The 227,724-nt window shown below is 73.2% G+C and carries 205 protein-coding genes, 1 other RNA gene, 2 pseudogenes and 2 riboswitches (2 of these 210 running past the window's edge); of the genes and pseudogenes, 105 read left to right on the forward strand and 103 right to left on the reverse strand.

Translation table 11 applies throughout. From position 1 onward, the window contains the following. A protein-coding gene (locus AB4K12_RS07900) for a steroid 3-ketoacyl-CoA thiolase (RefSeq protein WP_368433514.1) crosses the window boundary here: on the forward strand, positions 1–694 show its 3' portion. 476 nt of this gene lie to the left of the window's left edge; 694 of the gene's 1,170 nt are visible here — the last part of the coding sequence; the start codon falls outside the window, past its left edge; its stop codon occupies positions 692–694. A 102-nt stretch (positions 695–796) separates the two neighbouring features. On the opposite strand, the gene AB4K12_RS07905 is transcribed toward AB4K12_RS07900, so the two are convergent. From AB4K12_RS07905 to AB4K12_RS07925, 5 genes are all read right to left on the reverse strand, one after another. After that, positions 797–1,585 (reverse strand): ECF transporter S component, encoded by a 789-nt coding sequence (locus tag AB4K12_RS07905; RefSeq protein ID WP_368433845.1) that lies wholly within the window; start codon positions 1,583–1,585, stop codon positions 797–799. A 92-nt stretch (positions 1,586–1,677) separates the two neighbouring features. Beyond that, complete coding sequence (locus AB4K12_RS07910; RefSeq protein ID WP_368433515.1) at positions 1,678–3,300, reverse strand: ABC transporter ATP-binding protein; 1,623 nt, start codon at positions 3,298–3,300, stop codon at positions 1,678–1,680. Then, positions 3,297–4,475, reverse strand: coding sequence for a CbiQ family ECF transporter T component (locus AB4K12_RS07915; protein WP_368433516.1), 1,179 nt, complete (start codon positions 4,473–4,475; stop codon positions 3,297–3,299). Before AB4K12_RS07915 ends, AB4K12_RS07910 begins: the two co-directional genes overlap by 4 nt. 14 nt (positions 4,476–4,489) lie before the next feature. Then, the gene (locus AB4K12_RS07920) at positions 4,490–5,176 is read right to left on the reverse strand and encodes an SCO2322 family protein (RefSeq protein WP_368433517.1); all 687 of its coding nucleotides are present in this window, start codon (positions 5,174–5,176) and stop codon (positions 4,490–4,492) included. Next, on the reverse strand, positions 5,173–6,420 hold the full coding sequence (locus AB4K12_RS07925) for a prenyltransferase/squalene oxidase repeat-containing protein (RefSeq protein ID WP_368433518.1): 1,248 nt from the start codon (positions 6,418–6,420) through the stop codon (positions 5,173–5,175). The genes AB4K12_RS07920 and AB4K12_RS07925 overlap by 4 nt, the downstream gene beginning before the upstream one ends. A gap of 228 nt (positions 6,421–6,648) precedes the next feature. Here AB4K12_RS07925 and AB4K12_RS07930 point away from each other — a divergent pair, with 228 nt between their 5' ends. The 5 genes from AB4K12_RS07930 to AB4K12_RS07950 all read left to right on the forward strand — a co-directional run bounded on the left by AB4K12_RS07930 (position 6,649) and on the right by AB4K12_RS07950 (position 14,758). Beyond that, positions 6,649–8,109 carry an aldehyde dehydrogenase gene (locus AB4K12_RS07930; RefSeq protein WP_368433519.1) on the forward strand — a complete coding sequence of 487 codons (1,461 nt, stop codon included), beginning with the start codon at positions 6,649–6,651 and terminating at the stop codon, positions 8,107–8,109. Positions 8,110–8,235: 126 nt separating this feature from the next. After that, positions 8,236–10,878, forward strand: coding sequence for a class III lanthionine synthetase LanKC (lanKC, locus tag AB4K12_RS07935; protein ID WP_368433520.1), 2,643 nt, complete (start codon positions 8,236–8,238; stop codon positions 10,876–10,878). A gap of 44 nt (positions 10,879–10,922) precedes the next feature. Then, complete coding sequence (locus AB4K12_RS07940) at positions 10,923–11,048, forward strand: SapB/AmfS family lanthipeptide (protein ID WP_086571770.1); 126 nt, start codon at positions 10,923–10,925, stop codon at positions 11,046–11,048. Positions 11,049–11,154: 106 nt separating this feature from the next. After that, positions 11,155–12,873, forward strand: coding sequence for an ABC transporter transmembrane domain-containing protein (locus AB4K12_RS07945; protein WP_368433521.1), 1,719 nt, complete (start codon positions 11,155–11,157; stop codon positions 12,871–12,873). 52 nt (positions 12,874–12,925) lie between these two features. Continuing rightward, entirely contained in the window at positions 12,926–14,758 is a 1,833-nt protein-coding gene (locus tag AB4K12_RS07950; RefSeq protein ID WP_368433522.1) for an ATP-binding cassette domain-containing protein, read from the forward strand. On the opposite strand, the pseudogene AB4K12_RS07955 reads toward AB4K12_RS07950, so the two are convergent. Continuing rightward, positions 14,684–15,061, reverse strand: a pseudogene (locus tag AB4K12_RS07955) (LuxR C-terminal-related transcriptional regulator); the annotation flags it as partial. The gene AB4K12_RS07950 and the pseudogene AB4K12_RS07955 sit on opposite strands and share 75 nt — an antisense overlap. Before the next feature lie 356 nt (positions 15,062–15,417). Continuing rightward, on the reverse strand, positions 15,418–16,083 hold the full coding sequence (locus AB4K12_RS07960; protein ID WP_368433523.1) for a TetR family transcriptional regulator: 666 nt from the start codon (positions 16,081–16,083) through the stop codon (positions 15,418–15,420). Between the two features lie 313 nt (positions 16,084–16,396). Between AB4K12_RS07960 and AB4K12_RS07965 the strand changes: the two genes are divergently transcribed. The 4 genes from AB4K12_RS07965 to AB4K12_RS07980 all read left to right on the forward strand — a co-directional run bounded on the left by AB4K12_RS07965 (position 16,397) and on the right by AB4K12_RS07980 (position 20,556). Continuing rightward, positions 16,397–17,683, forward strand: a complete 1,287-nt coding sequence (locus AB4K12_RS07965; protein WP_368433846.1) for a glycosyltransferase family 4 protein — start codon at positions 16,397–16,399, stop codon at positions 17,681–17,683. Positions 17,684–17,789: 106 nt separating this feature from the next. Then, the gene (locus AB4K12_RS07970) at positions 17,790–18,524 is read left to right on the forward strand and encodes a class I SAM-dependent methyltransferase (RefSeq protein ID WP_362261497.1); all 735 of its coding nucleotides are present in this window, start codon (positions 17,790–17,792) and stop codon (positions 18,522–18,524) included. Next, a complete protein-coding gene (locus AB4K12_RS07975; RefSeq protein WP_368433524.1) occupies positions 18,521–19,648 on the forward strand; it encodes a prenyltransferase in 1,128 nt (375 codons plus the stop codon). The genes AB4K12_RS07970 and AB4K12_RS07975 overlap by 4 nt, the downstream gene beginning before the upstream one ends. Positions 19,649–19,767: 119 nt before the next feature. Next, entirely contained in the window at positions 19,768–20,556 is a 789-nt protein-coding gene (locus tag AB4K12_RS07980) for a maleylpyruvate isomerase family mycothiol-dependent enzyme (protein WP_368433525.1), read from the forward strand. 21 nt (positions 20,557–20,577) lie between these two features. Here AB4K12_RS07980 and AB4K12_RS07985 read toward each other — a convergent pair whose 3' ends face one another. The 6 genes from AB4K12_RS07985 to AB4K12_RS08010 all read right to left on the reverse strand — a co-directional run bounded on the left by AB4K12_RS07985 (position 20,578) and on the right by AB4K12_RS08010 (position 26,324). Next, positions 20,578–21,588, reverse strand: coding sequence for an LLM class F420-dependent oxidoreductase (locus AB4K12_RS07985; protein ID WP_368433526.1), 1,011 nt, complete (start codon positions 21,586–21,588; stop codon positions 20,578–20,580). Positions 21,589–21,741: 153 nt separating this feature from the next. Further along, a complete protein-coding gene (locus AB4K12_RS07990) occupies positions 21,742–22,617 on the reverse strand; it encodes a hypothetical protein (protein WP_368433527.1) in 876 nt (291 codons plus the stop codon). A 172-nt stretch (positions 22,618–22,789) separates the two neighbouring features. After that, positions 22,790–23,716, reverse strand: coding sequence for an N-acetylmuramoyl-L-alanine amidase (locus AB4K12_RS07995; protein ID WP_368433528.1), 927 nt, complete (start codon positions 23,714–23,716; stop codon positions 22,790–22,792). A 47-nt stretch (positions 23,717–23,763) separates the two neighbouring features. Continuing rightward, positions 23,764–24,408 (reverse strand): class I SAM-dependent methyltransferase, encoded by a 645-nt coding sequence (locus AB4K12_RS08000; protein WP_368433529.1) that lies wholly within the window; start codon positions 24,406–24,408, stop codon positions 23,764–23,766. A gap of 120 nt (positions 24,409–24,528) precedes the next feature. After that, positions 24,529–25,146, reverse strand: a complete 618-nt coding sequence (locus tag AB4K12_RS08005) for a DNA-binding response regulator (protein ID WP_368433530.1) — start codon at positions 25,144–25,146, stop codon at positions 24,529–24,531. After that, a complete protein-coding gene (locus AB4K12_RS08010; RefSeq protein ID WP_368433531.1) occupies positions 25,143–26,324 on the reverse strand; it encodes a sensor histidine kinase in 1,182 nt (393 codons plus the stop codon). Before AB4K12_RS08010 ends, AB4K12_RS08005 begins: the two co-directional genes overlap by 4 nt. A gap of 152 nt (positions 26,325–26,476) precedes the next feature. Here AB4K12_RS08010 and AB4K12_RS08015 point away from each other — a divergent pair, with 152 nt between their 5' ends. From AB4K12_RS08015 to AB4K12_RS08025, 3 genes are read left to right on the forward strand one after another with little or no spacing between them, the layout of a single operon-like run. Beyond that, positions 26,477–27,352 carry a MaoC/PaaZ C-terminal domain-containing protein gene (locus AB4K12_RS08015; RefSeq protein WP_368433532.1) on the forward strand — a complete coding sequence of 292 codons (876 nt, stop codon included), beginning with the start codon at positions 26,477–26,479 and terminating at the stop codon, positions 27,350–27,352. A 32-nt stretch (positions 27,353–27,384) separates the two neighbouring features. After that, positions 27,385–28,470, forward strand: a complete 1,086-nt coding sequence (locus AB4K12_RS08020) for a Zn-dependent alcohol dehydrogenase (RefSeq protein WP_368433533.1) — start codon at positions 27,385–27,387, stop codon at positions 28,468–28,470. Between the two features lie 56 nt (positions 28,471–28,526). Further along, positions 28,527–29,459 (forward strand): 3-oxoacyl-ACP reductase, encoded by a 933-nt coding sequence (locus AB4K12_RS08025; protein ID WP_368433847.1) that lies wholly within the window; start codon positions 28,527–28,529, stop codon positions 29,457–29,459. A gap of 31 nt (positions 29,460–29,490) precedes the next feature. Here AB4K12_RS08025 and AB4K12_RS08030 read toward each other — a convergent pair whose 3' ends face one another. Next, positions 29,491–29,646 (reverse strand): hypothetical protein, encoded by a 156-nt coding sequence (locus tag AB4K12_RS08030; RefSeq protein WP_179198861.1) that lies wholly within the window; start codon positions 29,644–29,646, stop codon positions 29,491–29,493. Between the two features lie 235 nt (positions 29,647–29,881). After that, positions 29,882–30,988, reverse strand: coding sequence for a hypothetical protein (locus AB4K12_RS08035; protein ID WP_368433534.1), 1,107 nt, complete (start codon positions 30,986–30,988; stop codon positions 29,882–29,884). Between the two features lie 328 nt (positions 30,989–31,316). Between AB4K12_RS08035 and AB4K12_RS08040 the strand changes: the two genes are divergently transcribed. The 4 genes from AB4K12_RS08040 (at position 31,317) to AB4K12_RS08055 (ending at position 35,233) form a co-directional block, all read left to right on the forward strand. Then, positions 31,317–32,354, forward strand: a complete 1,038-nt coding sequence (locus AB4K12_RS08040) for an ABC transporter substrate-binding protein (protein ID WP_368433535.1) — start codon at positions 31,317–31,319, stop codon at positions 32,352–32,354. A gap of 110 nt (positions 32,355–32,464) precedes the next feature. After that, the gene (locus AB4K12_RS08045) at positions 32,465–33,307 is read left to right on the forward strand and encodes a Nif3-like dinuclear metal center hexameric protein (protein ID WP_368433536.1); all 843 of its coding nucleotides are present in this window, start codon (positions 32,465–32,467) and stop codon (positions 33,305–33,307) included. Positions 33,308–33,320: 13 nt separating this feature from the next. After that, positions 33,321–34,064, forward strand: coding sequence for a zinc ribbon domain-containing protein (locus AB4K12_RS08050; RefSeq protein ID WP_368433848.1), 744 nt, complete (start codon positions 33,321–33,323; stop codon positions 34,062–34,064). 5 nt (positions 34,065–34,069) lie between these two features. Next, entirely contained in the window at positions 34,070–35,233 is a 1,164-nt protein-coding gene (locus tag AB4K12_RS08055) for a bifunctional RNase H/acid phosphatase (protein WP_368433537.1), read from the forward strand. A 107-nt stretch (positions 35,234–35,340) separates the two neighbouring features. Here the strand turns inward: AB4K12_RS08055 and AB4K12_RS08060 are convergent, their stop codons facing one another. After that, positions 35,341–35,649 carry a hypothetical protein gene (locus AB4K12_RS08060; protein ID WP_242646807.1) on the reverse strand — a complete coding sequence of 103 codons (309 nt, stop codon included), beginning with the start codon at positions 35,647–35,649 and terminating at the stop codon, positions 35,341–35,343. 240 nt (positions 35,650–35,889) lie between these two features. Further along, complete coding sequence (gene yaaA, locus AB4K12_RS08065) at positions 35,890–36,690, reverse strand: peroxide stress protein YaaA (protein ID WP_368433849.1); 801 nt, start codon at positions 36,688–36,690, stop codon at positions 35,890–35,892. A gap of 174 nt (positions 36,691–36,864) precedes the next feature. On the opposite strand from yaaA, the gene AB4K12_RS08070 reads away from it, so the two are divergent. From AB4K12_RS08070 to AB4K12_RS08085, 4 genes are all read left to right on the forward strand, one after another. After that, complete coding sequence (locus AB4K12_RS08070; protein WP_368433538.1) at positions 36,865–38,331, forward strand: RNB domain-containing ribonuclease; 1,467 nt, start codon at positions 36,865–36,867, stop codon at positions 38,329–38,331. A gap of 29 nt (positions 38,332–38,360) precedes the next feature. After that, positions 38,361–38,770, forward strand: an RNA gene (gene rnpB / locus AB4K12_RS08075) — RNase P RNA component class A. A 100-nt stretch (positions 38,771–38,870) separates the two neighbouring features. Further along, complete coding sequence (locus tag AB4K12_RS08080) at positions 38,871–39,251, forward strand: hypothetical protein (protein ID WP_368433539.1); 381 nt, start codon at positions 38,871–38,873, stop codon at positions 39,249–39,251. Next, entirely contained in the window at positions 39,248–39,499 is a 252-nt protein-coding gene (locus tag AB4K12_RS08085; RefSeq protein ID WP_367137027.1) for a hypothetical protein, read from the forward strand. Before AB4K12_RS08080 ends, AB4K12_RS08085 begins: the two co-directional genes overlap by 4 nt. 51 nt (positions 39,500–39,550) lie before the next feature. Here the strand turns inward: AB4K12_RS08085 and AB4K12_RS08090 are convergent, their stop codons facing one another. From AB4K12_RS08090 to AB4K12_RS08100, 3 genes are all read right to left on the reverse strand, one after another. Beyond that, the gene (locus AB4K12_RS08090; protein ID WP_368433540.1) at positions 39,551–39,889 is read right to left on the reverse strand and encodes a hypothetical protein; all 339 of its coding nucleotides are present in this window, start codon (positions 39,887–39,889) and stop codon (positions 39,551–39,553) included. A gap of 56 nt (positions 39,890–39,945) precedes the next feature. Beyond that, positions 39,946–40,869 carry a hypothetical protein gene (locus tag AB4K12_RS08095; protein WP_368433541.1) on the reverse strand — a complete coding sequence of 308 codons (924 nt, stop codon included), beginning with the start codon at positions 40,867–40,869 and terminating at the stop codon, positions 39,946–39,948. Positions 40,870–41,199: 330 nt separating this feature from the next. Further along, complete coding sequence (locus tag AB4K12_RS08100; protein WP_368433542.1) at positions 41,200–41,751, reverse strand: superoxide dismutase family protein; 552 nt, start codon at positions 41,749–41,751, stop codon at positions 41,200–41,202. A gap of 269 nt (positions 41,752–42,020) precedes the next feature. Between AB4K12_RS08100 and AB4K12_RS08105 the strand changes: the two genes are divergently transcribed. The 3 genes from AB4K12_RS08105 to AB4K12_RS08115 all read left to right on the forward strand — a co-directional run bounded on the left by AB4K12_RS08105 (position 42,021) and on the right by AB4K12_RS08115 (position 46,089). Next, positions 42,021–43,502: an alkaline phosphatase gene (locus tag AB4K12_RS08105; protein WP_368433543.1), complete on the forward strand. Its 1,482-nt coding sequence runs from the start codon at positions 42,021–42,023 to the stop codon at positions 43,500–43,502. Positions 43,503–43,640: 138 nt separating this feature from the next. Beyond that, positions 43,641–45,050: a multidrug effflux MFS transporter gene (locus AB4K12_RS08110; RefSeq protein WP_368433544.1), complete on the forward strand. Its 1,410-nt coding sequence runs from the start codon at positions 43,641–43,643 to the stop codon at positions 45,048–45,050. A 10-nt stretch (positions 45,051–45,060) separates the two neighbouring features. Next, entirely contained in the window at positions 45,061–46,089 is a 1,029-nt protein-coding gene (locus AB4K12_RS08115) for a small ribosomal subunit Rsm22 family protein (RefSeq protein WP_368433545.1), read from the forward strand. A gap of 51 nt (positions 46,090–46,140) precedes the next feature. Here AB4K12_RS08115 and ddaH read toward each other — a convergent pair whose 3' ends face one another. Both ddaH and AB4K12_RS08125 read right to left on the reverse strand, forming a co-directional pair. Continuing rightward, the gene (gene ddaH, locus AB4K12_RS08120) at positions 46,141–47,022 is read right to left on the reverse strand and encodes a dimethylargininase (protein ID WP_368433850.1); all 882 of its coding nucleotides are present in this window, start codon (positions 47,020–47,022) and stop codon (positions 46,141–46,143) included. Positions 47,023–47,115: 93 nt separating this feature from the next. Next, positions 47,116–47,301 (reverse strand): DUF6243 family protein, encoded by a 186-nt coding sequence (locus tag AB4K12_RS08125; RefSeq protein ID WP_362261450.1) that lies wholly within the window; start codon positions 47,299–47,301, stop codon positions 47,116–47,118. 132 nt (positions 47,302–47,433) lie between these two features. Between AB4K12_RS08125 and AB4K12_RS08130 the strand changes: the two genes are divergently transcribed. Further along, complete coding sequence (locus AB4K12_RS08130; RefSeq protein WP_368433546.1) at positions 47,434–48,027, forward strand: TetR/AcrR family transcriptional regulator; 594 nt, start codon at positions 47,434–47,436, stop codon at positions 48,025–48,027. A gap of 163 nt (positions 48,028–48,190) precedes the next feature. Next, positions 48,191–48,922 (forward strand): bifunctional DNA primase/polymerase, encoded by a 732-nt coding sequence (locus tag AB4K12_RS08135; RefSeq protein ID WP_368433547.1) that lies wholly within the window; start codon positions 48,191–48,193, stop codon positions 48,920–48,922. A 48-nt stretch (positions 48,923–48,970) separates the two neighbouring features. Here AB4K12_RS08135 and AB4K12_RS08140 read toward each other — a convergent pair whose 3' ends face one another. The 7 genes from AB4K12_RS08140 to AB4K12_RS08170 form a co-directional block, all read right to left on the reverse strand. After that, positions 48,971–49,855: a hypothetical protein gene (locus tag AB4K12_RS08140; RefSeq protein ID WP_368433548.1), complete on the reverse strand. Its 885-nt coding sequence runs from the start codon at positions 49,853–49,855 to the stop codon at positions 48,971–48,973. Further along, positions 49,839–50,819: an iron uptake transporter permease EfeU gene (gene efeU / locus AB4K12_RS08145; RefSeq protein ID WP_368433549.1), complete on the reverse strand. Its 981-nt coding sequence runs from the start codon at positions 50,817–50,819 to the stop codon at positions 49,839–49,841. The genes AB4K12_RS08140 and efeU overlap by 17 nt, the downstream gene beginning before the upstream one ends. 28 nt (positions 50,820–50,847) lie before the next feature. After that, positions 50,848–52,155, reverse strand: a complete 1,308-nt coding sequence (efeB, locus tag AB4K12_RS08150) for an iron uptake transporter deferrochelatase/peroxidase subunit (RefSeq protein ID WP_368433550.1) — start codon at positions 52,153–52,155, stop codon at positions 50,848–50,850. A 15-nt stretch (positions 52,156–52,170) separates the two neighbouring features. Further along, positions 52,171–53,304 (reverse strand): iron uptake system protein EfeO, encoded by a 1,134-nt coding sequence (gene efeO, locus AB4K12_RS08155; protein WP_368433551.1) that lies wholly within the window; start codon positions 53,302–53,304, stop codon positions 52,171–52,173. A 124-nt stretch (positions 53,305–53,428) separates the two neighbouring features. Next, positions 53,429–54,274 (reverse strand): heme ABC transporter ATP-binding protein, encoded by an 846-nt coding sequence (locus AB4K12_RS08160; protein WP_368433552.1) that lies wholly within the window; start codon positions 54,272–54,274, stop codon positions 53,429–53,431. A 149-nt stretch (positions 54,275–54,423) separates the two neighbouring features. After that, positions 54,424–55,542, reverse strand: coding sequence for a FecCD family ABC transporter permease (locus tag AB4K12_RS08165; RefSeq protein ID WP_368433553.1), 1,119 nt, complete (start codon positions 55,540–55,542; stop codon positions 54,424–54,426). After that, entirely contained in the window at positions 55,543–56,556 is a 1,014-nt protein-coding gene (locus AB4K12_RS08170) for a hemin ABC transporter substrate-binding protein (protein ID WP_368433851.1), read from the reverse strand. It lies immediately after the preceding gene. Between the two features lie 112 nt (positions 56,557–56,668). On the opposite strand from AB4K12_RS08170, the gene AB4K12_RS08175 reads away from it, so the two are divergent. Beyond that, positions 56,669–58,084 (forward strand): HtaA domain-containing protein, encoded by a 1,416-nt coding sequence (locus tag AB4K12_RS08175; RefSeq protein WP_368433554.1) that lies wholly within the window; start codon positions 56,669–56,671, stop codon positions 58,082–58,084. A gap of 134 nt (positions 58,085–58,218) precedes the next feature. Next, a complete protein-coding gene (locus AB4K12_RS08180; RefSeq protein WP_368433555.1) occupies positions 58,219–59,880 on the forward strand; it encodes an HtaA domain-containing protein in 1,662 nt (553 codons plus the stop codon). Between the two features lie 94 nt (positions 59,881–59,974). Here the strand turns inward: AB4K12_RS08180 and AB4K12_RS08185 are convergent, their stop codons facing one another. Next, positions 59,975–60,637: a heme oxygenase (biliverdin-producing) gene (locus AB4K12_RS08185; RefSeq protein WP_368433556.1), complete on the reverse strand. Its 663-nt coding sequence runs from the start codon at positions 60,635–60,637 to the stop codon at positions 59,975–59,977. A 143-nt stretch (positions 60,638–60,780) separates the two neighbouring features. Continuing rightward, entirely contained in the window at positions 60,781–61,638 is an 858-nt protein-coding gene (gene map, locus AB4K12_RS08190) for a type I methionyl aminopeptidase (RefSeq protein ID WP_207248572.1), read from the reverse strand. 75 nt (positions 61,639–61,713) lie between these two features. Between map and AB4K12_RS08195 the strand changes: the two genes are divergently transcribed. Further along, entirely contained in the window at positions 61,714–61,947 is a 234-nt protein-coding gene (locus AB4K12_RS08195) for a hypothetical protein (RefSeq protein WP_368433557.1), read from the forward strand. A 67-nt stretch (positions 61,948–62,014) separates the two neighbouring features. Here AB4K12_RS08195 and AB4K12_RS08200 read toward each other — a convergent pair whose 3' ends face one another. Then, on the reverse strand, positions 62,015–63,340 hold the full coding sequence (locus AB4K12_RS08200) for an MFS transporter (protein WP_368433558.1): 1,326 nt from the start codon (positions 63,338–63,340) through the stop codon (positions 62,015–62,017). Positions 63,341–63,421: 81 nt separating this feature from the next. Further along, entirely contained in the window at positions 63,422–64,033 is a 612-nt protein-coding gene (locus AB4K12_RS08205) for a hypothetical protein (RefSeq protein WP_368433559.1), read from the reverse strand. A gap of 136 nt (positions 64,034–64,169) precedes the next feature. Between AB4K12_RS08205 and npdG the strand changes: the two genes are divergently transcribed. Then, entirely contained in the window at positions 64,170–64,883 is a 714-nt protein-coding gene (npdG, locus tag AB4K12_RS08210) for an NADPH-dependent F420 reductase (protein WP_368433560.1), read from the forward strand. Positions 64,884–64,953: 70 nt separating this feature from the next. Next, the gene (locus tag AB4K12_RS08215; protein ID WP_086572986.1) at positions 64,954–65,148 is read left to right on the forward strand and encodes a hypothetical protein; all 195 of its coding nucleotides are present in this window, start codon (positions 64,954–64,956) and stop codon (positions 65,146–65,148) included. On the opposite strand, the gene AB4K12_RS08220 is transcribed toward AB4K12_RS08215, so the two are convergent. After that, positions 65,138–65,932: a site-2 protease family protein gene (locus tag AB4K12_RS08220; RefSeq protein ID WP_368433561.1), complete on the reverse strand. Its 795-nt coding sequence runs from the start codon at positions 65,930–65,932 to the stop codon at positions 65,138–65,140. The genes AB4K12_RS08215 and AB4K12_RS08220 overlap by 11 nt on opposite strands. 126 nt (positions 65,933–66,058) lie before the next feature. Between AB4K12_RS08220 and AB4K12_RS08225 the strand changes: the two genes are divergently transcribed. After that, entirely contained in the window at positions 66,059–69,502 is a 3,444-nt protein-coding gene (locus AB4K12_RS08225) for a BTAD domain-containing putative transcriptional regulator (RefSeq protein ID WP_368433562.1), read from the forward strand. Between the two features lie 53 nt (positions 69,503–69,555). On the opposite strand, the gene AB4K12_RS08230 is transcribed toward AB4K12_RS08225, so the two are convergent. The 3 genes from AB4K12_RS08230 to panB all read right to left on the reverse strand — a co-directional run bounded on the left by AB4K12_RS08230 (position 69,556) and on the right by panB (position 72,411). Beyond that, on the reverse strand, positions 69,556–70,380 hold the full coding sequence (locus AB4K12_RS08230) for an ABC transporter permease (RefSeq protein WP_368433563.1): 825 nt from the start codon (positions 70,378–70,380) through the stop codon (positions 69,556–69,558). Then, entirely contained in the window at positions 70,377–71,405 is a 1,029-nt protein-coding gene (locus AB4K12_RS08235; protein WP_368433564.1) for an ATP-binding cassette domain-containing protein, read from the reverse strand. Before AB4K12_RS08235 ends, AB4K12_RS08230 begins: the two co-directional genes overlap by 4 nt. Before the next feature lie 136 nt (positions 71,406–71,541). Continuing rightward, on the reverse strand, positions 71,542–72,411 hold the full coding sequence (gene panB / locus AB4K12_RS08240; protein ID WP_368433565.1) for a 3-methyl-2-oxobutanoate hydroxymethyltransferase: 870 nt from the start codon (positions 72,409–72,411) through the stop codon (positions 71,542–71,544). Positions 72,412–72,613: 202 nt separating this feature from the next. Here panB and AB4K12_RS08245 point away from each other — a divergent pair, with 202 nt between their 5' ends. The 5 genes from AB4K12_RS08245 (at position 72,614) to AB4K12_RS08265 (ending at position 77,554) form a co-directional block, all read left to right on the forward strand. Then, positions 72,614–74,248: an MFS transporter gene (locus tag AB4K12_RS08245; protein ID WP_368433566.1), complete on the forward strand. Its 1,635-nt coding sequence runs from the start codon at positions 72,614–72,616 to the stop codon at positions 74,246–74,248. Further along, positions 74,245–74,868 carry a TetR/AcrR family transcriptional regulator gene (locus tag AB4K12_RS08250; RefSeq protein ID WP_368433567.1) on the forward strand — a complete coding sequence of 208 codons (624 nt, stop codon included), beginning with the start codon at positions 74,245–74,247 and terminating at the stop codon, positions 74,866–74,868. Before AB4K12_RS08245 ends, AB4K12_RS08250 begins: the two co-directional genes overlap by 4 nt. Before the next feature lie 213 nt (positions 74,869–75,081). After that, entirely contained in the window at positions 75,082–76,107 is a 1,026-nt protein-coding gene (locus tag AB4K12_RS08255; RefSeq protein ID WP_368433568.1) for an endonuclease/exonuclease/phosphatase family protein, read from the forward strand. 57 nt (positions 76,108–76,164) lie between these two features. After that, positions 76,165–77,394, forward strand: coding sequence for an MFS transporter (locus tag AB4K12_RS08260; protein ID WP_368433569.1), 1,230 nt, complete (start codon positions 76,165–76,167; stop codon positions 77,392–77,394). Then, on the forward strand, positions 77,342–77,554 hold the full coding sequence (locus tag AB4K12_RS08265) for a DUF2277 domain-containing protein (protein ID WP_086572359.1): 213 nt from the start codon (positions 77,342–77,344) through the stop codon (positions 77,552–77,554). The genes AB4K12_RS08260 and AB4K12_RS08265 overlap by 53 nt, the downstream gene beginning before the upstream one ends. Positions 77,555–77,589: 35 nt before the next feature. Here the strand turns inward: AB4K12_RS08265 and AB4K12_RS08270 are convergent, their stop codons facing one another. Continuing rightward, a complete protein-coding gene (locus AB4K12_RS08270; RefSeq protein ID WP_368433570.1) occupies positions 77,590–79,341 on the reverse strand; it encodes an NAD+ synthase in 1,752 nt (583 codons plus the stop codon). Between the two features lie 180 nt (positions 79,342–79,521). Here AB4K12_RS08270 and AB4K12_RS08275 point away from each other — a divergent pair, with 180 nt between their 5' ends. Next, positions 79,522–80,088 carry a DUF4234 domain-containing protein gene (locus AB4K12_RS08275; protein ID WP_368433571.1) on the forward strand — a complete coding sequence of 189 codons (567 nt, stop codon included), beginning with the start codon at positions 79,522–79,524 and terminating at the stop codon, positions 80,086–80,088. Between the two features lie 82 nt (positions 80,089–80,170). Here the strand turns inward: AB4K12_RS08275 and AB4K12_RS08280 are convergent, their stop codons facing one another. Beyond that, positions 80,171–81,742, reverse strand: coding sequence for a multicopper oxidase family protein (locus AB4K12_RS08280; RefSeq protein WP_368433572.1), 1,572 nt, complete (start codon positions 81,740–81,742; stop codon positions 80,171–80,173). Between the two features lie 62 nt (positions 81,743–81,804). Then, complete coding sequence (locus AB4K12_RS08285; RefSeq protein WP_368433573.1) at positions 81,805–82,287, reverse strand: hypothetical protein; 483 nt, start codon at positions 82,285–82,287, stop codon at positions 81,805–81,807. A 170-nt stretch (positions 82,288–82,457) separates the two neighbouring features. Here AB4K12_RS08285 and AB4K12_RS08290 point away from each other — a divergent pair, with 170 nt between their 5' ends. The 3 genes from AB4K12_RS08290 to AB4K12_RS08300 all read left to right on the forward strand — a co-directional run bounded on the left by AB4K12_RS08290 (position 82,458) and on the right by AB4K12_RS08300 (position 85,476). After that, the gene (locus tag AB4K12_RS08290) at positions 82,458–83,927 is read left to right on the forward strand and encodes an APC family permease (protein ID WP_368433574.1); all 1,470 of its coding nucleotides are present in this window, start codon (positions 82,458–82,460) and stop codon (positions 83,925–83,927) included. 57 nt (positions 83,928–83,984) lie between these two features. After that, entirely contained in the window at positions 83,985–84,857 is an 873-nt protein-coding gene (locus AB4K12_RS08295) for an alpha/beta fold hydrolase (protein WP_368433575.1), read from the forward strand. A 127-nt stretch (positions 84,858–84,984) separates the two neighbouring features. Then, positions 84,985–85,476, forward strand: coding sequence for a hypothetical protein (locus AB4K12_RS08300; RefSeq protein WP_362259210.1), 492 nt, complete (start codon positions 84,985–84,987; stop codon positions 85,474–85,476). Here the strand turns inward: AB4K12_RS08300 and AB4K12_RS08305 are convergent. Next, positions 85,445–86,155 (reverse strand): DUF1524 domain-containing protein, encoded by a 711-nt coding sequence (locus tag AB4K12_RS08305; protein WP_368433576.1) that lies wholly within the window; start codon positions 86,153–86,155, stop codon positions 85,445–85,447. The two genes, AB4K12_RS08300 and AB4K12_RS08305, sit on opposite strands and share 32 nt — an antisense overlap. 230 nt (positions 86,156–86,385) lie before the next feature. Between AB4K12_RS08305 and glnA (AB4K12_RS08310) the strand changes: the two genes are divergently transcribed. Further along, positions 86,386–87,747 carry a type I glutamate--ammonia ligase gene (gene glnA, locus AB4K12_RS08310; RefSeq protein WP_086572374.1) on the forward strand — a complete coding sequence of 454 codons (1,362 nt, stop codon included), beginning with the start codon at positions 86,386–86,388 and terminating at the stop codon, positions 87,745–87,747. A 42-nt stretch (positions 87,748–87,789) separates the two neighbouring features. Then, positions 87,790–90,885, forward strand: coding sequence for a bifunctional [glutamine synthetase] adenylyltransferase/[glutamine synthetase]-adenylyl-L-tyrosine phosphorylase (locus tag AB4K12_RS08315; protein ID WP_368433577.1), 3,096 nt, complete (start codon positions 87,790–87,792; stop codon positions 90,883–90,885). A 45-nt stretch (positions 90,886–90,930) separates the two neighbouring features. On the opposite strand, the gene AB4K12_RS08320 is transcribed toward AB4K12_RS08315, so the two are convergent. From AB4K12_RS08320 to AB4K12_RS08345, 6 genes are all read right to left on the reverse strand, one after another. After that, the gene (locus AB4K12_RS08320) at positions 90,931–91,776 is read right to left on the reverse strand and encodes a phosphatase PAP2 family protein (RefSeq protein WP_368433578.1); all 846 of its coding nucleotides are present in this window, start codon (positions 91,774–91,776) and stop codon (positions 90,931–90,933) included. 63 nt (positions 91,777–91,839) lie between these two features. Then, positions 91,840–92,907 (reverse strand): LacI family DNA-binding transcriptional regulator, encoded by a 1,068-nt coding sequence (locus tag AB4K12_RS08325; RefSeq protein ID WP_368433579.1) that lies wholly within the window; start codon positions 92,905–92,907, stop codon positions 91,840–91,842. 25 nt (positions 92,908–92,932) lie between these two features. Continuing rightward, positions 92,933–94,570 (reverse strand): glycoside hydrolase family 13 protein, encoded by a 1,638-nt coding sequence (locus AB4K12_RS08330; RefSeq protein WP_368433580.1) that lies wholly within the window; start codon positions 94,568–94,570, stop codon positions 92,933–92,935. A 71-nt stretch (positions 94,571–94,641) separates the two neighbouring features. Then, positions 94,642–95,496, reverse strand: a complete 855-nt coding sequence (locus tag AB4K12_RS08335; protein ID WP_368433581.1) for a sugar ABC transporter permease — start codon at positions 95,494–95,496, stop codon at positions 94,642–94,644. Further along, positions 95,493–96,434, reverse strand: a complete 942-nt coding sequence (locus AB4K12_RS08340) for a carbohydrate ABC transporter permease (protein ID WP_368433582.1) — start codon at positions 96,432–96,434, stop codon at positions 95,493–95,495. The genes AB4K12_RS08335 and AB4K12_RS08340 overlap by 4 nt, the downstream gene beginning before the upstream one ends. A gap of 6 nt (positions 96,435–96,440) precedes the next feature. After that, positions 96,441–97,742, reverse strand: a complete 1,302-nt coding sequence (locus AB4K12_RS08345) for an extracellular solute-binding protein (protein WP_368433583.1) — start codon at positions 97,740–97,742, stop codon at positions 96,441–96,443. Between the two features lie 320 nt (positions 97,743–98,062). Here AB4K12_RS08345 and AB4K12_RS08350 point away from each other — a divergent pair. After that, positions 98,063–99,433: pseudogene (locus AB4K12_RS08350) on the forward strand (alpha-amylase family protein); the annotation flags it as partial. 137 nt (positions 99,434–99,570) lie between these two features. Next, positions 99,571–102,138: a pullulanase-type alpha-1,6-glucosidase gene (pulA, locus tag AB4K12_RS08355; RefSeq protein ID WP_368433584.1), complete on the forward strand. Its 2,568-nt coding sequence runs from the start codon at positions 99,571–99,573 to the stop codon at positions 102,136–102,138. Here the strand turns inward: pulA and AB4K12_RS08360 are convergent. The 8 genes from AB4K12_RS08360 to AB4K12_RS08395 form a co-directional block, all read right to left on the reverse strand. Next, on the reverse strand, positions 102,095–102,811 hold the full coding sequence (locus tag AB4K12_RS08360) for a TetR/AcrR family transcriptional regulator (protein ID WP_368433585.1): 717 nt from the start codon (positions 102,809–102,811) through the stop codon (positions 102,095–102,097). The two genes, pulA and AB4K12_RS08360, sit on opposite strands and share 44 nt — an antisense overlap. Before the next feature lie 79 nt (positions 102,812–102,890). Beyond that, positions 102,891–104,828, reverse strand: a complete 1,938-nt coding sequence (locus tag AB4K12_RS08365; protein WP_368433586.1) for a hypothetical protein — start codon at positions 104,826–104,828, stop codon at positions 102,891–102,893. A 90-nt stretch (positions 104,829–104,918) separates the two neighbouring features. After that, positions 104,919–105,746, reverse strand: coding sequence for a tyrosine-protein phosphatase (locus AB4K12_RS08370; protein ID WP_368433587.1), 828 nt, complete (start codon positions 105,744–105,746; stop codon positions 104,919–104,921). Between the two features lie 185 nt (positions 105,747–105,931). Beyond that, positions 105,932–106,396: a cupin domain-containing protein gene (locus tag AB4K12_RS08375; RefSeq protein ID WP_368433588.1), complete on the reverse strand. Its 465-nt coding sequence runs from the start codon at positions 106,394–106,396 to the stop codon at positions 105,932–105,934. A 66-nt stretch (positions 106,397–106,462) separates the two neighbouring features. Then, positions 106,463–107,005 (reverse strand): winged helix-turn-helix domain-containing protein, encoded by a 543-nt coding sequence (locus AB4K12_RS08380; protein WP_368433589.1) that lies wholly within the window; start codon positions 107,003–107,005, stop codon positions 106,463–106,465. 336 nt (positions 107,006–107,341) lie between these two features. Then, a complete protein-coding gene (gene sph / locus AB4K12_RS08385; RefSeq protein WP_368433852.1) occupies positions 107,342–108,286 on the reverse strand; it encodes a sphingomyelin phosphodiesterase in 945 nt (314 codons plus the stop codon). A 281-nt stretch (positions 108,287–108,567) separates the two neighbouring features. Continuing rightward, a complete protein-coding gene (locus tag AB4K12_RS08390; RefSeq protein WP_368433590.1) occupies positions 108,568–108,969 on the reverse strand; it encodes a cupin domain-containing protein in 402 nt (133 codons plus the stop codon). Between the two features lie 65 nt (positions 108,970–109,034). Continuing rightward, on the reverse strand, positions 109,035–110,495 hold the full coding sequence (locus AB4K12_RS08395) for an MFS transporter (RefSeq protein WP_368433591.1): 1,461 nt from the start codon (positions 110,493–110,495) through the stop codon (positions 109,035–109,037). Between the two features lie 64 nt (positions 110,496–110,559). On the opposite strand from AB4K12_RS08395, the gene AB4K12_RS08400 reads away from it, so the two are divergent. Further along, complete coding sequence (locus AB4K12_RS08400) at positions 110,560–111,342, forward strand: winged helix-turn-helix domain-containing protein (protein ID WP_368433592.1); 783 nt, start codon at positions 110,560–110,562, stop codon at positions 111,340–111,342. 104 nt (positions 111,343–111,446) lie between these two features. Here AB4K12_RS08400 and AB4K12_RS08405 read toward each other — a convergent pair whose 3' ends face one another. Together AB4K12_RS08405 and glnA (AB4K12_RS08410) are read right to left on the reverse strand one after the other, a co-directional pair. After that, positions 111,447–113,669 (reverse strand): NADP-dependent isocitrate dehydrogenase, encoded by a 2,223-nt coding sequence (locus AB4K12_RS08405; RefSeq protein ID WP_368433593.1) that lies wholly within the window; start codon positions 113,667–113,669, stop codon positions 111,447–111,449. A gap of 212 nt (positions 113,670–113,881) precedes the next feature. Then, on the reverse strand, positions 113,882–115,291 hold the full coding sequence (gene glnA, locus AB4K12_RS08410) for a type I glutamate--ammonia ligase (RefSeq protein ID WP_086569767.1): 1,410 nt from the start codon (positions 115,289–115,291) through the stop codon (positions 113,882–113,884). Between the two features lie 198 nt (positions 115,292–115,489). Between glnA (AB4K12_RS08410) and AB4K12_RS08415 the strand changes: the two genes are divergently transcribed. Next, a complete protein-coding gene (locus tag AB4K12_RS08415; RefSeq protein ID WP_362259161.1) occupies positions 115,490–115,957 on the forward strand; it encodes an RDD family protein in 468 nt (155 codons plus the stop codon). A gap of 122 nt (positions 115,958–116,079) precedes the next feature. On the opposite strand, the gene AB4K12_RS08420 is transcribed toward AB4K12_RS08415, so the two are convergent. The 4 genes from AB4K12_RS08420 to lipB form a co-directional block, all read right to left on the reverse strand. Then, complete coding sequence (locus AB4K12_RS08420) at positions 116,080–116,763, reverse strand: DUF4191 domain-containing protein (protein ID WP_368433594.1); 684 nt, start codon at positions 116,761–116,763, stop codon at positions 116,080–116,082. 10 nt (positions 116,764–116,773) lie between these two features. Next, entirely contained in the window at positions 116,774–117,034 is a 261-nt protein-coding gene (locus AB4K12_RS08425; protein WP_242646874.1) for a hypothetical protein, read from the reverse strand. A 231-nt stretch (positions 117,035–117,265) separates the two neighbouring features. Next, on the reverse strand, positions 117,266–118,231 hold the full coding sequence (lipA, locus tag AB4K12_RS08430) for a lipoyl synthase (RefSeq protein WP_086569760.1): 966 nt from the start codon (positions 118,229–118,231) through the stop codon (positions 117,266–117,268). 152 nt (positions 118,232–118,383) lie between these two features. Then, positions 118,384–119,187, reverse strand: a complete 804-nt coding sequence (lipB, locus tag AB4K12_RS08435) for a lipoyl(octanoyl) transferase LipB (RefSeq protein ID WP_368433595.1) — start codon at positions 119,185–119,187, stop codon at positions 118,384–118,386. Between the two features lie 270 nt (positions 119,188–119,457). Here lipB and AB4K12_RS08440 point away from each other — a divergent pair, with 270 nt between their 5' ends. Next, positions 119,458–120,960, forward strand: a complete 1,503-nt coding sequence (locus AB4K12_RS08440) for a regulator (RefSeq protein ID WP_207248559.1) — start codon at positions 119,458–119,460, stop codon at positions 120,958–120,960. Between the two features lie 70 nt (positions 120,961–121,030). On the opposite strand, the gene AB4K12_RS08445 is transcribed toward AB4K12_RS08440, so the two are convergent. From AB4K12_RS08445 to AB4K12_RS08455, 3 genes are all read right to left on the reverse strand, one after another. Further along, positions 121,031–122,347 carry an NAD(P)/FAD-dependent oxidoreductase gene (locus AB4K12_RS08445; protein ID WP_368433596.1) on the reverse strand — a complete coding sequence of 439 codons (1,317 nt, stop codon included), beginning with the start codon at positions 122,345–122,347 and terminating at the stop codon, positions 121,031–121,033. A gap of 177 nt (positions 122,348–122,524) precedes the next feature. Further along, a complete protein-coding gene (locus AB4K12_RS08450; RefSeq protein WP_368433597.1) occupies positions 122,525–123,421 on the reverse strand; it encodes a TIGR01777 family oxidoreductase in 897 nt (298 codons plus the stop codon). Positions 123,422–123,454: 33 nt separating this feature from the next. Next, positions 123,455–123,973 (reverse strand): DUF4240 domain-containing protein, encoded by a 519-nt coding sequence (locus tag AB4K12_RS08455; protein WP_179199113.1) that lies wholly within the window; start codon positions 123,971–123,973, stop codon positions 123,455–123,457. A 187-nt stretch (positions 123,974–124,160) separates the two neighbouring features. On the opposite strand from AB4K12_RS08455, the gene AB4K12_RS08460 reads away from it, so the two are divergent. Beyond that, positions 124,161–125,078, forward strand: a complete 918-nt coding sequence (locus AB4K12_RS08460) for an SDR family oxidoreductase (RefSeq protein ID WP_368433598.1) — start codon at positions 124,161–124,163, stop codon at positions 125,076–125,078. 24 nt (positions 125,079–125,102) lie between these two features. Here AB4K12_RS08460 and AB4K12_RS08465 read toward each other — a convergent pair whose 3' ends face one another. From AB4K12_RS08465 to AB4K12_RS08490, 6 genes are all read right to left on the reverse strand, one after another. After that, entirely contained in the window at positions 125,103–126,086 is a 984-nt protein-coding gene (locus AB4K12_RS08465) for a helix-turn-helix transcriptional regulator (protein ID WP_368433599.1), read from the reverse strand. Between the two features lie 294 nt (positions 126,087–126,380). Then, a complete protein-coding gene (locus AB4K12_RS08470) occupies positions 126,381–127,004 on the reverse strand; it encodes a GntR family transcriptional regulator (RefSeq protein ID WP_086574708.1) in 624 nt (207 codons plus the stop codon). 125 nt (positions 127,005–127,129) lie between these two features. Further along, entirely contained in the window at positions 127,130–128,917 is a 1,788-nt protein-coding gene (gene sucB, locus AB4K12_RS08475) for a 2-oxoglutarate dehydrogenase, E2 component, dihydrolipoamide succinyltransferase (RefSeq protein ID WP_368433600.1), read from the reverse strand. 49 nt (positions 128,918–128,966) lie between these two features. Then, positions 128,967–130,355 carry a dihydrolipoyl dehydrogenase gene (lpdA, locus tag AB4K12_RS08480; RefSeq protein ID WP_368433601.1) on the reverse strand — a complete coding sequence of 463 codons (1,389 nt, stop codon included), beginning with the start codon at positions 130,353–130,355 and terminating at the stop codon, positions 128,967–128,969. 310 nt (positions 130,356–130,665) lie between these two features. Beyond that, the gene (locus AB4K12_RS08485) at positions 130,666–132,186 is read right to left on the reverse strand and encodes a leucyl aminopeptidase (protein ID WP_368433602.1); all 1,521 of its coding nucleotides are present in this window, start codon (positions 132,184–132,186) and stop codon (positions 130,666–130,668) included. Positions 132,187–132,325: 139 nt separating this feature from the next. After that, entirely contained in the window at positions 132,326–133,129 is an 804-nt protein-coding gene (locus AB4K12_RS08490) for an adenosylcobinamide-GDP ribazoletransferase (RefSeq protein ID WP_368433603.1), read from the reverse strand. A 72-nt stretch (positions 133,130–133,201) separates the two neighbouring features. Between AB4K12_RS08490 and AB4K12_RS08495 the strand changes: the two genes are divergently transcribed. Beyond that, a complete protein-coding gene (locus AB4K12_RS08495; RefSeq protein ID WP_368433604.1) occupies positions 133,202–133,939 on the forward strand; it encodes a hypothetical protein in 738 nt (245 codons plus the stop codon). Here AB4K12_RS08495 and AB4K12_RS08500 read toward each other — a convergent pair. From AB4K12_RS08500 to AB4K12_RS08515, 4 genes are all read right to left on the reverse strand, one after another. After that, entirely contained in the window at positions 133,906–134,625 is a 720-nt protein-coding gene (locus tag AB4K12_RS08500; RefSeq protein WP_362259130.1) for a hypothetical protein, read from the reverse strand. The genes AB4K12_RS08495 and AB4K12_RS08500 overlap by 34 nt on opposite strands. Beyond that, entirely contained in the window at positions 134,622–136,388 is a 1,767-nt protein-coding gene (locus AB4K12_RS08505) for a phosphatidylglycerol lysyltransferase domain-containing protein (protein WP_368433605.1), read from the reverse strand. The genes AB4K12_RS08500 and AB4K12_RS08505 overlap by 4 nt, the downstream gene beginning before the upstream one ends. A gap of 73 nt (positions 136,389–136,461) precedes the next feature. Further along, the gene (gene cobT / locus AB4K12_RS08510) at positions 136,462–137,508 is read right to left on the reverse strand and encodes a nicotinate-nucleotide--dimethylbenzimidazole phosphoribosyltransferase (protein ID WP_368433606.1); all 1,047 of its coding nucleotides are present in this window, start codon (positions 137,506–137,508) and stop codon (positions 136,462–136,464) included. A gap of 76 nt (positions 137,509–137,584) precedes the next feature. Further along, a complete protein-coding gene (locus AB4K12_RS08515; RefSeq protein WP_368433607.1) occupies positions 137,585–138,784 on the reverse strand; it encodes a bifunctional adenosylcobinamide kinase/adenosylcobinamide-phosphate guanylyltransferase in 1,200 nt (399 codons plus the stop codon). 114 nt (positions 138,785–138,898) lie between these two features. Between AB4K12_RS08515 and AB4K12_RS08520 the strand changes: the two genes are divergently transcribed. Beyond that, complete coding sequence (locus tag AB4K12_RS08520; RefSeq protein WP_368433608.1) at positions 138,899–139,111, forward strand: hypothetical protein; 213 nt, start codon at positions 138,899–138,901, stop codon at positions 139,109–139,111. Positions 139,112–139,186: 75 nt separating this feature from the next. Here the strand turns inward: AB4K12_RS08520 and AB4K12_RS08525 are convergent, their stop codons facing one another. After that, positions 139,187–139,927: a methyltransferase domain-containing protein gene (locus tag AB4K12_RS08525; protein ID WP_307843135.1), complete on the reverse strand. Its 741-nt coding sequence runs from the start codon at positions 139,925–139,927 to the stop codon at positions 139,187–139,189. A gap of 59 nt (positions 139,928–139,986) precedes the next feature. Further along, positions 139,987–140,538, reverse strand: a complete 552-nt coding sequence (locus AB4K12_RS08530; RefSeq protein WP_368433853.1) for a DUF3043 domain-containing protein — start codon at positions 140,536–140,538, stop codon at positions 139,987–139,989. A gap of 291 nt (positions 140,539–140,829) precedes the next feature. Here AB4K12_RS08530 and AB4K12_RS08535 point away from each other — a divergent pair, with 291 nt between their 5' ends. From AB4K12_RS08535 to AB4K12_RS08550, 4 genes are all read left to right on the forward strand, one after another. Next, complete coding sequence (locus AB4K12_RS08535) at positions 140,830–141,627, forward strand: PspA/IM30 family protein (protein WP_362259114.1); 798 nt, start codon at positions 140,830–140,832, stop codon at positions 141,625–141,627. Positions 141,628–141,737: 110 nt separating this feature from the next. After that, positions 141,738–142,016 carry a hypothetical protein gene (locus tag AB4K12_RS08540; protein ID WP_368433609.1) on the forward strand — a complete coding sequence of 93 codons (279 nt, stop codon included), beginning with the start codon at positions 141,738–141,740 and terminating at the stop codon, positions 142,014–142,016. Positions 142,017–142,131: 115 nt separating this feature from the next. Continuing rightward, positions 142,132–143,451, forward strand: a complete 1,320-nt coding sequence (locus tag AB4K12_RS08545; protein WP_368433610.1) for a sensor histidine kinase — start codon at positions 142,132–142,134, stop codon at positions 143,449–143,451. After that, positions 143,448–144,134, forward strand: coding sequence for a response regulator transcription factor (locus tag AB4K12_RS08550; RefSeq protein WP_086574066.1), 687 nt, complete (start codon positions 143,448–143,450; stop codon positions 144,132–144,134). The genes AB4K12_RS08545 and AB4K12_RS08550 overlap by 4 nt, the downstream gene beginning before the upstream one ends. A gap of 73 nt (positions 144,135–144,207) precedes the next feature. On the opposite strand, the gene nadA is transcribed toward AB4K12_RS08550, so the two are convergent. Further along, positions 144,208–145,395 carry a quinolinate synthase NadA gene (nadA, locus tag AB4K12_RS08555; protein WP_362259105.1) on the reverse strand — a complete coding sequence of 396 codons (1,188 nt, stop codon included), beginning with the start codon at positions 145,393–145,395 and terminating at the stop codon, positions 144,208–144,210. A gap of 243 nt (positions 145,396–145,638) precedes the next feature. Between nadA and erpA the strand changes: the two genes are divergently transcribed. Further along, the gene (gene erpA / locus AB4K12_RS08560) at positions 145,639–145,995 is read left to right on the forward strand and encodes an iron-sulfur cluster insertion protein ErpA (protein ID WP_368433611.1); all 357 of its coding nucleotides are present in this window, start codon (positions 145,639–145,641) and stop codon (positions 145,993–145,995) included. 98 nt (positions 145,996–146,093) lie between these two features. Here the strand turns inward: erpA and AB4K12_RS08565 are convergent, their stop codons facing one another. Then, positions 146,094–147,647 carry a hypothetical protein gene (locus AB4K12_RS08565; RefSeq protein WP_368433612.1) on the reverse strand — a complete coding sequence of 518 codons (1,554 nt, stop codon included), beginning with the start codon at positions 147,645–147,647 and terminating at the stop codon, positions 146,094–146,096. 117 nt (positions 147,648–147,764) lie between these two features. After that, positions 147,765–147,977, reverse strand: a complete 213-nt coding sequence (locus AB4K12_RS08570; protein WP_086573973.1) for a hypothetical protein — start codon at positions 147,975–147,977, stop codon at positions 147,765–147,767. Positions 147,978–148,152: 175 nt separating this feature from the next. Between AB4K12_RS08570 and AB4K12_RS08575 the strand changes: the two genes are divergently transcribed. After that, positions 148,153–149,127: a carbohydrate kinase family protein gene (locus tag AB4K12_RS08575; RefSeq protein ID WP_368433613.1), complete on the forward strand. Its 975-nt coding sequence runs from the start codon at positions 148,153–148,155 to the stop codon at positions 149,125–149,127. A gap of 43 nt (positions 149,128–149,170) precedes the next feature. On the opposite strand, the gene AB4K12_RS08580 is transcribed toward AB4K12_RS08575, so the two are convergent. Continuing rightward, a complete protein-coding gene (locus AB4K12_RS08580; protein WP_368433614.1) occupies positions 149,171–150,559 on the reverse strand; it encodes a cysteine desulfurase/sulfurtransferase TusA family protein in 1,389 nt (462 codons plus the stop codon). A gap of 304 nt (positions 150,560–150,863) precedes the next feature. On the opposite strand from AB4K12_RS08580, the gene coxB reads away from it, so the two are divergent. From coxB to AB4K12_RS08600, 4 genes are all read left to right on the forward strand, one after another. Continuing rightward, positions 150,864–151,835, forward strand: a complete 972-nt coding sequence (gene coxB / locus AB4K12_RS08585) for a cytochrome c oxidase subunit II (protein ID WP_368433615.1) — start codon at positions 150,864–150,866, stop codon at positions 151,833–151,835. Next, the gene (ctaD, locus tag AB4K12_RS08590) at positions 151,832–153,559 is read left to right on the forward strand and encodes a cytochrome c oxidase subunit I (RefSeq protein ID WP_086573981.1); all 1,728 of its coding nucleotides are present in this window, start codon (positions 151,832–151,834) and stop codon (positions 153,557–153,559) included. The genes coxB and ctaD overlap by 4 nt, the downstream gene beginning before the upstream one ends. Then, complete coding sequence (locus AB4K12_RS08595) at positions 153,556–153,954, forward strand: cytochrome c oxidase subunit 4 (protein WP_086573983.1); 399 nt, start codon at positions 153,556–153,558, stop codon at positions 153,952–153,954. Before ctaD ends, AB4K12_RS08595 begins: the two co-directional genes overlap by 4 nt. 116 nt (positions 153,955–154,070) lie before the next feature. Continuing rightward, positions 154,071–155,318 carry an Ig-like domain-containing protein gene (locus AB4K12_RS08600; RefSeq protein WP_368433616.1) on the forward strand — a complete coding sequence of 416 codons (1,248 nt, stop codon included), beginning with the start codon at positions 154,071–154,073 and terminating at the stop codon, positions 155,316–155,318. 3 nt (positions 155,319–155,321) lie between these two features. Here AB4K12_RS08600 and AB4K12_RS08605 read toward each other — a convergent pair whose 3' ends face one another. Then, on the reverse strand, positions 155,322–155,723 hold the full coding sequence (locus AB4K12_RS08605; protein ID WP_368433617.1) for a hypothetical protein: 402 nt from the start codon (positions 155,721–155,723) through the stop codon (positions 155,322–155,324). Positions 155,724–155,939: 216 nt separating this feature from the next. Here AB4K12_RS08605 and AB4K12_RS08610 point away from each other — a divergent pair, with 216 nt between their 5' ends. The 6 genes from AB4K12_RS08610 (at position 155,940) to AB4K12_RS08635 (ending at position 163,048) form a co-directional block, all read left to right on the forward strand. Next, positions 155,940–156,560 carry a heme-copper oxidase subunit III gene (locus AB4K12_RS08610; protein ID WP_071963529.1) on the forward strand — a complete coding sequence of 207 codons (621 nt, stop codon included), beginning with the start codon at positions 155,940–155,942 and terminating at the stop codon, positions 156,558–156,560. Positions 156,561–156,628: 68 nt separating this feature from the next. Beyond that, on the forward strand, positions 156,629–157,438 hold the full coding sequence (locus AB4K12_RS08615) for a c-type cytochrome (protein ID WP_086573987.1): 810 nt from the start codon (positions 156,629–156,631) through the stop codon (positions 157,436–157,438). Continuing rightward, positions 157,435–158,490 carry a ubiquinol-cytochrome c reductase iron-sulfur subunit gene (locus AB4K12_RS08620; protein WP_086573989.1) on the forward strand — a complete coding sequence of 352 codons (1,056 nt, stop codon included), beginning with the start codon at positions 157,435–157,437 and terminating at the stop codon, positions 158,488–158,490. The genes AB4K12_RS08615 and AB4K12_RS08620 overlap by 4 nt, the downstream gene beginning before the upstream one ends. Beyond that, positions 158,487–160,109 carry a cytochrome bc complex cytochrome b subunit gene (locus AB4K12_RS08625; protein WP_368433618.1) on the forward strand — a complete coding sequence of 541 codons (1,623 nt, stop codon included), beginning with the start codon at positions 158,487–158,489 and terminating at the stop codon, positions 160,107–160,109. The genes AB4K12_RS08620 and AB4K12_RS08625 overlap by 4 nt, the downstream gene beginning before the upstream one ends. Positions 160,110–160,260: 151 nt before the next feature. Continuing rightward, positions 160,261–161,325: an anthranilate phosphoribosyltransferase gene (trpD, locus tag AB4K12_RS08630; protein ID WP_086573993.1), complete on the forward strand. Its 1,065-nt coding sequence runs from the start codon at positions 160,261–160,263 to the stop codon at positions 161,323–161,325. Between the two features lie 75 nt (positions 161,326–161,400). Beyond that, positions 161,401–161,517: riboswitch (SAM riboswitch) on the forward strand. A gap of 154 nt (positions 161,518–161,671) precedes the next feature. Then, on the forward strand, positions 161,672–163,048 hold the full coding sequence (locus AB4K12_RS08635) for an aminotransferase class V-fold PLP-dependent enzyme (RefSeq protein ID WP_368433619.1): 1,377 nt from the start codon (positions 161,672–161,674) through the stop codon (positions 163,046–163,048). A gap of 7 nt (positions 163,049–163,055) precedes the next feature. On the opposite strand, the gene AB4K12_RS08640 is transcribed toward AB4K12_RS08635, so the two are convergent. Both AB4K12_RS08640 and AB4K12_RS08645 read right to left on the reverse strand, forming a co-directional pair. Then, the gene (locus AB4K12_RS08640; RefSeq protein ID WP_086573996.1) at positions 163,056–163,337 is read right to left on the reverse strand and encodes an Lrp/AsnC family transcriptional regulator; all 282 of its coding nucleotides are present in this window, start codon (positions 163,335–163,337) and stop codon (positions 163,056–163,058) included. Continuing rightward, positions 163,334–164,068 carry a rhomboid family intramembrane serine protease gene (locus AB4K12_RS08645; protein ID WP_086573997.1) on the reverse strand — a complete coding sequence of 245 codons (735 nt, stop codon included), beginning with the start codon at positions 164,066–164,068 and terminating at the stop codon, positions 163,334–163,336. The genes AB4K12_RS08640 and AB4K12_RS08645 overlap by 4 nt, the downstream gene beginning before the upstream one ends. A 165-nt stretch (positions 164,069–164,233) precedes the next feature. On the opposite strand from AB4K12_RS08645, the gene AB4K12_RS08650 reads away from it, so the two are divergent. The 3 genes from AB4K12_RS08650 (at position 164,234) to AB4K12_RS08660 (ending at position 168,164) form a co-directional block, all read left to right on the forward strand. Continuing rightward, the gene (locus AB4K12_RS08650) at positions 164,234–165,586 is read left to right on the forward strand and encodes an NYN domain-containing protein (RefSeq protein ID WP_368433854.1); all 1,353 of its coding nucleotides are present in this window, start codon (positions 164,234–164,236) and stop codon (positions 165,584–165,586) included. A 238-nt stretch (positions 165,587–165,824) separates the two neighbouring features. Next, positions 165,825–166,889, forward strand: a complete 1,065-nt coding sequence (locus AB4K12_RS08655) for an NlpC/P60 family protein (RefSeq protein WP_368433620.1) — start codon at positions 165,825–165,827, stop codon at positions 166,887–166,889. Positions 166,890–166,937: 48 nt separating this feature from the next. Then, a complete protein-coding gene (locus tag AB4K12_RS08660; RefSeq protein ID WP_368433621.1) occupies positions 166,938–168,164 on the forward strand; it encodes a hypothetical protein in 1,227 nt (408 codons plus the stop codon). Between the two features lie 86 nt (positions 168,165–168,250). On the opposite strand, the gene AB4K12_RS08665 is transcribed toward AB4K12_RS08660, so the two are convergent. Next, the gene (locus AB4K12_RS08665) at positions 168,251–169,492 is read right to left on the reverse strand and encodes a glycosyltransferase 87 family protein (protein ID WP_368433622.1); all 1,242 of its coding nucleotides are present in this window, start codon (positions 169,490–169,492) and stop codon (positions 168,251–168,253) included. 155 nt (positions 169,493–169,647) lie between these two features. Between AB4K12_RS08665 and AB4K12_RS08670 the strand changes: the two genes are divergently transcribed. Continuing rightward, a complete protein-coding gene (locus tag AB4K12_RS08670) occupies positions 169,648–170,790 on the forward strand; it encodes a glycosyltransferase family 4 protein (RefSeq protein ID WP_368433623.1) in 1,143 nt (380 codons plus the stop codon). 85 nt (positions 170,791–170,875) lie between these two features. Here AB4K12_RS08670 and AB4K12_RS08675 read toward each other — a convergent pair whose 3' ends face one another. Then, positions 170,876–172,672, reverse strand: coding sequence for a long-chain fatty acid--CoA ligase (locus AB4K12_RS08675; RefSeq protein WP_368433624.1), 1,797 nt, complete (start codon positions 172,670–172,672; stop codon positions 170,876–170,878). A 266-nt stretch (positions 172,673–172,938) separates the two neighbouring features. Here AB4K12_RS08675 and AB4K12_RS08680 point away from each other — a divergent pair, with 266 nt between their 5' ends. From AB4K12_RS08680 to AB4K12_RS08705, 6 genes are all read left to right on the forward strand, one after another. Beyond that, complete coding sequence (locus AB4K12_RS08680; protein WP_368433625.1) at positions 172,939–173,700, forward strand: metallophosphoesterase; 762 nt, start codon at positions 172,939–172,941, stop codon at positions 173,698–173,700. 69 nt (positions 173,701–173,769) lie between these two features. Beyond that, entirely contained in the window at positions 173,770–174,219 is a 450-nt protein-coding gene (locus tag AB4K12_RS08685; protein WP_368433626.1) for an SRPBCC family protein, read from the forward strand. A 119-nt stretch (positions 174,220–174,338) separates the two neighbouring features. After that, positions 174,339–175,565, forward strand: a complete 1,227-nt coding sequence (locus AB4K12_RS08690) for an ArsA family ATPase (RefSeq protein ID WP_368433627.1) — start codon at positions 174,339–174,341, stop codon at positions 175,563–175,565. A 57-nt stretch (positions 175,566–175,622) separates the two neighbouring features. Next, the gene (locus tag AB4K12_RS08695) at positions 175,623–176,084 is read left to right on the forward strand and encodes a DUF5304 family protein (protein ID WP_368433628.1); all 462 of its coding nucleotides are present in this window, start codon (positions 175,623–175,625) and stop codon (positions 176,082–176,084) included. Between the two features lie 57 nt (positions 176,085–176,141). Beyond that, positions 176,142–177,083 (forward strand): ROK family glucokinase, encoded by a 942-nt coding sequence (locus tag AB4K12_RS08700; protein ID WP_086571615.1) that lies wholly within the window; start codon positions 176,142–176,144, stop codon positions 177,081–177,083. 68 nt (positions 177,084–177,151) lie between these two features. Next, positions 177,152–177,898 carry an endonuclease/exonuclease/phosphatase family protein gene (locus AB4K12_RS08705; protein WP_368433629.1) on the forward strand — a complete coding sequence of 249 codons (747 nt, stop codon included), beginning with the start codon at positions 177,152–177,154 and terminating at the stop codon, positions 177,896–177,898. A gap of 18 nt (positions 177,899–177,916) precedes the next feature. On the opposite strand, the gene AB4K12_RS08710 is transcribed toward AB4K12_RS08705, so the two are convergent. Next, a complete protein-coding gene (locus tag AB4K12_RS08710; RefSeq protein ID WP_368433630.1) occupies positions 177,917–178,492 on the reverse strand; it encodes a hypothetical protein in 576 nt (191 codons plus the stop codon). Next, complete coding sequence (locus tag AB4K12_RS08715; protein ID WP_368433631.1) at positions 178,485–179,258, reverse strand: alpha/beta hydrolase; 774 nt, start codon at positions 179,256–179,258, stop codon at positions 178,485–178,487. Before AB4K12_RS08715 ends, AB4K12_RS08710 begins: the two co-directional genes overlap by 8 nt. 139 nt (positions 179,259–179,397) lie before the next feature. Here AB4K12_RS08715 and AB4K12_RS08720 point away from each other — a divergent pair, with 139 nt between their 5' ends. The 4 genes from AB4K12_RS08720 to AB4K12_RS08735 are packed head-to-tail and all read left to right on the forward strand — an operon-like array spanning position 179,398 to position 183,175. Continuing rightward, a complete protein-coding gene (locus tag AB4K12_RS08720; protein WP_086571608.1) occupies positions 179,398–180,156 on the forward strand; it encodes a 1-acyl-sn-glycerol-3-phosphate acyltransferase in 759 nt (252 codons plus the stop codon). Positions 180,157–180,183: 27 nt separating this feature from the next. Continuing rightward, positions 180,184–181,419, forward strand: a complete 1,236-nt coding sequence (gene macS / locus AB4K12_RS08725) for a MacS family sensor histidine kinase (RefSeq protein WP_368433632.1) — start codon at positions 180,184–180,186, stop codon at positions 181,417–181,419. After that, positions 181,416–182,090 carry a response regulator transcription factor gene (locus AB4K12_RS08730; RefSeq protein WP_086571604.1) on the forward strand — a complete coding sequence of 225 codons (675 nt, stop codon included), beginning with the start codon at positions 181,416–181,418 and terminating at the stop codon, positions 182,088–182,090. The genes macS and AB4K12_RS08730 overlap by 4 nt, the downstream gene beginning before the upstream one ends. Positions 182,091–182,143: 53 nt before the next feature. Next, complete coding sequence (locus AB4K12_RS08735; protein WP_368433633.1) at positions 182,144–183,175, forward strand: 6-phosphofructokinase; 1,032 nt, start codon at positions 182,144–182,146, stop codon at positions 183,173–183,175. Positions 183,176–183,230: 55 nt separating this feature from the next. On the opposite strand, the gene AB4K12_RS08740 is transcribed toward AB4K12_RS08735, so the two are convergent. Both AB4K12_RS08740 and AB4K12_RS08745 read right to left on the reverse strand, forming a co-directional pair. Continuing rightward, positions 183,231–185,147, reverse strand: a complete 1,917-nt coding sequence (locus AB4K12_RS08740) for an anthranilate synthase family protein (protein ID WP_368433634.1) — start codon at positions 185,145–185,147, stop codon at positions 183,231–183,233. Positions 185,148–185,257: 110 nt separating this feature from the next. Beyond that, positions 185,258–185,320 (reverse strand): trp operon leader peptide, encoded by a 63-nt coding sequence (locus AB4K12_RS08745; protein ID WP_362259266.1) that lies wholly within the window; start codon positions 185,318–185,320, stop codon positions 185,258–185,260. 135 nt (positions 185,321–185,455) lie between these two features. Between AB4K12_RS08745 and AB4K12_RS08750 the strand changes: the two genes are divergently transcribed. Both AB4K12_RS08750 and AB4K12_RS08755 read left to right on the forward strand, forming a co-directional pair. Next, positions 185,456–186,805: a class II 3-deoxy-7-phosphoheptulonate synthase gene (locus AB4K12_RS08750; protein WP_362259024.1), complete on the forward strand. Its 1,350-nt coding sequence runs from the start codon at positions 185,456–185,458 to the stop codon at positions 186,803–186,805. 149 nt (positions 186,806–186,954) lie between these two features. Then, positions 186,955–187,203 (forward strand): bacterioferritin-associated ferredoxin, encoded by a 249-nt coding sequence (locus AB4K12_RS08755; RefSeq protein ID WP_368433635.1) that lies wholly within the window; start codon positions 186,955–186,957, stop codon positions 187,201–187,203. A 25-nt stretch (positions 187,204–187,228) separates the two neighbouring features. On the opposite strand, the gene bfr is transcribed toward AB4K12_RS08755, so the two are convergent. Next, positions 187,229–187,717 (reverse strand): bacterioferritin, encoded by a 489-nt coding sequence (bfr, locus tag AB4K12_RS08760; RefSeq protein ID WP_368433636.1) that lies wholly within the window; start codon positions 187,715–187,717, stop codon positions 187,229–187,231. A 150-nt stretch (positions 187,718–187,867) separates the two neighbouring features. Here bfr and AB4K12_RS08765 point away from each other — a divergent pair, with 150 nt between their 5' ends. Continuing rightward, positions 187,868–188,500, forward strand: a complete 633-nt coding sequence (locus tag AB4K12_RS08765; RefSeq protein ID WP_368433637.1) for a sulfite oxidase-like oxidoreductase — start codon at positions 187,868–187,870, stop codon at positions 188,498–188,500. 20 nt (positions 188,501–188,520) lie between these two features. On the opposite strand, the gene AB4K12_RS08770 is transcribed toward AB4K12_RS08765, so the two are convergent. The 5 genes from AB4K12_RS08770 to thiO form a co-directional block, all read right to left on the reverse strand. Further along, positions 188,521–189,417 (reverse strand): deoxyribonuclease IV, encoded by an 897-nt coding sequence (locus tag AB4K12_RS08770; RefSeq protein WP_368433638.1) that lies wholly within the window; start codon positions 189,415–189,417, stop codon positions 188,521–188,523. A gap of 8 nt (positions 189,418–189,425) precedes the next feature. Next, positions 189,426–191,381, reverse strand: a complete 1,956-nt coding sequence (gene pknB, locus AB4K12_RS08775; RefSeq protein ID WP_368433639.1) for a Stk1 family PASTA domain-containing Ser/Thr kinase — start codon at positions 191,379–191,381, stop codon at positions 189,426–189,428. A 99-nt stretch (positions 191,382–191,480) separates the two neighbouring features. Next, positions 191,481–192,278 (reverse strand): thiazole synthase, encoded by a 798-nt coding sequence (locus AB4K12_RS08780; RefSeq protein ID WP_368433640.1) that lies wholly within the window; start codon positions 192,276–192,278, stop codon positions 191,481–191,483. 9 nt (positions 192,279–192,287) lie between these two features. Further along, complete coding sequence (gene thiS, locus AB4K12_RS08785) at positions 192,288–192,512, reverse strand: sulfur carrier protein ThiS (RefSeq protein WP_086572769.1); 225 nt, start codon at positions 192,510–192,512, stop codon at positions 192,288–192,290. Next, entirely contained in the window at positions 192,509–193,672 is a 1,164-nt protein-coding gene (thiO, locus tag AB4K12_RS08790; RefSeq protein WP_362259008.1) for a glycine oxidase ThiO, read from the reverse strand. Before thiO ends, thiS begins: the two co-directional genes overlap by 4 nt. Continuing rightward, positions 193,670–193,782: riboswitch (TPP riboswitch) on the reverse strand. It overlaps the preceding gene by 3 nt. A gap of 152 nt (positions 193,783–193,934) precedes the next feature. On the opposite strand from thiO, the gene AB4K12_RS08795 reads away from it, so the two are divergent. The 5 genes from AB4K12_RS08795 (at position 193,935) to AB4K12_RS08815 (ending at position 198,433) form a co-directional block, all read left to right on the forward strand. Beyond that, positions 193,935–195,161 (forward strand): NAD(P)/FAD-dependent oxidoreductase, encoded by a 1,227-nt coding sequence (locus AB4K12_RS08795; protein WP_368433641.1) that lies wholly within the window; start codon positions 193,935–193,937, stop codon positions 195,159–195,161. A gap of 92 nt (positions 195,162–195,253) precedes the next feature. After that, positions 195,254–195,619 carry an Rv2175c family DNA-binding protein gene (locus AB4K12_RS08800; RefSeq protein ID WP_086572772.1) on the forward strand — a complete coding sequence of 122 codons (366 nt, stop codon included), beginning with the start codon at positions 195,254–195,256 and terminating at the stop codon, positions 195,617–195,619. Positions 195,620–195,715: 96 nt separating this feature from the next. Beyond that, positions 195,716–196,369 (forward strand): thiamine phosphate synthase, encoded by a 654-nt coding sequence (gene thiE, locus AB4K12_RS08805; RefSeq protein ID WP_362259005.1) that lies wholly within the window; start codon positions 195,716–195,718, stop codon positions 196,367–196,369. A gap of 134 nt (positions 196,370–196,503) precedes the next feature. Further along, positions 196,504–197,421: a methylenetetrahydrofolate reductase [NAD(P)H] gene (gene metF, locus AB4K12_RS08810; RefSeq protein ID WP_086572775.1), complete on the forward strand. Its 918-nt coding sequence runs from the start codon at positions 196,504–196,506 to the stop codon at positions 197,419–197,421. Between the two features lie 43 nt (positions 197,422–197,464). Next, positions 197,465–198,433, forward strand: a complete 969-nt coding sequence (locus AB4K12_RS08815) for a hypothetical protein (RefSeq protein ID WP_368433642.1) — start codon at positions 197,465–197,467, stop codon at positions 198,431–198,433. Positions 198,434–198,449: 16 nt separating this feature from the next. On the opposite strand, the gene AB4K12_RS08820 is transcribed toward AB4K12_RS08815, so the two are convergent. From AB4K12_RS08820 to AB4K12_RS08835, 4 genes are all read right to left on the reverse strand, one after another. Continuing rightward, complete coding sequence (locus AB4K12_RS08820) at positions 198,450–199,955, reverse strand: phytoene desaturase family protein (RefSeq protein WP_368433643.1); 1,506 nt, start codon at positions 199,953–199,955, stop codon at positions 198,450–198,452. A 346-nt stretch (positions 199,956–200,301) separates the two neighbouring features. Further along, positions 200,302–200,913 (reverse strand): TetR/AcrR family transcriptional regulator, encoded by a 612-nt coding sequence (locus AB4K12_RS08825; RefSeq protein WP_086566058.1) that lies wholly within the window; start codon positions 200,911–200,913, stop codon positions 200,302–200,304. Between the two features lie 35 nt (positions 200,914–200,948). Further along, complete coding sequence (locus AB4K12_RS08830) at positions 200,949–203,078, reverse strand: YhgE/Pip family protein (RefSeq protein WP_368433644.1); 2,130 nt, start codon at positions 203,076–203,078, stop codon at positions 200,949–200,951. Beyond that, positions 203,050–203,826 (reverse strand): ATP-binding cassette domain-containing protein, encoded by a 777-nt coding sequence (locus tag AB4K12_RS08835; protein WP_368433645.1) that lies wholly within the window; start codon positions 203,824–203,826, stop codon positions 203,050–203,052. Before AB4K12_RS08835 ends, AB4K12_RS08830 begins: the two co-directional genes overlap by 29 nt. 159 nt (positions 203,827–203,985) lie before the next feature. Here AB4K12_RS08835 and AB4K12_RS08840 point away from each other — a divergent pair, with 159 nt between their 5' ends. Both AB4K12_RS08840 and AB4K12_RS08845 read left to right on the forward strand, forming a co-directional pair. Next, positions 203,986–204,741 carry a methyltransferase domain-containing protein gene (locus AB4K12_RS08840; RefSeq protein WP_362258991.1) on the forward strand — a complete coding sequence of 252 codons (756 nt, stop codon included), beginning with the start codon at positions 203,986–203,988 and terminating at the stop codon, positions 204,739–204,741. A gap of 237 nt (positions 204,742–204,978) precedes the next feature. Beyond that, a complete protein-coding gene (locus AB4K12_RS08845) occupies positions 204,979–205,371 on the forward strand; it encodes a DUF3040 domain-containing protein (protein WP_086566054.1) in 393 nt (130 codons plus the stop codon). A gap of 164 nt (positions 205,372–205,535) precedes the next feature. Here the strand turns inward: AB4K12_RS08845 and AB4K12_RS08850 are convergent, their stop codons facing one another. The 4 genes from AB4K12_RS08850 to AB4K12_RS08865 all read right to left on the reverse strand — a co-directional run bounded on the left by AB4K12_RS08850 (position 205,536) and on the right by AB4K12_RS08865 (position 211,083). Next, positions 205,536–207,974, reverse strand: a complete 2,439-nt coding sequence (locus AB4K12_RS08850; protein ID WP_368433646.1) for a transglutaminaseTgpA domain-containing protein — start codon at positions 207,972–207,974, stop codon at positions 205,536–205,538. Then, on the reverse strand, positions 207,971–209,332 hold the full coding sequence (locus tag AB4K12_RS08855; protein ID WP_368433647.1) for a DUF58 domain-containing protein: 1,362 nt from the start codon (positions 209,330–209,332) through the stop codon (positions 207,971–207,973). The genes AB4K12_RS08850 and AB4K12_RS08855 overlap by 4 nt, the downstream gene beginning before the upstream one ends. After that, a complete protein-coding gene (locus AB4K12_RS08860) occupies positions 209,332–210,330 on the reverse strand; it encodes a MoxR family ATPase (RefSeq protein WP_086566059.1) in 999 nt (332 codons plus the stop codon). The genes AB4K12_RS08855 and AB4K12_RS08860 overlap by 1 nt, the downstream gene beginning before the upstream one ends. A gap of 198 nt (positions 210,331–210,528) precedes the next feature. Then, on the reverse strand, positions 210,529–211,083 hold the full coding sequence (locus AB4K12_RS08865) for a beta-class carbonic anhydrase (protein ID WP_368433648.1): 555 nt from the start codon (positions 211,081–211,083) through the stop codon (positions 210,529–210,531). Positions 211,084–211,389: 306 nt separating this feature from the next. Between AB4K12_RS08865 and rsmH the strand changes: the two genes are divergently transcribed. The 14 genes from rsmH to AB4K12_RS08935 all read left to right on the forward strand — a co-directional run. After that, positions 211,390–212,349 carry a 16S rRNA (cytosine(1402)-N(4))-methyltransferase RsmH gene (gene rsmH, locus AB4K12_RS08870; protein WP_368433649.1) on the forward strand — a complete coding sequence of 320 codons (960 nt, stop codon included), beginning with the start codon at positions 211,390–211,392 and terminating at the stop codon, positions 212,347–212,349. Continuing rightward, complete coding sequence (locus tag AB4K12_RS08875; RefSeq protein WP_368433650.1) at positions 212,346–212,981, forward strand: septum formation initiator family protein; 636 nt, start codon at positions 212,346–212,348, stop codon at positions 212,979–212,981. Before rsmH ends, AB4K12_RS08875 begins: the two co-directional genes overlap by 4 nt. Before the next feature lie 8 nt (positions 212,982–212,989). Beyond that, positions 212,990–214,891: a peptidoglycan D,D-transpeptidase FtsI family protein gene (locus AB4K12_RS08880; RefSeq protein ID WP_368433651.1), complete on the forward strand. Its 1,902-nt coding sequence runs from the start codon at positions 212,990–212,992 to the stop codon at positions 214,889–214,891. Positions 214,892–214,903: 12 nt separating this feature from the next. After that, positions 214,904–216,604 (forward strand): UDP-N-acetylmuramoyl-L-alanyl-D-glutamate--2,6-diaminopimelate ligase, encoded by a 1,701-nt coding sequence (locus AB4K12_RS08885; protein WP_368433652.1) that lies wholly within the window; start codon positions 214,904–214,906, stop codon positions 216,602–216,604. A gap of 65 nt (positions 216,605–216,669) precedes the next feature. Further along, complete coding sequence (gene murF, locus AB4K12_RS08890; RefSeq protein ID WP_362257579.1) at positions 216,670–218,091, forward strand: UDP-N-acetylmuramoyl-tripeptide--D-alanyl-D-alanine ligase; 1,422 nt, start codon at positions 216,670–216,672, stop codon at positions 218,089–218,091. Further along, positions 218,091–219,155 (forward strand): phospho-N-acetylmuramoyl-pentapeptide-transferase, encoded by a 1,065-nt coding sequence (mraY, locus tag AB4K12_RS08895; RefSeq protein WP_086567477.1) that lies wholly within the window; start codon positions 218,091–218,093, stop codon positions 219,153–219,155. Before murF ends, mraY begins: the two co-directional genes overlap by 1 nt. Next, positions 219,152–220,579 (forward strand): UDP-N-acetylmuramoyl-L-alanine--D-glutamate ligase, encoded by a 1,428-nt coding sequence (gene murD, locus AB4K12_RS08900; protein ID WP_368433653.1) that lies wholly within the window; start codon positions 219,152–219,154, stop codon positions 220,577–220,579. The genes mraY and murD overlap by 4 nt, the downstream gene beginning before the upstream one ends. A 205-nt stretch (positions 220,580–220,784) precedes the next feature. Further along, positions 220,785–222,047: a putative lipid II flippase FtsW gene (ftsW, locus tag AB4K12_RS08905; protein WP_086567500.1), complete on the forward strand. Its 1,263-nt coding sequence runs from the start codon at positions 220,785–220,787 to the stop codon at positions 222,045–222,047. A gap of 6 nt (positions 222,048–222,053) precedes the next feature. Further along, complete coding sequence (gene murG / locus AB4K12_RS08910; protein WP_362257573.1) at positions 222,054–223,148, forward strand: undecaprenyldiphospho-muramoylpentapeptide beta-N-acetylglucosaminyltransferase; 1,095 nt, start codon at positions 222,054–222,056, stop codon at positions 223,146–223,148. Between the two features lie 27 nt (positions 223,149–223,175). Beyond that, positions 223,176–224,057, forward strand: coding sequence for a cell division protein FtsQ/DivIB (locus AB4K12_RS08915; RefSeq protein ID WP_368433654.1), 882 nt, complete (start codon positions 223,176–223,178; stop codon positions 224,055–224,057). Between the two features lie 240 nt (positions 224,058–224,297). Next, positions 224,298–225,548, forward strand: coding sequence for a cell division protein FtsZ (gene ftsZ, locus AB4K12_RS08920; protein ID WP_368433655.1), 1,251 nt, complete (start codon positions 224,298–224,300; stop codon positions 225,546–225,548). Between the two features lie 77 nt (positions 225,549–225,625). After that, on the forward strand, positions 225,626–226,354 hold the full coding sequence (gene pgeF, locus AB4K12_RS08925) for a peptidoglycan editing factor PgeF (RefSeq protein ID WP_368433656.1): 729 nt from the start codon (positions 225,626–225,628) through the stop codon (positions 226,352–226,354). A gap of 3 nt (positions 226,355–226,357) precedes the next feature. Continuing rightward, positions 226,358–227,086, forward strand: a complete 729-nt coding sequence (locus tag AB4K12_RS08930) for a YggS family pyridoxal phosphate-dependent enzyme (protein ID WP_368433657.1) — start codon at positions 226,358–226,360, stop codon at positions 227,084–227,086. A 120-nt stretch (positions 227,087–227,206) separates the two neighbouring features. After that, on the forward strand, positions 227,207–227,724 hold the 5' portion of the coding sequence (locus AB4K12_RS08935; protein ID WP_086567467.1) for a cell division protein SepF. Its footprint extends 91 nt past the window's final position; only the first 518 of its 609 coding nucleotides appear in the window; it begins with the start codon at positions 227,207–227,209; its stop codon lies off the right edge, out of view.

Raw genomic sequence — 227,724 nt, forward strand, 5'->3', positions numbered from 1 at the left:
CGGCCTGACCCGCGAACGCGTCGACGCCCTCGGCCTGCTCTCCCAGCAACGAGCCGCCCGCGCCTGGGCGGAGGAACGTTTCAAGCGGGAGACCTTCGCCGTCCAGGTGCCCACCACCGAGGACGAGCAGCTCGCCGGCCAGGGCATGTGGCGCCTGGTCGACCGCGACGAGGGATTACGCGACACGAGCATGGCGGCGCTGGCCCAGCTCAAGCCCGTCATGCCCACCGCCGTGCACACCGCGGGCAACGCCTCGCAGATATCCGACGGCGCCGCGGTGCTGATGTGGGCCTCCAAACGCATGGCCCGCGCCCTGCGGCTGCGCCCGCGCGCCCGGATCGTGGCCCAGGCGCTGGTCGGCGCCGACCCCCACTTCCATCTCGACGGGCCCGTGGACGCCACCCGGGCCGTCCTCGGCAAGGCGGGCATGTCGCTGCGCGACATCGACATCGTCGAGGTCAACGAGGCCTTCGCGGCGGTCGTGCTGTCGTGGGCGCAGGTCTTCGAACAGGACCTGGAGAAGGTCAACGTCAACGGCGGCGCGATCGCCCTCGGCCACCCGGTCGGCGCGACCGGGGCCCGGCTGATCACGACCGCGCTGCACGAGCTCGAGCGGCGCGACGGGGAGTTCGCGCTGATCACGATGTGCGCGGGCGGGGCGCAGGCGACGGGAACGATCATCCAGCGCCTGTGACCCACGGCCGTGACCCACGGCTGTGACCCACGGCTGTGACCCACGCCTGTGACCCACGGCGGCTCGAGACGCCGGAGGCGCGCGAGCCGCCGCGCCCTCGCGTCAGGCGTCCTCGAAGCCCGCCCGGGCGTCGAAGGCGGCACGGCGGGTGGCCCGGCGCAGGGCCTTGAGGACCGTGGGCCCCAGCGTGAGGGTGGCCACCACCGTCACCAGGGCGCGGGGCAGGTCCCAGCCCAGGGAGGTGGCCAGGCAGTACGCCGCGAAGCGGGCGAGGTTGTCGGCCACCGGGTCGCCCGGCACGAAGGCGACGCCCGAGACGAGGGAGCCGATGTAGGGCCAGCCCTGGAGGTTCATGACCGTCCCGTACGCCACCGACGCCACCGCCCCGTACACCGCGAGCATGCCCAGCTCCCGCCGTCCGCGCAGCCGGTCCGGGCCCGGCAGCAGGCCCGCGCCCATCGACACCCACCCCATGGCCAGCATCTGGAACGGCATCCACGGCCCGACGCCGCCGGTGAGCAGCGCGGACGCGAACATCGACAGCGAGCCGAGGACGAACCCGAAGCCCGGGCCCAGCACCCGGCCGGACAGCACCATCAGGAAGAACATCGGCTCGATGCCCGCCGTGCCCGCGCCCAGCGGCCGCAGTGCGGCCCCGGCCGCCGCCAGCACGCCCAGCATGGCGACGGCCTTGGCGTCCAGCCCGGTGTCGGCGATCGTCGCCACCACGACGGCGAGCAGCAGCGGCAGCAGCGCCGCGAACAGCCATGGCGCGTCCTGCGAGTGGGCGAGGCCGGCCCCCCGGGAGGCGAGCAGGGGCCAGCCGAAGGCGGCGACGCCGATCGCGCTCACGAGCGCCAGCGCGACCACGGAGCGGGGGCCGAGGCGGATGGCCCGCGTGCGCGGGGCGCGGGCCGGCTTCTCGCCGTCGCCGGGTCGAGCCCGCTCCTTCCCCTCTGCGGAACGATCGCCCACGACAGACGTCACGACGCCTCCTCCCGCAGAGCGTCCCGCACCTGGGTCACCGTCAGCCATGGCTGGGGCGCGAGGATCTTCGCCACCTGGGGGGCGAAGGCGGGGGAGGAGACGACGACGTCCTCCGCCGGGCCGTCGGCGACGATCTCGCCCTCGGCGATGATCACCACCCGGTGGGCCAGCTCCGCCGCCAGCTCCACGTCGTGGGTGGCCAGGACGATGGCGTGGCCCTGCCCGGCCAGGTCGCGCAGGACCTCGACGAGGCGGGCCTTGGCCGCGTAGTCCAGGCCGCGGGTCGGCTCGTCCAGCAGGATCAGCGGCGGGCGGGCGGTGAGGACCACGGCCAGCGCCAGCGCCAGGCGCTGGCCCTCCGACAGGTCGCGCGGGTGGGTGGTGTCCGGTACGTCCGGCAGCAGCGTGGACACCAGCGCGCGGCAGGTGCCGGGCGCGGCGCCGGCGTCGCGGTCGGCCGCCGCGCACTCGGCGGCGACCGTGTCGGCGTAGAGGAGGTCGCGCGGGTCCTGCGGGACGAGGCCGACGTGCCGCAGCAGGTCGCGCGGCCGCGTGCGGTGCGGCGCCACGCCGCCGACGCGGACCGTGCCGCGCGCGGGTTCGTGCATGCCGACGAGCGTGCGCAGGAGGGTGGACTTGCCGGCGCCGTTGCGGCCCATCAGCGCCACGGTCTCCCCGGCCCGCACGGACAGCTCCACGTCGTGGAGCGCCACCGTGTGGCCGTGCCGGACGCCGAGGCCCGACACCGAGGCGGCCGGCTCGCCGTCGCCGGGCGGTACGTCCTGCCGGGTCGCGGGGACCGCCGGCGCCAGCCGCTCCCGCAGTGGTGCCGCCCTGCGGCGGGCGTCGCGCACCGACAGCGGCAGCGGCGACCAGCCCGCCAGCCGGCCCAGCGCCACGACGGGCGGGTGGACGGGCGAGGCCGCCATGACCTCGGCGGGGGCGCCGGCCACGGGGGCGGCCCCTGGGCCCGGCAGGAGGATGACCTGGTCCGCGTACTGCACTACCCGCTCCAGCCGGTGCTCGGCGAGCAGCACGGTGGTGCCCAGGTCGTGCACCAGGCGCTGCAGCACGGCCAGCACCTCCTCGGCAGCGGCCGGGTCCAGCGCGGACGTCGGCTCGTCGAGGACCAGCACCTTGGGGTGCGCGGTGAGCACGGACCCGATGGCGACGCGCTGGCGCTGGCCGCCGGAGAGCGTGGTGATGGGCCGGTCGCGCAGGCCGGCCAGGCCCAGCAGGTCCAGGGTCTCCTCGACGCGGCGGCGCATGGTGGCGGGCGGGATGCCGAGGGACTCCATGCCGTAGGCGAGTTCGTCCTCGACGGTGTCGGTGACGAAGTGGGCGAGCGGGTCCTGGCCCACCGTCCCGACGACGTCGGCCAGTTCGCGCGGCCGGTGGGTGCGGGTGTCGCGCCCGTCGACGGTGACGCGGCCGCGCAGGGTGCCGCCGGTGAAGTGCGGTACGAGTCCGCTGACGGTGCCCAGCAGGGTCGACTTGCCGACGCCGGACGGGCCGACGAGGAGGCACAGCTCGCCCTCGGGCACGGTGAGGTCGACGCCGGCGAGGGCGGGGTGCGCGGCGCCGTCGTAGGAGACGGAGACCTGCTCGAAACGGATCACTGCGCGGTCTCCTCGCTGCGGGGGGTGGGCCGGGATGCGGGGCGGGCGCCCGCGGCCGGCCCCGGGTGGGCGTCGCGCCGGACGGAACGCTCGCCGGGGAGCAGTGCCGGTGCCAGGCCGACGAGGATCGCCGCGGCCGGCCACAGCGGCAGGGCGGGAGCGGTCAGCGGCACCGCCGGCGGATGCAGGGCCTGGGGTGCGGAGGCGCCCGCCCAGATCATCAGGGCCGCCACCGCCACGCCCGAGGCGGAGACCAGCCAGGCCCGCGCGCCCCAGGGGTCGGGGCGGTAGCGGGTGCGGACCGAGCGCCGGCCGCCCAGGCGGAGCCCGGCCAGCGCGAGGAGGAGGCCGGCGGCCAGCAGCGGCAGGCCGTAGCCCGCGCCGGCGTCGCCGAGCAGGCCGTAGGTGCCCGCGCAGACGCCGAGCAGGCCGCCGAGGGTCAGGGCGCTCGTGGTGCGCCGGACGGCGGCGGGGACCTGGGCCGTGCGGCCGTAGCCGCGCGCGTCCATGGCCGCGGCCAGGGCCACCGAGCGCTCGAGTGCGCCCTCCAGCACCGGAAGCCCCACCTGCAGCAGGGCCTTGAGGCCGCGGTCGGGCCGGCCGCGCAGGCGGCGTGCCGCGCGCAGCCGCTGGACGTCCGCGACGAGGTGGGGCGCGAAGGTCATCGCGACGATGACGGCCACGCCCGCCTCGTACAGCGCCCCCGGAAGGGACTTCAGCAGCCGGGCCGGGCTGGCCAGGGCGTTGGCCGCGCCCACGCAGACGAGCAGGGTGGCCAGCTTCAGCCCGTCGCAGAAGGCGAAGTACAGGGCCTCGGCGCTCACCCGGCCGCCGATCCGTACGCCCCGTGCCCAGTCCGGAAGCGGCACTTCCGGCAGGGTGACGAGGATGTGCGTGCCGGGGATGGGCGAGCCGAGGACGACGGCGAAGACGAGCCGGATGCCGATGACCGCGAGCCCCAGCTTGAGGAACGCGCCGTACGAGCGGGCCCACGGCGCGTCCGTGCGGCGCGCCGCGACGACGTATCCGGCGACGCCGGTCAGCAGCGCCAGCAGCAGCGGGTTGGTCGTGCGCGAGGCGGCGGTCGCCAGCCCCAGGGCCCATATCCACCAGGCGCCGGCGTGCAGGGCGAAGGCCCGTTCACCCGGCTGTGTCTCCCGGCTCGTCCGGCTCATCCGGTTCTCCCGGCTCATCCGCGACGACGCCGCCGGGTCTGCCACACCGTGGCCGCCCCCAGGACGGCCAGGACCGCGATGCCGCCGATCAGGCCGGCGGACGGGCCGCCGTCGTCACCCGAGGCGTCCTTTTTCTCCCCGTCCCGCTCGCCGGACGGCGACGCGGCGGCGCGTGCCCCGCCCTCGTCGGCCTTCTCGCCGCAGCCGGACTTGGGGTACCCGGAGATGCCGCACAGCAGCGCGGCGGAGTTGTACCGCAGCGGCTTGGCGACCGCCGCCAGCGCCTCGCCCGCACTGGCGTCCGGGGCGACCTGGGCGCAGGCCGTGCGGCCGGCGGGCGGCCGCTCGCCGGCGGGGGCGTCGGCGGGCGTGCCGAAGTCGAGCACGACGGCCACGCGCTTGGTGCCGTCCTTGGCGGGCGTACGGTCGCACACGGCGCCGAAGCCGGCCTCGCCGCGCGGCTTCGCGGCGTCGGCCGAGTCCTTGCTGACGGCGAAGCGGAACCCGACGACGTCCCCGTCGGCGGGCCGCAGGGTGGCGGGGCCCTGCGTGGCGTACGCCCAGTCGGCGGCCTGCGCGCCGCGCTGCCAGAAGGACCAGTAGCGGTATCCCTCGGCGTGCGCGGGCGCGGCGCCGAGCACGGCCGTCAGCGCGGCCAGGAGCAGGGCGCCGGCCGCGCGGCGGGCGACGGCGGTCGTCACAGCTGGTTCTTCTTGCGGTTGCTGAGCAGGAAGCCGACGCCGACGCTGGCGACGAAGAAGACGCCGACGAACCACCAGACGCCGAAGCCGTCGTCCTTCTTCTTGTCCTTCTTCTCGTCCTTCTTCTCCGGGGACTCGGAGGCGTCCGGCGTGGGGCCGGTCTCGTTCAGCGCCTGGACGAGGTCGGTGCCGGCGAAGGAGCGCGGGTCGCCGCCCGCGGCGTGCACGGCGAGGATGATCTTGGCGAGGCGGCCGGGGTTGCCCTTGGCCCACGCGGCGGTGCCGCTCTTGTCCGCCTGGAGCCACTTCACCGTCTTGCCCGCGGCCTCGGTGTGGCCGCCGGCCGCGAGGGCGAGGGCGGCGTCGGCGGTGGTGGCGGTGTCCGGGCCCTCGGGCGCGCCGGGCATGGAGGACTTCAGGAAGCCGCCGTTGGCCTCGAGCTTCCTCGCCAGGTGCGCGGCCACGGCGTCGGCCGAGGCGGGCGCGTCCTTGGGCCCCGCGGACTCGTCGTCGGCGCACTCCAGCGCCTTGACCGGCTTGGCGTCGTCCTTCGCGGCGGGGGCGACGAGGTAGCCCTTGCCCAGGACGCCCAGCGCGGCGGCGGCCGAGGCGAGGTCGTTGGGGGCGAAGCCGCCGCGCTCGTCCTCCTTCTTGTCGCAGCCCGCCTGGAGGGTCAGCAGTGCGTCGTAGGGGCTCTTACCGCCCTTGGACGTGACCTTCGCGGGGTCCTGACGGGCCGCGGCGAAGGCGCCGACGGCGGTGGAGGTGGAGTTGGCGTCGCTGGGGGAGCCCGGGGTCATGCCCCAGCCGCCGTCCTCGTTCTGGTGGGCCTTGAGCCAGCCGAGGCCCTTGTCGACCTCCTTGTCGCGGTGCCCGCCGCCGACCGCGGCCAGCGCCTGCACGGCGGCGCCGGTCGCGTCCGTGAACTCGCCGGCCTTGGCGTCGCACGCCGTGCCCGTGTCGGCCCGGAACGCGGCGAAGCCGCCGTCGGCGCACTGCTGGCCCGCCAGCCAGGCGACGGCCCGCGGGGCGGGGTCGACGCCGGTGGCGTCCTGGGCGAGGAGGGCGAGCGACTGCCGGAAGACACCGTCGAACTTCGGGTCGCCCGAGCCGAACAGCCCCGGGACCGCCGGGGACGGCGAGCCGTCGGCGACGGCGGCGGGGGCCGCGGCCGTGCCGAGGACGGCGGCGGCGGCCAGCGTCGCGGCGGCGCGACGCGCGTGGACGGCGAAGGAGGGAGCCATGGAGTGGTGCCTCTCGGTGGTGCCGGTGGTCGACCGACGTCGCTTTGTGGGGGGCCGGACAACTTTATCCGGCCCTTTACCGGGCCCTGATACCGCCACGGAGGGCGGCGGAATCCGGTCATGCCCATGGCTGCCCGGGCGGTGCCCGGCATTGCCCCCGGCGCGGGGAGCTGCTATCCAACGGCTGGCTCTTCTGATGCAGCGTCAGCTTTGATGGAGGCGATCGCGATGGCCGGACCCATCGAACACGGACAGCTCTTCATCGGCGGCACCCTCACCGACCCGGCCGCCGGCCCCGGCGGCGACGTCATCGACGTCGTCTCGCCCCACACCGAGGCGGTCATCGGCCGCGTCCCGCACGCCTCGCGCGCCGACGTCGACCGGGCCGTGGCCGCCGCCCGGACCTCCTTCGACTCGGGTGTGTGGGCCGGCCTGCCGCCGGCCGAGCGGATCGAGGTCGTCACCCGCATCAAGGACGGGATCCTCGCCCGCCACGAGGAGATCGCCCGGATGATCTCCGCGCAGAACGGCTCCCCCTACTCCTGGAGCGTCCTCGCCCAGGCGCTCGGCGCGGTGATGGTGTGGGACAGCGCCATCGCCGTCGCCCGCGGCTTCCACGACGAGGAACGGCGGGCCGGCGTCCTCGGCCCGCTGATCGTGCGCCGGGAGCCGGTGGGCGTCGTCGCGGCCGTGGTGCCGTGGAACGTCCCGCAGTTCGTGGCCGCGGCCAAGCTCGCGCCGGCGCTGCTGGCGGGCTGCTCGGTGGTCCTCAAGCCCTCCCCGGAGACGCCGCTGGACTCCTACGTGCTCGCCGAGGTCGCGGCCGCGGCGGGGCTGCCGGAGGGCGTGCTGTCGATCCTGCCCGCCGGCCCGGAGACCGGCGAGTACCTGGTCGGCCACCCCGGCGTCGACAAGATCTCCTTCACCGGCTCCGTCGCGGCCGGCAAGCGCGTCATGGAGGTCGCCGCCCGCCACCTCGCCCGCGTCACCCTGGAGCTGGGGGGCAAGTCCGCCGCCATCGTCCTGCCCGACGCCGACCTCGACGCGGCCGTCGCCGGCATCGTGCCGAGCGCGTGGATGAACAACGGCCAGGCGTGCGTCGCCCAGACCCGCGTCCTCGTCCCCCGCGCCCGCTACGCCGAGCTCGCCGAGCGCCTCACGGCGGCCGCCGGCGCGCTCACCGTCGGCGACCCGCTCGACCCCGCCACCCGCGTCGGACCGCTGGTGACCCGCCGCCGGCGCGAGCGGACGCTGGAGTACATCGCGCTCGGGCAGCGGGAGGGCGCCAAGGTGCTGGCCGGCGGCGGCCGGCCCGCCGGCCTGCCCACGGGCTGGTACGTCGAGCCCACGCTCTTCGGCGAGGTCACCAACGACATGCGCGTCGCCCGCGAGGAGATCTTCGGGCCCGTGGTCTGCCTGCTGTCCTACGAGGACGAGGAGGAGGCCGTGGCGATCGCCGACGACTCCGCCTACGGGCTGTCCGGCAGCGTCTGGACCGGCGACGTCGAGCACGGCCTCGCCATCGCGCGCCGGGTGCGCACCGGCACGTACTCGGTGAACACCTTCAGCCTGGACATGTTCGGGCCCTTCGGTGGCTACAAGGACTCCGGCATGGGCAGAGAGGGCGGACCCGAGGGCTACGCCGAGTACTTCGAGCAGAAGACGATCCACCTGCCGCCCGCCGGATGACCGGCGTCCAGCCTGGTCCGGACATATATTTACGCATGCGTTCCGCACGGGATGTTCATGACATGCGTGACTGTCCCGCCCCTCCGCCGCGTGGAAACCTCTTCCCGTCGCAGCAGAGGGGGACCGATGGAGAAGCGGTACGAGGTGTACTGCCTGGCCGACACGCACTTCTACGAGATCCCGGACCGGCTGTCCGCCACGGCGGGCGGCCGGCGGCGGACCGGGCTCTACGAGACGGCCCAGCGCCCCGTGCCCGACGGCTGGAAGAGCACCCGCAGCGGAGACTGGCTCAACCTCACGCCCGTGGACGCCGACGGCGCCCCGCGCCCGGGACGGCCCGCCCAGGGCTGGAAGATCCACGTCTCCGCCACCGCCGCGAGCGCCGAGAAGACCGCGGCCGCCGTCTGGGACCACTGCGTCCCCCGGGGCATCCCGTTCAAGTTCGTCCCCGCACCGCACCTGCTGCACCTGCGCAACGGCAAGTACGCGCCCCGCGACGGCGGCGGCAAGTTCGTCACCGTCTACCCGGCCGACGAGGACGAGCTGCACACCGTCCTCACCGAGCTCCACGAGATCGTGGGCGGTGCCCCCGGCCCGTACGTCCTCACCGACCTGCGCTGGCACGAGGGCCCGCTCTACGTGCGCTACGGAGCCTTCGCCCCCCGCTACTGCACCGATGCCGACGGCACCCTCGTGCCCGCCCTCGAGGACGCGAGCGGCACCCTCGTGCCCGACCGGCGCGACCCGGCCTTCCGGGTGCCCGAGTGGGTCACCCTGCCCGCCTTCCTCGAGCCCCACCTGGCCGCCCGCAACGCCACCACCGTCGGCGAGCTGCCCTACCGCATCGAGAAGGCCCTGCACTTCTCCAACGGCGGCGGCGTCTACCGCGGCACCGACACCCGCGACGGCTCCGCCGTCGTCCTCAAGGAGGGCCGCCCGCACGCCGGGCTCGCCGCCGACGGCGCCGACGCCATCGCCCGCCTGGAGCGCGAGCGGGACGCGCTGGAGAAGCTCGCCGGGCTCGGCGTCGCCCCCGCCCCGCGCGACTGGTTCGCCGTCGGCGACCACCGCTTCCTCGTCATGGACTTCGTCGAGGGCCGCCCGCTCAACTCCTTCTTCGCCGAACGCCATCCGCTGCTCGTCCCCGAGCCCGACCCCGCCGCGCTGGCCGACTACACCGCGTGGGCGCTGCGCGTCCACCGGGCCGTCGAGGAGGCGGTCGAGGCGGTGCACGCCCGGGGAGTGGTCTTCAACGACCTGCACATGTTCAACATCCTCGTCGCGCCGGACGAGCGGTCCGTGACGCTCATCGACTTCGAGGCCGCCGCGCCCGTCACCGAGGCCGGCCGGCAGATCGTCGCCCACCCCGGCTTCGTCGCCCCGCCCGACCGCACCGGCACCGACGTCGACCGCTACGCCCTCGCCTGCCTGCGCCTCGCGCTGTTCCTGCCCGTCACCACGCTCTTCGGCATCGACCGCGCCAAGGCCGGCCACCTGGCCGGCATCATCGCCGAACACTTCCCCGTACCCCGGGAGTTCCTCGACGAGGCGGTCGCCGAGATCACCCGGGACGCCGCCCCGGCCACCCCCGGGAAGCGGCCCCCCGCCGCCGGCCTCGCGGGCCTGCCCGACCCGGGAGACTGGCCGGCCGCCCGCGACTCCATGGTCCGCGCCATCCTCGCCTCCGCCACACCCGACCGCGACGACCGGCTCTTCCCCGGCGACATCGCGCAGTTCACCGACGGCGGCGGCCTGGGACTCGCGCACGGCGCCGCCGGAGTGCTGCACGCCCTCGCCGAGACCGGCGCCGAACGCTACGAACAGGGCGAGCGCTGGCTGCTCGAACACACCGACCCCGTACCGCGCGGCACCCCCCTCGGCCTCTACGACGGCCTCGCCGGCATCGCCCACACCCTGCACCGCCTCGGCCACACCCAGCGCGCCCTCGACCTCGCCGGCTCGCTGCTCGCCGAGAACTGGCGGCGCCTGGGCCCCGGCCTCCACGGCGGCCTCGCCGGCGTCGGCCTGGCCCTCGACGACCTCGCCGAGGCCACCGGCGAGAAGGCCCTGCGCGACGCCGCCCTCGAGGCCGCCCGGCTGCTCGCCGGCCGGCTCACCACCGACGCCGCGACGCCCGGCGGACGCCGGCGCGCCGGGCTGATGCGCGGCACCACCGGCCCCGCGCTGCTCTTCCTCAGGCTTTACGAACGCACCGGCTCACCCGGCCTCCTGGACCTCGCGGGCGCCGCCCTGCGCGACGACCTCGGCCGGTGCGTGCGCACCCCCATCGGCTCCCTCGACGTCGACGAGGGTTGGCGCACCATGCCCTACCTCGGCGACGGCAGCGTCGGCATCGGCGCGGTGCTCGACGACTACCTCGCCCACCGCCCCGACGGCGCCGACGACCTCACCGAGGCCCGCGACCGCATCCTCACCGCCGCCCGGTCCCGCTTCTACGCCCAGCCCGGCCTCCTCCAGGGCCGCGCCGGCATGATCTGGCACCTCGCCCGCACCACGGCACCGGACGTCACCCGCGAGGACATCGACCGGCAGGTCTCCGCCCTGTCCTGGTACGCCATGCCCTACCGCGGCGAACTGGCCTTCCCCGGCCACCAGATGATGCGGCTGTCGATGGACCTCGCCACCGGAACGGCCGGCGTGCTGCTCGCGCTCGGCGCCGCCCTCGGCGGCGACCGGCCGGCCCCGCTGCCCTTCCTGCCGCCCCCGCGGGCGCCCCAGAGCCGGCTCCACCACGTCGTGGAGTCGTGACCAGCACCACCAACGTTCCATCCGTCCCCACGAAAGGAAGAACCATGGCGCTTCTCGACCTGCAGAGCCTGGAGTCCGACGAGCTGTCCCACGGCGGCGGCGGTGGCGGCGGCAGCAACGCCAGCCTCCTGCTGTGCTGGAGCACGGCCAGCGTCGCGCTCTGCCTGTGACCGACTGACCGTCGCTCGCGGGTGACCGCTCCCGGTGGGCCCTTCGTCGGCGGAGGGCCCACCGGCACGCCCGCCCCGCGTCCGAAATGAGGAAGGGATGTGCCGCATGGCCGCCACGGCCCCCCGCCACGCGGCGCCCAGCGCGCGAGACGGAGACGGGATCCTGCGCGCCGCCCTCCGCCACAGCGCCGGCCGCACCCTGGCCCTGGCCGCCGTCACCACCGCGAGCACCGGCGCCGCCCTCCTCCTGCCCGCCGTGCTCGGCCACACCCTCGACCTGCTGCTCGCCCGCCGCGGCGACACCGGCCGGTGGCTGCTGCTGAGCTGCGCCCTGATCTGCGTCCCCGCCGTGCTGGACGCGCTCGACGAACTCCTCACCGCCACCACCACGGCCCGCACCACGGCATGGCTGCGGCACCGCGCCCTCGGCGACATCCTCGCGGCGGGCCCCCGGGCGACCGCCCGGATCCGCGCCGGCGACCTCGTCACCCGGCTCGTCGGCAACACCGCCCACGCCGCGACCGCCCCCGCCACCCTCGCCGGAACCGCGGCCGCCGTCGCCGGGCCGCTGGGCGGCATCGTCGCCCTGGGCGTCATCGACCCCTGGCTCGCCGTGGCCTTCCTCGCCGGGGCACCTCTGCTCGCCCTGCTGCTCCGGGCGTTCGCCCGCGCCTCCACCGACGCCCTCACCGCCTACCAACGGCTCCAGGGCGACATCGCCGGCCGCCTGCTCGAGGCGCTGCGCGGCGCCCGCACCATCGCCGCCGCCGGCACCGCCGGCCGCGAACGCGAGCGGATCCTGCGGCCGCTGCCCGACCTCTCCCGGCACGGCCACCGCGTATGGCACGTCCAGGGCCGCTCCACCGCCCAGGCCGCGACGCTGGTGCCGCTGCTGCAGATCACCGTCCTCGCCGTCGCCGGACTCCAGCTCTCCCGGGGCCGGCTGAGCGTCGGCGACCTGCTCGCCGCCTCCCGCTACGCCGCGCTCGCCACCGGCGTCGGCATGCTCGTCGGCCACCTCAACGCACTGGTCCACAGCCGCACCGCCGCCCGCCGCCTGGCCGAGGTCCGGGCCCTGCCCCCCGTACGCCACGGCACCCGGCGCCTGCCCGCCGACGGGTCCGGCACCCTCCGGCTGCGCGGCGTGCGCGCCGAACGCGGCGGGCGGGTCGTGCTGCGCGGCGTCGACCTCGACCTGCCGGGCCGCACCACGCTGGCCGTCGTCGGCCGCTCGGGCAGCGGCAAGTCCGTGCTCGCCGAGCTCGCCGGGCGCCTCGCCGACCCCGACGACGGAGAGATCACCCTCGACGGCGTCCCCCTGCGCGACCTCACCCGCGAACAGCTGCGGCGCGCCGTCGGCTACGCCTTCGCCCGGCCCGCGCCGCTCGGCGGCACGGTCGGCGGCACGATCGCCTTCGGCTCCTTCACGCCCTCGCCGGCCGCCGTCACCGCGGCGGCGCGGGCCGCGTGCGCGGACGACTTCCTGCGCAAGCTGCCCGCCGGCTACGCCACCGCGTGCGCCGACGCGCCGCTCTCGGGCGGGGAGTCCCAACGCCTGGGCCTGGCCCGCGCCTTCGCCCACGTCGGCAGGCTGCTGATCCTGGACGACGCGACCTCCAGCCTCGACTCGGTGACCGAACGCCGGGTCGCCGAAGCCCTGCTGGCGGACGTCGCCGCCCCCACCCGCCTGATCGTCGCCCACCGCCCCGCGACGGCCGCCCGGGCGGACCGGGTCGCCTGGCTGGAGGAGGGCCGGGTACGGGCGGTGGGCCCGCACGCCGCGCTGTGGCGGGAACGGGCGTACCGGGAGGTGTTCGGGGAGTGAGGAGGAGAGCGGCGTACCCGGCGGGGCCGAACCCACGGAAGGAACCGGCGCGATGATCCTCCGGCAGGGCGCCGCCTTCCTGCTCGGGCGCCCGCACCGCCGCGCCCTCGCGGGCCTGGCCGCCTGGTCCGTCGTCGAGGCCGCCCAGACGTTCACCACGGGCTACGCCCTCGCCCGCGCCCTGGACGACGGCTTCCTCGCCGGGCGCCCCGCCGCGGGCCTCGCCTGGCTCGCGGCCGCCGCGGTGGCGGTGGCGGCCGGGGCGTACGGCACCGGCCGTACGTACCACGGTGTCGCCGGCCTCGCCGAGCCCCTGCGCGACGCGCTCGTCCGGCGGGTGGTCACCCGCGCCCTGCGGGAGGCGGACGGCGCGGCCGTGTCCCGCCTCACCCACCAGGTGGAGATCGCCCGGGACGCCTTCGCGGGCCTGCTGATGGTGGCGCGTTCCTTCGTCTTCACCGCCGCCGGCGCGCTGGCGGGGCTCTTCCTGCTGGCGCCCGTGCTGCTGGCGGTCGTCGTGCCGCCGCTCGTCCTCGGCCTCGCGCTGTTCGTGCTCACGCTGCGGCCGCTGGCCCGCCGGCAGGAGGCGTACCTGGCGGCCGACGAGGCGCTGTCGCGGTCGGCGGACGTCGTCTGCGCGGGCCTGCGGGACGTCGCGGCGGGCGGCGCCGAGCACGTCGTGGCGGCGGAGACGGGTGCGCGCGTGGAGGAGGGGCTGCGCACCGCGAACGCCCTGGCCCGCTGGTCGGTCACGCGCGTCGTGGCCCTGGCCGTCGCCGGCCGCCTGCCGGTCGTGCCGCTGCTGGTGGCCACGCCGTGGCTGCTGGACCACGGCGTCACACCCGGCGCGCTGGTGGGCGCCCTCGCCTACCTGACGCAGTCTCTGCTGCCCGCCCTGCAGAGCCTGGTCCATGGGCTGGGCACGAGCGGTGCGCGGCTGGCGGTGGTCCTCCGCCGCCTGACGGCCCCGGCGCGGGCGGCGGACGCGCCCCCGCCGCCCGCCCGCTCCCCGCTGCCGGCCGGCGGCCCGGCCGTCGAGCTGCGGGGCGTCACCTTCGGGTACGGGCGGCACGCCGAGCCCGTCCTGCGCGGCCTCGACCTGAGGCTGCCCCGGGGCGGCCGGCTGGCGGTCGTGGGGCCGAGCGGCGTGGGCAAGTCGACGCTGGCCGCCCTGATCGCGGGCCTGGTGGAGCCGTGGGCGGGCGAGGTGCGGGTGGGCGGGGCGCCGGCCCGGGCCCCGGGGGCGGCGGCGCGGCGGGTGCTCATCCCGCAGGAGGCGTACGTCTTCTCCGGCACCGTCGGCGAGAACCTGTGCTACCTGCGCGACGATCCGGTGGACGACCGCGAGGTGCTGGCGGCGGCCGACGCCGTCGGCGCGGCCGCCCTGCTGCGCCGACTGGGCGGGCCGACGGCCCCGCTCGTGCCGGACGCGCTCTCGGCGGGGGAGCGGCAACTGGTCGCGCTGGTGCGGGCGTACCTCTCGCCGGCGCCCGTGGTGCTGCTCGACGAGGCGGCCTGTCATCTCGATCCGGCGGCCGAGGCGCGCGCGGAGCGCGCGTTCGCGGCGCGCCCCGGCGGCAGTCTGGTGGTCGTCGCCCACCGCGCGGGGTCGGCGCGGCGTGCGGACCGGGTGCTGGTGATGGACGGCCCCGGCACGTCGGCGGGTACGCACGAGGAGCTGCTGGCGGGCTCGGCGCTGTACCGGGACCTGATGGGCGCCGGGGGCTCAGACCCAGCCGGCGCACTGGGAGATGCGGATGGCGTCGACGCGGTTGCGGGCCCCGGTCTTACGCGTGATGGCGGCCATGTAGTTGCGTACGGTGCCGTTCGACAGGTGCAGACTGCGGGCGATCTCGCCGACGGAGGCGCCGCCGGCGGCCAGTGACAGCACGCTCAGCTCGCGGCGGGTCAGCGGGATCTCGGCGGCCTCGAGGAAACCGAAGCCGAGCGTCTCGTCGATGTAGCGCTCGCCCTTCGCCACTCGCCGTATGCCCTCGACCAAGCGATCGGGCGAAGCGTTTTTGCTCAGGTACCCCAAGGCCCCCATCTCATAGGCCCGACGCAGGGGCCCCGGCCGTCCGGCGGTCGCCAGGGCCAGCATCGCGCCCCAGGAGTCCCCGCCCGTACATCGCTCGCCGGCCGGCCCCCTGGCGTCCTCCCACCCCGCGCCCGCGTCGGGGCTGTCCATGTCGGCCACGCACACGTCGGGCCGCAGGGCCCGTGAGGTGGCGAGGGCGCCCTTCCACGACGCCGAGGACACCTCGAGTTCCGGCTCTCTGCCGATCCAGGCCGCGAGGGCCGTGCGCAGCAGACAGGTGTCGTGTATCAGAAGAACGCGTGTCACGTTGCCTCTCCCGCTCCGTGTGCGAACCGCTCGAGCACGTCGGTAAATTCATACCGGCGGATCCACCGCCGCGGGTGCTGTTACCCGCTACGCGGGGGGCGTAAGGGCGTGGCGAGGAGACCGGATCCGCCCCGGCCGGGCGCCACGAGCGGGGCGGGGCCGCCTCGGGCGGGCACGAGCGGCGCGCGAGCGCCCTATGCCTAGCGGCCGTCCGCGCCGGGCTGCGGCGTGGCCACGGGGCCGATCAGCCGGCACACCGTCTCGATGTCGATCTTCACTTGGGCGATGGACGCCCGCCCCGACAGCCAGGTGATCAGCGCCGAGTGCCAGGTGTGCTCGATGACCCGCACCGCGGACAGCTGCTCCGGCCCGGCCGGCCCGGGCAGGCCCATCGCGTCGAGGATGATGGCCGTGGTCAGGCGGGAGACCAGGTCGACCTCGGCGCTCACCGATCGGTCGGCGAAGGTCAGGGCCCGCACCATCGCGTCGGCCAGGTGGGGCTCGCGCTGCATCGCGCGGAACGCCCGCATCAGGGTCTGGGCGACGCGCGCGGCCGGGTCCGGCTCGGTGGGCGGGCGCTTGCACAGGGTCGCGTGCAGCTGCCCCAGCTGGTCCTGCATGGTGGCCACCAGCAGATGGACCTTCGAGGGGAAGTAGCGGTAGAGCGTGCCGAGCGCGACGCCCGAGGTCTCGGCCACCTCGCGCATCTGCACCGCGTCGAAGCCGCCGCGGCTCGCCAGCCGGGTCGTCGCCTGCAGGATCCGGCGCCGCCTCGCCTCTTGACGTTCCGTCAGCGGAGCGCCGGACGCGGGGGTGGACGCCATCGACGCGACAGACGTCATGGCCGACTTGGATTCCGTCGTCATATGTCCCGTTCCATGGCGTTTCGTGAGACTCCATCCGGCGCCGGCTGCGCGGCCCGGTGACGGCACAGCATGGCAGGGGTCGGGCCGTGGCGCGAATCACCTGGCAGGGTTCTTTCGCCTCCCTGACATCCCGGTAGATTCAAGCTTCCGACGACCCAGTCTGAAACTTGTTCTAGATTAGCGCGACCCGTTACGCTCCGGCGGAACAGCCAGCGAGAAGGAGGCCGGAGTGACCGCTGAGGCCACGGAGGCATCGCTCACGCGAGACCGCAGCCTCCGGGACGAGGGCGGCAGCGGCGACGGCGACCGTCCCCTGCGCATCGCGTTGCTCACCTACAAGGGCAACCCCTTCTGTGGCGGTCAGGGCGTCTACGTACGCCACCTCTCGCGCGAACTCGCCCGGCTCGGCCACAGCGTCGAGGTCATCGGCTCCCAGCCCTACCCGGTGCTGGACGACGACGCCGACGCGGCCCCCGGCTCGCTGCGTCTGACCGAGCTGCCCAGCCTCGACCTCTACCGCCAGCCCGACCCCTTCCGCACGCCCCGGCGCGAGGAGTTCCGCGACTGGATCGACGCGCTGGAGGTCGGCACCATGTGGGCCGGCCGCTTCCCCGAGCCGCTGACCTTCAGCCTGCGCGCCCGCCGCCATCTGGCCGCGCGCCGGGGACAGTTCGACGTCATCCACGACAACCAGACCCTCGGCTACGGCCTCCTCGGTGGCCCCGGCGTCCTCGGCGCCCCGCTGGTCACCACCATCCACCACCCCATCACCGTCGACCGGCAGCTGGAGCTCGACGCCGCCGAGGACTGGAAGCGCCGCGCCGCCGTGCGCCGCTGGTACGCGTTCACCACGATGCAGAAACGTGTCGCCCGGCGGCTGCCGTCCGTGCTGACCGTCTCCGGCTCCTCCCGCCAGGAGATCGCCGAACACCTCGGCGTGCGGCGGAGCCGCATCCACGTCGTCCACATCGGCGCCGACACCGGCCTCTTCTCGCCGGATCCGGCCGTCCCGGAGAAGCCGGGCCGCATCGTCACCACCTCCAGCGCCGACGTGCCGCTCAAGGGTCTGGTGCACCTCGTCGACGCGCTCGCCAAGGTCCGCGCCGACAACCCCGACGCCCACCTGGTCGTCGTCGGCAAGCGCGCCGAGGACGGCCCGGTCGCCTCGGCCATCCGGCGCCACGGCCTCGAGGGCGCCGTCGAGTTCGTCAAGGGCATCAGCGACGCCGAGCTCGTCGACCTCGTCCGCTCGGCCCAGGTCGCCTGCGTGCCGTCCCTGTACGAGGGCTTCTCCCTGCCGGCCGCCGAAGCCATGGCCACGGGCACGCCGCTGGTGGCCACCACCGGCGGCGCCATCCCCGAGGTCGCCGGCCCCGACGGCGAGACCTGCCTGGCCGTCCCCCCGGGCGACCCCGACGCGCTGGCCGCCGCCCTGGGACGGTTGCTGGGCGACTCCGGCCTGCGGCGCCGCCTGGGGGCGGCGGGGCGTGAGCGCGTACTGGCCAGGTTCACCTGGCGGCAGGCGGCGATCGGGACGGTGGAGCACTACCGCCGGGCGGTCGCCCACCGGGCAGCGGGCCGGCTGGGCACCGCCGGATGACGCCGCTGGGGGCCGCTCGCCGTCGAGCAGTACGGCACGGGCGGTACCGAACCGGCCGTAACCCGAACCGCATCCGCATCCCGAACCCGGACGAAAGTAAAAACCCGTGCTGACCGTCGATTTCTCCCGCTTCCCGCTCGCCGCCGGCGACCGTGTCCTCGATCTGGGGTGCGGCGCGGGGCGGCACGCCTTCGAGTGCTACCGGCGCGGCGCCCGGGTCGTCGCCCTCGACCGCAACGCCGAGGAGATCCGCGAGGTCGCCAAGTGGTTCGCCGCCATGAAGGAGGCCGGCGAGGCCCCCGAGGGAGCCACCGCCACGGCCATGGAGGGTGACGCCCTCGCCCTGCCGTTCCCCGACGACAGCTTCGACGTCGTCATCATCTCCGAGGTCATGGAGCACATCCCGGACGACAAGGGCGTGCTCGCCGAGATGGTGCGCGTGCTCAAGCCCGGCGGCCGCATAGCGATCACCGTCCCGCGCTACGGCCCGGAGAAGATCTGCTGGGCGCTCAGCGACGCCTACCACGAGGTCGAGGGCGGCCACATCCGCATCTACAAGGCCGACGAGCTGCTGGGGAAGATGGAGGAGGCCGGCCTCGAGCCCTACGGCACCCACCACGCGCACGGCCTGCACAGCCCGTACTGGTGGCTCAAGTGCGCGTTCGGCGTCGACAACGACAAGGCGCTGCCGGTGCGCGCGTACCACAAGCTGCTGGTCTGGGACATCATGAAGAAGCCCGCCGCCACCCGCGTCGCCGAGCAGCTCCTCAACCCCGTCATCGGCAAGAGCTTCGTGGCCTACGCCACCAAGCCGCACCTGCCCGCGGGCGCCGCCGAATGACCGCGTTCAGCCGGGGCCCCGGCCGCACCGAACGCCTCGTCCTGCCCGGCGTCCTCACCGCCGAGCAGGCCGCGGGCACCGTGGCCGGCATCGCCGCCGTCCAGCGCCCGGACGGCGCCATCCCGTGGTTCAGGGGCCACCACCTCGACCCCTGGGACCACGTCGAGGCCGCCATGGCCCTCGACGCCGCCGGCGAACACGCCCGCGCCGAGGCCGCCTACCGCTGGCTCGCCGACCACCAGAACCCGGACGGCTCGTGGTACGCCGCGTACGCCGACGGCGACGCCGACGAGCCCACCGACCTCTCCCGCGAGACCAACTTCGTCGCCTACGTCGCCGTCGGCGTCTGGCACCACTACCTCTCCACCGGCGACGACGCCTTCCTCGACCGCATGTGGCCGACCGTCTACGCGGCCGTCGAGTTCGTCCTGGCGCTCCAGCAGCCCGGCGGCCAGATCGGCTGGAAGCGGGAGTCGCCCGAGGACGGCGGCCGCGACGTCGCCGACGCCCTGCTGACCGGCTCCTCCTCCATCCACCAGGCCCTGCGCTGCGCCCTGGCCATCGCCGAGCACCGCGAGGAGCCCCAGCCGGACTGGGAGCTGGCGGTGGGCCTGCTGGGCCACGCGATACGCCACCACCCCGAGCGGTTCCTGGACAAGAGCCGCTACTCCATGGACTGGTACTACCCCGTCCTCGGCGGCGCCCTGACCGGCCCGGCGGCCAAGGAGCGCATCGAGGAGCACTGGGACGACTTCGTCGTGCCCGGCCTCGGCGTCCGCTGCGTGCTGCCCAACCCCTGGGTGACGGGCGGCGAGAGCTGCGAACTGGCCCTCGCGCTGTGGGTGATGGGCGAGTCCGACCGGGCCGTGGAGATCCTCCAGTGGATCCAGCACCTGCGCGCCGAGAACGGCATGTACTGGACGGGCTACGTCTTCGAGGACGAGGCCGTCTGGCCGGAGGAGCTCACCACCTGGACGGCCGGCTCCCTGCTGCTGGCCGTGGCGGCGCTCGGGGGCGACGAGGCGACCACCGCCGTCTTCGGCGGCGAGCGGCTGCCGGCCGGCCTGGAGCCGGAGTGCCCGTGCGGCGGATCGGGCCAGGGGCCCTCGGCCTGCCGCCGGTGACGGACGACGACGCGTCGGCCCGGTGACGGGCGGTGGGCACGGGCCGTGGGGCACGGGCCGCGGGGCGGTGGGGCGTAAATCACCCGCCGCCCCGGCGGCCGTAAACCTAAGGTGACGTCATGACCCTTCTGAGCCACGAGCGTTACTGCCGAGAGATCATCGTCCAGAACGACCTGGTGCGCGCCGCACTGCGCGGCGCGGACCTCTCCGCGACCGTTCCGACCTGCCCCGACTGGACGCTCACCCAGCTCGCGCTGCACCTGTCCAGCGCCCACCGCGGCGTCGCGGAGATCGTGCGCAACCGCGTCACCGAGTTCACCGTGCCGAACGAGGTCCCCGGAACCGAGGGCGACGGGTCCTGGGACGCCGACCGGCTCGACGCCTGGCTCGCCGAGGGCGCGCGGATGGTGGCGGAGGCCCTGACCGAGGCCGGGCCGGACGTCCATGTGTGGACCTTCGGACGCGAGCAGAACACCGCCTTCTGGGCGCGTCGGATGACGCACGAGACGGCGATGCACCGCGCCGACGCCTTCGCGGCCGTCGGCGCCGACTACACGCTCGACGCGGACGTCGCCGCCGACTGCCTCGACGAGTGGCTCGAGATCATCAGCACTCCCCAGGCCCTCGCGTTCAAGCCGGAGCTGGCCGAGATGGCGGCCCCCGGCCGCACGCTGCACCTGCACGCCACGGACACGGACGCCGGCCTGAACGCCGAGTGGCTCATCGACTCCACCACCGCCCCCCTCACCTGGCGCCGGGCGCACGAGAAGGCCGCCGTCGCCGTGCGCGGCCCGATGAGCGACGTCCTGCGGGTCGTCTACCGCCGCCTGCCGGCGGACGGCCCCGGCGTCGAGGTCCTCGGCGACCGCGGGGTCCTCGACGCATGGCTGGAGAAGGCCTCCTTCTGACGGCCCTTCAAGGCGTTCGCCCTACGCGTTGAGGTCGGCCAGCACGCGCAGGGTGGCGGGGTCCGGCGCCGTGACGAGGAGATCGGTGACCGGGCCCGCGCGCCACATCTCCAGCCGCTCGGCGAGGCGTTCGCGCGGCCCGACGAGGGAGATCTCGTCGGCGAAGGCGTCCGGCACGGCCTCGACGGCCTCGTCCCGGCGCCCGGCCAGGAAGAGCTCCTGGACGCGGCGCGCCTGGCTCTCGTACCCCATGCGTCCCATCAGGTCGGCGTGGAAGTTGCGGGCGGCGTGGCCCATGCCGCCGATGTAGAGGGCGAGCATCGTCTTCACCGGCCGCAGCCCCTCGGCCGGGTCCGCGCACAGGCGCGCCTGGACCATGGGAGCCACCATGAAGCCCTCGGGCGTGCCCGCCAGCGCCCGCTCGTACAGGTACGTGCGCGTCGGCGACCAGTACAGCGGCAGCCAGCCGTCCGCGATGCGCGCGGTCTGGGCGACGTTGCGGGGGCCCTCGGCGCCGAGCAGCACGGGCAGGCCGGGGCGCAGGGGGTGGGTGATGGACCGCAGTGGCTTGCCGAGCCCGCTCGCGCCGGGTCCGTCGTAGGGCAGCGGGTGGAAGCGGCCGTCGAGGGTCACGGGCGCCTCGCGCCGCAGCACCTGGCGGACGATGTCCACGTACTCCCGGGTCGCCGTCAGCGGGCTCTGCGGGAACGGGCGTCCGTACCAGCCCTCCACGACCTGCGGGCCCGACAGGCCGAGTCCGAGCAGCAACCGGCCGCCGGAGAGGTGGTCGAGGGTGAGGGCGTGCATGGCCGTGGCGGTGGGCGAGCGGGCCGCCATCTGGGCCACCGCGGTGCCGAGCGCGATGCGGCCGGTGTGGGCGGCGATCCACGCCAGGGGGGTGAAGGCGTCGGAGCCCCAGGACTCGGAGGTCCACACGGAGTGGTAGCCGAGCCGTTCGGCCTCCCGGGCGAGGTCCAGGTGGCGGGCGTCGGGCCGGCGGCCCCAGTAGCCGAGCGCGAGACCGAGCCGCATGGCGGACCTCCCGTCCATAGCTGACTGCGCGTCAGATGGAGGGACCGTAGGCCCGCGCTCGCCGGCCCGGCAAGAGGGCGAGGGGGCCGGTGATACGACGGCGGCCCGCCGGGATGAACCCGGCGGGCCGCCGTACGGGAAGCGGGGCGTCGCTCAGCCGCGCTGGATGCCCGTGGTGTCCTGCAGGACGCCGCGGCGGCCGTCCTGCGTCTGCGCGATGAGCGCCGGACCGCGCTGGTCCACCGCCAGGTACCACGTGCCGGGCGCGAGCTCGGCGATCGGGGTGGGGGAGCCGTCCTCGGCGTAGAGGGGACGGTTCACCGGCACCGCGAACCAGAACGGCGTGAAGTCGCCGCCGGCCGCGGGCTGGGCCGAGGCCTCCGGCTGCGGGGCGGGGGCGCCGCCGTCCACCTGCGGCTGGACCTGCGTCGGGCCGGGCTGGCCCGGCTGGGCGCCGTAGGGCTGGGGGGCCGGCTGCGCGCCGTACGGGGACGGGGCGGCGGGCTGCTGCATGCCGGCCTGGCCGGGGTAGCCGTAGCCCTGCTGCTGCGGGGCGCCGTACGGGGACGGGGCCTGCGGGGCGGCCATCAGCGGGGCCTTGAGCGCGGGGGTGCGCGGGGTGAGCACGGCGACCGCGGCCAGCACCAGGTTGGCGATCAGCGCCAGGATCTGGCCGACGCCCGGGGAGACGGCGTCGACGTCCGGGCCGCCGAAGATCGTCCACAGCGAGGACCACGCGGCCGACACGGCGAGGACGGTGCCCCACGCGTCGAGGCCGAGGCCGAGGACCTTGCGTCCCTCGGGCTGGAAGCGCGCGGCGACGATCAGCGCGGCGGCGACGATCCCGGCGAGGAAGATCGACGGCAGTACGGGGAAGAGTTCAGGCTTCCAGCCGATCGGCTCCTTGGGGCAGCCGATCGAGTTCTGCCCGCAGTCGTACGAGCGGAAGCTGAGGAACGAGGCGATGAACAGCAACACCGCTGCTCCGATCACCCCGCCGTCGCCTCGAGTGAGGGAGCGGATGTTCACCTAAAATCCTTTGTCAGTGCTGTCAGTAATCGTCGCTGTCGCCGGACGCGAGATGCCGGGGCGCGCGGGCGCGGGGGTGGCGGCCACCCATCGTACGGTGAACCTATCGCCTGGCCGCCCTGGGCGTCTTCTTCGTATCACCCTCGTGACATCGGCCGTGGCCTGCCGGTACTTACCCGTGCAGGAAGTCCGTAATGCCGTTCGCGATACCTTGCGCCGCCTTTTCGCGCCATGACTCGTCGGTGAGCTGCGCGGCGTCCTGCGCGTCGCGCATATTGCCGCATTCGATGAAAACCTTGGGAATCGTCGAGAGATTGAGGCCGCCCAGATCACCGCGCGTGTCCAGGCCGCTGCCCTCACCGATGTAATTGGAGGGCGCACTTCCGGTTGACTCGACGAACTTCCCCGCGACCCGCGCCCCCAACTCCTTCGACGGGCCGACGATGGACGAGGTGTCCGCCGCGCCGCCGTGCACGGATGCGGGCAGGATCACATGGAATCCGCGCTGGCCGGGAGCCGCACCGTCCGCGTGGAGGGAGACGGCCGCGTCGCCGTGCGCCTTGTTGCCGATGTCCGCCCGCTCGGTCACGCACGGCCCGAACGGCCGGTCGCCGTCGTGCGTCAGCACGACCTTGGCGCCGCGCTCCTGAAGGATCGTGCGGAGCCGGTGCGCGAGGTCGAGGCTGAAGGCCGCCTCCGTGTAACCGGAGTTGGTCTCGGTGCCGGTGGTGTCGCACTCCTTGTGGCCGGTGCCGATGTCGACCTGACGGTTGATCTCGGCGGTGTGCTCGTTGTTACGGGAGTTGTGACCGGGGTCGACGACGACGACCTTGCCCTTGAGCGGGCCGTCGGCGGCGGAGGAGTCCGCCGCCTCGGCCGAGGGCATGGGCGAGGCGGACGCGGACGCGGCGGCGGACGGCGACTGCGCCGCCTGCTCCGGCTCCGGTCGCCGCGTACGGTCCGCGGCGCCGGCCGAGGACGCGCCGGCCGCCGGAACGCCCTTGCCGGCGGCCCGCTCCTGCGCGCCGCCGTCCGAGCAGCCCGCCAGGCCGGCGGCCAGGAACAGCGCCGCCGCTCCGGCCGCGAGACGCCGGGTCATGTGGGTACTGCTGCCGTGGGACACGCGGGCGAGCCTAGCGTCGCCGCTCAGATCCCGAGACCCGTACGCCGCAGTACGCGCAGCGAGTGCGTCACCGAGACCTCCGTGAACGCCCCGGACGCGAGCGCCCGCAGATACACGCGGTAGGGGGCCTGGCCGCCGTCGGCGGGGTCGGGGAAGACGTCGTGGACGACCAGCAGCCCGTCCGGCGCCACGTGCGGCGCCCACCCCTCGTAGTCGGCGGTGGCGTGCTCGTCGGTGTGCCCGCCGTCGATGAACACCAGCCCCAGCGGCGCCCGCCACACGGAGGCGGCCTGCGGGGAGCGCCCGACCATGGCGATGACGTGCTCCTCCAGCCCCGCCCGGTACAGCGTCCGGCGGAACGTCGGCAGCGTGTCCATCAGCCCCAGGCCCGGCGCGTCGTCCACGACCGACGGGTCGTGGTACTCCCACCCCGGCTGCTGCTCCTCGCTGCCGCGGTGGTGGTCGACGGTCACGGCCACGGTCCCGGCCGCGCGGGCGGCGTCGGCGAGCAGGATCGTCGAACGCCCGCAGTACGTGCCCACCTCCAGCAGCGGCAGCCCCAGCCGCCCCGCCTCCTCGGCGGCGGCGTGGAGGGCCAGGCCCTCGTCCAGCGGCATGAACCCCTTCGCCGCCTCGAAGGCGGTGAGTATCTCGGGCTTGGGCGCCATGGTCGTCCCCGTCCTGCACGTGCGTCGGCTGTGGCTTGGCAAGGACACATGCTGCCGTACGCGCTCCGGCGGGCCGTGGGCGGGGCGGCCGGGGCCGGGAGGTCCCGGCCCCGGGAAGCCTTACAGCCAGCCGTTCTGCCGTGCCGCGCGCACCGCCTCCATGCGGTTGCGGGTGCAGGTCTTGCCGATGGCCGCCGACAGGTAGTTGCGCACCGTCGCGGGGGAGAGGTGGACCTTCGCCGCGATGTCGGCGACGGTCGCGCCGTCCACCGCCGCGGCGAGGACGTCGCGCTCGCGCTGGGTCAGCGGGTTGGGGCCGGCGCTCAGGGCGGCGGCCGCCAGGGCCGGGTCGATGACGCGTTCGCCGGCCAGGACGCGGCGGATCGCGGCCGCCAGGTCCTCCACCGGGCCGTCCTTGACCAGGAAGCCCGAGGCGCCCGCCTCCATCGCGCGGCGCAGATAGCCGGGACGTCCGAAGGTGGTGAGGATCAGGACGCGGCAGCCGGGCAGCCGCGAGCGAAGGTCGGCGGCGGCGTCGAGGCCGCTGCGGCCGGGGAGTTCGATGTCGAGGAGGGCGACGTCCGGGCGGACCTCGAGCGCTTTGGGCAGGATCTCGTCGCCGTCGCCCACCTGGGCGACGATCTCCAGGTCCTCCTCCAGGCCGAGCAGCAGCGCCAGCGCGCCCCGCATCATCCCCTGGTCCTCGGCCAGCAACACCCTGGTCAGCTCGCTGTTCATGCGGCTCGCCCCTCCTCGTCGTTGTCGTCCACCGGAAGCTCCGCCACGAGCCGGAACCCGCGCCGTCCGTCCGGGCCGGAGGTCAGGGAGCCGCCCGCGGCGGCCAGACGCTCCGTCAATCCCTTGAGACCGTTGCCCCCCGCACCGGTCGCCCCCGGTGCCGACCCTATGCCGCGGCCGTCGTCGGTGATCTCCAGATGCACGCGGTCCGTCTCGCCCCGCACCTCGATCGCGCACCGCGCCGCCCCGCTGTGCCGTACGACGTTGGTGACCCCCTCGCGCACCACCCAGCCCAGCAGCGCCGACGTCTGGGGCGGCAGCACGGGCCCCGACTGGCGGATGTCCACGGTGATGCCGGACGCGTCGAGCACCGAACGGGCGCTCTCCAGCTCGGTCGTCAGGCCGCCGGCCCGGTAGCCGGTCACCGCCTCGCGTATCTCGGTCAGCGCCTGCCGGCCCACCGCCTCGATGTCGGCGGCCTGGCCCAGCGCCGCGTCCAGGTCGCGCGGCGCGAGCCGGCGCACCGCCTCCGCCTTCACCACGATCACCGACATGGTGTGGCCGAGCAGGTCGTGCAGGTCGCGGGAGAAGCGGAGCCGCTCGCGCTCGACGGCGGCCCGCGCCAGCTCCTCCCGGGTGGCGCGCAGTTCGGTGACCGTCTCGGACAGCCGCAGGACGGTCGCGGTCACCAGGCCGGACAGGACGGTCCCGTAGCCGGTGCCCATCGAGTCCTCCCAGCTGCCGTGGAAGCCGGCGATGACCCCGGACGACCCGGCGAAGGCGAGCACGGCGAAGCCGAGCAGCCGTTGGTCGCGCAGGCGTTCGCCGCGCAGGACGACGCCGGCGGCGAGCGAGAGGATGGGGAAGCACAGCATCCAGTCGCCGCCGTAGCCGATGGTCAGGGCGTAGGTGACCGCGGCGAGGCCGAGCAGGAGCAGGCGGGGCGTGCGCGTGCCGAGGCGCTCGCGCTCCAGGCCGAGCCAGACCGTGGCGATGTAGAGCCCGGCGAACGCGAGGACTCCCGCACCGCCGAGCCATGGCAGCGGCAACTCGCCGCACACGAGGTCCTGGACGTCGCCGGCGATCATGAACAGCCAGGGCACGAAGACGTACTTGCCCGGTGGCCTGTGGAGTGCGACGTCGTCCTCGGTGGCTTCCCGCCCCTGCTTCTTTCCCATGCCGGAAATCCTAGGAAGCCGAACGGGGCGTGGTCAGAAGCGATTGTCCCTGGCCATCCATGACATTTGTCTTCCCCCGTCATCGGAGATCGGCTATACACGGGGCCGTAGAACGCGTTCTAGTCGCCGGTCAGACAGGAGCACACCCCTCCATGCCCATCGACCCCGCCCGGGCCGTCGCCGCCGCGCCGCGGACCGTCCCCCTCGCCTGGGACCACAAGGACGTCCTGCTCTACCACCTCGGCGTCGGCGCCGGCACCCCCGCCACCGACCCCGCCGAACTGCGCTACACCCTGGAGAGCCGGCTCCACGTGCTGCCGTCCTTCGCCACCGTCGCCGGTGGCGGGACGGCCCTGGCCGGCGGACTGACCGCGCCCGGCATCGACGTCGACCTCGCCGCCGTGCTGCACGGCGGACAGTCCGTCACCGTCCACCGTCCCCTGCCCGTCCGCGCCACCGACGCCACCCAGACCTCGCGCGTCGCCGCCGTGTACGACAAGGGCAAGGCCGCCGTCATCGTGCTGCGCGCCGACGTCGCCGACCCCGACGGGCCGCTGTGGACGTGCGTCAGCCAGATCTTCGTCAAGGGCGAGGGCGGCTTCGGGGGCGAGCGCGGCCCCTCGGGCGGGCAGGAGCGGACGGAAACCCCCGCCACGCCGCCCGACGCCACCGCCGACCGCCCCCTGCGCGAGGACCAGGCCCTGCTCTACCGCCTCTCCGGGGACTGGAACCCCCTGCACGCCGACCCCGGGTTCGCCCGGCGCGCGGGCTTCGACAAGCCGATCCTGCACGGCCTGTGCACCTACGGCATCGCCCTCAAGGCGGTCGTCGACACCGTCCTGGACGGGGACGTCGCCCGCGTGCGCGCGTACTCCACCCGCTTCGCCGGCGTCGTGTATCCCGGCGAGACCCTGCGGGTGCGGATGTGGCGCGACACCCCCGGGCCCGGCCGGATCCAGCTGACCGCCACCGCCGTCGAGCGCGAGGACGCGCCGGTGCTGACCGACACGGTCGTCGAGTACGCGTAACCGTCCCAGGACCCCGCGAAGGGAGCTCCGTCATGCGCGCAGCCGTACAGCACAGGACCGGGCAGGAGGCGCTCGACGTCCTCGACGACGTCGAAGCCGTCGGGTTCGGCCCCGGCAAGGTCAGAATCCGTGTACGGGCCGCCGGCCTGTGCCACTCCGACCTGTCCGCGATGTCCGGCGTCCTCCCGCAGAACGCCCCCTTCGTCCCCGGCCACGAGGGCGCGGGCGTCGTCACCGAGGCCGGCCCGGGCGTCACCGAGGCCACCGGCCTCAAACAGGGCGACCGCGTCCTCGTCTGCTGGCTGCCGCCCTGCGGAAGCTGCGCCTCCTGCCGGCGCGGCCAGGGGCAGCTCTGCCTCGCCTCGCTCCGCAACTCCGGCGTCCCCAACTTCCGGCGCCGCACCACCGACCTCTACGGCTTCGCCGGCACCGGCACCTTCGCCGAGGAGATCGTCGTCGACGCCAACTGCGCCGTGCCGATCCCCGACGACGTGCCCTACGAGGTCGCCGCCCTCATCGGCTGCGGCGTCACCACCGGCCTCGGCGCCGCCCTCAACACCGCGCGGGTGGCGCCCGGTTCCACGGTCGCGGTCATCGGCTGCGGCGGCGTCGGCGTCTCCGTCATCCAGGGCGCCCGCGTCTGCGGCGCGGCGCAGATCGTCGCGGTCGACCCCGTGGAGGCACGCCGCGAGGCCGCCCTGCGCTTCGGGGCGACCGAGGCCGTCGCCCCGGAGGCGCTGGCCGACGCCAGGCTCAAGGTCACCGGCCGGGAGGGCTTCGACTACGTCTTCGAGGTCGTCGGAAAGTCCGTCACCGCCCGCACCGCCTACGAGGCCACCCGCCGCGGCGGCACCCTGTGCATCGTGGGCGCGGGCGCCCTGGACGACCACCTGAGCCTCAACATGTTCGAGCTGTTCTTCGACGAGAAGAAGATCCTGCCGTCCCTCTACGGCGGCGGCGACGTCCTGCGCTCCTACGAACGCGCCATCGCCCTGTGGCGGGCCGGCCGCGTCGACCTCGAGGGCCTGATCACCCACCGCGTCCCGCTCGCCCGCATCAACGACGCCATCGAGCAGATGCGCACGGGCGAGGCGCTGCGCACCTGGGTGACGATGTGACGCCGCTCCCGACGCCGCCGCCCCCGACGCCGCCCCCGGGAGAGAGCCCCGTCTCCCTGCGCGGCAGGACCGCCGTCGTCACCGGGGCCGGGCGGGGCCTGGGGAGGGCCGAGGCCCTCGAGCTCGCCCGTCTGGGCGCCGCCGTCGTCGTCAACGACCACGGCCGGCCCGGCCGCGACGGTTCGGGCGAGGCCTCGTCCGCCCCCGCCGAGGCGGTCGTCGAGGAGATCCGGGCGGCGGGCGGCCGGGCCATCGCCCACGTCGGGGACGTCGCCGACTTCGAGCAGGCCCGCGCCCTGGTCCGTACGGCCGTCGACACGTACGGCTCCCTCGACGTCCTGGTCAACAACGCCGGCATCCTGCGCGACCGCATGGTGTTCTCCATGGCCGAGGACGAATGGGACGCGGTCATCCGTGTGCACCTCAAAGGCCACTTCAACACCACGCGTTTCGCCGCGGCGCACTGGCGGGAGCGCTCCAAGGCCGCCGGGGGAGCCCCGGTGTACGGACGGATCGTCAACACCTCCTCGGAGGCGTTCCTGGCGGGCTCGGCCGGGCAGCCGAACTACGCGGCGGCCAAGGGCGGCATCGTCGGCCTCACCACCTCCACGGCGCACGCGCTGCGCAGGTACGGGGTGACGGTGAACGCGATCTGCCCGCGAGCGCGGACGCGGATGACCGAGGACGTCTTCGCCGCCGTCCCCGCCGGCGGCGGGGGAGACCCGCTCGCCCCCGAGCACGTCTCACCGCTGGTGGCCTACCTGGCGTCGCCAGCGGCGGGGGAGGTGACCGGCCAGGTCTTCGTCGCGCACGGCGGGATGGTGGCCGTCATCGGGCGGCCGACGGTGGCGGCGTGCTTCGAGGCGAAGGAGGAGCGCTTCGGCGTGGAGGAACTGGCGGCCGTCCTGACCCCTTATCACCTGGGGTGTCGGGACGAGGGTTTCGCGGTGCCTGAGGTGCTGGGGCTCAAACGCCGGACGGGCCCCTGAAGGAGCCCGTCCGGAGTGTGAGGTGCTGCGGTCAGTTCGCGTCGGCGCGGCGGTGCTTGCCGTGGGCGGGGGCGCGGTTCTCGTCCGGGGCGGCCGGACCGCGGTGCCTGCCGGCGCCGGCGGATGCGGCCTGGGCGGACGCCTCAAGGGGACGCGCCTCGGTCGTGTCGGTTCGGGCATCGGGCATGGGGAAAGTCACTCCGTGGGATGGGGATGCGTGCTCTGCGCGTCGGGGCCACGGCAGTGGCGCACGGCGTCACAGACATCACCAGACGTCAACACGCTTGCCACGCGCGACCGTTCCGCTCACCTCGGTTCACCCGGGTGCCCGTCCGGTACCGCTGCGCGACCCCCGGCCGAGTCTAACGGGACCTTGATCAACGGGCCACCCGCGCCCGATCGCGTGTCCGCGATGTCCCCCGTTATGACGTACGGGCGCAGGGCGCCTGCTGCAACGGCACCGGCCGGGGAGCCGGCACGGCCGCCGGCTCGCCCTCCTCCGGGTCCGCGGCGTCCTCGCACGCGGCGTCCTCCCCGGCCTCGCCCGGTACCACCGCGGTGCCGTCCTCCGACAGCCGCAGCCGGGCCAGGCCGCAGGGCACGCCGGGCGTGACGAACGGCAGCCGCAGCTCGCCGTCCGCCGTCCACAGCCCCGCGCCCGCCAGCCACCCCGCCGGCCCCTGGAACTGCTGCAGCCGCTTCCTCCCCGGCCGCCACACCCCCACCCAGCTGCCCGCCGCCCGGTCGACCCGGAACGCCACCGAGCAGCCCTCCGGCGACAGCCCCTGGCCCGGCTGCGCGGCGAACGGCGTCAGCGAGGCGTCCGGCGGCAGCAGGCACTCCGGGAAGCGCACCGGCCGGGCCGAGCCGAGCACGCCCCACCCCAGCCGGTCGACGCCGGGCGCGTCGGACCGTACGACCAGCAGGCCGCTGTCCGGCTCGGCCAGCAGCAGCCGGTCGTTGCTCTTCTCGGTGATCTGCAGCAGCGGGCCGGTCTCCCCGCCCCGGCCCAGGTCGACGACGACGGCCTTGGTCAGGCCCTCCAGCTCCCGGTCGAGCGCCAGCAGCCGGCCGGACCGATCAAGCCAGGCCCCGCCCTCGCAGTGCCCCGGCACCGTCGCCAGCAGCTCCGGCCCGCCCGCCCCGCCGTGGACGCGCCAGAGCGTGGTCTGCTCCTCGCCGTGCACGAGCGCGTACGCCGACGTGCCGTCGGGCGCGGGCGGCAGGAGGGACAGGTACGGGCACTCGATGGCGCCCAGCGGCAGCTCGCCCGTGCCGGGGCCGGCCGGATAGAGCAGGGAGAGGGCGTACCGCTCGGCCACCCGGCGGCGGATCAGCACCCGGCCGTCGGACAGCGGCAGGACCTCGCTGTCCGGCTCCTCGGGCTGGCCGCCGGGCAGCGACACGGCGTAGGGCTCGGGACCGTCGAGCGTCCAGCGCTCGGGGAACCAGCCGTCGGTGCCGTGGCCGAGGGCCAGCCAGGCGGCGTACGAGCCGTCGACAGTGACCGTGAACGCCGTACGTCTCATGTCCACCGGCGACGCGCCCCGGGAAGTGCTTTGCGGGGCGCTCTGGGTGTCATGGGGAGCACAGACCGTCATGAGAAACGTCACCTCCGGCACTGAACGTAGTTATCGCGCCTGCGGCTCAACCCTCCGACGCCCGCTGCTTCACGCGTACGGGTGGCGGTTTTCGGGTTCGATGCACGTGCGGGGGGCGGTTGTGCTGCGCGAGGACGGCATGTTTAAAGTGCGACTAAGGCAAGGCGAACCTAAGTGGCGCGACATGTGGCTGACCGGCGCTCTTGACGTCGCCTTGACCACCACCCCCACCTCTGCACCACCCCCAGGAGTCCCGATGACCCTCCGCCGCCGCGGCACCGCCGCCGCAGCCCTGTCCCTGGCCGCCGCGCTCGCTCTCGCGGCGTGCGGCTCGTCCGGCGACACGGACGACACGGCGGGCAAGGACGGCGGCGCGGGGTCGAAGTCCGTGGCGCAGGGCGGCAAGGACTTCGGCAAGGCGGCCGAGGAGACCGCGAAGCTGGGCACCGACGCCAAGCCGGGCCAGTTCCCGCGCACCGTCACCCACGCGCTCGGCAGGACGGAGATCAAGGAAGCGCCCAAGCGCGTCGTCGTCCTCGACGTCGGCGAGCTCGACAACGTCGTCTCCCTCGGCATCAAGCCCGTCGGCTGGGCCCCCAGCGAGGGCAGCCAGGACATCCCCGAGTACCTCAAGAAGGACGTCGGCGAGCCCAAGAGCGTCGGCACCATCAACAACCTCAACCTCGAGGCCGTCAACGAGCTCAAGCCCGACCTGATCCTGGGCAGCAAGCTGCGCGCGGAGAAGAACTACAAGGACCTCTCCAAGATCGCCCCGACCGTCTTCTCCATCCGCCCCGGCTTCACGTGGAAGGAGAACTACCTCCTCAACGCCGCCGCCCTGGACAGGACCGCCGAGGCCAAGAAGCAGCTCGAGGCATACGAGACCAAGGCGAAGAAGCTCGGCGCCGACCTCGGGGAGAAGAAGCCCACCATCAGCATGGTGCGCTACCTGCCGCAGTTCACACGCCTGTACGCCCGGCAGTCCTTCATCGGCACCGTCCTCGAGGACGCCGGCCTGCCCCGCCCGAAGATCCAGCAGGCCGACAAGCTCGCCGTCGAGATCAGCCCGGAGAACATCGACAAGGCCGACGGCGACTGGATCTTCACCGGCGTCTACGGCGACCCGGACAAGACCAAGCGGAACGCCGCCGAGGACAACCCGCTCTGGAAGAACCTCCAGGCGGTCAAGGACGGCCACGCCAAGCCCGTCAAGGACGAGACCTGGTACCTCGGCCTCGGCGTCACCGCCGCCAACAGCGTCCTGGACGACCTCCGCGGCTTCCTGGTGAAGTGACACGCGCGAAGCGACCGGCGGCCGTCCCCGGAGCAAACCCCTGAAGTCACTGAAGTAAGGGGAGCAAGCGTCAGCGAACGGCGGGCACGGAGGAAGGTAGCCTTTCCTCCGTGCCCGTACTGTCTGAAGTCATCGCCGCCCTCGAAGCCCTCTGGCCCCCGGAGCGGGCCGAGCAGTGGGACGCCGTCGGTACGGTCTGCGGCGACCCCGAGGCCGAGATCGGCCGGGTCCTGTTCGCCGTCGACCCCGTGCAGGAAGTCGTCGACGAGGCCGTAACGCTCGGCGCCGACCTGCTCGTCACCCATCACCCCCTCTACCTGCGCGGGACGACGACGGTCTCGGCCGGCACCTTCAAGGGCCGCGCCGTGCACACCCTCATCAAGAACGACATCGCCCTGCACGTCGCGCACACCAACGCCGACAGCGCCGACCCCGGCGTCTCCGACGCCCTCGCCGGCGCCCTCGACCTGCGCGTCACCGGCCCCCTCGTGCCCGACCCGGCCGACCCCTCCGGCCGCCGCGGCCTGGGCCGGCTGTGCGAGCTCGACCCGCCCATGAGCCTGGGCGAGTTCGCCGAGCGCGCCGCCAAGCGGCTGCCCGCCACCGCCCAGGGCATCCGCGTCGCCGGCGACCCCACGCGCACCATCCGCACGGTCGCCGTCTGCGGCGGCTCCGGCGACTCCCTCTTCGACCAGGTGCGCGCCGCCGGCGTCGACGCCTACGTCACCGCCGACCTGCGCCACCACCCCGCCTCCGAGGCACGGGCGCACAGCCCGCTCGCGCTGGTCGACGCCGCGCACTGGGCCACCGAATGGCCCTGGACCGAGCAGGCCGCCGCCCAGCTCGACGAGATTTCCGACCGTCACGGCTGGGGCCTGCGCACCCACGTCTCGCGCACGGTCACCGACCCCTGGACCGCCCACGCGGCGTCGTCCGCCCCCAACCACCACTAATCAGGAGCCTCCACTGAACGCCGCGCCCGCCGACCAGATCCGTCTTCTCGATCTCCAGGCCCTCGACGTCCGCCTGACGCAGCTCGCCCACAAGCGCAAGAGCCTGCCCGAGCACGCCGAGATCGCCTCCCTCGAGGGCGACCTCACCCAGCACCGCGACCTGCTCGTCGCCGCGCAGACCGAGGAGAGCGACTGCGCCCGCGAGCAGACCAAGGCCGAGCAGGACGTCGACCAGGTCCGCCAGCGCGCCGCCCGCGACCAGCAGCGCCTGGACTCCGGCGCCGGCATGTCCCCCAAGGACCTGGAGAAGCTCCAGCACGAGGTCGCCTCCCTCGCCAAGCGCCAGGGCGACCTGGAGGACGTCGTCCTCGAGGTCATGGAGCGCCGTGAGGCCGCCGCCGAGCGGGCCACCGAGCTGACCGGCCGCGTCGCCTCCGTCCAGGCCAAGGTCGACGACGCCGTCGCGCGCCGCGACGCCGCCACCGCCGAGATCGACGCCGAGACCGCCGGCGTCACCAAGGAGCGCGAGGTCGTCGCCGCCTCCGTCCCGGCCGACCTGATCAAGCTCTACGACAAGATCCGCGCCAAGGCGGGTGGCGTCGGCGCCGCCCGCCTCTACCAGCGCCGCTGCGAGGGCTGCCGTCTGGAGCTGGACATCACCGAGCTGAACGAGGTGCGCGCGGCCGCCGCGGACTCCGTGGTGCGCTGCGAGAACTGCACCCGCATCCTGGTCCGTACGCCCGAGTCGGGCCTCTGAGCCACATGGCGAATCGCTTCATCGTCGAGGCGGACGGCGGCTCCCGGGGCAACCCGGGGCCCGCCGGCTACGGCGCGGTGGTCCTCGACGCCGCGACGGGCGAGGCGCTGGCCGAGGCGGCCGCCTTCATCGGCACGGCCACCAACAACGTCGCCGAGTACAAGGGCCTCATCGCCGGGCTCGAGGCCGCCAAGGCCCTCGACCCGGACGCCGTCGTCCAGGTCCGCATGGACTCCAAGCTCGTCGTCGAGCAGATGTCCGGACGCTGGAAGATCAAGCACCCTGACATGAAGCCGCTGGCCGCACGGGCCCAGCGCGTCTACCCGGCCGACCAGGTCTCGTACGAGTGGATCCCGCGCGAGAAGAACAAGCACGCGGACCGGCTGGCCAACGAGGCCATGGACGCCGGCAAGGCGGGCCGGCAGTGGGAGCCGGGCGGCTCGGCCGCGGGCCTCGCCGTCGCGGACCGGGCCACCGCCCCGGCCGCCGCGCCGCTGGAGGAGCCCAAGGCCGTTCCCGTCGGCTGGGGAGCCGCGGCCGACCTCGGCGCGCCCACGACCTTCGTCCTGCTGCGCCACGGCGAGACCGCGCTGACGCCGCAGAAGCGTTTCTCTGGCAGCGGGGGCACGGACCCCGAGCTGTCGGAGGCCGGCCGTCGCCAGGCCGAGGCCGTCGCGGCGGCACTGGCCGCGCGCGGCACCATCCAGGCGATCGTCAGCTCGCCCATGCGCCGCACCCGGCAGACCGCCGAGGCCGTGGCCAAGGCCCTCGGACTCGAGGTCCGCGTCGACGAGGGCCTGCGCGAGGCCGACTTCGGCGCCTGGGAAGGCCTGACCTTCGCCGAGGTCAAGGAGCGCCACCCCGCCGACCTGGACGCCTGGCTGGCCTCCTCCAAGGCCGCGCCCACCGGCGGCGGCGAGAGCTTCGCGACCGTGGCACGGCGCATGGCCGTCGCCCGGGACCGGCTGCTGACCCGGTACGCGGGTCGTACGGTGCTGCTGGTCACGCATGTGACCCCGGTCAAGACACTGGTCCGGCTCGCGCTGGGCGCGCCGCCGGAGTCGCTGTTCCGCATGGAGCTGTCGGCGGCGTCGCTGTCGGCGGTGGCCTACTACGCGGACGGCAACGCCTCGGTGCGGCTGCTGAACGACACGTCCCACCTGCGCTAGCGCCCTCCGCCCGGTCTGCCCGGGCGGACTTTCGAGGGGCCCCCGTCGTCCACGACGGGGGCCCCTCGACGTACGTGGTGCTCGCGGACGTCAGCGGTCGGTGAGCGTCAGCGGTCGGTGGTGGAGGCGACCCACTCGCAGCCGGGGCACTCCCAGCGGTCCGGGTCGCCGATGCGCGGCGGCGTCATGTCGATGTCGCAGTGCGGGCACCGCACCACGATCGGCTCCACATGCCCGCACGTGCCGCACACCCACAGCGGGCCCTCGGAGTCGTGCTGCCGCCACGCCGTGCGCAGGCAGCGCCGGCAGCCGCTGGTGACGATCCCGGCCCCCCGGCTTATGACCGGCGGCTCGGGCGTGGTGTCGGCGTACTCGATGATCTGTGCCCTGATCCGGCCGTCGGTCGTATTGGCCATCCGGAGCAGATGTGCGACTCGCGAGCGTGCTTCGTCAACGAAATCGTTCATGGCGAGCAGCACGCTATCGCCCCGCCGGTCACCGGCGTTCACATCCGGTCGGCGAACCGCCGGTCGGCGTTCGTCCGGGCCACGGTCGCGGCACGGGCCGCCGCCGGTCCGGCCCCGCGCGGCGTGCCGCACGATCACCCCCGTACGGGTGACCGGCTCTCCGCCGCGACCGTCGCGGTACCAGCGGTACTAGAGCTCGGTGACGACGACGTCGAGGGCGTACGGCTTTCCGGCCTTCGCCGGGGCGGCATCCCCCTCGACGGCGTAGCCCAGCGCGCGCAGCGCCTCCGCGAGCTCGGCCGGCGACGCGGGCTCGTACCCGGCGCTCAGCAGGTCCCGCACGAGCCGGCCCTTCGTCGCCTTGTTGAAGTGGCTGACGACCGACCGCTTCTCCACGCCCTTCACGATCCTCGACTGCAGCACCCGCACCGTCGCCGTGCGCTCCGCGAGCTCGCCCTTCGGCTTCCAGGCCGTGGCGTAGGCCGCCGACCGCAGGTCCAGGACCAGTCCGTCGCCCGCCGCCTCGGGCAGGGCCCCGGCCATGGGACCGCGCCAGTACGCGCCGAGCGCCCCCAGCCCCGGCAGCCTGACCCCCATCGAGCAGCGGTAGGAGGGGATCGCGTCGTCGATCCGCACGGCACCCCACAGGCCGGAGAAGACGAGCAGCGACCGCCGCGCCGCCTCCCACGCCGCCGGGGTCAGGGTGGCGAGGTCCAGCGCGTCGTAGAGGACGCCGGTGTAGACCTCGCCGGCGGGGCGGGTGGGCGCCGTCCGCAGCCCGGCGTTCTTCGCGATCTCGCCGCGCAGGCCCGGGCTCAGGCCCAGGACCTCGGCGGCCTTGTCCTCGTCCCCGGAGCACAGCTCCACGAGCTCGGCCAGCACCGTCTCCCGCCCCGGACCCAGCCCCGGCAGGGACAGCGACCCGGTCTCGAGGGCCGGCCCGGTCCCACCGACGGCCTTCCCCTCGGACGGCGGCAACAGCACGAGCACGTCGTTCTCCTTCACTACCGGGATCGCCACCCGGTTCACCACCCGGCGGACACCGCCCACCGGTCCCGCCACACGATCACGGCCGGAGCGGCGCACGCCCGGCCTCCGTGCACCCTAACGCCGTCCGCCACACTCGCCGTGCCGCGCGCCCGCCCCGCCCATACGCTCGGTGCCATGCCCCGCCGCCCCCTGCACGTGAAGGACACCGGACACGCCCCGCTGGTGTCCGCCCTGCGCGAGCTGCGCGAGCGGACCCGCGTGCCCCGGTCCTTCCCGCCCGCCGCGCTCGCCGAGGCCAAGCGGGCCGCGCGACGCCCCCGCATGCCCGCCTACGACGCGACGGACGTACCGCTGTTCACCATCGACCCGCCGGGGGCGATGGACCTGGACCAGGCCATGTACCTGACCCGGCGGGAGGCGGGCGGCTTCCGCGTGTACTACGCCATCGCCGACATCGCCGCCTTCGTCACCCCCGGCGGCCCGCTGGACCAGGAGACCCACGCCCGGGTCGTCACCCTCTACTACCCCGACACCCGCATCCCCCTCCACCCCCGCCTGCTCGGCGAGGACGCGGCCAGCCTCCTGCCCGACCACGACCGGCCCGCCGTGCTCTGGCGCCTCGACCTCGACACCGACGGCAACGTCGTCGCCACCGACGTACGGCGCGCGATCGTCCGCAGCCGGGCACGGCTGGACTACGCCGGGGTCCAGCGGGCCCTCGACACCGGCACGGCGGAGGAGCCGCTGTCCCTGCTGCGCGAGATCGGCCTGCGACGCGAGGAACTCGAGCGCACCCGCGGTGGCATCTCGCTGAACGTGCCGGAACAGGAAGTCGTCCGGCGCGACGACTGGCACTACGAGCTCGCCTACCGCTCCCCCCTGCCGGCGGACGCCTGGAACGCCCAGATCTCCCTCATGACCGGCATGGCCGCCGCCCAGCTGATGCTCTCCGCCGGCAACGGCATCCTGCGCACCCTCCCCGCGGCCCCCGAGAGCGCCGTCGCCCGACTGCGGCGCGTGGCGCGGGCCCTCGGCGTGACCTGGCCCGAGACCATGCCGTACGCCGTCGTCGTCCGCGCCCTGAACCCCAAGGACACCCAGCACGCCGCCTTCCTGCAGGAATGCGCCACCCTGCTGCGCGGCGCGGGCTACACCGTCTTCGACCGCGAACGCCCCTCCCTCCACCCCCTGCCCCCCGACCCCGGCCACGCCGCCGTCGCCGCCCCCTACACCCACTGCACCGCGCCCCTGCGCCGCCTCGCCGACCGCTACACGAGCGAACTCTGCCTGGCCGCGTCCGCCGGACTCGACGCCCCCGAATGGGTACGGGCCGCCCTCGACACCCTCCCCGCCGAAATGGAGCGCGGCGCCCGCCGGGCGGCCGAGGCCGAACGCGCATGCGTGGACCTCGTCGAGGCGGCACTGCTGCGCGACCGGATCGGCGAGGTCTTCGACGCCTACGTGGTGGACGTCCTCGACTCCCGCCCGACGGCCGGCACCGTCCACCTCTACGACCCGGCCGTCGTCGGCCACGTCGAGGGCGACGGCGACGGGCCCGCGCTGCCCCTCGGCAAGCGCCTGAAGGTCCGGGTCATCCAGGCGAACCCCGGACGCGAGAAGGTGTGGTTCGCCCCCGCGTGAGCGGCCGGTAACATGGTCGTCACGGCGGACGAGCCGGCCGGGCGGCCGCGAGGGACCTTCACCGGTCCTTCGAGGAACGTCCGGGCTCCATACGGCAGGGTGGTGGGTAACGCCCACCCGGGGTGACCCGCGGGACAGTGCCACAGAAAACAGACCGCCGGGGATCTTCGGATTCCCGGTAAGGGTGAAACGGTGGTGTAAGAGACCACCAGCGTCCGAGGTGACTCGGACGGCTAGGTAAACCCCACCCGGAGCAAGGTCAAGAGGGGCTGTCGCTTCACGGCGACAACCCTGCGCGGACGATCGAGGGCTGCCCGCCCGAGTCCGCGGGTAGACCGCACGAGCCTGTCGGCAACGGCAGGCCTAGATGGATGGCCGCCTCCCCGGCCCCCGCGAGGGGACCGGGAGACAGAACCCGGCGTACAGGCCGACTCGTCCGCCCCTTCCTTATCCGAAGGTTGGCCAGAACACATCCTTGCGGATCAGGAATCCGTATTCTGATGAGCCTCTGGTGAGCTGGGCCGTCCGAGGAGGAGAGCATGACCGCACAGCCCGAGCACGGTCCCCAGGACGGTTCACCGCGTGGTCAGGAGCTGATCCCGCGCCCGGAACGCAGCCCCGAAGCCGTCCGTGCGGCCCTGGCTCGCGTCGCTCCGCACCGCCTGGGCGAGATGGAGAGAAACAAGGAAAGCGCTCTCGCCGCTGCCCTGCGGGATGGAAAGATCGGCCACCTTCAGCATTGGCTCACCTGGTGGGCCGCCCAGGTCGAGATCGAGCGACGCCCTGATCTCAGTGTTCGGCAGCGCGACGCCCTCGATGCCGTCCACAACTCCACCAGCAAGGACGATCCGGCGTTCCGCAGGGGCATGGATGAACTCGACGCGGTCATGGAAGAGGCGAAGCGGGCCGTCTCGGCATGAGCTGGCGGTGGGAGTACGACCCCAGCGAGGAATGTGTCATCGGAGGGGCCCCGCCGGCCTTCGTCGCCGAGGTCGAGAAGAAGGCTGACGAGGCCGTAAGGGCTGCTGCCGCATTCTATGTCGACGGCGTCGCCTACCAAGGGATGAGCCCAGCAGGAGAATGCGTCGATGTCCCCGGTGGATTCTTCGTCTGCATCGTCATTCCTCGGCACGAGTGTGTCTATATCCGTCAGGTGACCTATATCTGACGCGTACGGTGCATCCTTTGATCGCCTGTTCTCCCCGCCGCGCCCGCCGCGTCAGCCGCCCCGGTCGTCCTCGTCGAGGGCCGCTGTCACTACGGGGCGTAGAGGGGACAGGGGCGAGGGGAGGCGGGACAGGAGCCAGTGCTCCAGGGATCTGTCCGGGTCGGCCCGGGACGTGGTGCCCTCGGTGACGCGGCCGGCGAAGACGCGGGTCACCTTGTCGCCGTCCGTGACGACGAAGCCGCGGTAGCCCAGCCCCGGCTCCTGGGGCTGGGGTGCCGTACGGGCCGGTGGAAGGGCGGCCGTGAGCGTGCGGAACTCCTCGGCGGCGCCGGGGTCGAGGCGCCAGCGAGGGGCGGGGCGACCGCTGAAGAGGTCCAGTTCCACCAGCATCGGTCTCTCGGTCTCTTTTTACTCCGCTCGGCTTCGGCTGACGACGCCCGGCCCGGTCACCTGATGACGACCGAGCGCCCGGCGTAGAAGTAGCCGCAGAAGTCGCGGTAATTTCCGCGGTTGCACGTTTCCGGGTTGGTGATCCGATTGCCGCTGTTGTCGTAGTCCCGGGCCGGCGTCGAGCCCGGCTTGTGGCCCCAGAAATTGCCGCTCTGGAGCCGGTACCAGTGGAAGTCGTAGCCCGGCCAGATGACAAGCGCTGTGAGCCAACGGGGTTTCTCGCTGTCCGGCAGGCATTGGAAGCGGCGGACGAAACCGTCGGCGAGGGCGGCGTTGGTGACGTTCGGGCAGGCCATGGTCCCGGTCTGGGCGCCGTGCGCCCGGCCGGGCTGGGCGAAGGTGTCGGTGCGTATGTTGCGCGCGTAGTTGTAGCAGTTGTTGCGCGGCTGGACTTGCGGGGTGTTCCAGAAACCGGGGTTGAACTGGCCGAATTCGATGTAGCAGGTGGCGGCCGGTTCGATTTCCCGGGCGGTCGTTCGCAGCGGGTGCGCGGGGAGCGCCGGGGAGCGGGTCCAGTCCGGCGGTTCGGCCGCGAAGGCGTCGATCTCGCCGAGCACCAGCTCGCGCAGCCCGTCGTCGAGCGGGGTCTGGTCGTGCTCGGCCAACCGCGTGTCCGCGTGGCGGGTCATGCCCTCCACGACCCGGCGGGCCAGCTCGGCCGAGCGGCCCGGGTCGCGGGCGCCCAGGGTGCCCAGGGAGAAACTGCGGGGTACGGACTCCGGCCAGGGCTCGTCGTCGCTGACGGCGGAGACCACGACCTCGCGGTATCCCAGGCCGTCGTACCCCGCTCCCGGTATCCCCACCGCCTCTTCCGCCGCATCGGCCACATCCGACAACAGATTTCTCACCAGGCTATCGTCGGTGATGATCCAGGACGGGTCGGGACGGCCGGAGAAAATGCTGACATCGATGCGCAGCATATCGCCACTCCTCATCTGCGGACGAATCGATGCCCTTTTTGGTAGCAGTGCCGCTCGGGCAGGGTCAATCCTTTTCGCAGAAGTGAAGTTGAGCCCCTCCGATTACCGTTCCGAACGTGCAGTCGACGGAAGTCCGGAGTCCGGATCATGTGAATTCCGAATTGCCGACGGCCGCGATTCCCGCATAAATGCAAGATGCCCGGCGGAGAGGCCGACTCGTCCGCCCGCCGCGCGCGCGGAAGCGCCCCGGCCCGAACAGATCCTGCACGCACTGCCCGGCGGTCGGTCCACCGGGCAGTGCGCGTCCATGATGCCGCACGCGGCTCGGGCTCAGCTGAAGGGAACGTTCACGCAGGCGAGCCGGGCTCCGGCCGTTCCGGCGTGGCCGGGGGTGGTGTCGGTGGCGTGGTCGTGGATGACGACGGAGCGCGCCTCGCCGGGGCGGAAGCGCCAGGCCACGGTCGTCGAGGAATGCGCGTCGCCGCGCGCGTCGGTGGTGAAGTCGAGCCATACCTCGTTGAGGGGGTTGGCGTAGGCGGGGTCGGTCGACGGCTGCTGGGGGTCCTTGACGTTCTGGTAGTGCGGCCCGGACGCGTCGGGCGTGCTGCCGCACGGCTGGGTGTGGACATGCGCGCCGAACGTGCGGTTCGGCTGAACGCCGTCCAGGCGCAGTTCGACGCGGGTCGCGCCGGCGCCGGGGCTCTCCACGACCGTGACCCGGCTACCGCTCGGTATCGCCTTGGCGTCGAAGGTCACCGCCTGATGCGCGCCGCCCCCGGCGGCCCGGAACTGGCCGCCCACGAAGACCTCGGGATCGGCCGCCCCCGTCATGGGCGACACGACGGCCATCGCGGCGGCGAGCACTGATACGAGAACGGCCATACTCCACCTCTTCCAGCGCGAACTGCGCGACTGCCCCGGCGACTGCCGCGACTGCCCCGGCGACTGCCCGGTCCGGGCCGTGCCCCCCGACCCACGGTAACGAGCCCCCCGTACCCCCGCGCGGCGAACGTGGGTGAGCGTCTCGGCGCACCGGGGAGCGAACGCCCGAGGGCGCCGCCCCGCCCTTCGCCGAGAACTCCCTGACACAGCGTCAAATATTCGGCCCCACAGGCCTTCACAGTCACCCCCGTCCCGCGCAGTCTGAAGGCATGACCCCCCTCACCGAGAATCCCTTCACCCTCGGCGTGGCCTCCGGCGACTGCCTGCCCGACTCCGTCGTCCTGTGGACCAGGCTCGCTCCCCGTCCCTACGAGCCGGGCAACGGCCTGCCCGCCGAGGGCGCCGTCGACGTCCAGTGGGAACTGGCCTGCGACGAATCGTTCCGGCAGCTCCGGCGGAGCGGCACCGTTCCCGCGCCCGCCGCCGACAACCACACCGTGCACCTCGAGGTACGCGGCCTGGATCCCGGCGGCGTCTACTGGTACCGGTTCCGGGTCGGCAGATGGATCAGCCCCGTGGGCCGCACCCGTACCGCTCCCGCGCCGGACGCCGTGCCGGACGGCGTCGGGTTCGCGGTCGTGTCCTGCATGCAGTACGACGAGGGCTACTACACCGCCCTGGGCCATCTCGCCCGGGAGGACCTCGACGCCGTCCTCTGCATCGGGGACTACATCTACGAGAACGCCATCAACGCCCAGGCCGGCGCACGGGAGTACACCGACGCCCCGCTCCCGGAGTTCTTCGACCACTGGACCTGGAACCTGACCGACTACCGCCTGCGGTACGCGCTCGGCAAGTCCGACCCCGACCTGCGGGCCGCGCACGCCGCGCACCCCTGGTTCGTCACCTGGGACGACCACGAGGTGGAGAACAACTACGCGGGGCTGGTCTCCCAGAACAACGACCCCGTCGACGTCTTCCGCGCCCGGCGTGCCGCCGCCTACCAGGCGTACTGGGAGAACATGCCGCTGCGCGAGGCGCTCCGGCCCACCGGGCCCGACATGCCCCTCTACCGCCGCTTCCACTACGGGCGGCTGGCGCAGCTCGACATCCTCGACACCCGGCAGTACCGCTCCGACCAGGCGTACGGCGACGGCTGGAAGTACCCGGGGCCCGAGTCCGAGGACCCTGCCCGCACGATCACCGGGGACGTCCAGGAGCGCTGGCTCCTCGACGGGCTGAGCGCCTCGACCGCCCGCTGGAACGTCATAGCCCAGCAGGTCGCCTTCAGCCGGCGCAAGAACACCACCGCCGACCGCTCCGAGGTGTCCATGGACGCCTGGGACGGCTATCCCGCGTCCCGCGAGCGCGTGCTGGCCGGCGTCGAGCGGGCGGGCGTGGAGAACCTGGTCGTCCTCTCCGGCGACGTCCACGTCCACTACGCCATGGACGTCAAACGGGACTTCGACGACCCCGGCTCCCGCACCATGGGCGTCGAGGTGGTCGGCACGTCCGTCTCCAGCGGCTTCGACGGCGAGGAGCGCCCGGACGACTGGAACCTGATGCTGGCGGCCAACCCGCACATGAAGTACTACGACGCCCGCCGTGGGTACGTGGTCGTCACGCTCGACCGGAGCCGGCTGCAGGCCGACTTCCGCACGGTGAGCGGGGTCGTGACCCCGGGCGGGGACATCTCCACCGCCGCCCGGTTCGTCTCCGAGGCCGGGGCTCCGGGCTTCAGCCGGGCGTAGCGCGGGCGCGCGCCTTCAGGGCGTACGCGGCGGTGCCGTACGTAGCGCAGATCACCAGATGTAAGGGACACGTACCGGGGTCGCTCATGACACCATGGAAGTCTCTTGAAAGTTGCAGATTCTTCCATGGAGTCACCCATGACGGACCCCGGCCGCTCCCAGGCGGCAGACGGCCGGAGCACCGGCCGTCCCGCCGCCTCCGCGGCCGCTCGCCGCACCAGTCTGCTCGTCACCTTCATACTCGGCGGCCTCACGGCCGTCCCCCCTCTGTCCATGGACATGTACCTCCCGGCCCTGCCGGAGGTCACCGACGCCCTGCGCTCTCCCGCCGCGACCGTCCAGCTCACCCTGACCGCCTGCCTCATGGGCATGGCGCTGGGCCAGCTCGTCGTCGGCCCGATGAGCGACAAGTGGGGGCGCCGGCGCCCCCTCCTGGCCGGCATGGCGATCTACGTCCTGGCCACCGCCGCCTGCGCGCTGGCGCCCGACGCCGGGCTGCTGATCGCCTTCCGCCTGGTCCAGGGGCTGGCCGGCGCGGCCGGCATCGTCATCGCCCGTGCCGTCGTCCGCGACCTCTACGACGGCGTGGCCATGGCCCGCTTCTTCTCCACCCTCATGCTGATATCCGGCGTCGCCCCCGTCGCGGCGCCGCTCATCGGCGGGCAGATCCTGCGGCTGACCGACTGGCGGGGCGTCTTCGTCGTCCTCACCGCCATCGGCCTCCTCCTCACCCTCCTCGTCTGGCGCCGGCTTGACGAGACGCTGCCGCCGGACCGCCGGCAGGCCGGCGGGCTGGGCGAGGCGCTGCGGGCCATGCGGGGCCTGCTCGCCGACCGCGTCTTCACCGGCTACATGCTCGCGGGCGGCTTCGCCTTCTCCGCGCTCTTCGCCTACATCTCCGCCTCGCCCTTCGTCATCCAGGCCATCTACGGGGCGTCGCCGCAGACCTTCAGCCTGCTCTTCGGCGCCAACTCCGTGGGGCTCGTCGTCGTCGGCCAGATCAACGGCAAGCTGCTGGTCGGCCGCGTCAGCATGGACAAGGTCCTGGCGGTGGGCCTGAGCGTCATCGCCGTCGCGTCCGCGGCCCTGCTCGTGATGGCCTCCGGGGTGTTCGGCCGGGTGGGGCTGGCGCCCGTGTCGGCGGGGCTCTTCGTGCTGATGTCCGCGATGGGCCTGGCCATGCCCAACACCAACGCCCAGGCCCTGATGCGCTCCGGCAACGCCGCCGGCTCCGCGTCCGCCCTGCTGGGGACGTCCACCTTCCTGCTCGGGGCCGTCGCCTCCCCGCTCGTCGGGATCGCGGGGGAGGGGACGGCGGTGCCCATGGCGGCCGTCCAGCTGGCCTGCGCCCTGGCGGCCCTCGCCTGCTTCGCCGGGCTGTGCCGGCCGTGGCGGAAGCGGCCGGAGGCTTCGGGCGGGACTGACAGGACTGAACGGACTGAAGGGGCCACAGGATCGGAAAGGGCGGAAGGGACAGAAGGGGCGGCAGCGGCGGAAAGGACCGCCACAGGAGCCACAGAAGCAACAGCAGACACGGCAGCCGCCTAAACTTGCAGGAATGCACGCCCCCGCACACCCGCCGACCGGCGAGGCCCGGCTCACCGGTGAGACCCTGCGCACCGCTCTCGCCGGCCTCCTCGACGGGCTTCCGCCCCGGCAGGCCACCCAGGCCGTCGAGCGGCTGATCGCCAACTACCGGGGGCGCACCCCCACCCACACGCCCATCCTGCGCGACCGTTCCGACGTCGTCGCCTACGCGGCGTACCGGATGCCCGCGACCTTCGAGGCCGTACGCTCCGCGCTGGAGGCGTTCCGCGACCGGCTCCCGGAGTGGACGCCCGCCTCCCACGTGGACGTCGGCGGCGGCACGGGCGCGGCCACCTGGGCGGTGGCGGCCGCCTGGGCGGAGGGCGGGCACCGCACCACGGTCCTGGACTGGGCCGAGCCCGCGCTGTCGCTGGGCGCGGAGCTCGCCCGCGAGGCCCCCTCCGAGGCGCTGCGCACGGCCCAGTGGCGGCGGCAGACCATCGGGGACAAGCTCGTCATACCCGAGGCCGACCTGGTCACCGTCTCGTACGTGCTGGGCGAGCTCACCGAGGACGGCCGCAGGGCGGTGGCCGACGAGGCCGCCCGCGCCGCACGGGCCGTGGTCGTCATCGAGCCGGGTACCCCGGACGGATACCTGCGGATCATCGAGGCCCGCGACCGTCTGATCGCCGCCGGCTTCCGCGTGGTCGCGCCCTGCCCGCACAGCGCCGCGTGCCCCATCGAGGCGGGCACGGACTGGTGCCATTTCTCGGCGCGGGTGAGCCGTTCCTCGCTGCACCGGCAGGTCAAGGGCGGTTCGCTGGCGTACGAGGACGAGAAGTTCTCCTACGTGGCGGCGGTGCGGGACGTCGCGGTCCCCGAGTCGCCCTCCCGGATCGTGCGCAGGCCGCAGATCCGCAAGGGGCAGGTGCTGCTGGAGCTGTGCACGCCGGAGGAGGGCCTGGCCCGCGAGACGGTGACCAAGCGGCACGGCGCCCTCTACCGGGCGGCGCGCGACGCCGACTGGGGCGACGAGTGGCCGCCGCCCGAGGGGTCGTAGAGGTCGTGGCCGGGTGGCCGGGGCGGGGCCCCGGCCACCCGGCGCGGGCGGTCAGCCCCTGAGCTCCTGCGTGCAGCACTTCACGCTGCCGCCGCCCTTGAGCAGCTCCCCGAGGTCCATGCCGATCGGCTCGAACCCCCTGTCCCGCAGCGGCCCGAAGAGGCCCACCGCGGCCTGCGGCAGCAGGACGTGGCGTCCGTCGGAGACGGCGTTGAGGCCGAGGGCGGCCGCGTCCTCCTCGCCGGCGATCAGCGCGTCGGGGAAGAGCCGCTCGAGCACGGCCCGGCTGCCGGGCGAGAACGCGCCGGGGTAGTACATGAGCTCACCGTCGGTGGAGTCGTCGAGGACGCACAGCGCCGTGTCCAGGTGGTAGTAGCGCGGGTCGATCAGGTCGAGGCCGATGACCGGGCGGCCGAAGAACTCCTGCGCCTCGGGGTGCGAGAGGGGGCTGCTGCGGAAGCCGCGCCCGGCCAGCAGCCAGGTGGCGGTGACGGCGAAGTCCCCCTCGCCCTCGTTGATGTGGTTCGGCTCGCGCACGTCCGTGTAGCCGTGCGAGCGGAACCACTCCAGGTGCACCCCCGCCTCGGCCCAGCGCTCGGGGTGGGCGAAGCGGGCGCCGAGCACCCGGTCGTCGACCACGGTGGCGCCGTTGGCCGCGTAGACCATGTCGGGCAGGTCGGGGCGCGGGGTCAGCTCCTCCACGGTGTGGCCGAGGGAGCGGTAGCGGTCGCGGAGGTCCTCCCACTGCGCGAGGGCGAGCGGCAGATCGACCGGCTTGCCCGGGTCCATCCAGGGGTTGATCGAGTATGTGACCCGGAAGTACGTGGGCGGGCACATCAGGTAGCGCCGAGGGGTGGATGCACGCGGGGCTGTACGCAAGTCGCGCTCCTCACGGTGGTGTTGGGCACGTACGCCGGTGTCGTACGTGCCCAAATCGTCCACGCTGCGCGACCTTCGCGCATGAACCGTACGGGTGGTTTATCGACCACCCCGTGACGTAGGGCGTGTCCGCCCCGGCCCCGGCGGCTACGCACCGCCGCGGCCGGCGCGCCCCTCCCGCAGCGAACGCAGCAGCTCCCGCTTGGCCGCGTTCGCGTCGATGCCGCCGCCGGCCCCGCGCCCGCCGCGGCCGCCGCCGCGCAGCGTGGCGCGGGAGAGGTTGCTGCGGGTGCCGCCGACTCCGAGCATGCCGCCCGCGTTGCCCTTGCTCATGAGGGTTCTCCCTTCGCTCGTTTCGCGAGACGGTCCGTCTCGCGACATCCCTTACTTTGGACGAGACGTATCGTCTTGTCAAGGAGATGGAGACGATACGTTTCGCCTCAAGCGCTCGCTACACTGCGCCGCATGGCCACTACCAAGACCCCCGACGCCACCCGACGCAGCGAACGTTCCCGCCGCGCGATCTTCGACGCCGCCCTGGAACTGGTCGGCGAGGTGGGCTACGACAAGCTCACGATCGAGGGCATCGCCTCCCGCGCGGGCGTCGGCAAGCAGACGATCTACCGCTGGTGGCCCTCCAAGGCCGCCGTCCTCCTCGACGCGTTCACCGCGGACGTGGGGGACGAGCCGGCCGTCCTGCCCGACACCGGCGACCTGGCCGCCGACCTCAAGTTCGTGCTGCGCGCCACCGTCGACGAGTTCAACGACCCGAAGTTCGAGGCCCCCTACCGGGCGCTCGCGGTCGCCGGAGCCAATGACCCCGAGCTGTCCGAACAGTTCGTGAACCGGCTGCAGGACACCGGCGTCCAGGCCTACGTCGAGCGGCTGCGGCGCGCCCAGGAGGCCGGCACGGTCGCCGAGCACGTCGATCTGCGGATCGCCGCCGAGATGATCCTCAGCCCCTTCTCCCAGCGCTGGCTCATGCGTACGGCCCCGCTCACCTACGACTTCGTCGACACCCTCGTCGACCTGGTGCTGGCCGGCATCACCCGGCGCTGAAGCCCCCTCGAACTCCGCGGACGCCGCGCCGGGGGCCGCGCACGGCCCCCGCGCGAGCCTCCGGCGCGTCCGGTCTCACACCCCCCGGGTACGTTCGGCGGTCACACCAGGAGCAGGATGGTGGCAGCATTGACCGGAGACCGCGGTCGAAGTGAGGGGATAGATGGAACGCAAGAGCAGGTTCTCCCAATGGCTGCGCCGCCCCCGGAGCGGAGCGGGCGGCGATACGGGTACGGGGGCGGCCACCGGAGCCGCCCGCGAGGAGCTGCTCCTGGCCGCGGCCGCCGCCGGATTCCCCCTGGCGCCCGCCGCGCACCCGTCCGGCTACGGCTGTTCCTGTGAGCGCATCGGCTGTCCCACCCCCGGGCGCCATCCCGTCTCGTTCGCCTGGCAGACCCTCGCCACCACCGACGCCGACAAGGTCACCAAATGGCTGCGCGGCCAGCCGGAGGCCAACTTCGTCACCGCCACCGGCATCGCGCACGACGTCCTCGACGTCCCCGCCCAGGCCGGCCGGCAGGCGCTGGACCGGCTGACGGCGGCGGGCGTCGACGTGGGCCCGGTCGCCGTGGTCGCCCAGGACGAGCGGATGCTGTTCTTCACCGCCACCCGCGGCACCCCGGACGACGAGGACGAGTGGTGGCCCTGCGAGCTGGACTGCCATCCGGAGACCATGGACGAGCATCCGGGCCTGCGCTGGCACTGCCGCGGCAGCTATGTGCTGCTGCCGCCCTCCCTGCTGCCCGGTGACGAGCCGGTGGTCTGGCTGCACGGCGCCGAACGCCCCCTGCCGGACCCGCTGACCCTGCTGGAGGCGCTCACCGACGCCTGCGCCCAGTACGCGGGAGAGCGCCAGGACCACGAGCCGGCCCACCCCTGGCCGATCGGCCGCTGACCGACGCGGGATGCCCGCGGGCGCGGGCGGCCGGAGAGGGCCGGGACGTCACTCGCCCTTGACGGCGATCAGGGACTCGATCCGGTTGAGGAAGACGGTCCGGGCGCCGCCGTCCGCGCCGGGGGCCTCCCGCGCCGGCACCCGCACCGCCGACTCCGAGACCCGCGTGTACGTCACCGCCTGCTTGAGGTCGCCCTTGAGCAGCGCCTTCGTACGCGGCTCGGTGACCGACGGGCGCACGCCCTTGACCATCGTGCGCTTCTCCCGGTGATGCGCGGTGAAGAACACCATGGCTCCGCCGCCGACCGTACGCAGGGCCAGCGGGGGGAAGTCCGGGGCCTTGTCCGGGGTGTCGATGTACTCGGTCCAGAACGTGGGGGTCCGCGCCAGCCGGCCGCGCTCCTCGCGCAGTTGCGCGGGCTGGCCCCCGGGCAGGAACGGCCCGTTCTGCCCGGTGCGCAGATACTCGGTGTACGCGCGGCTGAGCGCGCCCGGCGCCACGGCCGTCCCGGTGTCGCCACTGGCCGGCACGGCCTCGGCGTACCCGTCCTTGTCGACGGTGAACTCCGGCACCTTCCCCGCGGCCAGCAGCGTCAGGTACGAGGCCTTCCAGGGCTCCCGGGCGCCGTCGCGCGTGAAGACCACCAGCCAGCGGTTGCGGTCGCGGTTGCTGAGGGTGTCGGCCACGAAGAACTTCGGCCAGCCGGCCGCCTTCGGGATCGTGAAGCGGGCGTCCCTCAGCTTCAGCGCGGGGTATCCCGGATTGCCGCCCGGGGTGGCGGCACGCTGGGCGGCCAGGTCCGCCTTGGCTATCTCGGCCAGCGCACCGCCCTCGACCCGGTCCACCAGGGCCGGGTCGAGCTTGCGGTACGCCTTGTTGTAGCCGTCGGTGAAGGTGTCGAGGACCTTGGCGGCCTCAGCCCTGCTGCTCACCGACGGGATGAGAGCCCGCTCGCCGTGCACCGTCACGCAGCCCGTCGCCGTCGCCAGCAACGGCAGCGTCAGAGCCGCCGCCGTCAACACTCGGCGTGGCCGTGGCGACCGGCGTCTCATCGCGCTTCGACTCCTCGGTGGCTGCTCGGGACGGCGCCACCCTACCCGTCCGGCCCGGGGCGAAGAACACCACCAGGGTCGGGACCAGGTACAGCCCCCACGCCGCGACCTGAAGCCATGTCGGATCGGGCTGGAAGTTGAAGACGCCCTTGAGCAGCGTGCCGTACCAGCTGTCGGCCGGGATCTGCTCGCTGACGTCGAAGGCCCTGTTCGCCAGGCCCGGCAGGAAGCGGGCCTCCTGCAGGTCGTGGAAGCCGTAGGCGAGCACGCCCGCCGCGACCACGATCAGCATGGCGCCGGTCCAGGTGAAGAACTTCGCCAGGTTGATCTTCAGGGCGCCGCGGTAGAACAGCCAGCCGAGCAGCACGGCCGTCAGCAGGCCGAGCATCGCGCCGACCAGCGGCCGGATCCCGTCGTCGGTGGCGTCGGCGGCGGCCCAGATGAACAGCGCGGTCTCCAGGCCCTCCCGGCCGACCGCGAGGAAGGCCGTGAGGACCAGCGCGCCGGTGCCCATGGCCAGCGCCGCGTCGAGCTTGCCGTGCAGCTCCTTCTTCAGATGCCGCGCGGTGCGCCGCATCCAGAAGACCATCCACGTCACCAGCCCGACCGCGATGATCGACAGCGAGCCGCCGAGCATCTCCTGGGCCTCGAACGTCAGGGTCTGCGAGCCGAACGTCAGCAGCGCGCCGAAGCCCATGCTGATCAGCACGGCCACGCCGATGCCGGTCCACACCGGCGGCAGCGCGTCCTTGCGCCCGGTCTTGACCAGGTACGCGACCAGGATGCAGACGACGAGGCTGGCCTCGAGGCCCTCACGCAGGCCGATCAGGTAGTTGCCGAACACGCGGCCTCTCCTTCCGTGCGGGGGTCGTTCACGCGAACAGGCCCTTGCCCCACCAGTCGCCGTCGCCCTCGATGCCCGGCGGCACCGCGAAGATCGCCGAGCCCACGTGCTGGATGTACTCGTTCAGCGCGTCGTTGGCGGCGAGGTTCTTCTGCAGCGGCACGAAGGCGTCCCGCACGTCGCGCTGGTACGCGATGAAGAACAGTCCCGCCTCCAGCCGGCCCAGCTTGTCCGTGCCGTCGGTGAAGGAGTAGCCGCGACGCAGGATGGTGGCGCCGCTGTTGCTGTCCGGGTGGGCCAGACGCACATGCGAGTCCGGCTTCATCATCTTGAGGTTGGGCTCGTCGCGCTCGCGCTGCTTGCCCACCGGGGCACCCTGGGCCTTGTCGCGGCCGAAGATGTCCTCCTGCTCGCCCAGCGAGGTGCGGTCCCAGGTCTCGATGTGCATCCGGATGCGGCGGGCGACGAGGTAGGAGCCGCCGGCCATCCAGGCCGCGCCGTCCTTCCCGCTCGCCCACACGTGCTTGTCCAGGGCGGCGGTGTCGGTGCCCGAGACGTTCCGGGTGCCGTCCTTGAAGCCCATCATGTTGCGCGGGGTCTGGGCGTCCGGCGTCGTCGAGGACGTCTTGCCGAAGCCGAGCTGCGACCAGCGGATGGCGACCTTGCCCATGCCGATGCGGGCGAGGTTGCGGATCGCGTGCACCGCGACCTGCGGGTCGTCGGCGCAGGCCTGGACGCACAGGTCGCCGCCGCTGCGGGCCGGGTCGAGGTTGTCGCCGGGGAAGGCGGGCAGGTCGATCAGGGCCTGCGGGCGCCGGCCCTTGATCCCGAAGCGGTCCTTGCCGTCCTTCTCGAACAGGCCGGGGCCCACGCCGAAGGTCAGGGTCAGCCGGGAGGGCTTGAGGCCGAGGGCCTCACCGGTGTCGTCCGGCGGCAGCTCCGCCTGCCCGCCGTACGCGCCGTCGCCGATCTCGTGACCGGCCGTCATCCGCTCGGCGGCGGCCGTCCACTCCTTCAGCACCTTGATCAGCGCCTCGCGGTCGGACGTGGTGACGTCGAACGACGCGAAGTGCAGCCGGTCCTGGACGGGCGTGGCGATGCCGGCCTGGTGGGCGCCGCGGAACGGCACCGCGTCGCCGGCCGAGGCGGCCGGACGGGCGTCGCCGCCGGTGCGCAGCGCGACGGCGGTGCCGCCCGCGGCGGCGGCACCGAGCGCGAGCCCGGCGCCGCCCCAGCCGAGCACGGAGCGGCGGGAGGGGACGGCCTTCGCCGTCGTCTCCTCGGTCGTGGCGTCGGTCGTGGCGCCGGTGGTGGTCTGTGGCGTCTCGTCGGTCATGGAAGTTCCCCGCCCTTACTTCGCGACCGCGCCGGCGAGCTTGGACAGCGGCTCGGCCAGGGCGTTGACGGCGTCGGAGAGCTTCTTGCGGTCGTCCTTGCCGACGCTGTCGTACGCCTTGAAGGTGTCGCCGTCGCGGTAGTCGTCCAGCAGCTTCTTCAGCTCGCCGAACTGCTTGTCCAGGTCCTTGGTGAGGCCCGAGTCGTTCTTGGAGGCGACCGGCTTCAGCAGCTCGTAGGCCTTCTCGGCGCCCTCGACGTTGGCCTGGAAGTCGACCAGGTCGGTGTGGCTGTAGCGCTCCTCCTCACCGGTCACCTTGCCGGTGGCCACCTCGTCGAGCAGCTCCTTGGCGCCGTTGGCCATGCTGGTCGGGGTGATCTCGGCGGTGCCGACGACCTTCTGCCAGCCCTTGAGGTCCGTCATCAGCTGCTCGGCCAGCTTCTTGTCGTCCTCGGTGATCTGCTTGTCCTCCCAGAGGGACTTCTCCAGCTTGTGCCAGCCGGTCCACTTCTGGTCCTTCTCCAGGCCGTCCTCGCGGACGTCCACCTTCGGGTCGATGTCACCGAAGGACTCGGCCACGGGCTCGGTGCGCTCCCAGCCGATGCGGGAGACGGCGTACTGCTTCTTCGCCTCGTCCACGTCGCCGGCCTTGACGGCGTCGGCGAACTTCTGCGCCGCCGGGATCGTCTCGTCGGCCTGCTGCTGGACGTACTTGCGGTACTCGGCGACCGCCTTGTCCAGCGCGGGGTCGCTCTTCTCCTGCTTGCCGTCGCCGGTGACGGTGACCTTCTGGCGGATGCCGTCGCCCTTCATTCCGGGCTTGCAGGCGATTTCGTACGCGCCGGCCTTCTTGATCGTCGCGACGATCTCCGCCTTGGTGCCGGGGCCTATGTTCTCCCGCTCCGCGACAATTCGGTCGCCCGAGCCGTAGACATAGACCTCGGTGACCTTCGAGCCCTTGTTCTCGACATTGATCTTGATGTGACCGGTCGGGAAAGAGGTCTTCGAGACCTCGCACTTGTCATCCGTGGCCTTGACCAGAATGGCGTCCGAGTCCTTCTTGTCCGACTTCTCGGCACAACCGGACACGGTGGTCAGGGCCGCGGCCACCGCGATGGCGGCGACGGCGGAGGAGCGGAGGACTCGCATGAAGGGCTCCAGCTTGCTCGGAGAGCGGACGAGGGCGTGGCCTAAAACGATCGGTCGAATTAGGCCGCCCTAACTTATCTGAGCCTTGCCTACCCTGTTCCCCGTTGGGTGAGTGATTCTGCTCTCACGAAGCAAAATCTCGTCCCGCCCGTCTCGGGATCACCAAAGGTTCTCCGGTGTGCGGATGATCAATTACATCGACGGGCTGTCCATAGACCCTGCCGAGCAATGCGGGCGCATAGACCTCGGCCGGCGGACCGTCCGCCACGACGCGCCCTTCGTGCAGGACGACGACGCGATCGGCGTACGCCCCGGCCAGGCCGAGGTCGTGCAGGACGACCACCACCGCGTCCCCGGCGGCGGCGCGTTCGCGGCAGACGCGCAGCACGAGCTCCTGATGCCGCAGGTCCAGCGCGGCCGTCGGCTCGTCGAGCAGCAGCAGCGGGGCGCGCTGCGTGAGGACGCGGGCCAGCGCGACCCGGGCCCGTTCGCCACCGGAGAGCGCGGCGAACGGGCGGGGGACGAATCCGGCCACCTCCGTGGCGGCCATCGCCGCCTCGACGGCCGCGTCGTCCTCGTCCTCGGCGGGCGTCCCCGCCCAGGGCGCGCGGCCCATCCGGACGACCTCCCCGGCGGTGAAAGGGAACGACAGCTCGGCCGCCTGCGGCAGCACCGCCCGGCGCAGGGCCAGTTCGCCGGCGCTCCACCCGTCGGCGGGCCCGCCGTCGATCCGCACCTCGCCTTCGGTAGCGGGCAGATCGTGGGCCAGCGCGGCCAGAAGCGTGGACTTCCCGGCGCCGTTGGGCCCGACGAGCGCCACGACCTCGCCGGCGGCGACGGAGAGGTCGACCCCGTCCAGCACGGTCCGGCCACCGAGCCGCACCCGTAGGGCGCGGGCCTCGACCCGTACGGAGCCGAGGGGGCGGGGGGAGGGGAGACGCCTCGCCCGGCGGCCGAAGAACGAGCGCATCACGCCCAACCCCCTTGCTTTCGCAGCGACCTCAGCGGAGTGGTCCGCCTGTTCACGCCCAACCTCCCTGCTTCCGCCGCGTCCTGCGCAGCAACCAGCTGTGTTGTCCCGGGGACAACCCCCGGACCCCCGGCCGGACACCGTCGGCGTCACGCCCAACCTCCCTGCTTCCGCCGCGTCCTGCGCAACAGCCAGAAGAAGAACGGGCTGCCGAACAGCGCCGTCAGGACGCCCAGCGGCAGCTCCGCCGGCTGGGCGGCCGTGCGGGCCGCGAGGTCGGCGGCGACCAGGACGAGCGCGCCGCCCAAGGCGCTGCCCGGCACGAGGAAGCGGTGCCCCGGGCCCGCCGCCATCCGCAGCAGGTGCGGCACCAACAGCCCTACGAACGTGATGATTCCGGCCACGGCCACCGCCGCCGCCGTCAGCAGGGCCACCACCAGCACCAGGATCAGCCGGAGCCGCTCGACGTCCACGCCCAGGTGGCGGGCCGGACGCTCGCCGAGGGCGAGGAGGTCCAGCTTCCGGGCGTACCAGGGGGCGACGGCCAGCCCGGCCAGGGCGCACGGGAGGACCGCGAGCACCTTCGGCCAGGTCGCCTGGGCGAGCGAGCCCAGCTGCCAGAAGGTGATCTGCGTGAGCTGCGCGTTGTCGGCGAGGAAGACGCACAGCCCGATGAGCGCGCCGGCGAAGGCGTTCACCGCGATGCCGGTGAGGATCAGCGTCACCACCTCCGTACGGCCGCCCGAGCGCGCGAGCGCGTAGACGAGCAGGACGGTCACCAGCCCGCCCGCGAACGCGCAGGCGGTCACGGTCCAGGTGCCGAGGAAGCCGAGCCCCAGCGCGATCGAGGCGACCGCGCCGACGGCCGCGCCCGAGGAGACGCCGATGACGCCCGGTTCGGCCAGCGGATTGCCGAACACCCCCTGCATCAGCGCCCCCGCGCACCCCAGTGACGCCCCGACCAGGAGCGCCAGCGCCAGGCGCGGCAGCCGTACGTTCCACAGCACGCTCTCGCCGACGCGGTCGAGCGCGGCACCGCCGAGGCCGGCGCGGTGCAGGAGCGAGCCCAGCACGTCGCCGACAGGGATGTCGTACGCGCCGAGGCCGGCGGACAGCAGGCAGAGGGCGAGGAGGGCGGCGGTCATGCCCAGGGCGAGGAGGGGGCCGGCGCGGCGGCGTCCCGCCGGTGCGGGGGCGGCGCCGGCCGGGGGCGCGGCGGTGTCCTCCCGCCGGGCGGCGGGAGGGGCGGGCTTCGGCGAGAGGACCATTCAGCGGCCGCCCTCGTGGATCTGCTCGACGAGGGTCTTGAGCACGGCGTCCGTGCGCGGCCCGAAGTTCAGCAGGGCGCCGTCGTCGACGGAGGCGACGCGGCGGTCCATGCCGGCGGGGGTCTGGCCGACGCCGGGGATCTTCAGCAGGCCGTCCACGCCGCCGACCGATGCCAGTCCCTTGCTCATCACGAGGATCACGTCCGGCGCGGCCTTGGCCAGTGCCTCGCTGGTGAGGGGGGTGAAGTCCTTCCGCAGGCCGGACTCCTTGCCCGCGTCGACGCCGCCCGCCGCCTCGATGAGCGAGTCGGCTCCCGAGCCCGCGCCGCCCATGAGGTAGACGGAGGCCGAGCCGCGCAGGTAGAGGAAGGCGACGCGCGGCTTTCGGGCGCCGCCCCCGGGGATGCCCTTCTTCGCCGCGTCGAGGCGCTGCGCGGTGCGCTCGCGCAGCCGGTCCCCGGCGGCGCGGACGCCGAGCGCCGCGGCCACCTTCTCGATGCGGGTGCCGACGTCGGCCAGCTTCTTCGCCGGGTCGAGGACGACGAGCGGGACGCCGGCCGCCCGGATCTGGGCGACGGCCTCGGCGGGGCCGGTGGTGGTCTCGGCCAGGACGAGGGTGGGCTTGAGCGAGAGCACGCTCTCGGCCGAGACGTCGTGCGCGCGCGTGACGACCGGCAGTTCGCGCGCCTGCTCGAACGTGGCGGTGATGTCGCGGGCGACGACCCTGCCGCCCAGACCGAGGCCGAAAACCACCTCGGACAGCGAGCCGGTGAGTGGGACGATGCGATCAGTGGCGGTGACGGTGACGTCATGGCCGTCGGCGGACCGCACGGTGACGGGGAGTCGTGACTCCGGTGTCCCGGGGAGCGGTTCGACGCGGTCGCCCGCCGCCCGCCGCCCCTCGGTGGTGCCCGCCGGCGTGCCGGACGAGGCGCCGGACGCGCCGCAGCCGGTGAGGACGGCGGCCAGGGCCAGCAGGGCCACGAGGGCGCCGAGCGGGCGTGGGAGGCCCATCGGCCCGCCCACCGACTGGCGTTGGGACACGTTCCCGCCTTTCCGTAGCGAATCAATCCGGATGTAGCTTAGGTTAGCCTTACCTAAATTGCTATGGAGAAAGGGGCCTTCCATGCCGCCGTCCAGACCTGCCCGCGCGAGCGTGGTCGCGCTGCTCGCGGCCGTGCTGACGGCATGGGCGCCCGGGCCCCTCGCGCACGCGGAGGACGAGCGGACGGTGTCGGGCGGGCGGCTGGACTGGGGCATCAAGTCCTCCTTCCAGAGCTATGTCACCGGGCCCGTCGCGCACGGCGGCTGGACCCTGCGGGGCGGGGCGGCCACGGTCGGCGACAGCCGGTTCCGCTTCCACTCCGCCAAGGGCGCCTACCGGCCCGGCAGCGGCTTCTTCGAGGCCGGCTTCGCGGGCGGCGTGCGCTTCACCGGGCACGCCAAGCCCGACGGCTCCCACGAGCTCGACCTCACCCTCGAGCGGCCCGGCGTCCGGCTCTCGGGCGGCCGTGGCACCCTCTACGCCGACGTGACCAGCAAGGCCAAGGGCACGGGCGAGGTCAGCACCGCCTCCCACGTCCCCTTCGCCTCGCTCGACCTGACGGGCATCGACCTGCGGGGCGGCGGCGGGTCCGTCACCCTCGCGAACATTCCCGCCACGCTCACCGCGCAGGGCGCGAAGGCGTTCGCCGGCTACTACACCGAGGGCACCGCCCTGGACCGGGTGAGCCTGTCCGCCGACGTCGTGACCGGGGGACCGGCGTCGCCCGACGCGCGCCCCTCCGGCTCGCCGCAGCCGAGCGCGCCGGAGGAAAAGGAGCGGCGCAAGGGGGAGTTCACCGGCGCGGCCGTCGACTGGGGCGTGCGCCGGACCTTCCGGGAGTACGTCACCGGGACCATCGCCCGGGGCTCCTGGAGGCTCGGCGACGGCGCCCAGGACGGCGGCGCGCTCTTCCGCTTCCCCGCCGGCAAGGGCTCCTACGACGCCGCGTCCGGCACCCTCGACGCGGCCTTCGCCGGCACCCTGCGCTTCACCGGCAAGGACCTCGACCTCGCGCTGGGCCGGGTGACGGTGGCGGCCAAGGACGGCAAGGGCACGCTCTCGGCGGACGTGACGAGGAGCGGCGGCACGGAGAAGAGTGTTCCCCTCGTCACCTTCGACTCTTCCGGCCTCAAGGAGAAGGACGGCCTCGCCGCCGTCGCCGAGGCCCCCGCGAAGCTCACGGCCGAGGGCTCCAAGGCGTTCGGCGGCCTCTACCAGGAGGGCGCGGAGATGGACCCCGTCTCCCTCGCCGTCCCCCTTCGGGCCTCGGCGCGGCTGCCCGCCCTGCCGGACCTGGGCGGCGCGCCCACGACGGAGGCGGCGGCGTCGCCGTCGGCCGCCGCGCGGGCCGGGGAGCGGGCGGCCGCACGGAACGCCCCTTCTTCTTCGTCTTCCTTCCCCGCGCTCCCGGTCGCCATCGGCGCGGGGGTGCTGGTGGCGGCGGGCACCGCGTACGTGCTCGTGGTGCGGAAGCGGCGGACCTCGAACGGAACCTGACACTCCATCGGGATGTGGCGCACCACGCACCGGCCACGACCGCCCCGGACCTTCCCCGCCCTCCGGCTCCCTGATGTCATGGGGCCGCACGGCTTGATTCACGTATCTCATGTCCCTCTAGGAGAGAACACACGATGACCGCCACCGCACGCCGCGCCGCACTCGCCGCGCTGGCCACGGCGACCGCTCTGGGTGCCACCGCGCTGACCGTGCCCGCGCACGCTGCGGGCACCCCGGCGCAGACCGAAGGGCAGAAGGCCGACGGGCAGAAGACCGACGCCCAGCAGCCGCCGAAGATGGAGATCACGGACGGCTCGCTGAGATGGGGAGTGAAGGAGAGCTTCCGTAAGTACGTCGTCCTCGCCAAGGGCAAGATCGAGCTCGGTGACGGCGCCCAGCAGGCCCGCAAGAACGGCGACTTCACCTTCGCCGGGGGCAAGGGCGCATACGACCCCTCGACGCACGCCCTGACCACCACCTTCAAGGGCAGCGTGCGCTTCCTGGCGCACCCCGAGAAGGAGAACTACCAGCTCGACCTCAAGTTCTCCGACATCAAGGTCGTCACCGACGCCGCCGCCAAGGGCAAGAAGGGCAGCATCACCGCCGACGTCACGCGCGGCGGCAAGACCGAGCAGGACGTCGCCATCGCCTCCCTGGACGTCGGGGCGGGCAAGATGAGCGGCGGCGAAGGCGGCGCGGTCACCTACGCGAAGATACCGGCGAAGCTCACCAAGGCCGGCGCGGAGGTGTTCTCCTTCCAGGGCTCGTCCCCCTACGAGGAAGGCCAGGACGTCGACCCGGCCACCCTCGCGGTGAAGGTGGGCGCCGCGCAGCAGCCCAAGCCGGAGGACCCCAAGCCGAAGCCCGAGGATCCCAAGCCCAAGCCGGAAGACCCCAAGCCGGACGAGAACCCGAAGCCCGGCGAGAAGCCCGCCCCCGGCACCGTCCTCGACGGCAACCTCGACTGGGGCGTGAAGCAGTCCTTCCGCGCGTACATCGAGAAGAGCAAGGGCAAGGTGGAGCTCGGCGACGGCGCCCTGCAGAAGAGCGCCGGCTACCGCTTCCCCAAGGGCCACGGCAAGTTCGAGGCCTCGAGCGGCGCGGTCGACGCGGAGTTCAACGGCAGCGTCCGCTTCACGGCGCACGACGGCAAGCTCGACCTGAAGCTCAGCGGCATCAAGGTCAGGGCGACCGGCGCCAACGGCATGCTGACCGCCGACGTCACCTCCAGCGGCACCGTCAGCAAGGACGTACCGCTGGCGACCCTCAAGCTCACGGACGGCTCGCTCAAGGCCAAGGACGGCGTCGTCGCGCTGGCCGGCGTCCCCGCGACGCTGACCGGGCAGGGCGCCAAGGCCTTCGCCGGCTACTACACGGCGGGCGAGACCCTCGACCCGGTGACCCTGGCCGTGGCGCTCGACGCGAACGCCAAGCTGCCCGACGGCACCGAGTTCGAGAACTGCGAGGCCGTGTCGGCCGCGGGCAAGGCGCCGCTGCGCAAGGGCGAGCCCGGCTACAGCGCCAAGCTCGACACGGACGGCGACGGTGTCGCCTGCGAGGCGTCCGGCTCGAACACCGCCACCACCGGCGGCTCCACGACCGGCGGTTCGACCACCGGCGGTTCGACCACCGGGGGCTCCACCACGGGCGGCTCCGCCACCACCGACACCGGCTCGCTCGCGCAGACCGGTTCCAGCACCCCGACCGGCCCGCTCCTCGGCGCGGCCGGCGCGATGATGCTCGCGGGCAGCGGCGCCGTCTACGCCACGCGCCGCCGCCGCGACACCCAGGGCTGATCCCTCGCGCCCTCACGAACACCCGCGCCCGCCGGTACGGTCACCGGCGGGCGCGGGTCCTGCTCGCGTCGTCCGCGTCGTCGCGGACGGGGGTTCAGGCGCTCAGCGGGAACTCCCGGCCCAGGGCCTCGAAGACGGCGGTGTTCAGCGCGAACGCCCGCCGGCACTCCTCGATCACCCGCTGCTTCTCCAGGTCGTCCACCGGCAGCGCGTCCAGCAGCAGGCGGTACTCCCGCTTGAAGGCGGCGGGGTTGCCGATGGCCTCGAAGACGTAGAAGCGCACGCCGTCGCCCTTGCGCTCGAAGCCCCAGGTCTTCTCGGCGGTGCCGCGGATGATCTGGCCGCCGGAGAGGTCGCCCAGATAGCGGGTGTAGTGGTGGGCCACATAGCCGGCGGGCCAGGTGCGGGCGCACTCCTCGATGCGGGCCGCGTACGCCGCCGTGGCGGGCAGCGGCACCAGGTCCGTACGCCAGCCGGGGCCGCCCAGGTGGGCCAGGTCCCGCTCCAGTTGCGCGGCGCGGGCCAGCTCGGGTCGTATGAACGGACCGGCGACGGGGTCGGCGGACAGGGTCCCGGACCCGGCCTCCAGGGCCTGGTAGACGAACCAGAGCTGTTCGGTGTAGCGGCGGTAGGCGGCGAGTCCGAGCCGGCCGCCGAGCATGTCGCTCATGAACGACGTGTTCTCGGCCTCCGTGTGCTGCTGGTGGGAGGCGGTGCGGATCAGCGTGGAGAACGGGGTCGGGGCGGGCGCGTCCAAGAGGACCTCCGGTGACCGAGGGGACGGGAAGGGGCGGAGGGAACAGGCGGAAACGGACGCGCCGGGGCGCGCCGTCTCCCCCCATCCTCCCCACTTAGGCTTACCTAAGTCAATCGCTTCCCGACATGCTGTCGGTAAAAACTCTACGGAAGCGTCAGGATCTCCGCACCCGTGTCCGTCACCACGAGCGTGTGCTCGAACTGGGCCGTGCGCTTGCGGTCCTTGGTGACGACCGTCCAGCCGTCCTCCCACATGTCGTACTCGTACGTCCCCAGCGTCAGCATCGGCTCGATCGTGAAGGTCATGCCGGGCTGGATGAGCGTGTCGTGGTGGGGGCTGTCGTAGTGGGGGACGATCAGGCCCGAGTGGAAGGACGAGTTGATGCCGTGGCCCGTGAAGTCGCGGACGACGCCGTAGCCGAAGCGCTTGGCGTACGACTCGATGACCCGGCCGATGATGTTGACGCGGCGGCCGGGCTTGACCGCCTTGATGGCCCGGTTGAGCGCCTCGCGGGTCCGCTCGACGAGCAGGCGCGACTCCTCGTCCACGTCGCCGCACAGGTAGGTGGCGTTGTTGTCGCCGTGCACGCCGCCGATGAAGGCCGTCACGTCGAGGTTCACGATGTCGCCGTCGCGCAGGACGGTGGAGTCCGGGATGCCGTGGCAGATGACCTCGTTGATCGACGCGCACAGCGACTTGGGGAAGCTGCGGTAGCCGAGCGTGGAGGGGTACGCGCCGTGGTCGCACATGTACTCGTGCGCGACCCGGTCCAGCTCGTCCGTGGTGACGCCCGGCGCGATGTGCTTGGCCGCCTCCTCCATCGCCCGCGCGGCGATGCCGCCGGCGATCCGCATCTTCTCGATCGTCTCGGCGTCCTGGACCTCGGGGCCGGTGTACGGGGTGGGCGCGGCCTTGCCCACGTACTCGGGCCGCGGGATCGAGGCGGGGACGGAACGGGTGGGGGAGAGCGTCCCCGGGACAAGAAGCGACTGGCCAGACATGTCAGCGAGTGTAGCCAGGGCCCATCGGGGACCATTGCCGCGAGAGCCGAACGCGAGGACGAGGAGGAGGCCCCGATGGCCCTGTTCAAGAAGCGCCAGGCCGGCAAACCTGGCGAGTGGTACTACTGCCTCAAGCACGGCACGGTGGAGGAGGGCCCGGAGTGCCGGGCGGCGGACCGGCTCGGGCCGTACGGGACCCGGCAGGAGGCGTCGCACGCGATGGAGACGGCGCGCGAGCGGAACGAGGAGTGGCGCGAGGACCCGCGCTGGAACGACGAGGCCCCCGGCGGCGGGGGCAAGGAGGACTGAGGCGCGGGCGCCGGCCGGGCCGCGGGTGCGGGCCGGCCGGCGCCCGAGGGTGTGACGGGCGCGGGGCTCAGGCGGCCGTCGTCACCGCCTCCGCGGCCTTGCGCTCGCGCATCCGCACCGCGTGCTCGTCCGTGCGCTGGTCGTAGGACATCAGCTTCGGCAGCGACACCGCCAGCAGCCCCACCGACGCCACGCACGCCAGGCCGCCGGCCCACACCGAGGTGCGGACGTTGGTCAGCGCGGCCGTGCCGCCCGCGCGGACCTGGCCCAGCTGCGGGCCCACGGAGTAGGACAGCAGCTCGATGCCCGCCAGCCGGCCGCGCAGCTCGTCGGGGATCGTCTGGTCCCAGATCGCCGAGCGGAACAGGCCGCTCACCGTGTCGCAGGCGCCGGCCGCGGCCAGGAACAGCAGCACCAGCCAGATGTTCTGCATCCAGCCCGCCACCATCATGGCCAGGCCCCAGCCGGCGGCCGCGCAGACCACCATCCGGCCGTGCCGGTCGACGCGCGAGACCCAGCCGCTGGTCAGGGTCACCCCCAGCGAGCCCACCGCGCCGGCCGCGTACATCAGGCCCAGCGCCCACCGCGCGTCCAGGTCGTCGGCGAGGAACGGGAAGATCGCCGTGGGGAAGGCGAAGAACATCGCCGCCATGTCGATCGCGTACGTGCCCAGCAGCTCCTTGCGGCTCCACGCGTAGCGCGCGCCCTCCAGGACGCCGCGCAGCGAGGGCTTCTCGGCGTCGTGCAAGGCGGGGGAGGGGGCGAGCCGGAAGGCGAGCAGCACGGAGAGGGCGTACGAGGCGACGTCCAGGGCGTAGGCGAAGCCCAGGCCGGAGAAGGCGATCACCACGCCCGCGACCGAGGGGCCGGCGATGGCGCCGACCTGCCAGCGCATCGAGTTCAGGGCGATGGCGGCGGGCAGCTGGTCGTGGGCGACGATCCTCGGCACGATCGCCTGCAGCGCCGGGCGCTGCAGGCCGGTCAGGGCGCTGACCAGCGCGGCCACCACGTACAGCGGCCAGATCATCGGATGCGGCAGCAGGGTGTTGAGCAGCAGCATCGCGCTCAGGACGCCGAGCCCGGCCTCCGTCCACAGGATCAGCTTGCGGCGGTCCATGGCGTCGGCGAGCGCTCCGCCGTAGAGGCCGAAGACGATCAGCGGGACGAGCTCGACCGCGCCGATCGCGCCGACCGCGAGCGTCGAGCCGGTGAGCTCCTTGAGCTGCAGTGGCACCGCGACGAAGGTCAGGAAGCTGCCGAAGACCGTCACCAGCCCCGCCAGCCACATGCGGCGGAAGTCGGCCGAGGCGCGCCAAGGGGTCAGATCCGGCAACAGGGCACGCAGACGGCCGGCGGGAGAGGGGCTGGGGGGAGGGGGATGGTGCTCGCTCACGGGGCACCATGGTGCGGGCGGGGCAGGGCCCGGGCAAAACGATTTTTTCCGGTCGGGCGGCGTCGGCCGGCCGCCGGGGCGTCACCACCGGTCCGGCGGCGGCGCGGTGAGCTGGTCGGCGAGGCGGGCCAGGCGGTCGCGGAAGCGGCGGCCGCGCGCGGCGGGCGGGACGTTCTCCCCGGCCGCGGCGCTGACCAGGTGCTGGACGGTCTCCAGGTCGAGTTCCGACGACGCCGGCACGGCCAGCGCGTCGTGCGCGAGGGCGTGGAGGTCGCCGTGCCGGGCGTCGTCGCGGCCGTCGAGGGCCAGCACCGTCGCCCCGCCGCGCCGGGCGTCGTGCACCCGCTCCAGCAGCCCTTCGCCGGGCCGCTCCGGCGCCACCACCAGCAGCGTCTCCCCGCGCCGGGCCGCCTCGAGCCGGCCCAGCCCGACCGACAGATGCGCGGGCGCGCCGGCCGGCACCCGGTGGCGCACCAGCGTGGGGCACAGCTCCGCGGCCCCGGACCAGGCGGCCTCCTCGTCCAGGTGGGCGGCCAGGTGCCAGGGTTCGTACGCCGCGGTCCCCACCAGCAGCAGCCCCCCGCCGTGGGCGCCGACCGACGTCCGCAGCGTCCCCGCGAAGCCACGCGCGGCCCGCAGCCACTCGGTCCCGGCGAGTGCCTCGCGCAGCAGCGCGACCCGTACGGCGTCCATGCGCCGCATCTTGCCCCAACCGCCGCACGCAGAAGCGGAGTTGCCGGGCGCCTCACCCGTTCGGGCGCGCGGGTCGGCCGAGGTCCGGCGCACCGGGCCCGGCCGAGGGGGAAAGCGGCGTGACAGTATCGCCGTCATGACTACTTCTGATGACGTGAAGGACGTGAAGAAGGCCCCGGCCAAGGACCCTTGGGACCTTCCCGATGTATCCGGCCTGGTGGTCGGCGTGCTCGGCGGAACCGGCGACCAGGGCCGCGGTCTGGCCTACCGGCTGGCCAAGGCCGGCCAGAAGGTGATCATCGGCTCGCGGGCGGCCGAGCGGGCCCGCACCGCGGCCGAGGAGCTGGGCCTGGGCGTCGAGGGCCTGGACAACGCCGAGTGCGCGCGCCGCAGCGACATCGTGATCGTCGCCGTGCCGTGGGACGGCCACGCCAAGACCCTCGAGGCGCTGCGCGAGGAGCTCGCCGGCAAGCTCGTCGTCGACTGCGTCAACCCGCTCGGCTTCGACAAGCAGGGCGCCTACGCCCTCAAGCCCGAGGAGGGCAGCGCCGCGCAGCAGGCCGCCGCGCTGCTGCCCGACTCGCGGGTGACCGCCGCCTTCCACCACCTGTCCGCCGTGCTGCTCTCCGACCCGGAGATCGACGAGATCGACACCGATGTGATGGTGCTCGGCGAGAAGCGGGCCGACACCGACATCGTGCAGGCGCTGGCCGGCCGCATCCCCGGCATGCGCGGCGTCTTCGCGGGCCGGCTGCGCAACGCCCACCAGGTGGAGTCGCTGGTCGCCAACCTGATCTCCGTCAACCGCCGCCACAAGGCGCACGCGGGGCTGCGCGTCACCGACGTCTGACGCGGTCCGGGGCATGGGGGACAATGACCGGGATCGTACGCACATGCGTCCCCGGACAGGAGCCGCCCCCATGCCCCGCCTCGCCCTCTACGCCCTCGCCGTGTGCGCCCTCTCGATCGCGGCGGCCGTCGTCTCGTTCGCCCGGGGCAGCTGGCTGGGCATCGTCTGGATCCTGCTCCTCGGCGTCTCGTCGAACATCGCCTGGTACTACGTGCGCAAGGCGAAGAACGACAAGGCGGCGGAGCAGGGACGCGTCACGGGTTGAGCGACTCTATGGAGTTGCCCTCCCAGAAGCGGAACAGCCGCTGACCGTTCCAGGTGTCCCAGTCGCTGACGCCCAGCGCCCGCAGCACCTCGTCGATCATGTCGAAGAAGGCGTGGTTGACCTCGGGGATCCACAGGAAGCCGAAGACCGCGAGCAGGCCGAACGGCGCGAAGGAATCGAGCTGGCGGCGGATGCCGTACGGCAGCCAGGGCTCGATCACGCCGTAGCCGTCGAGGCCGGGGACGGGCAGGAAGTTCAGGATCGCGGCGGTCACCTGCAGCAGGGCGAGGAACCCGAGGGCGTAGCGGAGGTCCTCCGGTACGCCGTCCAGGGCGTCCAGCCAGAACGGGGCGGAGACCACGAGCGCGAAGACGACGTTGGTCAGTGGGCCGGCGGCCGAGATCAGGCTGTGCTTCCAGCGGCTGCGGATGCGGTGGCGCTCGATGAAGACCGCGCCGCCGGGCAGGCCGATGCCGCCCATGATCACGAAGATCACCGGCAGCACGATGCTCAGCAGGGCGTGGGTGTAGGCGAGCGGGTTGAGCGTGAGGTAGCCCCTGGCCTCGACGGAGATGTCGCCGCCGTGCAGGGCGGTGCGCGCGTGCGCGTACTCGTGCAGGCAGAGCGAGACGATCCAGGCCGAGGTCACGAACAGGAACACGGGAAAGCCCTGGTTCGCCGCGAAGCCGGTCCACACCGCCCATATGGAGACCGCCATGATGGCGACGAGGGCGAGGAAGACGGGGCTGATGCGCCGCTCGCCGCGGGTCGCTTCGGATGCCATGTCTGAGTGCTCCTGGGGAGGGGAGGCCGCCGGGTACGCCCGGGGCGCGCGGATGTACCGGGCGACGGTACTCGGTGGGGGACGATATTTCGTAGCGCGAGGTTCGCGCGGGGGGAGAATAAGGCAGTGCGTTACGGCATCCTCGGCAGTACCCAGGTCCACACCGACGACGGGAACCCCGTTCCCCTCGGCGGCGCCCGCCTGCGCGGGCTGCTGGCCGCGCTGGCCCTGCACCCCGGCCGGGTGCTGGGCGTCCAGGCGCTGATCGGCGAGATCTGGGACGGCGAGCCGCCCGCCGACGCCACGGGCGCCCTGCAGGCGCTCGTCGGCCGGCTGCGGCGGGCCGTCGGGCACGCGACGGTCGCCTCCGCCGACGGCGGGTACCGGCTGTGCGCCGAGCCGGACGACGTCGACCTGCACCGCTTCGAGCGGCTCGCCGACGAGGGCGAGCGGGCGCTGGCCGACGCCGACCCCGCCAAGGCGGCCGCGCTCCTCGACGACGCCCTCGCCCTCTGGCGCGGCCCGGCCCTCGCCGACCTGCCCGCCCGCACGGCCACGGCGGCCCGCTGCGACGCCCGCCGCCTCGCCGCCCGCCGCGGCCGCCTGGCCGCCGACGTCGCCCTCGGCAACGCCGCCGCGGCCCTGCCGGCCCTCGCCGAGCTGTGCGACGCCCACCCCCTGGACGAGCCCCTCCAGGCGCTGCGCCTGCGCGCCCTGCGCGCAGCCGGCCGCCCGGCGCAGGCGCTGGCCGCGTACGCCGACCTCGCCCGCACCCTGGCCGACCGGCTGGGCACCGACCCCGGCCCCGAGCTGCGCGCCCTGCACACCGAGCTGCTCGCGGCCCCTGCCGAGTCGGCCGGCCCCACGGGCCATGAGGCGCCGGCGGGCACGGGCGAGGCGGGCGGACCCGCCACCGGCCGGGCGCGGGCCGCCGGGCGGGCCGCCGCCGTGGCCACGGGTGCCGACGGCGGCGGGCCGGACGGTCCGTACGCCGGAACCGGAGAGGTGTCCTCGCCCGCCGCCGTGCCCCCGCCCGGCAATCTGCGGGCGCGGCTGACCTCCTTCGTCGGCCGGGAGGACGACCTCGCCCTGATCCGGGAGGACCTCGGGCGGCACCGGCTGGTGACGCTGCTGGGGCCCGGCGGGGCCGGGAAGACGAGGCTGTCGCAGGAGGCCGCCGAGGCCGCCGCCGCGGCGGGGGAGCGGTGGCCCGACGGGGTGTGGTTCGCCGAGCTCGCGCCCGTCGACGATCCGGAGACCGTGCCCGAGGCGGTCCTGACCACGCTCGGGGCGCGCGAGACCGTGGTGCGCGGCACGACGGCCGAGGGGCTGCGGGCCGCCACCGACGCCACCGCGCTCGACCCGCTCGGGCGGCTCGCCGAGCACTGCGCGCGCCGCCGGATGCTGCTCGTGCTGGACAACTGCGAGCACGTCGTCGGCGCGGCCGCCCGGCTCGCCGAGACGCTCCTCGCCCACTGCCCCGGCGTCGCCGTGCTCGCCACCAGCAGGGAACCCCTCGCCGTCCCCGGCGAGCTGGTGCGGCCCGTCGAGCCGCTGCCCGACCCCGTGGCCCTGCGGCTGCTCGCCGACCGGGGCGCCGCCGCCCGGCCCGGCTTCCGGGTGGAGGACGACCCCGCCGCGTCCGCCGAGATCTGCCGTCGGCTGGACGGGCTGCCGCTCGCCATCGAGCTGGCCGCCGCCCGGCTGCGGCTGCTCACCCCGCGCGGGCTCGCCGACCGCCTCGACGACCGCTTCCGGCTGCTGACCTCCGGCAGCCGCACCGTCCTGCCCCGCCAGCAGACGCTGAGAGCCGTGGTCGACTGGTCCTGGGACCTGCTCGACGAGCCCGAACGCGCCGTGCTGCGCCGCCTGTCCGTCTTCTCCGGCGGATGCGACCTCGCGGCCGCCGAGGAGGTGTGCGCCGACGGCACGGCCGTCGACGCCCTGGACGTACCGGTCCTGCTCGGCTCGCTGGTCGACAAGTCGCTGGTGGTCGCGGCCCCCGCCGCCGACGGCCAGATGCGCTACCGGCTGCTGGAGACCGTCGGGGAGTACGCCGGCGAGCGGCTGGACGAGGCCGGCGAGCGGGCCGCGGTCGAACGGCTCCACCTCGTCGCCTTCCGCGAACTGGCCCGCACCGCCGACCCCCTGCTGCGCGGCACCGGCCAACGCGCCTGGCTGGAGCGGTTGGAGCTCGAGCACGACAACCTGCGCTCCGCGCTGCGGCGGGCCGTCGCCGCGCGGGACGAGCAGGAGGCGCTGTGCCTGGTGCTGTCCCTGGGCTGGTTCTGGCAGCTGCGCGACCACCGCGCCGACGCCCGGCACTGGTCGGAGGCCGTCGCGGGCCTCGGCCCGGACCCCTTCGCCGAACCCGTCGCGCCCGCCCCGCCGATCCACGTCACCTGCACGGAGGCGCCCCCGCCGATGGCACCCGACCTGCTGGAGGAGGCGCGCCGCGGCGTCCGGCTGATCGCGATCTCCAACGTGGACGCCAACATGCGCGAGATCGGCACCCCCGAGATGCAGCGGCTGCTGCGCGGCATCGTCACCGCCTACGGCGACGGACAGCCGCAGAACTGCCGGGTGCCGGGCATGATGTGGTACTACGCGGTCCTGATGACCGGCGCCGCCGACGACATGTACGCGATCCTCGACGGCGCCGTGGAACGCTGCCGCAGCCTCGGCTTCCGGTGGGAGCTCGCCAACATGCTCCAGCTGCGCGCCAAGGTGCTCAACGACAGCCCCGACCGCCTGGGCCAGGGCATCACGGACGCCGACGAGAGCCTGGAGCTCTTCCGCGACCTCGGCGACTCCTGGGGCGTGGCCGAGGCGCTGTCCGGCCGCGGCGAGGCCCTGGAGAAGCACGGCCGGTTCGCGGCCGCCGCCGCGGACTACCGCGAGGCCGTCGACCGGGTCCGCGAGCTGGGCTCCGTCGGCCAGGTGCCGATGCTGCGCGCGCGCCTGGCCACCGTGCTGGCGGAGGACGGGGAGATCGAGCCGGCGGAGGTCGAGCGGATCTACCGCGAGGCGCTCGTCGAGGCCGAGCGGACCGGCCCGGACGTGGCCGCCTTCATCCGCGTCCAGCTCGGCGTCCTCCTCGGCCGCGGCGGGCGCCCGGCGGAGGCCCGGGAGATCTTCGAGGAGCTGGCCGAGGACTTCGGGGAGCGGGCCATCGCCGTCTTCGAGGCCCTGATGAGCGGGCTGCTGGCCTGGTTGGACACCCTCCAGGGGCGCCCGGCGGACGCGCTGCCCCGGCTGCGGGCCGCCCTGGCGAAGGCCGACGATCCGCTCAGCCTGCTGATCGCGCCGCAGCTCGCCACGGCCCAGCTGCTCAGCGCCGCCCACGCCTACGCCGTGCTGGGCGGCGAGGACGACGCCCCGCGCGCCGCCCGGCTGCTCGGGGCCTCCGCCGCGCTGCGGCCGGCCGCCTTCCACATACCGTCGCTGGAGCGGGAGATCCGCGACGCCGGGGCGGGGGCCGCCCGTGCCGTCATGGGCGCCGAGGCGTACGAGCGCGCATACGCCGAGGGCGCCGGCCTCTCCCTCGCGGAGGCCGCCGCCCTCGTATGACGCGCGTCGTGGTCCGGCGCCGGCGGACCGGGCCCGGTTCAGGTCCGGCCGCCTCAGGTCTTGTTGCGGAACTTCGCGACCGCCAGCGGCGCCGTCACCAGCGTGATGCCCGCGGCCCAGGCCAGCGTCATCCACATCGAGTGGGCGACCGGTCCGCCGCGCATCAGGTGGCGGGAGGCGTCGGCGAGGTTGGACAGCGGGTTGTACTTCGTGAAGCCCTCCAGCCAGCCGGGCATCTTGGCCGTCGGCGCGAAGATCGAGCTGCCGAACTGGAGCGGCATCAGGATGATCATCGCAATGCCCTGGACGGCCTGCGGGGTCTTCAGGGACAGGCCGAGCAGGATGAAGACCCACATCAGCGAGGCGCCGAACACCATGGACAGAGCGACCGCGGCCAGCAGGTGCAGCGGGGTGGTGGTGATGGACAGGCCGAGGGCGAAGCCCATGCCGAGCAGGATGGCGGTGGCGACGAGCATCCGGCCGACCTCGACCACGATCTTCGCGACGAGGACGGAGGACCGGGATATCGGCATGGTGCGGAAGCGGTCCATCACCCCCTTCTTGAAGTCGTCGTTGACGCCGGTGCCGACGGCCATGGCGATGTTCATGCCCTGCATGGCCATCAGGCCGGGCACCAGGTAGTTGAGGTACTCCTGCTCGTGGCCCTTGCCGGCCATCGAGCCGCCGAAGACGTAGGTGAAGAGCAGGATGAAGATGATCGGCATGATCACGGCGTCGAACATCGACTCCGGGTCCGCCTTGATCTGCAGCATGTTGCGCCGCGCGAGCGCCCCGATGTGCCGCACATTGGCCCGCAGGCCGATCCGGCCCTCGTGGGCGGGCGCCGCCGTGGGCGCGCTGACCGTCGCCGCGCTCATGCCGCGACCTCCTGGAACTCGTCGGTGCGGGTGTCCTGTGCCTCGCTCGGGGCGGACGTCTTCTGGCCCGTGACGGCGAGGAAGACCTCGTCGAGGCTGGGCAGGTGGGTGCTGATCCCGGCGAGGGCGAAGCCGCGCTCGCCCAGCAGGCCCACCACGGCCGTCAGCTGCTCGTCGCTGACGATCGGGACGTTGACCACGCCCTCCGCCGCGTCGGCGGTGGCGCCGGCGATGCCGTCCAGCCCGGCGCGGGTGACCTCCGCGGCCAGCCGGTGCAGGTCCGCCGGGTCCGCCGGGCGGACCTGCAGGGTGCGCCCGCCGACCTTGGCCTTCAGCTCGTCGACGCGGCCTCCGGCGATCACCCGGCCGCGGTCGACGACCGTCAGCTCGTGGGCGAGCTGCTCGGCCTCCTCCATGTACTGCGTGGTCAGCAGGACGGTGGTGCCCTCGCCGACCATCCGCTGCACCTCCTCCCACACCTCGTTGCGGGTGCGGGGGTCGAGGCCCGTGGTGGGCTCGTCCAGGTAGAGCACGGAGGGCCGGCCGATCATGGAGGCGGCCAGGTCGAGGCGGCGGCGCATGCCGCCGGAGTAGTTCATGGCGGGCCGCTTGGCGGCCTCGGTCAGGGAGAAGCGCTCCAGCATCTCGTCCGCCCGCCGCCGGGCGTCCTTGCGGGAGAGGTCGAGCAGCCGCCCGATCATGTAGAGGTTCTCGCGGCCGGAGAGCTTCTCGTCGACGGAGGCGTACTGGCCGGTGAGCCCGATGACCCGGCGCAGCTGCCGGGGCTGGCGCACCACGTCGTAGCCGGCGACGCGGGCGGTGCCCGCGTCCGGCCGGATGAGGGTGGACAGGCAGCGCACCAGGGTGGTCTTGCCCGCGCCGTTGGGGCCGAGGACACCGAGGACGGTGCCCTCCCGTACGTCCAGGTCGACTCCGTCCAGGGCCTTCGTCTCGCCGAAGTGCTTGACCAGGCCCCGGACTTCGACGGCGTTCCCGCCGCGTGCCGGGATGTCTTTTCGCGTCATGCCGACTACGGTGCCAGCCCCCGCCGACACCGCGTCGACAATTTTCCGGCGGTGGGGGCCGGGCGCCGACAGGGCACCGACAGGCCGCCGACACGGCGCCGACGGGCCGGCCGGCGCCCAGTCCCCACGGGGCGGATCAGTGGAAGGAGTGCTCCTCGGCCGGGTACGCCCCGCCGACGACGTCCTCCGCGAACGCCTTGGCCGCGTCGCCCAGCGCCTCGCGCAGCCGTGCGTACTGCTTGACGAAGCGCGGCACCCGGCCGTCCGTCATGCCGGCCATGTCGGTCCACACCAGCACCTGGGCGTCGCACTCGGCGCCGGCGCCGATGCCGACCGTGGGGATGTGCAGCACGCGGGTGACCTCGGCGGCCAGCTCCGCCGGGACCAGCTCCAGCACGACCGCGAAGGCGCCCGCGTCCTGGACGGCCTTGGCGTCGCGCAGCAGCTGTGCCGCCGCCTCCTCGCCGCGCCCCTGCACGGGGTAGCCGCCGTAGGCGTTGACGGACTGGGGGGTGAGGCCGATGTGCGCCATGACCGGGATGCCGGCCTGGACCAGCAGCTCGATCTGGTGGGCCGAACGCTCGCCGCCCTCCAGCTTGACCGCGCCGACGCCCGCCTCCTTCACCAGCCGGGTGGCGCTGCGCAGCGCCTGCACCGGGCCCTCCTGGTACGAGCCGAAGGGCAGGTCGCCGACGATCAGGGCGCGCCGGGTGCCCCGTACGACGGCGGCCGACAGCAGGGTGATCTCGTCCATGGTGACGGGCACCGTGGACTCGTAGCCGAGGTGACAGTTGCCCATGGAGTCGCCCACGAGCATGACGGGGATGCCGGCCTCGTCGAAGACGGAGGCGGTCATCGCGTCGTAGGCGGTGAGCATGGGCCACTTCTCGCCGCGCTCCTTGGCGGCGGCGATGTCACGGACGGTGATGCGTCGAGAGCTCGTTCCGCCGTACAGCGACTTGGGGTTCTTCGCGCCGCTGTCGGGCGCCTTCACGGCATGCGTCATGGCCATGGCTCCTGTATGTGTCGTCTCGAGGCGCCCTGACGGCGTCCCCGGATCACCTCCATGCTGACACGGCCCGGGCGGGCGCGGAAGTGAACCCCGGGTACGGCCGGAAGGGTGGCCGGCGGCGGCCGTGCGCGCGGCGTCCGTAAAGTCCTTCCCATACGAGACGGGACCGTTCCGGAAGTGTCCTAGGGTGGTCCGCATGGCAACCCCCGACACCGCCGCCCCGCCACCGCGCAAGGTCCCCGAGGCCGTGCACCGCAGGCGCTGGGCCGTCCTGGCCGTGCTGCTGTGCAGCCTGCTCGTGGTCGTCCTGGGCAACTCCGTCCTCAACGTCGCGATGAAGACCATCGCCGCGCCCGCGCCCGAGGGGCTGGGCGCGACCCAGAGCGAGCTGGAGTGGGCGATCAACGCCTACACGCTCGTCTTCGCCGGCATGCTGTTCACCGCCGGCCTGCTCGGCGACCGGTGGGGCCGCAGGCGGGTCCTGATCTTCGGCATGGCCGTCTTCGGCGTCGGCTCCGCGCTCGCCTCCATGGCCGGCTCCCCCGAGGAGCTCATCGCCTTCCGCGCCCTCATGGGCTTCGGCGGGGCGTTCGTGATGCCCTCGACGCTCGCGATCATCGTCAACGTCTTCGAGCGCGAGGAGCAGCCCAAGGCCATCGGCATCTGGGCCGGCGCGGTCGGGCTCGCCATCGCCATAGGGCCGATCACCGGCGGCCTGCTGCTCAGCCACTTCTGGTGGGGCTCGGTCTTCCTGATCAACATCCCGATCGTCATCGCCGTCCTGATCGCGATGGTGGTGCTCGTGCCGGACTCCAGGAATCCCCGGCCCGGCCGGCTCGACCCGCTCGGGGTGCTGCTGTCCGTCGTCGGGCTCGTCCTGCTGGTGTACGGCATCATCAAGGGCGGCCAGCTCGCCGACTTCACCGTGCCCGAGGTCTACGGCACGGCCGGCGGCGGCCTGCTCGTGCTCGTCCTGTTCGTCCTGCACGAGCGGCGCAGCAGCCACCCCGCCATGGACGTGCGCTACTTCCGCAACCCGGCCTTCTCGGCGGCCGTCGCCTCGCTGGCGCTGGTCTTCTTCGGGCTGATGGGCGTCACGTTCTTCATGGTCTTCTACCTCCAGAGCGCGCGCGGCTTCACCCCGCTGCAGAGCGGACTGCTGATGCTTCCGCTCGCCGCCGCCCAGATGATCTTCGCGCCGCGCACCCGGATCGTCGTCGAGCGGTTCGGCGCGCGCGCCGTGTGCACCGGCGGCATGGTGGTCATGGCCGCGACGATGGCCGGCTACGCCCTGCTGGACACCGACACCCCCCTGTGGGTCCTGGAGGTCCTCTTCCTCTTCCAGGGCGCCGCGATGGCCCACATCACGCCGCCCGCCACCGTCTCGATCATGCAGTCGCTGCCCCGCGAGAAGGCCGGCTCCGGCTCGGCGGTGAACAACACCTTCCGCCAGATCGGCGGCGCCCTCGGGGTCGCCGTGCTCGGCTCGGTGCTCTCCACCGTCTACCGCGACGGCGTCTCCGACCGCCTCGCGGCCGTCCCCGGTCTGAGCGAGGAGGCCCGGCACACGGCCGGCGAGTCCATCGAGGCCACCCTCACCGTCGCCCGGGGCCTCGGCCCGGCGGGACGCGAGCTCGTCGGCCCCGCCCACGACGCCTTCATCCACGCCATGCACGTCACCGTCCTCGGCGCCAGCGCCTTCGCCCTGCTCGGGGCCCTGGTCGCGGTGCTCTTCCTGCCCGCCAAGGGCGCGGCCCGCGCCACGGCCGGCGAGGCCGGCCCGTCCCCCCGGGCGCGGCAGGCCGAGGCGGAGAGCGGAGCGGAGGGATGACGGGCGAGGCCACCACGGGCGCGGCGGCCAGGGCCCCGGCCGAGCGCCGCGGCCGGCCGCGCAGCCCGGCCGTCGACACCGCCGTCGTCGAGACCGTGCTGCGGCTGCTCGAGGACGGCGTCGGCGTCGCCGAGCTGTCCATGGAGCGCATAGCCCGCGAGGCCGGCGTCGGCAAGGCCACCGTCTACCGGCGCTGGGCGGGCAAGGAGGCGCTGATGCTCGACGTGCTGCGCTCCCTCGACGAGGCCGTGCCCGGCCCCGTCGGCGGCTGTGTGCGCGACGACCTCGTCGCCCTCCTGGAGTTCCTGCGCCGGCGCGGCCTGGCCAAGCGCTCCTCCGCCGTGCTGCGCACGGTCGTCGCCCAGGTGCAGGCGCGGCCCGCGCTGTGGGCCGAGTACCACGACACGGTCGTGGCGGCCCGGCGCGAGGCGTTCGAGGCGGTGCTGCGCCGCGGCATGGCGAGCGGCGAGATCCGCGCCGACCTCGACACCGAACTCCTCACCGACCTCTTCGTGAGCCCGATGCTCTCCCGCGCCCTGTTCCACGAGTGGCGGGAGCTGCCGGAGGGCCTGTCCGAGCGGATCGTGGACACCCTGCTGGAGGGCGTACGGCCCGCGTGAGAGGTGCGTGTACGGCGCACGCGGGCGGACTCGCCCGAATGTGCCCGTTGTGTCACAGCACCCGGGCACGCCCCCGTCCGCAGGAACCCGGCCGGGCCGGACGCTCGTCCTCCTCCCCGACGCCCCGCCCAGGGGTGTCCGGGTGAGCCCCGCCGCCATGATCACCTATGGTCGGGTGGCGGGGAAGCAGCGACGGAGCAGTGAGGACAGCGGATGCCGCAGGCATACATGGAGGAGACGGGTCTCGAGGGCACGGGTCCGGAGCGGACCGGCTCCGGAGCCCGGCACTTCCTGAGCCGGGAGCGGGAGCAGTGGACAAGCCCGGGCATCTGGCGGCGCGGCGTGATCGTCGCGGCCGTCGCCGTCCTGCTCGCCCTGCTGATGATGCTGCACGCCGACATCCCCAACAAGGTCGGCAACCTCGGCAGCCTCACCGAGACGTTCCTGCCCTGGCTGGGCCTGCTGATCCCGCTGCTGTTCGGGCTCGCGCTGCTGCGCCGCTCGGCGACGGCCCTCATAGCCCTGCTGCTGCCGGCCGTCATCTGGCTCAACCTCTTCGGCGGCCTGCTCAGCGACAAGTCCGGCAAGGGCGGCGACCTCACCGTCGCCACCCACAACGTCAACGCCCAGAACCCCGACCCCGCCGCCACCGCCCGGGCCCTCGCCGCCTCCGGCGCCGACGTGGTCGCCCTGGAGGAGCTCAGCGACGCCTCCCGCTACGAGCGGGCGATGGCGGACACGTACAAGTACCACGCCGTGCACGGCACGGTCGGGGTGTGGAGCAAGTACCCGCTCTCCGACGACCGCCCCGTCGACATCCAGATGGGCTGGACCCGGGCGCTGCGCGCCACCGTCCAGACCCCGCGGGGCCCGGTCGCCGTCTACGTCGCCCACCTGCCGTCGGTCCGCGTGAAGTTCAACGCCGGCTTCACCGCCGGGCAGCGCGACAACAGCGCCGCGGCCCTCGGCCGCGCCATCGCCCGCGAGCCCGTGCGCAAGGTCGTCCTCCTCGGCGACCTCAACGGCACCATGAACGACCGCTCGCTCGCCCCCGTCACCTCGCAGCTGCGCTCCGCGCAGGGCGCGGCCGGCGACGGCTTCGGCTTCAGCTGGCCGGCGAGCTTCCCCATGGCGCGGATCGACCAGATCATGGTGCGCGACGTGGACCCGGTCTCCGCGTGGACCCTGCCGGCCACGCCGAGCGACCACCTGCCGGTGGCGGCGCGCGTCAAGGTCTGATCCGACGGCCCGTAGGGTGGAGGGCTGCCCACCGCACCCTCCCCCGAAAGGCCCCCCATGCCCCTGGCGCTGCTCGCCCTCGCAGTCTCCGCCTTCGGCATAGGGACGACCGAGTTCGTCATGATGGGCCTGTTGCCCAACGTCGCCGACGACCTGCACACGTCCGTCCCCACCGCCGGATACCTGGTCTCGGCCTACGCCCTCGGCGTCGTCGTCGGCGCCCCCCTGCTCACCGCCCTGGGCTCCCGGATCCCCCGCAAGCGCATGCTCATCCTGCTCATGGCGCTCTTCACCGTCGGGAACCTGGCCTCCGCGCTCGCCCCCACCTTCGGCCCGCTCGTCGCCGCCCGGGTGCTGGCGGGCCTGCCGCACGGCGCCTTCTTCGGCGTGGGGTCCGTCGTCGCCGCCCGGCTGGTGGCCCCGGGGCGGCAGGCCCGGGCCGTCGCCACGATGTTCCTCGGCCTGACCGTCGCCAACATCGTCGGCGTCCCCGCCGCCACCCTGCTGGGGCAGCACCTGGGATGGCGCGCGACGTTCCTGGTCGTGGCCGCGATCGGCCTCGCGGCCATGGCCGCCCTCGCCCGCCTGATCCCCCGGCTGCCGCCCGAGCAGGGCGCGGGGCTGGGCAAGGAGCTGCGCGCCCTGGGCGGCCGCCAGGTGCTGCTGGGCCTGCTGACCACGGTCTTCGGCTTCGCGGGCGTCTTCGCCGTCTACAGCTACCTCTCCGCGATGGCGGTGGAGGTCACCGGCTTCTCCGAAACCTCGGTCACGTTCGTGCTGGCGCTCTTCGGCGTCGGCATGACCCTGGGCGTCCTCGCGGCCGGCCCCCTCACCGACCGCGCCCTGCGCCCCACGCTCTACGGAGCCCTGGCCGGCCTCGCGGCGGTCCTCGTCGTCCTCGACCTCGTCGCGCACGTGAAGTGGGCCGTGCTGGTGGCGGTCGTCCTGCTCGGCGCCGCGGGCTCCATGACCAGCACCCCCCTCCAGATGCTCATCATGAACAAGGCCAAGGCCGCGCCGACCCTGGCCGCCGCCTCCAACCACTCGGCCTTCAACCTCGCCAACGCGGGCGGGGCCTGGCTGGGCGGCGCGGCCATCGCGGCGGGCTGGGGCTGGACCTCGCCCACGCTGGTGGGAGCGGCCCTGGCGGTGGCGGGCCTGGCGATCGCGGTCCTGGCGGGCGCCCTGGACCGGGGCGAGGACTCCCGCGTGGTGGCGGGGGCACACTGGGAGCATGTGCCGCAGCATCAAGACGCTCAGACCGCCGGTCACGCCCGAGGCGACTGAGGACGACGTCCGCGCCGCCGCCCTGCAGTACGTACGGAAGGTGTCGGGGTTCCACGCCCCGGCCGCGCACAACCGGGCCGTCTTCGACGAAGCCGTCGACGCCGTGGCCGAGGCCACGGCGCGGTTGCTGGACGGGCTGGTGGTGCGGGGCGCGAAGTGAGGCGCCGGGCCCTCGGCGGCGGGCCCGGGGCGGCGTCAGACCTCGCGCCAGGCGTTGGTGATCGGCAGGCGGCGGTCCTTGCCGAAGCCCTTGGCGGAGATCTTCGTGCCCGGCGGGTACTGACGACGCTTGTACTCCGCCGTGTCCACCAGCCGCAGGACGCGCGTGACGAGCTCCGCGTCGAAGCCCTCCGCGACGATCGAGGCCAGGCCCCGGTCGCGGTCCACGTACAGCTCCAGGATCCGGTCGAGGACCTCGTAGTCGGGCAGTGAGTCCGTGTCCACCTGGCCGGGGCGCAGCTCGGCGCTCGGCGGCTTGGTGATGGAGTTCTCCGGGATCGGCGGGGTCTCGCCACGTTCGGCCGCCGCCCGGTTGCGCCAGCGGGCGAGGCGGAAGACGCCCGTCTTGTAGACGTCCTTGATCGGACCGTACGCGCCGACGGAGTCGCCGTAGAGGGTGGAGTAGCCGCACGCCAGCTCGGACTTGTTGCCCGGCGCGAGGACGATGTGGCCCTCCTGGTTGGAGATCGCCATCAGCATCGTGCCGCGCAGCCGCGACTGGAGGTTCTCCTCGGCGAGACCGGTCAGGCTCAGCGCGCCCATGTAGCCGTCGAACATCGGCGCGATCGGCACGGTGCGGAAGTGCAGGCCGGTGCGCCGGGCGAGGTCCTCGGCGTCGGCGAGGGAATGGTCGGAGGAGTAGCGCGAGGGCATGGCCACGCCGTACACGTTCGCCGCGCCGACCGCGTCGCAGGCGATCGCGGCGACCAGCGCGGAGTCGATGCCTCCGGACAGGCCGATCAGGACGCTGCGGAAGCCGTTCTTCCGTACGTACGCCCGCAGGCCCGTCACCAGCGCCTTGTAGACCTCCTCGTCGTCGCCCAGGTGCGGCGTCCCGCCGCCGGTGAACTCCGGCTCGCGGGAGGGCAGGGGGTCGGCGGAGATCGTGACGTGCTCGATGCGCAGGCCGTCGTCCACGACGCCGGAGGGGACCTTCGCCGGGGCGGCCGGCAGCTCGAGGTCGAGCACCACGCAGGTCTCCTCGAACTGCGGGGCGCGCGTGACGACCCGGCCGTCGCGGTCGACGACGATCGAGTCGCCGTCGAAGACCAACTCGTCCTGACCGCCCGTCATGGCCAGGTAGGCGAGCGCGCAGCCGGCCTCCCGGGCCCGGGTGCGGACCAGCTCCAGGCGGGTGTCGTCCTTCTCGCGCTCGTAGGGGGAGGCGTTGACGGAGAGCAGCAGCCCGGCCCCGGCGGAGCGGGTGGCGGGTACGCGGCCGCCGTCCTGCCAGAGGTCCTCGCAGATGGCCAGGGCGACGTCCACGCCGTGCACGCGGATCACCGGCAGCGTGTCACCGGGCACGAAGTAGCGGAACTCGTCGAAGACCCCGTAGTTCGGCAGGTGGTGCTTGGCGAAGGCGAGCACCACCTCGCCGCGGTGCAGGACGGCGGCGGCGTTGCGCGGGGCGCCGGCCGGGCGGCCCAGCTCATGGACGAACTCCTCCTGGCGGTCGAGGTAGCCGACGACCACCGGCAGCTCCCCGAGGCCCTCCTCCTCGAGGCGGGCGGCGAGGGAGCGCAGGGCGTCGCGGCTGGCCTCGACGAAGGAGGGGCGCAGCGCCAGGTCCTCGACGGGATAGCCGGTCAGCGCCATCTCGGGGAACGCCACCAGGTGGGCTCCCTGCCCGGCGGAGTGCCGGGTCCAGCGCATGATCGTTTCGGTGTTGCCGGCGATGTCACCGACACGGGAGTCGATCTGGTTCAGGGCGAGCCGAAGGTGAGCCACGCCACCATTTTAATCGTCGGACTGACGCGATGTGGTGTGAGGGCGGCCACGCGGGGTGCCGGAAAGTGAATGCGTCTGGCGACAAAATGTGATCTTGTGACAAGCTGCGCGATCTACCCGTGGCGAATTCCGGCCGCGGGTTCATTGATGTTTTGTCAGAGATTTTCCTTAGGAGACTCGTTGAGCACGCAGCCGCCGCAGTGGGGTCCGCCGTCCCCGAACAGCAACCCCTACCCTCCGGCCGCGCCCGCCCAGAACCCCTACCCGGGCGGTTACCCCCAGCAGGCGCCCGCCGGCTACGGATACCCGGCCGCCCCGGCCCCCGGCTACCCGCAGCACGGTGCGGCCCATTTCGGCCTGTCCATGAAGCGCCGTAATCCCTTCGCCGCCTGGCTGGGTCTGCCGATCATCACCTTCGGCATCTACGGCCTGGTCTGGTACTACAAGATCAATAAGGAGATGGCGGAGTTCGACAACCGCCGTCAGATCAACCCCGGGATGTCGCTGCTCGCCATCACGCTGGGCATGTTCCTGATCGTGCCGCCGTACGTCTCGCTCTACAAGACCGGCCGGCGGATCGCCGACGCCCAGCGCGCCGCGGGCCTGCAGCCCACCTGCAGCGGTGGCCTCGGCCTGCTGCTGGGTCTCCTCGGCTTCTACGGCCTCTACTACCAGATCCAGCTGAACAAGGTCGTCGACCGCTACGGCCAGATCCAGCCCGGCACCCAGGTGCCGCTGGCCGCCTGATCCGGCATCCGCGCGCGCACCCGCCGCGCGTGAAGGGGCCCGCGCCGCATCCGGCGCGGGCCCCTTCCGCGTGCGGCGCCGGCTAGTCGCGGTAGCCCAGCACCGTCATCATCCCGGACTCCGCGTGGTAGACGTTGTGGCAGTGGATCATCCACAGCCCGGGGTTGTCCGCGTCGAAGTCGGCGCTCAGCCGCTCGCCCGGACGGATGACGGCGGTGTCCTTTCGGGGCCCGCCGCCGGGCAGGGCGAAGGTGTGGCCGTGCAGGTGCATGGGATGCCACATGGCGGTGTCGTTGACGAACACCAGCCGCACCCGCTCGCCCGCGCGCACCGGGTAGCGCTGATCGGGCGCGTACGTCCTGCCGTTGACGGCCCAGTCGTACTTCGCCATCGAGCCGGTGAGCCGGAGCGTGACCGTACGGTCGGGGCGACGGTCCGTCAGCCGTACGCTCCCGTGGGCCTTCAGTCGGCCGGCGGTCAGCGGGGCGCTCTCCAGCTCCCGCGGGCGTACGTCCTCCGCCGGCGCCGCGCCGCCGCCCGTGCGCAGCAGGGCCAGCGCCGTGCGCTTCTTGCCCTCCGCCAGCGCGGTCAGCGGAAAGACGCCGTCCCCGGCCTCGACCAGGACGTCGTAGCGCTCGCCCATGCCGAGCAGGAGGGAGTCCGTCTCCACGTGCTCGACGGGGAAGCCGTCGGTGTGGGTGACGGTCATCCGGTGGCCGCCGAGGGCGACCCGGAAGGCGGTGTCGCCGCCCGCGTTGATCAGCCGGATCCGGATCCGGTCGCCGGGCCTGGCGGTGAAGGTCTGCGGGGCCCGCGGCGTACGGCCGTTGACGAGGTAGTGGGGGTAGGCGACGTCGCCGGCGTCGCCGCCGAGGACGTCGCTGGTGGCGCCCATCAGCATCCGCGAGGGGCCCCCGGGTGCGGGGCTCGTGCCGCCGCCGTGGTCCATGCCGCCGTGGTTCATGCCCCCGTGGTTCATACCGCCGTGGTCCATGCCCGCCATGCCCTTGGACAGTTCCGCGAGCACGGCGTCCGGAGTGCTGCCGTCGACCCCGTCGACCCAGTCGTCGAGCACGACGACCCACTCCTTGTCGTACGCCAGCGGCTCCTTGGGGTCCTCCACGATCAGCGGCGCGTACAGCCCCCGGTCCTGCTGGGTGCCCGAGTGGGGGTGCAGCCAGTAGGTGCCGGGGTGGGCGACCTTGAAGCGGTAGTCGAACGACGCCCCGGGCCTGATGGCCCGTTGGGTGAGGCCGGGGGCGCCGTCCATGTCGTTGCGCAGCGCCAGCCCGTGCCAGTGCACGGAGGTGGGCTCGGGCAGGTGGTTGGCGAGGGTGAGGGCGAGCGTGTCGCCGGCGGTGACGCGGATCTCCTCGCCGGGCAGCGCGTCGCCGTACGCCCAGGACGCGACCGTGGTGCCGCCGCCCAGGTCGAGGCGGGCCGCGGTGGCGGTGAGCCGGACGGTGCGTACGGCGCCGGAGCCGGCGCGCGCGGCCTCGGCGGCGGCGACCTCCTTGCCGTCGGGGGAGACGTAGCCGGCCGGGGCGGCCGTACCGCCGGACTTCCCGGGGGAGTCCGAGCAGCCGGCGAGCACGCCGCTCGTGGCCATGGCGAGGCCCGCGCCGAGCACGGCGCGGCGGGTGGTTGTGCGCATGAGGAAGTGCACCTCGTGGGGTGTCGGTGGTGGGTACGGGCGGCAGCGAGCACGCTGCCGGCCTATACGCGCAGCACCGACAACCGGGCGAGGGCCTTGTGCCGTGGCGGCGGGAGGGGCCACAGCGAGCGCGAGAACCACGCGCGGGCCGCCACGGGGACCGCGCCGGCGAGGTGGCCCGACGCGGCGAGGGAGAGGAGAAGGACGGCCGCCGCGCCGGCGCCGAGGACGGCGAGGCAGACGGACATGGGGTCCATGCCGCCGCCGTGCGCCGGATCGCCGGCGTGCGCGCCGCCGGAGCGCGCAGCGGTTTCGGCGTGCGAGGCGTGCGGGGCGCGCGCGGAGGGGGAGGCGGCGGCCGGCGCGGACGGGTGCCCGGGCGCCTCGTGCGCCATGGACGCCGCCATGGCCCGCGACGGGGCGTGGGCGCCGCCGTCGTGGCCGCGCGGGTGGCCGAGTGTGTGCATGGTCACGATGCCCAGCACCAGCGCGGCGAACAGCAGCAGCCGGCCGCACCACGCCGTGGCACCCCGCCGTCCTTGCACCGCCTGCCTCCACCGGCCCGTCGATCGTGACGGCACCCTACCCCCTCGGGGTATCCGGCCCTCGGGCCGGGCCGCCCGTCGGTCCGGGCGGGATGTGCGCGCGGGGGCACCAAGGCCCGATTATGGGGCGAAAACGCTCGACGCACGGCCCCGAAGGACGCTCTCCCCCCATGACCCTCACGGAACAGGCGCGGGAGGACAGTCCCCGCGCCGCCGCCGTCCCCGCGCCCGCTCCCACCCGGGCGCAGTTCATCTCGTGGACGACGCTCGCGATGATGACCACCGCCTCCGTGGCGAACCTGCGCCCTTCGCCCTCGATGGCCCTCTACGGGCTGGCCGCCGTCTTCCTCTACCTCCTGCCGGCGGTCGTCTTCCTGCTGCCGACCGCCCTGGTCTCCGCGGAACTGGCCTCCGGCTGGCCCGGCGGCGTGTACCGGTGGGTCAGCGAGGGGCTGTCCAAGCCGCTGGGCTTCCTGGCCGTGTGGTGCCAGTTCGCGATGACCATCGCGTACTACCCGAGCCTGCTGGCCTATGTGGCCAGCACCTTCGCCTATGTCATCGACCCCTCGCTCGCCGACAACGGCCTCTACATCGCCGTCGTCATCGTGGTCGTCTACTGGGCGGGCGTCCTGATCTCCTCGCGCGGCACCAAGGCGGTGGCCGGGCTCTCGAGCATGGGCCTGGTCGTCGGCACGCTGATCCCCGGCGTCGTCCTGGTCGCCCTCGGCATGGTCTTCCTGGCGCAGGGCAACCCGTCCGCCGCCCCCATGGACACCTCGCACGTCCTCCCGCCGTGGACCGGACTGGCCAGCCTCGTCCTGATCGTCAACAACTTCCTGTCCTACGCGGGCATGGAGATGAACGGCGTCCACGTCTCCGCCCTGCGCGAGCCCGGCCGGCAGTACCCGCGCGCGGTCTTCCTGGCCACCGGACTCGTCCTGCTGATCTTCATCCTGCCCGCGCTGGCCATCAGCTGGGTGATGCCGGGCGAGGACCTGAGCCTGACCGCCGGAGTGATGCAGGCCTTCCAGGGCTTCTTCGACCACTTCCACGTGGGCTGGCTGACCAAGGTCGTGGGCGTCCTGCTCGTGGCCGCGGCGCTCGGCGGCATGCTGACCTGGATGGCCGGGCCGTCCCAGGGCCTGCTGATGGTCTCGCGGCAGGAGGGCTATCTGCCGCCCGTGCTGCAGCGGCTCAACAAGCGCGGCGTCCCCCGCAACATCATGGTCGCCCAGGGCGCGCTGACCACCGTCATCGCGGGCCTGTACGCCTTCCTGCCCGACGTCTCCAGCGCGTACTGGATCTTCTCCGTCGTCACCACGCAGATCTACCTCGTCGTCTACCTGCTGATGTTCGCCGCCGTCGTGCGGCTGCGCGCCCTGCGGCCGGACCGGCCGCGCGGCTTCCGGGTGCCGGCCGTCCACCTGGTGGCGGGCGTCGGCTTCGCCGCCTCCGCCGCGGCGATGTGCATCGGCTTCATGCCGCCGGAGCAGTTCGGCGGCCAGCCGCTGTGGCGCTACGTGCTGATCGTGGGCGGCGGGCTGCTGACCCTCGGCCTCCTCGCGCCGCTGGCCTTCCTGGCGTTCCGTAAGCCGCACTGGGTGACCGCCGGGGATCGCGAGGCCGACCCGGTCGAGTAGCTTGTGCGTGCTCTCCGGTGATGGGCGGACGGGCGGGGACGACACGAGGGGGACTGGATGAGCGGTACGGAACGGCCACCCGGACGGATGCTGCGCGTCGGCGGCGTCCCCCTGCACGTGGTGTGCGAGGGCTCGGGGCCCGTGTGCGTGCTCACCGGTGGGCTCGGCATGGGCTGGTTCGACTGGGAACCCGTCGTTCCGCTGCTCGTCCCCCACCGCACGGTGGTCCGCTTCGACCGCCCCGGACTGGGCTTCAGCGCGCCGCCGCTGGGTCCGCCCACCGCCGCCTCCGAGGGCGCCCGCATAGCGGGCGTCCTCGACGCGCTCGGCCTCCCTGGCCCCGCCACCGTCGTCGGCCACTCGCTCGCAGCCTTCCACGCCGAGGCCTTCGCCCGGCTCCACCCCGAGCGCACGGCCGGCCTCGTACTGGCCGACGCCAGCGTCGAGGAGAACGCCCGGCCGGTGCCGGCCCTGGGGCTGCGCACCGCCGCCGCGCATGTGCGCGGCCTGGCCTTCGCCGCCGTCGGCCTGCCCCGGGCCCTGGGCCCCGCGCTGCGCAACCTCAGCGTCCGCGCCGCCTCCCTCACCGGCGACGACCCGGCCCCCGCCGGCCTGGTGCGGCGCGTCTACGGCAGCGGGCGGGTGGTGCGGGCCGCGCTGATGGAGAACGCCCGCTACTACGACGTGGCCGCCGAACTCGAGGACCTGCGCACCCACCACCCGCTGCCGCCCGCCCCCGTCACCGTCCTCGCCGCCTCCACCGGCACCGGCTCGGCGGAGGAGCGCCGCTGGCTCGAGCGCCAGCGGGCCCTCGCCGGGCGCCTGGACGGCCGCTTCGAGGCCGTCGCCCCCGCCGGGCACCTGCTGATGTACGACCGGCCGCAGTCCATCGCCGCCGCCGTCCTCGCGACCCCGTTCCTGCGCGGCTGACGCTCCGCAGGGCCTCCTCGTCCGGCCGCCTCACCTGGTCGGCGGCGGCCGGCGGGTGCCACGCGCGGGCGGACGGCAGTGTGGTCGGCGACAGGGGGCGTCCGGTACGCAGGCGAGGAGTACCCAGGTGAGGCCACAGCACGACCCCACACCGTTCGGCGGCCCGATCGAGCGCGGCGCGGCCTACGTCCTGCAGTGGCGGGCCGACCCCCGGTACGTGCTGTGCGGGCACGCCACCGAGGGCTTCGTCGACGTCCGCGAGCACGGCACGGTCACCGAACGGCACAGCGCCTGGCACATCGACACCGACACTGGCGTCGTCACCCTCGCCGCCGACGCCCACGACCCCGTGCCCCGCGTGCTGACGCTCCTGCTGGGCCCGGCGGGGCACGGCCCCGTCCTGCGCAGGCTGGCCACCCCGGCCGACACCGCCCAGCGCTGGAACTGGACCGGCCGCGCCCTGATGAGCCACAAGCACTCCACGGCCGACAAGCTCGCCCTCCACGTGGGCCGCGAGCGCGGCGCCGGCGGCTACGGGCTGCGGATGGTCCTGCCCAAGAAAGGGGTGCCCGACCACGAATGGCAGCTCAGCCCGTGCACGAGTCCAGCATCTTCGTGAGGGTCTTGCGCTCGTCGGCGGTGATGGACAGGGCGTAGGTGCTCTTCACCGACACCCACGCCCGGCCGTAGACGCACCAGGAGGCACGGTCCGGCGGCTGCCACTGGTCGGGGGACTGGTCGCCCTTGGAGCGGTTGGTGGCCGCCGAGACGGTGAGCAGCTGCGGATGCGTCAGGTCGTTGGCGAGCGCCTTGCGGCGGGTGTTGTCCCACTTGTCGGCGCCCGACCGCCAGGCGTTGGCCAGCGGCACGATGTGGTCGATGTCGACCTGGGCGGCCTTGGTGTACGTCTTGCCGTCGTACAAGCTGCGCCAGCTGCCCGAGACGGCCCGGCACTCGGCATCGCGCTCGACGTCCTTCCCGTCGCGCTCCAGGACCGTCTCGCGGGTGTCGCATTTGTTGCCCTGCTGCGCCCAGTGCGGGAAGGCGGCCCGGCTGTAGCCGGACATCGAGTGCGGCGCCTCCTCCTTCAGCCCCGCCAGCTGCGTCCGGGCCTGTCCGGCCGGCGGCAGGCCGGGCAGGGTGAACGGGTCCTTGCCCTTCGCGTCCGGTTTCCCGCCCCCGGCGTCGTCCTTGCCGCAGCCGGCCGTCCCGGCCAGCGCGACCACGGCGGCCGTGGCGACGGCCGCCGCCCTGATGACGGCCCGGGCCCCGGCCCCGGCGTGACGGAGTTTCCGCATCCGGCATCCCCCCTCGCGTCCCGCGAAGAGGCTTCCCGCCCGGTACGGGAGGAAATCCCGCGGATCGGGAGGGGCAAGATCCACCCTGCGAACGTACGATGCACCCATAAGGCGGAACGGTGCGGCTGCCGCCCGGAAACTCCCCGGTAACCCCGGGACGTGATACTCAAGGTCCAGCCTGTGCCCGCACCCGGTGAAACGAGCCGTCTGACCTGCAAGGATAGGTAGCTATGGATAAGCAGCAGGAGTTCGTGCTCCGCACGCTCGAAGAGCGCGACATCCGGTTCGTCCGGCTGTGGTTCACCGACGTCCTCGGCTACCTGAAGTCCGTGGCCGTCGCCCCCGCGGAGCTCGAGCAGGCCTTCGACGAGGGCATCGGCTTCGACGGGTCCGCGATCGAGGGCTTCGCCCGGGTCTACGAGTCCGACATGATCGCCAAGCCGGACCCGGGGACCTTCCAGATCCTGCCCTGGCGCGCCGAGGCCCCCGGCACCGCCCGGATGTTCTGCGACATCCTCATGCCGGACGGCTCGCCCTCCTACGCCGACCCCCGCTACGTCCTCAAGCGCATCCTGGCCAAGACCTCCGACCTCGGCTTCACCTTCTACACCCACCCCGAGATCGAGTTCTTCCTGCTCAAGGACAAGCCGGTCGACGGCAGCCGCCCGGTGCCCGCCGACTCCTCCGGCTACTTCGACCACACCCCGCAGAACGTCGGCATGGACTTCCGCCGCCAGGCCATCACCATGCTGGAGTCCATGGGCATCTCGGTGGAGTTCAGCCACCACGAGGGCGCCCCCGGCCAGCAGGAGATCGACCTGCGCTACGCCGACGCGCTCTCCACCGCCGACAACATCATGACCTTCCGGCTCGTGATGAAGCAGGTGGCGCTCGAGCAGGGCGTGCAGGCCACGTTCATGCCCAAGCCGTTCTCCGAGTACCCCGGCTCCGGCATGCACACCCACCTCTCCCTCTTCGAGGGCGACCGCAACGCCTTCTACGAGTCCGGCGCCGAGTACCAGCTCTCCAAGGTCGGCAAGTCCTTCATCGCCGGCCTGCTGCGGCACGCGGGCGAGATCTCCGCCGTGACCAACCAGTGGGTCAACTCCTACAAGCGCATCTGGGGCGGCTCCCAGCGCACCGCCGGCGCCGGCGGCGAGGCCCCCTCGTACATCTGCTGGGGCCACAACAACCGCTCGGCCCTCATCCGCGTCCCGATGTACAAGCCCGGCAAGACCGGCTCCACCCGCGTCGAGGTCCGCTCCATCGACTCCGGCGCCAACCCCTACCTGACCTACGCGGTTCTGCTGGCCGCGGGGCTCAAGGGCATCGAAGAGGGGTACGAGCTCCCCGCGGGCGCCGACGACGACGTCTGGGCGCTGTCCGACGCCGAGCGCCGGGCCATGGGCATCGAGCCGCTGCCGCAGAACCTCGGCGAGGCCATCGAGCTCATGGAGCGCAGCGAGCTGGTCGCCGAGACCCTCGGTGAGCACGTCTTCGACTTCTTCCTGCGCAACAAGAAGCAGGAGTGGGAGGAGTACCGCTCCGAGGTCACCGCCTTCGAGCTGCGCAAGATGCTGCCGGTGCTCTGACCGGTGTCCTGACCCCCACCGCGGACGGACGAAAGGCTCCCGATGACAGTGCCGGAGGGTCGGCGCAGCAGTGCGTACAGCAGGCTGCTGAAGTACGGCTTCACCGACCCGGCCGCCGCCGAGCGGCTGCTGGACGACCCGGTGCTGGGGGCCGTGGGGTCCGATCCGGTGCTGCTCGACGCGCTCGGCGCCACCGCCGACCCCGATCTCGCGCTGCGCGGGCTGCTGCGGCTGGTGGAGGCGCAGGACGCCAGGGGGGACGGGGAACGGCGGGAGCTGCTGGACACCCTGGTCACCGCCAAGCCGCTGCGCGACCGGCTGCTGGGGGTGCTGGGGGTCTCCGAGGCGCTCGGCGACCACCTCTTCCGGCACCCGGGCGACTGGCACGCCCTCGACAGCTTCGAGTCGGCCGATCTGCACCCCGCCACCGCGGAGTTCGAGCGGGCCCTGGCCGAGGGCGCCCGGCGCGGGCGCGACGCCGGGCTCACGCCCCCCGACGCGCTGCGCGCCGCCTACCGGCGCTCGCTGCTGGCCATAGCGGCCCGGGACATCAGTGGCACCATCGACGTCGCCCAGACCGCCGCCGAGCTCGCGGACCTGGCCACCGCCACCCTGCGCGCCGCCCTGGAGATCGCGGCCGACGAGCGGCCCGCGGACGCCGCCGCCTGCCGGCTGGCCGTCATCGGCATGGGCAAGTGCGGCGGCCAGGAGCTCAATTACGTCTCCGACGTCGACGTGATCTTCGTGGCGGAGGCGCGGGAGGGCACGCCCGAGGGGCCGGCCCTGCAGGCCGCCACCCGGCTCGCCTCGCGGATGATGCGGGTGTGCTCCGACGTCACCCCCGAGGGCACCATCTGGCCCGTCGACGCCAACCTCCGCCCCGAGGGACGCAACGGCCCCCTGGTGCGCACCCTCACCAGCCACCTCGCCTATTACCAGCGGTGGGCCAAGACCTGGGAGTTCCAGGCCCTGCTCAAGGCCCGGCCCGTCGCGGGCGACCTCGCCCTCGGGCAGGCCTACGTCGCCGCCGTCTCCCCCCTGGTCTGGCAGGCCGCCGAGCGCGAGAACTTCGTCGCCGACGTCCAGCAGATGCGCCGCCGCGTCATCGAGTCCATTCCCGCCACCCAGGTCGAGCGCGAGCTCAAGCTCGGCCCCGGAGGCCTGCGCGACGTCGAATTCGCCGTCCAGCTGCTGCAGTTGGTGCACGGCCGCAGCGACGCCGGCCTGCGCAGCGGCAGCACCCTCGAGGCGCTGGCCGCCCTCGCCTCCGGCGGCTACGTCGGCCGCGAGGACGCCAAGGCGCTCGACTCCGCCTATCGCTTCCTGCGCGCCCTGGAGCACCGCATCCAGCTCTACCGGCTGCGCCGCACCCACCTCGTCCCCGAGGACGAGGCCGACCTGCGCCGGCTGGGCCGCTCGCTGGGCCGCACCTGCGACTGGCCAGCCGGCAAGGAGCCCGTCGCCGAACTCGGCAGGCAGTGGCGGCTGCACGCCCGCGAGGTGCGGCGCCTGCACGAGAAGCTCTTCTACCGGCCCCTGCTGGACGCCGTCGCCCAGCTCGAGCCCGGCGAGATCCGGCTCAGCCCCAAGGCCGCCGGCCAGCGCCTGGAGGCCCTCGGCTACGCCGATCCGGCCGGCGCCCTGCGCCACCTGGAGGCCCTCGCCTCCGGCGTCACCCGCAAGGCGGCCATCCAGCGCACCCTGCTGCCCGTGCTGCTCGGCTGGTTCGCCGACTCCGCCGAGCCCGACGCCGGACTGTTCAACTTCCGCAAGGTCTCCGACGCCCTGGGCCGCACCCCCTGGTACCTGCGTCTGCTGCGCGACGAAGGGGTGGCCGCCGAGAACCTCGCCCGGGTGCTCTCCGCCGGGCGCCTGGCCCCCGACCTGCTGCTGCGCGCCCCCGAGGCCGTCGCCCTGCTCGGCGACCCCGGCGGCCTGCGCCCGCGCGGCCGCGAGGCCCTCGAGCAGGAGGTGATGGCCGCGGTCGGCCGCGCCGAGGACGCCGAGGCGGCGATCGTCGCCGCGCGCGGCGTGCGCCGCCGCGAGCTGTTCCGTACGGCCGCCGCCGACATCATCGGCGCCTACGGCCACACCGGCGACGGCCCCCACGCCACCGGCGAGCACGGCATCGGCTCCCGTGGCCACGCCGAGACCGCCGGCAGCGACCCGGGTGCCCGCGTACGGACCGTCGGCGACGCCGTCTCCGACATCAACGCCGCCACCATCGCCGGTGCCCTGCGCGCCGCCGTGCGGGCCGAGTGGGGCGACACCCTGCCCACCCGCTTCGCCGTCATCGCCATGGGCCGCTTCGGCGGCCACGAGCAGGGCTACGGCTCCGACGCCGACGTCCTTTTCGTCCACGAGCCGCGCGAGGGCGTCAGCGACGAGGAGGCCGGCAAGGCCGCCTTCGCCGTCGCCGGCGAGATGCGCCGCCTGCTGCAACTGCCCACCACCGACCCCCCGCTGCTGGTCGACGCCGATCTGCGGCCGGAGGGCAAGTCGGGGCCCATCGTGCGCAGCCTCGGCTCGTACGCCGCCTACTACCGGCGCTGGTCGCTGGTGTGGGAGAGCCAGGCCCTGCTCAGGGCCGAGCCGGTGGCCGGCGACGAGGAGCTGGGGCGGCGCTTCGTCGATCTGATCGACCCGCTGCGCTACCCCGCCGAGGGGCTGGGCGAGGACGCCGTGCGCGAGATCCGGCGGCTGAAGGCCCGCATGGAGAGCGAGCGGCTGCCGCGCGGCGCCGACCCCACCACCCACACCAAGCTCGGCCGTGGCGGGCTGTCGGACGTGGAATGGACCGTGCAGCTGCTGCAGATGCGGCACGCCTGGGCCGAGCCGGGCCTGCGCACCACCCGCACCCGCGAGGCGCTGGCCGCGGCCTGCGCCGCGCGGCTGCTCTCCACCGAGGACGCCCGCATCCTGGACGAGGCCTGGGTGCTGGCCACGAGCGTGCGCAACGCCGTCATGCTCGTGCGCGGCCGTGCCGGGGACACGTTCCCCACCGACGCCCGGGAGCTGGCCGCCGTCGGGCGCTACCTCGGCTACGGACCGGGCCACGTGGGGGAGATGCTGGACGACTACCGCCGCACCACCCGGCGCGCCCGGGCCGTGGTCGAGGAGCTGTTCTACGGGGCCTGACCGGCCGCTCGGCGGCCGGCGGACCCCGTACCTCCCAGCATGCGGCTAGGCGCCGCGCACCGCCACATGGCGGGCCAGCCGGAAGGGGAACGCCCGGTACCAGGCGTAGGAGAGCGCGAAGCCGAACACCAGGCAGAGCACCCCGCCCACGGCGTCCAGCCAGAAGTGGTTGGCGGTCGAGACGATCACCACCAGCGTCACGACCGGGTACAGCACCGCCAGCACGCGCGCCCACACCGCCCGCGCCAGCATGGCGATGGTCAGGCCGCACCAGGTGGACCAGCCGATGTGCATCGACGGCATCGCGGCGTACTGGTTCGAGACGTCGGCCAGGTTGCCCGACGCCATCGAGCCCCAGGTGTGGTGCACCACGACCGTGTCGACGAAGCCGATGTTCTCCATCAGCCGCGGCGGCGCGAGCGGATACAGGTAGTAGCCGAGCAGGGCCACGCCCGTGGTGGCGAAGAGGGCGAGGCGGGCGGCGGCGTATCGCCCGGGATGCCAGCGGTAGAGCCAGACCAGCACGCCGATCGTCAGCAGGAAATGCAGCGTGGCGTAGTAGTAGTTCATGCCCACGATCAGCCACGTCACCGAATTCACGGCCCTGTTGACGGTGTGCTCCACGGCGATGTGCAGGGTCTGCTCGGCCTGCCAGATCCAGTCGGCGTTGCGCAGCGCCGCCGCCCGCTGCTCGGGGACGGCGTTGCGGACGAGCGAATACGTCCAGTAACTCACCGCGATCAGCAGTACCTCGAACCACAGGCGGGGGTGGCGCGGGGAGCGCAGCCTGCGCAGAAAGCGGTGTTCCGCCGGCGGCGCGTCCCCCCGCTCCACGGTGGGTGGCGGGGCGGCCGTCCGGCCTTCCAGGGTCCTTGCTGTCGCTTCACCCATAGGGGAAGAGTCTGCCAGAAAGCGCCCGCCCGCAGATCGTCCTCAAGGTCTGTTCCCCGCCCCTCAGTGCCCCTGGGGCGCGGGCCCGGATCCTTCCGCGGGGGTGTCCGGGCGCGGCGCCGGCGCCGACGCCGTCGACCCCCGGACCACCAGCTCGGGCAGGAAGACGAACTCGCTGTGCGGGGCCGGGGTGCCGCCGATCTCCTCCAGCAGCGCACGCACCGCCGCCTGCCCCATCGACCGCACCGGCTGCCGGATCGTGGTCAGCGGCGGATCGGTGAACGCGATCAGAGGCGAGTCGTCGAAGCCCACCACCGAGACGTCGCGCGGCACTTCGAGGCCGTGCTGACGCGCCCCCCGGATCACCCCCAGCGCCATCATGTCGCTGGCGCACACCACCGCCGTGCACCCCCGGTCGATGAGCGCGGAGGCCGCCGCCTGACCACCCTCAAGGGTGAACAGCGAATGCTCGATCAGCCGCTCCGCCTCCGTCTCGGGCACCCCCAGCACCTCGCGCATGCTCAGCAGGAAGCCCTCGATCTTGCGCTGCACCGGGACGTACCGCCGGGGCCCCAGGGCCAGCCCGATCCGCCGGTGGCCCAGTGCGGCCAAATGGGTGACGGCCAGCCGCACCGCGGCCCGGTCGTCGGGGGAGACGAACGGCGCCCGCACCTTCGACGAGAAGCCGTTGATCAGCACGAACGGCACGCCCTGGGCGCGCAGCCGCTCGTAGCGCTGCATGTCGGCGGAGGTGTCCGCGTGCAGCCCGGAGACGAAGAGGATGCCGGCCACGCCACGGTCGACGAGCATCTCCGTCAGCTCGTCCTCCGTGGACCCGCCGGGCGTCTGGGTGGCCAGCACGGGGGTGTACCCCTGGCGGGTGAGGGCCTGGCCGATCACCTGGGCGAAGGCCGGGAAGATGGGGTTGTCCAGCTCGGGGGTGATCAGCCCGACCAGTCCCTCGCTGCGCTGCCGCAGCCGGACGGGCCGTTCGTAGCCCAGTACGTCGAGCGCGGCCAGCACGGACTGGCGGGTGGAGGCGGCCACCCCCGGCTTTCCGTTGAGAACGCGACTGACGGTTGCTTCGCTGACACCCGCCTGGGCTGCGATATCGGCTAGCCGGGCGGTCACAGGAGGTGACTGTACCGGTCGCATCTCAGACTGCCCACCACACACATGTATTCGCAGGGATTCTGACCGTTCCGCCAGAGAATTCCAGGGGCTCGGTGGCCAGCACCGGACGGCCCGGCACCGGCAGGGTCACCTCGCCGTCGAGCGTGTTGAGCGTGCACACAAAGCCCGGCCGGGAGAACGCCAGCACGCCCTCCGGCGCGTCGAGCCACGTCATCTCCCCGTCGCCCAGCCCCGGCAGCTCCCGCCGCAGCGCCATCGCCGAGCGGTACAGCTCCAGGGTGGAGCGCGGGTCTCCCGACTGCGCCTCCACCGACAGGGCCGCCCACGCCTCGGGCTGCGGCAGCCAGCTCCCGCCCGGCCCGAAGCCGAACGGCGCCCGCTCGCCCGACCACGGCAGCGGCACCCGGCAGCCGTCGCGCGTGCCGTCCTGCCCGTCACCCCGGAAGAACGCCGGGTCCTGGCGCACCTCGTCCGGCAGGTCCACCACCTCGGGCAGCCCCAGCTCCTCGCCCTGGTAGACGTACACCGAGCCCGGCAGCGCCAGCATCAGCAGCGCGGCCGCCCGCGCCCGGCGCAGGCCCAGCTCCCCGTCGCCGGCGCCGTAACGGGTGACGTGCCGCACCACGTCGTGGTTGGACAGCACCCACGTCGTGGGCGCCCCCACCGACAGGGTGGCGGCCAGCGACTCGTCGATGACCTCCCGCATCGGGCGCGCGCCCCAGTCGCAGGTCAGGAACTGGAAGTTGAACGCCTGGTGCAGCTCGTCCGGGCGTACGTACAGCGCCAGCCGCTCCGACGTCGGCGCCCACGCCTCCGCCACCCCGATCCGCTGACCCGGGTAGGAGTCCAGCAGCCGGCGCCAGGCGCGGTGGATCTCGTGCACCCCGTCCTGGTCGAAGAACGGCAGCACCTGCGCGCCGATCAGCTTCGCCTGCTCGGTGCGCCCGATGTCCGGCAGCCCCGGCGCCTTGACCATGCCGTGCGCCACGTCGATCCGGAAGCCGTCCACGCCCAGGTCCAGCCAGAACCGCAGCACGGACTCGAACTCGGCCCGCACCTCGGCGTTGTCCCAGTTGAGGTCCGGCTGCTCGGGCGCGAACAGATGCAGGTACCACTCGCCCGGCGTGCCGTCCGCGTCCGTGGTGCGGGTCCAGGCCGGACCGCCGAAGACGGACTCCCAGTCGTTCGGCGGAAGTTCGCCGGACGCGCCCCGGCCGGGACGGAAGTGGTAGCGCTCGCGGGCCGCCCCCTGCGGCCGCTCCGCGAGCGCGGCCTCGAACCAGGCGTGCCGGTCGGAGGTGTGGTTCGGCACGATGTCCACGATGACCCGCAGCCCCAGCCGGTGCGCCTCGCGGACCAGGTCGTCCGCGTCCGACAGATCCCCGAACAGCGGATCCACGGCCCGGTAGTCCGCCACGTCGTAGCCGCCGTCCGCCTGCGGCGAGGCGTAGAACGGCGTCAGCCACAGCGCGTCCACGCCCAGGCCCGCCAGGTACGGCAGCCGCTGCCGGATACCCCGCAGATCACCGATGCCGTCCCCGTCGCTGTCGGCGAACGAGCGCACGTACACCTGGTAGATGACAGCGCTGCGCCACCAGCCGTCGGCCTGCCGGGAGGCGTCGGCGGCCGGGCGGACGGAGGGCGCCAGATCCTGGGTCATGTACTTCCTATCGGCTCGTAGTCACGTAGTACGGGTCGTGTGCAGGGCTCAACGACGGTGCGCGCACAAGGTCAGCCCTTGGTGCCGCCGGCGGTGAGCCCCGCCACCAGGTGTCGCTGGGCGACGAAGAAGACCAGGCCGGCCGGGACGGTGATCAGCACGGCGGCCGCCGTCATCAGCCCCCACTCGGCCTTCTGCTGGCCGACGAACGTCTGCAGGCCGACCGCCAGCGTGTAGTGGTCCTCGCTGCTCATGAACTGGCTGGCGAAGGCGACCTCGCCCCAGGCCGTGATGAAGGAGTAGAAGCCGGTCACGGCCAGCCCCGGCCGGGCCAGCGGCAGGATCAGCCGCCAGAACGTGCCGAACGGCGTGAGCCCGTCCACCCGGCCCGCCTCGTCGATCTCGGCCGGGATCGAGTCGAAGTAGCCCTTGAGCATCCACGCGCAGAACGGCACCGACACCGAGCAGTAGGTGAGGATCAGACCGGCGTGGGAGTCCAGCAGCTCGAGCTGCCCGAGGATGGTGTAGAGCGGCACGATCAGCACCGCCATCGGGAACATCTGCACCACGAGGAAGGTCCACATCAGCGGCCGCTGCCCGGGGAAGCGCATCCGGGAGACGGCGTAGCCGGCGGTCGCCGAGATGAGGACGCCCACGACGGTCGCGCCGAGCGCCACCACCACGGAGTTGCCGAACCACGTCAGGAACTTCGTCTCGCCCAGGATGTGGGTGTAGTTGGAGAGGTCGAAGCCCGTGAACTTCGTGGGCTCCTGCCAGCCGTCCCGCCCGCGCAGCGAGACGAAGACGATGAACAGGACGGGGAAGAGCGAGATCAGCGAGGCGGTGATCAGCGCGGTGTGCAGGGCGACGGAGGCCACGCGCGAGCGCTGCCCGCGCCCGCGCGGCCTGGGGGTGGTGGCGCTCATCGCTGGGCCTCCTGTCGGGCGAGCATCCGGCGGTAGAAGGTGGCGAAGACCAGCAGGAGGGAGAGGATGAGGATCCCGTACGTCGCCGACCCGGCGTAGTCGCGGATCCCCTGGAACGCCAGGCGGTAGGCGTACGTCACCAGGATCTCGCTGTCCGAGCTCGCGCCCTGCCCGATCAGCAGGTAGATCACCTGGAACATGTTGAACGTCCAGATGACGCCCAGCAGGATCACCGTGCCGCTCACCGGCCGCAGCCCCGGCAGGGTCACGTGCCGGAAGCGCTGCCACGGCGAGGCGCCGTCCATCTCGGCGGCCTCGTGCAGCTCGCCCGGGATGGCCTGCAGGCCGCCGAGGATGGCCACCATCATGAACGGCACGCCCAGCCACACGTTGACCGCGACCGCCGCCATCTTCTGCAGCGTGCTGTCGCCGAGCCAGTCCACCGGGTCCATGCCCAGCCCGGTCAGGAAGGCGTTCAGCACGCCGTACTTCTCGTTGAACATCAGCCGCCAGGAGAACGTGGCGACGAACGCCGGCACCGCCCAGGGAAGGATCAGCAGCACCCGGTACATGGCCCGGAAACGGACCTCCCGGTTGAGCAGCAGGGCCATCCCCAGGCCGATGGCGTAGTGCAGGAAGACGCAGGCCGCGGTCCAGACGACGGTCCAGGTCAGGCGCGAGTAGAAGTGGCCGTCCTGGCCGGAGAGCACCTTCCAGTAGTTGTCGAGTCCGACGAACTCGTAGGTGGCGGCGATGTGGTTGACGCCGATGGTGCGGCCGACGTTGGCCTCGTTGGCGTCCGTGAGGGAGAGGTAGATGCCCTTCCCCAGCGGATAGCCGACGAGCACGGCCAGCACGATGACGACGGGCAGCACCATCGCCCACGCGTACCAGTGGGTGCCGAACGAGCGCCTGACCTTGGTGACGACTGTGGCCATCGGGTCCTACTCCTCGATGCCGTAGTCCTTGAGGAGCGCGGACTGCCAGGCCTTGGCCGTGGCGTCCAGGCCCGCCTTGGGCTCCTCCTTCAGCGTGAGGATCTTGGTGTAGTGCTGGAGGTACTCCGTGAAGAGGTCGCCGCCCTGGGGGATCGGCGGGCGCGGGTGGGCCTTGCCCAGCGCGTCGTGGAAGGAGCTGCGCACCGGGTCGGCCAGGACGGCCTTGGTGTAGGCCGACTTGCGCGTCGGCAGCACGCCGATGGCGTTGGAGACGTTCTCCTGCTGGGCGGCCTCGGTCATGAAGCGGGTGAAGAGGTAGCTGGCGTCGAAGTTCTTGGAGCCGGCGTAGACCACGAGGTTGTGGCCGCCGACCGGGGCGCCCGCGGTGCCGGTGGAGCCGGCCGGGATGGGGGCGATGCCCAGGTTGTCCTTGGACTTGAAGGCCTCGCCGCCGAAGATCTCCTTGGTCGCCCAGGGACCGTCGACCATCATGGCCAGCTTGCCGTTCTTGAAGTCCGTCTTGAGGGCGTTGTAGCCGTCGGTGCCGGCCGGCTTGGGCGCGGCGCCCGACTTCACCAGGTCGACGGCGGTCTCGATGCCCTTGAGGGAGGCGGCGCTGGAGACCGTGATCTTCTTCTTGCCGGCGTCGACCATGTCGCTGTTCTCGCCGTAGAGGAAGGGCAGGGAGTAGTAGCTGTCCGGGCTCAGCCCGATGCCGCCGGCGCCGGTCTTGTCCTTGATCTTCTCGGCGGCCTCCTTGACCTCCTTCCAGTTCGCCGGGGCCTTGTCGACGCCCGCCTTGCTCAGCAGCTCCTTGTTGTAGAGCAGGCCGAGGGTGTCGGTGACCTGCGGGACGCCGTAGGTCTTGCCCTGGTAGGCGGCGTTCTTCAGCGGCCCCTCGAGGAAGTCCTCGCTCTTGTCGAGGGCGGGGGTGCCGGTGAGGTCCTTGAGGTAGCCGAGCTGGGCGAAGCCGGGGGTCCAGCCCACGTCGGAGCGCAGCACGTCCGGGGCGCCCTTGCCGGTGGCGGCGGCGGTCTTGAACTTCTGCTGGGCCTGGTCGAAGGGGACGTTGACGTACTCGACCTTGATCTTGGGGTACTTGGCCTCGAAGGCCGCCACCAGCTTCTTGAAGGCGGGTGCCTCGTTGGTGGCGTCGGAGGTGTCCCACCAGGTGACGGTGCCGGTCACACTGCCCGGGTCGTTCGCCGCTTTGGAGCCGTCGCTCTTGTCGCCGCCGCCACCGCCGCAGGCGGTCATGGTCAGGGCCAGCGCGCCGACAACGGCGGCGACCGATATGCCTCTTCGCATATGGATGCTCCTTTTCGGGGAGGCCGGCCTTGGTGCGGGCGGCCCGAGCTGAGGAGGAAGTTAACAGGCTGCAATCTCTTGCGAAAGACCTTGCAAGAAGTGAATCGCGAGATTTCGGGGTTGTAACCGGACCGTGTCCCAGGGGTTGACCGTTACGCGAGGGACTCGTACGGTCTCGGCGGCAAGCGGTTGCACTCGTGCGGGCAAACTTGCTGAAAGAACCTTCATGGGCCTTACGGGCAAGGCGCGTTGCCGTACGGGGTTCGTATACCGCACCCCCCACCCCAGGAGGACCCGTGCCCCCCACCGGCATGTCCGACATCGCCCGAAGAGTCCTGGCCGCCACCCTCGCCCTCGTGGCGGGCGCGGCCGTCAGCGCACCCGAGGCCCAGGCGAGCCCACCCGGCGAGAAGGACGTCACCGCCGTCCTCTTCGAATGGGACTACCGCTCCGTGGCGAAGGAGTGCACCACCGCTCTCGGCCCCGCCGGATACGGCTACGTCCAGGTCTCCCCGCCCCAGGAGCACGTCCAGGGGCCCCAGTGGTGGACCTCGTACCAGCCCGTCGGCTACCGCATCGCCGGACGGCTCGGCGACCGGACCGCCTTCACCACGATGGTCGCCGCATGCCACACGGCCGGCGTGAAGGTCGTCGTCGACGCCGTCGTCAACCACATGGCGGCCGGCTCCGGCACCGGCACGGGCGGCACTCCGTACACGAAGTACGACTACCCCGGCACCTACCAGCGCCAGGACATGGACGACTGCACGACCGTCGTGAGCGACTACCGCGACCGCGGCAACGTCCAGAACTGCGAACTCGTCGGCCTCGCCGACCTCGACACCGGCGAGGAACACGTACGCGCCCGCATCGCCGCCTACCTCGAGGACCTGCTCGGACTCGGCGTCGACGGCTTCCGCGTCGACGCCGCCAAGCACATCCCCGCCCAGGACCTCGCCGCCATCAAATCCCGCCTGAGCAGGCCGGACGTCCACTGGAAGCAGGAGACGATCTTCGGCGCCGGCGAGGCCGTCCAGCCGGAGGAGTACCTCGGCACCGGCGACGTCCAGGAGTTCCGCTACGCCCGCGACCTCAAGCGCGTCCTCCTCGGCGAGCGGCTCGCCTACCTGAAGAACTACGGCGAAGGGTGGGGCTACCTCCCCGGCGGCAAGGCCTCCGTCTTCGTCGACAACCACGACACCGAACGCGGCGGCGACACCCTGAACTACAAGGACGGCGCCGCCTACACCCTCGCGAACGTCTTCATGCTCGCCTGGCCCTACGGCTCGCCGGACATCCACTCCGGCTACGAGTTCTCCGACCGCGACGCCGGCCCGCCACGGGACGGCGCCGTGAGCGCCTGCTGGCAGGACGGCTGGAAGTGCCAGCACGCCTGGCCCGAGATCCGCGGCATGGTCGCCTTCCGCAACGCCGTACGCGGCACGGCCGTCACCGGCTGGTGGGACAACGGCTACCAGGCCATCGCCTTCGGCCGGGGCGACAAGGGCTACGCCGTGATCAACCACGAGGCGTACGCCGTGACCCGCGCGTTCCAGACGTCGCTGGCGGCAGGTGACTACTGCGACGTGCAGAGCGGGCGCCGGGTGACGGTGGCGGGGGACGGGCGCTTCACCGCCACGGTGGCGCCGAACACGGCGCTGGCGCTGCACGTGGGGGCGCGGGTGTGCGGCTGAGTCCCCCCGCCTCCCCGTGTCCTCAATCGCCGGACGGGCTGATTTCAGCCCGCCGGCGATTGAGGCCTTACGGGAAGGGGCGGGGTGGGGGAGAACACCACGTCCCACGACCGTCAACCGAAGGAGAACCGTCCGTGAAACGTTTAGCCACCCTGGCCGCAGCCATGGGCTTCGCCCTCCCCCTCGCAGGGACCGGCACGGCCCAAGCCGCACCCTCCACTCCCACCCCCGCCAAAGTCCAGTGGCTGGACCGCCACAGCATCGCCTGGCCCAAGAACCTCGGCGACCCCGCCCGCCCCCACCGTCTGGTCCACGAGCACGGCCGCTTCGCGCTCACCCCCCTGCCGGGCGGCCTGGCGACGTACCCGCGGCTCGCCCCCACCCACGACGCCTTCCGCGTCGACGCCGACGAGAAGACCGAGCGCACCGCGCTCAGAGGCCGCCTCGTCGCGGAGACGGACGACGGCGTCAGCACCGGCGTCCAGATACCGGGCGTCCTCGACGACCTGTACGCCCGCGCCGCGACCACGGCCCACCTGGGCCCCACCTTCCGCAACGGCCGCCCCACCCTCTCCGTCTGGGCCCCCACGGCCAAGAACGTCGCCCTCGACCTGGACGGCGGGACCGTCCCCATGCGGCGCGACGACGCCACCGGCGTGTGGAGCGCCACCGGCCCCGCCGCCTGGGCCGGCAAGCCCTACCGCTACGCCGTCACCGTCTTCGCCCCGGCCGCCGGGAAGGTCGTCACCAACCGCGTCACCGACCCGTACTCCACCGCCCTGACCGCCGACTCCGCCCGCAGCCTGGTCACCGACCTCGCCGACCCGGCCCTGGCCCCGGCCGGCTGGCAGCGGTTGCGCAAGCCGAAGGCCGTGCCGCCGCGCGACGCGCAGATCCAGGAGCTGCACGTCCGCGACTTCTCCGCGCGGGGCGACTACCTGGCCTTCACCGACCGCCGCTCGGCCGGCATGCGGCACCTGAGGCAACTCGCCGACGCCGGGACCTCGTACGTCCATCTGCTGCCCGTCTTCGACTTCGCCACCGTCCCCGAACGCCGCGCCGGGCAGGCCACCCCGCCCTGCGACCTCGCCGCGCTGCCCGCCGACTCCGACGAGCAGCAGAAGTGCGTCGGCCGGACCGCCGCCCACGACGCCTACAACTGGGGCTACGACCCGCTGCACTACACCGTCCCCGAGGGCTCCTACGCCTCCGACCCGGACGGGCCGCGCCGCACCCTGGAGTTCCGGCGGATGGTGGGCGGACTGGCGGACGCCGGGCTGCGGACCGTCATGGACGTCGTCTACAACCACACCGCCGCCTCCGGTCAGGACGAGAAGTCCGTCCTCGACCGCATCGTGCCCGGCTACTACCACCGGCTCCTCGACGACGGCACCGTCGCCACCTCCACGTGCTGCGCGAACACCGCGCCCGAGCACGCCATGATGGGCAAGCTCGTCGTCGACTCCGTCGTCACCTGGGCCAAGGAGTACAAGGTCGACGGCTTCCGCTTCGACCTGATGGGGCATCACCCCAAGGCGAACATCCTCGCCGTGCGCAAGGCCCTCGACGCGCTCACCCCCGCCAAGGACGGCGTCGACGGGAAATCGGTCATCCTCTACGGCGAGGGCTGGAACTTCGGCGAGGTCGCGAACGACGCCCGCTTCGTCCAGGCCACCCAGAAGAACATGGCCGGCACCGGCGTCGCCACCTTCTCCGACCGCTCCCGCGACGCGATCCGGGGCGGGGGCCCCTTCGACGCCGACCCGCGCGTCCAGGGCTTCGCCTCCGGGCTGTTCACGGCCCCCAACGACTCGCCCGCCAACGGTTCCCCCGCCGAGCAGCGGGCCCGGCTCCTGCACGCCCAGGACCTGATCAAGGTCGGGCTGACCGGCAACCTCGCGGACTACCGCTTCACCGACTCCACCGGACGCGACGTCCGGGGCGCCGACGTCGACTACAACGGCTCGCCCGCCGGCTATGCGGCCGCCCCCGGCGACGCCCTGTCCTACGCCGACGCCCACGACAACGAGACGCTCTACGACGCCCTCGCCTACAAGCTGCCCCGCTCCACCCCGCCCGCCGACCGGGCCCGCGCCCAGGTCCTCGCCCTGGCCGCCGCCGCGCTCTCCCAGGGCCCGTCCCTCTCCCAGGCCGGCACGGACCTGCTGCGCTCGAAGTCCCTGGACCGCAACTCCTACGACAGCGGCGACTGGTTCAACGCGATCCACTTCGACTGCGCCGACGGCAACGGCTTCGGCCGCGGCCTGCCCCCGGCCCGCGACAACGCCGACAAGTGGCGGTACGCCGGGCCGCTGCTCGCGGACCCGGCACTGCGGCCCGGCTGCGGCCCGGTCACCGCCGCCTCGGCCGCCTACCGGGACCTGCTGCGCATCCGCACCACGGAGAAGGCGTTCGGCCTGGCGAGCACCGAGGCCGTCCAGGCGGCCCTGACCTTCCCGCTCTCGGGCCGCGACGAGACGCCGGGCGTCGTCACCATGCGCCTCGGCGACCTCGTCGTCGTCCTCAACGCCGCCCCGGACGCGCGCACGCAGCGCGTCGCCGCCCTCGCCGGCACGGACCACACCCTCCACCCGGTGCAGGCGCACGGCTCGGACCCCGTGGTCAGGACGGCCTCCTACGCGGTCGGCTCGGGCACCTTCACCGTGCCGGGCAGGACGGCAGCGGTCTTCCGGCGCAGCTGAGCCGGACCGCCAGGGCGGCCACCGGGCCGTCCGCCGGCTCGTCGGCGAGGACCCGCGCCAGCACGGCCGCGGTGTCCTCGTCGTGGGCGGCGCCCACCGCGACGAGCGCCATGAGCGCGTGCGCCAGCTGCACCTCCAGCTCCGGGCGCGGAATGCCGCGCCCGTCCAGCCAGAGCAGCGCCGTCGTCTCGACCAGGGAGATCCAGGACCGCAGCGTCAGCTCCAGCCGGGGCGTCGGCTCCCGTACGCCCAGGTGTTCCAGCAGCCGGGCGTACGCGGCCCCGCGCACGCCGTCGATCAGCGAGACCGCCGCCCCCGCCCCGGCCGTCGCCGGGCCCCCGCGCAGCAGGGCGGCGTATCCGGGTGCGTAGCCCTCGACGAAGTCGAGGAACCGCCGCAGGACCCGTAACAGCCGGGCGACCGGCGGGCCTTCGACCGGCTCCTCGAAGAGCGCCGTCAGCTCGTCGGCGGCGCGCCGCAGCGCGATCTCGTAGAGGCTCTTCTTGCAGGTGAAGTACCGATAGACGAGCGGCCGGGAGATCCCGGCCGCCATGGCGATGTCGTCGATGGAGACGGCGTCGGGCGGGCGATGGCTGAAGAGGTCGAGGGCGACCGCGATGAGTTGCTCGCGTCGCTCCTCGACGCTCATCCTGCGGCGGACCTCGGTCGTCATGGCGGTCATCCTAAACCGCCCGAACCGCCCACCGGCTGGGGCCGTTGGGCCCCGCCGCGCGGGGCCGTCCGACCCCGGATCAGCGCAGCGCGGCGATCTTCCGGCCGTCCTTCAGACGGGCCGTCAGCTCGGTGCGCGCGCCCTGCCGGGCCGGCACGGCCAGGACCGGCCCCACGGCGCTGCCGCGCACCCCGCCGGTCGCGGTCACCGAGGCGACGTCGCCGCCGCCGGCCGCGAGGGCGTACCACGTTCCGGCGCGGGACTTCCACAGCACGCCCGCCAGGACGTACGGCTCGCGCCCGCCGCAGACCGGGGAGTCCTCGGCGCGGGCGACGACCGTGCCCGGGGCGCCCGCCCTGGCGCCGGGGACCTGGAACTGCGCGAGCACCCGGCTCCCCGCACCCCGCCAGGTCTCGGCGCGGGTGCAGAACCACTCGGCGGTTCCACCGGCCCCGGGCAGCGCCTGCGTCGCGAACCGCCAGGAGTTCACCGCCCGTACGCCCTGGCCGCGGATCGTCGCGAGGTGGCAGGCGGTGTGGGCCCAGCCGGCGCGCTCGGCGGCGGTGGTCACGTCGTGCGGGGCGGCGGGGGAGCCGGCGGTGAGCCGGGCCGGGACCAGCTCGGCCAGGTCCGTGACGAGATGCCCGCCGAGCTGCAGGGCGGTCCAGCGGCGGCAGTCGCCGCTCGCGGCGGGGCTGGGGAGCGGGTCGGTGACGCCGTCGGCGTCGCGGTGCAGCGGCTCGGGCGCGGCGGTGGGCTCGAGCAGGTCGCGCGCGGCGGCGGTGGTGACCCAGGGGGCGGTGAGATAGCGGACGTTGCCGTCGGTGCGGCCGAGGACGAGCGCGGCGGCGCTCCCGCCGTCGGCGGCGTCGGTCCGCGCGAAGTCCAGCGCGGCCGAGCCGGTGTCGCCGTTCCTGGACTCGGCGTAGCGCACGGCCCGCAGGCCGTCGTGGAAGAGCACCACCACGGCGGAGTCGACCTCGCCCGCGTACAGCAGCTGCGGCGGCCCCGCGGCCGGCCCGGAGGGGGTGCCGGGGGTCGCGGTGACCTGCACGGTACGCCCGGGCCGGGCCCAGACGGCGAGCGCCCGGCGCAGCAGGTCCTTGTCGCCGGTGCGGTCGCCGCGGGCGGGCCAGCCGGCGAAGCCCAGCCGGTCGGCGCGCTTCCAGGCGCCGGGGGCCGCCCGGGTCAGGCGCGCGGGGTCGAGGGCCTGCTGCGCGGCCTCGTTGCGCGCGTACGAGGGCGCGGCCGCGCTGCCGGAGCCCCAGCCGTCGCCCGGCAGCCCCAGGAGCGTGCCGCAGACGACGGCGGCGGCCAGGGCGGCCAGCGTCGCGCGGGCGTGCTGGCGGCGCCGCATCAGGTCCGTGGGCCTGGCCTGCAGCGAGCAGGGGTCGAACTCCACCGACTCCAGCAGCGAGACGTCCCGGCTGCCGGCCGGTACGCGCAGCCGGCCGGCCTCGGCGAGGGCCGCGTCCGGGTCCTCCGCCCCGGCGGCGGCCAGCAGCCGGCGGACGTCCCGGTCGTCCGGCAGCTCCAGCTCGCGCAGCACGTACGCGGCGCGGGCGGGCCCGGAGAGCGCGGCGAGCGCCTGGTCGAGGGCCAGCTCGTCGGCGCCGCCGGAGCGGGGGAACAGTCGCAGGCCCCACACCTGGGGCAGCAGCGGCGGCAGCTGGCCCGGCCGGGGCAGCTGCCACCGGCCGCGCGGGCGGCCCGCGTCCAGCGCGGCGCGCAGCACCCGCTGCCGCACATAGGCGTACCCCGCGTCGCCGGGGGAGCCCCCGGCCTCGCGGGGCGCCGGCAGGACCGGCTCCGAGGCGGCCGAGCGGTTGCGGGGCAGCGCCCGCTGGACCAGGGCGTGCGCGGTCAGGACCCGGCGGTTGCGCCCCAGCGCGGGCGGCAGCACCAGATAGGCGAGCCGCACCAGGCGCGGGTAGTGCTCGATGAGCGCGGCCTCGGCCTGCTCGACGTCGACGGGGGCCGGGGCGAAGGGCCGGGGGACTGTAGCTTGCTGCTCCACGTCCGTAGAACGAGTGAATGATGCGATGGTCACCTCACCCGTGTGGGCGGGCGCAGATCTATCGGATCTATCGGATCTACAGGGCGGTCCCTACGCCACGCAGCGGGCCCGGATGCGGTCTATGGCCGCGTGGGGGATGCCGAGGCCCTCGCGCACGTAGGTCGTCACGTCGCCGTGGAGGCGGTGCATCTCCTCCAGGGCCGCTTCCAGGTAGGCGGGCCGTACGCCCAGGATGGCGTCGGCTATCGCGGGATCCCCGCCGACGGCGGTGAAGCGCTCGACGACCGGCGCGAAGGCGGCCCGCACGGCGGGCGTCACCGCGAGGTACTCGTGCTCGACGGCGGCGACGTCCGCGCCGAGCAGCAGCAGGAGGACGGTGGCCGCCCAGCCGGTGCGGTCCTTGCCGGCCGTGCAGTGGAAGAGCAGCGGGCCGCAGTCGGGCTCGGCCAGCGTGGTGAGCAGCAGGCCATAGGCCTGGCAGGCGGGCTCGGAGGTGACGAACGTGCGGTAGGTGTCGCACATCAGCTTCTCGGCCTTGCCGCCGCCCAGGTGCTCCTCGGCGGCGGCGGGGCTGCCCAGCACGTCCTCGAGCCGGGCGGGCACCCGGTCGCCGGGGGCGGCGTGGCCCTGGTGGGGGCCGGCACGGTGGGCGGACAGGCCCGCCAGGACGTCGGCGACGATCAGCCGGGCGCCCTCGGGCAGCCGGTCGGGCCGCTCCCGGCGCTCGTGCTCGGAGCGCAGGTCGACGACCGTGTGGATGCCCAGGGCGGCGACGGCGGGATCGGTGGCCGGGTCCAGGCGGTCCAGCCGCCCGGAGCGCAGCAGCAGGCCGGGGCGGACGGCGGAGTTGCCCGCCAGCGCGATGCCGCCGAGGTCGCGGAGATTGGTGATCGTCGAGGCATCGAACTGCTGCGGCATGGGCGGGTCTCCCTTGTCTGCCTTTTGTGCTTATCCCATTGTCTGTCCTTTTATTGTGAGGAAGGGCGGCCGAGTCCGCGACGGCGCCCGGCGCGGCAGGCGCCGGCGCGCATCAGGCGTGAGCAGGTGTCGCACGGCGTACGCGCCCAGCCGCACACCCCCACGCAGGCGGACGTCGGCGAGGGCTAGGGCGTGTCCGATGGGCCCTCGTCCTTCGCCAGGGTGAAGTCGTCGTCGTGGAAGCCGGGGGCGACGACGCAGGTCACCAGCGTCGGCTCGGAGCCCGCCGGCTCGGCGGACTGCCACACCCCGCCGGGGACCAGCAGCTGGGGCCGCTCGCCGTGCTCGACGGCCGGCCCCAGGACGGCCTCGGTGGCACCCGCCTCGTCGGGGGCCTCGCCGCCGCCGCCGAGCCGCAGCCGCAGCGGGCCGCCGCGGTGCCACAGCCACATCTCGTCCGAGCGCACCCTGTGCCAGCGCGAGCGCTCGCCCGGGTGCAGCAGGAAATGGATGCCGGTCGCGAACGGGCGCGGCCCGGCGTACCCCTCGGGGACGGCCTCGGCGGGCGTCCGCCAGGTCTCGCGGAACCAGCCTCCCTCGACGTGAGGCTCGAGGCCGAGGAGCGTGACGAGCTCGGAGGTGTCGGTCATGGCCCCTAGCCTCGCCCGCCCCGCCGCTCAGCCACAAGGGGCGCGAGCGGCGGGGCGGGGTACGTCTCACATCCCGGCCGGGGGCGCGTACTTGTAGCCGACGCGGCGGACGGTGACGATCGAGGAGCGGTACTCGGCGCCCATCTTGCGGCGCAGCCGGGCGACGTGCACATCGACCGTCCGGCCGTCGCCCACGTGTCCGTAGCCCCACACCGTGGTCACCAGCTGGTCGCGGGTGTGCACCCGGTGCGGGTGGGCCACCAGGTGGGACAGCAGCTCGAACTCGAGGTAGGTCAGGTCCAGCACCCGGCCCGCGACGCTCGCCGTGCGCTGCTCGGGGTCGATGCTCACCAGCGCGTCGCCCTCGGTGACGGGGGCGACGGCCTCGGGGGCGGGCTGCCCGGCCGGTACGAGCACCAGGTAGCCGATCATCGGCGGCTGGCCGGGGAGGGAGGGCAGGGTGTGCTGCGGGGCGGGCATCCACGTGGCCCCCGGGTGCAGCAGCTCGGCGACCGGCGGCACCTCGTCCGGGGCCACGGCCCGCAGCCGCTGACGGTGGGCGGCGGGGGAGGCCTGAGCGGGGAGGGGCAGCGTGCGGAGGTTCGTCATGGCGGAAGCTCTTTCGCGCGAGAACGTCGAGGGGACGTGCTGGGCGCGCGGGCCGCTTGGCCGGACCTGGTGCCGGCGGCTGACTACGACGTAAGGGGTCAGCGAGAGAGGAGGGCCTGCGCGAAGGACGCGCGACAACACACTCGGTCGAAGTCGTGGTGCTGACGAGAGGGCCAGAAGGGCTCGAGGTCGCTGCGACCCGTCGCGGTGTTCTGATAGCTGGCCATGCCCTCTATTGAAGCATGGCCCGCGACGGGGCAGCAGACCCCTTGACCGGTCGATACGGAACCTTGGCGAAAGATCGACTTCGCGGCCGGGTCCGGGGGGATCTTCCGGTCAGTTCGCCCCGGCGATCACGGGGTAGTGGTCGCTGAGATCGGTGTAGGTGTACCGCTTGCCCCAGCTGGAGACGGTCCACGGTGCGGACGTCTCCTGGACCACCGTGTTCCGCCAGCCCGCCGGGCGCGCGTGGCCGTTGCGGTGCAGGACGTAGTCGAGGTCCTCACGGGGGTCGGTGGGGTAGCGGTAGGCCGCGATCGAGTTCTCCTTGGTGTCGAAGGAGTACGGGTGGCCGGCGCGGGAGTCGGCCGGGGCGAGATCGCCGTCGGCGAGCATCGAGGCGTACTCCGCGCTGTGGGAGTCCACGTTCAGGTCGCCGGCGAGCATGACCTGCTCGTCGGCCGGGATGTTCTTGGCGTCCAGGAACGCGTCGATCTGACGGAACTGCCTGGAGCGGTCGGCCGCGGCCTCGCCCGCCGCGCAGCCGCTGTCGGTGGACTGGGCGTGGGTGCCCACCACGTGCACCCTGGTGCCGCCCACGTTCAGCACGACGTACGCGAAGCCCTTGTTGGACCACCAGTCCGCGCCGCAGGCGTCGTTGAAGATCACCTGCTCCTTGCGGACGATGGGCCACTTGCTCAGCACGGTCACGCCGCCGTCCTCCGGCGTGGTGGCGGAGTACTTGCCGCCGGTCGCGTCCCAGCCGTCCTTGCTCCGCCCGACGACCGGCGTCTGGTACGGGTACCGGTCGGCCGCCGCGGCCTTCAGCCCGTCCGTGGTGGCGTTGTCGAACGCCTCCTGCAGCACGACGACGTCGTTGCCCTGGAAGAACCCGGCCGCCGCTATCGCTTCGGCCCGGTGCTCCTGGCCCCAGTTGGGGTAGAGGGCGGTGCTCATGAGGAAGGTGTTGTACGTCAGCACCTTCAGCGACGGGGTGGCGGCGGCCGGTGCGGCCGTGGCCGTCTGCGGCAGGGCCGCCGTCAGCACGGCGGCGGTGAACAGGGCGGCGGTTCCGGTGCTCTTGGTGAACGGCACTGCGGCTCCCGGGATGGGGGTGGGTGAACGGGCCCGGCCATCCCATCAGTTGGCGTTACTCCTGGGTAACGGGTCGTTGGCGGGCGGGAGACCACAGTCGCAACGCCTGAAGAAGGATCACGGGAAACACAGAAAAAGGACGAGCCCCGTCCCTGGAACGCGACGGGGGAGGCGCGTCAGGGACGGGGCTCGGGACGGCGGAGCACCCGCAGGGCGGGGGAACGCTGCGGGGTGCTCCGCCCCGCTCGTTACGACCGCGGAGCGGTCGGGGCCGCGCGCACTCCGAGGAGGACGCAGCCCTTCTCGGTGCTGACCTGGTGGACGCTGCCGGGCTCCTCGACGATGAGATCGCCGACGGTGTAGCGGTCGCCGTTGTCGTTGATCAGCTCGCCCTCGAGGACGAACACCAGCTCGTAGCCCAGGTGCTCGTGGAGGTCGCCGTGGGCGCCGGGGCGCATTCTGGTGAGGAGCGCCGAGCTCGGTCTGGTGTCGTCGGTGACGTAGAGCCGGTGGAGCTCGACGCCCGAGCGGCCGGGCTCGGTCCAGGTCTCCCACTCGAGGGCCTCGAGGCCCTCTGTGGTGAGCAGGTTGCGCAGTACGGTGACGTCGCGCGCCGGGGCGGTACCGGTGTTCCGTGCGGAAACCGACATGAGGATCTCCTTGGTGCTCGGTGGGGAAGCGGTGGTGCCGGGGCGGTCGGTCGACCGGCCGTCTGTCAGGAGGAGCGGAGCGCGGCGTTCTTGCGCCGGGCGAAGAGGGCCAGCACTCCGCCGGTGAGGAAGGCCCCGGCGGCGATCACGGCCGAGATGTGCAGCCCGTCGGTGAGGTGGTCGGCGGTGGCGGTCAGGGTGCCGAAGAGGGCCACGCCGACGGCGCTGCCCACCTGGCGGGAGACGTTGAAGACGGCCGAGGCCACGCCCGCTCCGTCGGCGGGCGCCGACTCGATGATCGCGGCGGTGGACGAGAGCGCCGTCATGGTCTGCCCCAGCCCCGTCGCGACGAGCGCGAACAGCAGCACGGGGTAGGCGGTGTCGGACCCGGCGAGCAGCCAGCCCAGGAAGCCCGCCGAGCCCAGGAACAGGCCGCAGATCATGGGGACGTACGGGCCGGTGCGGGCCGCGATCCGACTGAAGACCGGGGCGGCGATCAGACCCATGCACACCGAGGGCAGCAGCGCCAGGCCGGTGCGCAGGGCGTCGTACCCGCGCTCCTGCTGGAAGTAGAGCGTGGACAGGAACAGCATGCCGTAGTAGCCGAGGCTGATCAGCAGGCCGACCAGGGCCGTCGCGGAGAACGCCCCGCGGCGGAAGAGCGAGGGCCGCAGCAGCGGCCTGCGGCCGTCCGGGTCGCGGGTCAGCCCGGTCTCCAGCCGGGTCTCCACGACGATGAAGGCGGCGAGGGCGATCACGCCGACGGCGGCGGCGGACAGCACCGTCGGGGACGTCCAGCCCTGCGAGCCCGCCTCGTTGAGGGCGCCGGCCAGGGCGACCAGCCCCAGCACGCCCAGGATCTGCCCGGCGGGGTCCATCCGGCCGGCGGCGGGCCGTGCGGCGGGGGCGGGCACATGGCGCAGGGTCAGCAGCACCGCGAGCGCGCCCACCGGCAGGTTCAGCCAGAACACCGCCCGCCAGTCCAGGCCCGCGATCAGCAGGCCGCCCACCACGGGGCCGGCGCCGAAGGCGATCGAGGCGACGGCTCCCCAGATCGCGATGGCCCGGGCCCGTACGGCCCGGTCCGGGTAGGTGGCCTGCAGCAGCGCGAGGGAGGCGGGAACGAGGAACGCGGCCCCCGCGCCCTGCACCAGCCGCCCGGCGACCAGCACGGCGGTCGACGAGGCCAGACCGCAGCCGATGGAGGCGAGGGTGAAGACGGCCAGGCCCCACAGGAACATCCTGCGGTGCCCCAGCCGGTCGCCCAGGCCGCCGCCGAGCAGCAGCAGACCGGCGAAGACGGTGCTGTAACCGTCGACGATCCACTGCAGGGAGGCCGTTCCGGCCCCCAGCGACTCACGGATGTCCGGCACCGCCACGGTCACCACCGTGACGTCCAGCATCACCAGGAAGTAGCCGAGGCTCAGGGCGATCAGGGGGACCAGCTGCAGGGGCGGGCGTTCGGACGCCGTGTTCACCACGGCGCCCTGCCTTGGGTCCGCGGCGGACCCGGTCGTCGTCGTCATGGCTCAAGTCTCCGGGCCGGACACTTCGTCAGCTGACGAAGTGTCGTCGCGCTACGGTGGCGTCATGCGCAACGCCACTCACGAACGCGCCGACGACCGGCTCCGCCAGCAGACCGACGTCGCCCGCGCCGCCACGCTCATCGCCGACCCCTCCCGGGCCCGCATCCTCAAGGCGCTGTGCGACGGGCGCGCGCTGCCCGCCGGCGCGCTCGCCGCCGAGGCGGGCGTCACGGCCCAGACCGTCAGCGCCCACCTGGGCAAGCTCATGGACGGCGGGCTCGTCACCGTCGACCGCGACGGCCGCCGCCGCTACTACCGCCTCACCGGCCCCGAGGTCAGCGCCGCCCTCGAGGCGCTGGCCCTGATCGCCCCGCCGCTGCCGGTGACGTCCCTGCGCGAGAGCGGCGTCGCCAACGCGCTGCACCGCGCCCGCACCTGCTACGACCATCTGGCCGGGCAGCTCGGCGTCGCCCTGATGGGATCCCTGATCGAGGGCGGCCTGCTCGCCGGCCACGACGGCAGCCACCACCCCCGGGCCGCGGTCCGGGACCGGCCCGCCGCGTACGGGCACGACGTCGACTACCGGCTGACGGACGAGGGTCGGGCCAGGCTGCTGGCCTTCGGCGTCGACCTCGAGGGCCTGCCCGGGCGCCGGCCGGCCATCCGCTACTGCGTCGACTGGAGCGAGCACCGCCACCACCTCGCGGGCGGCCTCGGCGCGGCCGTCACCTCCCGGCTCTTCGGCCTCGGCTGGCTCCGCCACGGGGTGAGCCCGCGCGTGGTCCATCTGACGGACGCCGGCACGCGGGGGCTGGCCGCCACGTTCGGGCTGGCGGCGGAGGTCTGAAGGCGCCCGGCACGTCGGGCACGACGAAGGCCGGGGCCCCGTGCGGGGCCCCGGCCTGTGCGTTCAGCCGGTCGTCAGGCGGATGTCACCGCCGTCGGAACGATTCAGCCGAGGGTGGCGATCGCCTGGTTGAAGGTCTTCGACGGGCGCATGACCGCCGAGGCCTTGGCGGCGTCGGGCTGGTAGTAGCCGCCGATCTCGACCGGCGAGCCCTGGACCGCGATCAGCTCGTCGACGATGGTGCTCTCCTGCTCGGCCAGGGACTTGGCCAGCGGCGCGAACGCCTCGGCGAGCTGGGCGTCCGCGGTCTGCTTGGCCAGCTCCTGGGCCCAGTACAGGGCGAGGTAGAAGTGGCTGCCGCGGTTGTCGATGCCACCGAGGCGGCGGCTGGGCGACTTGTCCTCGTTGAGGAACGAGCCCGTGGCGCGGTCCAGGGTGTCGGCGAGCACCTGGGCGCGCGCGTTGCCCGTGGTGGTCGCGAGGTGCTCGAAGCTCACCGCGAGCGCGAGGAACTCGCCCAGGCTGTCCCAGCGCAGGTAGTTCTCCTTGACCAGCTGCTGGACGTGCTTGGGAGCGGAGCCGCCGGCACCGGTCTCGAACAGGCCGCCGCCGTTCATCAGCGGGACGACCGACAGCATCTTCGCGCTCGTGCCGAGCTCGAGGATCGGGAAGAGGTCGGTCAGGTAGTCACGCAGCACGTTGCCGGTGACCGAGATGGTGTCCTCGCCGCGGCGGATGCGCTCGAGGGAGAACTTCGTCGCCTCGACCGGGGACAGGATCTTGATCTCCAGGCCCTCGGTGTCGTGCTCCGGCAGGTACGCGTTGACCTTCTCGATCAGCTGCGCGTCGTGGGCGCGGCCCTCGTCCAGCCAGAACACGGCCGGGTCGCCGGTGGCGCGGGCACGGGTGACGGCCAGCTTGACCCAGTCGCGGATCGGCAGGTCCTTGGTCTGGCACATGCGGAAGATGTCGCCGGCGCCCACGACCTGCTCGAGCACGACGTCGCCCTTGGCGTCGACGACCCGCACGGTGCCCGTGACGGGGATCTCGAAGGTCTTGTCGTGGCTGCCGTACTCCTCGGCCTTCTGCGCCATCAGACCGACGTTGGGCACCGAGCCCATCGTGGCCGGGTCGAAGGCGCCGTGGGCGCGGCAGTCCTCGATGACGGCCTGGTAGACGCCCGAGTAGCTGCTGTCGGGCAGCACGGCGAGGGTGTCGGCCTCCTGGCCGTCCGGGCCCCACATGTGACCGGAGGTGCGGATCATGGCCGGCATGGAGGCGTCGACGATGACGTCGCTGGGGACGTGGAGGTTGGTGATGCCGCGGTCGGAGTCGACCATGGCCAGCGCCGGGCCCTCGGCGAGCTCGGCCTCGAAGGACGCCTTGATCTCGTCACCCATGTGGGGCAGCGTCTCGAGGCCCTTGAGGATGCCGCCGAGGCCGTCGTTCGGGGACAGGCCGGCCGCGACGAGGACCTCGCCGTACTTCGCGAACGTCTTCGGGAAGAAGGCGCGCACCACGTGACCGAAGATGATCGGGTCGGAGACCTTCATCATCGTGGCCTTCAGGTGCACCGAGAACAGCACGTCCTCGGCCTTGGCCCGGGCGACCTGCGCCGACAGGAACTCGCGCAGCGCCGCGACGCGCATGACGGACGCGTCGACGACCTCACCCGCGAGGACGGGGACCGACTCGCGCAGGACGGTGGTGGAGCCGTCGTCGCCCGAGAGCTCGATGCGCAGCGAGCCGTCCTCGGCCACGACCGCGGACTTCTCGGTGGAGCGGAAGTCGTCGACGCCCATGGTGGCGACGTTCGTCTTCGACTCGGCCGTCCAGGCGCCCATGCGGTGCGGGTGCGCCTTGGCGTAGTTCTTGACCGACCCGGGGGCGCGGCGGTCGGAGTTGCCCTCGCGCAGCACCGGGTTCACGGCGCTGCCCTTGACCTTGTCGTACCGGGCGCGGACGTCGCGGTCCTCGTCGGTCTTCGGGTCGTCCGGGTAGTCCGGCAGCGCGTAGCCCTGCTCCTGCAGCTCGGCGATCGCGGCCTTCAGCTGCGGGATCGAGGCCGAGATGTTGGGCAGCTTGATGATGTTGGCGCCGGGCGTCTTGGCCAGCTCGCCGAGCTCGGCGAGGGCGTCGGCGATGCGCTGGCCCTCCTCCAGGAACTCGGGGAACTGGGAGATGATCCGGCCCGCCAGCGAGATGTCGCGGGTCTCCACAGTGACCCCGGCCGTCGAGGCGTAGGCCTGGACCACGGGCAGGAACGAGTGCGTGGCCAGGGCCGGCGCCTCGTCAGTGTGGGTATAGATGATGGTCGAGTCAGTCACCGGGTGCTCCGCTCCACGTCTGCAACATTGCTCGACATCAAGATATCTCGTGAGCGCCCCCCTCTCGACAGGGACCTGGCGTGAGATACGCCCCGCGCCCCGGATGGGCCCCCGGACCCGGAGATCCCCCGTACACGCCCCGAGCCCCGCTCCCGCACGGGCGGGAACGGGGCTCGGGGTCCGGACTCGGGTCGTCGCGAGACGCCGGGTTCTTAGATGTCGAAGTACATCTCGAACTCGTGCGGGTGCGGCCGCAGCTGCATCGGCGCGATCTCGTTGGTGCGCTTGTAGTCGATCCAGGTCTCGATCAGGTCGGAGGTGAAGACGCCACCGGCCTGGAGGTACTCGTTGTCGGCCTCGAGGGCCTCGAGGACCGCCGGGAGGGAGGTCGGGACCTGGGGGACGCTCGCGTGCTCGTCGGGGGCGAGCTCGTAGAGGTCCTTGTCGATCGGCTCGGCCGGCTCGATCTTGTTCTTGACGCCGTCCAGACCGGCCAGCAGCAGGGCCGAGAAGGCCAGGTACGGGTTGGAGGACGGGTCCGGGGCGCGGAACTCGACGCGCTTGGCCTTCGGGTTCGAGCCCGTGATCGGGATACGCATGGCCGCGGAGCGGTTGCGCTGCGAGTAGACCATGTTGACCGGGGCCTCGAAGCCGGGGACCAGGCGGTGGTAGGAGTTCACCGTCGGGTTGGTGAAGGCCAGCAGCGACGGGGCGTGCTTGAGGATGCCGCCGATGTAGTAGCGGGCGGTGTCCGACAGGCCGGCGTAGCCCTGCTCGTCGTAGAAGAGGGGCTCGCCGTTGCTCCACAGCGACTGGTGGACGTGCATGCCGGAGCCGTTGTCACCGAAGATCGGCTTGGGCATGAAGGTCGCGGTCTTGCCGTTGCGCCAGGCGACGTTCTTCACGATGTACTTGAAGAGCATCAGGTCGTCGGCCGCGGCGAGCAGCGTGTTGAACTTGTAGTTGATCTCCGCCTGGCCGGCGGTGCCGACCTCGTGGTGCTGGCGCTCGACCTGCAGGCCGGCCTTGTCCAGCTCCAGGGAGATCTCGGCACGCAGGTCGGCGAAGTGGTCGACCGGCGGGGCCGGGAAGTAGCCGCCCTTGTAGCGGACCTTGTAGCCGCGGTTGTTCTCCACCGCACCGGTGTTCCAGGCGCCGGCCTCGGAGTCGATGTGGTAGAAGGACTGGTTCGCGCTGGTCTCGAAGCGCACGTTGTCGAACACGTAGAACTCGGCCTCGGGGCCGAAGTACGCGGTGTCGGCGATGCCGGTGGAGGCGAGGTAGGCCTCGGCCTTCTTGGCGATGTTGCGCGGGTCGCGGCTGTACTGCTCACCCGTGATCGGGTCGTGGATAAAGAAGTTGATGTTGAGCGTCTTGTCCCGGCGGAACGGGTCCATACGGGCCGTCGACAGGTCCGCGCGCAGCGCCATGTCGGACTCGTGGATCGCCTGGAAACCGCGGATCGACGAGCCGTCGAACGCCAGCTCCTCGTTCGGGTCGAAGGCATGGGCCGGGATCGTGAAGTGCTGCATCACGCCGGGCAGATCGCAGAACCGGACGTCGACGAACTTGACGTCCTCGTCCGAGATGAACTTCTTGGCCTCGTCGGCGTTCTGGAACATCCAACTCCTCCTAGCCCGGCCGCTCGGGTCGGGGATTGCTTCGGTGGCGCGGTCCGTATCGCAATGGCGCGCTGGGGCCGACCCTAGAGAGACGGGATTTCTCAAGCATGACCCATTTGTTTCGCCGACGTTAACCGCCGCGCGGCAGGGGCGTACCCGGGCGCCGGGGAACGTAGGGGGACGCAGTACCTTTGATGGGTGGACAACAGGCAAGCAATCGGATCATGGCTCTCCGGTCCCCGCGCCGCCGCCGAGGACATGGGGGTCGAATTCGGCCACCGAGGGGAGCGCCTGGGGCTCCCGAAGGAGGGGCCGGGTTCCGTCGCCCCGCCCGGCCGCCGCATCGCGGCCCTCGTCGTCGACTGGGCGTTGTGCGAGCTCATTGCATACGGCTTTCTGGGCGGCGCCGATCTCCAGCGGGTCGGGAACTGGGCCGTTCTGATCTTCTTCGTGCTCAGCCTGCTCACCGTCGGCACGATCGGCTGCACCCCCGGCAAGCGTCTGCTGGGCCTGCGCGTGATCTCCGAGGACGGCGCCCGGCTCTCCCTGCCGCGCGTGCTGCTGCGCAGTGTGCTGCTCGTCCTCGTCATTCCCGCCGTGGTCTGGGACCGCGACACGCGCGGTCTTCACGACCGTTTCTCGCGCGCCGTTCAGGTGCGGATCTGACCGAGGATCCGCACAGCGAATCCCGCATAACCGAGATGTAATCGAGACACGGCCCGAACGGAAAATGGGGCGGGGCGGAACCGAATGGTCCCGCCCCGCCCCATTGTCATGTTTTTCGTTCGTCAGCGGCCCTTCGGCATCCGCATGCCCTTCGGCATGGGCCCCTTGGGGATCGGCATGTTGCTCATCAGGTCGCCCAGCGCGCGCAGCCGGTCGTTCACGGCCGTCACCTGCGCGCCCGGCAGCACCCGGGGCAGCTTCAGGAGCGTGGTGTGGAGCTTCTTCAGCGACACCTGGCCCTCGCCGTCGCCCACCACGATGTCGTGCACCGGCACGTCCGCGACGATGCGCGCCATGCGCTTCTTCTCGGCCGCCAGCAGGACCTTCACCCGGTTGGGGTTGCCCTCGCCGACCAGCACGATGCCCGCCTTGCCCACGGCACGGTGGACGACGTCCTGGTTGCGGTTCATCGCGACCGCGGGAGTCGTCGTCCAGCCACCGCGCCGGATGTTCTCCAGCACCGCGGCGGCGGCACCCGGCTGGCCCTCCATCTGCCCGAAGGCAGCGCGCTCGGCGCGTCGCCCGAAGACGATCGCCATCGCGAGGAAGGCCAGCAGGAAGCCCAGAATGCCCAGGTAAATCGGGTGGTCGATCAAGAAGCCGATGGCAAGGAGTACACCGAAGGTGACAATGCCCACAGCCGCGACGACAAGACCGACCTTCGAGTCGACCTTCTTGGTCATCTTGTAGGTCAGGGCGATCTGCTTCAGTCGCCCGGGGTTCTCGGATGTTTCCTTCCTCGCCATACGGCGAAGTTTACGTGGCTTGCGGACCAGGGGTAGCCACGGCCTCGAGCACATGCTGAGCCTCACGCCTGTCCTTGGCCCGGCGGCGGTCCTCCAGCACCGCCGTCCAGGCGTTGCGCCGGGCGGTGCGCTGGCCCCCGCGCATCAGCAGGCCCTCCAGCGCGCGCAGGGCGCCGGTGACGGACGGGGGGCGTACGGACAGGGTGGACGGCAGTGCGGTGGAGGCGCGGGTGGCGGTCGACAGGACTGCGGTACCGGGCGCGGCCTGCATCTCGGATTTCCCCTCGGGAGCGTCGGTCAGCGAAGGCGTGGAGGGTGGGTACTGCTGGGGGCCGTACGGGTGGGGTCGCACTGCTGTGCGTACACCCATCGTCACTGAACGGTGTTACCAACGGATGACCTGTTGGTCAAACACCTATGAAACGTTGACGCGGCCCGTACCTTCTCCGGCTGTCGCCGGGAGGTACGGGCCGCGTCAACGGACGTTCCGGAAGGGGCTCGCTCAGACGGCCTTCGCCGCGGCCGCCGCCTCGCGCCGCTCGATGGCCTGCTGGTGCAGCCTGCCCGCCCGGTAGGAGGAGCGGACCAGCGGGCCGGACATGACGCCGGCGTAGCCGATCTCGTCCGCCTCCTCCTTGAGCTCCACGAACTCCTGCGGCTTCACCCAGCGCTCCACCGGGTGGTGGCGCACCGACGGGCGCAGGTACTGGGTGATGGTGATCAGGTCGCAGCCCGCGTCGTGCAGGTCCTGCAGCGCCTCGCTGATCTCCTCGCGGGTCTCGCCCATGCCCAGGATCAGGTTCGACTTCGTCACCAGGCCGGCCTCGCGGGCACGGGTGATGACCTCGAGCGAGCGCTCGTAGCGGAAGCCGGGGCGGATCCGCTTGAAGATCCGCGGGACGGTCTCGACGTTGTGGGCGAAGACCTCGGGGCGGGAGGCGAAGACCTCCTCCAGCAGCTCGGGCACCGCGTTGAAGTCGGGGGCCAGCAGCTCGACCTTGGTGTGGCCGCCCGCGCGGCCCGCCGTCTGCTGGTGGATCTGGCGCACGGTCTCGGCGTACAGCCAGGCGCCGCCGTCCGGGAGGTCGTCGCGCGCGACGCCGGTGATGGTGGCGTAGTTCAGGTCCATCGCGACGACGGACTCGCCCACGCGACGCGGCTCGTCACGGTCGAGCGCCTGCGGCTTGCCGGTGTCGATCTGGCAGAAGTCACAGCGCCGGGTGCACTGGTCGCCGCCGATGAGGAACGTCGCCTCGCGGTCCTCCCAGCACTCGTAGATGTTGGGACAGCCCGCCTCCTGGCACACCGTGTGCAGACCCTCGCGCTTCACCAGGCCCTGCAGCTCGGTGTACTCGGGGCCCATCTTCGCCCGGGTCTTGATCCACTCGGGCTTGCGCTCGATGGGGGTCTGGGCGTTCCGGACCTCCAAGCGCAGCATCTTGCGTCCGTCGGGTGCGACTGCGGACACGTCCGGCTCCCTATGACTTCGATTCCTCGGCGGACACCAGGGTACGCCCGTTATTTCCTACGCTGATACGCGCGACTGCGCGTACGCCCAAGGCAACCGTGGGTGCCCGGGGCACATTCCCTTCCGCGGGCCCGCTCGGCCCCGCGGCCCCGCTAGGAGCCGGCCGCGGCCGGCTCCACCGCGCGGGGGCGCGGCTCGGCCGACTCCAGGATCTCCCGCAGGTGCTTCTCCACCAGCGGGATCACCTCGGCCACGGTCACCCGGCGGCCCAGTTCGTTGGAGAGCGACGTCACACCGGCGTCGCGGATGCCGCAGGGGACGATCCGGTCGAACCAGGTGTTGTCCGGGTCACAGTTGAAGGAGAAGCCGTGCATCGTGACGCCCTTGGCGATGCGGATGCCGATCGCCGCCAGCTTGCGGTCCTCGCGGCGCTGGCCGGCGTTGGAGGGGGCGTACTCCGGGCCGTTCAGACGGGGGTCGAACTCCTCGTCCGTCAGCCGCGGGTCGAAGTCCAGGCTCAGGCCCCCGATGGCCGGGCGGCTCTCCACCGGGTCGCCGAGCACCCACACCCCGCTGCGGCCCTCCACCCGGGTCGTCTCCAGGCCGAGCTCGGCGCAGACGCGGATGAGCGCCTCCTCCAGACGGCGGACGTGCGCGATGACGTCCACCGGGCGGGGGAGCTTGAGGATGGGGTAGCCGACGAGCTGGCCGGGACCGTGCCAGGTGATCTTGCCGCCGCGGTCGACGTCGATGACCGGGGTGCCGTCCAGGGGGCGCTCGCTGTCCTCCGTGCGCCGTCCGGCCGTGTAGACCGCCGGGTGCTCCAGGAGCAGGCAGGTGTCCGGGATCTCGTCCGCGAACCGCGCCGCGTGGACGGTGCGCTGCTCCTGCCAGGCCTGCTGGTACTCGACGGCGTCCGCTCCGAAGCCCAGGTGGACAAAGCGCAGCTCAGTCACGGCAGCTTCCCTTTTCCTTCGAACCTTCGAACCACATCGTGTCGCTCGCGTTCTTGCCACTGTACGGCCGAGTGCCGGTGAACCCGCAGGGGGCCGGGGCGCCGATCACGCCGGCCGATCTCCCGATGATCTTCCGCGGTGATCCTCCGGGGGCAGGTGGGCTGTCCTCACACGATCGGATGAATGCGGGGCGAAGGTGGCGATCGGGGCGTTGGGGGCCGCTAAGTTCACGCCGTTCCAGGAACAAAGATCAGGGAGACCGGCAGGCTGATGACGGAACGACCCCCACAGCGCATCCCCAACCGTCAGCTCGCGGCGCTCATCGCGGAGGCCGGCTTTTCCAATGCGGGCCTGGCCCGCCGCGTCGATCAATTGGGGCTCGAACACGGCCTCGACCTGCGCTACGACAAGACCTCCGTCACGCGGTGGCTGCGCGGCCAGCAGCCGCGGGGCACCACGCCCGCGCTGATCGCCGAGGTGTTCACCCGGCGGCTCGGGCGGCGGCTGTCCGCCCAGGACCTCGGGCTGGACGCATGCGCCCCCGTGTACGCCGGGCTCGAATTCGCCGCCTCACCGGAAGAGGCCATTGACATCGTCAGCGGGCTCTGGCGCAAGGACTCCGGCAGCCACACCGAGCTGCGGAAGATCGCCTTCACCCCGGCCGGGCTGGTGGTGCCGAGCCGGGACTGGCTGATCGGGCGCGCGGACGAACGGGTGGCGCGCGGGCCGGGCCCCGCGCCCTCCGGGGACGGCGCGCGCGTACCGCAGCAGGCGCGGGCCGGGCAGGGGGCGCCGCCCGCCCCCGGCGCCCCGGCCCTGCCGCCCCCGACGCTGTCGCTGCCCCGCCAGCGGCTCGCCGAGCGGGCGCCCGGCGCCCGCGTCTCCATGGGAGACATCGCCGCCCTGCGATCGGTGGGAGAGCTGTTCCGCACCATCGACAACGCCTACGGCGGCGGGCACGCCCGCCAGGCGCTGGTGCGCTACCTCGAGCACGAGACCGAGCCGATGCTGCGGGGCGTGTACGGCGAGACGACGGGCCGGCGGCTGTTCGCCGCGGCCGCCGACCTGACCCGGCTCGCGGGCTGGACGTCGTACGACATCGCGGCGCACGGCCTCGCCCAGCGCTACTACGTCCAGGCGCTGCGGCTGGCCCAGGCGGCCGGCGACCGCGCCTACGGCAGCTATGTCCTGGTCACGATGAGCCGTCAGGCCGTCTACCTGGGACACGGCCGCGAGGCCGTGCAGCTGGCGCGGGTCGCCCAGCAGGGCGTCGGGTCCGGGGCGCCGCCCGTGGTGCAGTCGCTGCTGCACGCGGTGGAGGCCCGGGGCCACGGCGTCCTGGGGGAGGTCCGGGCGTGCTCGGCGTCGCTGGCCCGGGCGGAACGGGCGCTGGAGACCTCGCGGCCGGGCGACGACGTGCCGTACTGGGCCCGGTTCTTCGACGAGGCGCAGCTCGCCGACGAGTTCGGGCACTGCCACCGGGACCTGCAGCAGTACCGCGCCGCCGCGCAGCACGCGGAGCGGTCCCTGCAGCTGCGGGCACCGGCCTACGCGCGCAGCCGGCTGTTCTGCAAGGTGGTGCTGGCGTCGGCGCGGCTGGGGCTGGGCGAGCTGGAGCCGGCGTGCTCGCTCGGGGTGGAGGCGGCGCAGTCGGCCGCGGAGATGCGCTCGGTGCGGGCGCTGGAGTACGTACGCGACTTCGAGCGCCGGCTCGAGCCCTACCGGGACGCCGCGGCCGTACGGGCGTACCGGGAGAAGGTCTCGGTGCTCTGACGGCGTCGCGGCCCGGCGTCGCCGGTCGTGCCCACCGGGCCGCGTCGCCGGGCCGCGTCGCCGGGCCGGGCTACGCCGCTCGCAGGGCCTGCCCCTGTCCCGGGCGGACGCCCAGGTCGCGCAGGACCGCCTGCGCGGCCCGGCGGCCGGAGAACAGCGCCCCCTGGACCGTGCTGGTGTCGCGGTGGTCGCCGCAGACGTAGAGGCCCGACAGCAGCCGAACGGGGCGGCGCACGTCGTGCGGGGCCGGCATGGCCGGGACCGCGTCCGGGTCGTGATGGGCCGCCAGGAGCCGCCACCCCGAGGCCGAGGTGCCGTAGACGCGGGCCAGCTGGGCCCGGGCCGCCCGGTCGAGCTCCGCCGTGGGCAGGCCCGCCGCCGCGCCCAGGACCGTCGAGGTGATAAGGGCCTCGCCGGCCGGCGCGCGGTCCGGGTCCACCTCGCTGGCCACCGTGGTGTGGGCCACCGGGCCCCGGCGGGTGCCGGTGAGGATCAGCGAGGCGTCGCGCAGCGGCGGCTCGTCCGCGGCGTGGTGCAGGACCGTCACGGGGTGGAAGCCCGGCAGGCGCAGTCCCGGGATCAGCTCCGCCGCCGAGCGGGCGCCCGTCGCGACGACGACCGAGCGGCAGGTGATCTCGCCGTGCTCCGCCGTGTCCACCGCCGTGGTGCCCACCGCCTTGGCGTGGACGCCCGTGCGGACCGTCTCCGGGGGCAGCTGTGCCGCGAGCAGGTCCGGGATCACGCCCGCCCCGCCCGCCGGGAGGCAGAGGCGGCCGCGCGCGTAGCCGCGCAGGACCAGGTCGGCACAGCGGCTGGACGTGGTGAGGTCCGGGTCCGAGAGCAGCGACGCCAGCAGGGGGCGCAGGAAGCCCTCCACCGTACGGGCCGGCAGGCCCCGGGTGGCGAGGGTCGTGGAGGTGGGGCGGTCCGGGCGGGCCAGCATGCGGTCGATGGGCAGCGCGGCGAGGCGGGCCAGGGCCGCTCCCAGCCGGGCCTGGTCGAGGCCGGCGCTGCGCGAGGCGCGGGCCGCCGCGAAGGCGCGGGCGGTGGTGAAGGCGCGCTTGGCGCCGCGCAGTTCGCCGGTGCGGTGGTTGCGGCCGTCGGTGTGCACCAGCACGCCGGGGCTGAAGGGGCGCAGCTTGAGCGTCTCGAGGCCCGGGGTGCGGATCAGCTCGGGGAACGAGGTGTTGAGCAGCTGGCCCGTGCGGTCCAGGAGGAAGCCGTCCACCGCGTCGGTGGTCATGCGGCCGCCCGGCCGGGGCCCGGACTCCAGGACGGTCACGGTCACGCCGGAGCCGATCAGGTGCTGGGCCGCCGAGAGGCCTGCCAGGCTTGCCCCCACGACGACGACATCGGCGTGGTGTGCGGTGCGTGCGCTGCTGAGCACGTGCCCTCCCGGGGTCGGTCCGCTCGCTCGGGGGCCTGATGCCCTCAACCGGCGGCGGCGATGCGCGAGTTCGCCTCGACCGTAGAGAGAAATCCGGTCAATAACAGTCGCGCACGGGCCGAGCACGGTCGCACGGCGGTCGCACAAACCCCCGTTCCGGGGTGCGGGCCGAGGGCGTCAGCTCTTCGCCAGCGCCGCTCGTACGGCGCTCTCGATATCCGGGTGGGCGAAGGCGAAGCCGGACTCCAGCAGTCGGCTGGGCACCACACGCTGACTGGCCAGCACTTCCGTGGCCATCTCGCCCAGCGCCAGCCTGAGCGCCGGAGCGGGCGCGGGCAGCAGCGCCGGACGCCTCAGCACGCGCCCCGTCGCCTCGGTCGCCTCGCGGTTGGTGACCGGGTTGGGCGCCGTGAGGTTGAAGGGGCCCGAGAGGTCGGAGGAGCGCAGCAGATGCCGCAGGGCCGCGACGTGGTCGGGGAGGGAGATGAAACTCCAGTACTGCCGGCCGTTTCCCAGCCGGCCCGCCAGCCCCAGCTTCGCGAGAGGGAAGAGGCGGGCCCAGGCGCCGCCGTCGGCGGACACCACCAGGCCGGTGCGCAGCAGCACCGTGCGCACGCCCGCCTCCGTGGCCGCGCCCGTCGCCGCCTCCCACTCCTGGCAGACGTCCGCCAGGAAGCCCCGGCCGGGCGGGGCGTTCTCGTCCACGATCCGCTCGCCGGTGTCGCCGTAGACACCGATGGCGCTGGCGCTGAGCAGTACCCGGGGCGGGGTGTCGAGCGAGGCCACGGCCTCGGCGATCGCCCCGGTGCCGAGCACCCGGCTGTCGCGGATCTCCTTCTTGTACGCCGCCGTCCAGCGGTGGTCGCCGACCCCGGCCCCGGCCAGGTGGACGACCGCCTCGCACCCGGCGAGGCCCGCCGCGTCCACCCGTTGGCGGGCGGGATCCCACTCGACCTCGCCGGGGTGCCGGGGCGGGTGGCGCACCAGGCGTACCACCTCGTCGCCGTCCCGGACGAGGGCGCGCGTCAGCGCCCTGCCGATCAGTCCCGTCGAGCCCGTGACCGCTACGCGCATGATGTCCCGTCCGAAGTTCCGTCCGATGCCCCGTCAGGACGAGAAGCGGGCCCAGAGCCGGGGGAAACGCTCGGCCAGCACCGCCTCGTTCTCGAGGTCGAACGGTGTGCCGAGCGGTTCGGAGGGCTGCGGGGGCAGGCCGAGGTCGGGGGTCTCCACGCCCGTCAGCTGCTCGTACGCCTCGTCGGCAGCGTAGCCCAGGTCCTCGCCGTCCCCGTCCACGTCCTCGTCGAAGTCCTCCAGCAGGTCCGCGAGCGCGTCCGGTTCGTGCACGGCGCCCTCGAACACCTCCCGGCCCTGCCCGATGAGCCAGCAGCGGAAGTAGTCGAAGACGTCGTCGCTCGCTCCGTCGAGGAGCACGGCCGCGGCCCCCCACAGGTCCCAGAGATAGGCACGGTTGTAGCGCGCCTCGAAGTGCCGCGCGAAGTCCAGCACGGCGTCCGGGTCGAGCTGCGTCAGCTTCTCGACCAGCAGGTCGGCCTGGTCCTCGGGGTCTCCCTCGGCGGTCTCTCGTGCGCTGTCGATCAGCTCCCAGAACTCCGTCTCGTCCATCATCACGGGACCAGCATCGGTCCTGGAGGGGGGCGACGCACCCGGAGGGCTCCGGATGCGGCCGTGTTGTTACCGGAGGCGGGTGGTGCCCGGTTGCCGGAAAATCAGGACAACAGATGTCTGGTATCGCTGGCAACGTCCTCCTCGTCGTCGAACGCGGTCGTCGAACGCAGGAGAGAGAGGACGGATGGACATGGGTGCACTCGAGGGGAAGGTCGCGCTGGTCGCCGGCGCCACCCGGGGAGCCGGCCGGGCCATGGCCGTGGAGCTGGGCCGCGCCGGGGCCGTGGTCTACGCGACCGGGCGCACCACGCGCGAGCACCGCAGCGAGGTGGGCCGGCCCGAGACCATCGAGGAGACCGCCGAGCTGATCACGGCCGCCGGCGGCACCGGCATCGCCGTCCCCACCGACCACCTGGAGCCGGAGCGGGTGCGCGCTCTCGTCGAGCGCGTCGAGAGGGACCACGGACGCCTCGACGTGCTCGTCAACGACGTGTGGGGCGGCGACCACCTGCTGCAGTTCGACACCAAGGTGTGGGAGGCGGACCTCGCCGCCGGGCTGCGGATGCTGCGCCTGTCCATCGACGCCCACGCCATCACCAGCCACTTCGCCCTGCCGCTGCTCATCCGGCGGCCGGGTGGCCTGGTCGTCGAGATCACCGACGGCACGGAGGAGTTCAACCGCGGCACCTACCGCGACAACCTCTTCTACGACCTGGCCAAAATCGCCCCCACCCGGATGGCCTTCGGGCTGGCGAAGGAGCTCCAGGAGTACGGCGGGACGGCCGTCAGCCTCACGCCCGGCTTCCTGCGGTCCGAGGCGATGCTCGACCACTTCGGGGTGACGGAGGAGACATGGCGGGACGCGGTGGCCGACAGCCCGCACTTCGCCGTCGCCGAGTCGCCCGTCTACATCGGCCGCGCGCTCGCCGCGCTCGCCGCCGACCCGGACCGGGCGCGGTGGAACGGCCGGTCGCTCTCCAGCGGTGAGCTCGCCAGGGTCTACGGGTTCACCGACGCCGACGGCTCCCGGCCGGACGCCATGGGGTACTTCCGGGACGTGGTGTTCGGCGGCAAGGACGCGCCGGTGGAGGACTACCGCTAGGGCGTGTCCGAGGGCGTGTCCGCCCTAGGGCATGCCGCCGGCGGGCCGATAGAGGGCGGCGGCCCGGGTCGCCGCCCGCGCGAAGCGCTCGCGGAGCTCCGGCGGCCCCAGCACCTCGGCCTCCGGGCCCAGCGCCAGCAGCTGCTCGTACGCCACGTCCCGTGATTCCACGGCCAGGGTGACGGCGACGCGGCCCAGCTCGTCCGGGGCGTCGGCGGCCCCCAGGGCCTCGTGGGCCGCCGTGCGGTCGGTGACGTACGGCAGGCGGCGGGCGCCGTCGGGGGACAGCCGCAGCTCCACGCGGTCGCGGAGGATCGAGCGGGCGAACGCGGCGGCGCGCTCCTCCCAGAAGGCCGGCAGGTCGAACGTCTCGGGGCGGTGGAAGCGGGCCTCGCCCACGGTCACCGCCGTGAAGCGGTCCACGCGATAGACCCTCACGTCGCCGTCCGCGCGGGCGGCCAGGTACCAGACGCCCGCCTTGAGGATCAGGCCGTACGGCTCGAGGTCGCGCTCGACCTCGCCGCCCGGCCCGGCGTAGCGGGCCGTCATGCGGCGGTCGTCCCAGACGGCGTCGGCGACGGAGGGCAGCAGGTCGGGCGGGTCGTGGGGCTGCCACCAGCCGGGGGCGTCCAGGTGGAAGCGCTGGGCCGCGCTCGTGGGGGCGTCGCTCAGCTCCGGCAGCAGGGCGGCCGAGACCTTCAGACGGGCGGCGGAGGCGGCGTCGGCCAGGCCCATGTCGCGCAGGGCGGCCGGTACGCCGGAGAGGAAGAGGGCTTCGGCCTCGGTGCGGCCGAGACCCGTCAGGCGGGTGCGGTAGCCGCCGATCAGGCGGTATCCGCCGGCCCGGCCGCGGTCGGCGTAGACGGGCACGCCGGCCTCGGACAGCGCGAGGACGTCCCGGGCGACGGTGCGCTCGGAGACCTCGAGCCGGCGCGCCAGCTCGGTCCCGGTCATGGACGAGCGGGACTGCAGGAGGAGCACCAGTTTGATCAGACGGGCCGCACGCATGACCTCATCATGCCGGGGCCCGCCCGTCGGTTCGGGGCACGACGACAGGAGCCCGTGCGCAGCCAGGGCACGGATGACGCATGGGGTCCTGTCGTCACCCCTTCGGACCGTTCCGCGACACAGGACAGGGCGCGCGGCGACGGCTCCGGCGGAGACGATACGCCTTTGATCGATGATCGATCAATCCCTCGCGGGAATCGGATGCGGACCGGGCCGGATTTCCGGCGTGGACCGGACCGGCTTTCGGCGGCTTTCGGCGCCTTTCGAGGGGTACGGCCGGGGTTCCGGCGCGGATCAGATGCGGGGCGCGCAGCTCAGGACGTGCCGCTTGAGGAGCTCGCCGATGGCCGGGTCGCGGCGCCGGAAGGCCCGTACGATCTCCGCGTGGTCCTCGGCGTGGGCGCGCGGCTCCGGGCTCAGCCAGCGGATCGACAGCGTCGTCCAGACCTCGATGCCCAGCGACTCCCAGGTGTGCAGCAGCACGGAGTTCCCCGCGGCGCGCACGATCTCGCGGTGGAAGGCCACCGTGTGGCGCGCCTGCGCCTCGCTGTCGCCCGCGCGGTCGGCGACCTCCAGGGCCGCCACCTCCCGCTCCAGCGCCGAGACGTCCTCGGCCAGGGCGCCCGCGGCCAGCTCGGCGGCCACCTGCTCCAGGCCCGCCCGGACCGGGTAGCTCTCCTTGAGGTCGGCGGCGGTCAGGTCGCGGACCCGCACGCCCTTGTTGGGCACGGACTCGATCAGCCGCAGCGACTCCAGCTCGCGCAGCGCCTCGCGCACCGGGGTCTGGCTCACCAGCAGCTCGGCGGCGATCCGCCGCTCCACGATCCGCTCGCCCGGCTGCCAGCGCCCGCTGACGATCCCCTCGAGGATGTGCTCGCGGATCTGCTCGCGCAGCGAATGGACGACGGGCGGGGTCATTTCTCTCCTTGGTCGGATCTGCCGGGTACGTCATTATGTCGGCACACGTAAGGGCGCGGCCCCGGCCCGTACGGAGTACGGAGCCGGGGCCGCGCCCTTCAGCGCTTACCGTCGGAACGCTCGGGTCAGAGACCGATCTCGGTCTCGAACTCGGCGGCCTCGAGGATCTGCTTGACCGTGGTCAGGTAGCGGGCCGCGTCGGCACCGTCCACCAGGCGGTGGTCGTAGGAGAGCGCCAGGTACGTCATGTCGCGGATCGCGATGGTCTCGCCGAGCTCCGGGTGGTTGATGACCACCGGGCGCTTGACGGTCGCACCGATACCCAGGATGCCGACCTGGTTCGGGGGCACGATGACCGTGTCGAACAGCGCACCGCGCGAGCCGGTGTTGCTGATCGTGAAGGTCGCGCCGGCCAGGTCGTCCGGGCTGATCTTGCTGGAACGGACCTTGCCGGCCAGCTCAGCGGTCTTGCGCGCGATGCCCGCGATGTTGAGGTCACCCGCACCCTTGATGACCGGGGTCATCAGGCCCTTCTCCGAGTCGACGGCGATGCCGACGTTCTCGGAGTCGAAGTAGGTGATGGTGTTCTCGTCCTCGTTGATCCGGGCGTTGATGACCGGGTGGGCCTTCAGCGCCTGGACGGCGGCCTTGACGAAGAACGGCATCGGGGAGAGCTTGACGCCCTCACGGGCCGCGAACGCGTCCTTGGCCTTGTTGCGCATCCGCATGATCTTGGTGATGTCCACCTCGACCACGGAGGTCAGCTGCGCCTGGCCGTGCAGCGCCTTCATCATGTTGTCGGCGATGACCTTGCGCATGCGCGGCATCTTGACCGTCTGACCGCGCAGCGGCGACGCCTCGAGGGCCGGGGCCTTCGGGGCGGCGGCGGCCGGGGCGGCAGCGGCGACCGGAGCCGGCGCGGCCTTGGCGGCCTCGGCTGCGGCGATGACGTCCTGCTTGCGGATGCGACCGCCGACGCCGGTGCCGGCGACGGTGGTCAGGTCGACGCCGGCCTCGGCGGCGAGCTTGCGCACCAGGGGCGTGACGTAGGCGCCGTCCGTCGCCGGAGCGGCGGCGGCCGGAGCCTTCGGCGCGGCCGGAGCGACCGGCGCGGGGGCCGGGGCGACCGGGGCCGGGGCGGCGACGGGCGCGGCCGGGGCGGCGGGGGCCGGGGCGGCCGGAGCCGGAGCCGGCGCGGCCGGGGCCGGAGCGGCGACCGGAGCCGGGGCGGCGGCGGGGGCCGGGGCGGCCGGGGCAGCGGCGGCGGCCGGAGCGGCGACGCCTCCGGCAACAGCAGAACCGATCACGGCGAGCTTGGCGCCGACCTCGGCGGTCTCGTCCTCGCCGACCAGGATCTCCAGCAGGGTGCCGGAGACGGGGGCCGGGATCTCGGTGTCGACCTTGTCGGTGGAGACCTCGAGCAGCGGCTCGTCGGCCTCGACCGTCTCGCCGACCTCCTTGAGCCAGCGGGTGACGGTGCCCTCGGTGACCGACTCGCCCAGCGCGGGCAGGACGACGTCGGTGCCCTGGGCGCCACCGGCGGCCGGAGCGGCGGGGGCCTCGGCGACGGGCGCCGGGGCGGCCGGGGCCTCGGCCACGGGGGCCGGGGCGGGCTCGGCGACCGGGGCCGGGGCCTCGGCGGCGGCCGGAGCGGCGGCCTCGGCGGGGGCGCCGGTGCCGTCGTCGATGATGGCCAGCTCGGCGCCGACCTCGACCGTCTCGTCCTCGGCCACCTTGATGGAGGCGAGGATGCCGGCCGCGGGGGCCGGGATCTCGGTGTCGACCTTGTCGGTGGAGACCTCGAGCAGCGGCTCGTCGGCCTCCACGCGCTCACCCTCGGCCTTGAGCCAACGGGTGACAGTGCCCTCGGTCACGCTCTCGCCGAGCGCCGGCAGGGTTACGGAAACCGCCATGATTGCGGTTGCTCCTTACGATTAGTGCGGATGGTCGTGCGCTCGGGACTCAGTCGTGCGAGTGCAGCGGCTTACCGGCCAGGGCCAGGTGCGCCTCGCCCATGGCCTCGTTCTGCGTCGGGTGCGCGTGGATGAGCTGCGCGACCTCGGCGGGCAGCGCCTCCCAGTTGTAGATCAGCTGGGCTTCGCCCACCTGCTCGCCCATGCGGTCGCCGACCATGTGTACGCCGACGACGGCACCGTCCCGCACCTGGACGAGCTTGATCTCGCCCGCGGTCTTGAGGATCTTGCTCTTGCCGTTGCCCGCGAGGTTGTACTTCAGGGTGACGACCTTGTCGGCGCCGTACAGCTCCTTGGCCTTCGCCTCGGTGATACCGACCGAGGCGACCTCGGGGTGGCAGTACGTGACGCGCGGCACGCCGTCGTAGTCGACCGGCACGGGCTTGAGCCCGGCCAGACGCTCCGCTACCAGGATGCCCTCGGCGAAGCCGACGTGCGCGAGCTGGAGGGTCGGGACGAGGTCACCGACGGCCGAGATGGTCGGCACGTTGGTCTGCATGTACTCGTCGACGAGGACGTAGCCGCGGTCCATCGCGACGCCGGCCTCCTCGTAGCCCAGGCCCTGGGAGACCGGGCCGCGGCCGACGGCGACGAGCAGCAGCTCGGCCTCGAAGGTCTTGCCGTTCTCCAGCGAGACCTTCACTCCGTCGGCGGTGTACTCCACGCCGGAGAAGCGGGAGCCGAGGGAGAAGTTGATGCCGCGCTTGCGGAAGGCGCGCTCCAGCAGCTTGGAGCTGTTCTCGTCCTCGACCGGGACGAGGTGGGGAAGCGCCTCGACGATGGTGACCTCGGCGCCGAAGGACTTCCACGCGGAGGCGAACTCGACGCCGATGACGCCGCCGCCCAGCACGATCGCGGACTTCGGCACGCGGTCCAGGACCAGCGCGTGGTCCGAGGAGATGACGCGGTCGCCGTCGATGGTCAGGCCCGGCAGCGACTTCGGCGTGGAGCCGGTGGCCAGCAGGACGTGACGGCCGTTGATGCGCTGCCCGTCGACGTCGACGGACGTGGGGGAGGACAGGCGGCCCTCACCGGTGATGTAGGTGACCTTGCGGGAGGCGACCAGACCCTGCAGACCCTTGTACAGGCCCGAGATCACGTCGTCCTTGTACTTGTGGACGCCCGCGATGTCGATGCCCTCCAGGGAGGCCTTGACACCGAACTGCTCGGCCTCACGGGCCTGGTCGGCGATCTCGCCGGCGTGCAGCAGAGCCTTGGTGGGGATGCAGCCGCGGTGCAGGCAGGTGCCGCCCAGCTTGTCCTTCTCGATCAGGGCGACCTCGAGACCCAGCTGCGCTCCACGCAGGGCAGCGGCGTAACCACCACTACCGCCTCCGAGGATCACTAGGTCGAAAACGGTGCTGGCGTCGTTCGCCACGTCACGTCCTCCATGCATGGGTACGCCGGGCCGGTCGTCGGTGACCGGGCGGCGGCTGTTGTTCGGCCGCGTTTCTTCGGCCCTGTGATTACGGGGGCCCTGTCCTGCCGAGACAACATCTTCGCACTTGTTGACGGACGGCGGGACGCCGGGCCGGGCTGTGGGACGACTGATGCGTCACCTTCAGGGGGTTACTCGCGCGTACGAACGTGCCGGTTCATGCGGGTTTCGTCCGTAGCGAACACGCCACCGTACCGGCCGCGGCCCCGGGCGTCGCCCGGGGCCGCGGAGCCGGCACGAGACCCGTGACTCAGCCCAGGTCGCCGTCGGCGGTGCGCTCCGCCAGCCGGACCAGGGTGCGCACCGAGGAGCCGGTGCCGCCCTTGGGGGTGTAGCCGAAGGGGGCCTTCTCGTGGAAGGCGGGGCCCGCGATGTCCAGGTGCGCCCAGGCGATGCCCTCGCCCACGAACTCCCGCAGGAAGACACCGGCCACCAGGCCGCCGCCCATGCGCTCGCCGATGTTGGCCATGTCGGCCACCGGGGAGTCCATGGACTTGCGCAGCTCGACGGGGAGCGGCATCGGCCACGCCTGCTCGCCGACCTCCTCGGCGATCTCGTACAGCGAGGTGCGGAACGCGTCGTCGTTGGCCATGACGCCGAAGGTGCGGTCGCCGAGCGCGACGACCATGGCACCCGTGAGGGTGGCGACGTCCACGATCGCGTCCGGGTTCTCCTCCGAGGCGCGGGTCAGCGCGTCGGCCAGCACCAGGCGGCCCTCGGCGTCGGTGTTCAGCACCTCGACCGTCGTGCCGCCGTACAGCCGCAGCACGTCGCCCGGACGGGTGGCGTTGCCGGAGGGCATGTTCTCCGCGAGGGCCAGCCAGCCGGTGACGTTGACCTTCACGCCGAGCCGGGCGACGGCGAGGACCGCGCCGAGGACGGCGGCGGCGCCGGCCATGTCGCACTTCATGGTCTCGTTGTGGCCGGCCGGCTTCAGGGAGATGCCGCCCGAGTCGTAGGTGATGCCCTTGCCGACCAGCGCGAGGGTCTTCTCCGCCTTGGGGTGGGTGTAGGCGACGCGCACCAGGCGCGGCGGGTTGACCGAGCCCTGGCCGACGCCGATCAGACCGCCGAAGCCGCCCTTGAGCAGCGCCTTCTCGTCCAGCACCTCGACCTTGAGGCCGAACTCCTTGCCCGCGGCCTGGGCCTGGGCGGCGAACGACTTCGGGTTGAGGTCGTTGGGGGACATGTTGACCAGGTCGCGCGCGCGGTTGACCTCGGCGGCCACGGCGGTGGCGCGCTCGACGGCGGCCTTGAACGCCTTGTCGCGCGGCTTGCCGCCCAGGATCGCGGCCTCGGCCAGCGGGGCGTTCTTCGCGGGCTTCTCGTCCTTGCCGCCGCGGTAGGCGGTGAAGGAGTACGCACCCAGGACGGCGCCCTCGCCGATCGCGGCGGCGGACTCGGCGTCCTCGACGGGCAGGGCGAACGCGGCCTTCTTCGAGCCGGCCAGCGCACGGGCCGCCACACCGGCGGCGCGGCGCAGCGTCTCCTCGTCGAAGGCGTCGCCCTCGGCGGGCAGGTCACCGAGGCCGACCGCCAGCACCACCGGGGCCTTGAAGCCGGAGGGGGCGGGCAGCTTGGTGACCTCCCCCTCGCCGCCGGAGCCGCCGAGGGTCTCCACGACGGCGGCCAGCCGGCCGTCGAAGGCCTGGTCAACGGCTTCGGCACCGGGCGCGACGACGAGGCCCTTCGGGCCCTTCGCCACACCGATGACGACGGCGTCCGCGCGCAGCGTCGCCGCACTGGAAGTGCTGAGAGTCAGAGCAGTCACGGTGGTGGGTGTCCCTACTTCCGTCGAGTTCTCGGCCGTGGATGGTGGTCCGGCCACACCTTGCGCATCGTATGCGCCGTGCTGGGGCCGCCAGGGCCCGGGCCATCCGGCACGCGAGAGCGTATCGGGGTGGGAGCGGTCAGCCCAGTGCCAGGACGACCAGCGCGCAGGTCGCCGCGGTCTCCGCCAGGGCGCCGAACACATCGCCGGTCACGCCGCCGAACCGGCGCCGGCAGCGCCGCAGCAGCGCCTCGGCGCAGGCCAGGGCGAGGAGAACGGCGGCCGCCCCCTGCGCCGCCCGGAAGGGGCCGCCCGCCGTGCAGGCACAGGCCCCCGCGGCCGCGGCGGCGGTCGCCACGGCCACGGCCCACGCGGCCGGTACGGGCACCACGCCCGCCACCGCCGCGCCCAGCCCCTCGGGCCGCGCGGCGGGCACCCCCGCGCGGGCGGCCAGGGTCAGGGCGCAGCGGGCGGCGAGGGCGGCGACGACCGCCGCGACCGCGCCGCGTGTCCAACTGGCCGCGTACAACTGCGCGAGGACGGCGACCTGCGCAAGCAGGGTGAGCAGCAGGGTGACGACGCCGAAGGGGCCGATGTCGGAGCGCTTCATCACGCGCAGCGCGTCCTCGGCCGGCTTGCCGCTGCCCAGCCCGTCGGCCACGTCCGCGAGCCCGTCCAGGTGCAGCCCCCGGGTGAGCACGGCGCCCACCGCGACGGCGGCCACGGCGGCGAGCGGGGGCCCGGCCCCGAGCAGCAGGAGCAGCGCTCCGGCGGCGGCCGCGCAGCCGCCCACCACCAGCCCGGCCAGGGGCGCCGCCAGCATCCCGCCGCGGGCGGCCGGGCGGTCCCAGCGGGTGAGGGCGACGGGCAGCACGGTGAGGGTGCCGAACGCGAAGCGCAGGGCGTCGCCGAGGCCGGCCCGGGCGGTGGTCGTGTCGGTCATCGCGGGCAGGGTATCCCGGCGCCCACGGCAGTACGTTTGCCGGGAGGGCGCGGCACGGGAGCGGGAGTTGCGATGGGTCACTGGCTGGCACGCAACATCGTCGATCCGGGCAAGCTGCCGCTGCTGCTGGCGCTGGCCGCGTTCGTGCTGACGTTCCTGGTGACCCGGGTCATCACCCGGCTGATCCGGGCCGGCAGGGGCCCCTTCCGCAACATCCGGCCGGGCGGGATGCACGTCCACCACGTGGTGCCGGGCGTGGTGCTGATGGTGGTCGGCGGCTTCGGGGCGGTGGCCGAGGGCCGGCACGGCTTCGGCGCGTCGGTGGCCGCCGTGCTGTTCGGCATGGGCGCCGGGCTGGTGCTGGACGAGTTCGCGCTCGTACTGCACCTGGACGACGTCTACTGGACCGAGCAGGGCCGCAAGAGCGTGGAGATCGTGGTCCTGACCGCCGCGCTGGTGGGGCTGGTGCTCTGCGGCTTCGCGCCGTTCGGGGTCAACGAACTGACGCCGGACGAGCTGCAGAACCGCACCATCGTGGTGACCAACACCCTCGTCAACTTCCTGCTGGCGCTGTTCGCCCTGGCCAAGGGCAAGCCGCGGCTCGCACTGATCGGCGCCGTGGTGCCGCTGGTGGCCATCGTGGCCGCGGTGCGGCTGGCCCGGCCGGGATCACCGTGGGCGCGGCGCTTCTACCGGCGTCGGCCCCGCGCCCGGCGCCGGGCACGGCTGCGCGCGTACCGGCACGACGCGCGCTGGTCGGCGGTGCGGCGCAGGATTCACGATCTGGTGGCGGGCGCGCCGGACCGCTGACCCGGCTGCCGGTGGGCGTCGCGGCGGGGCTTGCGGCGCCGCCGGAGCTCGTCCAGGCCGCACAGCACGAGCATCGCGGCGACGGCGGCGACGTGCTCCTTGCCCGCCAGGTTGGGCTTGAGGAGCACCTCCACGGCCATGGCCAGCACCACCAGGGAGCAGGTGAACCAGGCGCGGTAGCGCCAGGAGACGTACATCGCCAGGCCCACGACGGCCGCCGACGGCCCGGTGTCGATGACCTTCGCGGCCTCGGCCGGCAGCCCGAAGGGCGAGTCCGGGCCGATGGCCACGGCCAGCCGCGCGTACATCGTCCCCGCGAGGGTGGCGACGTACGCGACGGTCAGCGTGCGCCAACGGCCCACCGCGCACTCGGCGATGCCGAGGACGAGCAGGACCTGGGCCAGCGCCCCCCACACCGGTAGGTCGAGCGCGGGCACGAACAGCGACAGCGGCGTGCGCAGCAGCGCGAGCCACCAGGGGAGCTGGGCCTGTACGGAGCCCAGCCGCTGGACGGGGCCGAAGCCCCAGGGCTGGTTCTGGACGATCTGGAAGACGGCCGTGAGGGCCACGGCCGAGAGCGTCATGGGGACGGCCCTCAGCCGCTTTCGGGTGAGGGTCCCCCACACGGCCGTGTACAGGGGACCCCATTCGGTGCGCGCGGCGCGGAGCAGCGCCGCGCGCTTCATCGCCGGCTCTCCAGGTGCTTGCGGTTGAGCCACTTGGGCAGGCCGGGGGCCTCCAGGAAGCCCTCGGCGCGGGCGCTGGCGATGCCGATGCGGAGCAGGTCACTGCTCTTCTCGAACAGCATGAAACGAGGCTCCCAGATGGGGCGGTACTTCGCATTTGCTCGGTAGAGCGATTCGATCTGCCACCAGCGGGAGAAGAAGCTCAGCAGCGAGCGCCACATCCGCAGCACCGGGCCCGCGCCGAGCCGGGAGCCGCGCTCGAAGACGGAGCGGAACATCGCGAAGTTCAGCGAGACCTGAGTGATGCCCAGGGATCTCGCCCGCTGGAGCAGTTCGATGACCATGAACTCCATCAGGCCGTTCTCGGAGTCCCGGTCACGGCGCATCAGGTCCAGCGACAGGCCCTTGGGGCCCCACGGCACGAAGCTCAGCAGGGCGCGCAGCTCGCCGTCGCCGTCATGGCACTCCAGCATCATGCAGCGGCCGTCGTCCGGGTCGCCCAGCCGGCCCAGCGCCATGGAGAAGCCGCGCTCGGTCGCGCCGTCGCGCCAGTCGTCGGCGCGGCGCAGCAGCTCGGCCATCTCCTCGTCGGGGATGTCCTCGTGCCGCCGGACGGTGACGGTGTACCCGGCGCGCTTGACCCGGTTGTAGGCCTGGCGCACGGTCCGCATGGCCCGGCCCTCGAGGGTGAACTCGGCGGTGTCCACGATCGCCTCGTCGCCCAGCTCCAGGGCGTCCAGGCCGTGCCGGGCGTAGATCGTGCCGCCCTCCTCGCTCGCGCCCATCACGGCCGGGATCCAGCCGTGCTCGCGCGCCTCGGTCAGCCACGGCTCGATGGCCCCGGGCCAGGCCTCGGGGTCGCCGATGGGGTCGCCGGAGGCCAGCGAGACGCCGCCGACGACGCGGTAGGTGACCCCCGCCTTGCCGGAGGGGGACCAGATGACGCTCTTCTCGCGGCGCAGGGCGAAGTAGCCGAGCGAGTCGCGGTCGCCCCACCGCTCGAGCAGGCCGCGCAGCCGCGACTCGTCCTCGGCGGTGATGGCGTCGGTGGCGCGGCGGGAGCGGAAGGCCGCGAAGAGCACCAGGATCAGCAGCGCCGTGCTCATCACGTTGATGACGACGTTGACCCAGCCGGGGGGAGCGATGCCGGCGTAGCGCTGGTCGTCGGCGGCGATCGTGATCAGCCGCATGACGCCGTAGTGCCAGCGGTCCAGGAAGGTCGAGCGCTGCTCGTCGGTGGACTCGTTGGTGACGGTGACCAGGGCCGCGGCGAGCAGCGAGGTGACGAGCAGGCCGACCGCGGCGACGGCGGTGGCGAGCTTGGGGTTGGAGCGGTCGCCCTTGGCGTAGAACTCGCGGCGGCCCACCAGCAGGGAGAGCACGAACAGCGCGGTGGCCACCAGCGAGAACCAGTTCAGGCCGTGCCGGCGGAACTCCGGGAAGGCCATCACGAACACCAGGAGCAGCAGGAGCAGCCCGGAGAGCACCAGGTTGAGGATCCACGCGGCCCGCTTGCGCCGGCGCATGGTGATCGCCAGGAGCAGCGACACCACCGCCGGGGCGAAGCCGGCCGACAGCAGGTAGGGAGTGAAGAACTCGTCGACGTTGTGCCGCCGGACGTCGGCGCCGAAGGACACCCAGACCGCGCCGAGCAGATTGACGAACGTAACGGCGCGTAGGTACCACACGGCGAACGACGCGGCGCGCCGCTGCCAGGGGCCGCCGCGGGCGCCCTCATCCGGAGTCAAGCGGACATCTCCCATGAAAAGTGGCCATAGGGGGCTCTTGCTCGACGGGATCCGGGCGCTCGCGACCCCGCCGGCACGGCCGGCGTCGTCAGGAGCGCTCGGGGAGCTCCGCCGCCAGGGCCGCGGCCGCCTGCACCAACGGCAGAGCCAGCAGCGCCCCTGTCCCCTCGCCCACTGTGACGCCGTGGTCCAGCAAAGGGTTGAGCGCCATCCGGTCGAGCGCCTTCGCCTGCGCCGGGTCGCCGCTCGCCTGCCCGGCCAGCCACCAGTCCGGCGCCCGGAACGCCACCCGCTGGGCCACCAGCGCGCACGCCGCGGTCACCACGCCGTCCAGGATCACCGGGGTGCGGCGCACCGCGCTCTGCAGCAGGAAGCCGGTCATCGCCGCGAGGTCCGCGCCGCCGGCCGCGGCCAGCAGCTCCAGCTGGTCGCCCAGCACCGGGCGGGCCCGGCGCAGCCCGTCGCGGATCGCGGCGCACTTGCGCATCCACGCCAGGTCGTCGATGCCGAAGCCGCCGCGCCCGGTGACCACCGACGCGTCCGTCCCGCACAGCGCGGCCACCAGGATCCCGGCCGCCGTGGTGCCGCCCACGCTCAGGTCGCCCAGGACCACCAGGTCGGTGCCGGAGTCGGCCTCCTCGTCCGCCACGGCCATCCCGGCCCGGAACGCCCGCTCCGCCTCCTCGACGGTCAGCGCGTCCTCGATGTCGACGCGGCCCGAGCCGCGCCGCACCCGGTGCCGGGTGACGTCCTCGGGCAGGTCGGCCGCGTCGCAGTCGACGGACATGTCCACCACGCGCAGCTCCGCCCCGAACCGCCGGGCCAGCACGGCCGCCGGGCTCACCCCGTCGAGCACGGCCCGCACCAGCTCGTGCGCCCCGCCGGCCGGGCCGCCGGAGACGCCGAGCTTGGCGACGCCGTGGTCGCCCGCGAAGAGCAGCACCCTGGGCCGCTCCACCGGCTTCACGGGCAGCGCGCCCTGCGCGGCGGCGAGCCACTCGCCGAGCTCGTCCAGCCGTCCCAGCGCGCCGGCCGACGGGACGAGCCGCTCACGGCGTTCCTCGGCGTCCCGCCGGACGCCGGCGTCGGGGCGCTCGATCAGCGTGGCGAAGTCATCAAGATTCAGACTGCTCATCCGCCACACACTACCCGTGGGGGGCCTGGGCAACCGGGGTTGCCGGGGGTTCGGGCGGGGCGGCGCGCCGCGCGCCCTAGCCGCGCAGGGTCAGCGCCTGCCCGGCCACCACCAGCACCATGTGTTCGCACTCGTCGCCCACGGCGGCGTTCAGCCGGCCCAGCTCGTCGCGGAAGCGGCGGCCCGACGCCGACGCCGGGACGACGCCCGAGCCGACCTCGTTGCTCACCACGACCACCGTGCGGCCGGTGGCGCGTATCGCGGCCACCAGCTCCCCGACCCGCCCGGCCAGCTCGGCCGCCCCGCCGCCGGCCCACCGGGCGTCGTCCCACGCGCCGACCGAGTCCATCGCGTCGGTCAGCCACAGCGCCAGGCAGTCGATCAGCAGCGGCGGGCCCTGCTCCGCCAGCAGCGGCACCAGGTCGCAGGTCTCGGCCGTGCGCCAGGAGCCCGGCCGCCGGTCGCGATGGCGGGCCACCCGCTCCGCCCAGTCCGCGTCGCCGTCGCGGGTGCCGCCGGTGGCGACGTAGAGCACCTCGGGGAACGACTCCAGCCGCCGCTCGGCCTCCACCGACTTGCCCGAGCGGGCCCCGCCCACCACCAGCGTCCGCCGGGGCACGTCCGGTACGGCGTGGTAGTCGCCGACGGACAGCGTCGTGCCGTCCGGCACCGCGCGGGCCCCCGCCGCCGTCAGCCGCCGGTGCAGCTCGGGCCCCGGCGGGACGTCGTGGTCCAGGTGCACCGCGATCACGTTCGTGGTCGCCCCGACCGCGCCCGTCTCCCGCAGCCGGGCCAGCGCGTCGGGCCGCCCGACGACGTCGAGCAGCACCATGTCGTACGGGCCGACGTGCCCGTGCAGCCCGGCCGGGCCCCCGCCGGGGGCCAGGTACAGCAGCCGCTGCCCGTCCGGCGACGTCACCTCGTACCCCGTGCCCGGCGCGTCCAGCGCCATGGCCCGCACCCGGTGGCCGCTGATCACCGACAGCTCGCGGCCGTCGGGCACCCGGCCCGGCGCGGGCAGCCCGGCCGGGAACTCCACGGCGGGGCCGTCGTTCGGGTGCGAGAGCAGCACCTGGCGCACGCCCGCGATGGAGTGCCCGGCACGGGCGGCGGCGAACGCCGGGCCCGGGGTGAGGTCCAGCAACAGCGCGTCGTCCACGAGCAGCGAGGTCGCCGCCCGCGCCGCGTCGCCGACGGCGACGGCACAGGCGGCGCAGGGGCAGCCGGGGCGCGGCAGCCCGTCGGGGGCTCCGGTGCCGAGGAGAGTCAGTTCCACCCCCTGATCGTCTCGCGTCCCCGCGCGGCGGGCGCGCGGGGCTCACCCTTTCTCGTTCCCGACGGTTCGTTAGGCTGCGGGACGGACACTCACTTCAGCCCCCAGGAGGCGGACATGGTGTGGACGTGGCGGTTCGAGAAGAGCGACGGGAGCGAGACGCCCCCGGCGCTGGAGCCGGAGGAGTTCACGACGCAGGGTGACGCGGAGTCCTGGATCGGGGAGAACTGGAAGGACCTGCTGGAGGGCGGTGTGGACCAGGTGCGCCTCTTCGAGGACGACACGGAGATCTACGCGGGCCCGATGAGCCTGCACGCCGCCGCGGAGTGACCGACGCGCGAAGACCGCCGGCCGGACCCCTCTTTCCCGGGGTCCGGCCGGCGGTCTTCGCACGTTCTTCCGTTCCTACGAGCCGCCGCGCACTCCGCACAGGTGCAGCAGGGCCGCCACCGCGCGGTACGGGTCGGTGCGCCCGGCCCGGTCCTCGGCGGCCAGCAGGCGCTCCAGCTCGGCGCCGACGGGCGGCGCCTGGTCGTCGGCCGCCAGGTCGGTGAAGACGCGCACGCCGTACCAGGCCTGCAGCGGGGCCCCGATTCCGGCGAGCGTCGCGGTCAGCGCCTCCAGCCGGTCCGCGCGGGCCTCGACGCCGATGCGGTTGGTGTAGGCGGGGGAGTCGAAGGCCGCCAGCGCGGTGTCCCAGTCGCCCGACAGGCCCGGCCGCATGGCCAGGGCGTCGGCGTTGCGCACCACCAGCGAGAGCACCCCGCCCGGGGCGAGCACCCGGGCCAGGCCCGCGAGCAGCGGATCCGGCTCGGCCACGTACATCAGGACGCCGTGGCACAGCACGACGTCGAAGGTGCCGGGCAGGAAGTGCGCGCCGGTGTCGCGGCCGTCGCCCTCCACGATGCGCACGCGCTCCTGGATGCCGGCCGGCTCGGCGGACAGCGCGAGGCGCAGCGCCTCGACCATCCGCGGATCCGGCTCCAGGCCCGTCACCTCGTGCCCGGCCCGGGCCAGGCGCAGTGCCTGGGTGCCCTGGCCGGGGCCGACGTCGAGGACGCGCAGCCGCCGGCCGACCGGGAAACGGGCGGCTATCTGTTCGTCCGTCTGGCGGGCGACCAGCTCCTGGCGAACAATGTTCCGCAGCCCCCCGAGCCCCTCGAGCCACCCCCACGCGCCACCGCCGAAGCCGGGCGCGAAGGCGCTCAGGGCTTCGCCCCGCGCTTGACCTTCGGCTTGGGCAGGCGCAGGCGGCGCATCTGCAGCGTGCGCATCAGGGCGTACGGGACGGCACCGCGGGTGTTCTCGTCCGGGAAGCGCTGCTTGAGGGCGCGCTTGAAGGTGAGGGCGGTGACCACCGAGTTGATGACGATCAGCACGATCACCACGAGCCACGCCAGCAGCACATAGCTCTGGAAGGCACCGCGGTTGATCATGCTCAGGATGAGGATCAGCACGGCCAGCGGCAGGAAGAACTCCGCCACCGAGTACCGCGCGTCCACGAAGTCACGGGCGAAGGACCGCACCGGGCCCTTGTCGCGGGCGGGGAGATACCGCTCGTCCCCGCTCGCCAGCGCCTCGCGCTGCTTGGCCAGGTCCACGCGGCGCGCCTCGCGCTGCCGCTTGGCGGCCTCCTTGCGGTTGGCGGGCGTGCTCGCCAGGGAGCGGCGCCCGGCGGAGGCCTCACTCCGCTTGGGGGTGGGTCGGCCCTTGGGGGCCTGCGGATCACGGGGCTTCTTGGGCTGGTCCGCGGTCACCTCGGGGGTCGCGGCCTGCGCTTTCGAACGGCTTCGGAACACAGAACCCAAGGGTACGGGGTCCGGGCGTCCCGTTCGGGCACGATCCGGCAACGGAGTGCGGCGGCCGTCGGCGCCGCCCCGCCCCCTACTCCTCGCGCCGGAGGGCGGGGGGTGCTGATCGTCCTGCAGGAGGAGCGCATCCACGGCCGAACAGTGCGGTAATGGAAGCGGGGCCCGTACTGTGGGTTCTGAAGGATGTGCTGGAGCCTAAGCCCGATCAGTTCGGTCAGAAGGGGGCGCGCGAGGCCCATGAGCGGTGTCATGAAGCGGATGGGAATGATCTTCCGCGCAAAGGCCAACAAGGCCCTGGACCGGGCCGAGGATCCCCGCGAGACCCTCGACTACTCGTACCAGAAGCAGCTCGAGCTCCTGCAGAAGGTGCGCCGTGGCGTCGCCGATGTCGCGACCTCCCGCAAGCGCCTGGAACTCCAGCTCAACCAGCTGCAGAGCCAGTCCTCCAAGCTCGAGGAGCAGGGCCGCAAGGCGCTCGCGCTGGGCCGGGAGGACCTGGCGCGCGAGGCGCTGACCCGCCGGGCCGCCCTGCAGCAGCAGGTCAGCGACCTCGAGACGCAGCACCAGACCCTCCAGGGCGAGGAGGAGAAGCTCACGCTCGCCTCCCAGCGCCTGCAGGCCAAGGTCGACGCCTTCCGGACGAAGAAGGAGACCATCAAGGCCACCTACACCGCCGCCCAGGCCCAGACCCGCATCGGCGAGGCCTTCTCCGGCATCTCCGAGGAGATGGGCGACGTCGGCATGGCCATCCAGCGCGCCGAGGACAAGACGGCCCAGCTGCAGGCCCGCGCCGGCGCCATCGACGAGCTCCTCGCCTCGGGCGCGCTCGACGACCCGACCGGCATGGCCAAGGACGACCTCACCGCCGAGCTGGACCGCATCTCCGGCGGCTCCGACGTGGAGCTGGAGCTCCAGCGGATGAAGGCCGAGCTGGCGGGCGGCAGCGGAGGCCGGCAGCAGGCGATCGAGGGCGGCTCCGCGGGCCAGGCGCAGCAGAACCACCCCCAGGACCAGCCGCGCTTCGACAAGAGCTGACCCACGGGACCACGGGCAGGCACGGGCCGGGCGGCTACGAGCCGACCCGGGCGGGAGCTGGCAGACTCGGCTCGCAGGCATCTCACTCGCCCTACGCAAGGGAGACCGTCGTGATCGTACGGATCATGGGGGAGGGCCAGGTGAGGCTGGCCGACAGCCACTTCACCGAGCTCAACACGCTGGACGACGAGCTGCTCGAGGAGATGGAGAGCGGCGACGAGGAAGGCTTCCGGCGCACGCTGGGCTCCCTGCTCGACGCCGTTCGCCGCCTGGGCACGCCGCTGCCCGACGACGCGCTCGAACCCTCCGAACTGATCCTGCCCGCGCCCGACTCCTCCCTGGCCGACGTTCGCGCGATGCTCGGCGACGACGGCCTCATCCCCGGCTGACACCGGGTTCCGCACCGCACATCCCCGGCTCCCCGCCGCGCTCCCGCCCCGACCGGGCGGGGGCGCGGCGCCGCCGCACCCACCCGATGCCGGCCCGCCCCCGATCGGTACCGCGATGACCTCCCTCGCCGCCACGGGCCTCGCCCGCCCGCACCGCTGGCTGCGCGCCCATCCCCTGGCCGCCGACACCCTGCTGGCCGTCCTCGTCCTCGGCCTCGTCCTGGTCGGCGTCTACCTCGGCCCGCGCACCGCCGCCCATCCGCCCGGCCTCGTCTTCGCCCTGCTGGCCACGGCCGCCTGCGCGTCGCTCGCGCTGCGCCGCCGGGCCCCGCGCGCGGTGCTGGCCCTGACCGCCGCGCTGACGGTCGCCGCGACCGTCACCGCCCACGACGGCGGGCCCCCGCGCACCCAGGTCGCCACCGCCACCGCGGTCGCCCTCTACACCGTCGCCGCCCGCACCGAGCGGCCCACCGCCTGGCGGATCGTCGCGGTGACCGTCGCCGTCGTCACCGCCGCCGTCATGCTCTTCGGCCCGCCGCCCTGGTACGCCCAGGAGAACGTGGGCCTCTTCGCCTGGACCGGCATGGCGGGCGCGGCGGGCGACGCCGTCCGCAGCCGACGGGCCTTCGTCGCCGCGATCGAGGAACGGGCCGTACGGGCCGAACGCACCCGCGAGGAGGAGGCCCGCCGCCGCGTCGCCGAGGAACGGCTGCGCATCGCCCGCGAGCTGCACGACGTGGTCGCCCACCACATCGCCCTGGTCAACGTCCAGGCCGGGGTCGCCTCGCACATCATGGACAGCCGCCCCGAGCAGGCCAAACAGGCCCTCGCGCACGTCCGCGAGGCCGGCCGCTCGGCGTTGGAGGAACTGCGCGCGACCGTGGGCCTGCTGCGCCAGTACGGCGATCCGGAGGCCCCCACCGAGCCGGCCCCCGGCCTCGGCGTCCTCGACCAGCTCGTCGACGGCTTCGCCCGGGTGGGCCTGCGCGTGGAGGTCGCGGCGGCCTCCACCCTGCCGGAGGGGTCCGGCACCGCGACGGGCGCCGCCGGGGCGGCGGCCGTCCTCGGCCCGCTGCCCGGCGCGGTCGACCTGACCGCCTACCGGGTGCTGCAGGAGGCGCTGACCAATGTGCACAAGCACGCGGGCTCCGGCGCCCGCGCGGAGGTCGCCCTGCTGCGCAGCGCGGACAGCCTGCACCTGACCGTCCTGGACGACGGCGGCGACGGGCCCGGCCGGGCCCCGGAGGGCGGCGCGGCGGGCGACGCGTCCGGCGGCGGCCACGGCCTGATCGGCATGCGTGAGCGCGCCACCGCCCTGGGCGGCGTCTGCGAAGCGGGCCCGCTCGGCGGGGACGCGCCCGGCTTCCGGGTACGGGCGGTGCTGCCGCTGCAGGCCCGTACGGGTGATGTGCGGCCCCTAGGGTTTGACGCATGACTGAGCCGATCACCGTCGTTCTGGCCGACGACCAGGCGCTGCTGCGCAGCGCGTTCAAGGTGCTGGTGGAGTCGGAGCCGGACATGAGGGTGGTGGGGGAGGCCGCGGACGGGGCGCAGGCGGTCGAGCTCGCCCGGGCGCATGTGCCGGACGTGGTGCTGATGGACATCCGGATGCCCGGGACGGACGGCCTCGCCGCGACGCGGGAGATCTGCTCGGACCCGGCGCTGGCGGCGGTGCGGGTGCTGATGCTGACGACGTTCGAGGTCGACGAGTACGTGGTGCAGTCGCTGCGGGCCGGCGCCTCGGGCTTTCTGGGCAAGGGGGCGGAGCCGGGGGAACTGCTGGCCGCGATCCGGGTCACGGCGGCGGGCGAGGCGCTGCTGTCGCCCGCGGCGACCAAGGGGCTGATCGCGAAGTTCCTGGCCCAGGGGGATCCCGCCGACCGCCCGGCCGGTGCCGCCGCGGTCCGGCTCGACACGCTCACCGGCCGGGAGCGCGAGGTGCTGGTGCAGGTGGCGGGCGGCCTGTCGAACGACGAGATCGGCGAGCGCCTGACGGTCAGCCCGCTCACGGTCAAGACGCACGTCAACCGGGCCATGGCGAAGCTGGGCGCCCGGGACCGGGCGCAGCTGGTGGTGATCGCCTACGAGTCGGGGCTGGTGCGGCCGAGAACCGACTGAAGGCCCCCGGACGCGGAACGCCGGCCGGACCGCTCGGGGCGGTCCGGCCGGCGTCGGCCGGGACGGGCGCGGGCTACGGAAGCGCCAGCATCCGCTCCAGGGCCAGCTTCGAGAAGCTCGCGACCTCGGGGTCGACCTCGATGCGGTTGACGACCTTGCCGGCCGCCAGCGACTCCAGCGCCCAGACCAGGTGCGGCAGGTCGATGCGGTTCATGGTCGAGCAGAAGCAGACCGTCTTGTCGAGGAAGACGATCTCCTTGCCCTCACCGGCGAATCGATTCGCCAGGCGGCGCACCAGGTTCAGCTCCGTGCCGATGGCCCACTTGGAGCCGGCCGGGGCGGCCTCGAGGGTCTTGATGATGTACTCCGTCGAGCCGACGTAGTCGGCCGCCGCGACGACCTCGTGCCGGCACTCGGGGTGCACCAGGACGTTGACGCCCGGGATGCGCTCCCGCACGTCGTTGACCGAGTCCAGCGAGAAGCGGCCGTGCACCGAGCAGTGCCCGCGCCACAGGATCATCTTCGCCGCGCGCAGCTCCTCGACGGTCAGACCGCCGTTCGGCTTGTGCGGGTTGTACAGGACGCAGTCGTCCAGCGACATGCCCATGTCGCGGACGGCGGTGTTGCGGCCCAGGTGCTGGTCGGGCAGGAAGAGGACCTTCTCGCCCTGCTCGAAGGCCCAGTTCAGCGCCCGCTCGGCGTTGGAGGAGGTGCAGATGGTGCCGCCGTGCTTGCCGGTGAAGGCCTTGATGTCCGCCGAGGAGTTCATGTACGAGACCGGGACGGTCACGTCGGCTATGCCCGCCTCGGTCAGCACGTCCCAGCACTCGGCGACCTGCTCGGCGGTGGCCATGTCGGCCATCGAGCAGCCGGCGGCCAGGTCGGGCAGCACGACCTGCTGGTCGCTCGTGGTCAGGATGTCCGCGGACTCGGCCATGAAGTGCACGCCGCAGAAGACGATGTACTCGGCGTCCGGCCGGGCGGCGGCGTCGCGGGCGAGCTTGAAGGAGTCGCCGGTGACGTCCGCGAACTCGATGACCTCGTCGCGCTGGTAGTGGTGGCCGAGGACGAAGACCCTGTCCCCGAGCTTCGCCTTGGCCGCGCGGGCACGCTCCACCAGGTCCGGGTCGGACGGCGCCGGCAGGTCGCCGGGGCACTCCACGCCGCGCTCGCTGCGGGGGTCGGACTCGCGGCCGAGCAGCAGGAGGGCGAGGGGCGAGGGGGAGGGGGCCTGGAAGTCCAAGGGCTGGGCGGTGGTCACGACACGCACCCTTTCTGTTCTGCGGACGGCCGGTCGGGCCTTGTCGTCAATTTGACGCTATCTATCATAACCCCTTCACGTCAGTTTGACGATGATGATCGCGTCGATGTGACACATTCCCGATCCGTCGAGGGGTGTGCGAGCATGAAAAGCGGAAGTCAGTTCAGGCCCGGAATGAATCCGGGACGCCGGCGGTTGCTGCCACAGGCAAGCAGTCCGCACCAAGACCCGGGAGTGAAGCAGATGTCCGTACAGGACGAGAAGACCACTGTGAGCGACGGCATCCTCCTGTCCGACGCCGCGGCCACCAAGGTCAAGACCCTGCTGGAGCAGGAGGGTCGTGACGACCTCGCCCTGCGCGTCGCCGTCCAGCCCGGTGGCTGCTCCGGCCTGCGCTACCAGCTCTTCTTCGACGAGCGCTCGCTCGACGGTGACGTCGTCAAGGACTTCGACGGCGTCAAGGTCGTCACCGACCGCATGAGCGCCCCGTACCTGCACGGCGCCTCGATCGACTTCGTCGACACCATCGAGAAGCAGGGCTTCACGATCGACAACCCCAACGCCACCGGCTCCTGCGCCTGCGGCGACTCGTTCAGCTAAAGCGGCCCGCCCGGCTGCGAGAGCAGGCCGCGGGACACGCGAGAAAAGGGGCGGCACCCACCGGTGCCGCCCCTTTCGCCTGCCCGGCTGCCCGCCGGCTACTTGCCCTGCCGCTCCCGCACGGTCTCGCCGTTGCTCACGTCCACGACCTTGCGGTCACCCAGCGGCTCGTCCAGCGTGACCGTCGTCTCCATGCGCTTGGCGATCATCACGCAGGCCCGGCCCGGCTCCTTCTCGGTGCCGGTGATCTTGACCGTCACCGCCGACGAGGACTGCTCGGCGGAGGCCGCGTAGGTGCTGCAGACCCCGCCCCAGAAGTGCAGGACGAGCTTCTTGCCGCCGTCCTCGGCGGTGTACGCGTCCACCCGCACCGGGGACGAGGACGCCGGAGCGGTGGCCGACGGGCCGACGGGCCGCGTCGTGGGCGCCTTCGCGACGAACTTCGGGTCGATCGCCGGCTGGGCGATCGTGACGGTCCCGTCCTTGTCGTCCGCGCCCGGCATCTTCGCGGTGAACAGCCACGACGGCACCAGGGCCTGGCGGCCGGAGACCGACTGGGCCGACAGACCGAAGACCGCGCCGGTCACCGTCACCGGCTCCCGCCCGTCCCGCTTGCCCTCGCAGGGGGCGTCGCCGGAGCCGTCCCCGTCCCGGAACGGAACCGCCGTCGCGCAGCCCCCGACGGCCACCCGGCCGGTGCCCGCTCCCCGGTTCAGCTCCTCCAGCGCCTTGCGCGCGGTGATCAGCGGGTACGCCGCGCCCTTCTTCGGCGTCTGCAGGCGCCCGCTGCCGCCGACGACCTGCGCGTCCGCGCCGACCTGCAGGCTGGTCCGCCAGCCGTAGGTGGGCGTGGAGTTGACCACCGGGTCGGCGGTGACGGTCCGTACCGCGCCGTGGACCGCCGTCGCGCCCACCTTCGCGCCGTCCTGCCCCAGGGCCTTGAACACCGGGGCGACCACGCTCTTCGCCTTGTCCTCCGACACCGGCCCCGCGGCCGCCGGGTCCGCCTGGGGCGAACCGTCACGGAAGGAGGGGCAGGCCGGCGCCGGCGAGTCCAGGCCGGGGGAGGTGCCCGAGGAGCCCTGCTCCTTCGGCCCCCCGCCCGGCGGGTGGGCGCAGGACGTGCCGCCCGGCACGCCGTACTTCGAGTACGCCCAGTCGCCCGGCCCCTGCCGGCTCACCTGCAGCGTGGGCCCGGCCGCGTCGGGGCCGCCGCCGACCGTCCAGGTGTCCTTGGCCAGCCGGGGGGTGCCCCGCACGTCCAAGGCCTTGGCCAGGGCGGCCACCTCGGCGCCGGAGACCTCGCTCCCCGGCAGGTGCACGGGCGCCGTCCGGGGGCCGTCGGGCAGGCTGCCCGACGCCCGGTAGCGCACGCCGTTCGGGTCGGGCTCGCCCACCGCGATGCCCTGGGAGGCGCCGCCGCCGGCCGTGCCGGCCGGGTAGCCGTCGAGCGCCAGCGGGGCGGGGGTACCGCTCGCGCCGGCCGCGCCCGGCGCGCCCCCGCCGTCGCCGTGCCCGGCGGTGGACGCCCAGTACGCCCCGCCGCCCCCGGCCAGCAGCACCGCCGCCGCCACCGATGCCACCGCCAGCGGGGAGTGCTTCCGCTGCCGTTTGTCGGGGCCACCGCCCGGAGTGCCGCCCTCGGTGCTCACCGCATCGCTCCTTCGCTCCGCTCAAACTTCAGTACTGCCGCATCCCCCGAGAGGGGGACACCGCTTGGACGGAGCGCAGGAGCGAGCGGTTCCAGTGTTTCCTCCGGTGCGGTGCCGTCAGTCGCCGTACTCCGACATTCCGTCCAGCAGCCGGGCCGACCGGGCGGGCACCCGGACCCCGTGGATCAGCGACAGGGGTGTGTGCGCGGCGGGCGCCGGGGCGGCCACCGTGGTGCCGGTCCAGTGCGGGGCCATCCGGGCGCAGTCCCTGCGCAGATCGGCCAGCGATTCCGGCTCTCTGGGCGTGACGTCCTTCACAGTCTTCGGCATACCCGCACCGTACGCACGCCGGTGCGCGGTACGTAAGACCTACTATTAGGTAGATCTGCCCACCGACCGGCCGGAACCGGACCTGGTGGATGTCCGGGGAACCGGTAGCGTGGTGTGGCTCTTCTCGTTGTTTTTCGTTCCCCATCACCGCCTCGCCACCAGGAGCAGATCCGTCGTGCGTATCGCTGTCACCGGCTCCATCGCCACCGACCACCTGATGACCTTCCCCGGCCGCTTCGCCGATCAGCTCGTGGCCGACCAGCTGCACACGGTCTCCCTCTCCTTCCTGGTCGACGAGCTCGACGTGCGCCGTGGCGGCGTGGGCCCCAACATCTGCTTCGGCATGGGCGTGCTCGGCCTGCGCCCGGTCCTCGTCGGTGCCGCCGGCGCCGACTTCGCGGACTACCGCGCCTGGCTGGACCGGCACGGCGTCGACACCGCCTCGGTGCACATCTCCGAGGTCCTGCACACCGCGCGCTTCGTCTGCACCACCGACAGCGACCACAACCAGATCGCGTCCTTCTACACCGGCGCGATGAGCGAGGCCCGCCAGATCGAGCTGCAGCCGGTGGCCGACCGGGTCGGCGGTCTGGACCTGGTGCTGATCGGCGCGGACGACCCCGAGGCGATGATCCGCCACACCGAGGAGTGCCGCGCCCGCGCGATCCCCTTCGCCGCCGACCCCTCCCAGCAGCTCGCCCGCATGGACGGCGACGACATCCGCGTGCTGATCGAGGGCGCGACGTACCTGTTCACCAACGAGTACGAGAAGGCGCTCATCGAGTCCAAGACGGGCTGGACGAGCGAGGAGATCCTCTCCAAGGTCGGCACCCGCATCACCACGCTGGGCGCGCGCGGCGTGCTCATCGAGCGGGTCGGCGAGCAGCCGATCGAGGTCGGCTGCGCCGAGGAGGAGGCCAAGGTCGACCCGACCGGCGTCGGCGACGCGTTCCGCGCGGGCTTCCTGGCCGGCCTGACCTGGGGCCTGTCCCTCGAGCGCGCCGCGCAGCTGGGCTGCATGCTGGCCACCCTCGTCATCGAGACCCTGGGCACCCAGGAGTACGAGCTGCGGCGCGGGCACTTCATGGAGCGCTTCACCAAGGCCTACGGCCAGGAGGCGGCCGCCGAGATCCAGGCCCACCTGGCCTGATCCCCCGGCGCGGGAGGGGGCGGCACTCACCGCCCCCTCGCCGTCAGGCGAGGCGCCGCACCGTGTACGCGACCCCGGTCTCCGCCGGGCGCTCGCCCACGTACTCCTGGCCGCGCATCGAGCACCACGCCGGAATGTCCAGGCGCGCCGCCTCGTCGTCGGACAGGACGGTCACGAGGCCGCCCACCGGCACGTCCCCGATCACCTTCGCCAGCTCGATCACGGGGATCGGGCACCGCTTGCCGAGCGAGTCGACCACGAGCTCCTCCCCGGCCCCGGCCGCGGCGGCCGGAGCGGCGGCCGCCGGCGCGCCCAGCGCCTCGCGCACCGACGCGACGACCCCCGGCAGGACGCCGAGGAAGGCCTCCACGTCCTCCGGCGACGTGCCGCGCGGCAGCGACAGGCGCACATTGCCCTCCGACAGCACCCCCATCGCCTGGAGCACATGGCTCGGCCGCAGGGTGCTGGAGGTGCACGACGAGCCCGAGGAGACCGAGAAGCCCTCGCGGTCCAGCGCGTGCAGCAGCGTCTCGCCGTCCACATAGAGGCAGGAGAACGTGACCAGGTGCGGCAGCCGTCGCACGGGGTCGCCGACCACCTCCACGTCCGGTACGAGCTCGGGCACCCGGTTCCGTACGCGCTCCACCAGCGCCCGCAGCCGGGCGTCCTCGGCCGCCGCCTCCGCGCGCACCGCCCGCAGCGAGGCCGCGGCCGCCACGACGGCGGGCAGGTCGGGGAAGCCGGGGGAGCGGCCCGACTCCCGTTCGTCCGCGGGGCCCTGGGCGGCGAACCGCACCCCCTTGCGCACGGCCAGCAGGCCCACCCCCGAGGGGCCGCCCCACTTGTGCGCGCTGGCCGTCAGCAGCGACCAGCCCGGCGCCACCGGGCCCCAGCCGAGCGACTGGGCCGCGTCCACCAGCAGCGGCACCCCGGCCGCCCGGCAGGCCTCGGCCACCTCGGCCACCGGCTGCTCGGTGCCGACCTCGTGGTTGGCGGACTGCAGCGCCGCGAGGGCGGTGTCCGCCCGCAGCGCGGCCGCGTACGCCGCCGCGTCGACGCGGCCGGCGCGGTCCACCTCCACCTCGGTGACGGTGCCGCCGGCCGCGCGCAGGGCGTCCGCCGAGTGCAGTACGGCGGAGTGCTCGACGGCGGAGACGACCAGATGGCGGCCCACCCGGCGGCGTCCGGCGAGGGCGCCGGCGATGCCGTCGTGCAGCGCGCGTGTCCCCGAAGGAGTGAACACGAGCTCGTCGGGGCGACAGCCGACGGCCTCGGCGGCGGCCTCGCGGGCGGCGTCGAGCAGCAGCCGGGCCCGGCGGCCCTCCCGGTAGAGCCGGGCCGGGTCGGCCCAGCCCTCGTCGAGGGCGGCCAGCAGCGCCTGGCGGGCGACCGGGTGCAGAGGGGCGGCGGAGGCCGCGTCGAAGTAGGGCACGTAAGAAACGCTAACTCCCGTCGCCGGGACGGCCCGCGGCCGCCGCGGCGACGACCCCGCCACGCCCCTCGTGACCAGGCGGCACACGGCGCTGACGGTCCTCCAGATGGCCGCCGGAGCCCCATATTCCACCGGTTCGGGGAGTGGTCCGGCGCGTTGGGCACCCTCCCCGCGCGGCCCCAAATAGCGTCCAGTAGGGTTTGGTCCGCATAAACATCCAAACCCCTGCCCGCAGCGGGCCGGCGACCGACCAGCGAGACGGCCGCAGCCGGCCGCACGGGCGAGACTCTCGGGAAGGCGCTACGTGAGTCCCAACGGCTCCGACCGCTCGTCGCGGCGCCCGGTGCGGCGGAAGCTGCTGCAGGCGCTGGCCGCGGGCGCTGTCCTGGCGACCGCCACCGGTTGCACATCGAAGGACTTCCCCCGCCTCGGCATGCCAACGCCTGTCACGGAAGAGGCGCCGCGGATCCTCTCCTTGTGGCAGGGCTCGTGGGCGGCAGCGCTCGCCACGGGCGTACTGGTGTGGGGCCTGATCCTGTGGAGCGTCATCTTCCACCGGCGCAGCAGGTCCAAGGTGGAGATCCCCACCCAGACCCGGTACAACATGCCCATCGAGGCGCTGTACACCGTGGTCCCGATCATCATCGTCTCGGTGCTCTTCTATTTCACCGCGCGCGATGAGAACAAGCTCCTGACCAACCCGGAGAAGCCGCAGCACGTCATCAACGTGGTGGGCTTCCAGTGGAGCTGGGCGTTCAACTACATGGAGAACGTCGACGGCAACACCGCCACTCCGGCGAAGCCGCTCCGTGAGAACAAGGAGCTCGACGCGATCCCGGACCGGTTCCTGAACAAGGCACCGCAGGGCGCCGAGGGCGTCTACGAGGTCGGCGTTCCGGGTGACCGGAACCCGCAGACGGGCAACCCGGGCCCGACCATGTGGCTGCCCAAGGGTGAGACGGTGCAGTTCGTCCTCACCTCGCGGGACGTCATCCACTCCTTCTGGGTGGTGCCGTTCCTGATGAAGCAGGACGTCATCCCGGGGCACACCAACAGCTTCACGGTGACCCCCCAGAAGGAGGGCACGTACCTGGGCAAGTGCGCCGAGCTCTGCGGTCAGGACCACTCGCGGATGCTCTTCAACGTCAAGATCGTCTCTCCTGAGCGGTACCGGGCGCACCTGAAGGAGCTGGCGGCCAAGGGCCAGACCGGTTACCAGCCGGCGGGTATCGCGATGACGGATCACGCGAAGAACGCGGAGACCAAGAACAAGTGAGCATCCTCAACGAACCCCAGGGTGCCGCCGCCGCAACAGCCACGGCAGCACCACCCGTACGCCAGAAGCAGCCCGGTAGTCAGGTCATCAAGTGGCTCACCACCACCGACCACAAGACGATCGGCACGCTCTACCTGGTCACGTCGTTCGCGTTCTTCTGCATCGGCGGCCTGATGGCGCTCCTCATGCGCGCCGAGCTGGCCCGTCCCGGCACGCAGATCATGTCGAACGAGCAGTTCAACCAGGCGTTCACGATGCACGGCACGATCATGCTGCTGATGTTCGCGACGCCGCTGTTCGCCGGATTCGCGAACTGGATCATGCCGCTGCAGATCGGCGCGCCCGACGTGGCGTTCCCGCGGCTGAACATGTTCGCCTACTGGCTCTACCTCTTCGGCTCGCTGATCGCGGTGGCCGGGTTCCTCACCCCGCAGGGTGCGGCCGACTTCGGCTGGTTCGCCTACTCCCCGCTGTCGGACGCGGTCCGCTCGCCGGGCGTCGGCGCCGACATGTGGATCATGGGTCTGGCCTTCTCGGGCTTCGGCACGATCCTCGGTTCGGTCAACTTCATCACCACGATCATCTGCATGCGCGCCCCGGGCATGACGATGTTCCGCATGCCGATCTTCACCTGGAACGTCCTGCTGACCGGTGTGCTGGTCCTGCTGGCCTTCCCGGTGCTGGCCGCCGCGCTGTTCGCCCTGGAGGCGGACCGTAAATTCGGCGCCCATGTATTCGACGCGTCCAATGGCGGCGCGTTGCTGTGGCAGCACCTCTTCTGGTTCTTCGGCCATCCCGAGGTGTACATCATCGCCCTGCCGTTCTTCGGCATCATTTCCGAGGTCATTCCGGTGTTCTCCCGGAAGCCGATGTTCGGTTACTGGGGCCTGATCGCGGCGACGATTTCGATCGCCGGTCTGTCGGTGACGGTGTGGGCGCACCACATGTACGTCACCGGTGGTGTGCTGCTGCCGTTCTTCTCCTTCATGACCTTCCTGATCGCGGTCCCGACCGGTGTGAAGTTCTTCAACTGGATCGGCACCATGTGGAAGGGCTCGCTGTCCTTCGAGACCCCGATGCTGTGGGCCGTCGGCTTCCTGATCACCTTCACCTTCGGTGGTCTGACCGGCGTCATCCTGGCCTCGCCGCCGATGGACTTCCACGTCTCCGACTCGTACTTCGTGGTCGCGCACTTCCACTACGTCATCTTCGGCACCGTGGTGTTCGCGATGTTCTCCGGCTTCCACTTCTGGTGGCCGAAGTTCACGGGCAAGATGCTGGACGAGCGCCTGGGCAAGATCACCTTCTGGACGCTGTTCGTGGGCTTCCACGGCACGTTCCTGGTGCAGCACTGGCTGGGTGCCGAGGGCATGCCGCGTCGTTACGCGGACTACCTCGCTGCCGACGGCTTCACCACGCTGAACACCATCTCGACCATCAGCTCCTTCCTGCTGGGCCTGTCGATCCTGCCGTTCTTCTACAACGTCTGGAAGACCGCCAAGTACGGCAAGAAGGTCGAGGTCGACGACCCGTGGGGCTACGGCCGCTCGCTCGAGTGGGCGACCTCCTGCCCGCCGCCGCGGCACAACTTCCTCACGCTGCCTCGCATCCGCTCCGAATCCCCGGCGTTCGACCTGCACCACCCGGAGATCGCGGCGCTGGAGATCGAGGAGAACCTCGCCGCTGACAAGGCCCTCGCGGGTGGCAAGGAGGCCGGCAAGTGAAGATCCAAGGCCGGATGTTCATCTGGCTCTCCGTCTTCATCCTCGCCATGGCGATCGTCTATGGCATGTGGGCGAAGGAGGCGGCCGGTACGACCGCCCTCTTCATGGCCTTCGGCCTGTGCGTCATGGTCGGCTACTACCTGGCGTTCACCGCGCGCCGGGTGGACGCCGGTGCCCAGGACGACAAGAACGCGGACGTCGCCGACGACGCCGGTGAGCTGGGCTTCTTCGCCCCGCACAGCTGGCAGCCGCTGTCCCTGGCCGTCGGTGGAGCGCTCGCCTTCATGAGCATCTGCTTCGGCTGGTGGCTGATGTACTTCTCGGCGCCGGTCATCCTGGTCGGACTCTTCGGCTGGGTGTTCGAGTTCTACCGCGGCGAGAACCAGAACCAGTAGGTTCCCCCGCGAACGTTCGGGCCCCGCACACCTCACGGTGTGCGGGGCCCGATGCGTTTCCACCCGTTTGCGGCCCTCCGGAGGCCGTATGACCGGATTCTTCCTATCGTGTGACCATGGGTCATACACCTCGACGCCACACGGTGCCCGCCGGCGCCCTGCTGCTGGTCTCGCTGGTTCTGGGGGCCTCCGCGTGCGGGGGCTCGTCCAATCCCCTGGCCGACCCGCCGTACGACGCGACCGGCCAGGTCAGGGTCACCGGCTCGCAGGAGGGTCACAAGGCGGACCCCAGCAAGCCCCTGGAGGTCGAGACCTCCGGCGGCGACCGGATCACCGACGTGACCGCCACCGACGCCGCCGGACGCTACGTCAAGGGCGAACTGGCCGCCGACGGCTCGCACTGGCACAGCACGGGCGCCCTCGCCGCCGGGGCCCACTACACCGTGCGGGTCAGCACGGAGGACGGGGACGGCGCCCAGGGGCGCCGGACGATCGGCTTCGACACCAACCCGGCCGACCGGCTGCTGAGGGTCGCCTTCGGCCCGCAGAACGGCACCTACGGCGTCGGACAGCCCATCACCGCCGAACTCAGCGAGCCCGTCCAGGACCCGGCCGCGCGCGCCGTGGTCGAACGCACCCTCAGGGTCGAGTCCACGCCCGCCGTCCAGGGCGCCTGGCACTGGATCGACAACCGCACCCTGCACTACCGCCCGGCGGAGTACTGGCCCGCGCACGCCACGATCGACGTGCGCGCCACCCTCGACGGCATCAAGGTCGGCGGCGGCCTCTACGGCGGCCCCTCCAAGCCCGTACGGCTGACCACCGGCGACCGCGTGGAGGCCGTCACCGACGCCGCCGGGCACTACATGACCTTCACCAGGAACGGCGAGGTGCTGCGCACCATCCCCGTGACCACCGGCAAGCCCGGCTACGCCACCCGCAACGGGGTCAAGGTGATCCTGGGCCGGGAATCCTTCGTACGGATGCGCGGCACCAGCATCGGCATCGCCGAGGGCAGCGAGGACTCCTACGACCTGCCGGTCTACTGGGCCACGCGGGTGACATGGAGCGGCGAATACGTGCACGCCGCCCCCTGGTCCGAGGGCTCGCAGGGCATGGACAACGTCAGCCACGGCTGCACCGGCATGAGCACCGCCAACGCCAAGTGGTTCTTCGACAACGTCCGGGTCGGCGACATCGTCAAGGTCGTCGGCAGCGCCGGCGCCACCATGACGCCCTTCGACAACGGCTTCGGCGACTGGAACATGCCCTGGAAGCAGTGGCGCGAGGGCAGCGCCCTGGTGGGCGGCAAGCGGGAGGGCACCGGCCCCGCCGACGTCGCCCGGATGCGGCCGAGGCTGTAGGCGTCAGGCGTCCACGCCGAGCCGCTCGCGCAGCAGCCCGGCCAGGGCGTCGGCGAACGCCACCGGGTCCAGCGGGTGGGTGACGGCCGCGTCCGCGCGGCTCCAGGTGGCCAGCCAGGCGTCCTGCGGGCGGCCGATGAGCAGCAGCACGGGCGGGCAGCGGAACACCTCGTCCTTCAGCTGCCGGCACACGCCCATGCCGCCCGCGGGGGCCGTCTCGCCGTCCAGGACGCACACGTCGATCCGGCGCTCCTGAAGGATCCGCAGAACGGCGGGCAGCGTCGCGCACTCCACGTACTCCACGGCCGGCACGTCCGGGGCCGGACGCCGTCCCGCGGCCAGCCGCACCTGCTCCCGCGTGTTCGCGTCGTCGCTGTAGACCAGCACCGTGGCGGTCGGCTGCATCGTTCCTCCATGCTCGTGGGCAGGTGGGGCCGTTGTGCGCGGATGCTACTCCGCCGGGCCCCCGCAGGAGGAGGGTTCGGCAGGGCCCGCGGAGCCCCGGAAGCGCTCCTTCCTCCCTTTGGGGGACCGTCCCAATGGGCCGTACGAGCTGGGCATACGGTCTTGACACACCGAACGGCACCCCCCGGAGTGAGCGCGAGATAAGCGACCGACATAATGTCGGTCGTGGCGACAGCAACAGCAACAGATACCGGGCACGCACACCCGTCGGTCAATCGACCGAACCTCACCAGCGTCGGAACCATCATCTGGCTGAGTTCCGAGCTGATGTTCTTCGCGGCCCTCTTCGCGATGTACTTCACCCTGCGATCGGTGACCGGTGCCGAGCACTGGAAGGAAATGGCGTCCGCGCTGAACCTTCCGTTCTCGGCCACCAACACCACGATCCTGGTGCTCTCCTCCCTCACCTGCCAGCTCGGCGTGTTCGCGGCCGAGCGTGGCGACGTGAAGAAGCTGCGCATGTGGTTCGTGGTCACGTTCGTGATGGGTGCCATCTTCATCGGCGGCCAGGTCTTCGAATACACCGATCTGGTCAAGGAGGAGGGCCTCTCCCTCTCCTCCGACCCGTACGGCTCGGTGTTCTACCTGACGACCGGCTTCCACGGCCTGCACGTGACGGGCGGTCTCATCGCCTTCCTGCTGGTCCTGGGCAGGACGTACGCGGCCAAGAGGTTCACCCACCACCAGGCCACGGCGGCCATCGTCGTGTCCTACTACTGGCACTTCGTCGACGTGGTGTGGATCGGCCTCTTCGCCACGATCTACTTGATCAAGTAATCGGTCCCGTCCCGCACCGGGCCAATCAGTCCAGATCGACGCAGAAGATCCTGACACCGGGGTAATCCGTGAAAAAGCTCTCCGCACGACGACGCCATCCGCTGGCGGCGGTCGTCGTCCTACTCTTCGCGCTGGCGGTTACTGGGGGGCTGTACGCCGCGTTCGCGCCGGCGGAGTCGGCCAAGGCCGATGACACCGCCCAGTCCCTCGCCATCGAGGAGGGCAAGAAGCTGTACTCCGTGGGCTGCGCAAGCTGCCACGGTACCGGCGGTCAGGGCACCTCCGACGGGCCGAGCCTGGTCGGCGTGGGCTCCGCGGCCGTCGACTTCCAGGTCGCCACCGGTCGCATGCCGCTGCAGCAGCAGGGCGCCCAGGCCCCTCGCAAGAAGGCCATCTACACGCAGGCCGAGATCGACCAGCTCGCCGCGTACATCGCCTCCCTCGGTGCCGGCCCCTCGGTCCCGACCAAGAACCAGTACAGCCCCGACGGCGCCGACATCGCCAAGGGCGGGGAGCTCTTCCGTACGAACTGCGCCCAGTGCCACAACTTCGTCGGCAAGGGCGGCGCGCTCTCGAACGGCAAGTACGCCCCGTCTCTCGAGGGCGTCAACCCGAAGCACATCTACGAGGCCATGCAGACCGGCCCGCAGAACATGCCCTCGTTCCCCGACACCACCATGTCGGAGCAGAACAAGAAGGACGTCGTCGCGTACCTCGACACGGTCAACAGCGACAAGACGAAGAGCCCGGGCGGCCTCGAACTGGGTGGGCTCGGCCCCGTCAGTGAGGGTCTGTTCGCATGGGTCTTCGGCCTGGGCGCGCTGATCGCCGTCGCCATCTGGGTCGCCGCCCACACCGCCAAGGCCAAGAAGTCATGAGTAGCCAAGACATTCCAGAAGAGACCCTGCCGAGCAAGCAGGGCGACGCGCACCAGGGCGTAGCAGCGACCTCCGGCGACCCGTTCGCCGACCCGGGGATCCCGCCGCACGAGCCCCGCATCCAGGACATCGACGAACGGGCCGCCCAGCGCTCCGAGCGCGTGGTCGCGTTCCTGTTCCTGCTGTCCATGCTGGCCACGGTCGGTTTCATCGCCGCCTATGTGACCCTGCCGGTCGACAAGAGCATCTACGTCTTCCCGATCGGTCACATCAGCGCCCTGAACTTCTCGCTGGGGCTCACCCTCGGCGTGGCGCTGTTCTGCATCGGCGCGGGCGCGGTCCACTGGGCCCGCACCCTGATGTCCGACGTCGAGCACGCGGACGACCGTCACCCGATCGAGGCCGACCCCGAGGTCAAGGCCAAGGTCATGGCCGACTTCGCGCAGGGCGCGGAGGAGTCGACGTTCGGCCGCCGCAAGCTGCTGCGCAACACCATGTTCGGCGCGCTGGCCATGGTGCCGCTCTCCGGCGTGGTGCTGCTCCGCGACCTCGGTCCGCTGCCGGGCACCAAGCTCCGCAAGACCGCCTGGTCCGAGGGCAAGATGCTCATCAACCAGAACACGATGCAGCCCCTGCGTCCCGAGGACATCGCGGTCGGCTCCCTCACCTTCGCCATGCCCGAGGGCATGAAGGAGGAGGACCACGACTTCCAGCAGGAGATCGCCAAGGCCGCCCTGATGATCATCCGGCTGCAGCCGGAGAACATCAAGGACAAGCGCGAGCTCGACTGGTCGGCGGACGGCATCGTCGCGTTCTCCAAGATCTGCACGCACGTCGGCTGCCCGATCAGCCTCTACGAGCAGCAGACCCACCACGTGCTGTGCCCGTGCCACCAGTCGACCTTCGACCTCTCCGACGGCGGTCGAGTGATCTTCGGCCCGGCCGGTCACGCCCTTCCGCAGCTGCGGATCAAGGTCAATGACAAGGGCTACCTCGAGGCCATGGGCGACTTCGCCGAGCCCGTCGGTCCTGCCTTCTGGGAGCGCGGATGAGTACTACTGACAACCGCCGCAAGGCACCCGCGGGCGAGCGGGTCGCCGACTGGGCCGACGGCCGGCTGGGCATCTACAGCCTGGCCAAGGCCAACATGCGGAAGATCTTCCCGGACCACTGGTCCTTCATGCTGGGCGAGATCTGCCTCTACAGCTTCGTGATCATCATCCTCACGGGTGTGTATCTGACGCTGTTCTTCCACCCCAGCATGAACGAGGTCGTCTACCACGGCTCGTACGTGCCCATGCAGGGCATGCACATGTCCGAGGCGTTCAAGTCGACCGTGGACATCAGCTTCGACGTCCGTGGCGGTCTGCTCATCCGGCAGATCCACCACTGGGCGGCGCTGATCTTCCTCGCCGGCATGTTCGTGCACATGATGCGCGTCTTCTTCACGGGCGCGTTCCGCAAGCCGCGTGAGATCAACTGGCTGTTCGGCTTCCTGCTGTTCGTCCTCGGCATGTTCACCGGCTTCACCGGTTACTCGCTGCCGGACGACCTGCTCTCGGGCACCGGTGTCCGCTTCATGGAGGGCGCGATCCTGTCGTTCCCCATCGTGGGCACGTACATCTCGATGTTCCTCTTCGGCGGCGAGTTCCCCGGCTCGGACTTCGTGCCGCGGTTCTTCTCGATCCACGTCCTGCTGCTGCCGGGCATCATGCTCGGCCTGCTGGTGGCGCACCTGATCCTGGTCTTCTACCACAAGCACACGCAGTTCCCCGGCCCCGGCCGGACGAACAAGAACGTGGTCGGCATGCCGCTGCTGCCGGTCTACATGGCCAAGGCCGGAGGCTTCTTCTTCCTGGTCTTCGGTGTGATCGCGGCCATCGCGGCCATCGCGACGATCAACCCGATCTGGGCCATCGGCCCGTACCGTCCGGACCAGGTGTCCACCGGTGCGCAGCCCGACTGGTACATGGGCTTCGCCGAAGGCCTCATCCGAGTGATGCCGGGCTGGGAGATCAACGTCGCGGGCCACACGTTCGTCCTGGGCGTGTTCATCCCGATGATGATCTTCCCGCTGGTCCTCGCGGCCATCGCGGTCTACCCGTTCATCGAGTCCTGGGTCACCGGCGACAAGCGGGAGCACCACCTGCTGGACCGCCCGCGCAACGCCCCGACGCGCACCGCGTTCGGCGTCGCCTGGCTGACCGCCTACATGGTGATGATGGTCGGTGGTGGTAACGACCTGTGGGCCACCCACTTCCACCTGTCGATCAACGCCATCACCTGGTTCGTCCGGATCGGCTTCTTCGTCGGCCCGGTGCTCGCCTTCATCGCCACGCGCCGGATCTGCCTCGGCCTCCAGCGCCGCGACAAGGACAAGGTGCTGCACGGCCGCGAGTCGGGCATCATCAAGCGCCTGCCGCACGGCGAGTTCGTCGAGGTGCACGAGCCGCTCTCGCAGGAGCAGCTGCACACCCTCACCGCGCACGAGCAGCCCAAGCCGCTCGAGCTCGAGCCCGAGGTCGACGAGAACGGCGTGGCCCGCAAGGTCGGCGCCGGCCAGAAGCTCCGCGTGAAGCTCTCCAAGGGCTTCTACGGCGAGGGGACCCACATCCCCAAGGCCACCGCGGAGGAGTACCACGAGATCACCAGCGGCCACGGCCACCACTGATCCCGCCCGCTGATCACTGATCGCCACAGCGAGAGCCCCGTCCGGAACCCCGGACGGGGCTCTTCGCCGTCCCCGGACCTGGATAGGCTTGACCGGAATCAGCGGACCCCTACGGCGGTCCCGTCACGACCGACCACCAGGAGTGTGGACCATGAACGTTGCGACCCCGGCAGGCGGCGAGCGCTCGGTGGCCCCTTCCTGGCCGGGCGTACTGGAGGCCCTGCTCAACCGGGTGGACCTGAGCGCCGACGAGACCGCCTGGGCCATGGACCGCATCATGCGGGGCGAGGCCACCGACGCGCAGATCGCCGGGTTCGCGGTGGCCCTGCGGGCCAAGGGCGAGACGGTCGCCGAGATCTCCGGCCTGGTACGGACGATGTACGCGCACGCCAACCTCATCGAGGTGCCCGGCCCGAGTGTGGACATCGTGGGCACCGGCGGTGACAACGCCCGGACCGTCAACATCTCCACCATGTCCTCGATCGTGGTCGCCGGCACCGGCGCCAAGGTCGTCAAGCACGGCAACCGCGCCGCCTCCTCCGCCAGCGGTGCCTCGGACGTGCTGGAGAAGCTGGGCGTCAACCTCGACCTCACCCCGAAGCGGGTGGTGGAGGTGGCCGAGGAGGCGGGGATCACCTTCTGCTTCGCCGTGAAGTTCCACCCGGCGCTGCGTCATGTGGCGCCCGCGCGGCGCGAGCTGGGCATCCGCACGACGTTCAACGTGCTGGGCCCGCTGACCAACCCCGCCCGGGTGCGCGCCCAGGCCACCGGCGTCGCGGACGCGCGGATGGCGCCGATCCTGGCCGGAGTGCTCGCCGAGCGGGGCTCCTCGGCGCTGGTCTTCCGCGGCGACGACGGGCTGGACGAGCTGACGACGACGGCCACGTCGAAGGTGTGGGTGGTGCGCGACGGCCAGGTGCGCGAGGAGTCCTTCGACCCCCGGGACGTGGGCATCGAGCTGGTGCCCGTGGAGGCCCTGCGGGGCGCCGACGCCTCGTACAACGCCGACGTCGCCCGGCGGCTGCTCGCCGGGGAGACGGGCCCGGTGCGGGACGCGGTGCTGCTCAACTCGGCCGCCGCGCTGGCCGCGCTGACGCCCACCGACGCGCCCCTCGTGGAGCGGATCCGGGAGGGAATGGAGCGCGCGGCCGAGTCGGTCGACTCCGGCGCGGCACGGCGGGTGCTCGAGCGATGGGTTTCGGCCAGCAACGCCTGAGGCCATGACGGGGCGCGGTCCGCGATGCGGACCGCGCCCTTGCGCTTGCAAGATCGTGTGGCATGATGCTGCGCAGGTCACGAGTGACAGCGCTTCGGCCCCGGCCTGCTGTCCGGCAACCCTCCTTCCGTGGCGGGGTGCCCCGGGTGATGACCGGGCCGCAGGCAGTGAGGTCTGCGGCAAGCGCGGATCCCTCGCCAGGGATCCTGGTCGTCGAGGGAGATCCTTCCGTGATCCAGCGAATGCGATAGGGCCGCAGCGGCCCCTCCTCCGGTACGTCCCGCGCGCCCGCCCTTTTCCCGTGGGCCGCGCGTTTCCTTCATCGTCCCCGCCGGGAGAACTCGCCATGTCCGCATGCCCTGCCGCCGTCCTGTCCGCCACCGAACCGCTGCCCGTGCTGGGCCGGGACGTCCGCGTCCCGCTCGTCACCGGCGGCGAGGCGTCGTACGCCGCCCTCGACTACGCCGCCAGCGCGCCCGCGCTGCAGCGGGTGTGGGACGACGTGGCCGCCTACGCGCCCTACTACGGCAGCGTCCACCGGGGCGCCGGGTACCTGTCGCAGCTGTCCACCGACCTGTTCGAGAACAGCCGGGCCGCGGTCGCCGGCTTCCTCGGCTGCCGCGAGGGCGACCAGGTGCTCTTCACCCGCTCCACCACCGACTCGCTCAACCTGCTCGCGGCCGCGGCGCCCGCCGGCTGCCGCGTGTTCGTCTTCGAGACCGAGCACCACGCGGCGCTGCTGCCGTGGGAGCGCCGCGAGGACGTGAGCGTGACCTACCTGGACGCGCCCCGCTCCGCCGGCGAGGCGGTCGGGACGCTGGAGCGGGCCCTGGCCGACCGCGAGCCGTACGGCCCGGCCCTGGTCTGTGTGACCGGCGCGTCCAATGTGACCGGAGAGCTGTGGCCCGTACGGGAGCTGGCGGCCGCCGCGCACGCCCACGGGGCCCGCATCGTGCTGGACGCCGCCCAGCTGGCGCCCCATCACCCGGTGGACGTGGCGGAGCTGGACGTCGACTGGGTCGCCTTCTCCGGGCACAAGCTGTACGCGCCGTTCGGCGCCGGCGTGCTGGCCGGGCGCGCGGACTGGCTGCGGGACGCCGCTCCGTACCTCGCGGGCGGCGGCGCGAGCCGCACGGTGGCGCGTGGCGAGGACGGCTCGGTCGAGGTGGAGTGGCACGAGAGCGTCGCCCGCCACGAGGCCGGTTCGCCCAACGTCATCGGGGCCTACGCCATCGCCGCGGCCTGCCGGGCGCTCGAGGAGGCCGGGTTCGAGGGGCTGGTGGAGCGCGAGCGGCGGCTGGTGGACCGGGTGCGCGCGGGGCTGGCGGAGGTGCCCGGGGTGCGGGTGCTCTCGCTGTTCGGCGACGACGCCCCGCGCGTGGGCGTGATCTCCTTCGTCGTGGACGGCTGGAACAGCTCGCACTTCGCGGCCGCGCTGTCGGCCGAGTACGGCATCGGGGTCCGCGACGGCCTCTTCTGCGCCCACCCACTCGTCCGGACCCTGCTCGGCGGGGAACGGGACGAGCCCGGCGAGTGCGGGCCCACGGGCGAGGACCGGCCGCTGAGCGCCGTCCGGGTCAGCTTCGGGGCCGGCACGCCCGACGAGCACGTCGAGCGGTTCGTCCGGGCGGTGGGGGAGCTGGTGGAGCGCGGCGCGCGCTGGCTCTACCGCACCGAGAGCGGCCGCTGCGTCCCCGACGCCCCGGCTGCGGCCGCCGCCTGACGTCGCGTCAGCTGTCGAGGCCGATGGCGAAGGCGGCCTCGAGGTCGTGCTGGGAGTAGGTGCGGAAGGCGATGTGCGTCTCCGTGGAGGCCACGCCCGGCACCTTGCTGATCCGGCCCGGGATGACGTCCGCGAGGTCGTCGTGCCGGGCCACCCGCACCATCGCGATCAGGTCGTGCGCGCCCGTGACGGAGTAGACCTCGCTGACGCCCTCCAGTGCGGCGATCTTCTCGGCGATCTCGGGGATGCGGTCCACGTCGGTCTTGATGAGCACGATCGAAGTGATCACGTCGGTTTGTCTCCTGTTCCGGCCGGGGGTCCGGGGGGTGTCCCCCGGGAAGACACAGTAGCCGCACGCGTCCGGCTGACCCAGGCGTAGCCGAAGCCGAGGCAGAAGCCCAGGACATGGGCCAGATAGGCGACCCCGGGCCGCCCCGCGTCGGTGCCCGTCGCCAGCCACTGCAGAACGAACCAGAACAACAGTACGGCCCAGGCCGGAAAGCGCAGCGGCAGGAAGAAGAGGAACGGGAAGAGGCTGGTGACCCGGGCTCTGGGGAAGAGATGGAGAAAGGCGCCCAGCACCCCGGAGATGGCGCCCGACGCCCCCACGAGGGTGCGACTGGAGTCGGCGTGCACGGCCGCGTAGCCGAACAGGGCCAGATAGCCGGTCACGAGATAGCACAGCGCGAAGTCGGTACGTCCCATGCGGGCCTCGGTCATGGCGCCGAAGACGAAGAGGAAGAGCATGTTGCCCAGCAGATGCACCCAGTTGCCGTGCACGAACAGGGCCGTCAGGGGAGCGGTCAGAGCGAGCGGGGGGCTGTGCCACAGCTCCTGGGGGACCACCCCCCAGCGCTCGAAGTACTCGCTCTGGGCGGACAGCAGCCCGGTCCCGGTGCCGTAGAAGGGGTTCAGGCCGGACGCCGGGCCGATGAGGAAGACCGTGCCGCAGATGCCCAGGATCGTCCAGGTCACCCAGGGGGTGCCGGTCCGCCGTGAAAGTCCAGCCTTTCTGATCATGGCCAGATCATGGCGTACCGGGCGCAACCGGCACCAAGTGCCTCGCCGGTCCGTCCCTCGGGCCCCTGGGCACCGCGTCCGGCGACCGGCAGGCCGTAGGGTGGACCGGGCGTTGCGTATCAGAAGAACGGGAGCGATGAAGCGGTGGCGGAGCACACAGACGGCGTGGAGGCGGCCGGTGACGCCGGCGGGGCCGACGACGGCGTCAGCGAGGTGCTCGACCGGCCGCTGCCCGAAGGGATCCGGCGACGGGTCGTCAACCTGGTCGCCGAGGCGTTCGGCGGCCTGACCGTCACCGAACTCCCCGCCCAGCTGCGACAGTACGCCCGCTTCACCCCCACGCGCCGCGCCAAGTTCGCCGGGAACGCCATGGCGGCCGCGGTCGAGACCGACACCGCCTTCCGGCAGCGGATCTCCGCACGGCTGCGCGAGAGCGACTCGGAGCTGGTCCGGGCGCTCGACGCCGGCGCTCCGCCCGCGGCCGCGGATCCCGAGGACGTGGCGGCCATGGCCTTCGTGCTGCGCCCGGCCGGCTGGGTCAAGCTGGTCACGGCGGCCGGCGAGGAGGCCCAGCGGGCCACCGCCGAACGGGCCGACGAGGAGGCCCAGCGCGAACTGCGGCGGCTGCGCGGCATGCTGGCCGAGGCCCGGGACGAGGCGCGCGCCGAGACCGAGCGCGTCCGCGCCGAGCTGGAGGCCGCCCGCAAGGAGACCGAATCGCTGCAGCGCAAGCTGCGCAGCGCGGTCAGCGACATACGCCGCGGCGAGGCCGCGCTGCGCAGGGCGCAGGCGGAGCTGGAGGCCGCGCGCGCGGAGACCGCCGCCGAGAAGGCCACGGCCTCGGGCGAACTGCGGCGCGTCAAGGCCCGGCTCGCGGAGGCCGAGGCCGCTCTGGAGGCGAGCCGCCGGGCCGTGCGCGAGGGGCGCAGCGTGGAGGACATGCGGCTGCGGCTGCTGCTGGACACGGTGCTGGACGCCGCCCAGGGCCTGCGGCGCGAGCTGGCGCTGCCGCCCGCCTCGGTGCACCCGGCGGACACCGTGGACGCGGTGCAGCCGGGCACGATGACGCCCAAGGACATCGCCACCCGCGCCCTGTCCGAGACCGACCCGGCGCTGCTGGACCAGCTGCTGGCGCTGCCTCAGGCCCACCTGGTCGTCGACGGCTACAACGTCACCAAGACCGGCTACCCGACGATGCCGCTGGACAAGCAGCGGCTGCGGCTGCTGGGCGGGCTGGCGATGCTGGCCGCGCAGACCGGCGCCGAGGTGACCTGCGTCTTCGACGGCGCCGAGCTCGCGGCGCCGGTGCTGCTGGCGCCGCCGCGCGGGGTGCGGGTGCTCTTCAGCAAGCCCGGCGTGACGGCCGACGAGCTGATCCGCCAGCTGGTACGTGCCGAGCCGCCCGGCCGCCCGGTCGTGGTCGTCTCCACCGACCGCGAGGTGGCGGACGGCGTCGCCAAGGTGGGGGCGCGCCCGGTGGCCTCGGCCCTGCTGCTCAAGCGCCTCGCCCGCACCTGATCCCCGCTCCCCGCCCCAAAGGCCCGCCACACCACCCGTCCGGGCGAATCCCGGCTCCGCCTGCCGGTCGCGCGCCCCGCCGGTGACCTGCGCCTTGGGCCGGGTGTCCCTTTTGCCCTTGGGCGGGTCTTTGAACGGAAGGTGACCGCGCCGCTACTGTCTGGCGCGCGGCGCCCGCCCGTCGTCCGCCCCACCGGGCGGCAGGGTCCGCACACCGTGGAAGGAAGTGCGGCCCCCCGTGGCGTCCCATCGCCGTCTCGTGCAGTCCGGTCTCACCCAGAGCGTCCGGGTCTCGGTCCTCTCGGCCGCCGTGGCCACCGCCGCGGCCGCCCTCTCGGCGGCCCCGGCCACCGCCCGGCCCGGCGACACCACCGACGAGGGCAAGGCCTCCGGGACGGTGAAGGCACAGCTCGACCGGCTCTACGAGCAGGCCGAGCGGGCCACCGAGAAGTTCAACGCCGCCGGTGAACGCGCCCACTCCCTGCGCGAGCGGGTGGAGCGGGCCGCCGGCCGGGTCGCCCGCGGCCAGGAGAAGGTCAACCGGATGCGCGGCGACCTCGGCATGATCGCCACCGCCCAGTACCGCAACGGCGCCGTCGACCCCGCCCTGGAACTGCTGCTGTCCTCCGATCCCGACGGCTACCTCGACAAGGCCGCCACCCTCGACCGCATCACCGGCCGGCAGGCCGAACAGCTGCGGGCCCTGATGGTCGCGCAGCGCACCCTGCGCCAGGAGCGGCAGGAGGCCGCCCGCACCCTCGCCGAGCTGGAGGACAGCCGCAAGGCCGTCGAGCGGCACAAGCGCGAGGTCGAGGGGAAGCTCGCCGCCGCGCGCAGGCTGCTGAACACCCTGCCCCCCTCCGACCGGGCCGAGTACGCCCGCTCCTCGCGCTCGGGCGAGCGCTCCGGCGGCCCGTACCGGGCTCCCGCCCTGCCGGAGCAGCCCGCCACCGTCTCCGGCCGGGGCTACGCCGCCGCCATGGCCGTGCGCCAGGCGGTCGGCTCGCCCTACGCGTGGGGCGCGACGGGGCCGGGCGCCTTCGACTGCTCGGGGCTGATGCAGTGGGCGTACGGGCGGGCCGGGGTGGGCCTGCCGCGCACCTCGCAGGCCCAGCGGCACGCCGGACGCCGGGTCTCGCTCGCCGAGGCGCGCCCCGGCGACCTGGTGATCTACCGCGACGACGCCAGCCACGTGGGCATGTACGTGGGCAACGGGCAGGTGGTGCACGCCCCCTATCCCGGCGCGCGGGTGCGCTACGACCCCGCCGACATGATGCCGATCTCCTCCGTCACCCGGCCCTGAGCGTGCCCTGACCCGGGGCCGGGCCCGCCCGGCTCGTACGATGCGGGCGTGACGGGCAGGCGGTGGAGCGGACGGCGGGCGGTGTGCTGCCTCGCGGCGCTGCTCGCCCTGCAGCCCCTCACCGGCTGCGGCGACACCGGCGCCGCGGACCGCGCCGACACCGGCGACCGGTCCGTCCAGCGGCTGCTGGACCGGTGGGGGCGGGCCGTGCGCGACCGCGACGAGCACGCCTACCTGGCTGCCGTCGACCCGGCCGCCCGCGGCTACCGCGACGAGCGCCGGCAGGTCTTCGCCAACCTCGGCGCCGTGCCGCTGGCCTCCTGGGAGTACCGGCTGGTCCGCACCCGGGGCACGGGCGGGCGGGTGGTGGCCGAGACGGAGCTGCGCTACCGGCTCGCCGGATACGACACGGCGCCGGTCACCGCCCCGGTGCGGCTGACCCTCGTGCGGCGCGATGGCCGCTGGTTCGTGGCCGGGCAGGAGTCCCGTCAGGGCGGCGGGCAGTTGTGGGAGCAGGGCGCGGTCACGGTGGTACGCGGCCGCAGCAGCCTGGTGCTGGCGGTCGGCCAGGACCAGGAGCGGATGCGCGTGCTCGCCGCCCTCGCCGACCGGGCCGTGCCCGCCGTCGAGTCGGCCTGGCACGGCGGCTGGGCCCGCCGCGTGGTGGTCGAGATGCCGGCGTCGCTGGACCGGATGGCGGCGCTGCTGGGCTCGCCCGCCTCCCAGTACCGGGGCATCGCCGCCGTGACCACCGGCGAGGGCGGCGGCGCGGGCGCCGCGCCCGCCGACCGCGTCATCGTCAACCCCGAGGCGTACGGCGTGCTCGGCGACTTCGGCCGCCGGATCGTGCTCACCCATGAGACCGCCCATGTCGCCACCCGCGCCGCGACCTCCCCGGCCACCCCGCTGTGGCTCTCCGAGGGCTTCGCCGACTGGGCGGCCTACCGGACCACCGGCCGGACCCCCCGCCAGGCCGCCCCCGAGCTGGCGAACGCCGTCGCGGCGGGCCGTGCGCCCCAGACCCTCCCGGAGGACGCGGACTTCGGCTTCGCCGGGGAGGCGGGCCGGCTGGCGCGGGCGTACGAGGAGGGCTGGCTGGCCTGCCGGATGATCGCCGAGGGCTGGGGCGAGGACCGGCTCGTCGCCTTCTACCGGAAGGTGGGGGAGCGCAAGCAGCGGGCCGGTGCGGTGGAGGCGGCGCTGCGGGAGGTCCTGGGAACGGATGCGGAAGCGTTTACCGCGCGGTGGCGGGAGTACGTGGCGAGGGCCTTTTGATGTCCCCCACCCCGCCCCTTCCCGTAAGGCCTCAAACGCCGGCCGGGCTATTCAGCCCGGTCGGCGTTTGAGGCCATCGGACACCCCTAGCCCGGCACCAGGGCCGACTGGCGCTCGGCGGGTGGCTCCGGCTCCTCCTCCACCGTCCGGGGCGCGGTCACCGTCTCCTGCCACAGCCGCCTGCAGGAGATCACCGTCGCCGCCACCAGCAGCCCGTTGCGCAGCGTCAGCGTCGCCACCCCCAGCTTGTCGCTGGCGATGACGTGCGCGAACCAGATCGGGAACTCCAGCTGCGTCAGCGGCGCCGCCAGCAGCACCAGCAGCACCGGCAGCCACTGGCGCGGCGTCCGCATCGTGACGCACACCGCCGCCAGGCCGATCAGCCAGATCATGTACTGCGGGCTGATCACCCGGCTGGTCGTGGTGAACAGCAGCACCGCGGCGAACGCGGCGTCGTAGGGGGTCGTCGCGGTGAAGTGGCGGGCCCGCATCCGCCACAGCAGCAGCCAGGCGAAGGCCAGCACGCTCAGCCCCAGCGCCAGCGCGCTGACCGCGTGGACGTGCCGGCCGAGGAACTCCACCGAGCCGTAGTTCAGCCGCGCCTTGCCGTGCCAGCCGGCGTGCCGGGCCAGATGGAAGACCAGCGATCCCAGGGACTCCACCTCCGTGCCCCGGTCGCGCTGGAAGGTGAGGAAGGCCAGTGCCCCCGGCATCGCCGCCGCGAAGAACATGGCCAGGATCCCCGCGGTGGCCAGCGCCGCGCCCCACGTCGAGCGGGTGCGCGGGCCGCGCGGGGTGCCGATGAGCAGCAGCAGGGGCCAGACCTTCAGCAGCGCCCCGAAGCCGGTCAGCGCGCCCGACAGCCGGGTGCGCCGGGCGGCGGCCAGCAGGGCCGCCACGGCCACCGCCGTGACCATCACGTCGTAGCGGGCGTAGACGATCGGGCCCAGCAGCGGCACCCCCACCACCCAGACCCACACCCCCAGCGGTCCGCGCCGGCCGTCGCGCACGGCGTAGAGCAGCATGCCGGTGATCGCGGCGTCGGCCAGCAGGCACAGGGCGAAGAAGGCCGGGGCGTAGTCGAGGAAGGGCAGCAGCCCCGGGGCGAGCACGGCCAGCGCGGCGGCCGGGGGGTACTGCCAGGTGACGTCGTCGTACGGGAAGATGCCGGTGCGCAGGACGCCGTACCAGCCCTGGTAGATCACCTCGATGTCGACGGAGACGTCCGAGCCCGGCATGTCCCACACCCGGAACACGCACATCATCAGAACGGCCCGGGTGACGGCCCACACCACGATCGAGAGCCGCAGACTCGTGCCCGCCACCATCGTCCACCTCGTCCCTTCGGGTCGGCGCCACCACCACGCGCCGTACACGTTCGGTCACTGGAGGGAATGATGCCGGGGAAGTGCCCCCGCGCGCGACGGACGTGGCGGGAAGCGGCCCGGTTGCCGCCCGATCGCACCCGGTACTGTCGGCGGCGATGCACAAGACCCTCATCGTCACCAATGACTTCCCGCCCCGCCCCGGCGGCATCCAGGCCTTCCTGCACAACATGGCGCTGCGCCTGGACCCGGCGAGCATCGTCGTCTACGCCTCCACCTGGAAGCACGGCCGCGAAGGCGTCGAGGCCACGGCCCGGTTCGACGCCGAACAGCCGTTCCCGGTGGTGCGCGACCGTACGACCATGCTGCTGCCCACCCCCCGGGTGACCCGGCGCGCGGCCACGCTGCTGCGCGAGCACGGCTGCACCTCGGTGTGGTTCGGGGCCGCCGCGCCCCTGGGGCTGATGGCGCCCGCGCTGCGCCGGGCGGGCGCCCGCCGGCTGGTCGCCACCACCCACGGCCACGAGGCCGGCTGGGCCCAGCTGCCCGCCTCCCGGCAGCTGCTGCGGCGGATCGGCGAGGGCACCGACACGATCACCTATCTGGGCGAGTACACACGCTCGCGGATCGCCGCCGCCCTGACGGACGAGGCGGCCGCCCGGATGATCCAACTGCCGCCCGGCGTGGACGAGAAGACCTTCCACCCCGGCTCCGGCGGCGACGAGGTCCGCGCCCGGCTCGGCCTCACCGACCGCCCCGTCGTCGTGTGCGTCTCCCGGCTCGTCCCGCGCAAGGGCCAGGACACCCTGATCCGGGCCATGCCGCGCGTCCTCGCGGCCGAGCCGGAGGCGGTGCTGCTGGTCGTGGGCGGCGGCCCGTACGAGAAGGACCTGCGCCGGCTCGCCGCCGACACCGACGTGGCGCACGCCGTCCGCTTCACCGGGGCCGTGCCCTGGGAGGAGCTCCCTGCCCACTACGGCGCCGGCGACGTCTTCGCCATGCCCTGCCGCACCCGCCGGGGCGGGCTGGACGTCGAGGGGCTCGGCATCGTCTACCTCGAGGCCTCGGCGACCGGGCTGCCCGTGGTGGCCGGCGACTCCGGCGGGGCGCCGGACGCCGTCCTCGACGGCGAGACGGGCTATGTGGTGCGCGGCGGCTCCCCCGAGGACGCCGCCGACCGGATCGTCACGCTGCTCGGGGACGCCGAGCTGCGCCGCCGGATGGGCGAGCGGGGCCGGGAGTGGGTCGAGGAGCGCTGGCGCTGGGACCTGCTGGCGGAACGCCTGAAGGAACTGCTGTGACGCGGTGACGCGACGGCAGGGGTGAAGGGTAAGGGGCTCGCGCCATGGCGCGAGCCCCTTACCCTTCTGTGTTCATGAGCCGGCGTCAGCCGCGGTAGATCGCCTCGATCTCGTCCGCGAAGTCCTTCGCGACGACGTTCCGCTTGAGCTTGAGCGACGGCGTCACATGGCCGGAGGCCTCGGTGAACTGGGCCGGCAGGATACGGAACTTGCGCACCGACTCGGCCTTGGAGACCGCGGCGTTGCCGTCGTCCACGGCCTTCTGAACGTCCGCCAGCAGGTCCGGGTCGTCGGCCAGTTCGGCGGCCGTCAGCCCGGCCGGCTTGTCGTGCTGCTCCAGCCAGCGCGGCAGGAAGTCCTCGTCCAGGGTCACCAGCGCGGCCACGAACGGCCGGCCGTCGCCGACCACCATGCACTCGGCGACCAGCGCGTGTGCCCGGATGCGGTCCTCGATCACGGCGGGGGCGACGTTCTTGCCGCCGGCCGTGACGATGATCTCCTTCTTGCGGCCGGTGATGCTGAGGTAGCCCTCCTCGTCGAGGGTGCCCACGTCGCCGGTGTGGAACCAGCCGTCCGACATGGCCTCGGCGGTGGCCGCCTCGTTGTTCCAGTAGCCGGAGAACAGGTGCTCGCCGTGCAGCAGCACCTCGCCGTCGTCGGCGATGCGCACCACCGAGCCCGGCAGCGGCTGGCCCACCGTGCCGATCTTCGGCTTGTCCCAGGGGTTGAAGGCGGTCGCCGCGCAGGACTCGGTGAGCCCGTAGCCCTCGAGGACGGTGAAGCCGATGCCCCGGTAGAAGTGGCCGAGCCGCTCGCCGAGCGGGGCACCGCCGGAGATCGCGTGGGTGGCCTTGCCGCCCAGCACCGCGCGCAGCTTGCCGTAGACCAGCTTGTCGAAGACCTTGTGCTTGATCTTCAGGCCGAAGGAGGGGCCGGCGGAGGTGTCCAGCGCGCGGCTGTAGGCGATGGCGGTGTCCGCCGCCCGGTCGAAGATCTTGCCCTTGCCGTCGGCCTGCGCCTTGGCGCGGGCGCCGTTGTAGACCTTCTCGAAGACGCGGGGCACGCCCAGGATCAGCGACGGCCGGAAGCTCTGCAGGTCGTCGGTGAGGTTGCGGATGTCGCTGACCATGCCCAGGCGGATCGGCGCCAGCATCGCGGCGACCTCGACGAGGCGGCCGAAGACGTGCGCGGCGGGCAGGAACAGCAGGACGGAGTGCTCGCCGGTGGTGAACAGGGGCTTGAGCCGCTCGACGGCGTTGCCGCACTCCGCGAAGAAGTTGCGGTGGCTCAGCACACAGCCCTTGGGGCGGCCCGTGGTGCCCGAGGTGTAGACGATGGTCGCGGGGGAGTCCGCGGTGGCCAGCGCGCTGCGCTCGTCCACCGACTCGTCGGTCAGCGACTCGCCGGCGGCCCGCAGCCGCTCGACGGCGCCGCGCTCGATCTGCCAGATGTTGGCCAGCTCGGGGAGCCGGTCGCGTACGGACTCCACCGACGCCTCGTGCGCGGGGGTCTCGGTCAGGCAGGCCACGGCGCCGGAGTCGCCGAGGATCCACTGGATCTGCTCCGGCGAGCTGGTCTCGTAGATGGGCACGGTGACGCCGCCCGCGCTCCAGATGGCGAAGTCCATCAGCGCCCACTCGTAGCGGGTGCGCGACAGCAGGCCGATCCGGTCGCCCGGCTTGATGCCGGAGGCCATCAGGCCCTTGGCGACGGCGCGGACCTCCGCCAGGAAGGCGGTCGCGGTGACGTCCTGCCACTGCCCGTCGACCTTGCGCCCTATGACCGCGACATCGGGGTGCAGAGCGGCGTTCCGGCGGATGAGATCCGTCAGGTTTCCGTCGGCCGGGACCTCGTAAAGGGCCGGAAGGCTGAACTCGCGCAAGACTGCTGCTCCTCGTCGGGCGCCGGCGCCGCCGCGTCGTCGAGGGGCGCTGCGTCGGCTGCGGTCCATGATCAGGCAGGGGTGTAGGACTGCCCGGACGTTACCCATCAGTACGGAATTCGAATAGAGGGGTGCGCCCAGATGTTCCATGCGTCACATGCCACGGGCCCGCTCCCGGCACCCTAGCCGCTCGGCACGGTGACCCGGAAGTAACCGCAGGTCGCGGCCCTTCCTGCGGCCCGTGCGCAGCGCCTAGTGTGATCGGTATGCGAGTCCATGTGGTCAGCGACGTACACGGCAACGCCGAGGGTCTGGCGCGGGCGGGAGAGGGTGCCGACGCCCTGGTCTGCCTGGGGGACCTGGTCCTCTTCCTCGACTACGCCGACCACTCGCGCGGCATCTTCCCCGAGCTCTTCGGCGTCGAGGCCGCCGACCGCATCGTCGAGCTGCGCACCGCCCGTCGCTTCGAGGAGGCCCGCGCGCTCTCCCGCACGCTGTGGGACGGCGTCGACCGCAAGACCGCCGTCGAGGCCGCCGTCCGCAAGCAGTACGCGGAGCTCTTCGCGGCCTTCCCCACCCCCACCTACGCCACCTACGGCAACGTGGACATCCCGCCCCTGTGGCCCGAGTACGCCCGGCCGGGCACCACCGTCCTCGACGGCGAGCGGGTGGAGATCGGCGGTCTGGTCTTCGGCTTCGTCGGCGGCGGTCTGCGCTCGCCCATGCGCACCCCCTACGAGGTCGACGACGAGAGCTACGCCGCCAAGCTCGCCGCCCTCGGCGAGGTCGACGTGCTGTGCTCGCACATCCCGCCCGACGTGCCCGAGCTCTGCTACGACACCGTCGCCCGCCGCTTCGAACGCGGCAGCTCGGCCCTGCTGGAGACCATCCGCGCGACCCGCCCCAAATACGCGCTCTTCGGTCACGTCCACCAGCCGCTCGCGCGCCGGATGCGCGTCGGCGCGACCGAGTGCGTCAACGTCGGGCACTTCGCCTCGAACGGAACACCCTGGGTGCTGGAGTGGTGACGCGCAGCGCGAGGTAGCCTTCACCGGCAGACAATCGAGGCCGCGCACCGGTACGGAGGAGCCACGCAGATGGCGGAACACACCAGCTCGAGCATCACGATCGAGGCGACGCCGGCCCAGGTGATGGCGGTGATCGCCGACTTCGACCGCTACCCGGAGTGGACGGGGGAGGTCAAGCAGGCCGAGGTGCTCGAGAAGGACGAGCAGGGGCGCGCCGCCAAGGTGCGCCTGGTCCTCGACGCCGGCGCCATCAAGGACGACCACACGCTGAACTACAGCTGGCCCGGCGAGAACGTCGTCGCGTGGTCCCTGCACAAGTCGCAGATGCTGCGCCAGCTCGACGGGTCGTACAGCCTGGCCCCGGTGGCGGGCGGCAAGCACACCGAGGTGACCTACCAGCTCACCGTCGACGTCAAGATCCCGATGCTCGGAATGATCAAGCGCAAGGCCGAGAAGGTCATCATCGACCGCGCCCTGGACGGGCTCAAGAAGCGCGTCGAGAGCGGCCTGGCGTCCTGACCGCCCGCCCGGCGCCCCCCGGCTCCGGGCACCCGACCGCCCGGGCCTCGCCCGGGCCCAGCGCACCACCGCAGTCAGCGCACCACCGCAGTTCCTGACACCACGCCGGAGGCTCCACCTTGCGTACGGTCCTCGTCACCGGTCCCGGCGGCGCGGGCCGCACCACCGTGGCGGCGGCCACGGCGCTGGCCGCCGCCCGCGCCGGGCGCCGCACGCTGCTGCTCACCTGCGACCGCGGCCCCGCGCCCGACGCGGTGCTCGGCACCGTCCTGCCGGCCGAGGGCGGCGACGAGAGGACGCCGTGGGCGCCGCCCGTCCAGGCGGCGCCCGGGCTGTGGGCCGCCCGCGTGGGCACCGGCGAGCACTTCCGCGCCCTGGCCGGCGACCTGCAGGACCGCGGCACCTCGCTCTTCGACCTCCTGGGCGCCGCCCCCCTCGACCCCGAGGAGCTCACCGAGCTCCCCGGCGCCGAACAGCTGGCCGCCCTCGCCGCCCTGCGCGCCGCCCACGCCGACGCCGGCGCCTGGGACCTGCTCGTCGTCGACATGCCGCCCGCGCACGAGACCGTCCGGCTGCTCGCCCTCCCCGAACAGCTCGACCGCTACCTGCGCCGCCTGCTGCCCCCCGAGCGCCAGGCCGCCCGCGCGCTGCGCCCCATGCTCGCCCAGCTGGCCGGGGTGCCGATGCCCACCCAGAAGGTGTACGAGACCGTCGAGCGCTGGCAGCGGGAGCTCGCCGCCGTGCGACGCGTCATAGAGGCCGACGGCACCACCGTGCGGCTGGTCGCCGAGCCCGGCCCACTCGGCAACGACGTGCTGCGCACCGCCCGTGCCGGGCTCGCCCTGCAGGGCTGCCGTATCGATTCACTGGTGGCCAACCGCCTGCTGCCCACCGGCTCCGCCGACCCGTGGCTGGCCGCACTCGCCGACGAGCAGCGCACCGCCCACCAGGCGCTGTGCGAGGAGTTCCTCGCCGACGGCGTCACCGTGCGCGACCTGCCGCACCTGGGCCGCGCCCCGCGCGGGACGGCCGACCTGGCGGCGCTCGCCGCGGGCGCCGCCCCCACCGAGGCCGTCGGCCCCGGCGGCGACCCCTGGACCGTCGAGGACCGCCTGGCCGACGACGGCATGCTGATCTGGCGCCTTCCGCTGCCCGGAGCGGACCGCGACGGCCTCGGCCTGGTCCGCCGGGGCGACGAACTGGTCGTCGGCGTCGGCCCCTTCCGCCGGGTCCTGCCCCTGCCCTCCGCCCTGCGCCGCTGCGGCGTCGCCGGCGCCGGGCTGCGCGACGGGGCCCTGTGCGTCCGCTTCCTGCCAGACCCCGACCTCTGGCCAAGGACTCCCTGAACGCCGCTACCGCGGTCGGGTAACGTCGAAGGAAAATCCAGCCCGCAGGAGTCCGTCATGAGCGAATCCACCGAGCGCCCCGGCCCCGGCCCGGCGCCCGACCCCGACGCGTGGGAGCGGGCCTGCGCCGAGGACCTCGCCGCCGAGAACGCCCGCCGCCGCCGGGCGTCCGGGCAGGGATACGCGCCGGGCAGCGCCGCCGAGGAGCTGCGCAAGCTCGTCGACGCCGTCGCCGAGAAGGTCGCCGCCTTCGAGCTGCCGCCGGCCGCCCAGGCCGCCCAGGGCGCGGTGCAGCAGATCATCTCCCAGGCCAAGGCCGCCGTGGAGCCGGTCATCGAGCGCAACCCCGAGGTCTTCGACCACCTCGCCTCCGCCGGCACCGAACTGCTGGCCGCCTACCGCGCGGCCGTCCACCGCCAGGAGGCGCGCTGGACGCGCGACGAACCGGCGCGCGAGCCGCGCGAGGGGCGCGAGGGCCCTGGGCCGGATGGCGGAAGCGAACGCATCGACCTCGACTGATCTCCTCCTCCGGTACGGTGGGGCGCGGCGGGGTTCGAGCGAAAAGCTGAGGGATACATGGGACTCACCATCGGCGTCGACATCGGCGGCACGAAGATCGCGGCCGGCGTGGTCGACGAAGAGGGCTCGATCCTCGCGACGTGCAAGGTGCCGACACCCGACACCCCGGAGGGGGTCATCGACGCCATCGCGGACGCGGTGCGCACGGTCAGCGAGGGCTTCGAGGTCGAGGCCGTCGGCATCGGTGCCGCCGGGTACGTGGACGACAAGCGGGCCACCGTCCTGTTCGCCCCGAACATCAACTGGCGGCACGAGGCGCTCAAGGACAAGGTCGAGCAGCGCGTCGGCCTCCCCGTCGTCGTCGAGAACGACGCCAACGCCGCCGCCTGGGGCGAGTACCGCTTCGGCGCCGGCAAGGGCCACGACGACGTCATCTGCATCACGCTCGGCACCGGCCTCGGCGGCGGCATCATCATCGGCAACAAGCTGCGCCGCGGCCGCTTCGGCGTGGCCGCCGAGTTCGGCCACATCCGGGTCGTCCCCGACGGCCTGCTGTGCGGTTGCGGCAGCCAGGGCTGCTGGGAGCAGTACGCCTCCGGCCGCGCCCTCGTCCGCTACGCGCGCCAGCGCGCCCAGGCCACCCCGGAGAACGCCGAGATCCTGCTGGGCATGGGCGACGGCACCCCCGAGGGCATCGAGGGCAAGCACATCAGCGACGCCGCCCGCCAGGGTGACCCGGTCGCCATCGACTCCTTCCGCGAGCTCGCCCGCTGGGCCGGCGCGGGCCTGGCCGATCTGGCCTCGCTCTTCGACCCCTCGGCGTTCATCGTCGGCGGCGGTGTCTCGGACGAGGGCGACCTGGTCCTCGACCCCATCCGCAAGTCCTTCCGCCGCTGGCTGGTCGGCGGCCAGTGGCGTCCGCACGCCCAGGTGCTGGCCGCCCAGCTGGGCGGCAAGGCGGGCCTCGTGGGCGCCGCCGACCTGGCCCGCCAGGGCTGACCCGAAAGGGCCGTACTTCCCAGCGATATCCCAGCGATACTCCAGCGGAATTCCCCAGCGGAGGGGCGATGCTCGCGGACCTGCCGGAATCCTCGACCGAAGCGGACGCGTCGGTGGTCCGCGTGCTGAGCTACAACATCCGCTCCCTGCGCGACGACGAGGCGGCACTGGCCCGGATCATCCGGGCCTGTGCCCCCGACGTCGTCTGCGTCCAGGAGGCGCCGCGCTTCTTCCGCTGGCGCAAGGCCGCGGCGCGCCTGGCCCACGCCTCGGAGCTGGTGTACGCCACCGGCGGCGGCACCGCCTCGGGGCCGATGATCCTCACCTCGCTGCGCGCGCATGTCGAGCACACCGAGGACATCCTGCTGCCCCGCACGCCACGGCTGCACCAACGGGGCCTGGCCACCGCGGTGCTGAGGTTCGGCAGGGCCCGGCTCGGCGTCGTCAGCTGCCACTTGAGCATCGACGCCGACGAGCGTCACGACCAGGGGAAGCTGCTGCTGGACCGGCTGGCGGCGCTGGACGTGCCGCACGCCGTCGTCGCCGGCGACCTCAACGACCGGCCCGACGGCCGTACGTTCGGCCTGCTGGCCGGGCATCTGCAGGACGGCTGGGCCGTCCGGCCGTGGGGGCGCGAGCACACCACGCGCCTGGGCGACCCGCTTCAGCGCATCGACGCCGTCCTCGCCACGAAGGGCGTCGAGGTGCTCGGCTGCGGGGTGCCGATGGGCCTGCCCGGCGTCACGGAAGCGGATCTACGGGCGGCCACGGACCATCTGCCGGTGCTGGCGGCGCTGCGGGTGCCGGCGGCCTGACGGGCGCACCGGCCCGGTTCACACGACGGCGCCGCGCCCCGGGTCGTCGTCGCCCTCGTCGTCGCCGTCCTTCATCCGCAGGACCAGCGTGGCGAAGCCCCCCAGGAAGCCCCCCACGCCCAGCGTGGTGAGCCACCACGTCAGCTCCTGCCGCAGCAGCACCATGACGAACAGCAGCAGCGGGCCGCCGAGCACCGCGATCCACGCGAAGCGGGACGTCACATCGCCGGTCGGCAGCGGCGGCGGCTCCGGGGGCACGAAGTGGCCCTCGTCCGGCTCCTCACGAGCGTCGTCGGCGTCACCCGACGCCGGATCCGGAGTGCTCGAGTCGCGGGGACCGACGCCCGGCGCGTAGACGATGAAGCTCCCGGGCCTGCCGGGGGCGGCCGGCTTCTCCGCCCCGGGGATCTTCGGCGCCGCCGGCGTCCCGCCGTCGGGGCCGTCCTCGACGTCGCCCGTGGCCGGCCAGCGCCCCTTGTCCGGGTCCGGCTGCTCGCCGTAGGCCGCGACCAGCTCCGCCCACGCCCGGTCCTCGTCCAGCGGGTCGCGGCTGTCGTCGCGGTCGCGGTCGCGGTCCGCGTCGTGCTCAGCCACGGGTGGCCGCCCCGCGCGCGCCCACGGAGAGGCGCTCGATGAAGGCATGCGTCTGCTCGAAGATCGCCGGGGCGTCGTGGTCCAGGGTGGCCACGTGGTAGCTGTTCTCCAGCAGCCGCTCGGTGACGTCGCGGGAGGAGACACGGGCCAGGATGCGCGCCGAGTCGACCGGGGGCACGACGTGGTCCTCGGGGCTGTGCATCAGCAGCAGCGGCTGGGTGACCTGCGGCAGCTCGGCGTCCAGCTGCCGCAGCCCGCGCCGGAAGGAGTGCGCGGCGTGCAGCGGCACGCGGTCGTAGCCGACCTCGACGCCGCCCGGCCTGGCGATGTCGCTGGCGATGCCCTTGGTCGTGGGGACCAGGTGGCGCACCACCGGCAGGGCCTTGGCGGCCAGGCCGTGCACCTTGTTGGCGGGGTTGACCAGCACGAGGCCGGACACGGCGGCGCCGTGCCGGGCGGCCAGCCGCAGGGCCAGTGCCCCACCCATCGACAGCCCGCACAGGAAGACCTGCGAGCACGTCTCCCGCAGCCGCCACAGCTCGCGGTCGACCTCCGCGTACCAGTCCTGCCAGCCCGTGATCGCCATGTCCTGCCAGCGGGTGCCGTGACCGGGAAGGAGCGGCAGGGAGACCGTGAACCCCCGCTCCGCGAGATAATCGGCCCAGGGCCTTACGGACTGCGGGGAACCGGTGAAGCCGTGACACACAAGGACGCCGACCTCTCCGCCCTCATGGCGGAACGGCTCGGCACCGGACAGGAGCGGCACCGGGATCTCCGATCGATGGAACGAGACAACGGGACAAGGAAGGCTCTGGGCCTCAGCCTACGCGGAGCGTCGCACGGCGGGTAGGCAGGTTAAGGTCTCCTCGTCACTCACAGGAGGTTCTCGGTTGTTCTACGGCGCTATGAAGCTGTCCATCGGAGGGTCGCTGAAGCTTGCCTTCCGCCCGTGGGTGGAGGGCTTGGAGAACGTACCGGCCGAGGGGCCCGCCATCCTGGCGAGCAACCACCTGTCCTTCTCGGACTCCTTCTTCCTGCCCGCGGTGCTCGATCGCAAGATCACGTTTATCGCCAAGCAGGAGTACTTCACCTCTCCCGGGGTCAAGGGAAAGCTGACGGCGGCCTTCTTCAAGGGCGTCGGCCAGCTCCCCGTCGACCGCTCGGGCGCCCGGGGCGCCGGCGAGGCCGCCATCAAGAGCGGCATCGAGGTGCTGGAGCGCGGTGAGCTCTTCGGCATCTACCCCGAGGGCACCCGGTCCCCCGACGGCCGCCTCTACCGCGGCAAGCCCGGCGGGCTCGCCCGGGTGGCGCTGGCCACCGGCGCACCGGTGATCCCCGTGGCGATGATCGACACGGAGAAGGTGCAGCCCCCGGGCAAGGTGCTGCCGAAGATGATCCGGCCCGGCATCCGGATCGGGAAGCCGCTGGACTTCAGCCGCTACCACGGCATGGACGGCGACCGCTTCATCCTCCGCTCGGTGACCGACGAGGTCATGTACGAGATCATGAAGCTCTCCGGCCAGGAGTACGTCGACATCTACGCCACCGCCGCCAAGCGGCAGATCGCGGACGAGGCGAAGCGGCAGGCCGAGGAGGAGAAGGCGGCGAAAGCGGCCGGACTCGACACGGCGGGAAAGAAGGCGGAGCACAAGCCCGAGGCGTAAGGTCGCCCGGCCGGGGGGAGTCGGTTCATGACACAGCGCACCGGGCGGCGCCCGCGTCCCGTACGGATGTCGGTGGAGCTGCCGCTGTGGCGCGCCCTGACCGGCTACCGCCTCCTGACGCTCGGCTACGCCCTCACGCTCTTCCTCCTCAACTACCGGGAGTACGCACATCCGGCCGGCGCGGCGCTCTACATGGGCGTACTCACCCTGTGGACGCTGCTGACCTGGAACCGCGTCACCTCGGCCGAGCGCTGCACGAAGTCGTTCCTGATCGCCGATCTGAGCATCGCGATCGCCGGAATCCTTCTCACCGCCGTCCTCGACACCGGCGAGCGCATCGCCGCAGGCTCGGCCACCCTCCCGTCCATCTGGGCGGGCGGCGCCGTCCTGGGCATGGCCATCAAGGGCGGCTGGCGCTGGGCGGCGGTCGGCTCCACGATCGTGGCCGTCGCCAACCTCGTCGAGCGCGGCGCCGCCGCCCGCGACACGGTCCACAACGTGGTCCTGGTGTGGGTCTCCAGCATCGCCGTCGGCTACATCGTCGAGGTCGCCCGCGCCAGTGAGCGCACGCTCGCCCGCGCCCTGCAGATCGAGGCGGCGACCCGCGAGCGGGAGCGGCTGGCCCGCGACATCCACGACAGCGTCCTGCAGGTGCTGGCCATGGTCCAGCGCCGCGGCGCGGCCCTCGGCGGCGAGGCCGCCGAGCTGGGCAGGATGGCCGGCGAGCAGGAGATCGCGCTGCGCACCCTGGTCGCCGGCGGCCTCGTGCCGCCGCAGCGGTCCGCCGAGCAGCTCGCCGAGGACGCCGAGCTGGTGGCCGCCGTGCGCCCCGCCCCGGCCCCGCCGGCCGGCCCCTGCGACGTCCGCGCCCTGCTCGCCCCGCACGCCGGGGCGACCGTCACCCTCTCCGCGCCCGGCACCGCGGTCCTGCTGGAGGCGGCAGCGGCGGCGGAGCTGGCGGCCGCCGTCAGCGCCGCCCTGGACAACGTCGCCAAGCACGCGGGCCAGGACGCCCAGGCCTGGATCCTGCTCGAGGACGAACCCGACGAGGTGATCGTCACCGTTCGCGACGACGGCCCCGGCATCCCCGAGGGACGGCTGGCCGACGCGGAGCGGGAGGGCCGCATGGGCGTCGCCCTGTCCATCCGCGGCCGGCTGCGCGACCTGGGCGGCACGGCCGAGCTGGTCTCGGTGCCGGGACAGGGCACCGAGGTCGAACTGAGGGTTCCGAAAGACCGACGGGGGAGCGAGGACACACGATGAGCACGGAGACAGCGCAGGTCAGGGTGATGGTGGTCGACGACCACCCGATGTGGCGCGACGCGGTCGCCCGCGACCTGGCGGCCGCCGGATACGACGTGGTGGCCACCGCCGGCGACGGCCCGCAGGCCGTCCGCCGCGCCCGGGCCGTCACCCCCGACGTGCTCGTGCTGGACCTCAACCTGCCCGGCCTGCCGGGCGCCGCCGTCTGCAAGGAACTGGTCGCCGAGCGCCCCGCCCTGCGCGTCCTGGTGCTCTCCGCCAGCGGCGAGCACGCGGACGTCCTGGAGGCGGTCAAGTCCGGCGCGACCGGCTACCTGCTCAAGTCCGCCAGCACCGAGGAGCTGCTGGACGCCGTGCGCCGCACCGCCGTCGGCGACCCCGTCTTCACCCCGGGCCTGGCCGGGCTGGTCCTCGGCGAGTACCGCCGGCTCGCCGCCGACCCGGCCCCCGCCGCCCCCGACGAGCCCAAGGCGCCGCGGCTCACCGACCGCGAGACAGAGGTGCTCCGCCTCGTGGCCAAGGGTCTGTCCTACAAGCAGATCGCGGAACGCCTGGTTATTTCCCACCGCACGGTGCAGAACCATGTGCAGAACACCTTGGGCAAGCTCCAGCTGCACAACCGCGTGGAGCTCGTCCGCTACGCGATAGAGCGAGGCCTCGACGACGCCTGACCGCCCCTTCCGCGGCCGGGCGTGCGTACCGGCGCGAAAGAAGGGTGTCTGTCATGCGGATCGGAGTGCTCACCGGCGGCGGCGACTGCCCCGGGCTCAACGCGGTCATCCGTGCGGTCGTCCGCAAGGGCGTCCAGGACCACGGTCACGACTTCATCGGCTTCAAGGACGGCTGGCGCGGGCCCCTCACGGGCGCCGTCGCCGAACTCGGCATCCCCGCCGTGCGCGGCATCCTGCCACGCGGCGGCACCATCCTCGGCTCCTCACGGACCAATCCGTTCAAGGAACCGGACGGCGTCCGCCGGATCAAGGAGAGCCTCGCCAAGCACGAGGTGGACGCCCTGATCGCCATCGGCGGCGAGGACACCCTGGGCGTCGCCTGCCGGCTCCACGACGAGTACGGCATCCGCTGCGTCGGCGTGCCCAAGACCATCGACAACGACCTGTCCGCCACCGACTACACCTTCGGCTTCGACACCGCCGTCAACATCGCCACCGAGGCCATCGACCGCCTGCACACCACGGCCGAGTCCCATATGCGCGTCCTCGTGGTCGAGGTCATGGGCCGGCACGCCGGCTGGATCGCCCTGCACTCCGGCCTCGCCGGCGGCGCCAACGTCATCCTCGTCCCCGAGCGGCGCTTCGACGTCGACGAGGTCTGCGGCTGGGTCACCTCGCGCTTCGGCGCCAGCTACGCCCCGATCGTGGTGGTGGCCGAGGGCGCGATGCCGGTGGACGGCGACCTGGTGCTCAAGAACGCCTCCCGGCAGGACTCCTTCGGACACGTCCGGCTGTCGGGCGTGGGGGAGTGGCTGGCCGAGGAGATCGAACGACGTACGGGCAAGGAGGCCCGTACGACCGTGCTGGGCCATGTGCAGCGCGGCGGGACGCCGAGCGCGTTCGACCGGTGGCTGGCGACGCGGTTCGGGCTGCACGCCCTGGCCGCCGTGGACGGCGGCCACTTCGGGACGATGGTCGCGCTGCGGGGTACGGACATCGTCCGTGTCCCGCTGGCCGAGGCCACCGCCCGGCTGAAGACGGTGCCGGCCGCGCTGTACGAGGAGGCGAAGGTCTTCTTCGGCTGACCGCGCCCACCCGCCCGGAACGTCATGACGGCGTTCCGGGCGACGGGCGGGCGGGTCAGACGAGGACGGCGGCCAGCAGCTCCGCCACGATCGCCGACCCGTTCAGCGTCAGCACCGACTCCGGGTGGAACTGGACGCCGCCGAACGTGCCCCCGCGCACCGCGTGGACGTCTCCGGTCGTCGCGTCGCGGCTCACCTCGATGCCGTGCATCGCCAGCTCCTGGGCCACGGCCTCGTCGCAGCGCGCCGTGAAGGTGTTGTAGAACCCCACCGTCTCCTCGCGCCCGAAGAAGTCGATCCGCTCCTGCGCCCCCTGGAAGGGCACGTGCTTGCGCACGATCTCCAGCCCCAGCTCCGCCGCGATCAGCTCGTGCCCGAGGCAGACGCCGAGCAGACCGTGGTGGTGTGCCCGCAGCAGTCCGGCGGTCAGCTCGCGCAGCATCCGCATCTTGGGGTCGGCCGTGTCCGAGGGGTTGCCGGGGCCGGGGCCCAGCACCACCGGGCCCTCGTGGCGCAGCGCGGCCTCGGGCAGGCCCGGCTCGTCGTAGCGGCGCACGGTCACCGTCAGCCCCGAGGTGCGCAGCAGATGGGCGAGCATCGCCGTGAAGGTGTCCTCGCCGTCGACGATCAGCGCGTGGCCGGTCAGCGCGGCGGTGGGCGCGCCGGTGCGCATCCGCAGCCAGAACGGGGCCAGATCCGCCCGGCGGGCGTCCAGCGCGGCCCGTACCCGGGTGTCGTCGCCCAGCCGTACGGCCGGGGCGGCCGCCGGGCGTACGGCGGCCGGCCGGACGCCGAGGGCGGCCAGGACGCCCGCCGCCTTGGCGTGGGTCTCGGCGACCTCGCCGTGCGGGTCGGAGTGGCGCACGAGCGTGGCGCCGACGGACACCCGCAGCCGGCCGCGAGGGTCGATGTCGGCGGTGCGGATGAGGATGGGGGAGTCCAGGGTCTGCGCGCCGCCGGCGTCGCGGCCGATGAGGGCGAGGGCGCCGGCGTAGTAGCCGCGGCCGTGGGGCTCGTGGCGCTGGATGACCCGGCAGGCGTTCTGGACGGGCGAGCCGGTGACGGTGGCCGCGAACATGGTCTCCTTGAGCACCTCGCGCACGTCCAGCGAGGAGCGTCCCCGCAGCTCGTACTCGGTGTGCGCGAGGTGGGCCATCTCACGCAGCCGGGGGCCGACGACCACGCCGCCCATGTCGCCGACGGTGCACATCATCTTCAGCTCCTCGTCCACGACCATGGACAGCTCCTCGACCTCCTTGCGGTCGTGGAGGAAGCCGAGCAGGTCCTCGGCGGTGGGGCCGCCGGCCGGGTAGCGGTAGGTGCCGCTGATGGGGTTCATCACGACCGTGCCGCCGGTCATCCGGACGTGCACCTCGGGGCTGGCGCCCACCAGGGTGCGGTCGCCGGTGTGCACCACGTACGTCCAGTAGGCGCCGCGCTCGCCGGCGAGCAGGCGGCGGAAGAGGGCGAGGGCGTCGGCGGCGGCGAAGCCGGGGATCTCGCCCTCGAACGTGCGGCGGATGACGAAGTTGGCGCCCTCGCCGGTGCCGATCTCGTCCTCGATGACGCGCTCGACGACGCGCGCGTACTCCTCGTCGCCGACGTCGAACGCGCCGCCCTCGACCCGCACGTCGTGCGTGGGCAGGGCGTCGAGGGCCTCGGCGAGCGGCAGCTCGTGGGTCTCCTCGGGGCGCAGGACGAGCAGCGGGGTGCCGTCGTCGCGCACGTCGAAGCCGCGCTCGCGGATCTGGCGGAAGGGGATGAGGGCCAGCGCGTCGTGCGTGGGGCCGCCGTGCGCCGCGGGCCCGGTGGGCAGCGGGATGTCGCCGAGCCGGTCCGCCTCGGTGACGGGGCCGAGCAGCAGCTCGACCGTGTCGCCGGGCAGGCCGGGGGTGCGGCGGTGCAGCAGGGCGAAGGGCGGGTGGCCGGGGGCGGTCAGCCGGGCGAGGAGGGCGGCGGCTCCGGTGGTCATACGAGGTTGTTCCTTCCTGGGAGGAGGAACGGCCCCGGGCCGGCGTCCGGGAGAACGCCGAAGGCCGCCCCTCGGGGCGGCCTTCGCGGATCGTTCGGGAGTACGCGCGATCAGTGGGCCGCCGGAGGAGCGGTCCACCACCAGTTCTGCTTCTGGTTCGCGAGCACGTACATGCGGCGCACCCTACCCGACGACCCGGCCGCGCGTCCCGCGGTCTCCCGGAGCGTCGTCCGGCATTTGTCTCAGAATTCGTCTCACAGTCCGGTCCCGCCGCTGGACGCCCTCGCCGACCCCGTAATGTTGAGGGCGTGACCGTGAACGCTGAAATCCACGCCGGTGGCAACACCTGGCGCTCCCTGCCCGCGGCGCAGCAGCCTGACTGGCCGGACCAAGAGGCTCTGCGCGATGTGATCGCCGAGCTCGAGTCCTATCCGCCTCTCGTCTTCGCCGGCGAGTGCGACCAGTTGCGCCAGCGCCTGGGAGCCGTCGCGCGAGGAGAGGCGTTTCTGCTCCAGGGCGGTGACTGCGCGGAGGCCTTCGACGCCGTCGGCGCCGACCAGATCCGCAACAAGCTCAAGACCCTGCTGCAGATGGGCGCGGTGCTCACCTACGCCGGGTCCGTGCCCGTCGTGAAGGTCGGCCGCATCGCCGGCCAGTACAGCAAGCCGCGTTCGAAGCCGACCGAGACCCGCGACGGCGTGACCCTGCCGACCTACCGCGGCGACTCCGTCAACGGCTTCGCCTTCACGCCCGAGGCCCGTACGCCGGACCCGCAGCGACTGAAGCGGATGTACCAGGCCTCGGCCTCGACGCTGAACCTGGTGCGTGCCTTCACCACCGGCGGTTACGCCGACCTGCGCCAGGTGCACGCCTGGAACCAGGACTTCGTGAAGTCCTCGCCGTCCGGTCAGCGCTACGAGCAGCTGGCGCGCGAGATCGACCGGGCGATGAACTTCATGAACGCCTGCGGGGTGGACCCGGAGGAGTTCAAGACCGTCGAGTTCTACGCCTCCCACGAGGCGCTCGTGCTCGACTACGAGTCCGCGCTGACCCGTGTCGACTCGCGCACCGGCCACCTCTACGACGTATCGGGCCACATGGTCTGGATCGGTGAGCGCACCCGGCAGCTGGACGGGGCGCACATCGAGTTCGCCTCGAAGATCCGTAACCCGATCGGGGTGAAGCTCGGGCCGACCACGACGCCCGAGGACGCCCTCACGCTGATCGAGCGGCTCGACCCCGAGCGCGAGCCCGGCCGTCTGACGTTCATCACCCGGATGGGCGCGGACAAGATCCGCGAGAAGCTCCCCACCCTGGTGGAGAAGGTCACGGCGTCCGGCGCCCAGGTGGTCTGGGTCTGCGACCCGATGCACGGCAACACCTTCGAGGCCGCCTCCGGCCACAAGACCCGTCGCTTCGACGACGTCCTGGACGAGGTCAAGGGCTTCTTCGAGGTCCACAAGAGCCTGGGCACCCACCCGGGCGGCATCCACGTGGAGCTCACCGGCGACGACGTCACCGAGTGCGTGGGCGGCGGCGACGAGATCTTCGTCGACGACCTCCACCAGCGCTACGAGACGGCGTGCGACCCCCGCCTGAACCGCAGCCAGTCCCTGGACCTGGCCTTCCTGGTCGCCGAGATGTACCGCGACCAGTAGGGGTGGCCTTTCATCACCGTCGGTGACGACCGTGGGGCGCGGATCTGTGATCCGCGCCCCACGGCGTTGTGGCCGTCCGCCGGGGCGGGTAAGGTAAGGGTAACCTTATTGATCAACTCGGCCCCCGGGCCGGCGCAAGGCGGTGACGCGTGTACGTCTGCTCGTGCTTCGGCATTACGGAGCGGCAGGTGCGCGAGCACGCGGACAAGGGTGCGTGCACGCCCCGGCAGATCGCGTCCGCCTGCAAGGCCGGCACCGACTGCGGCGGCTGCGTACGCCGCATCCAGGCCCTGCTCGGCCGGGGCGCCTGCCCCCGCCGGGAGCTCACCGACCAGGGCGAGGCCGACGTGCTGGGCGCCGACGAGGCGCTCCTGACGGCCTCCGCCGCGGCCGCCTGAGCCGGCGGCCTCCGAGTCGACGGGGTCAGTCGCTCCCGCCGTTCTCCTGCTCGATGAACTGCGCGAGGTAGAGCGGCTCGCCGAGCTTCTCGATCAGCTCCAGCTGGGTGTCCAGGTAGTCGATGTGGTCCTCCTCGTCGGCGAGGATCGACTCGAAGATGTTGGCCGAGGTGATGTCGCCCTTGGCCCGCATGACCTCCACGCCGCGCCGCAGGCGGTCGATGGCCTCGACCTCGACCTGCCGGTCGGCCTGGAACATCTCGGTGACCGTCTGGCCGATCCGGACGTGGAAGAGCCGCTGGTAGTTGGGCAGCCCCTCCAGGAAGATGATCCGGTCGGTGAGGGTCTCCGCGTGCCGCATCTCGTCGAACGACTCGGCGCGCGTATGTGAGGCGATCTTGGTCCAGCCGTGGTGCTCCTGCAGCTTCGCGTGCAGGAAGTACTGATTGATGGCGGTCAGCTCGGCAGTCAGCTGTTCATTGAGGAACTCGATGACCTCGGGGTCGCCCTGCATCGCAGAGGCTCCTTCCCAGCGGAACGGCAGGTTGCGCGCATCCTCGCACCGCCCCGGGGGGTCGTCCAGTAAGTGCACACTTAGTGGGAGTTGTCCAGATAACGCAACCCCCGGTCATCAGCACCCCCCACGGTCTGACACCATTGAGCCATGGGGCCCTCGAAGAACACCGAAAGCCGCAAAGGGGAGAATCTTCAGCTGCCCCCGGGGCAACGGCTCCAGCGCGGATGGCCGGTGACCCACTACGGCCCGGTGCCGAGGTTCAAGCCGGACCGCTGGGAGTTCCGCGTCTTCGGCGCCACGGCGGGCGGTGACAAGCACTGCTGGACGCACGAGGAGTTCTCCGCGCTGCCGTACACGACGGTGGTCGCGGACCTGCACTGCGTCACGAAGTACAGCATGCTCGGCGCCGAATGGGGCGGGGTCTCCACCCGTACGATCCTCGAACTGGCCCCGCCCGCACCCGAGGTCACCCATGTGATGGTGTGGGCCGAGTACGGCTTCAGCTCGAACCTGCGGCTCGCCGACTTCACGGCCGAGAAGACCATGTTCGCCACCCACAAGGACGGCGAGCTCCTCACCGCCGAGCACGGCTTCCCCGTCCGCCTGGTCGTCCCGCACCTCTACGCCTGGAAGGGCCCCAAGTGGGTCCGCGGCGTGGAGTACATGACCGCCGACCGGCGAGGCTTCTGGGAGGAGCGGGGCTACCACAACATCGGCGACCCCTGGAGCGAGCAGCGCTACTCCTACCAGGAGAAGCCCGGCGAGGGCCCGGAGCTCTAAGCTCCCCGCCCCCTGGCCCGTCAGCCGTCGCGCAGTGCCTTCAGCCGCGCCACGTCCGCGGCGTGTCCCTCCTTGCCGCCGGGCGTCTCGATCGTCAGCGGCACGCCGGCCGTCGCCGCGTGGGCGAACAGCTCGGCGAAGGGCTCGGCGCCGATGTGGCCGGATCCGATGTTCTCGTGCCGGTCCTTGTGCGCGCCGACGACGTCCTTGGAGTCGTTGGCGTGGATCAGCCCCAGCCGGCCCTCGCCCACCACGCCGACCAGCTCGTCGAGGGCCAGCTTCATCCCGCCGGGCCCCGCCAGGTCGTGCCCGGCAGCGAAGGCGTGGCAGGTGTCCAGGCAGACGCCGAGCCGGGGGTGGTGCTCCAGCGCGTCGAAGTACGGCCCGAGGTCGTGCACCCAGGAGCACAGCGACGCGCCCTGACCGGCCGTCGGCTCCAGCAGCAGCCGCGGGTCGTCGTCGTGGGTGAGCTCCTCCAGCAGCGGCAGCAGCCGCTCGTGGACCTGCTCCAGGGCCTCGCGCCGGGGGCGGCCGCCGGTCGCCGAACCGGTGTGGACCACGACGCCGCGCGCCCCGATCTCCCGGCCCCGGCGCAGCGAGTGCCGCAGGGACTCCACGGACCGATCGACGGTCGCCTCGGTGTGCGAGCCGAAGTTGATCAGGTAGGGGGCGTGGACGAAGACGGGGATCCCCGCGTCCGCGCAGGCCGCCCCGAACTCCTCGTCCTGCCGGGGGTTGCCGTCCGGGGTCGCCCAGCCGCGCGGGTTGGCGACGAAGACCTGTACGGCCTCGGCGCCCATCTCCCGGGCGTAGGGCAGGCCCACCCGGGCGAGGCCGCCGGCCACCGGGATGTGGCCGCCCACGGGGTTGCGGGCGGGGCCGGGCGGAAGGTCGGGGCCGGAGCTGGTGATGTTCATGATCCTGTTCAGATGCCGCTCTTCATACGGATGACGATGGTGTCCCCCTTGGCGGCCCGCTCGCCGCCCCGGACCGACTGGCTCTCGACGGAGTCCTTCGGGAAGAAGAACGGCCGCTCCACCTTCACCCCGAAGCCCGCGTCCGTCAGGGCCTTCCGGGCCACCGCCTCGCTCTTCCCGGTGACGTCGGGGACCGCGATCATCTCCTTGCCCTTGGAGAGGGTGACGGTCACGGCGTCGCCCTCGGCGGCCTGCGCCCCCTTGGCGGGGGACTGCTGCGCCACGGAGCCCTGGGGCCGGTCGGAGAAGACCTGGTCGTCCGAGACCTTGACGTCCAGGCCCGCGTCGCGCAGCGCCGAGGTGGCGGCCGCGGCGGACAGCCCGGTCACGTCCGGCACGCTGATCTGCCGGCCCTGGCTGACGACGAGCGCCACCGCCGAGTCCGGCCTGCGCTCCACGCCCGGCTTGGGGTCGGTGGCCAGCACCGAGCCCTTGGGCGTCTCGTCGCTGAACTGCTTGCTGATCTCGCCGACCGTCAGCCCCTGGCCCTCGATCTTCTTCTTCGCCTGGTCCAGGGTCATGCCGACGACGTTGGGCACCTCGGCCTTCTGCGGGCCGCGCGAGACCGTCAGCTTCACCTTGCCGGTGTTGCGGATGCGCTCGCCCGGCTTGGGGTCGGTGGCGACGACGTGCCCGCGCTCGACGGTGTCGCTGAAGGCCTGGTCGGTGCGCACCCCGAGCCCGGCCGCGTCCAGCTTCTTCTCCGCCTCGGCCTGGGTGAGGTCCAGGACGCCGGGTACGGAGGTGAACTGGCCGGAGTTGATGTACCAGACGCCGGTGCCGGCCAGCACGGCCAGCAGGGCGCCCAGCGCGGCGATGATCCAGCGGCGCGGCGGCAGCCGGCGCGCGGCTCCCCGCGGCCCGGGCGGCCCGGGCGGCGGGGCCTGGACCGGCGGCGTGGAGGGAGCCGGGACGCGCTCCAGCCGGGTGGTGTGGTGGAGCTCGTCCTCGCCCCGCGCGGGCACGATCACGCGCGGGATGACGCTCGTACGGTCCTCGGAGCCCACGGATTCCGCGGCGGGAGCGGCGCCCGGCGGCTCCGCGTCCAGCTGCTCGTCGGTCAGGGCGGCGCGGGCCTCGCGGACCATGCCCAGCAGCTCGACCGCGTCGACCGGGCGCCGCCCGGCGTCCCGGGCGGTGGAGGCGGCCACCAGCGCGTCCAGCCGCGGCTCCAGGCCGGGCACGGCGGCGGACGGCGGCGGCACGTCCTCGTGAAGGTGCTGGTAGAGGATCTGGGCGGCGGTGCCGCCGCTGTGCGGCTTGGCTCCGGTGAGCATCTCGTAGAGGACGACGCCGCAGGCGTAGACGTCGGCGCGGGTGTCGGCCGTGCCGTGCTCGATCTGCTCGGGGGCGAGGTAGGAGACCGTGCCCAGCACCGAGCCGGTGCTGGCGGTGGTGTTGGTGTCCACCGCCCGTACGAGACCGAAGTCGGCGACCTTGACCCGGCCGTCGTCGCCGATCAGCACGTTCTCCGGCTTCATGTCGCGGTGCACCAGCCCCGCCACATGGGCCGCGCCCAGCGCGGCCAGGATCGGCTCGGCGATGTCGAGCGCCGCGCGCGGGCGCAGGGCGCCGCGGTCGCGCAGCACGTCGCGCAGGGTGCAGCCGGCGACGTACTCCATCGCCAGGTAGACGTACGGGCCGTCGGTCCCCTGGTCGAAGACGCTGACCACGTTGGCGTGGTCGAGCCGGGCCACGGACCTGGCCTCGCGGATGAAACGGTCCACGAAGGCCTGGTCGGCGGCGAGCGAGGGGTGCATCACCTTGAGCGCGAGCACCCGGTCGAGCCGGGTGTCCAGGGCCCGGTAGACCGTGGCCATGCCGCCCACGGCGACCCGCGCCTCGACGCGGTAACGGCCGTCGAGCAGGTGATCGACGAGGGGGTCCGGCAGGGTCGTATCCACGGCACACGAGTCTACGAGTCGCGAGGCGCGACCTGGACGGTGTGCGCCCCGCTCGCTCGTTCTATAGCCGAACGGTGACAGGAACGGCTGGTCGGAAGCTCATCGGAACGCCGGACGCTCCGGGTCGAGCCGCGCCATGCCGTCCACCGGCGACGACGCCTCCGCGAAGTGGCGGCGCGGGATGCGCCCGGCACGGTGTGCGAGCCGCCCGGCCTCCACCGCGTGCCGCATCGCCTCCGCCATCAGCACCGGCTCCTGCGCCCGGGTGACGGCCGAGGCCAGCATCACCGCGGCGCAGCCCAGCTCCATGGCGAGCGCCGCGTCCGAGGCGGTGCCCGCCCCGGCGTCCAGGATCACCGGCACCTCGGCCCGCTCGGTGATCAGCTGGAAGTTGTGCGGATTGCGGATGCCCAGGCCCGAGCCGATGGGCGCGCCCAGCGGCATGATCGCCGCGCAGCCCACGTCCTCGAGCTTGCGGGCCAGCACCGGGTCGTCATTGGTGTACGGCAGCACGGTGAAGCCGTCGTCGACGAGGATCTCGGCGGCGTCCAGCAGCTCGATCGGGTCGGGCAGCAGGGTGCGCTCGTCGGCGATCACCTCGAGCTTGACCCAGTCCGTGCCGAGCGCCTCACGGGCCAGCCGGGCGGTGAGGACCGCCTCGCCGGCGGTGAAGCAGCCCGCGGTGTTCGGCAGCACCCGGATGCCGTGCTTCTCCAGGACCGACAGCACGGAGCCGCGCACGGTCGCGTCGAGGCGGCGCATGGCGACCGTGGTCAGCTCGGTGCCGGAGGCGATCAGGGCGCGCTCGAGCACGTCGAGGCTGGGGGCGCCGCCCGTGCCCATGATCAGCCGGGAGGTGAAGGGGGTGTCCGCGATGGTGAGCAGGTCGTCGGCCATCTGTGCTGATCAGCCTCCCTGGACGGCGGTGAGGACCTCGACCCGGTCGCCGGCGGCGAGCGGGGTGAGCGGCCACTGGCCGCGGGGGACGACGGCCTCGTTGACCGCCGCGGCGACTCCGCCGTGCGCGGTGGTGAGACTCGCCACGAGCCCGTCGAGGGTCGTCCCGGCGGGGACGTCGCGGTGCTCGCCGTTGACGCTGATGCTGTGGGTGATGACGTCGCTGCCGGTCATGCGGGCTGCTCCTGGAATGCGTGGGTGAAGCGTCGGGGGGAGAAGGGGCGGGCCTCCTCGGGCAGCCGCCCGGTGGTCAGCACCTCGGCCATCACGTCGCCGGTGACCGGGGTGAGCAGCACGCCGTTGCGGTAGTGGCCGGTGGCCGCGAGCAGCCCGGGCAGGGCGGTGGGGCCGAGCAGCGGGGCGTTGTCGGGGGAGCCGGGTCGCAGCCCCGCGCGGGTCTCCACCAGCGGCAGCTCGGTGATGCCGGGCATGAGCTCGTGGGCGTCGCGCAGCAGCTCGTAGACGCCGCCGGCGGTGACGGTGGTGTCCCAGCCGAGCTCCTCGCTGGTGGCGCCGACGACCAGCTCGCCGTTCTCGCGCGGCACCAGGTACACCGGACAGCCGCGCACCACCGCCCGTACGGTGCGGGAGAGGAAGGGCCGGTAGGCGTCCGGCACGCGCAGCCGCAGGACCTGGCCCTTGACCGGGCGGACCGGGGGCAGCACGTCCTCGGGCAGCCCCGCCAGGCGGCCGCTGAGGCTGCCCGCCGCCAGCACGGTCTGGCCGGCGGCCAGCAGGGTGCCGTCGGCGAGCTCGGCGCCCACCGCGCGGCCGCCGGCCAGCAGCGCCCGTACGGCCTCGTGGCGGTGGAAGACCACCCCGGCCCGCTCACAGGCAGTCAGCAGCGCCCGGGACAGGCGCCGGGGGTCGGTCTGGTGGTCGCCGTCCACCCGCAGCCCGCCGCGCACGCCGGGCGCCAGCATCGGCTCCAGACGGCGGCATTCGCGCCCCGACAGCCACTGCGCGTCCAGCCCGGAGCGCAGCTGCAGCTCGTGCAGCTCGCGCAGATGGGCCCGGTCGTCGGCGTCGAGGGCGACGGCGAGGGTGCCGCAGGCGCGGTAGCCGGTCTCCACGCCGCTGGCCTCCTCCAGCTCGGCCGTGAACGCCGGATAGCGCCGCGCGGAGGCGAGGTTGAGGGCGAGCAGCGTCTGCTCGCCGTAGTGCAGTTCGGTGACGGCGGCCAGCATTCCGGCCGCCACCTGGGCCGCGCCCTGGCCGGGCGCCGGGTCGGCGACCGCCACGCGCAGACCGCGCTGGGCGGCGCGCCAGGCCGTGACCAGGCCGATGACGCCGCCGCCGATGACCAGAACGTCACGGGTGTGCCGCGCGTGCATGGGCTTCCAGCCCCTCCCTTCGCCGGCATGACCCGGATCAGGTTCGTACGGTCGGAGGCCGTCCAGCCTCCCTCTCAGCCCGGTGCGTCCGGGCTCCCGCGAGTGCTTGCAGCGGCCACAGTAGTACGCGCCGAGGAGGGGCCGGAAGGGCGGCCCACGCGTAGTTCGTGGTGATCGGACCCCCAAACATCGTGACGCTGTGTCAGAGGTCTCGTCACCGGTTGCTCCGACGGACGCAGGTCGCCGTCCTACAGTTGATCGCGTGAGCGAGCAGACGAACACCTCCAGTGACCGGCGCGTCGTCATCGTCGGCGCGGGCATGGCCGGGGTGCAGACCGCCGTCGCCCTGCGCGAGCAGGGCTGGAAGGGCGCGATCTCCCTGCTGGGCGCCGAGCCCCACCCGCCCTACGACCGTCCCCCGCTGTCCAAGGCCGTGCTCCTGGGCAAGGCCGAGGGATCCGCCTTCGAGGTCGATTTCGCCTCGCTCGGCATCGACCTCGAGCTGGGCCGGGAGGCCACCGGCCTGCGGGCGGACGACCACGTGCTGGAGACCGCGCGGGGGCCGGTGCCTTACGACGTGCTGGTCGTCGCCACCGGCGCCGAGCCCATCACCCTGCCCGGCAGCGAGGGCGTGCCCGGCGTCCACGTGCTGCGAACCCTCGACGACGTCGAGGGACTGCGCCCGGTGCTCGCCGGGCAGCGCGACGTCGTCGCGGTCGGGGCCGGCTGGATCGGCGCCGAGTTCGCGACGGCCGCGCTCGAGGCGGGCTGCCGGGTGACCGTGGTCGAGGCCGCGGACCGGCCGCTGGCGGACGCCATGCCGCCCGAGGTCGCCGGCCACATGGCCGAGTGGTACGCCCACAGCGGAGCCCGCCTCCTGACCGGCGCGCGGGTGACGGCGGTGGAGGAGGGCGCGGTCGTCCTCGACGACGGCACCCGCCTGCCGGCCGGCGCGGTGGTCGTGGGCATCGGCGCGCGGCCCGCGACGGCCTGGCTGGCCGGTTCCGGCATCGAGCTCGCGGAGGACCGCTCCATCGCCGCCGACGACCGGCTGCACACCTCGCTGCCGGACGTCTACGCGGTCGGCGACTGCGCCTCCTTCCCCTCCGCCCGCTACGGCGAGCGGCTGCTGGTCCACCACTGGGACAACGCCCTGCAGGGCCCCCGGACCGTCGCCGGGAACATCGTCCACGGCCCGGCCGAGGGGCCGGTGTACGACCCGGTGCCGTACTTCTGGTCCGAGCAGTTCGGGCGGTTCGTGCAGTACGCCGGGCACCACGCGCGCGCCGACGAGCTCGTCCGGCGCGGCGACCCGGCCGGCGCGGCCTGGACGGTGTGCTGGCTGCGGGCGGGCGTCCTGGTGGCGCTGCTGGCCGTGGGGCGCCCGCGCGACCTGGCGCAGGGCCGCAAGCTCATCGAGCAGGGGGCGGTGCTGGACCGGTCGAAGGCCGCCGACGCGTCCGTGCCGCTGAAGTCCGCAGTGCTCTGAGGGGCCGGTGGGGTGACCTCGGGGCCGGTTCGGGGACCGGCTCGGGTCAACCCGGCTACCGACTGTCAGTCGCGGATGGCAGGCTTGTCCCTGTGACCGAGATTGACGCAAAGATCGATGCTCTCGTCCCCGCCTGGCTCAACCTCCCCGACATCGCCGAAATGCTCGATGTCGAGGTGACGCGCGTCCGGCAGCTGGTCAAGGAAGGCCAGCTGATCGCCGTGCGCCGTGGCGAGAACCGAGTGCTCATGGTGCCCGCCGAGTTCATCGGCGAGGGCAAGGTGGTCAAGGGCCTGGCCGGGACCTTGACGCTGCTGCGGGACGACGGCTTCAGCGACCAGGAGATGCTGGAGTGGCTCTTCACCCCCGACCCGACCCTGCCCGGCACCCCCGCGCAGGCGCTGCGCGAGAATCGCGGCACGGAGGTGAAGCGCCGCGCCCAGGCGCTCGCCGTCTGAGCCTTCCGACCGCGGAGGGGTAGAGAGAAAGACCGTCCGGTGTACGGGTCCGGCAGCCCCGGCCCGTACACCGCCGACCCGGGGGGAGACACCCGAATGTCCGTCACCGCGCGCGAGCGGCTCGCCGACGCCCGGCTGTACCTGTGCACCGACGCGCGCAGGCGCCAGGGCGACCTGCCGCAGTTCCTCGACGCGGTGCTCTCCTCCGGAGTGGACATCGTCCAGCTGCGCGACAAGGGCATGGAGGCGGGCGAGGAGCTGGAGCACCTCGCCGTGTTCGCCGAGGCCGCCCGCCGTCACGGCCGGCTCCTGGCGGTCAACGACCGCGCCGACGTCGCGCACGCCATCGGCTCCGACGTGCTCCACCTGGGCCAGGGCGACCTTCCGGTGCCCGCCGCCCGCGCGATCCTCGGCGAGGACGTGCTGATCGGCCGCTCCACGCACGCCGAGGCCGAGGTCGACGCCGCCGTCGCCGAGCCCGGCGTGGACTATTTCTGCACCGGCCCCTGCTGGCCGACCCCCACCAAGCCCGGCCGCCACGCCCCGGGCCTGGACCTGGTGCGCTACGCCGCCGCGCTCGAGCCCGTACGGCCCTGGTTCGCCATCGGCGGGATCGACGAGGGCAACGTCGACGAGGTGCTCGCCGCCGGTGCCCGGCGGATCGTGGTGGTGCGCGCCATCACCGAGGCCGACGACCCGGCGGCCGCCACCGCACGGCTGGCGAAGCGGATACGCGCGCACGAGGGGTAAGGGCTGGCCGTCCGGCTCCTCGTGAGACGCCCGGCGTCCAAGGAGTGGGACGGTCGGTGGACAGTCGCCCGGCGAACAGGACATTTCGCCTATTCGGTTGGGGGGTCCACGGACCCGCTGGTTAACTTGCCGGTATGGCCCTTGGCACTGCCTCCACCAGGACAGACCACGCGCGCACCGTGCGGGAGCTGCTCGCCTCAGGCGAGCGGTCGTACTCCTTCGAGTTCGCCGCCCCGAGGACGGCGAAGGGCGAGCGGACGCTGTGGAACGCCATCCGCCGGATCGAGGCCGTCGGACCGACCTTCGTCTCGGTCACCTACGGCGCCGGCGGCTCCTCCCGTGAGGGCACCGTCCGGGCGACGGAGCGCATCGCGACCGACACCACGCTGACCCCGGTGGCCCACCTCACGGCGGTCGACCACTCCGTGGCCGAGCTGCGCAACATCATCGGCCAGTACGCCGACGTGGGCATCCGTAACATGCTCGCCCTGCGCGGCGACCCGCCCGGCGACCCCATGGGGGAGTGGGTGCGTCACCCGGACGGCGTGCGCTACGCGGCGGACCTGGTGCGGCTCATCAAGGAGTCGGGCGACTTCTGCGTGGGCGTCGCGGCCTTCCCCGAGATGCACCCGCGCTCCACCGACTGGGAGACCGACATCGGTCACTTCGTCGACAAATGCCGGGCGGGCGCCGATTTCGCCATCACCCAGATGTTCTTCTATCCCGAGGACTATCTCCGGCTCCGCGATCGGGTAGCGGCAGCGGGTTGCCAAACTCCGATCATTCCGGAAATCATGCCGGTCACCAACGTGCGCCAGATCGAACGATTCGCGCAGCTCAGCAACGCGGCCTTCCCGCCGGACCTCGCGGAGCGGATCCTCGCGGTGAAGGACGACGCGGCCGCTGTACGCTCGATCGGAATCGAGTACGCGACGGACCTGTGTGCCCGATTGATGGCCGAGGAGATCCCCGGGTTGCACTTCATTACCCTGAACCACTCAACGGCCACGTTGGAAATCTACGAGAACCTGGGGCTGCACCAGCGGTCCTGACACGGTCGGCCGGCGGACGGGCGGCCGCACGAGAGGGGCGTTAATGGGCTGGACGGTCCTCTACATCGCGTTCGGCATCGTCGCGCTCTGGCTGCTCGGCGAGGTGCTGCTGCAGTACAAGGCGCGGTTGCGCTGGCGGCTCCTCGCCTTCGTCGGCTTTCTCGGGGTCGTCGCCGGAGTCGCCGTACCGTCCGTGGCGGTCATCGTCGTGGGCGCCCTCGCCTTCGGCGTCGGCCAGACCTTCGTGACCCTCTCGTTCCGTCGTGGCTTCTCGATGGGCTGGGCCCTGCGCCGCAAGGAGGAGGACGGCGGCCCCGAGAGCGCGCCGAAGGGCAAGAGCGCGCCGAGGGGCAGGGGCAAGGGCAAGGGCAGAGCCGCGACCGAGAGCCGGGCCGGGTCCGGGCGCCGCCGCAAGGGCGAGCGTCCCGCGCCCGCCGCACCGTCCGCCGCTCCCGAGGCCACCGGCCCGTCCTCCGGCCCCGACGCGCCCCCGCCCGCCCCCGGCCTGGACGCCGCCGCCACCGAGCTCATGCCCGCCGTGCCCCAGCAGCCCACGGCCGAGCAGCCGCACCCCGGCTACGACCCCGCCGGCGCCGACGACAACGTCTTCGGGCACACGGACGGCTACGGCGACCAGGCCTCCTCCGGCGCCCCGGCCCAGGGCGGCTACGCCGGCCAGTACGACTACGGCCAGGGGCAGTACGCCTCGTACTCCGACCCGTACATCGGCAACCGCCCGCAGTCCTACGAGCAGTACGACGTGTACGGGCAGCAGCAGCCGTACCCGCAGCAGCAGCAACAGCAGCAACAGCAGCAGCAGTACGGCGGCGGAACCCCCGCCGCCGGGGTGTACACGCCGCAGTACGACTTCGACACCCCGCCCGGCGGCGTCTGGGTGCCGCAGCAGCGCGACAACGACACCCCGCCCTCCGGCCAGGGCGGGCAGCAGCAGTACCCGCCGCAGCAGGCGCCCGGCCACGGCTACGACGAGCAGCAGCACTACCGCTACTGACGCCCGGCGCGGCCGCCTACTGCGAGCCGCGCCAGTCGGCGCCGTCCACGATCAGCCCGGCGACCAGCGCACCGGACATGCCCGCGTGCGCCAGACCGCCGCCGGGGTGGGCGAAGCCGCCCGCCAGATACAGGCCGGGCAGGCCGGTGACGTTGCCCGGATGCAGGAACGCCCCCTCCGCGCCGGCCAGGGCCGGCGCGGGCACGCCCCCGCCCTCGGCCCCGGTCGCCGCCCGGGTGTCGGCCGGCGTGCGCACCTCGTGCCACATCAGCCGCTTCCGCAGGTCCGGCACGGCGGCCTCGGCCGCCCGGATCACCCGCTCGGCGAAGTCGGCGGACACCCCGGGCGCCGACCAGTCCACCCGGCCGTGCGGGGCGACCGTCGCGGTGAGCGTCACCGCCTCGTGGTCGTCGCCCGGGCGCGTGGTGGGGTCGTCCGGCCGCAGCACCGTCACCGTCGGCCCGTGACCGGACCCGCCGCGCTCGCCGAAGACGGCGTCCAGCTCGGCGCCGCGGCCGGCCGCGTGGACCACCGTGCGGTGCGCGGTGCCCTCCGGCCGGGCGCCGGAGAGCGCCAGGAACACACCGAACCTGCCGGCCGGCGCGACGGGGGCCGCGGACGGCCGCCCCTCCACGCCCGGCGCGATGGCCGCCAGCCGGCCGGGCGCGACCGCGGCCACCACCATGTCGGCCTCGGCGACGCCGCCGTCGGCCAGCCGCACCCCGGCCGCCCGGCCGTCCTTCTCCACCAGGCCCACGACCTCGGCGCCGAAGAAGAACTCCACGCGTCGCGCCAGGCACCGCTCGTACAGGGCGTCCGCCAGCCCGCGCAGGCCGCCGCGCACGTACCAGCTGCCGAAGGTCTGCTCCATGTACGGCAGCACGGTCGCGCTCGCGGGGGCGCGGCGCGGGTCGAGGCCGTACGCCAGGGCGTGGCTCTCGAGCAGGGCGACGAGGCGGGGGTCCTTCAACTCCCGCTCGGCCACGGCCGCCAGGGTGGCGGGCGCCGCCCGCCGGAAGAGTCCGCGCCGGCGCACCGCCGGGTACGGGTCGCCGCCCAGGGCCCCGGCGGTCTCCGCGCGCAGCGGCTCCTCCAGCAGCGGACGCCGCGTGGCGTCCCAGACCTCGCGCGCCCGGTTGACCAGATCGCTCCAGCGCTCGCCCGCGCCCGGGCCCACCGCCGCGTCCAGGGCGGCGACGACGCCGGCCCGCGAGGCGTTGGGCAGCGAGACGTCGGTGCCGTCGGGGAAGACGTGCCGGCTCGCCGGATCCACCTGGACCAGCTCCAGGCACTGCTCCAGCGACTCCTTGCCGGTCTTGACGAACAGGTCGCGGTAGACGGCGGGAAGGTGCAGCAGCCCGGGGCCGGTGTCGAAGACGAACCCGTCCCGTGCCAGCCGCCCGACGCCGCCTCCGTGCGTTCGTCCCTGTTCGTACACCGCCACCCGGTGGCCCGCGACGGCCAGCCGGGCGGCGGCCGCCATCGCGCCCATCCCGGCGCCGATCACCGCAATCCGTGCCATGCGCCGACTGTATCGGCACCCGGCGGCCCGGCCCGCAACACGGCCCCGCACCCGTCCGCCCCGGTGCCGGGGGCTCAGGGGATGAGTACGCGTACCTAGGCGCACGGATGAGTACGCGCGCGGATGGGCCGGACCCCTCCCACCGGGGAGAGTAGGGGGCACGGAAGGGACGCCCGGGCCGGCACCGCCGACACGGGGCGGCGGAACGGCGCGGCGGCCCTGCCGTACGGGGGGAACGGGAGCCCCACGGGGGCTCTGGGGGAGTTACGGGGGAACGCTGCCCCGGTGCGGATCGAGGGGGATCGGTCCGCACCGGGACGGCGGACGCCCACCGTCCGCGCGCCGGTCAGCGGCCGCCGCCCACCCGCCCCTGCAGCAGCCGCGACAGCGCCGAGTGCACCTCGTCGATCGACCGCTCCGGCTGGAACGACTGCCAGTCCAGCGCCGCCACCAGCACCATCCCGAACAGCGCGGACGCCGTCAGCGGCACGTCGATCTCATCGCTCAGCTCGCCCTCGGCGACCGCCTCGCGCAGCACCGACTCGATCACCGCTATCGCTCGGGAGCGGACCTGCATCAGCGTCGACTGCCAGGCCCGGTTGGTGCGCCACAGCTCGGCGACGTAGAGCTGCATGAGCGCCGGGTAGCGCGTGATGAAGTCGAGTCCGGCCCGGATCATCGCGTCGAGCGCGTCGACCCGGCTGCCCCCGCGCTCGGCGCTCTCGTCGGCGGCCGCCTGCAGGGAGTCCGTCAGCAGCTCGATGCCGTGCCGCAGCAGCTCCTCGAAGAGCACGGTCTTGCTGGCGAAGTTGTAGTAGACCGTGCCCTTCGCCACTCCGGCGCGCTCGGCGATCTCGTCCACCGTCGTGGAGGAGAAGCCCTGCTCGGCGATGAGGGTGACCGCCGCCTCGAAGAGTCTGCGCCGGGTGTTCCGGCGGCGTGTACTGCTGCTGTCCATGAGAGTGATTCTCCCTGTACGCGCGGTGTCCGCGCTCACAGACTCAGCTCCGGGTGCAGCCGGCTCACGGACCACACCTGCTTGCCGCGAGCGGACCAGGCGGTCAGCGCGAGGGCGCAGGCGGTGAACGCCGCCAGGACCGCGCACGCCCGCCACACCGGCGCGAGCCCGCCACCGGTGATCAGGTGGCGCAGCCCCTCGACTACGTAACTCATCGGCAGGAAGGGGTGGACGGCGTTGAAGAAGCCGGGGCTGGTCTGAACGGGATAGGTGCCGCCGGCCGAGGTCAGCTGGAGCATCAGCAGGGCGAGGACGAGGATGCGGCCGGCCGGGCCGAAGCGGGCGCCCAGCCACTGCACGATGGCGGCGAAGCACGCCGTGACCAGGGCGAGGAAGGCGACCGTGCCGGTGGCGTGGGCCGTCCGCAGCCCCAGCCCCCAGTGCAGGACGGCCAGCAGTGCGCCCGCCTGCAGCACGCCCACGGCGACCACCGGCAGCCAGCCCGCCAGGGCGATCCGCCAGGCGCCGGCACCGGCCGCCAGGGCCCGCCGGTTGAGGGGCGGGATCAGCATGTAGGCGACCATCGCGCCGACCCACAGCGACAGCGGGATGAAATACGGGGCGAAACCGGTGCCGTAGTTGGGCGCCTTGTGCAGCGCCCCGCCGGCCAGCCGCACGGGGTCGGCCATCATCTCGGTGTGCGCGTCGCGGTCCTTCTTGCCGTAGTCGGGTATCCGGGCGGCGCCGTCGCGCAGTCCTCCGGCGAGCCGGGAGGAGCCGTCGGACAGCTTCACCATGCCGCTCCGGAGCGTGCCCGCGCCCTCGCGCAGCTTCCCGATGCCGCCGTCGAGCTCGGTGGCGCCCTTCTCGGCGGTTCCCAGGCCCCTGTTCAGCTGTCCCGCGCCGGTGTGGATCCGGCCGGCGCCGTCGGCGACCTTGTGGGCGCCCTGGTTGAGGGTGTTGACGTCGCGCACCGCGCCGTCGATGTCCCGCGCCAGGTCCGGGGCCTCCTTGGCGAGCCGCAGCGCGTAGGTGCGCAGGGAGTCCAGCTCGCCGGGGAGCCGGTCGAGTTCGCCGTTCCTGTTCTGTACGAGCGTGTCCAGCTTCGCCGCGCCGGCCGCGGATTGGCGGGCGGCGAAGACGGCCTTCTTCAGCTCGGGGCAGTACGCGGCGGCCCCCTGGGGCGGGCACTGCCCGGCGTACGCCGCGGACAGCGCGGCCGCGCTCTTGCGGGCGGCCTCGGCGAGCGCCGCGGTGGTGGTGGCGGACGGCAGGTCGTCCAGGTGCTCGCGCAGCAGCTTCGCCTGCCCGGCCACGAAGCGGGCGGTCGTGCCGATCTCCTTGGCGTGCCCCTTGACGAAGGCCCCTTCGTCGCGGGCCGCGGCGTTGACCTTGTCCGCCAGCTTCTGGGTGCCCGCGGCGACCTTTCCCGCGCCGGTGGTCAGTTCGCGGGACGCCGCATCGAGGGTGCCCGCGCCGGTGTGGAGTTCGCCGACGCCGTCCTCGAGGGTGCCGCTGCCGTGTTTCGCCCGATTCAGCCCGTCCTTGAGGTCGCCGGCACCCTTGCCCGCCTTGTCGATGCCGTCCTCCAGCCGGCCGGCGCCCTCCGCGGCCTCGCCGGTCTTCCCGTGGAGCTCGGAGAAGGAGACGAAGATTTTGTCGTAGAACGAGCGGGAGGCCTTGCGGGACGCGGCCGCGCGGACCTCGGAGAAGACCGTGCGGGAGATCTGCCCGACGATGTAGTTGTTGGCGTCGTTCGTACGGACCTCGAGCGCGCCGGCCGCCGGGGAGTCGCCGGAGGCGGAGGCGAGGCGCTCGCTGAAGTCGGCGGGGATGGTCAGCGAGAGGTAGTACCTGCCCCGCTCGACGCCCGCGCGGGCCTCGTCCGCGCCCGTCTCGTGCCACCGGAACGACGAGCTGTCCCGCAGGCCCGCCGCGATCGAGTCGCCTGCCGTGAGCCGGTGGCCGTCCACGGTGGTGCCACGGTCGGCGTTGACCAGGGCGACGGGCACCTTGTCCAGGCGCCCGTAGGGATCCCAGAACGACCACAGGTACAGGGCGCCGTAGAGCAGCGGCAGCAGCAGGAGCGCCACGAGCGCGGCCCGGGGGAGACGGCCCCTGCCGAAGCGCCTGAGTTCAAGCGCGGCCAGTTTCGGCGAGCGCACCGGAGGCCCCTTTCTCTCGCTTCTCTCGCTTCTCGTGCTTCGCGTGCTTCTCGTGGTCACGGGCCCGGACGACGACCGCCCCCTCGGGAGGTTCGCCGCACACCGCGAGCACGGTCGGGCCCGCGGCGGCGAGCGAGCGCAACAGGGCCCACACCTCCTCGCGTTCGGCGGGGGAGAGCTTGAGGTCGGCGTCGTCCACGGCGATCAGCCGCGGCCGGCCGACGAGCGCGAGGGCGAGCGAGAGCCGCAGCGCCTCCACCCGGCCGAGGTCGCGGACGGCCGTGGCGGCGCCCCTGGGCAGGGCCGGCACCTCGAGACCGGCGGCGGCGAGCGCCGCCTCGGCGTGCGCGCGTTCCTCCCGCGCGCGGGCGCCCCGGCGGAGCGGGCCGAGCAGCGGGCCGCCGAACCGCCGCCGCAGCAGGGTCCGTTCCCGCAGGTGCTCGGCGACGGTCAGGGCGGGGTCGAGTTCGGTGACGCCGGGGACGTGCGCGAGCGCGCTCAGCGCGCGGACGGCGGACATCCTCCGGGGCAGCGGCAGGCCCGCGACCGCGGCCGTGCCCGAGGAAGGACGCATGCGGCCGGTCAGCGCGAGCAGAAGACAGGTGCGGCCCGAGCCGGACGGGCCCGTGACGGCGACGAGCGAGCCGGGCTCCGCTCTCACCTCCACGCCGCGGAAGACCCAGCCGCGAGGGCCCTCGAGGCCGAAGTCCTCGGTTGTGATCGCGGCTCCGTGCGGGGTGTCGTCCATGCGACCTCCAACAACTTGCACTGACCGGTCAGTGCAAAAAGTATGGCGGACCCCGGGCCCCGCCCGTCAACCCCGCCCCGGTAAAGCCCATTAGGCTGGGGCCGCCGGCGAAGGTCGCCGGAGAAGAGCCGTTCTGCCGCCGCCGAGGAGCCGTCCGCCGTGTCAGACCCCCTTCGCCCCCGGGCGTCCCTCCGTACCGCCGTGGTCTGGGAGGTCCTGCGGGACGCCCTGGACCGCCGGGTCAAGGCCGCCGGCCGGGATGCCCTGGAGGTCCTCGACACCGGTGGCGGCTCCGGCAAGTTCGCCGTCCCCCTCGCCCGGCTCGGCCACCGCGTCACCGTCGTCGACCCCAGCCCCAACGCCCTCTTCGCCCTCGAGCGCCGGGCCGCCGAGGCCGGCGTCGCCGACCTCGTCCACGGCGTCCAGGGCGACGCCCACGGCCTCTTCGACGTCGCCGAGCGCGGCGGCTACGACCTCGTGCTGTGCCACGGCGTGCTGGAGTACGTCGAGGACCCCGCCGAGAGCGTGCGCAACGCCGTCGCCGCGCTGCGCCCCGCCGGCACCCTCAGCCTGCTCGCCGCCGGGACCGGCGGCGCCGTGCTCGCCCGCGCCCTGGCCGGGCACTTCACCGAGGCCCACCGGGCGCTCACCGACCCCGCGGGCCAGTGGGGAGCGGGCGACGCCCTCGCCCGCCGGTTCACCGCCGACCAGCTCTCCGGCCTGGTCACCGACGCCGGGCTCGAGGTCTCGGCGGTGCACGGCGTGCGCGTCTTCGCCGACCTGGTGCCCGGCGTGCTCGTCGACGCCGAGCCCGGCGCCATGGACGCGCTCCTGCGCCTCGAGGCCGCCGCGGCCGAGCTGCCCGCCTTCCACTCCGTGGCCACTCAGCTGCACGTCCTGGCCGAGCGGGGCTGATCGCGCGCGGGCGCACACGGGCCGCCCCGTCGGCCCGTTCGCCCCGTATGATCGGGGGACACCGTCCGGCATGGCGGATCGGCGAGCAGGGAATGTACGTCCCGACGGCATCGATCGCCACACCGGGGCCGGTGGCCGAATTGGCGCAGAGGGGCGGGTTTCACGGGGGCGATTCCCTGCCTATCCTGAAAGGGTCGCACCCGGTCGCCCCCCGCGACCGACGAGTAGGAGGACTCCGTGCCGCTCTCGGAGCACGAGCAGCGCATGCTCGAGCAGATGGAGCGAGCGCTGTACGCCGAAGATCCCAAGTTCGCGACAGCGCTCGAGGGCAGCGGCCTGCGCACGTACACCCGGCGACGGGTCTACCAGGCGGTCGCGGGTTTTCTGGTGGGCATCGCGCTCCTCATGGCCGGAATGGTCGCCCAGCGGATCTGGATCAGCGTCGTGGGCTTCCTCGTCATGCTGAGCTGCGCCGTGCTCGCGGTGACGGGGTGGCGCAAGGCGCCCAGGCCCGGCGCGCAGCGGAACGCCGGACCGGGCATGCCGCGACGGCAGGCCGTCCGGCGACGCGGAATGATGGACCGGATCGAGCAGCGCTGGCAGCGCCGCCGCGACGAACAGGGCCACTGAGCCCGGCAGTCGAGCCTTGAGAACCGAGCCCACGGGGGCCAGGACACGATCCTGGCCCCCGTGGGCTTTTCCGTCACTTCCGGTCGCCTTCGGTCGCCTTCCGGCCCCGCCCGCCACTGCCCGGGGCCGCCGTTCCCGCGCCCGCCCGGCGGGCGCGGGACGCCTTAGCCCCGTCGCCCGGTCCTGAGCCCCGCGGCGATCCCGCGCAGCGCGGCCCCGCCCCGGCGCCAGGCCCGGCCCACGGGCCCGGAACGCAGCGCGGCGCCGGCCGCCGCCCGGCGGCGGGCGGCGGCCCGCACGACGCGGACGGCGCTGCGCGGCGCCAGCCGGGCCCGCAGCCGGGCCCGGGGAGCGGCCGAGGCGTGCAGGCCGGCCCGTACGAGCTCGACGTCGCCGACCAGCCCTTCGGCCGGGCTCGGGCCGGGGGCGTACAGCGTCCGCTCCACCGCCGTGGCCACCCGCCCGGCGGCCTCGGCGGCGGGCCCCTCCAGGCGGGCCGCCACCACGATCCGGTCGGCGGCCATCCTGGGGGTGCGGGAGTCGTCGGGCGGAATGCCGTAGTCCCAGGCGGAGTCGGTCAGCTCGCGCCAGGCGGCCAGCGTGCGGGCCGCCGGCTCGCCGGGGGAGCGCGCCCCGCCCAGCCGCCGGGCCCGGGCCCGTATCCGCCAGAGCATCGGCAGCAGGGGCAGCGCCAGCGCCGCCAGGCAGGCCAGCGCGAAGCCCGCGACCGTGAGCGGGGAGGTGCTCCCGCCGGCCTCCGTGGCGCTCGCCCGGGAGGCGGGCCCGGGGCAGCCGGCGAGCTTCCTCTGCTCCGGCGGGCACGCCGGGTCCACCGAGGGCGCCGCCGACGGGACGGTCCGGCGGCTCGGCGCCGGCACCGGGGCGCCGGGGTCGGGCACGGTGGGCGCCTGGGCGACCGTGTACTCGGGCTGGGTGCCCCGGCTCGGGGTGGGCTCGAACCGAGTCCACCCGGCGCCTTCGAAGTACAGCTCGGGCCAGGCGTGCGCGTCCTTCGACCCCACCGACATCGACCCGTCCGCCTGCGGGCTGCCCGGCGTGAAGCCGACCGCCACCCGGGCGGGAATGCCCAGCGTCCGGGCCATGGCCGCCATGGAGAAGGAGAAGTGGACGCAGAAGCCGCGCTTCTCCTCGAGGAAGCGGGCTATGGCGTCGTGGCCGCTGCCCGAGCGCACCTCGGTGTCGTAGCGGAAGCCGCCGCCCACGGCGAAGAAGTCCTGGAGCCTGATCGCCTGCTCGTAGGCGTTGGCCGCCCCGGCGGTCACCTCGCGGGCGGTCCGCGCCACCACCGCCGGCACGTTGCCCGGGACCTGGGTGTACTCGCGCAGCAGCGCCTCGGGAGGCGCCGGGGCGGCCGCGAGCTGCGCGGCCGTCGGCTGCACCCGCAGGACGGCGACCTCGTAGCGCAGGCCCCGGGTGGTCTGGCCGTGGTCGCCGACCAGGGTGCGGCCTTCGGGCTCGTAGCGCCACTTGCCCGTGAGCCTGTCGACGCTCTGGGCGGGATAGGGCATCGGCAGGTAGTTCTGGGCGTAGCCGTCGGCGGCCGCGAAGGACATCCCGACCGGGTCCGCCCGCACCTCCGGCGCCAGGCCGGTGGGCGCCGGCAGCATCGGCATCGGCACATTGGTGATCCGCCGCTCCGAGGCCCGCCATGACGCCCCGTCGAACCGGTCGAGGGAGACGATCCGCAGATACAGATCCTGACCCCCCTGGGGGGCGACGCGATAGCGCAGGACCTCGCGGTTCTCCGGCTGGTTGAGGCTGTTCTGCAGCGACACCAGGGGATTGACCGCCGAGATGGTGCCGCCGGAGCCGCCGGGTCCGTCGCCCCGGCCGCGCGGCTGCAGCAGCCCGCCGCCGATCGACGGCAGCGCCGCCGGCGCCACCAGCGCGATGCCCAGCACCAGCGCGCCGATGCGGTGGCCCGTGCGGACGGGGCTCGGCCCGCGGCCCGCCCCGATCGCGGCCGGGCCGTCCGCGGAGGGCGGCTGCCCGCCGAAGACGCGACCCCAGCGCGAGAGCCGCTCGCGGCCCTCGGCCAGGAGCATCAGGAGATAGCCGGCCGCGGCCGGCAGGAACAACAGCCACTCCGAGCCGCCCTTGGCCAGCCCGGCGCCGATCGAGTACAGCGCGAGCAGCGGCAGGCCCGCCGGGGCCGCGCCGCCGTACGTGACCGCCAGCGCGTCCACGACCAGGCCGACCAGCAGCACCCCGCCGACCAGCAGCAGCCTGAGGGCCACGGTCGCCGGCGCCGGGATGGCGTACCGCCCGATGTCGTCCAGGCTCTCGCGCAGCAGATGGTCGAAGTGCTGGAGGACGTCCGGTCCCGGGAGCACCCCGGCGACGGCCTGCCCGCGGGCGAAGACCACGGTCAGCAGCAGCAGCGAGGTCACCGCCTGCAGCGCGATGGTCAGGGGCGCGGCCAGCGGCACCCGGCGCGCCACCACGCCGACGGCGCTCTGGACCGTCAGCAGCAGCGCGGCCTGCAGGATCCAGCTGGTCCGGTCGACCAGAGGCAGCATCGCGCAGGCCGCCCCGAGCGTCGCCAGCGCGGCGCACACCGCCGGCCATACCCGCCCGTTCATGTCCGGCCCCCCATCGCCGTGCCCGTCCTGCCGCCCGCCGCGCCTCCGGCGGTCGTGTCCTCCCGGACCCCCGGCGCGCCCGCCAGCCGCCACAGGGCGGGCAGCGTGACGCCGGGGCCCACGGCCAGCGCCGTCCACCCGGCCTCGCGCAGCAGCCGCAGCCCCGCGCCGGCCCCGGCCGTCGCACCGCGGCCCGCCCACGCGTCCGCGTCCAGGACGAAGGCGACGGCCGTACCGCCGCGCGGCCGCATCCGGGCGGCCACCGCCGCCTGCCGCTCGTCCAGCTCGCCGAGGAAGGCGATGAGCAGCCCCTCGCCCGAGCCGTCGCGCAGCGCGTCGTACGCCGGGGACAGGTCCGTCCCCTCGGAGTGGTCCAGCACGGCCAGGGCGTCCAGCAGCAGCCCGGCCGCCTCGGCCGGTACGGCGTGCCCGTCCGGGCCGCCGGGCCCCGTCAGGAGGCCGCCGGTGTCGGTCAGCAGCCGCACCGTGAAGCCGCGCTCCAGCAGGTGCAGCGCGGCGGACGCGGCCCCCGACACCGCCCACTCGAACGGCGAGTCCGGGCCCGCGCCCTCGTAGGCCACGCCCCGGGTGTCCAGCAGCACCGTGCAGTGCGCCCGCCGGGGCTGCTCCTCGCGGCGCACCATCAGCTCGCCATGGCGGGCCGTGGAGCGCCAGTGCACCCGGCGCAGGTCGTCGCCGTGGCGGTATTCACGCGGAATGACATCGTCCTCGCCGGCCAGGGCGAGCGAGCGCAGGCTGCCGTCGCCGTGGCCCAGGGCCCCGCCGCCCAGCCGCAGGGGCGGCAGCGCGTCGACGCGCGGCACGACCGTGAGCACGTCGTACGCGCTGAAGCTCCGGCTCAGCTCGCACATCCCGAAGGGGTCGCTCAGCCGCAGCTGCAGCGGGCCCAGCGGATAGCGGCCGCGCAGGGGGGAACGGACCCGGTAGGACACCTCGCGCCGGCCGCCCGGCTCGATCCGCTCCAGCACGAAGCGCGGGCGCGGGCCCAGGGCGTAGGGCACCCGGTCCTGCAGCATCAGCAGGCCCGTGGGCAGCCGCGAGACGTTGTCCAGGCGCAGGCTCACCCGGGCCTCGCCCAGGGCGGACACCCGCGCGGGCGTCAGCCGTCTGCTGCCCGTGACGCGCTGGCGGCCGGCCTGCAGGACGAGCACGCACACCAGGGGCAGCACGGCCAGTAACAGCCCGACGCGCAGCAGGTCCTCCTGGCCCAGGACGTAGGCGCACCCGGCCGCGGCGACGCCGGCCGCCAGGAAGGAGCGGCCCCGGGTGGTCAGCCCGGCGAACGCCGCCCCCAGATTCCGGAGCCGGCCAGGCCGGGGCGGGGCGTCGGCGGACATCACAGCCGCCGGGCGCCCGGCGGCTGCTGGCCGAACGGGTCGGGCAGCGGCGTGCGCTGCAGGAGGTCCATGACGATCAGCTCGGCCGTGCGTCGGTTGAGCTGGGCCTGCGCGGTGGGCAGCAGCCGGTGCGCGAGCACCGCGACGGCCAGCGCGCGCACGTCGTCGGGCAGGGCGAAGTCGCGCCCCGCGAGCGCGGCGGCCGCCTTCGCCGCCCGCACCAGGTGCAGCGTTGCGCGGGGCGACGCGCCGAGTCTGAGATCCGGGTGGTGACGGGTGGCGGTGACCAGGTCGACCGCGTACCGCCGCACGGACTCGGCGACGTGCACCGAGCGCACCGCGTCGATCATCTTGACGATCTCGTGGGCGTGGGCCACCGGCTGCAGGTCGTCCAGCGGGGAGAAGCCGGCGTGCGCGTCCAGCATCCGCAGCTCGGCCTCCGGGCTGGGATAGCCCATCGACACCCGGGCCATGAAGCGGTCGCGCTGCGCCTCGGGCAGCGGATACGTGCCCTCCATCTCCACGGGGTTCTGCGTGGCGACCACCATGAAGGGGCCGGGCAGCTCGTAGGTGTGCCCGTCGACGGTGACCTGGCGCTCCTCCATCGACTCCAGCAGCGCCGACTGGGTCTTGGGCGAGGCGCGGTTGATCTCGTCGCCGATCACGATCTGCGCGAAGATCGCGCCGGGCTTGAACTCGAAGTCGCGGCGCTGCTGGTCGTAGACGCTCACGCCGGTGATGTCCGAGGGCAGCAGGTCCGGGGTGAACTGGATGCGCCGCACCGAGCAGTCCAACGACCGCGCCAGCGCCTTGGCGAGCATCGTCTTGCCGACCCCGGGCACGTCCTCGATCAGCAGGTGGCCCTCGGCGAGCAGCACGGTCAGCGACAGCCGTACGACCTCCGGCTTGCCCTCGATCACACCCTCCACCGACCTGCGGACGCGGTCCGCGGTCGTGGTCAGATCGCTGAGGCTCGCTCGCTCGTCATAGGTCGTCACCCGGCCCTCCTCGGCCAATACCGGGGCATGATCCGACGGGTCACGGACCGCCCCCCTCCCAGCGTGGACGCCGCGCCCGCGATCACGGAGGCGGCGTCCTACGCATTCTGTCCGTCCACGGCGGTTCCCGTCACCGCCTGTGGATAACTCGCGACCCGGCCGGGGATTCCGGCCGCCGCGACGGTGCCCCCCCCGGGCTCAGGGCCGGGGTTCGATCTCGCGCAGCCGGCCGGTGGTGACGTCGAAGACGAAGCCGCGCACGTCGTCGCGGTACGGCAGGAAGGGAGACGTCCGCACGCGCTGCATGGACTGGCGCACGTCCTGGTCGAGGTCCTTGAACGCCTCGACCGCCCAGGCCGGCCGCTGGCCGACCTCAGCCTCGATCTCGTGCCGGAAGTCCTCGGTGAGGTTCAGCAGGCCGCAGCCGGTGTGGTGGATCAGCACGACCGAGCGGGTGCCCAGGGCGCGCTGGCTGATGGTGAGCGAGCGGATGATGTCGTCGGTGACCACACCGCCCGCGTTGCGGATGGTGTGGCAGTCGCCCAGCTCCAGGCCGAGCGCCGCGTGGAGGTCCAGGCGGGCGTCCATACAGGCCACGATCGCGACCTTGAGCACCGGCCGGGCGTCCATGCCCGGGTCGCGGAAGGAGGAGGCGTACTTCGCGTTGGCGTCCACCAGATGGTCGGTAACCGTGGGTTCGGCGCGCTCGGCGTCGGAGCTGGGCTTTTGCGGCTGGGGCGCGGATATCGGCATAGGGATGAAGGTAGTCGCCGACCGGCCGCGGCGCACGCGCGGAGTGACGCGCCTGGCGGTTGGTTGACCGAGGGGACGAGTGGACTAAAGTGGCGCGAAGTGGGAGGCGTGACGCTCCCCTTGGAACCGAAGAAAAACCCATGTGCGCGCGGTGCGTACGTGCCTCTCGGCCTCCTCCCGCTCCCGGTCGCCCGGCCCCGTCTTCCCGGTGCCGAAGCGGCCGCTTCCCCTTCGAGCGGGCGGGGACCCGGTGGTGCGTGCGTCGGCGCGCGCGGGGCCTGCCTCCCCGGACTCTCAGAAGGGCGCATGAGCAGCAACGCGCGACACGTCCCCGTCATGCTCCAGCGCTGCCTGGACATGCTCGCTCCCGCTCTCACCGAGCCCGGCGCCGTCGTCGTCGACTGCACGCTGGGCGCCGGCGGGCACAGCGAGGCGCTGCTCAAGGCGTTCCCCGAGGTCCGGCTCGTCGCCCTCGACCGCGACCCCACCGCCCTGAAGCTCGCCGGCGAGCGGCTCGCCCCGTTCGGCGAGCGCGCCACGCTGGTGCGGGCGGTCTACCACGAGCTGCCCGAGGTGCTCGAGCGGCTCGGCATCCCGAGCGTGCAGGGCGTCCTCTTCGACCTCGGCGTGTCCTCCATGCAGCTCGACGAGGCCGACCGCGGCTTCGCCTACGCCCAGGACGCGCCGCTGGACATGCGCATGGACCAGACCACCGGCATCAGCGCCGCCGAGGTCCTCAACACCTACCCGCCGGGCGAGCTGGTGCGCATCCTGCGCGCCTACGGCGAGGAGAAGCAGGCCAAGCGGATCGTCTCGGCCGTCGTCCGCGAGCGCGAGAAGGAGCCCTTCAGCAACAGCGCCCGGCTCGTCGAGCTGATCCGCGACGCCCTGCCGCAGGCCGCCAAGCGCACCGGCGGCAACCCCGCCAAGCGCACCTTCCAGGCCCTGCGCATCGAGGTCAACGCGGAGCTGGCCTCCGTGGAGGCGGCCATCCCCGCCGCGGTCGCGGCCCTGGCGGTCGGCGGCCGGATCGCCGTCCTGTCGTACCAGTCGCTCGAGGACCGCATCGTCAAGGGCGTCTTCGCGGCCGGCGCCGCCACCACGGCCCCGCCCGGGCTGCCGGTCGTGCCCGAGCGCTACCAGCCCCGGCTGAAGCTGCTCACGCGCGGCGCCGAGCTGCCCACCGAGGAGGAGATCGCCGAGAACAGGCGAGCCGCCCCGGCCCGCCTGCGCGGCGCCGAACGCATCCGCGAGGACATCTTGTGACCCCGGCCGCCCGCCGGGGCAGCCGGCTCGCCCGGCTGCTTCCCGCCGGGGCCGTGGGCGCCCGCCGCACCCCCTTCGTCCTGCTGGTCGTGGTGCTGCTGAGCTCCGGGCTGATCTCGCTGCTGCTGCTGAACTCCTCCCTCAACCAGGGGTCCTTCGAGCTCAGCAGGCTGCAGCGCAAGACCACGGAGCTGACCGACGAGCAGCAGGCGCTGCAGCAGGACGTCGACCGGCTCGCCGCCCCCGACGCGCTCGAGCGCCGCGCCCGCGACCTGGGCATGATCCCCGGCGGCAGCCCCGCCTTCCTCAACCCCGACGGCACCGTCAGCGGCGTCCCCGCCCCCGCCGGCTCGGACCCCTCGGCCGACGCGGCCTCCTACGTCGCCCCCGCCGAGCCGCCGCGCGCCCCGGAGGCCGCGCCCGCCGCCGCGCCCGCCCCGGCCGACCCGCCGGCCGTCGTGGCCCCCTCGCCGGCCGCCCCGCCGTCCGCCGCCGTCCCGCCCGTGCCCGTCCCCCCGGCGGCCGTAGGACCCCCGGCCCCCGCGGGCCCCGCCGCCACCCGCGCTCCGGCGCCCCCCGTCCCGGCCCTCCCCCCGGTCCCCGCGGCCGGGCACCCCGAACAGGTCAGGTAGGTGAGGTCGTGACGGCGCCCAGGCAGCCCCGCCGCCCGGTACCGGGGCCCGCGCGCCCCGTCGCGCGGCCCGTACGCCCCCGCCCGGGGGCGCAGGCCCTCAGGCTCGGCAGCCCCCGGCCCCGGCTGCGCCTGATCGGCGTGGGCCTCACCCTGGTCCTGCTGGTCTTCACCGTCCGGCTGCTGCAGGTGCAGGCCGTCGACGCCGACGCCTACGCGGCCCGCGCCAACCTCAACCGCTACATCCCCGTCACCCTGGCCGCCGAGCGCGGCGCCATCACCGACCGGTCCGGCATCGACCTGGCGACCACGGTCGACGCGTACGACATCACCGCCGCCCCCGACCTGCTCACCCCCGAGCGGATCAAGGCCCAGGGGGCCGCCCGGCAGGCCGCCGAGCTGCTCTCCCCGGTGCTGCGGGAGCCGGTCGAGACGCTGGAGCAGAAGCTCACCGCGAACCCCAAGTCGAAGTACGTGGTGCTCGCCCGCCGGCAGACCCCCCAGGTCTGGAAGAAGATCACCGAGCTGAAGAAGGCCCAGGCCGACAAGGCGGCCCGCAAGCAGGGGGCGAACGTCCTCGCGGGCGTCAACCGCGAGTCCCACAGCAAGCGCGTCTACCCCAACGGCGAGCTCGCCGCCGGGCTGCTGGGCTTCGTCAGCGCCGACGGCCAGGGCGGCGGCGGCCTGGAGGCCCAGCTGAACAAGCAGCTGGCGGGCAAGGAGGGCAAGCGCGTCTACGCCCAGTCCGGCGGCCGCCAGGTGCCCACCGGGGACGTCAAGGAACAGGCCGCGGTGCCCGGCTCCGACGTCGAGCTGACCATCGACCGCGACATCCAGTGGGCCGCGCAGAACGCCATCGCCCGCCAGGTGGAGGAGTCCGGCGCCGACCGCGGCTACGTCGTCGTCCAGGACACCCGCAGCGGCGAGATCCTCTCCATGGCCAACGCCCCCGGCTACAACCCCAACGAGCTCGCCCGGGCCGACGGCTCCGCCATGGGCAACTTCGCCCTCCAGGACGCCTACGAGCCCGGCAGCGTCAGCAAGGTCATGACCATGGCCGCCGTCCTCGAGGAGGGCGTGGCCACGCCCTCCACCCGCGTCGAGGTGCCCAACCGGCTGCCGCGCGCCGACCGCTCGTTCGCCGACGACGTCGACCACCCCACCTGGCACCTCACCCTCAACGGCGTGCTCGCCAAGTCCAGCAACATCGGCACGATCCTGGCCAGCGAGCAGCTCGGCAAGAGCCGCCGGCAGGCCAACGAGGTCCTCTACACCTACCTGCGGAAGTTCGGCATCGGCCGCCCCAGCGGCCTCGGCTTCCCCGGCGAGACCCCGGGCATCCTCGCCAAGCCGCAGGAGTGGAAGTCCTCGCGGCCGTACACCATCCCCTTCGGCCAGGGCCTGTCCCTCAACGCCGTCCAGGCCGCGTCCGTCTACTCCACCATCGCCGCCGGCGGCGAGCGCGTACAGCCCTCGCTGGTGCGCGGCACCAAGGGCCCCGACGGCCACTTCGCCGCCGCGCCCGCCCCGCCGCGCACCCGGGTGATCAGCCAGAAGACCGCCCGGCAGCTCACCGAGATGCTGGAGTCGGTCGTCGACGACCAGGAGGGCACCGGCACCAAGGCGAAGATCCCGGGCTACCGGGTGGCCGGCAAGACCGGCACCTCCAACCGGGTGGACCCGCAGACCGGCCGCTACCACGGCTACACCGCCTCCTTCGCCGGTTTCGCCCCCGCCGACCAGCCCCGGATCACGGTCTACTGCGCCATCCAGAACCCCACTCGGGGCAGCTACTTCGGCGGCCAGATCTGCGGACCGGTCTTCAAGCAGGTCATGGAGTTCGCCCTGAAGACGCTCCAGGTGCCGCCGTCGGGCTCGCAGCCGCCCCGGCTGCCGGTGAGCTACGAGTGAGCCGGGTCCGCCGTGACGACGATCACTCCCGATCCGGGGAACCGCGGCCCGGCGGGCCCCTCGCTTCGCGACGAGGCGGGTACGCCCGGTACGCTCACCGCCGTGCCCCACGCTGATCAGTCCCACACCACCTCCCAGGACGCCCCCGCCGCGCACCCGGGAGCGCCCCGCCCCACCCGCGTCGGTCCCGTGCCCCTCACGGAGCTGGCCGGTCAGCTGGGCATCCCCGCGCCCCAGGGCGCGCCCGAGGTCCGAGTCACCGGCATCACCCACGACTCGCGGGCCGTCCGCCCCGGCGACGTCTACGCCGCCCTGCCGGGCGCCCGCTTCCACGGCGCCGACTTCGCGGCCCAGGCCGCGGAGCGCGGCGCCGCCGCCGTGCTCACCGATCCGGCGGGCGCCGAGCGCGCCGCCGCCACCGGGCTGCCCGTCCTGAGCGTGGACGACCCGCGCGGCCGGATGGGCGCCCTGGCCGCCACGATCTACGGCCGGCCCGGCGGCGAGCTGCTCCAGATCGGCATCACCGGCACCTCCGGCAAGACCACCACCGCCTACCTCATCGAGGGCGGCCTGCGGGCCCTGGCCGGGCCCACGGGCCTGATCGGCACGGTGGAGTCCCGCATCGGCGACGAGCGGATCAAGTCGGAGCGCACCACCCCCGAGGCCACGGACCTGCAGGCGCTGTTCGCCGTGATGCGCGAGCGCGGCGTGCGCTCGGTCGCCATGGAGGTCTCCAGCCACGCCCTGCGGCTCGGCCGCGTCGACGGCTGCGTCTTCGACGTCGCCGTCTTCAACAACCTCAGCCCCGAGCACATGGAGTTCCACTCGGGCATGGAGGACTACTTCGCCGCGAAGGCGGAGCTGTTCACCAAGGAGCGCAGCCGCCTGGGCGTGGTGAACGCCGACGACGAGTACGGCCGCCGGCTGGCCCGCGGCGAGTCCGAGGTCCCGGTGATCACCTTCTCCGCCGAGGGCCGCGAGGACGCCGACTGGCGCGCGGTGGACGTGGAGATCGGCCCGTTCGACTCGACCTTCACGGTGCTGGGCCCCGAGGGCCGGTCCGCGACCGCCAGGGCGCCGCTCGCCGGCCCCTTCAACGTGGCCAACGCGCTCGCCGCCATCGTCGCCCTGGTCGCCGCGGGCGCCGACCCGCAGGCCGCCGCCGACGGCGTCGCGGCCGTCCCCGGCGTGCCCGGCCGGCTCGAGCGCGTCGACGCCGGCCAGCCCTACCTGGCGGTGGTCGACTACGCCCACAAGACGGACGCCGTCGAATCGGTTCTCCGCGCCCTGCGCGCGGTCGGCACGGGCCGCATCCACGCCGTCCTCGGCTGCGGCGGCGACCGCGACACCACCAAGCGCGCCCCCATGGGTGCCGCGCTGGCCCGCGGCGCCGACACGGCCGTACTGACCTCCGACAACCCCCGCTCCGAGGACCCGCTCGCGATCCTCGCCACCATGCTCGCGGGCGCCGCCGAGGTGCCCGCCGCCGAGCGCGGCACGGTCCTCCTGCTGGAGGAGCGTGCCGCCGCCATCGCCGCCGCCGTCGCCCGCGCCGAGCCCGGCGACACCGTCCTGGTCCTGGGCAAGGGCCACGAGCAGGGCCAGGACATCGCCGGAGTGGTACGCCCCTTCGACGACCGCCAGGTGCTGCGCGAGGCCATCGAGGCCGAGCGGCTGCGTGTGCCGTCCAAGCACCGGAACGACCAGGGATGACAGACCGCCATGCGCGCACAACCCTCCCCCCGGCAGCCCTCCCCAGCGGCAGGAGGTGACCTTCGGTGATCGCCCTGTCCCTCGCCGAGATCACCGCCATCGTCGGCGGGCAGCAGCACGACATACCGGACCCGGCCGCCCGGGTCACCGGACCCGTCGTGATCGACTCCCGTGAGGTGCGGCCCGGCAGCCTGTTCGCCGCCTTCACCGGCGAACACGTCGACGGCCACGACTTCGCCGAGCGCGCGGTCGCCGCGGGCGCGACGGCCGTGCTGGCCGCCCGCCCCGTGGGCGTTCCCGCCATCGTCGTCGACGACGTCGAGCGGGCGCTGGGCGCCCTGGCCCGCGCCGTCGTCGAGCGGCTCGGCACCACGGTCGTCGCGCTGACCGGCTCGGCCGGCAAGACCAGCACCAAGGACCTGATCGCGCAGCTGCTGGAGCGCATCGGCGCCACCGTGTGGCCGCCCGGATCCCTCAACAATGAGATCGGCCTGCCGCTGACCGCGCTGCGCGCCACCGAGGACACCCGGCACCTCGTCCTGGAGATGGGCGCCCGCGGCATCGGCCACATCCGCTACCTCACCGAGCTCACCCCGCCGCGCATCGGCGTGGTCCTCAACGTCGGCACCGCCCACATCGGCGAGTTCGGCGGCCGCGAGCAGATCGCCCTGGCCAAGGGCGAGCTGGCCGAGGCGCTGCCCACCGAGGCCGAGGGCGGCGTCGCCGTGCTCAACGCCGACGACCCGCTGGTGCGGGCCATGAGCGGGCGGACCAAGGCCCGTACGGTCCTGTTCGGCGAGGCCGCCGACGCCGACGTCCGCGCGGAGAACGTCCGCCTGGACGGCGCCGGAATGCCCTCCTTCACGCTGCACACACCCACCGGGTGCGCCGACGTGACCATGCGGCTGTACGGTGAGCACCACGTGTCGAACGCGCTCGCCGCGGCCGCCGTCGCCCATGAGCTGGGCATGCCCGTCCAGGAGATCGCCTCGGCGCTCTCCGCCGCGGGCCAGCTCTCGCGCTGGCGCATGGAGGTCACCGAGCGCGCGGACGGCGTGACGATCGTCAACGACGCCTACAACGCGAACCCCGACTCCATGCGAGCGGCGCTGCGCGCGCTGGTCGCGATGGGCGAAGCCGCACGGGCTAGGGGCGGACGTACGTGGGCAGTACTCGGTCAGATGGCCGAGCTGGGCGGGGAGTCACTCGCCGAGCACGACGCTGTCGGGCGGCTCGCCGTCCGGCTCAACGTCAGCAAGCTCGTGGCAGTCGGGGGCAGGGAAGCGGCCTGGCTGCGGATGGGCGCCTATAACGAGGGTTCGTGGGGTGAGGAGTCGGTGCACGTGTCCGACGCGCAGGCGGCGGTCGACCTGTTGCGCAGCGAGCTGCGCCCGGGAGACGTCGTACTGGTGAAGGCGTCCAGGTCGGTGGGGCTGGAGCGGGTGGCCGAGCAGCTGCTCGCCGTCGACGGTGAGGTCGCCGGCTGATGAACCAGATCCTCTTCGCGGGTGTCATCGGTCTGTTCCTGACCCTCATCGGCACCCCGCTGCTGATCAAGTTCCTTGCCCGCAAGGGCTACGGCCAGTTCATCCGTGACGACGGCCCGCGCGGCCACGCCGGCAAGAAGGGCACGCCCACCATGGGCGGCATCGCCTTCATCCTGGCGACGCTCATCGCGTACGCCGTGACGAAGGTGATCACCAGCAGGGAGCCGACGACGTCGGGTCTGCTGGTGCTGTTCCTGACCGCCGGTATGGGCCTGGTCGGCTTCCTCGACGACTACATCAAGATCGTCAAGCAGCGGAGCCTGGGCCTGCGCGCCAAGGCCAAGATGGCCGGTCAGCTGATCGTCGGCATCGCCTTCGCGGTGCTCGCGCTGCAGTTCGCCGACACCCGGGGCCAGACCCCGGCCTCCACGCGGCTGTCCTTCACCCAGGACTTCGGCTGGACCGTCGGCCCGGTGATCTTCGTGATCTGGGCGCTGTTCATGATCCTCGCGATGTCGAACGGCGTGAACCTCACCGACGGCCTCGACGGCCTGGCCACCGGCGCCTCGGTGATGGTCTTCGGCGCGTACGTCTTCATCGGCACCTGGCAGCACGGCCAGTCCTGCGGCAACCCGCTGACCGCCGGCGCCTCCTGCTACGAGGTACGCGACCCGCTCGACCTCGCCGTCGTCGCCTCGGCCCTGATGGGCTCCTGCTTCGGCTTCCTGTGGTGGAACACCTCGCCCGCCAAGATCTTCATGGGTGACACCGGCTCGCTCGCCCTCGGCGGCGCCCTCGCGGGCCTGGCCATCTGCTCCCGCACCGAGCTGCTGCTCGCGCTGCTGGGCGGCCTGTTCGTCCTGATCACCATGTCCGTGGTGATCCAGGTCGGTTCCTTCCGCCTCACCGGGAAGCGCGTCTTCCGGATGGCCCCGCTGCAGCACCACTTCGAACTCAAGGGGTGGAGCGAGGTCCTTGTGGTGGTCCGCTTCTGGATCATCCAGGGTCTGTGCGTGGCCGTCGGACTCGGAATCTTCTACGCCGGATGGTTGGCCATCAAGTGAGCTCCCAGAGCTGGAACGGCAAGCACATCACCGTCGCCGGCCTCGGCGTGAGCGGCATCAGCGCCGCCCGCGCCCTGGCCGGCCTCGGCGCGCGGGTGACCGTCGTCGACGGCGGCGACAGCGAGGCGCTGCGCGAGCGCGCGGCGACCCTCCAGGAGCAGGGGATCGCGGTCCGCCTCGACGACGCCCACACCCTGCCCGAGGGCACCGAACTCGTCGTCACCTCGCCCGGCTGGAAGCCGGAGAGCCCGCTCTTCGCGGCCGCCGCCGAGGCGGGCGTCGACGTGGTCGGCGATGTCGAGATCGCCTGGCTGCTGCGCGACGACAAGTCCGCGCCCTGGCTGGCGGTCACCGGCACCAACGGCAAGACCACCACCGTGCAGATGCTGGCCTCCATCCTGGAGGCCGCCGGCCTGCGCACCGCCGCCGTCGGCAACATCGGCACGCCGATCATCGACGTGGTGCTCGGCGAGCAGGAGTACGACGTGCTCGCCGTCGAGCTCTCCAGCTACCAGCTGCACTGGGCGCCCTCGCTGCGCGCCCACTCCGCCGCCGTGCTCAACCTCGCGCCCGACCACCTCGACTGGCACGGCTCCATGCGGGCCTACGCCGCCGACAAGGGCCGGATCTACGAGGGCAACACGGTCGCCTGCGTCTACAACGTCGAGGACCCGCGCACCGAGCACCTGGTCCGCGAGGCCGACGTCGAGGAGGGCTGCCGGGCCATCGGCTTCACCCTCGGCGCCCCCGGCCCGTCCATGCTCGGCGTGGTCGACGGCCTGCTCGTCGACCGGGCCTTCGTGGAGAACCGCCACCAGCAGGCGCAGGAGCTCGCCGAGGTCTCCGACATCACGCCCCCGGCTCCCCACAACATCGCCAACGCCCTCGCCGCCGCCGCCCTCGCCCGGGCCTTCGGCGTGGAGGCCGCGGCCGTGCGCGACGGGCTGCGGGCGTTCAGGCCCGACGCCCACCGCATCGCCCACGTCGCCGACGTCGACGGCGTCGCCTACGTGGACGACTCCAAGGCCACCAACACCCACGCCGCCCAGGCCTCGCTGGCCGCCTACGGGTCGATCGTGTGGATCGCCGGCGGCCTGGCCAAGGGTGCGACGTTCGACGAGCTGGTCACCGCCTCCGCGCCGCGGCTGCGCGGCGCCGTCCTGATCGGGGCCGACCGGGCGCTGATCAGGGAAGCGCTGGCGCGACACGCCCCGGATGTGCCGGTGGTGGACCTCGAGCGGACCGACACTGGGGCGATGGCCGCGGCGGTGCAGGAGGCGGCGCGGCTCGCCCGTCCCGGGGACACCGTGCTGATGGCCCCGGCGTGCGCCTCGATGGACATGTTCACCAACTACAACAAGCGCGGCGAGGCCTTCGCCGAGGCGGTACGCGCCCTGGCCGCCGGCCGCACCGCGGCCGAGTAGCCGCCGGTCCCCGCGCCGGGGGGCCGACCGGCCCGTCGGCCCGGCGCGGGAGACCAGCGAAGGGGAAACCCGGATGCACGCGGACGACATCGTGACGCCGCCCATCGCACGACGCCTGGGGCTGACGGCCCTGCGGGGCCCGGTGGCCCGCTCCCGGCCCGCACGGGCACCCCGCCCGGCGGGCCGCGGCTTCGCCGGCGGCCGTATGCCCGGTCGGCCGCCCCGTGGCGGCCCGCGCGGCCTGCGGGGGCTGCACGCCCGTGCCCGGCGCGCCTGGGACCGGCCGCTGACCGCGTACTACCTGGTCCTCGGCGGCTCCCTGCTGATCATCGTGCTGGGCCTGGTGATGGTCTACTCGGCCTCCCAGATCAAGGCGCTGCAGAACGGCCTGGCGCCCAGCTACTTCTTCCGCAAGCAGCTGCTGGCCGCCGCCATCGGCGCCGTCCTGCTGCTGGCGGCCGCCCGGACGCCCGTCCGGCTGCTGCGCGCGCTGGCCTACCCGCTGCTGGCGGTCTCGGTCTTCCTGCTGTGCCTGGTCCAGATGCCCGGCATCGGCGAGACGATCAACGGCAACACCAACTGGATCTCCCTCGGCGGCCCCTTCCAGCTCCAGCCCAGCGAGTTCGCCAAGCTGGCGCTGGTGCTGTGGGGCGCCGACCTGCTGGCCCGCAAGCAGTCCAAGAAGCTGCTGGGGCAGTGGAAGCACCTGCTGGTGCCGCTGGTGCCGGTGACCTTCCTGCTGCTCGGCCTGATCATGCTCGGCGGCGACATGGGCACCACCGTCGTGCTGACCACGGTGCTGCTCGGCCTGCTGTGGATCGCCGGCGCCCCCACCCGGCTCTTCGCCGGGGTGTTCGGCGTCACCGCCGCCCTGGCCGTACTCTTCATCAAGACCAGCGCCAACCGCATGTCCCGCCTGGAGTGCATCGGGGCCACGGACCCGGGTGCCAACGACCAGTGCTGGCAGGCCGTGCACGGGATCTACGCCCTGGCCAACGGCGGCCTGTTCGGCGCCGGCCTGGGCGCCAGTGTGGAGAAATGGGGCGAACTCCCCGAACCCCACACCGACTTCATCTTCGCCATCACCGGCGAGGAACTGGGCCTGGCGGGGACGCTGTCGGTCCTCGCCCTGTTCGCGGCTCTAGGCTATGCGGGTATCCGCGTGGCCGGACGCACGGAGGACCCCTTCGTGAGGTACGCCGCGGGAGGTGTGACCACCTGGATCACGGCCCAGGCCGTGGTCAACATCGGTGCGGTGCTCGGCCTGCTGCCGATCGCCGGTGTCCCGCTCCCGCTGTTCTCCTACGGAGGGTCCGCCCTGCTGCCGACCATGTTCGCCATCGGGCTCCTGATCGCCTTCGCGCGCGACGAACCCGGTGCGCGGGCGGCACTGGCCATGCGGCAGCCTGGGGTGAGATGGAAGACGATGAGACGGCGCGTCAAGAAGCGACCGTCCGGAGAGCGGTGAATTTCGGTGCATGTCGTACTCGCCGGCGGGGGGACCGCCGGCCACATCGAGCCCGCGCTCGCCCTCGCGGACGCCCTGCGCAGGCAGGACCCGACCGTGGGGATCACGGCGCTCGGCACGGAGCGGGGCCTGGAGACCCGGCTCGTGCCCGAGCGGGGCTATGAGCTGGGCCTGATTCCGGCCGTGCCGCTGCCCCGCAAGCCCACCCCGGAGCTGATCACCGTCCCTGGGCGGCTGCGCGGCACCATCAAGGCGGCCGAGCAGATCCTGGAGCGCACCCAGGCCGACTGCGTCGTCGGCTTCGGCGGCTATGTGGCGCTGCCCGGCTACCTGGCCGCCAAGCGGCTCGGTGTGCCGATCATCGTCCACGAGGCCAACGCCCGCCCCGGCCTGGCCAACAAGATCGGCTCGCGCTACGCCGCGTCCGTGGCGGTGAGCACCCCGGACAGCAAGCTGCGCAACGCCCGCTACGTGGGCATCCCGCTGCGCCGCACCATCGCCACCCTGGACCGGGCGGCCGTCCGCCCCGAGGCGCGGGCGTACTTCGGGCTCGACCCCAACCTGCCGACGCTGCTGGTCTCCGGTGGCTCGCAGGGTGCCCGTCGGCTGAACGAGGTCGTCCAGACGGTCGCGCCGCTGCTGCAGCGCTCCGGCATCCAGATCCTGCACGCGGTCGGTCCGAAGAACGACCTGCCGCACGCGGACAACATGCCCGGAATGCCGCCTTACATCCCGGTATCGTATGTAGACCGGATGGATCTCGCGTACGCCGCGGCCGACATGATGCTCTGCCGCGCGGGCGCGATGACCGTCGCCGAGCTGTCCGCCGTCGGCCTGCCGGCGGCCTACGTCCCGCTGCCGATCGGCAACGGCGAGCAGCGGCTCAACGCCCAGCCGGTGGTCAAGGCGGGCGGCGGCCTCCTGGTCGACGACGCCGAGCTGAGCCCCGAATGGGTGCAGAACAGCGTGGTTCCGGTGCTCTCCAACCCGCACCGGCTGTACGACATGTCCCGGGCCGCCGCCGAGTTCGGCCGCCGGGACGCCGACGAGCTGCTGGTCGGCATGGTGTACGAGGCGATCGCCGCACGCAGAGCGGGCTGACGCCGGTAGAGGCAGGAGGCTGGGAGCGTGGCCGGACCGACGACCGCCCGGCGCGGTGGCGAGAAGAACGCGAAGTCGAAATCGTCCCGATCGTCCAAGACGTCGAAGTCGTCCCGGACCGCGCTCCCGCCGTCCCGCCCACGCCGTCCGGGCGGCGGCCCCCGCGCGGGGCGCCCGGGCGGCTCCCGGCCCCTTGGGCGCCCGCCCAGGCGGCGCACGCTCCTGCTGTGGGGGGCGCTCGCCGTCATGGTGGGCGCGGGCGCCTGGTGGGCGCTCTACGGCTCCACCTGGCTGCGTGTCACCCACGTGGACGTCAGCGGGAACTCCGTGCTGACGGCCGGTGAGATCCGTGAGGTCGCCAAGGTGCCGCTCGGCGACCCCCTGGTCTCCGTGGACACCGACGCCATCGGCGAGCGGCTGCGCACCCGGCTGCGGCGGATCGGCGCGGTGGACGTCGTCCGGTCGTGGCCGCACGGAATCGGTCTGAAAGTGACAGAACGCCAGCCCAAAGCCCTCCTCGAAAGAGGCGGGAAGTTCATCGAAATCGACGGCGCCGGCGTGCGGTTCGCCACAGTCGATCATCCTCTGCGGGGCGTCCCCCGGCTGGTGATGGACGTCCCGGACGACTCGCCCAGCGCCCGGCGGTTCGGCACCGCCCGGCTCGAAGGAGCCGCCGTCCACGTCCTGACCTCCCTGCCCGGCTCGGCCCGCAAGGACACCCTGGCCGTGCGCGTACGCTCCTACGACGCCATCACGGTGGAGCTGACGGGGGGTCGGGCCGTCATCTGGGGCAGCTCCGAACGGGGCGAGGAGAAGGGCCGTACGCTCGCCGCCCTGCTCAGGGCGGCCGGGGGCGCGAAACGGTTCGACGTGAGCGCTCCGGGCGCCCCGGCGGTGTCCGGGAGTTGACGCCGTTCCGGATCGGCCAGCACCCTGGTTGGCTACGGCTATGGGTGATCACATAGGGTGAAAAGAAAAACGGGAGGTTCGGCGTGTTCGTTGAAGCCGCGCCGCTTGTCGACTTAGTGTCCTGCTTCAGAGAACCCACGGAACAGTGACACCGGTAACCCTAAACTTCAACGTTAGGGTTCGGGTCGGCATTGAGAACCGCCCCCAGGCATACGTAACTCGAGGCGAGAGGCCTTCGACGTGGCAGCACCGCAGAACTACCTCGCAGTCATCAAGGTCGTCGGCATCGGCGGCGGTGGCGTCAACGCCATCAACCGGATGATCGAGGTCGGTCTCAAGGGCGTCGAGTTCATCGCGATCAACACCGATGCACAGGCCCTGCTGATGAGCGACGCCGACGTGAAACTCGACGTCGGTCGTGAGCTCACCCGCGGCCTCGGCGCCGGCGCGAACCCCGATGTCGGCCGCAAGGCGGCCGAGGACCACCGCGAGGAGATCGAGGAGGTCCTCAAGGGGGCCGACATGGTCTTCGTCACCGCCGGCGAGGGCGGCGGCACCGGCACCGGCGGCGCGCCCGTCGTCGCCAACATCGCCCGCTCGCTGGGCGCCCTGACGATCGGTGTGGTCACCCGACCGTTCACCTTCGAGGGCCGGCGTCGCGCGAACCAGGCCGAGGACGGCATCGCCAGCCTCCGCGACGAGGTCGACACCCTCATCGTCATCCCCAACGACCGACTGCTGTCCATCTCGGACCGCCAGGTGAGCGTGCTCGACGCGTTCAAGTCGGCCGACCAGGTCCTGCTGTCCGGTGTCCAGGGCATCACCGACCTCATCACCACCCCCGGCCTGATCAACCTCGACTTCGCCGACGTCAAGTCCGTGATGTCCGAGGCGGGCTCGGCCCTCATGGGCATCGGCTCGGCCCGCGGCGACGACCGCGCTGTGGCCGCGGCCGAGATGGCGATCTCCTCGCCGCTGCTGGAGGCGTCCATCGACGGCGCCCGCGGTGTGCTGCTCTCCATCTCCGGCGGCTCCGACCTCGGTCTCTTCGAGATCAATGAGGCGGCGCAGCTGGTCAGCGAGGCCGCCCACCCCGAGGCCAACATCATCTTCGGTGCCGTCATCGACGACGCGCTGGGCGACGAGGTCCGGGTCACGGTCATCGCGGCGGGCTTCGACGGCGGTCAGCCGCCGGCCAAGGGCAGCCGCGACAAGGTCCTCGGCGGTTCGTCCTCCTACGGCTCCGGCCGTGAGGACGGCGGCTCGGCCGCCACGGCCGCCAGCCGTCCGGCCGTCACCTCGCAGGAGCCCTCGCGCCCGTCGTTCGGCGGGCTGGGCAACGTGACCCCGCGCACCGAGGAGCCGGTGTCCGACCCGGCCCCGGTCGCCGAGGTCCCGCCGCCCCCGGTCGCCTCCCCCCAGGTCCCGCCGGCCCGTCCGTACCAGGACTCGACCGCCGAGGAACTGGACGTTCCCGACTTCTTGAAGTGACACGGCACGACGTGACACAGCCCGAAGCGATCCCCGTGATAGGGAACTCGGCCCCGCTCCGGCGGGGCGCCCCGGACGTGGCACACGCGAGCGGCGCCCACTTCGCCTTCACCGACCGGTGGGGCGGAGTGAGCGCCGCTCCGTATGCGGAGCTCAACCTCGGCGGCGCGGTCGGCGACGACCCCGCGGCGGTACGGACCAACCGCGCCCTGGCCGCCCGGGCGCTCGGCATCGACCCGGCCTCCGTCGTCTGGATGAACCAGGTGCACGGCAAGGACGTGGCGGTGGTGGACGGCCCCTGGCAAGAGGGGGCAAACGGTGAGATTCCGGCGGTCGACGCCCTGGTGACGGCCCGTCGGGGCCTGGCCCTGGCGGTGCTCACCGCGGACTGCACCCCGGTCCTGCTGGCCGACCCGGTCGCCGGGGTCGCGGGCGCCGCGCACGCCGGACGCCCGGGCCTGCTGGCCGGGGTCGTCCCGGCGGTGGTCGGGGAGATGCTCCGGCTCGGCGCCGAGCCGGACCGGATCCTCGCCCACATCGGCCCCTCCGTCTGCGGACTGTGCTACGAGGTGCCCGAGGCCATGCGCGCCGAGGTCGCCGAGGCGGTGCCGGAGTCCTGGGCCACCACCCGTCGGGGCACCCCCGCCCTCGACATCGCGGCAGGGGTCCGCGCCCAGCTCGGCCGACTGGGCGTCGCCGTCGCCGGCGGGTCCGGCGTCTGCACGCTGGAGTCGGCGGACCACTTCTCCTACCGGCGCGAGCGCACCACCGGCCGGCTCGCGAGTTACGTCTGGCTGGACGGCTGACCTGTGACGGACCGTAGAACCCAATTGGCGGACAACCTCGCCCGTGTGGAGGAACGTATCTCCGCGGCGTGCGCGGCGGCGGGCCGGCAGCGCGACGAGGTCACCCTCATCGTGGTCACCAAGACCTACCCCGCGAGCGACGTGCGGCTCCTCGCCGAGCTGGGGGTGCGTCAGGTCGCCGAGAACCGCGACCAGGACGCCGCCCCCAAGGCGGCCGAGTGCTCGGATCTGCCCCTTACCTGGCACTTCGTCGGTCAGTTGCAGACGAACAAGGTCCGGTCGGTGGTGAATTACGCCGGTCTGGTGCACTCCATCGACCGGAACAGACTGGTGACGGCACTGTCGGCGGCGGCCGTCAAGGCGGGGCGCGTCGAACAGGAGCTCGGCTGCCTGATCCAGGTGGCGCTGGACGCCGAGTCGGGAGGCCGCGGCGAGCGGGGCGGCGTCGCTCCCGACGGAGTCCTCGAGCTGGCCGACGTGATCGCCAAGGCGGAAGGGCTCCGGCCCGCCGGACTCATGACGGTCGCTCCGCTGGTCGGCCCGTACGCGGGCAGGCCACGGGCCGCATTCGACCGGCTGATGGAAATCTCAACGCACCTGCGCGCGGCTCATCCGGCTGCGAACATGGTGTCAGCAGGGATGAGCGCGGATCTCGAGGACGCGGTGGCGGCCGGTGCGACACATGTACGTGTCGGCTCAGCGGTACTCGGAGTCCGACCCCGGCTCGGGTAACGTCGCCAAGAAGTCGGACCACAGCAGAAAATATGGTCATTCCCGTCAAAAGGTGGGCGGACCACGTGGATCCGGGCGCCGTTGAGGAGCCGATCCACCACAGAGCGGAGGACGCAGAGAATGGCCGGCGCGATGCGCAAGATGGCGGTCTACCTCGGCCTCGTGGAGGACGATGGGTACGACGGCCCGGGGTTCGACCCCGATGACGAGTTCGAGCCCGAGCCGGAGCCGGATCGGCGCCGACAGCACCAAGCACACCAAGCACAACAGACGCAATCGGACGAACCGGTTCGAGTCGCCCAGCCGCCCGCGCAGCGTGAACCCGCTCCGCTCGTAGCGGAAACGGGACGACCCGCCCGAATCGCCCCCGTGTCGTCCATCACACCCGAACGCCACTCTCTGGAGAAGAACGCACCGGTGATCATGCCCAAGGTTGTGTCCGAGCGGGAGCCCTACCGCATCACGACATTGCACCCCCGGACCTACAACGAGGCCCGTACCATCGGGGAACACTTCCGCGAAGGCACCCCGGTGATCATGAATCTCACGGAGATGGACGACACCGACGCGAAGCGACTCGTCGACTTCGCCGCCGGTCTCGTCTTCGGTCTGCACGGGAGCATCGAGCGGGTGACACA

Origin of the sequence: Streptomyces sp. C36 (genome assembly GCF_040932295.1) — a bacterium.
GTDB classification, from domain to species: domain Bacteria; phylum Actinomycetota; class Actinomycetes; order Streptomycetales; family Streptomycetaceae; genus Streptomyces; species Streptomyces triculaminicus.

Bases quoted from the DNA above. Each gene is read 5' to 3' on its own strand.
- glnA (WP_086569767.1), bottom strand. From the start codon at position 115,291: ATGTTCCAGAACGCCGACGAGGCCAAGAAGTTCATCTCGGACGAGGAC.
- AB4K12_RS08235 (WP_368433564.1), bottom strand. From the start codon at position 71,405: ATGACGCGAAAAGACATCCCGGCACGCGGCGGGAACGCCGTCGAAGTC.
- AB4K12_RS08195 (WP_368433557.1), top strand. From the start codon at position 61,714: ATGGCCCTGTTCAAGAAGCGCCAGGCCGGCAAACCTGGCGAGTGGTAC.
- AB4K12_RS08110 (WP_368433544.1), top strand. From the start codon at position 43,641: ATGACGGACCCCGGCCGCTCCCAGGCGGCAGACGGCCGGAGCACCGGC.
- AB4K12_RS08545 (WP_368433610.1), top strand. From the start codon at position 142,132: ATGACCTCCCTCGCCGCCACGGGCCTCGCCCGCCCGCACCGCTGGCTG.
- AB4K12_RS08735 (WP_368433633.1), top strand. From the start codon at position 182,144: ATGCGGATCGGAGTGCTCACCGGCGGCGGCGACTGCCCCGGGCTCAAC.
- AB4K12_RS08245 (WP_368433566.1), top strand. From the start codon at position 72,614: ATGGCAACCCCCGACACCGCCGCCCCGCCACCGCGCAAGGTCCCCGAG.
- bfr (WP_368433636.1), bottom strand. From the start codon at position 187,717: ATGCAGGGCGACCCCGAGGTCATCGAGTTCCTCAATGAACAGCTGACT.
- AB4K12_RS08820 (WP_368433643.1), bottom strand. From the start codon at position 199,955: ATGGCACGGATTGCGGTGATCGGCGCCGGGATGGGCGCGATGGCGGCC.
- AB4K12_RS08250 (WP_368433567.1), top strand. From the start codon at position 74,245: ATGACGGGCGAGGCCACCACGGGCGCGGCGGCCAGGGCCCCGGCCGAG.
- AB4K12_RS08705 (WP_368433629.1), top strand. From the start codon at position 177,152: ATGCTCGCGGACCTGCCGGAATCCTCGACCGAAGCGGACGCGTCGGTG.
- AB4K12_RS08095 (WP_368433541.1), bottom strand. From the start codon at position 40,869: ATGCTGCGCATCGATGTCAGCATTTTCTCCGGCCGTCCCGACCCGTCC.
- AB4K12_RS07950 (WP_368433522.1), top strand. From the start codon at position 12,926: ATGATCCTCCGGCAGGGCGCCGCCTTCCTGCTCGGGCGCCCGCACCGC.
- AB4K12_RS08825 (WP_086566058.1), bottom strand. From the start codon at position 200,913: ATGGACAGCAGCAGTACACGCCGCCGGAACACCCGGCGCAGACTCTTC.
- AB4K12_RS08400 (WP_368433592.1), top strand. From the start codon at position 110,560: ATGCGCAACGCCACTCACGAACGCGCCGACGACCGGCTCCGCCAGCAG.
- AB4K12_RS08345 (WP_368433583.1), bottom strand. From the start codon at position 97,742: ATGCGAAGAGGCATATCGGTCGCCGCCGTTGTCGGCGCGCTGGCCCTG.
- trpD (WP_086573993.1), top strand. From the start codon at position 160,261: ATGAACGTTGCGACCCCGGCAGGCGGCGAGCGCTCGGTGGCCCCTTCC.
- AB4K12_RS08370 (WP_368433587.1), bottom strand. From the start codon at position 105,746: ATGCCGCAGCAGTTCGATGCCTCGACGATCACCAATCTCCGCGACCTC.
- AB4K12_RS08570 (WP_086573973.1), bottom strand. From the start codon at position 147,977: ATGCCGAAGACTGTGAAGGACGTCACGCCCAGAGAGCCGGAATCGCTG.
- AB4K12_RS08320 (WP_368433578.1), bottom strand. From the start codon at position 91,776: ATGGGTGAAGCGACAGCAAGGACCCTGGAAGGCCGGACGGCCGCCCCG.
- AB4K12_RS08695 (WP_368433628.1), top strand. From the start codon at position 175,623: ATGAGCGAATCCACCGAGCGCCCCGGCCCCGGCCCGGCGCCCGACCCC.
- AB4K12_RS08730 (WP_086571604.1), top strand. From the start codon at position 181,416: ATGAGCACGGAGACAGCGCAGGTCAGGGTGATGGTGGTCGACGACCAC.
- AB4K12_RS08390 (WP_368433590.1), bottom strand. From the start codon at position 108,969: ATGTCGGTTTCCGCACGGAACACCGGTACCGCCCCGGCGCGCGACGTC.
- glnA (WP_086572374.1), top strand. From the start codon at position 86,386: ATGGATAAGCAGCAGGAGTTCGTGCTCCGCACGCTCGAAGAGCGCGAC.
- AB4K12_RS08020 (WP_368433533.1), top strand. From the start codon at position 27,385: ATGCGCGCAGCCGTACAGCACAGGACCGGGCAGGAGGCGCTCGACGTC.
- AB4K12_RS08425 (WP_242646874.1), bottom strand. From the start codon at position 117,034: ATGCAGGCCGCGCCCGGTACCGCAGTCCTGTCGACCGCCACCCGCGCC.
- AB4K12_RS08685 (WP_368433626.1), top strand. From the start codon at position 173,770: ATGGCGGAACACACCAGCTCGAGCATCACGATCGAGGCGACGCCGGCC.
- AB4K12_RS08600 (WP_368433616.1), top strand. From the start codon at position 154,071: ATGGGTCATACACCTCGACGCCACACGGTGCCCGCCGGCGCCCTGCTG.
- AB4K12_RS08005 (WP_368433530.1), bottom strand. From the start codon at position 25,146: ATGAACAGCGAGCTGACCAGGGTGTTGCTGGCCGAGGACCAGGGGATG.
- AB4K12_RS08125 (WP_362261450.1), bottom strand. From the start codon at position 47,301: ATGAGCAAGGGCAACGCGGGCGGCATGCTCGGAGTCGGCGGCACCCGC.
- AB4K12_RS08865 (WP_368433648.1), bottom strand. From the start codon at position 211,083: ATGCCGATATCCGCGCCCCAGCCGCAAAAGCCCAGCTCCGACGCCGAG.
- AB4K12_RS08450 (WP_368433597.1), bottom strand. From the start codon at position 123,421: ATGCGCGTAGCGGTCACGGGCTCGACGGGACTGATCGGCAGGGCGCTG.
- AB4K12_RS08340 (WP_368433582.1), bottom strand. From the start codon at position 96,434: ATGGCCACAGTCGTCACCAAGGTCAGGCGCTCGTTCGGCACCCACTGG.
- thiS (WP_086572769.1), bottom strand. From the start codon at position 192,512: ATGACCGGCAGCGACGTCATCACCCACAGCATCAGCGTCAACGGCGAG.
- AB4K12_RS08160 (WP_368433552.1), bottom strand. From the start codon at position 54,274: ATGCGCTCGTTCTTCGGCCGCCGGGCGAGGCGTCTCCCCTCCCCCCGC.
- AB4K12_RS08610 (WP_071963529.1), top strand. From the start codon at position 155,940: ATGTCGGTCGTGGCGACAGCAACAGCAACAGATACCGGGCACGCACAC.
- efeB (WP_368433550.1), bottom strand. From the start codon at position 52,155: ATGACCGACGAGACGCCACAGACCACCACCGGCGCCACGACCGACGCC.
- AB4K12_RS07945 (WP_368433521.1), top strand. From the start codon at position 11,155: ATGGCCGCCACGGCCCCCCGCCACGCGGCGCCCAGCGCGCGAGACGGA.
- AB4K12_RS08135 (WP_368433547.1), top strand. From the start codon at position 48,191: ATGGAACGCAAGAGCAGGTTCTCCCAATGGCTGCGCCGCCCCCGGAGC.
- AB4K12_RS08335 (WP_368433581.1), bottom strand. From the start codon at position 95,496: ATGAGCGCCACCACCCCCAGGCCGCGCGGGCGCGGGCAGCGCTCGCGC.
- AB4K12_RS08815 (WP_368433642.1), top strand. From the start codon at position 197,465: ATGGGCTGGACGGTCCTCTACATCGCGTTCGGCATCGTCGCGCTCTGG.
- AB4K12_RS08740 (WP_368433634.1), bottom strand. From the start codon at position 185,147: ATGACCACCGGAGCCGCCGCCCTCCTCGCCCGGCTGACCGCCCCCGGC.
- AB4K12_RS08280 (WP_368433572.1), bottom strand. From the start codon at position 81,742: ATGCGCACAACCACCCGCCGCGCCGTGCTCGGCGCGGGCCTCGCCATG.
- AB4K12_RS08520 (WP_368433608.1), top strand. From the start codon at position 138,899: ATGGTGTGGACGTGGCGGTTCGAGAAGAGCGACGGGAGCGAGACGCCC.
- AB4K12_RS08500 (WP_362259130.1), bottom strand. From the start codon at position 134,625: ATGAAGCGCGCGGCGCTGCTCCGCGCCGCGCGCACCGAATGGGGTCCC.
- AB4K12_RS08265 (WP_086572359.1), top strand. From the start codon at position 77,342: ATGTGCCGCAGCATCAAGACGCTCAGACCGCCGGTCACGCCCGAGGCG.
- AB4K12_RS08605 (WP_368433617.1), bottom strand. From the start codon at position 155,723: ATGCAGCCGACCGCCACGGTGCTGGTCTACAGCGACGACGCGAACACG.
- AB4K12_RS08455 (WP_179199113.1), bottom strand. From the start codon at position 123,973: ATGGACGAGACGGAGTTCTGGGAGCTGATCGACAGCGCACGAGAGACC.
- erpA (WP_368433611.1), top strand. From the start codon at position 145,639: ATGTCCGTACAGGACGAGAAGACCACTGTGAGCGACGGCATCCTCCTG.
- AB4K12_RS08490 (WP_368433603.1), bottom strand. From the start codon at position 133,129: ATGACCGACACGACCACCGCCCGGGCCGGCCTCGGCGACGCCCTGCGC.
- AB4K12_RS08105 (WP_368433543.1), top strand. From the start codon at position 42,021: ATGACCCCCCTCACCGAGAATCCCTTCACCCTCGGCGTGGCCTCCGGC.
- AB4K12_RS08680 (WP_368433625.1), top strand. From the start codon at position 172,939: ATGCGAGTCCATGTGGTCAGCGACGTACACGGCAACGCCGAGGGTCTG.
- AB4K12_RS08295 (WP_368433575.1), top strand. From the start codon at position 83,985: ATGAGCGGTACGGAACGGCCACCCGGACGGATGCTGCGCGTCGGCGGC.
- AB4K12_RS08205 (WP_368433559.1), bottom strand. From the start codon at position 64,033: ATGGACGCCGTACGGGTCGCGCTGCTGCGCGAGGCACTCGCCGGGACC.
- lanKC (WP_368433520.1), top strand. From the start codon at position 8,236: ATGGAGAAGCGGTACGAGGTGTACTGCCTGGCCGACACGCACTTCTAC.
- AB4K12_RS08770 (WP_368433638.1), bottom strand. From the start codon at position 189,417: ATGAACATCACCAGCTCCGGCCCCGACCTTCCGCCCGGCCCCGCCCGC.
- AB4K12_RS08070 (WP_368433538.1), top strand. From the start codon at position 36,865: ATGCCCCGCCGCCCCCTGCACGTGAAGGACACCGGACACGCCCCGCTG.
- AB4K12_RS08395 (WP_368433591.1), bottom strand. From the start codon at position 110,495: ATGACGACGACGACCGGGTCCGCCGCGGACCCAAGGCAGGGCGCCGTG.
- mraY (WP_086567477.1), top strand. From the start codon at position 218,091: ATGAACCAGATCCTCTTCGCGGGTGTCATCGGTCTGTTCCTGACCCTC.
- AB4K12_RS07925 (WP_368433518.1), bottom strand. From the start codon at position 6,420: ATGGCTCCCTCCTTCGCCGTCCACGCGCGTCGCGCCGCCGCGACGCTG.
- AB4K12_RS07915 (WP_368433516.1), bottom strand. From the start codon at position 4,475: ATGAGCCGGACGAGCCGGGAGACACAGCCGGGTGAACGGGCCTTCGCC.
- ftsW (WP_086567500.1), top strand. From the start codon at position 220,785: ATGCCCGGTCGGCCGCCCCGTGGCGGCCCGCGCGGCCTGCGGGGGCTG.
- AB4K12_RS08495 (WP_368433604.1), top strand. From the start codon at position 133,202: ATGGGTCACTGGCTGGCACGCAACATCGTCGATCCGGGCAAGCTGCCG.
- AB4K12_RS08465 (WP_368433599.1), bottom strand. From the start codon at position 126,086: ATGCGTGCGGCCCGTCTGATCAAACTGGTGCTCCTCCTGCAGTCCCGC.
- AB4K12_RS08645 (WP_086573997.1), bottom strand. From the start codon at position 164,068: ATGATCAGAAAGGCTGGACTTTCACGGCGGACCGGCACCCCCTGGGTG.
- metF (WP_086572775.1), top strand. From the start codon at position 196,504: ATGGCCCTTGGCACTGCCTCCACCAGGACAGACCACGCGCGCACCGTG.
- AB4K12_RS08535 (WP_362259114.1), top strand. From the start codon at position 140,830: ATGAGCGGTGTCATGAAGCGGATGGGAATGATCTTCCGCGCAAAGGCC.
- AB4K12_RS08765 (WP_368433637.1), top strand. From the start codon at position 187,868: ATGGGGCCCTCGAAGAACACCGAAAGCCGCAAAGGGGAGAATCTTCAG.
- AB4K12_RS08330 (WP_368433580.1), bottom strand. From the start codon at position 94,570: ATGACCCAGGATCTGGCGCCCTCCGTCCGCCCGGCCGCCGACGCCTCC.
- AB4K12_RS08290 (WP_368433574.1), top strand. From the start codon at position 82,458: ATGACCCTCACGGAACAGGCGCGGGAGGACAGTCCCCGCGCCGCCGCC.
- AB4K12_RS08215 (WP_086572986.1), top strand. From the start codon at position 64,954: ATGCCCCGCCTCGCCCTCTACGCCCTCGCCGTGTGCGCCCTCTCGATC.
- AB4K12_RS08035 (WP_368433534.1), bottom strand. From the start codon at position 30,988: ATGAGACGTACGGCGTTCACGGTCACTGTCGACGGCTCGTACGCCGCC.
- AB4K12_RS07960 (WP_368433523.1), bottom strand. From the start codon at position 16,083: ATGACGACGGAATCCAAGTCGGCCATGACGTCTGTCGCGTCGATGGCG.
- AB4K12_RS08115 (WP_368433545.1), top strand. From the start codon at position 45,061: ATGCACGCCCCCGCACACCCGCCGACCGGCGAGGCCCGGCTCACCGGT.
- AB4K12_RS08780 (WP_368433640.1), bottom strand. From the start codon at position 192,278: ATGGCCGACGACCTGCTCACCATCGCGGACACCCCCTTCACCTCCCGG.
- thiE (WP_362259005.1), top strand. From the start codon at position 195,716: ATGTCCGTCACCGCGCGCGAGCGGCTCGCCGACGCCCGGCTGTACCTG.
- AB4K12_RS08040 (WP_368433535.1), top strand. From the start codon at position 31,317: ATGACCCTCCGCCGCCGCGGCACCGCCGCCGCAGCCCTGTCCCTGGCC.
- npdG (WP_368433560.1), top strand. From the start codon at position 64,170: ATGACTACTTCTGATGACGTGAAGGACGTGAAGAAGGCCCCGGCCAAG.
- AB4K12_RS07980 (WP_368433525.1), top strand. From the start codon at position 19,768: ATGACCCTTCTGAGCCACGAGCGTTACTGCCGAGAGATCATCGTCCAG.
- AB4K12_RS08220 (WP_368433561.1), bottom strand. From the start codon at position 65,932: ATGGCATCCGAAGCGACCCGCGGCGAGCGGCGCATCAGCCCCGTCTTC.
- AB4K12_RS08015 (WP_368433532.1), top strand. From the start codon at position 26,477: ATGCCCATCGACCCCGCCCGGGCCGTCGCCGCCGCGCCGCGGACCGTC.
- AB4K12_RS08850 (WP_368433646.1), bottom strand. From the start codon at position 207,974: ATGAACGGGCGGGTATGGCCGGCGGTGTGCGCCGCGCTGGCGACGCTC.
- AB4K12_RS08010 (WP_368433531.1), bottom strand. From the start codon at position 26,324: ATGGGAAAGAAGCAGGGGCGGGAAGCCACCGAGGACGACGTCGCACTC.
- AB4K12_RS08625 (WP_368433618.1), top strand. From the start codon at position 158,487: ATGAGTACTACTGACAACCGCCGCAAGGCACCCGCGGGCGAGCGGGTC.
- AB4K12_RS08665 (WP_368433622.1), bottom strand. From the start codon at position 169,492: ATGGTGGCGGGCACGAGTCTGCGGCTCTCGATCGTGGTGTGGGCCGTC.
- AB4K12_RS08230 (WP_368433563.1), bottom strand. From the start codon at position 70,380: ATGAGCGCGGCGACGGTCAGCGCGCCCACGGCGGCGCCCGCCCACGAG.
- AB4K12_RS08060 (WP_242646807.1), bottom strand. From the start codon at position 35,649: ATGGCCAATACGACCGACGGCCGGATCAGGGCACAGATCATCGAGTAC.
- macS (WP_368433632.1), top strand. From the start codon at position 180,184: ATGACACAGCGCACCGGGCGGCGCCCGCGTCCCGTACGGATGTCGGTG.
- AB4K12_RS08085 (WP_367137027.1), top strand. From the start codon at position 39,248: ATGAGCTGGCGGTGGGAGTACGACCCCAGCGAGGAATGTGTCATCGGA.
- AB4K12_RS07930 (WP_368433519.1), top strand. From the start codon at position 6,649: ATGGCCGGACCCATCGAACACGGACAGCTCTTCATCGGCGGCACCCTC.
- AB4K12_RS08835 (WP_368433645.1), bottom strand. From the start codon at position 203,826: ATGGACGACACCCCGCACGGAGCCGCGATCACAACCGAGGACTTCGGC.
- AB4K12_RS08165 (WP_368433553.1), bottom strand. From the start codon at position 55,542: ATGGTCCTCTCGCCGAAGCCCGCCCCTCCCGCCGCCCGGCGGGAGGAC.
- AB4K12_RS08000 (WP_368433529.1), bottom strand. From the start codon at position 24,408: ATGGCGCCCAAGCCCGAGATACTCACCGCCTTCGAGGCGGCGAAGGGG.
- efeO (WP_368433551.1), bottom strand. From the start codon at position 53,304: ATGCGAGTCCTCCGCTCCTCCGCCGTCGCCGCCATCGCGGTGGCCGCG.
- AB4K12_RS08055 (WP_368433537.1), top strand. From the start codon at position 34,070: ATGGCGAATCGCTTCATCGTCGAGGCGGACGGCGGCTCCCGGGGCAAC.
- panB (WP_368433565.1), bottom strand. From the start codon at position 72,411: ATGACGCATGCCGTGAAGGCGCCCGACAGCGGCGCGAAGAACCCCAAG.
- AB4K12_RS08080 (WP_368433539.1), top strand. From the start codon at position 38,871: ATGACCGCACAGCCCGAGCACGGTCCCCAGGACGGTTCACCGCGTGGT.
- AB4K12_RS08470 (WP_086574708.1), bottom strand. From the start codon at position 127,004: ATGACCCCGCCCGTCGTCCATTCGCTGCGCGAGCAGATCCGCGAGCAC.
- AB4K12_RS08460 (WP_368433598.1), top strand. From the start codon at position 124,161: ATGGACATGGGTGCACTCGAGGGGAAGGTCGCGCTGGTCGCCGGCGCC.
- AB4K12_RS08635 (WP_368433619.1), top strand. From the start codon at position 161,672: ATGTCCGCATGCCCTGCCGCCGTCCTGTCCGCCACCGAACCGCTGCCC.
- cobT (WP_368433606.1), bottom strand. From the start codon at position 137,508: ATGAGCAGTCTGAATCTTGATGACTTCGCCACGCTGATCGAGCGCCCC.
- thiO (WP_362259008.1), bottom strand. From the start codon at position 193,672: ATGCACGCGCGGCACACCCGTGACGTTCTGGTCATCGGCGGCGGCGTC.
- AB4K12_RS08175 (WP_368433554.1), top strand. From the start codon at position 56,669: ATGCCGCCGTCCAGACCTGCCCGCGCGAGCGTGGTCGCGCTGCTCGCG.
- AB4K12_RS08855 (WP_368433647.1), bottom strand. From the start codon at position 209,332: ATGTCCGCCGACGCCCCGCCCCGGCCTGGCCGGCTCCGGAATCTGGGG.
- AB4K12_RS07975 (WP_368433524.1), top strand. From the start codon at position 18,521: ATGACCGCGTTCAGCCGGGGCCCCGGCCGCACCGAACGCCTCGTCCTG.
- AB4K12_RS08420 (WP_368433594.1), bottom strand. From the start codon at position 116,763: ATGGCGAGGAAGGAAACATCCGAGAACCCCGGGCGACTGAAGCAGATC.
- AB4K12_RS08170 (WP_368433851.1), bottom strand. From the start codon at position 56,556: ATGGGCCTCCCACGCCCGCTCGGCGCCCTCGTGGCCCTGCTGGCCCTG.
- AB4K12_RS07985 (WP_368433526.1), bottom strand. From the start codon at position 21,588: ATGCGGCTCGGTCTCGCGCTCGGCTACTGGGGCCGCCGGCCCGACGCC.
- AB4K12_RS08700 (WP_086571615.1), top strand. From the start codon at position 176,142: ATGGGACTCACCATCGGCGTCGACATCGGCGGCACGAAGATCGCGGCC.
- AB4K12_RS08505 (WP_368433605.1), bottom strand. From the start codon at position 136,388: ATGGGAGATGTCCGCTTGACTCCGGATGAGGGCGCCCGCGGCGGCCCC.
- AB4K12_RS08620 (WP_086573989.1), top strand. From the start codon at position 157,435: ATGAGTAGCCAAGACATTCCAGAAGAGACCCTGCCGAGCAAGCAGGGC.
- sucB (WP_368433600.1), bottom strand. From the start codon at position 128,917: ATGGCGGTTTCCGTAACCCTGCCGGCGCTCGGCGAGAGCGTGACCGAG.
- AB4K12_RS08305 (WP_368433576.1), bottom strand. From the start codon at position 86,155: ATGCGGAAACTCCGTCACGCCGGGGCCGGGGCCCGGGCCGTCATCAGG.
- AB4K12_RS08030 (WP_179198861.1), bottom strand. From the start codon at position 29,646: ATGCCCGATGCCCGAACCGACACGACCGAGGCGCGTCCCCTTGAGGCG.
- AB4K12_RS08100 (WP_368433542.1), bottom strand. From the start codon at position 41,751: ATGGCCGTTCTCGTATCAGTGCTCGCCGCCGCGATGGCCGTCGTGTCG.
- AB4K12_RS08670 (WP_368433623.1), top strand. From the start codon at position 169,648: ATGCACAAGACCCTCATCGTCACCAATGACTTCCCGCCCCGCCCCGGC.
- AB4K12_RS08315 (WP_368433577.1), top strand. From the start codon at position 87,790: ATGACAGTGCCGGAGGGTCGGCGCAGCAGTGCGTACAGCAGGCTGCTG.
- AB4K12_RS08550 (WP_086574066.1), top strand. From the start codon at position 143,448: ATGACTGAGCCGATCACCGTCGTTCTGGCCGACGACCAGGCGCTGCTG.
- AB4K12_RS08255 (WP_368433568.1), top strand. From the start codon at position 75,082: ATGCCGCAGGCATACATGGAGGAGACGGGTCTCGAGGGCACGGGTCCG.
- AB4K12_RS08260 (WP_368433569.1), top strand. From the start codon at position 76,165: ATGCCCCTGGCGCTGCTCGCCCTCGCAGTCTCCGCCTTCGGCATAGGG.
- AB4K12_RS08380 (WP_368433589.1), bottom strand. From the start codon at position 107,005: ATGACGAACCTCCGCACGCTGCCCCTCCCCGCTCAGGCCTCCCCCGCC.
- AB4K12_RS08180 (WP_368433555.1), top strand. From the start codon at position 58,219: ATGACCGCCACCGCACGCCGCGCCGCACTCGCCGCGCTGGCCACGGCG.
- rsmH (WP_368433649.1), top strand. From the start codon at position 211,390: ATGAGCAGCAACGCGCGACACGTCCCCGTCATGCTCCAGCGCTGCCTG.
- AB4K12_RS08440 (WP_207248559.1), top strand. From the start codon at position 119,458: ATGACGGAACGACCCCCACAGCGCATCCCCAACCGTCAGCTCGCGGCG.
- AB4K12_RS07995 (WP_368433528.1), bottom strand. From the start codon at position 23,716: ATGACCCGGCGTCTCGCGGCCGGAGCGGCGGCGCTGTTCCTGGCCGCC.
- AB4K12_RS08360 (WP_368433585.1), bottom strand. From the start codon at position 102,811: ATGACGACCGAGGTCCGCCGCAGGATGAGCGTCGAGGAGCGACGCGAG.
- AB4K12_RS08130 (WP_368433546.1), top strand. From the start codon at position 47,434: ATGGCCACTACCAAGACCCCCGACGCCACCCGACGCAGCGAACGTTCC.
- AB4K12_RS08375 (WP_368433588.1), bottom strand. From the start codon at position 106,396: ATGACCGACACCTCCGAGCTCGTCACGCTCCTCGGCCTCGAGCCTCAC.
- map (WP_207248572.1), bottom strand. From the start codon at position 61,638: ATGTCTGGCCAGTCGCTTCTTGTCCCGGGGACGCTCTCCCCCACCCGT.
- AB4K12_RS08090 (WP_368433540.1), bottom strand. From the start codon at position 39,889: ATGCTGGTGGAACTGGACCTCTTCAGCGGTCGCCCCGCCCCTCGCTGG.
- AB4K12_RS08720 (WP_086571608.1), top strand. From the start codon at position 179,398: ATGAAGCTGTCCATCGGAGGGTCGCTGAAGCTTGCCTTCCGCCCGTGG.
- AB4K12_RS07940 (WP_086571770.1), top strand. From the start codon at position 10,923: ATGGCGCTTCTCGACCTGCAGAGCCTGGAGTCCGACGAGCTGTCCCAC.